Genomic DNA, 227,853 nt, shown 5'->3' on the forward strand with positions numbered 1-227,853 from the left:
GATATGCGGGTCACCGATGGAAAACAGGCCGCCTTTGACCTGCACCGGATAATACATCCGCGAATTTGCACCGATCCGCCAATTGTCGATGTTCCCCCCATGCAGACCCGGTGGAATGGTGCTGACCGGTGCGTCCACTGCAGGTGCGACACCGGCTGTACCAAGGTGTGGGCGGGCTGGAACGGTGATCCCGTCAAGCGCTGGCTGGCGGTCACAGTGAGGGCAATGGGTAATGCGGCCGGGGATGAGATATTTTTCTTCTACATCATAGGCATAGAGCGCCTTGGCCGTGTTGGAGTTGGGGTTGAGTTCATAAATTGTAACCCGCTCCGTCTCTTCAAATTCCTTGTAGAGATGGCCCCAATTGGCCTGCAGATTGGACCCGTAATTGAAGCGCGGAGTCATCTGGAAATAACGGACTTCCAGCATATCTCCGGGCTCTGCATCTTCAATATAGATCGGCCCGGTCATGATGTGGACGCCGGGGGACCGGGTGCTGGGATCAATCTCGGTAAAGATGCGCTGGATATTCTCATCAAACATCAATTCAGGATCATCACCAGCGTGATGAGTTACCGCTTCAGCCTGGATGAGATCGCCGCTTTTGACGGTGAGGGCGGGCTTGATTTCTGGCGAAAAGAAGCCCCAATGCACGGTTTCCGGGGTGGCTCTGAGCCTGTGAAGCGCCGATGGCTGAACTTCATTCCGCTGGCTACCGTGGTTACAAATCAACGCCATATGCGTCCCCCTGAAGTGAAGTTTGAAAGAGTTTCTGCGCGCATGTCAGTCTGCGCCGATGAGAATGCTCGTCATGCTGAGCGAACTGTGCTGGATGAAATTGGGCCCTAATTCGGCCTTTTCGCCTTCTTCACGGGCACCCAGAACATACAGAAGGGGCCAGAAGTGGTCCGGTGTGGGGGCAGAGCGCTGCGCATCTGCGCCAAGAGCTGCGAAGTTGATAACTGTCTCCGGCTCATCATTCATGACAGCATCCAGCATCGTAGAATTGAACCGTTCAGCCCAATCATAGGGCGGGGAATTCGGATCGCTCCAATCCATCGCCGGAAGATTGTGCACGATATTGCCCGTGCCCATGATAAGCACGCCTTCATCGCGCAAGGGGCGAAGCGCTTTGCCGATTTCCCATCGCTCCGCGGTTGAAATATCGACATCCATGCTGAGCTGGGCCACGGGAATATCCGCATCGGGATAGGCGTGCACCAGCACCGACCATGTGCCGTGATCGAGGCCCCATTTCTGATCGCCAAAAACGGGTTTTGGGGCGAGCAATTCGGTGACCCGCGCGACCAGTTCGGGTGCCCCTCTGGCGGGGTATTGCACATCGAACAAAGCTTGAGGGAAGGCACCGAAATCATGGATCGTGCGTGGCTGATCCATCGCGGTGACACCGGTCCCATGCGTCAGCCAATGGGCTGAGATGCACAAAATGGCTTTGGGTTTGCCGATCCTGTCGGCGATAGTCTTCCAGGTTGCCGTCGTATCGCTCTGTTCAAGAGCAATCATCGGGCTGCCATGGCCGAAAAAGACGATCGGCATCCGGCTCATAAAATGATCTCCAGTCGCAGCAAGCGGATTGAGAACCGATATGGTTATTGATTGGCTTGCTCATTTACCCCATGAGAATGACGGGAGGCGGAGCAACAATCTTGTATCTGTGCGCACAAGATGTTGTTCCGCCGCAGTCTCAGCGATTATTCGCGGGTGTAGTTTTCAGGAATTTCCGGATTTTCACCGCCTTTGACCCACAGGATGATTTCATTGCCCCATGGATCGCGGAAGGCGTGGTTCAAGCCGTTGAATTCTTTCCAGTAATGGTTGCGCCACAAGACTTGCGCCCCGTGTTTTTCCGCACGTTCAAGAATGGCTTCGGGCGTGTCATTGTCATCCACCAGCACCCAGATGCGCGGCTTACGACCGTCCGCTGCGACTATGCGCGGTTCCACACCGGCAGGATCAGGATGCGGGCGCATATTGGCCGCATTGGCAATGCCAAGGTGGAGGTTGCCAATCTGGCTGTCTGAACCGTCCTTGTTCTGAAAGAAACCACCCGGCACCATACGGTGAAATTCACCGGCCGGGCGGGGGTCATCCTCCCAACCCAGAACCTCGGCGTAGAACTTTCCGGCGGCGACCGGGTCTTCGGCTGGAAAATCGACAAAAATGAGAGAATTGGCCATCAATATGTGCTCCGCTTTAGGCATGTGAACTGTGCCTAGAGCTAGCAGTGCGAAAGCCGTGTTCCCTGTCTGAACACGCACGAAAGTTTGATTGTGCACTTTCATGCAAAAGCCGGCCTCTTTGGGAGACCGGCTTTTGCGTTATGCCTATGACGTGCTGCCCGATCAGGCGTGTAATTTGGTGATCGGAGCAGAAGGGCCACGGCGGCGATCACGTTCGGCCCAATAACGATCAACCAGCCAGCGGTTGAATTGACGCTGGGCGTCTTCCTGCCAGCTATAACGGCCACGCGGGGCAAATTTTGATCCCAGACCCTGCTGCACAAGAAGATCGACATGCAGATCCTGCGCCACGATTTCCGCTGTGGCATCATCGTTGATTTTGATCTTCTGTTCGTAAAGCGGATCATCTTTGGCACTGGGATGAAACAGGCTGCCGAAAGTGAGGCCATGTTTGGAAGGCCCGCGGGCATCCATAATGAGATAAATCACCACATCGTTGAGCATGACGAGTGACAGGCTGGGAGGAAGATTCACGAACAGAACCCGGTTCTGCTCTTCTTCATTCAGTTTTGGAAAGACCGGGAACAGCGCCTTTTGTGTCGGGTTGAAACTGGCGTTTGGATGGGTTGAGCCGTTCAAACGATAGTAGCCGGCGGTTTCCGGTGGCACTTCGGGGAAGCTGGCCAGCGAACTAGGGATGAAATCATGCAAGCCCTGATGGAGGCGGTTGGCGTGATAGCCATCATTGTTATTTTCGAACTGAACTTTCCAGTTCCACTCATATTCAAAAGATAGCGCGTCAGGCCCACGCAATGTTGCCATTTCAAAATTGCCGACGACCTCCTCAAGCGGCTTGAGCTGTTCCACCAGCGGTTTGGCTTCCGGGTCAAAATTGACGAAGATGAAGCCGTGCCATGTTTCCAGTTTCAGCTTGGGCAGATTGTGCTTTTTCTTGTCGAAATTGCAGGTTTTGCTCATCGCTGGCGCGCCAACCAGCTTGCCGTCTATATCGTAGGACCAATGGTGGTAGGGGCAGGTGAAGCCGCGTGTATTGCCTTTGCCTTCAGCCACCAGCATCGCCCGATGCTGACAGACGGCGGACATGGCATTGAGCTGGCCATCACGCCCACGGGCGATAATGATCGGCTCATTGGCGTGGGTGGTGGTGAAGAAGTCACCATTTTCAGGCAACCATTCCTCGCGCCCGACGCAAAGCCATTCCCGATAGAAAAGGGCTTCTTTCTCGAACTCGTAAAATTCCGCACTGGTGTAGATTTCTGGCGGCAGGGACTCTGCTTCTTCGGTTGGCGTGATCGAGCTTGCAAAGCTGTCGAAGAATTTATCGTTCAAAAGGGTCATAGTGCCATCCCTTCGGCAGATTGAATGATCAAAAGGGGGCGCTTACCGGCGCCAATATCCGCTTTTGTTGCAGCAAGCCTACGATGATCCTCCCTTGGCGGCTTTGCCTGATGCGATCATTTTCTTGTTGGAACTCGCATTTATGAATGCAAAATATTACTCGATCCGGGTAAGAAACCACTTTGTCAAACAGGTGGCAAAAAAGCGTCATCAGCTATTGCGCCGATTTCCTTGATGTCGCGCCAGAACTGCAATGGAATTTCTTCGGCCGCCGCTTTTTTATTGGATGCAATTCTGTCTGCACGGGTGGTACCGAAGAGAATGCATTGTATCTGCGGATGGGCTTGCGTGAATTGCAGCGACGCGGCGGCAAGGGACACGTGATGGCGTTCGCAAATCGCGCTGATCGTCTTGACGCGCTGGCTTATTTCAGGAGAGGCCAGGCGATAGTCATAGGTGGCAGCCGGATCGGCTCCATCGGCCAAAATCCCTGAATTGAACACGCCCGCAGCGATAATCGGCGTTTCAGCCGCTTTGGCGACCGGGAAAAATTCGTCCAGTGCCGATTGATCGAGCATGGTGTAGCGCGATGCGAGCATAGCCACATCGAAATGATACCGACGGAGCATTCTTGCCCCAAAAGTGGGATCGTTCACCGATATGCCGCTATAGGTGATAATTCCTTCACGCTTCAATTTGTCGAGCGCACGAGTGCCACTTTCCAGGAATGCGCGGTAGTGCGTTTCCAGATTAGCCCCGTGATTGGCAGGATCAAGGTCGTGGATGAACAGCACGTCGAGCGATGTCGTGCCGATGCGGAGCAGTGATTGCTCAACGCTGCGCATGATCCCGTCGTAGCTGTAATCGAATTGCGAGCGGAAAGGCAGTGGGGCGGCAAAGAAGGCTGGGGCAGAGGCTTCTTCACCCGGAACGAGATAACGCCCGGCTTTGCTGGCAATGATCAGGCGGGCTTTGTCTTCTCTTTCGCGCAGGAATGTGCCTAGGCGTAGTTCAGCAAGTCCGGCTCCATAGCCAGGGGCGGTATCGAAGAAGGTAATTCCGGCATCAGCCGCGGCGTGCAGGGCGGCATTGGCATCTGCTTCGGAAACTGCGCGTTTCAGATTGCCGATTTCGGCTGTGCCAAACCCTATCCGGCCAAAGGGAAGGGTGGCCCAGCCGTATTTTTGCTCTGGCTCGCCTGCCAATTCAATCTGTTCCATCGCCCGCTCATAGCGAAACGGGCGATCAAGTGCTTGATCGTAGGCGCACCAAACTTGAGCCCACGCGCTCTATGGCGCTTACCTTCGCGCTTAGCGAGCAGGGAGGCGGCCAAGGATCATGTCGGCTGCCTTTTCGGCGATCATGATGGCAGGGGCATTGGTATTGCCGCGAATGACATCGGGCATCACTGACGCGTCGACCACGCGCAAGCCCTCAACCCCATAGACTTTCAATTCTGCATCGACCACGGCGCGGGGATTGTCACTGGTGCCCATGGCGCAAGTGCTGGTGGGGTGGCCGCCGCTCATCACCGTCTGCCGCAGCCAGCCATCGATCGCTTCATCGGAGATGACATCCGGCCCCGGTGCCAGCTCCATGGCCACATAGGGTTTGACCGCATCGGTGGCGAAGAATTTGCGCATGGTTCCAATCGTTTCGCGCAGGATCAGACGGTCCCGTTCTTCGGCTAGAAAGTTCAGAGTGATTTTGGGAAGCGTTTTGGGGTGGCGCGATCCAAGGCGGACATGACCCCGGCTTTCAGGGTTCAAGAGAATCGCGCCCGCCGTCATCTGATGGCCGACGCCTTTATGTAAAACCGGGAGCCATGGGTGCGCCTGATAGGATGTGTGGCTGACCTGAAGCTGGAGATCGGGGCGGGTGGTTTCGAAGCTGGAGCGTAAGAAACCCTGCACGGTCAACGGGCTTTGCGCCGGGAAACCTTTGCCGGAAAACTGCCATTTCGTCACGGCCAGAGCCAGGCGATCAAGCCGCAGCTGACTTTCAAATGTATTGTCCTGCGATGCTTTCCAGAAGGTGAGTGAAATCGCATGGTCCTGAAGGTTCTCACCCACTCCGGGCAGATCTTTCACCGGCACAATGCCATGTTCTTTCAAATGCTCAGCCGGACCAATGCCGGATAGCATCAGGAGTTGGGGAGAATTGAAAGCTCCGCCTGACAGCACGACTTCACGGGCTACGCGCAATTGCTGGACTTCACCATTGCGTTCAAACTCCACGCCTACTGCACGGCCATCTTCGATCAATATCCGGCTGACGAGCGCCTTGGTGATGACCTGGAGATTAGGGCGGCGGCGTGCAGGATCAAGATAGGCACGCGACGTGCTGTGGCGGCGGCCTTTGCTGATCGTGCAATCGGGAATGCCGAAACCTTCTGGTTCGGCAACGTTGAAATCTTCTGTTTCGCTATAGCCCAGTTCTTCGGCTGCCTTGATGAAGGCAGGGTAAAGCTCCGGGTGGGTTCGCATTGGGGTGACTTCAAGCGGGCCTGCGCCACCATGTTCCGGCCCTGCGCCACGCCAATTGCTTTCCGCCCGTTTGAAATAGGGGAGCACATCATCATAGGACCAGCCGTTTAACCCACGCTCGGCCCAGGAATCATAATCGGCTGCTGCGCCTCTGATATACATGGTGCCATTGATCGAACTGCATCCGCCCAGAACCCGTCCGCGTGGCAAAGGCTGCACCCGATTATCCATATGTGGCTCAGGTTCGGTCATCGTGCCCCAGCCAAAACGGGGCTCCATCGATGCTTTCATCCACGCCATTGGCATGGAAATCAGCGGGTGCTTATCAGAACCGCCGGCTTCAAGAAGGATGACTTTGACACTGGGATCTTCGCTCAGGCGGTTGGCCAGAACACAGCCGGAACTACCCGCTCCAACGATCAAAAAATCGCAATCGGTCATAACATCCTCTCCCTTTATCGCGCTCGCTTAAAATATTCAGGCGGACAGGGGAAGTCCGCCTGTAATATTCATGCAAGTCTATGCGTCGTTGGTTCTAATTGTCTGCGTTTGGCGCTCCGCCACCCAGAGCGATGAACAAGGTTGCTGCATTTTGATAGAGCGCCCTGCGTGTTGTAAGCAGGCTCTGCCTTGCGCTGAACAGGCTTCGCTCGGCATCCAGCACTTCAAGGTAATCGTCCACGCCTTCACGGTAGCGAAGCGTGGAAATATGCGCGATGTTTTCCTGCGCCTTGACGTTATCTTCCAGCGCCAGAACCTGACGGGCTAGCCAGCGCCGCCCTGCGAGGGCGTCCGACACTTCGCGAAATGCGGTCTGCACGGTCTTGTCATAGGTGGCGACTGCTTCAGTCTCCTGAGCCTTAGCAACGTCGAGATTGGCTTCACGTCCGCCCCAATCGAAGATTGGGAGGTTGATCGATGGCCCTGCGCTCCAGGTGAAAGCACCGCCTTTGAAGAGGCCGTCCAGCTCGCTTGAGGCAAAGCCCGCAGAACCGGTCAGCGAAATATTGGGGAAGAAGGCGGCACGGGCTGCACCGATATTGGCACGTGCTGCGCGCAGGGTTTCTTCGGCAGCAATGATGTCTGGTCGTACGAGCATCAGGTCAGATGGCAGGCCCGCATCAAGATAGATTGTCGGTGCCTGGTCAGACAATTGCCCGCCCGGAGGCAGATTTTCCGGAAACTTGCCGCCTACTAGAACCTGCAATTGATTCTGAAGCTGGGCGGAGGCGAGTTCTTCCGCCGCGACCTGTTGCTGGGCCGTGGTAAGCAAGCCTTCGGCCTGACGATATTCAAGCGCTGAAGTCACCCCGGCATCAAGCCGCTTCTTGGCTATGGAAAGCCCTTCGCTACGGCTTTTAGCCGTGGCTTGCGCCAGTTCAAGCTGTTCCTGGCTTTCGATCAATTGGTAATAGGTCGAGGCCACATCACCGATGAGTGACAGGTAGAAGGAGCGTTGGGCTGCTACGGTTGAGAGATATTGAGCCCTTGCAGCTTCGCTCAGATTGGCGAGGCGGCCCCAGAAATCGAGTTCAAATGCCGTAACGCCAACGCCCACATTGTAACGATTATAGGTGATGGCATCTGGCCCGCCGCTTGTGCCATTACCCTGCCCGACGGCAATCGTGTCCAGCGGGGTGCGTGTTCGCGTACCACTTCCCGTGGCTTCTATGCTGGGGAAACGATTGCTGTCCTGAATGCGAAATTGAGCGCGGGCCTGTTCAATTTTCGCTGTTGCAACCATCAAGTCCCGGTTATTTTCCAAAGCGGTGCGGATCAAAACCCGCAGCCGCTCATCACGGAAATAATCCTGCCAATCAATTTCGCTGGCGACGGCCGTTCCTTCCGGCCGGTCACTCGCACTGTAGCTTGCAGGAACGGAGAGCGCAGGGCGTTCATGCTCTGGCGCCATGTTGATGCAAGCAGACGTCAGCAACAGGCTGGAGACTGCTATCAGCCTTTTGCAATGGCTCATGACTGACGCTCCTGACTTTCTGTGTCGTTGAGATAATCCTCATGGAATTCCGCAGACACCGGCTTCTTGCGGCTGATGTGCTTGCGGACCAGCAGGTACAGCAGCGGAATGAAGAAGATGCCCAGTGCCGTGGCTGCGATCATCCCGCCCATAACACCTGTGCCCACCGCAATGCGGCTAGCCGCACCTGCGCCGGTTGATGTTACCAGAGGGATCATCCCGAGAATGAAGGCGAGCGATGTCATGATGATCGGGCGTAAACGAAGGCGTGCAGCTTCGATGGCGGCATTGAGCGGGGTTTTGCCTTCATCTTCCGCCTCAATCGCAAACTCAACGATCAAAATGGCGTTTTTCGCGGCAAGTCCAATGATCGTAATCAGACCGACGTTGAAATAGATGTCTGCCGAAAGCCCCCTGAACATCGATAGCAGCACGGCGCCAAGAATACCCATCGGCACAATCAGCAGGACCGACAAAGGAACCGCCCAGCTTTCATACAGGGCCGCCAGAAGCAGGAATACCACCAGGAAAGAAAGTCCCAGCAATGCACCCACCTGACCGCCAGCTTGCCGTTCTTCATAGCTGATGCCGGTCCATTCAAAGCTGACGCCTGCTGGCAGCTTTTTGGCGATGGATTCCATTTCGTCGAGCGCGGCACCGGAAGAGTAACCATCCGCTGCTTCACCCGAAATGGTCATCGCGGGATAGCCATTGTAGCGGGCAAGGGCGGTGGGCGCAGCGCTCCAATTGATCTGCGTAAAGGCACTAAGGGGAACAAGTTCTCCCTTAGAGTTCGGAATGCGTAGATTGCCAAGGTCTTCAGCCGTAGCGCGGTATTTCGCATCAGCCTGCACCATAACGCGCAACACGCGGCCCTTGTAATCGAAATCATTGACGTAAGCTGAGCCGAAATTGACGGACAGGGCATTGTTTACATCATTCATCGATAGGCCAAGCGCACGGGCCTGAAGCCGATCAATGTCGAGCTTGAGCCGGGGTGCAGGAGCCTGATCTTCCGGACGGACATTGGCCAGAACTTTGCTCTGCATAGCCATCCCAAGAACCATATTACGGGCTTCGGTCAGTTTTTCACGGCCAACGCCAGCGCGGTCTTCCAGCTTCATGGAAAAGCCGGTGGCATTGCCCAGAGCCGAAATGGGAGGTGGCTGGAAAGCATAGGCAACCGCATCGTCCATTTGCGCAAAGCGCGCACTGGCTTCACCCATGATCGTCAAAGACGAATGTTCTTTGCCAGGCCGCTCATCCCAAGGAATGAACGGTGCGAATATCATCGCATTGTTTTCGCCCTGACCAAAGAAGTTGAAACCATGAATAACAATCAGATTGGCAACTTCTTCCTTTGATTGCCAAAATTCTTCGACATTCGAAAGCGCTTCGGTTGTCCGCTCATCCGTTGAGCCAGGAGGCGTTTGCACCACTGCCAGAAGATAGCCCTGATCTTCGTCAGGAAGGAAACCACCGGGCAGGCGCAGGAACAAGAAGATTGTCACTGCAACAAGCACTACGAATACAGCGAGCCCACGCATTGGCCGCGAAAGAATCTTTTCATTCGCCCGGCTATATTTGCGGGTCATCTTGCCAAACCAGCGATTAAAGCCGGCAAAGAAACGCGCCATGAAGTTACGGAATTTGGCAGGCCAGGTCTTCAGGCCTGAACCTTCTATTTCTTCCTGTGGAGGAACATAGTCATCCAGACTTTCAGGATCGTGTTCCCCTTGCTTGATAGGCTTCAGGAAGTGGGCGCAAAGCGCCGGGGTCAGGATCAAAGCCATCAGTGCGGAGAAAAAGATCGATATGCTCAAAGTCGCGGAAAACTGGCGATAGATTCCTCCGGTTGAACCGGGAAAGAAAACCATCGGAATGAAAACGGCAACAAGCACAAGCGTAATGCCAATAACGGCACTGGTGATCTGATCCATTGCCTTGCGGGTGGCCGGGATCGGATCAAGACCTTCTTCGCGCATGATCCGTTCGACGTTTTCGATGACCACGATGGCGTCATCAACCAGAATACCGATAGCTAGAACCATGCCGAAAAGGCTAAGGACGTTGATGGAAAAACCAAACAGCCACAGGCCAAGGCAGGCACCGGAAAGAGCGACCGGAACCACCAGTGTCGGGATGAGTGTCGCGCGCCAGTTTTGCAGGAACAGGAACATCACGAGGAAGACGAGAGCGATGGCCTCGATCAGTGTCTTAATCACTTCCTCAACGGAGACCTTGATGAAAGGCGTCGTATCGAATGGTATGCTCCATTCCACATCATCGGGAAGGCTGGCAGCTACTTCCTTCATCCGGGCTCTTACACCTTCGGCTGTGTCCAATGCATTGGCATTTGTTGCAAGCTGAACAGCCATACCCGCAACGGGTTTACCGTTCAGTTCCAACGATGTTGCATAGGTTTCGGCGCCCAATTCTACTCTTGCAACATCGCCGAGTCGGATACTTGCACCATCTGTGTCGGACCTTAGAATAATCTCCTTAAATTCTTCAGGGGTGGAGAAGCGTCCCTGTGTCCTGATCGTCGCTGTGATCTGCTGGCCATCCGGGGAGGGGAGGGCGCCAATGGAACCACCTGCAGATGCGGCATTCTGAGACTGAATTTCAGCCAAAACCTGAGAGGCAGAAATATTGTAATTTGCCAGCTTGTTCGGGTCGAGCCAGATCCGCATGGCATAACCGGAACTGAACAGTTCGACGTCTCCAACGCCGTTCACACGGCGCAATTCATCTACCACGCGGCTGCTGGCGATATTGCCAAGATCGGTGGCGGTCGTAGCGCCACTTTTGGAGGTCAGGGCAACGATGACAAGAAAGTTTGCATTGGTCTGGCGAACCGAGATGCCCTGCTGTCGCACGGACTCGGGAAGGCGGGCTTCAATCGTCGACAGGCGATTTTGAATCTCCGTCTGAGCAATGTCGATGTCGGTGCCGGTTTTGAATGTGACAGTGATTTCGGCTGTGCCGTTTGAGCGGTTGTCTGACGACATGTAGAGGAAACCCTCCACGCCGTTGAGTTCCTTCTCAATCACCTGCGTAACGTTATTTTCCAGCGTCTCGGCATCGGCACCGGGATAGGTCACGTTGATCGTTACTGAAGGTGGGGCGACATCAGGATATTGTTCGATAGGCAGGCTGCGGATCGCGATGATGCCAGCCAGCACGACAAACAGTGCTACAACCCATGCGAAAACGGGGCGGTCGATGAAAAAGCGAGCCATGGTTTACAGCTTCTTGCTAGCAGAATTGGTCTGATCGGAGCCGGGGCTGGTCTTTTTGGCAGCTTCTGCCTTTTTGCGTGGCTGCACCGGCATACCAGGCTGTAGCTTCTGAATATTATCGAGGATCACCTGATCGCCGGGTTTTAGGCCGCTTTCGATAATCCAGGATTTCCCAGTCATCGAGCCAAGCTTAACCGGACGGACCTCTACCGCGCTATCCTTGTTGACCACGAAGACTGTCGCGCTGGTTGCACCGACGACAACGGCTTTCTGGGGGATCATGATGCCGCCGACCCGCTGACCTGCCGTAATCCTGGCGCGAACAAATTCTCCAGGAAGAAGCAAGTGCTCTGGATTGGGAAATGTCGCACGCAGAGACACAGTGCCTGTGTTTTCGTCTACGCTGTTATCGAGAAAATCGATCACCCCCTTGATGGGATAATCACTGCCATCGGAGAACTTCAGCGATACCTCGATTTTATCTTCATCATTCAGCAGAACCTTGCCTTCAGAAATCGCGCGGCGCAGTTCCAGAATATTGTCTGCAGCCTGAGAGAAGGTCACGTAAATCGGATTGAGCTGTTCGATCCGCGTCATCAGCGTCGCCTCGCCCTGACTGACCAGAGCACCTTCCGTGACATTTGCTCTGCCTGCACGGCCGGCAATAGGCGCGGTAACGGTCGTATAGCCTAGCTGAAGCGAGGCTGATTGAAGCTCAGCCTTGATTTGCGCTACATTGGCATTCGCTTCGCCTGCGGCTGCAACTGCTGCATCATATTCTTGCTGGCTGATCGCATTTTCACTGACCAGTGGCTTGTAGCGATTGACAACAGCCTGCGCATTTTTGGCTGTCGCGCGCGCTCTTGCCAGGCTGGCTTGTGCCTGTGCATAGGATGCACGAAGTTCAGCGGGGTCAATTCGGAACAGGGCCTGCCCGGCGCGAACATCGCTGCCTTCTTCATACAGCCTGCGTTGAACGATCCCGGTTACGCGAGCGCGCACTTCGGCCACACGAACAGGTTCGGTCCGCCCGGGAAGCTCCACAATATTGGGAATATCGGCCTGCGTAACCGTCATGGTTTCGACAGGCAATGCTGCAGGAGCTTCCGATTCGGAATCTCCGCTGCATCCAGCTAAAGCGCAGAGAACTGCGGCGAAGAAGGGGGTGAGCTTCACGAGACGTTTCCATATTTGTGCAGTTGCTAAATAGTGTAATAGGGGTTACACAAGGCTTATACAAGAGGGGGCAAGATGTCTGATACAAAACCTCAGCGACTTGATGACCGCCGGCAGGCGTTCCTTGTTGCGGCAAGACAGCTATTTATTCGTAAAGGTTATGAAACGACGTCGCTTGCTGACGTTGTTGATGCTGCCGGTGGCTCGCTGGCCACACTCTATAAATTGTTCGGCAACAAGATCGGTCTATTGCGAGCAATTGTAGTAGAAGAGGGTGCTATGGGTGCGCAACTGGTTCGTGAAGCTGCAAAGGGAGAGAATAGCCCAGTCGCAGTGTTGCGCAATTTAGGGAAAGTGGGTGCCGAATATTACACGAATAGAGAATCGGTGCTTTTTCTACGCCTTATGATTAGCGTGAGCATCGTCCACCCTGAGTGTGGACGTGAGTTTTTTGATAATTCCATTGCGAGTGCTCAACAGGAAATAGAAAAACTATTTCAAAAATGGGCTGATGAAGGCTTCATTCTGCCATACAAACCCAAGGCTCTCGCCAACATATTCTTCGCACTTATCGCCTTTGATGTGCAATTGCAGGCAATTTGTGCTGGAGGAGCAGAACCGTTGAGCGAGGAGGATTTCAGCCAGCGGGTTGAGCTTTTTCTGCAAGGAACAGGATTGGTTTGAGCCAATTCAAACCAATCAGCATGTGTCGGAACTGGTAAATTTCTGAAGCATTTTCAATCGACTCTTTGATGAGCGATGGTCCCAGCTCCTGAACATTCCAATCCAGTCTTGTTTGTCGAAACGGCGCCAATAGTCGAGAGCAATCGTGGGGTTATACCCTGCGCATAAGGCTAAGTGCGCACCGAGCTTGTCGGCTGCATCTTCTTTGTCCTTACCGCGGATATTGTTCCGGGATAATTCATCTCTGAGCACAATATGGGCAAGTTCATGCCCAGCTATCAGTGCCACTTCATCATCATTTCGGGTGAATTGCATAAAGCCGGTGCTTAACGCGATGCCGTCAGCGTCGCTATAGGCGTCTATGCCATTCTTTATCTTCAAATATATTCGCGCAGCACAAGTCGATATAGGGGAAACGCTGATCGTATGGTGCTGGCCGTTACGAATGATCCCGAATTGTGACGGAACACCCACGGGTAATTTCTCGGTGAGCGAAACGAATCGGTCAGCAATCAGACTTCCATTTTCCAGATCAGGGAAAATCTGATCGAGCGGCACACCATTTATTGATTGTATTTCGTCACTTACATGAAAGTCAGCAAGCTGTGCTGGGCTGCCATCAGCAATTGCAATAATTTGGGGAAGGTAACCCAGTCCAGTGGATGCCTGGACGAATGAGCGGTCGCTTTCAGCATAAGCACCCAGATGATCGATTGCCCAGCCAAAGCCAGCGGAATGGGCCGGACAACTGGGATTTGCGGCCTGCCTCAATCGCCATTCCACGGTGTTTATACGGAGCAATTGCTCCCGCAGTGCTTCGGGCCAGTTGGTAGCAGCATGTGCCATTTGGAAGGGCATAAATAGTGCCAATATCCCAAAAAGTTGCACCCAATTTATTCGCATGAAGCCACCTTAAACATTTCTTTTCCTTGGCTTGCGCCTTTCGCTGCACTGCGATATATACCTTACTAAGTGGAGTGTCCCGGGAACGGAACACTCTTTTTCGAAGGAGCCAACATATGATTAAAAATGTTCTTGTTGGAGCCGCCGCTCTTGGTCTCGTAGCTGCTCCTGTAGCTGCGCAGGCTGGTACTCGTGCTTCTGCATCCGTTCCGGTTGCAAACGCGACGGCTCAATCTGCGTTCACCTCTTTTGGTGCACGCTCTACGTCTTCTGTTAAGAAAGACGAAAAAGTTGTAGGCGCATTGCCTCTTCTGCTCATCGTTGGTGGCGTAGCAGCTGTTGCTGCAACCGTCGCTATCGTTGATGACAACAGCAATGACGCTGGTGATATCTCGTCCGGTACTTAATTGAGTATCAGACCGATAAGTAAGGAAGCCGGCCATTTCGATGGCCGGCTTTTTTCATGCCAGTAATAATTTTCCGGTTTTTTAATCAGGCTGGCCGATGCTAATTTTTGAATCCTTACCCAGCCATTGAGCGAGGGCTTTCAGATCTTTGCGGACAGGGTCCCCTGCAAGGCTTGCATGGCTTTCATCAAACCACAGCGTCAGGCAATCACCGTCAAGGCGTAAGGTGCTGGCGAGCATAGACGTTCTGGTGCCACCCCCCATTCGCCGGCACAGCCTGACTGCCAAACCCCATGCTATTGCAGAGGAAATCGACTGATCGCTGGCTATACCGGTGATTTCAGATGGAAGTTCTGTTTGCCCGCAGGATGCGAGCAGAGCGGCGCCCAGCAATGCGCGATCTTCAACGGTCAGGCCGATCCACCGCTTGTGAAGCGCCCAGTCAATTGCGTTACGTTGGCGAAGATTGGGTTCGATACGGGCCAGCGCCAAGGCCAGCATAGTGCTGGACAGTCTGAGCCGTTCTGTATTGCGACCAGGGTTGCGAGCAATATCAGTACTCCACCCGGCGAGCATGGTCGCGCGTGTGATCGTTCCGCCGCGCGATGCTGCAAAATGCGTGACGCCGGAGAGAAGTGGGTCCTGTGATTTGGCCTCAGGTGCCAGTTGATCGTAGAGCAAGCCTTCGCGTAGTCCCCATGCCGAGAAAATGAGCGCATCGGGCTTTATTTCCGCCAGCATGATCCTCAACATTGCAGCCGCATCAGGTAAGGCAGCGGCACGGGAGGATGATATGCCATCGAACTGTGACAGTTCCTTAGGGTCTGTCTGGGCCACTTTCTTGGCGACCTTCTCTATGTCATCAACGTTCAGCACAAACCCATGCGGATCAGTGATGGATGAGCCGAGCTGCCGCAAAGTATAGCTCGCCAGCGCTCGCCATGTTCCGCCCACCATATAGAGCGGGCCAGGATGCGCCGTTGCCCATCCAGCCCCTTCAAATGCGCGTTCTACTGATGCTTTGAAGTTATCACTTCCCTGCTTGCGAAGGCCGGGAAGGCGCAAGGTGCCAAGGGGAAGGCTACAGCCGTCATGTGTCTGGTTGCCTTCGATGGCAATCAGTTCAAGACTACCGCCACCCAAATCAGCCACTACACCCTGCGCGCCGGGGAAAGAGGCAATGACGCCGGAGGCTGAACTGCGGGCTTCTTCTTCGCCGGAGAGCAAGCGTGGCTTGAGGCCGATTGCGCGAACCTTGTCGAGAAACTCTGCGCCATTTTCAGCGTCTCGCGCGGCGGCGGTTGCAACGGCCTGAACATTTTTGATGCCCAGATCTTCCAGCAAAACTGCATAACGGCGCAGTGCTGCAAGCGCGCTATCGGCAGCCTTATCGGGGATGCGTCCGGTTTCTGCCAGATCGCGCCCCAGTCGGGCGGACACTTTCTCATTCATCCAGACGAGCGGCGAACGCAGCGGTCCTCCATACACCACCATGCGCACAGTGTTGGACCCTATGTCAATGACCGCACGATCGGGCAGTTCTTCACGAACCTGATGAGAGCGGCTGAAGGAATTTCGTGTCATATAGCGCCTTTGCGCAACCTCAATTTGGGAACCGCGCTCACCGACAGAGCCGCACCACGACCTGAAAGTGACGGGTTGTTCATGAAATATTCGTGGCAGTTGAAACCTTCGCCATCGGTCTGACTATGCAATCTTGCGTAGCTACCATCCTCGGAAAGCTCCCAACTTTGTTCGGTGTCGAGCAAATTGGCGAGGAGAACTTGTTCGAGCACCTGATCATGAACAGTTGCGTTACGGATTGGGACGAGGGTTTCAACCCTTCGATTAAGATTCCGTGACATCGCATCAGCCGAAGAGATGTAAACACGCGCCCGACTGCTAGGGAGAGCATAGCCATTGGCAAAGGCCCAGATGCGGCTGTGCTCCAGAAAGCGTCCGATGATCGACTTGACGGTGATATTTTCAGATAATCCGGGCACACCGGGCCGCAGGCAGCAAATGCCGCGAATGACCAAGGTTATGTCGACCCCGGCGGCGCTGGCGGCATAAAAGCGGTCAATAATTCCCTGTTCTGTCAATGAATTGAATTTCGCCCAGATCGCCGCAGGCCTGCCTGCCTGTGCATTTTCAATCTCATGATCGATCAGCTCATAGAGCTTTTCACGCAGATCAATCGGTGAAATGGAGAGAGCTTCTGTCTTATGCGGTTCAACATAGCCGGTAACGAAGTTGAAAAGCTTGGCAGCATCACGGCCGATTTTAGGGTCGGCTGTAAAGAAGGAAAGGTCAGTGTAAATCTTGGCGGTAACGGGGTGATAATTCCCGGTCCCGAAATGGCAGTAGGTTCTGTAGCCATTCTTTTCCTGTCGAACGACCATGGAAACCTTTGCATGGGTTTTCCAGTCCACGAAACCATAAATGACCTGCACACCTGCACGTTCAAGCTGGGATGCCCAGTGCAGATTTTGTTCTTCATCGAAGCGCGCCTTCAATTCCACAACAGCGGTGACAGACTTGCCCGCTTCCGCTGCTGCGATCAGTGCCGCAATCACCGGAGATTGATTACCTGCGCGATAAAGTGCCTGTTTGATGGACACAACCGCCGGATCTTCGGCCGCTTGCCGAATGAAATCCACCACCGCTTCGAAACTTTCGTAAGGGTGCTGGATGATGATATCCTTCTCCCGGATCGCGGCGAAGCAATCCCCATCATGCTCCATAATCCGTTCAGGATAGCGTGGGCTATAGGGCTCAAACTTCAGATCGGGCCGGTCTTCATCGACGACTGCGGAGAGGCGCGATACGCCCAGCATGCCTTCGACCTTGGTGATGAAAGCGTCATCTACACCCAATTTATCATGCAGCAGTTTTTCAGCTTCGGGATCGAAATTATAGTCGATTTCCAGCATGATCACACTACCGCGCCGCCGCCGCTGAATGGCGCTGCGGAAATAGCGGACGAGATCTTCGGCCTCTTCTTCCACTTCGATATCGCTGTCTCGCAACACGCGGAACACGCCGTCACCTTCAACCCGAAATCCGGGGAAGAGCAAGTCGGCAAAGCGGCAGATAATGCTTTCAATAGGAATATAGGTCGCATCATCACCGGGTATCCGCACAAAGCGCGGCAAGGCGTTGGGGATGAGGACCATCTCCACCAACTGACTTTCATCTTCAAGTCGGGCGATGTTGAAGAGAATGCCCATTCCCATATTGGCGACGAAGGGAAAGGGGTGGGCTGGATCAAGGGCTTGCGGCGTTAGAACCGGTACAATGTGATCGAGGAAATAGCGTCGCAGCCAGTGCAGATTTTCTGCATTGATCCGCTTTTCATCAGCGATATGCACCCCCTGATTAGCGAGGAGGTTGCGGAGATCTGCCAGAGTTTGCTGCTGAGTGTTCTCCAATTCTCGTACTTTGGTACGGATCGCGGTGAGTTGCTGCGAAGGCGTGCGCCCGTCAATCGAAGTCTTCTCAATTCCCCGGCGTGCCTGGCCTGCCAAACCTGCCACGCGGATCATCATGAATTCATCGAGATTGCTGCCGGAAATGGACAGAAAGCGCAGACGCTCCAGCAGCGGGTAATTAGGATTGGCCGCTTCAGCCAGAACCCGCTCATTGAAAGACAGCCAGCTTAGCTCACGATTGAAATATTTGTCCTGCGGGGCGAACGTTTCGGAAGGCGTTGGTTCAGCTGAAGGTGAGGTCATTGCATCCATCGAGTTGGTCGAGTTGGCTTGTCTCTGACTAGGGGTTACTACAGTTTATTGACGCCCACTATAGAGCGACAGGCATTTTCATGCCTTTTTGCATCGGATAGAGGGCTTGCCGTCAAAGAAGGTCTGAGGTTTTCGCTATGGCGCTGATACCTCTTTTCCCTTCGCTACGGCCCAATTGCACGATCACATCGATGACGGAGCAGGCGTAGGCCACCGTATCTTCTCGGGTCAGCCCGATTCCGGTCTGCATCACCATCAGCGCCAATTGTTCGAGCGCGCCGCCCACACTGTTAGCGTGAATGGTTGAGAAACTGCCCGGATGGCCTGTATTAATGGCGCGTAAAAAGCTCACGCTTTCTGTGCCACGCAATTCGCCCAGCACAATCCTGTCCGGGCGCAAACGCAAGGCCGCCTGCAAAAGCTCGTTTGCCGTGACCTTGGCTTCACCCAATTCGCCTTTGACAGCCACCAGACCCACGCCATTGGCACCGGGCAGGCGCAATTCGGGCGTATCTTCCACCAGAACGACCCGTTCCTGCACTGGAATCTCTCCCAGCATTGCATTGAGAAAGGTCGTTTTACCAGTGGAAGTGCCGCCGGAAATGAGGATGGTCTTGCGCGCTGCAATGGCGGCCCGAAGAAAGGCAATCGGTTCGCTTACAGCATCAGGCATGGCCGGTTCTATCGGTGGAGAGAGAGGGCCGGTGTCATAGGCATCAAGCGGCAAATCCAGCCTGCGATGACGGCGGATGGCGATAGCCCAATGCTTGCGCGTTGCAGGTGGTCCACAAAACTGAATACGGGCACCATCCGGTAAAGTGGCGCCCAGCAAGGGATGTTCACGATTGATGCCTTGATGGCTGACGCGAGCGACCTGTTCAGCGAGGCGCTGGATCAGGCGATCATCAATTGTGGAGGTTTCAATCCGTTGCATACCCGGATGGGCGGCATCTTCCACCCAGATTTCGCCGGGCTTGTTGACGAGGATTTCCGTTACCGTATCGCGGTCGAGCCATTGGCGGAATGGCGCGAGATAGGCGTCGAGATAGACGCTTTGCCCAGTGATGGCTGGTTGCTCGGCAACGGAAGGAATCTCTCCCTCTACCGTCATAGGGGCCATATCATCTGGTCTCATCATGGCGAGACTGTGCAGTTCGGCGCTCATGAAAAGCTTACAGGCGGGGTGCGCGGGAGAAGTCGAGATCGCGCGCGGTAAAGACGCGGATCGGCTCTCCTTGCCGGACACGGACGGTCGGGCTGATCTGGCTATCCTGCGAAACAGCCGCAGCAGCGGCGCTTTGCCCACCGCCGCCCAGTACAACTGAGGCGCTACCGGTGGCGATATTGGAGAGGCCACCGATGACTGAAAGCAGCATGGCCGAACCAAAACGCTTGAAGAAATGGCTATCAACCTTGCCCGGAAGGCCCGCGGTGCCGTCAAAATCGGTGGCAGGTGAAGCAAGTTGGACCGACACGCCATCTGGCCGGATCAATCGGGTCCAGATGACATAGGCGCGCTTTTGCCCGTTTTGCAGGCCGGACTGATATTGCCCGATCAGGCGTGAACTGCGTGGCACGAGCAGGCGGCTTCCATCATAGCTGCGTACATCCTGGCTCACCACCGCGCGGACATAGCCGGGCACATCGGTATTGATGGCGGTTTCCAGAATTGCCGGAATTAAGGTGCCTTGTGTTACAGTGGTAGCTGGATCGATATCTGCCCGAGCCTGCGCAGGCCCGCCACCGACACCGCCAATCCGGCTGGCAAAATCAATGGCCGAATTTCCGCTGGCCTGACCCGGTGCAGTCGTTCCTGCAAGCGGGGCGGGAAGATTGCTAGCGTCAAACACGACGGTGGGTGAATTATGCGGATTAGCCGCCTGATTGGGTGCAGTTTGAGGTGGTTGGGCAAGAACAGGAGAGGGGGCTGGGTCAGCGCGTTGCACCAATGCGGGCGCTTGTGCCTGTGGCTCCACCACCGCTGGCGCGGGGGCAGGGGTAGCAACATTAGCGGTCTGCCCCGCAGTGGGCGATGGTGCCGCTGCCTGTTGGTCCGCTTCCATGCGCGAGGCATTAAGGCCCCAAATAGTGGCGGCGCCAAGCAGGGCGACGATGCCAATCCCGGCTGCCAGCCCCATCGCATCCGAACCGCGTTTCCTGGCGGCTACCTGCGGATAGGCTGTTCGGCTGGCGAGGTCTATAATGTCAGCAGAGGCACCTTCACGTGGGTCTTTGTCTGCCTGAGCGGCGTTGTTACCCTTGACGGGCATTCGCATAGCAAGGCGCATTATTTCACCTCCTCAGCATGAGCGAAGGAGCGCTTGGTATCGCGGCTGCTTTCGCGGACAGGGCCGTTGTTGGTCAGTGTGGCGGTATTGGGGCCAGAGCGGAGAATAATTTCGCGTGGAACCCCGTCCACCACGATGACATCATTGCGCACGGCAAAATTTACCGGGCCTTCGGTACCCTGCTGATTTTTCACCAGAATAGCTGGTATCGGGCGGCCGGCTGGCCAGGTCAGAAACGTGGCGTCACCATCATCATAGGCTTCGACTGGCAGCAGTTTCGCATCGCCTGCACCAGTCCATTTGCGGTTCAGCTCTGCTGGATCAACCACCGCATAGGGATCAGTTGCAGCGGCTATTTCCACCGCATTCGGGGCAGGGGCGGGCATATCCTTCTGCGGTGCCGTCTTTACCTTTTCCGGGTAAGAAAACGCCAGCACATAAAGGGGTGTTGCTTTGCCGGAAGCGTCCAGATCGAAATAATAATTATGCTGATCAGTGACCACGGTCATGTTGGTCTTGGCATTGGCTTCAAGCGGTTTGATGAACAATAAGTTCGCGCGTTTATTTGGTGTCACCTGCCAGGCGTTGGAATCGCCAATGGCAACGTTTTCAATATGCTCATCATCGCCAAATTCGATGGTTGCCTGCACATTCACCCGGCCTTGAATGCGTACGACCTCATCTGATTTGTAGAGGTGGTTCACCAGACGCGGATCGGCATGGGCAGGATTGGTGAGGGTCAGGGCACATAAGGCTGCCCCTGTCCAGAGACCTCGGTTCATTTCAGTTTCTCCGAAAAACGGGCTGGCGCGGCGCGAAAACGGCTGCCGACGCCTTTGGCACGCGATGTTCTGGCCCCATGCGCGGCGGGAGCTGCTATCGCGCTTGATGCTAACCCATTTGCAATAATGCGGGTTGTGCGATGGCTGCTGCTACCGGACGTTCCACTATCGTTGGCGGCCAGTGTCGCCATCGTTGCCGGAACGCGGATCTGGCGGTTTGTTGTGGGAACTGGCTGTGGGGCCGCCACCGTCGTAGCGACATTGCTGCGTGCCGCAGTGGCATTGGCACTTTCTTTGCCTTCACCGGCAAGACCAAACACACTCCAGCCGCCGACCATGGTTCCAGCCACTTTCATGACCAGCACCATCAAGGCCATATGGACAGCGCCGATCACAAAGAAGGCCATCGCAGCACGTGGATCAATTTGCCCCGGCGTGGCGGAGAGGGCAGACAGAACCGGAACAGACAGTTCCAGCATCAGTGAACCGGAAAGAACAGCGAAAAGCGGGGTCATGGCCAGCAGAACAACGCCTTTCACCCAGCCAGTGAATAATCCGCGTGTGGCAGGGAAAAGTGCCAGAACCACAAATACCGGACCAATCGCGAGCAACACGGCCAAAGCAATTTTGGCGGTGACCAGCACGCCCACCGTGCCGAGCAACAGCAATGTTCCGCCCAGCCATAGGAGACCCTGCGGAGAAAAGGTGGAGGTTGCACCCTGGGCTGCATTGGCTTGTCCGCCAGTCGCTTCTATCAAGGCAGTGAAAACGACATCAATCTTGGCAGCAAATATATCGGTGGCGGAGCCTTTGGTGCCCATCAACACGCCAGCAATTTCATTGGGCGCGCCCGTTGCCAAATTCCACACCACTCCTTGATAGGCGACCCAGCTTGTGGCGAAGGTCAGCACCAGACCGATGGTCATCATGCGGGGAGTCAGGCTGGAAATGCCGAGGCGGCTGCGTCCGGTCAGCAGAGAAAGGGCGAAAAATGCGATGTAGAGCGTCAGCAGAATGGTCAGTGCTGGCATCAGCGCGCCATGGGTGCCGAACAACCGCCCGAAGGCAGAGCTGGTCATTTCATTGGCGACGCAATCGACCGCATGGAGCGAGGCGGCCACCCCGCTGCCGACACTATCCATCGCCATCTGGCAAGTGGCGTCGGTCATTCTGCCGCCTCCCAAACGCTGTAGCCATCTTCACCCTCTTCATCACCGGGCCAAGGGTGGCCGGTGAGAATGGGGAACCAGCGAGCTGGATTATCACCCACAGTGGCCCGGATGGCATCAAGGCGGCGAACCGCGCTTTCCCGGCCGGAAAGGATAGTCAGAACCTCCGGCGATCCGGACAGGTCGAGCCGGGCGACCACACTGGCATCAGGCTGGCGCACCAGGAAGCAACGGCTATGGGCGGGCAGGGACCGGATCAGTTCCAGCTCATGCTCGGTCAGGCCGAAACCATCGCAATAGTCTTCCGGCCGCGCCCGCGAATTGGGCATGAAGATCATCGTGGCGGTTTGTTCAACCAAGGCAGTGGCAATGCGGCTTTCCAGAGCATCGCGCGCGCTCTGGGTTGCGAAACCGACCAGCGCATTGCGTTTACGCAGAGTTTTGAGCCAATCCCGAATGCGGGCGGCGAAAACTTCATCGTCGAGCGCCTTCCATCCCTCATCGATCAGGATCATCGTGGGCTGACCGTCCAGACGCTCATCGATCCGGTGGAACAGATACATCATCACCGGTGTTCGCAAGCGCGGATTTTCCAGCAGTGCTGTCATGTCAAAGCCAAGCACGCGCTCAGACAGATCGAGTTGATCCTGGGCATTATCGAACAGCCAGCCATTTTCGCCATCTTCGATCCATGCGCACAGACGGTCGGCCAGGTCACCGGGTTGTGGGCGGCGTGTGCCGGAAAGCAGTTCCTTGAAATGGCGCAGGCGGCGCAAGCATGGATCGTTGGCATAGGCGGCATCCACTGCATGGCTCAGCATTGCCAGTTCTTCCGGGCCTTCCGCTTTCAGCATGACGCCAAGCCAGTCGCGCAAAAACGCGCGGTTTGCAGGCGTGTCGGGCAGCGAAAGAGGGTTGAAACCTGAAGGTTCGCCCGAATGGATGCGCTCATAGCGGCCGTTAATTCCGCGGATGAACAATTCCGCTCCGCGATCCTTGTCAAACAGGATAGTGCGTGGGCTGAATTTCTGTGCTTGCGCGGCCAGGAAATTCATCACCACCGTTTTGCCAGAACCAGACGGGCCGATCACGGTGAAATTACCCAGATCGCCATTGTGGAAATTGAAGAAGAACGGCGTTGAACTGGTTGTCTGCAATAAGGTGACTGCATTCCCCCAGTGATTGCCTTCCGCTTGACCCAGCGCGAAGCCGTGAAGCGAGGAAAAGCTTGCCATATTAGCGCTGGAAATCATCGCGCGGCGAACAAGATAGGTCTCATTTCCGGGGAATTGCCCCCAAAAAGCAGGCTCCAGATTGGTGTCTTCACGCACCGAAATCGCCCCGGCATCAGCAAGTGTAGCAGCGCAGGCGGCGCTGGCATCATCAAGCCGGGCAAGATCGCGTTCACGCACCAGAACGGTGAGATGGTGATCGCCAAATGTGACCGATCCATTGCCCAGTTCATCACGCGCTGCCAGCATATCGGCGCGTTCTGCCTGTGCTTCTTCATCGGCTGAACGCAGGCGGCGCAGGGACAAGTCAATCTTCTCTCGTGCGGTTTGGCGTTCCTGGGGGGCAAAGCTCTCTGTCACAATCATTTCGAACGGCAGTCGCAACAGCGGGTCAATCAGGCCGGGCGATGTCGCTTCAGGATAGTCTTTGAGGCTGAGGATAGTGGCAAAGTCCGTGCCGTTCGCGCCGCGTAATTCCATTGCATCAAGACCGAAGCTTGCCCGACGATAAGGTAGCATCTGGCCAATGTCCGTTTCCTCTGTGGGGCGACGGACAGGGCGCATTTCTCCATTATAAAGCGCACTCAGCAGTTCCAGCAGCTCATTGTTCATCTGTCCGCTGGGGCCGGCATAATCGCTCAGCATTCTGGCGCCGTAATCGCCAAGTGATGCGGCAAAAGACTGGGCTGCTGCCCGCAATGAGCGCAGATCCTTGGGGTCAGCTTCCAACTGTTCCTGCCCGCGACGCTGCCACATTTTGCCAAGCTTCTCAGCCAGACCCGCCTTGCCACGCGCAGGGCGGCGGATCAGCGTGACGAACTGATCATTGATGAACAAAGATCCGCCAGCGAGTTTTTCGCGCCAGCTTTGATCGATATGGGCCGATAGAGTGTCATCAAATTGCGCATCCAGTTCCACTTCCACGCGGCGACGGATGACGTGATGATAGAGCACGAACCGCGCATCGAGGTTTGAACGCAGCATGATCTCACGCGTTGCCGCATGGGCATTCAGTGCTTCAGTGTCTTCGGTTTCAAACAACAGGCCCGGCACTTGCAAGGCGGTCATCAAAGAGCCATCGCGTAGCAGGATAGTCTGGTCATCAATCAGACGTGCATAGGGCAAGCGATCACCTGCCTGCGCTTCCTTCGCGCTCCAGGCGGCGGCTCCGAGCCATTTTTTTGACATTGTCGACCCCCTCATTTTACCGCGCTCAGGCGGCGTAGCTGTTGCAGCCCCAGCGCTTCCAATTTTTCACGCGTGAGCATTTGCTGACCTTGGTGATCCACAGGTCGAAAATGCGTGGTTCCCGAAGGCAGGCGAGATAGCCGACCCCGTGAATGCCAAGCGCTGCTGGCAGAGCCAGAAAGCTTCCGGTTATCAGGAATAATTCAGTGGTGACCGCAGCGTTGATGATAAAGAAATTATACGTCACGCCAGCGAACATTTGTGGCCGTGTCAAAGCACGGTGAACCCTGTGGCGGACAAGTTGAGACATCGCCGCCGTTCCTCAGCCGACCGCCGCAGCGGACTGGATGCCCGATACGATGGAAGCCGCGCCAAACAGCACGAAGCAACCGATGATGACAGTTGCGCCAAAGCGCCAGTTCATCCGGCCGGTCAGCATCATGAAGCCGACTGCTGCCACGGCCATGACAGCCACTGCAGTAGCCACATTACCGAGCATAGTGCCCTGAATCCAGCCAAGTGCTGCCACAATGGGCCCTGAACCTTGTGGATCTCCAGCGCTCTGCGCAAAGGCTGCGGACGGTAAAAGAAGGGCCGCCAATGCCATCAGGCCACGAAGGGGGCGGTTAAGTGCACGCATCAATTACTACTCCGGGAATGGTCAGCGAGGCGGCCAATGACCGACGCGACATAGTGTTTTGTTTCACGAATTTCCGGGATGCCACCTGCATCAAGCACGCGTTTTGGCCCCGCATTATAAGCGGCAAGCGCCTTTTCGATATCACCGTCAAAACGGTCAATCTGTTCGCGAAGATAGCGTGCGCCACCTTCGAGATTGGCAAACGGATCGCCTGGGTCAACGCCCAGTTCACGGGCGGTTCCGGGCATAAGCTGGGTGAGGCCACGCGCTCCGGCTGAAGATTTCGCATTGCTGCGCCAGCGGCTTTCCTGCCAGACGAGCGCTTCAATCAAAGCCGGGCTGAGGTCAAATCTGGCCGAAAGTTCTGCCACTTTGGCCGAGTACGTTGCAGGAATACCGGCGGAATGGCGCTGCAAATCTGCCACCGCACTGGCGGGAACTTCTATATCAACATTGTCTGGAACCGCTGCGCTATCAGGCGCATTCAGTGTCACATTGGGTCCGGAAATCCATGAGGGGCCATCATCGCCTATCTCAAGCACGTCAGCATAGGCAGGCTGGGCTATCACGCCAGCCATTCCCATCGCTGCCAGACTTTTCCAAAAAGATAGAATCACGTTGCCCTCCGAATACCCCTTTGGGTTAAGCGAATGACAAGATCGTGACAGATTTGCGGTAAGCCGGAGCGGTGCTCTTAAAGCAACACCCGCCAAGCCTGTAGCCAAGCGGGTGCCAGGATTTCAGCATGTTTTGAGGGAGCTGAAATGGATTTTTGATGCGATCACCGCATCGCAAGTGTGGTTTTGCTGTTCAGGTTGGCAAGGGCAAGTCGTGCGGCTTGCCGGGAATCCATCCAGCTACCATCTGCCAGTTCGAGACGGTATTGCGTGCCACTGGCCAAAGCTGCACGAAAGAACTTCGCGGCCTTCTTATAGTCACCACTCTGCGCATATGCTGTGCCCAGGTTGATGAGCCGCGCGGGGTCGTTTGCATATTCTGAGCGTCGCAGTTCTTCGATGGCCTCAGCCGAATCCCCTGCAGCCAATTGCTCAAACGCAACATTCATCTGTTCTGGCGGCATTTGCTGATCGGCAATGGCGGCGGTTGGCCCGATGGCGGTGGTCAGCAGTGAAGCAAATACAATTCCAATCATCACAATTCTCCCGGATTTTTCCTATGGTGTGAGATTGCGTCTGTAATCTGCAGACTGCAATAAAAATGTAATATTGTAATAGAACTGTAACATTTGGATTTTGAAGATCCTCATCCATCTTCGGGGGTGATCCGAAGAATGGCTTGGAATGTCACATCTGTCATTTCGATGACTTATGTAAACATTTCAAAATACGAACATTTTTGCAAAGAAACTGTCACGTCCACGGCCTAGCTGGCGAGTCGCGATTGCATTTCGCGATACTTGATTCTCAAGGTTGGGGGACCACCAGTGACACTTTTGACCCGTTCGCTCGTAATTGGCTGCAGCATGCTCGCATTATCTGCTTGTGGCCCCGAAGAAATTTCCTCGCCCGGTACGGGCGGCGATGTCATCATCAATCCGTCGCCAACACCAACGCCTGGCCCGACGCCTACACCGACACCCACGCCTACTGGCAGTGTCACGGCTGCGAGCGAGTGCCCGACGATCAGCGATCCTGCCGGTCTGACTGACAGCGGCGTTATCAACGTTCCGCAAGGAACAGTACGCGTTTGCACTCTGCCTGCCCGCATTAATGCATCTTCAACACTGCCATATACATCGGGCGTTGCTTATCGCATGAATGGCCGCGTGGATGTGGGTACGGATGGTGGTTTTGCTGCCAGTGCAAGCGACACCAATGTTACGCTCACTATTGAGCCTGGTGTTGTTGTTTATGCAGGGACAGGCGTTTCTTATCTGGTCGTCAATCGCGGCAATAAGATCAACGCGGAAGGTACAGCAACCAACCCGATCATCTTCACATCCGAACAGAATATCCTTGGGAATACGTCTGATACGGACCAGGGGCAGTGGGGCGGCGTTGTGTTGCTCGGCCGTGGTAAAATCACAGATTGCGATACGGGGACGGCTGCATCAGAAAGCAACACCAGTGCAACCAATTCCTGTCAGCGGGATACGGAAGGCGCTTCTGATCCGGCCCTGTTCGGCGGTAACAACGATAGCGATAGCAGTGGCACCATGAAATATGTGCAGATCCGCTATTCCGGCTATGTGCTGTCTTCCGATAACGAACTCCAGTCCCTTACCCTTGGCGGTGTCGGCAGTGGAACGGTTATGGAAAACATCATGAGCTTCAACAGCTCTGATGACGCGATTGAAGCCTTTGGCGGCGATATTCGTGCAAAGAACCTGGTGTTGATCGGTGCAGATGACGATAACCTTGACACCGACACCGGCGTTCGCGGCTTCATTCAATATGTCCTCGCAGTTCAGCGCAATGGCGCTGGCGATGCCATGATTGAAGCCGATTCCAACAATTCCAATATCGCTGATCTTCCACGTCAGGATATCGTTGTTTCAAACGCAACTTTCGTTCAGCGCGACAGTGGCTCCGACCTTGCTGCAATGTTGATCCGGGGTGCTGCTGACTACACCTTGCTGAACTCTGTGGTCTATGCTCCGACCTATGCTTGCCTTCGTATCAGTCTGCCGGAAACACTTCGTGCGGCTGACGCCACCATTGATGAAAATGGTCCGCCTCAGTTCCGTTCCGTTGTGATGACATGCCAGACACCGTTCATTGTGAACAGCAATGGCAGCGACGGCAATACGGCTGCGGATGTTGAAGCGGCCTTCGGTTCAGGCAGCAACAATAATGATGCCAATTTCACTTCAAGCCTTCTGTTGACGACCTTCGCCAACGGCTCGAATGAAAATGCCGTCGCTGTGACGAACCCGACATCTTACTCCAGCTTCTTCACCAACCCTGCGCATATTGGTGCGGTCTTCACGGGGTATGACAGTTGGTACAAGGGATGGACCTGTGACAGCACTGCCGCTGACCTAGGCGCTGGCAAGAGCTGCGCCAGCTCACCTGTCACCTGAGTATTGCAAGCAAAATTTGCATGATGGGGGATGGCCGAAATCCGGTCATCCCCCTCACTTGGTTACGATTTCCCGGGGGAAAAGAGATGTTCAAGCCACTTTGGCTTTACCGCACGCTGCTGGTCACGACAGCTGTCACCGTGCCCGGTCTTGTTCATGCACAAGATACTAACACTACTGCCATGCCGCCTCAGCCTACCGAAGAAGTAGAGCAGCAGGCAGAAGAAGCTTCTGCGCCAGACATTTCTGCACCTGGTGAAATCATCGTGACCGGCCGCGTGAACCGCGATCCGGTTCGCTCTTCGGATCAGGTGGTTTCTGTTCTTTCTACCGAGGACATCGCGCGCACGGGTGAAGGGGATATTGCTGGCGCACTTGGCCGGGTGACGGGCCTTTCCGTTGTTGGCAATGGGTTGGTGTATGTGCGCGGTCTGGGTGATCGATATTCACTCGCCTTGCTCAATGGTCTGCCGCTGCCAAGCCCCGAGCCGCTGCGCCGTGTTGTGCCGCTCGACATCTTCCCGACAAATATCATTGCTTCTTCTGTTGTTCAGAAGAGCTATTCTCCCAATTATCCCGCTGAATTTGGCGGTGGTGTTATCAATCTCACCACGATTGCTGTGCCGGAAGAGAGCTTCCTTACAGTGGGTGTAGGCGGTTCGGCTAATACTGAAACAACGTTCCACACAGGCTATAGCTATTACGGTTCAGGCAGTGACTGGACGGGTTTCGATAATGGAACACGGAATATTCCTCCGCAGCTCAATGCCTTTCTCGCCAGCGGTAAGAAAATCAGTGATAGCTCGATCGATAAGGCTGCCATCATTGGCGAATTTGCTGATCCTAACCTTGTTCTGACTCAGAAAATGAACCATGTGCCAGCCAATTGGTCCGGCTCTCTTACAGGCGGAACGGCCTTTGATGTGGGTGATGCACGTGTCGGTGTGATCGCTACGGCATCTTACAGCAATGACTGGCGCACGCGCGATATCACACAGCAATCAGCCGCTCTGGCCGATCTTTCGATTTTGAAAGATGATTTCCGCACTGTCAGCACTGATAATAATATTACGGTCAACGGAATGCTCGGCATTGGCGTTGAATTGGGCCGCCACAAGTTCCGTTTCACCAACCTCTATATCCGCGACACGCTGAAAAACACGCGCCTGTCCGAAGGGCGTAATATTGGTTCAGGTTATGACCGCTTTAATCAGGATACCGCCTGGATCGAGCGGCAATTGATCGATTCGCAATTTGTGGGTGAATTGCGCTTCGGCAGTTTTGGCATCGATTTGCGTGGCGGTTATGCCAACAGCCAGCGCGAATCTCCTTTCGAAACCAATTTCCAATATGTTCGCACGAATTTGGAAAATGATCCTTACGGGGATATCTTTGTTAACCGTCTGAACAATGGGCAGGAAGGTTCTGCATCCGTTGCCTTTTCAGACCTTAATGAAGATCTGTGGTACGGCGGCATAGATGTGAGTGGCCTTGTGTGGCCACGTCTCACTCTGACCGCAGGGTATTCTTACACGGATACTTATCGCAAATCCTCCCGGCGGCAGTTCCAGATCGTCGCGCCAAGTAATTTTGACATTGGCGTGGGGGCGTTCCGGCCTGATTATCTGATCCAGCATTCAGTTGCTGAATATTACAATTATTCCTTGGTCGAAACGACCGAAAGTGACCCGGCCTTTGCTGCTTCCTTGCGTATCCATGGAGCTTACGTGAAGGCCACTTGGGAACCTGTTGATGCGGTGAGCCTCGATTTTGGTGCGCGTTTTGAAACGGCTGACCAGAATGTTCGCCCTATGCAGATGTTCCTCACACCCAGCAGCTCAACGGCTGGCACGAGCCTGTCACATGATTATTATCTGCCCGCTGCAACCATCACCTGGGATGTCGCTGACAAGCTGCAACTTCGTCTTAATGCCTCCAAGACCATCGCCCGGCCTCAGTTCCGTGAGTTGATCTTCCAACTGTATTACGACCCAGAGGCAAACCGTGAATATCGTGGCAATCCATTCCTGAAGGACAGCAAGCTGACGAATGCGGAAGTCCGGCTTGAATATTACATGTCGGGTCAGGACAAGATCTCCCTTGCCGGTTTCTGGAAGAAGATCGATAATCCGATCGAAACCTTCATCCGGTTTGGCGATAACGGCTCACGCGGATATTTCGCAAATGCGCCTGAAGCCAAGCTTTATGGTGCCGAATTTGAAGCGCGTAAATCGTTTGATCTTTATGATCTGGGCGGAAAATTCTTCTCTGATCGCAGTCTGTTTACGCAGGTAAACTACACCTATAGCCATTCAGCACTGGTTGTCGGCGAGGGCGATACGGTGGATGTCTATCCTACGGTCGGGATTCCGGCGCTGGCTCAATTCAGAGATGGTGCGCCACTGACCGGGCAATCAGATCACGTGGCCAATCTTCAAATCGGCCTAGAATCGCAGGACGGGCTTTCACAGCAGACATTGCTGGTGAATTATGCCAGCAACCGGGTAACGGGACGAGGTGACAATCTTCTGCCGGATATTATCGAATCCCCCGGTATCAAACTCGACTTTGTCTGGCGTCAGGGTATTAAGCTCGGCGGAATTGATACAGAGTGGAAGTTTGAAGCCCGAAATATTCTCAATCAAAACTATGAAGAATATCAGAAAAATGCTGATAGGCGGATTGATGTGAACAGCTACGATCTTGGGACGACGTTCAAAATGTCTGTCTCAGCCAACTTCTAAAGAGCCACCCACTCGGCCCGGTCGCAACTCCATGCGGCCGGGCCTTTTTCTTCTGAGTGCAAAAGGCGCATTAAAAAACCCCGCAATTTGCGGGGCTTTATATTGCTTGGGCTAAGTGGTGATTATCCAGCGTCGAGGACATAGCCTTTCGCATGGACAGTGCGCAGCAATTGCCCGGCACCGACTGATTTTAGGCCGCTGCGCAAGCGTTTGATCCACACATCCACGGTTCGCAAATCAATCGGCTCGCCCTTTTTACCAAGGCCTTCAATCAAGGTTTCACGAGAAAGAACCTGATTGGGATTCTCCAACATATAACGCAGCAGGCGAAATTCATTCGGGCGTAGTGAAATGGCGTGCTCCTGCCAGCGAGCCTGTTCGGCCCCCAGATCGATCACAAAATCTCCCACTGAAATCATATGATGCGGGCTGCGGACACTTCTTTGGGAGTGGAGGGCCATCACGCGGTCAAGCATCTTCGTCCGATCAACCGGACCGATGGTGTAATCATCCGCTCCGGCCTTTAAAGCACGACGGCGATCCTCGGCATCGTCCTGTTCCAGAACCATGGTGATATGGGCATCGCTGAGCCGCGCATCTGCCCTGAGACGGCGGCACATTTCAAGGCCTGAAAGCTCTGGCAGGACCCAGTCCACAAAAACCCAAACCGGCCCTTCGATCAGGCCGTTAGGCCCAGTGGAAGGGAGGTTCTCAAAAGTAAAGTTCACTCCATTGTGGCTAAAGTCAGCAAGTTGCAGACTGCCAGCATCAGTTGTGTAGATTTTCACGCATTCCATCGAAGCAGCCCCCGGTACTACCCGGTGGTCCTGCCGCGCTGATGTGACTGCTCTATGACTATATTACGCTGTGAGAGCAGCTTTTTGTCATTCTCTGCTCAAAGGAGCTTCGGGCAAGGAGAACTTTAGCTCCAGCGTCGCCCGAACCTCACGCATAGCGAAATAAGCGGCGGGACCAGAACGAGCGACAACACCACTTTGGACAGCGCTTGCCCGGCAATCAGATTGCCGATCGGGCGCACACCGTAAAAGGCGACCGTGATAAAGATCAGCGTATCAACCACCTGGCTCAACATGGATGCAATCGCACCGGGCAGGGCGATGACGCGATTTTCGCCCTTGGTAAGCTTGTCGAAGACGTAGACATTGATCGTCATGGACACGCCATAGGCGATGATACCTGCGACCATGAGGCGCCAGCTTTGCCCCAACACGATGGGGAAAGCTTCTTTAGCCGGTTCGTACATTCCGGCGTCAGTTGGCAGTTGGAGGACGATCCAGGTGAGGATGATGGCTGTCCCGAGTGGAACAAAGCCAAAGCGCACCAACCGGTTAGCTGTCTCTCGACCATAAAGCACCGCTACCGAACTCGATAAAGTCACGAGCAGCAGGAAGGGGAAGATTCCAGCCTCCACCGCCAAAGGTCCCAAGGCCACCTGCTTGGAGCCCAGAACGCCTGCAATGCAGGTCATCCCGCCATAGAGCAGGGAATAGAGGAACAGGGGAAGAGGGATTGCCGGTGGAGTGGTCGAGGTTTGCATGGACGCTCTGCTATTGCCTGAAACAGAAAAAGGGAAGAACCCGTTAAAAAAGCGGCCTTATCCTTTGACCTTGGCGCGCGACTGCGCAATGTGGTCCTTTACCGAGATATTCAACGGATTTTCATGCCGCCTCTGCTCATAAATGTCTTCGGCATTGCCGTCATACTTTTGATCGCCTTTGCTCTGTCCACTGGTCATCGTCGGATCAATCTTCGCGTAACAGGCTCTGCTTTCCTCCTGCAAATCGGCATGGCTGCGCTGGTTTTACGCGCCCCGTGGGGGCGTGAGGCCATTCAGACAATGGCCCACGGCGTGGCGGAATTGCTGTCTTATGCAGATCAGGGAACGCAATTCCTGTTCGGTGCGAATGATGGCAATCCGCTGTCCAACAGCTTCGCGCTGGGTGCTTTGCCGGTGATTGTTTTCTTCGCTGCACTGGTGTCGATTCTTTACCATCTGGGCATCATGCAGCGTGTCGTGCGGTGGCTGGGCGGTGCTATTGGATGGCTGACGGGCATTTCTCCTGTCGAGTCGCTTGGTGCGGCGGCCAATGTTTTTGTCGGCCAGTCTGAAAGCCCCCTGGTGGTGCGCCCTTATCTTGCCGGTCTTGCGCCATCACGTTTGTTCACTTTGATGACGGTGGGCATGTCAGGTGTCGCCGGCACCATTCTGGCCGCTTATGCTGGATTGCTGGGGGAAGCCTATCTGCCTTATCTGCTGGCGGCTGCTTTTATGTCGGCGCCGGGGGGTATCCTGATGGCGAAGATCATCATGCCCGACGATGGCCCGGCCTCTGCTGCCGCAGAGGGGGAAGTCTATTCCCTGCCGGAAAGCCGGATCAGCGGAGAAGGGCCAGCAGCTTTGCATGAGACCGGGCATTCTCATCGCGAAGTGGAATTGGCTGAGACATTTGAAGAAGGGCACAAACCTGCCAACATCATCGAAGCGGCCTCACAAGGTGCGCAGACGGGTGTCAAGCTGGCCGTAGCCGTTGGTGCGATGGTGCTGGCATTTGTTGCTCTGGTGGCTTTGGCTAATGGTCTACTTGGCTGGGTAGGGAGCTGGTTTGGTTATCCCGATCTGTCTTTCCAGCTCATCGTGGGGACAGTGTTTGCCCCTGTTATGTATCTTCTGGGTATCCCTTGGCAGGAAGCGCAGATTGCCGGTGGAATGTTTGGGACGAAGATCGTTCTCAACGAATTTGTGGCCTTTATTCAACTGGGCAATATGGGACCGGAAGTGCTTAGTGACCGGAGCCGTGCGATCATCACTTTCGCGCTCTGCGGATTTGCCAATTTCAGTTCGATCGCCATTCAGATGGCCGTGACGGGTGGGCTTGCTCCCAACCAGCGGCCTGTTATCGCCAAGCTGGGCCTTCGGGCCCTCGCTGCCGGCTCGCTCGCCAATTTGATGAGCGCTGCACTGGCAGGAATTTTCCTTCAATTATAAGATAGTATCATGTCCGACATTGCATCTGTTTCACTGGAACGCTCACTTGAGGATATGGCTGATGAACTCGGCCAGTCTTTTGGCGAGTATGGTTTTGCCATCGTTCGCAATCACGGTATTTCCGCCGAATTGATTGATCGTGCGTGGAAAAAGTGTGAGCAATTCTTCGCTCTTCCTGAAGATGTGAAACGCAGTTACTTCCTCGCCGGGAAGGGCGGTGCGCGTGGTTATACTCCGTTTGGAACAGAGCGCGCCAAGGATGCCAAGATTAACGATCTCAAGGAATTTTGGCATGTTGGCCGCACATTGCCGGCCGGTGATCCGCTTGAAGAATTCATGCCGCCTAATGTCTGGCCCGCTGAAATTGATGGTTTTCAGGAAACTTTTGAAGAGCTTTACCAGGCTTTTGAAAATACCGGGAAGCGTATTCTCTCTGCAATCGCTCTTCATCTGGGTTTGGAGGAAGATTTCTTCGACCCCACTATCGAGAATGGCAATTCAGTGATGCGCCTGCTGCATTACCCACCCGTAGCCGAAGGCAATGAAGGGGCCATTCGCGCTGCGGCGCATGAAGATATCAACACCATCACATTGCTGCTGGGGGCGGAGGAATCTGGCCTCGAACTGCTTTCGCGTGAAGGCAAATGGATCGCGGTAAAGCCTTCGGAAGGCGCTCTGGCAGTGAATATCGGCGATATGCTGCAGCGCCTTACTAATGGCAAAATGCGCTCTACTACGCATCGCGTGGTGAACCCCGTCGGTGATGCGGCGAAACGTTCACGCTATTCCATGCCGTTCTTTTTGCACTTCCGGCCCGATTATATGATCGAGCCGCTGGAAAGCTGTTTCGATCCGGAGAACCCTGAAAAGCGTGAAGAACCCATCAGTTCGCATGATTATCTTATGCAACGGCTGCGGGAAATCAATCTGGTCTGATCGCGCAATTATCGCATGAAAAAGGGCGGGGCCGTCGTGGCACCCGCCCTTTTTTGTGGCGTAAATGGACGTGCTCAGAGCTTGGCTTCTTCGAGCTTCACCATGCGCCAGAGAAATTCCGTTGCAGGTGCCGTTAGCCCGGCTTTCCGTGCTGCGCGGACAATCGCACCATCGATCGCGTCCACTTCTGTGCGCCTGCCAGCCTTGATGTCCTGCAACATTGAGGGTTCATGGTCAGCATGATCTTTGGCGGACATTTCAGTCAGCTCCAGAATGGGTTCAGGCTGGATCGGCACGCCATTGGCATTGGCGGCGGCAACGCCTTCAAGCACCACATCGCGGATAATGGCTTGGCTTTCCTCATGCGCACCGAGAAAGCCCGGCGTGCGGCGGGTGAGGGTGCATAGCGGGTTCATTGCCGCATTAAAGATCGCCTTGGACCAGATCGCCGCAGCAATATCAGGATCGAGTGTTGCTGGAAGGCCGCCGGTATTCAGCGCATCAACCACCTGGGTGGCAAAACTGTCATCCGTGGTGAAGGCTGGATAAAGTTTCGAGCTGCCTTCCCCATGGGAGCGGATACGGCCCGGGCCAATGAGGTCAGAGGGCAACATGCTGACGCCGACCAGCACCCGTTCACGCTCCACATGGCGGGCCACGCTCTCATCATTGCCAAGGCCATTCTGCAGGCTCAGAATGTAGGTCTCCGGCCCGATATGATGGGCGATGCCTTCCAGCGCACGGTCTGTCTGGAATGTCTTGGTGAACAGCACCACAAGATCGGCTGTGCCATCTGCTGCAGCCGGTTGAACAGCCTTGATTGGCAAATGTTCAACTCCGGCGCGGGTATCGACTTCAAGCCCGTTGGTGTTGATGGCGTCGATCTGTTCCTGGTTGACGTCGACCAAGAGCACATTCCAGCCTGCACGATGAAAAGCAGCGCCATAGAGGCAGCCCATGGCGCCCGCGCCCAAAATAGTTACATTTGTCATCAGTTCATTCTGCCAGCAAATCTGCACCAAGCAAGAGCAGTAGTTTCACATCAATCGCGATTCCCGCTTTGCGTTGCTCTGCAATGAAGCTGCGAATATTGGCGAGGGGGACCCGGTGGACGGTAATGTTTTCGCCATCGATACCGCCACCTTCGCTCACCTTGGTGAGGCCCGTGGCTTTGAGCAGAGTAAAGCTCTCGCTGACCATGCCGGGAGAAGAGAAGAATTCGCCGCAATTTTCCCAATGGTCTGCATGATAACCGGTTTCTTCCTCCAGCTCCCGCGTGGCGGCAGTATCAGCACTTTCACCATCATTATCGCTACCATCGCCGACCAGACCTGCCGGCAATTCCAGGCAGCGGCTTGATAGCGGGATGCGATATTGCTCCACCAAAATGACATGGTCATGGTCGATTGGCAGAATGACAGCCGCACGGATGCCCTTGGCACGGCTGACATATTCCCAGCGCCCACGGGTTTTGGCCGTAATCCAGTCACCTTGCCAGGCGATCTCTTCCGGCGCGTCATGGTCAGGAGGCATCATAATTCGATCAGCCTGTCAGGAATTTCATTCTGGTCATCATCTGCACGCGGGAAATGGAGCGCCAGCACATCACCCACCCGGTCAATCGCGGCGACCATCCCTTCGGCAATCCGGCCTTCCTTCAATTCGGCCAGCATGGCGTGCATCGCTTCGCCCCAGACTTCGGCATCGACTTTTGAAGCGATGGCTTCGTCGGCGAGAATTTCTGCGCGATGTTCAGCCATGGAGAGATAGATGAGAATGCCTGTCCGGCCTTGCGTGCGGCTTTCCGCGCCCACTTTGAAAAGGTCAATCGCGCGGTCCTGCACACGCGCATCTTTCACGCGGCCAGGCACCAGAGCAAAGCGCAGCGGTGTCCAGAGCTGGGCCAGCCACACGAGCAAAAAAGCTACAATGCCCGTGGCCGCTGCGATGGCGAAGACTTCGTAAGGAACCCAATCTGCGTTCCATTCGCCATGCAACGCGCCGTACCAATGAAGGACCGGTTCTGCGATGAAGACCAGAAGAGTGAGCAGGGCAAAGCTGACAATCGCGGCCCAAACCAGCGCAATATCGCTATATCCGTCAGACTGCCGCGCCGTGATGGTGACAATTTCGCCGGAGCTTTTCAGTTCAGCTGCCGCCACGGCCGCTGTGACATGGGCATGCTGCTTTTCATTGAGGAAAGCCATTACCAGCTCCCCCCGGCGCCGCCGCCGTTGAAACCGCCGCCGCCGCCGCCGAAGCCGCCAAAGCCGCCGCCACCGCCGAATCCTCCGCCATCGGAGAAACCGCCGAAGCCACCGCGACCGCTGGAGTGGCGGGCGATTTCACTCGCGCCCCAGATCATCATCGGCAAAGCTGCGCCTGATCCGCTGCCGCGATAGCGGCGTCCTCTGCCGCCCCGTCCAAATACGCCAACAAAGAAAACGATCATCACGATCCAGAAGATCGCGCTGGCAATGGTGCCACCGCTGACTTCCTCGCTCTTCTTGCGGGCAGCCGCTTCTGCTTCTGCAATCGCTTTGGCCTGTGCCGGGTCCATATTTAGCACCTGGATGATCTGGCTGGTGCCGGCCATGATGCCGCCCGCCATATCGCCTGCCTTGAAGCGTGGGATGACATCATTGCGGATGATCCGCCCCGCCATCACATCGGTCAACGTGGTCTGCACACCGCGCGCGGTGGTGATCCACAATTGCCGTTCTTTTGGTGCTACAAGGAAGAGAACACCTTCTTCGGTGTCCTTGCCGCCTATTCCCCAGTTTTCAGCCAATTGCCGTGTGTAAGTTTCGATCGGTTCGCCATCGAGAGATGTCACCGTTGCAACGATAACAGCACGGCCCGTCGACTTATTATAGGCGCGTAGTTCCTGATCGAGTTGCTGTTTCTGAGCAGGTGAAAGCACATTGGCAGCATCAAGCAAAGGGCCTTCCGGGCGAGCCGGAAAATTTTGCGCAAAGGCGGTGGAAGCCATCATAATGGCGGCGAGCGCTGCCACCATGACAATAACAGCTCTCACCAAAACGGGGGAATAGAGGCGTTTTGTTAGCATTATGAATATATCAGTTTTTTGGAGCAGCAGGTGCAGCCGGTGGCGTATCCGAACCGAAATCGAAATTCACGGTTGGAGCCGTCTGCGCTGAAGGTTCCGCCGTGAACGGTTCCATTGGCTTCGCGCCATGGATCAGTTTAGCACCGATGATCGAGGGGAATGTCCGGATTTCCGTATTATAGGCCTGCACCGCATCATTATATTTGGTGCGTGCATTGTCGATACGGTTTTCCGTGCCTTCAAGCTGCGTCATCAGATCCGCAAAGCGGGCCTGGCTTTTGAGTTCAGGATAATTCTCAACAACGGTGCGGAGCTGGCCAAGGGCCTGCGTCAGCTGGTTCTGCGCATCCTGAAACTTCTGGAATTCAGCAGGGTTGGACAGATCATCCGTGGTGACATTGATGGAAGTTGCCCGCGCGCGCGCATTGGTCACATTGGTCAGGATTTGAGTTTCAGACTGCGCGGAGGCCTTTACCGTGGCCACCAGATTGGGGACAAGATCAGCCCGGCGCTGGTAAGCGCTTTGAACATCAGCCCAGCGTGCTTTGGCAGCTTCCTGAGCAGTGGGGACCGAATTGATCCCACACGCAGCCAGGCTAAGTGCTGCGATGGTGAGTGTCGCGTAGCGCACAATGCGCGTGAGCGGCGAACTGGCCATGATAATCAAAACCTCCTGTCAGGCGGCAGATGCCGCAAAGTGTATTATGGAAATAGCACGCCTGAGATTGCTTTCAAGCGCTTGGCGATGGACTGCTTTCATGGCATCGATTTGCCAGGCAATCATGAGGGAATAACAGTGGGCCTTTTCAACGAGTTCAAGAAATTTATTGCGCGGGGCAATGTTCTCGATTTGGCAGTCGGCGTGATGATCGGTGCCGCTTTCGGCAAGATCGTGACATCGCTTACGCAAAGTGTGCTGATGCCAATCATTGGCTGGATGTTCGGGGAAATTGACTTTTCGAACTGGTTTTTGCTGCTGGGGGATATCCCGGCGAGTTATACGGGCGACCCGCATAATTATGCGGAATTGAAAGCTGCTGGCGTCACCATGATTGGCTATGGCGATTTTCTGACGCAATCGCTCGATTTCTTGATTGTCGCTTTTGTGCTGTTCATGCTGGTTCGCGTTGTGAACCGTGTTCTGGACGAAATGCAGGAAAAACAGAAGGAAACAGATGATAGCTCGAAGTCGTCTGAAATTCCGACCGATCCTCAGCTCGATGTTTTGAAGGAAATCCTGCACGAATTGAAGGATCGCGATGCAAAAGCACCGTGATTTTCAATCCATCCCTTCACAAGGCCTTTGTAATCTCTATATAGGGATTGCCGGTTTCGACCGGCTATGGCGATAAATTGTGATGTGTAATAGACGCAGCGGACCCGGGGGCAGTACCCGGCGGCTCCACCACAAACTCCGCTTCGGCGGATGTTCTGACGGGGCCGAACCAGGATCGACGTGTGTTCAAAGACATTATTTTCGCCCGGGCTGAGTAACCCGTTTAAGGCTCACAACACACAAGTGCCAACGATAACGAAGCACTCGCAATCGCTGCGTAATTTTAAGGGCTAACGCCCCGAATTTACAAAGCTAAGCGCGGTTGGACCCACCGGGCAACAGAAGGGATTCCAGGGGCCTGGGGTGAGCCTTGCAACAGAATCACCCCACTTGCCTTACGCTTCTATCAATTATCTTCAGCTCAGCTCCATCAGGTCGAGAGCTTTGAGCAATTCTTCGCGTGCCTGCCTGATGCTGGCTGCAAGCGCCGGATCGCCGATCTCTTTCGGGCCGATCTGTTCAGGCCAGTATTTTGTGATGATGCCTTCGATCATATCGGCTTTGGCGGGGGTGAGGAGGAAGCGCGGATCAATCGTGTCAGGATCTGCCACCACACGCAGCCGCAGGCATGCCGGGCCACCGCCATTGGACATGCTCTGGCGCACATCGACAGGGATGACCTGCCGGATCGGGCCATTGCCCGCCAGCATCGTTTCCAGCCAGTTACGGACACTCACAGTTTCCCACGCTTCGGTCGGGATCACCAATGCCATTTCGCCTTCAGGAAGTGTCAAAAGCTGCGCGTTGAAGAGGTAGGAACTGATCGCATCGGCAAGGCTGACTGCGCTTGCCGGGACTTCAACGATCTCCGCAGCCGGCAGCTTTTCGCGGATTTTGGCATAGGCTGACTGTGGGTCTGCAAAGGCCAGTTCATGGGTGAACAGCACCTGTTCATTGGCGACGGCTACCACATCATTGTGGAATGCGCCTGCGGCAATGGCATCGGGGTTCTGCTCAATAAACAACACGCGTTCGGGGTCGAGATTATGACTGCGGGCGACGATGCGGCTCGCCTGTTCGTGCTGGCGGGCCGGGAAGGGGCCACCGCTGCGGCCATAGACGAAGATTTCGACGCCCGATGTGCCATGTGATGCAGCCATGCGCATATGATTGGCTGCGCCTTCATCGCCAAACGATGGCGGAACAGGACCATGCACAGCAAAGCTCGCACGATTGGCGAAAGCGAGCTTTAACTGGCGCAGCGTATCGGGCCATTCATGCGCCCGGTGCGGCATGGTTACGAGGTTAGCGACAGTGAGATGACACAAGCCATCGGCTGTGTCCGGTGCAGGAGAGACTGTGGCTGCATTAGCTGTCCACATGGAGGAGGCAGACCATGCGCCCGCGATCAATGCGCGGTCAGTTTGCGCATCGGCAGCAATGGCAGATAGGTAGGTCATATTGGGGCGGGGAAGGGGCAAGAAAAACCCTTGTACCAAACCGCGCTCCATATTTCCGCACATTTTGGCAAGACCTTGCAAGGCTGCATCGCGTGGGAAGGCTGTTTCGCCAGCGTGCGAGGTGGCGGCCAGATTGCCAAGGCTGAGCCCGGCATAATTATGGGACGGACCGATCAGCCCGTCAAAATTCACTTCAACCAAGCTCATCGCGCAATGCTCCAGACAGGATCGCCTTCTTTGACTTTCAGCAGTTCAGCCGATTGGGAGTCGATGGAAATGCCGTTGTCCGTTATATTTCGCGCGCCATAGCAGCAGCGGAAACCAGCCAGTTGTCCGGTGGCCAGAAGGGCTTTTTCACCGCGTTCACAGCTCATATCCGTAACGGGAAGGGTTTTGGCATCGCGCACGCTGCGGACATTGTCGACCCGGGCAGTCATCGTGGGGCCGCCGTCAAAAATATCGACATAGCCTTCATAGCTGAAACCTTCATTTTCAAGCATCCGCATAGCGGCGCGGCCATTGGGGTGGGGCAAACCAATCACCTTGCGGGCACTTTCATTCAGCATGGCAGTATAGACAGGATGTTTGGGCATAAGGTCAGCGATGAACTGGTTGCCATGGATCGCGTTGAAATAATCGGCTTCCTGAAAGCTCATGCCAAAGAAACGGCCGCCAACCGCATCCCAGAATGGCGAACCACCGCGTTCATCAATAATGCCGCGTAATTCAGCGAGGATCTTTTCGCCAAAACGCTGGCGGTGGGCGGTGATAAAGAGATAACGGCTGCGGGCGAGCAGCAATCCCAAACCACCTGCACGCTCGCTAGGGTGGAGGAACAAGCCGCCAACTTCGCTGGAGCCTTCAAGGTCCGTTGTAAGGCTGAGCAACTCTGCCCGTACTGTGCGCTCCAGTTCCTTTGAATGCTGGGTGAGCATGGTCATGCGGTAGGAATAGAAAGGCCAGTTTTGCCCAACTTGCGTGAACAATTGCGATGTTCCCCGCACAGCGCCTGTCTCGGTATTTTCGAGCACCAGCACGAATAGCTCGTTTTCCAACTCACCACTTTTGCGTGCATAGGCTGCCGCTGAACGGTCAAGCTTGGCTTGCAGGGAATTGCGGTCTGGCGGAAGATTTGTGAAACCTCCGCCTGTTAGCTTGGCCATTTCATAAAGGGCCTGAAGATCGCCGGGTTTGGCAGCACGGATGATAAAGCTCATGCCAAGGCTCCTGTAGCAAGGCGGTGAAGGACGATGGCAGACAAAGCTGCTTTTTCAGCAAGGGATGGCACGATCAGGAACTCATCAGGTGAGTGGATCGATCCGCCGCGCACGCCCATCGTATCGACGACGGGCACTCCGCAAGCGGCGACATTGTTCCCATCACACACGCCGCCTGTATCGCGTAAACCAATTGTCTGGCCAAGTGCTTCACCCGTATCGCGGACAAGATTGAACAGGCGCGCAGCGCGTTCATCGACTGGCTTTGGCGGGCGGGAAATACCGCCGTGGCAGGTGATAGAAACCTCATGATCAGTAGAAACTTGTTCAATCAATGCACTGAGAAGGCTCGGGAAGCTATCCGACATTGCGCTTGTCTTCGGGCGAATGTTGAAGCGTAGCACAGCGTGATCGGGCACGACATTATTGGCACTGCCGCCTTCGATCTTCGCCGGGTTGATGGCGATATCATCGCCTTGCAATTGCTTGAGGCCGAGTGCCAGAGCCGCTGCGGCGACAATCGCATTGCGGCCATCCTGCGGGTTACGCCCGGCATGGGCAGACCGCCCGGTGACAATGAGGCTGAAGTTTCCACTGCCGCCACGCGCATGGGCCAGTGTCCCATCTGGAAGAGCGGAAGGCTCATAAGTGAGCGCAGCATATTTGCCCTGTGCCAGTTGCGTGATGAGTGCGGATGAGGACAGCGAACCTGTTTCTTCATCCGAATTGATCATCACATCATAGCCAAGCGATGCAGCGGCAGGGCTGGTTTCAAAAGCTTTGAGTGCGGCAATCATAACCGCAATCCCGCCTTTCATATCTGCGACGCCTGGGCCGTTCAGCGTTTCATCATCCAGCCAGCTCTGTTTCTGAAAAGGGTGATCTTGCGGAAAGACTGTGTCCATATGGCCGGTCAGCAGCACGCGTCGTGGGGCATCGGGCCGAACGCTGAGAACGAGATGATGGCCATGTTGCTTTTCAAACTCATGGCCTTCGGCATCAATTGCGGTGACGGAGGCTGGAGCAACCATCCGAAGCTCTCCCGGCAATTCTCCGAAAGCTGCGGCGAGTTCTTCTGCCTGCCGGGCCAGACCTTCAAGATTGGTCGTGCCGCTGTTGATGGCGCTCCAGCGCTGAACCTGCGCGAGCATGGCGGGAGGATCGATAGGCTCGGTCAGAGCCTGTTCCTGTGAGGTCAAATGTTTCATCTGTAACGGGTCTAGCCCGCCAAGTGCGATGCTCCAAGCCCCGTGTGTGGATCAGGGAGACAGATGTCGTGCTATCATCACGAATTCATCGATCGAGAGCGTCTCTGCGCGCCGTTGCGGGTCGATGCCCAGTGCTTCCAGCCCGTCCACTGCTCCGGGCAGGGATTTGAGGCTCTGACGCAACATCTTGCGGCGCTGCCCAAAAGCGGCTTCGGTGACCCGTTCCAGCATTCGGGCAGAAACACCCTCCGGCATATCGGCAGGTGTCACATGGACGATGGCGCTCATAACCTTGGGCGGCGGTGTGAAAGCGCTGCGATGCACTTTCATCGCCAGCCTGGCCTGTGCGCGCCATTGGGACAGAACTGCAAGCCGGCCATAGGCGCTGCTGCCCGGCTCAGCGACGATGCGTTGGGCTACTTCCTGCTGGAACATCAGCGTAAGCGAGCGCCATTGCGGTGGCCACTCCTGGCCGGAAAGCCAACCAATGAACAGGGCTGTGCCGATATTGTAAGGCAGGTTAGCGACGACATCATAAGGCGTGTCGAACAGGCTAGCCGGATCAATCTCCATGGCATCCCCTTCAACGACCTTTAACTGGCCGGGGAAGGCATCTGACACTTCCGCAAGAGCTGGAAGGCATCGGGCGTCCCGTTCAATCGCGGTCACATTCGCACCAGCGCGCAATAATGCCCGGGTAAGGCCACCGGGTCCGGGGCCGATTTCCAGCACATTGCGGCCTTTGATGTCGCCGGGGATGGCTGCAATTCGATCAAGCAGATGCTCATCAAACAGGAAGTTCTGGCCAAGGGCCTTGGAAGCGCTCAGGCCATGTTTGGCGATGACTTCGCGTAACGGAGGAAGCGCACTCGTCACGTTGTAGCGGCCTGTGCGCGGCGGGCAGCGGCTTCACCTGCGAGCTTGATAGCGGCAATGGTTGCGCCTGCATGGGCCTGACCGCGTCCGGCGATGCCAAAGGCGGTGCCGTGATCGGGTGAGGTGCGGATAATGGGCAGGCCAAGCGTCATATTTACCCCTGCATCGAAATCGAGCGCCTTGACCGGAACCAGTGCCTGATCGTGATACATGGCGATGGCAACATCATAGCTATCGCGGGCGTGAGGGGCGAAAAGCGAATCCGCTGGATGTGGCCCGGTCACATCAATGCCTTCTGCGCGCAAGGTGGCGATGGCGGGCGAGATGATATGCTGTTCTTCAAGGCCCATCCGCCCGTTCTCCCCTGCATGGGGGTTCAGTGCGGCCATGGCGATACGCGGGGTGGACAGGCCAAAATCCTGACGCATCGCGGCATGGACAATCCGGGTACGCCGGCAAATCAATTCCTGTGTAATCAGGCCCGGAACCTCAGATAGAGCGCAGTGAACAGTGAGCGGCACAGTGCGCAATTGCGGCCCGGCCAGCAGCATCACAGCGTCTTGTGCTGCAATCCCGCAGGCATTTGCGACAAATTCTGTCTGGCCCGGAAAAGCGAAGCCTACCTCAGCCAGCAAGGATTTGGCGATCGGTCCGGTCACTATAGCTGAGGCATCACCTGCAACAGCCAGGGCGGTGGCTTGTTCAAGCGAAAGCAATGCAATCTTGGCACTTTCAGGGTCTGGTGATCCGGGGCGATAGTCACCATCTGGTCCAGCGAGCACGGGAAGAGCGTGATGGAAACACTCCATGGCTTCAGCGGGCGTGGCAATGGCTTGGATCGGGACATCAATCTGGCGTGCTTCAGCAGCCTTTTCGAGCAGCTTCCGACCACCCGTTGCGAAAAAAGGGAAAAGCCCATGCACGTCGCGGGCTGCCCAGGCTGCGCAGATCAATTCGGGGCCGATACCAGCGGGGTCGCCAAGCGAAAGGGCCAGCGGTTTCATCCCGCCAGCCCCTTTGTTGTCAGCCGTGTCAAATGCCTTCATGGCTGGCTTTCATGCCTCAATTATATTCGATCACAGCGTCACGACGAAGATCGCGCAAGTAGCGCTGAGCACGGCGATTGACGCGTTCACTTTCCATCTGGGACATTAACTGATCACGGGTTGGGCCGCTATCGACTTGGGGATCATCGCGGCCGCAAAGCATCAACACGCGCACGCCTTCTTCGACCGAGCCGAATGGCGGCGTGGCTTCACCAACATTGAGTTGAAGCAAAGCCTGCTGCAGCGCTTCCGGAAGTGAGCGGATGCGGATTTGATCATTGGTGACGATGTCAGCGCCCATCTTGGCAGCCGCAGCGTCGGCTTCACCGCAACCTCGGATGGCTTTCACCTCTTTGGCAAAAGCATCGACCTTGGCCTTCGCCTGCGCCTGTGTAGAGGATTTCGGCAAGGTGATTGAAATCTGCTTGAGGCTCATCACCGCGTCGCGCGGATCTGCCATGCCCACCTGACGCTTGTCGATCAGATAGAGAATGGAGAAGCCGCCCGGAATTTCGATTGGGCCCACCAACTGGCCTGGGGTCAGATTTTTGGCCACCGCTTCCAGCTCTGGATTTTGTAACTGCTCAAGATGAATCCAGCCAAGATCGCCACCCACAGCCGCCGTTGAGGCTTCCGAATATTGGCGGGCATAACCTACGAAACTGCCACCTTTCTGCAATTGTTCAACAATCTGGCGAGCATTGTTGAAGACTTCCTGCTTATTGGCAGGGGTTGCGGAAAGATAGATTTCACCGAGGCGATATTCTTCCGACCCGCGCGAGGCTTGTAGACGGTTGTAGAGATCATCCACTTCTTCGGAAGAGACGTTGATGAACGGCTCGACATTGCGGCTCTGCAAACGGTCCCATGCCAATTCGCCTTCAATTTGGCGTTTCAGTGATGCGGGTGAAGAACCGATGGATTTGAGATAGGTCGTCATTTCCGCATCAGTGCGGTTAAAGCGCTGCGTTGCGAGGCGGTTATATGTCTGATCGACCTCATCAGAAGTCACAGCCATATCCTGCGCTTTGGCTTCCTGAATTTCCAGTGTTTCATCAATCAGATTGCGCAGAACCTGCAGGCGAAGGCGCTGTTCTTCTTCAGGAGAGATCTTCTGTTCATTGGCAGCGACGATGAGGGCAACACGTTGATCGACATCTGTACCAGTGATGACGGTGCCATTGACGATGGCAGTGGCGCGCCGAACATTGGGATTGCTTTTCCCGAGCATGGTGACGTTTTGGGGAATGTTAAAGGAATCCTCCGCAGAATCCACCGAATCCTGCGCCTGAGCGGGTACGATGCCAGCACAAAGTGCGGCGATCACAGCCACATGGCCGACTTTCCAGAGATTCTTGGACTTCTTGATCACTCGTTCATTCCCGTAAGCGGCACCAGCTAAAGCACCTGTTTTATCGGCAGCCTTATGCATTTCCTTGGCTTAACCGATACTGAGCGTTGTCGGATAGCGCGAAGAATCCATGCTGCCAACCATGGCGATTGCTATCCACGTATATACTATCAGTCGATTGATCGGTTAACGCGCACCCAGATTGCGCAAGGAAAAGTAGATCTGGAAGGTGTTACCGTTTCTGGCATCGGCAACTCTGACATAGTCGCGGCGCCAGGTCACGCCCAGTTCAAGACAATCATCCGAATAGGCAAAACCCAATCGTGTGCGCAGTGGTTCAAAGCCGTCAGAGGCAAGGGTTGGGTCATCCCGGCGATCGGTCAGGTTGATAACTGCCGACCCGAAAACCGACCAGTAATTGGCAAAAGCGATGCGGCCGGCAGTGCGCAATTCTTCGCGATCCTGCAAGTCTTCAAAGCCTTGGATGTTTCGGTTGAGATGCAGATAACCGATTTCCGCGTAAGTCTTATCTGTGCCGACAGAGGCATCCAGCTCGCTGCGGCGGGGGGCCAGATTGTCTTTATCAAACCGAAAGCGATGGGTGATCTTGATCAGATCGCGCAGGCGTACTTCTGTCCGTCCGACAATGTCAGAAAAGCGCGCGGCAAGACCCGTTCCATTGGGGAACATATTCTCTTTGTCAGTCAGGCGATAGGACTGGCCGATTGTTGTCTTGACCTCCAGCCCGGGGCGCTGGAATTGCCAGTCAAACCCGTAGGTTATGCGGCTGCCGTCTTCGATCCGGTCGTAGCCGGGAAACCGGTTGAGCGCGAAAAGGTTGCTGTCTTCCAATTCAATCGCGCGGGCGTCTTCATTCGGAATAGCCAGATTTTTAACATGCGGAGATGCGACAAATTGCACGCGCGGGGTCAACACTTGGGAGCCACCGGCAAATTCACCGATCAGCGGCCATTTCACGTCCAGGGCGGCTAGTGCGAAGGCTCGGCTTTGCCACCCCGGAGTACCGCGATAACTTGCTGTTTCGGTAAGGGCGTTATGGTCTGAGTGATAGACATCACCCCGGGCGAGACCGGTCAGCGTTACTTCCTGCCCCATGCCGGTAACAGTGCGCATATCCCACTTGGCTTGAGTGAAAGCGCGTTGCGTATCCTGTCCTGCAGTTCGGGTGATGGCGAGGCTGTTGGCTTGAATTTCAATCTTTCCGCCGAGGATCGGATCGCGGAGCCGGCGACGATAATCGATCAGGGGCAGGGCAACGGGAACAAGACCCTGCTTCTGGTTCGTCAGCAGAACCTGTGTCGCCCAACCAGAAATGGAGAAATAGGAATCGTTACCGATACGTTCGAGATCAATGTTTGAACGCAGGCGGTCATCTCGACTGATGTCGTAACGGCGCAGGAATGTGCGGTCGCTCGCCAAACGAAAAGAGCCGGTCAAAGACCAGTTTTTATCAAGCTGAAGGCGGCCATTACCACCGATATAGCCACGCCAGTCACGCTTCGATATTTCGCTAGTCGAATCGAGGGGGATGCGAGACGAGCGCGTAAGGTAGCCGGTAATCTGGAAGGCGCCGGCGTCGGTCAGAATGCGATAGTCGGCCGAACCCATGGGCGGGGCTTCGCTATAGACATATCCCTTTAGTGTGAGGTCCTGATTATCGGCGAGACGCAGATAATAGCTGTCGCTCACTTCCACGCCATTAGAGGCGGTGACGCCAAAATCAGGCATAAGGAGGCCGGATACTGCGCGATTATCAGTGGCGACGGTCATGCCGGGCAGCGGCAAAAGCCTTGCGCCGAACAGTTCCAGATAAGCGCCCTTGAAGCGGATGCGCTTATCTTCCTCATCATAAATCACTCGTTTTGCAGTGATCCGCCAACTGGGCTTTTTGGGGCAGCCATTGGGTTTCTCGACCGCGCAGGCTGAATAGGCAGCGCTGGTGAGTGTGATATTGCCATCATCATCACGGACGCCTTCACGTGCAGCCAGGCGGCCACCTTCTCGTAGCGCCAGCAGCAAATTGCTCATCGCGCCGGCGCGCAATTCGTCAGTCAGTTCAAGCTTTTCAGTGAAGAGCTGATTGCCATTTTCATCCACGAACCGAATATTGCCTTCAGCGAATATTTTTCCGGTCTTCCGGTTCCATCTCACACTATCAGCGCGCACAGACTGTCCATCGGAGCGCATGATGACATTGCCGCTGGCCGTGATCGTGTCATCATCGCTGTTATATTGCAGTTCATTGGCTTCAAAACCAATGTTGCGCGTGCCATCGGCAGAGGTGGTTGGTGTGGTGCTTTCCTGCTCATTATCGCCGCTATCAAGCGGGGGAAGCGCATCTTGCGACAATTCGTTCGGGCGCTTTTCCAAAGAGGCGGGGGGCAGGTTAGTGTCACCCCCTGTTTCATCCTGCGCGAAGGCGGCAGCAGGGTAGGCGCCAACAGCAAGAGCAAGCGCTGCTCCGCCGTAGCGAAGGCTGCGAATAAGGTACTGACTGGTAGGCAGCAACTGCCGCGATAGAGGGTGCATGGCTTGCCTATCGCACTGCCCGCTCCTAACTGCAACGGGAGCGATCGTGATTGCACGGCATTTTAGCCGAGCTGCGATACTTTGATCATTCGGAGACAGCATGAACATTACCTTCCAGAGCAACGCCAATACGTCCAATAACCGTCTTTATGTGCGAATCGCCCATGAAGGGGCGTTGCCATCGGGTCTTGAGCGAAGCCTTGTTGAAGGGGCAAAAGCAGCACGTTTTGAAGGCAAGGCTGGTCAGCTGTTTGACAGTTTCGTTGAACGCGATGGCGAAGTGATCCGCGCCGCTGTCGTTGGTGCAGGCAAGGCTGGTGGCGATGATTATGCCGCTAATTGTGAAAAGGCCGGGGCAGCTGTTTCAGCAAAATTCCTTACATCCGGTGAAAAAGCAGTCACCATTGATCTGGCTGACAGTGGCTTTTCCGCAGCGCAGGCCGTCGCCTTCCTGATGGGCTTGCGTCTTCGTGCATGGCGCTATGATATTTACCGCACCACGATGAAGGATGCGCAGAAGGTTTCGCTGGCAGATGCGGTTGTCCTCAACGCACCAGATGGCACCGAAGCTCTCTGGGCCACCGAATCTGCCATTGCAAAGGGTGTCGAATTTACCCGCGAACTCGTGACCGAGCCTGCCAACATCATCTATCCTGAGAGCTTTGTTGAACGTTGCCGTGAACGTTTCGCAGGCAGTGGTGTGGAAATCACTGTGCTCGACGAAAACGACATGCGCGAACTTGGCATGGGTGCTTTCCTGGGCGTTGCGCAAGGGTCTGCCCGTCCACCCCGCCTGATCGCTTTGCGTTGGGCCGGCGGTGCGGCTGATGAAGCGCCAAGCGTCTTTGTCGGCAAGGGTGTTACCTTTGATAGCGGCGGCATCTCGATCAAGCCAGGTGCTGGCATGGAAGACATGAAGTGGGACATGGGCGGTGCTGCTGCCGTGGCCGGTGCCATGCTCGCCATCGTCGGGCGCAAGGCCAAGGCCAATGTTATCGGGATTTGTGGCCTGACCGAAAATATGCCTGACGGCAATGCACAGCGTCCGGGTGACGTGGTGACTTCCATGTCAGGCCAGACCATCGAAGTTATCAATACCGATGCTGAAGGCCGCCTTGTTCTGTGTGATGCACTCACCTGGGCACAGAAGGAATTCAAGCCAGCCCGCATCATCGATCTTGCCACGCTGACGGGCGCGATGATTATTGCTCTTGGCCATGAACAGGCAGGCCTCTTTTCCAACAGTGACGAATTGGCGGGCCAGCTTGATGCAGCGGGCAAGTCCAGTGGCGACAAATTGTGGCGCCTTCCTCTGGGTGCAGCTTATGACAAGCTGATCGACAGCCCGATTGCCGATATGAAAAACGTTGGTTCACGCGCAGCCGGTTCGATTACAGCGGGCCAGTTCCTCCAGCGCTTCATCGAGAATGATACGCCCTGGGCACATCTCGATATTGCAGGGATGGCATGGTCGGCTACGGCTGGTGCGACATGGGACAAGGGCGCAACCGGCTTTGGCGTGCGCGTGCTTGACCAATTTGTTCGGGACGTTGCTGAAGCCTGATGCAAGTCGATTTCTGGCAGCTTAGCGAAGACCCGGTTGAACGGGTCATTCCCCTGATCGCCCGCCGTACAAGAGAGGCGGGCGAAAAGCTGCTGGTTGTCTCAACCGTGGGCGAGCAACTCGAAAAGATTGATCGATCCTTGTGGGAAATGCTCCCCGATGCGTTTCTCGCCCACGGCTATGCTGACCAACCCCATGCAGAGCGTCAGCCCCTATTGCTGGGGCAGGAATGCCAGGCGCAGAACGGGGCACGCTTCATCGCTTTCGCTGACGGCGAGTGGCGCGATGAAGCGCTGCAATATCAGCGCACGTTTCTATTGTTTGGTGATGACCGCATTGGCCATGCGAGGGAATGCTGGAAAGCTCTGGGCAAAGTCGATGGCCTGAAACGTAAGTTCTGGCGACAGGAAGACGGGAAGTGGCGGGAAGGCCCATAACTGCTGCCTTAAGCTATATTGCGTCAGGAGTTGAGATCGGCCAGCGGCGTTTCCAGTTCCAGTTCGAACCCTTCCGGGTGGTAAGATTTGATCACTTCACAGCGATTGCCAATGCCGCGCGCAATCAATCGGGAGCCGAACCCTTTGCGTGATGGCTCTGACACTCTGGGGCCACCGGTTTCTTTCCAGTTCAGGTGGAACATATCATTGGATATGGACCAGTTGATGCAGATTTTACCGCCCATTTCCGATAATGCACCATATTTGAGCGCATTGGTCGCCAGTTCATGAAGCATGAGCGATAGAGACATGGTGGTGCGTGATCCGATCTCCACTGCCGGGCCGTTCAATTCTATTTGTCCGGCATGATCGTGGGGGCGCAGCGAATCCTCTATGACCTGCTTGAGGGAAACTGCACTCCAGCTCTGCCGCAGCAGCACATCATGGGCATGAGCGAGCGATTGCAATCTTTGACGGAATGAATTGACGGATTCCTGCTCAGTCACATCCCGCAATGTCTGTGATGCAATCGCCTGAACCATGGCAAGCGTGTTTTTCAGGCGGTGGGCCAGCTCTTCATTCACGACTGCCAGATCAGCACTGGCGCGGACAACCGGCGTGGTTTCGATAACCGTATCGAGCATTCCGCCGATTGAGCCATCTGCCAGACGCAGAGGGCTGTAACAGAAAGTGAAGTAAGCCATCTCAGGCCGCTCACCACGCAGAATGGAAAGAGGGTAGTTTTCCAGAAAGGTGGATTCACCTGCTCTGGCTTTTTCAATCATGGGCCGGATATCATTCCAGACTTCAGACCAGATATCAGCGAAAGACCGTCCCAGTGCTTCGGGCTTGTCGCCCAATATGGGCAGGAAAGCGTCATTATAAATGGTCGTAAAGGCATCCCCCCAAACTACCGCTTTCGGAAAGCCGGAATCGAGCACCTGCTCAACAATGACTTTCAGTTCAGGGCACCATTGTTCGCGAGGGCCGAGAGGAGAAGAAGCCCAGTCGTAAAGCGCGACTTTTTCACGCATCGTCACAAATCGCTTTGCATCGATGGCGTGTTCTGCCTCAGCATCGGACAGGTTTGCTGTTTTATCCTGGAAGAAACCTTCTTTCACTCAGTCTTGCGTCCCGATTCTGGCACGAGCTGGTAAAAGCTCACGGCAGGCGAAGTGCTACCTGCTCAGCGGTGATACCACAGTAACTATATGTTAGGTAAGTCACTTTCAGCACTTTGTGCTAGCTGCCTATCTATCGAGACTGAAAGATAGCCTATCTTGTTTCTAAGTGAACCACTTGCCGTATCGCACTTCGCCCGCTAGTTGCGCGCAGAATTTCCACTAAACCAAACTACTCGCAAGGAACGTCCCATGGCGGTTACCCGTACATTTTCGATCATCAAGCCCGATGCTACCCGTCGCAACCTGACCGGTGCAGTCACCAAGAAGCTGGAAGATGCTGGCCTTCGCGTCGTCGCTTCCAAGCGCATCCAGATGACCAAAGAACAGGCTGAAGGCTTCTACGCCGTTCACAGTGAACGCCCATTCTTCAATGATCTGGTTTCCTTCATGATCTCCGGCCCGGTGGTCGTTCAGGTTCTCGAAGGCGAAAATGCTGTGAAGGCCAACCGCGACGTGATGGGCGCAACCAACCCAGCCGATGCTGCTGAAGGCACGATCCGTAAGGAATTTGCTGAAAGCATCGAAGCCAATTCCGTGCACGGTTCGGACAGCGAAGAAAACGCCAAGATCGAAATCGACTATTTCTTCAAGGCTGATGAAATCGTCGGCTAATCGGATTTCCGATTACGATATGAAAAAGGCCGCCTTTCGGGGCGGCCTTTTTTATGGCTGAAGCTCTGGAGCTCAGCGGGTGACGAAGTCCCGCAGCATCTGTGGGTAGAGCTGATATTCAGCCAGCAGAACCCGTGCAGCCAGACTGTCTGGTGTATCGTCGCGCAGAATTTTGACTGGGATCTGGCCAAGAATCGGGCCTTCATCCAGTTCTGGCGTCACTTCATGCACGGTGCAGCCACCGTGGCTGTCGCCTGCTTCAAGCGCGCGCTGATGCGTATCAAGCCCGCGAAACTTTGGCAGAAGCGAGGGATGCGTATTAAGCATCTGACCTTGCCATTTTGCAACAAAGCTGGGCGACAGGATGCGCATATAGCCGCACAGGGCGACATAATCTGCATTAGCGCCGCGCAGGGCAGCATCCATGACGTTTTCATGCTCTTCGCGTTTCATGCCCTTATGGCTATGGGCAAAAGTGGCAATGCCTTCCGCTTCAGCAATGGCCAGGCCCCGCGCCTCGGGCTTGTTGCTTGCTACCAGCACGATTTCATAGGGGCAGCCTGGCAGGCGTGATGCATAGAGCAGGGCGGACATTGTCGTCCCGTTGCCCGACAACATCACGGCGACGCGCGCCTTGTTTGTCTCAGGCATCGTGGCGCGCTTCCCAGTCTTCAGAAGAAGTCCATGAACCAGCAGGCCCGCGAACCGTGCAGCCGCGCGAACCTTCTTCGATTTTACCAATCGTGAAGACCTGCTCGCCCGCTTCTGTCAAAGCAGCGGTCACCGCATCGACATTTTCAGGCAGGACGGCGAGGACCATGCCGATCCCGCAATTGAAGGTCCGGGCCATTTCGCCCGGTTCAATGGAGCCTTGTTCCTGCAGGAATTGCATCAGGCCGGGTTGCTGCCAGCTTCCGGCATCCACCACTGCATGAGCGCCTTCTGGCAGCACACGGGGAATATTTTCGAGCAAGCCGCCACCGGTAATATGGGCAAGGGTATCGATTTCTCCGGCACGAATGATGGGGAGCAGATTGCGGACATAAATCCGGGTCGGCTCCATCAGCGTTTCGATCAGCTTGCGGCTGGTATCGAAGGGAGCTGGTTCATCGAGGTTCCAGCCCATATCATCAGCAAGACGGCGTACGAGCGAGAAGCCGTTGGAATGAACCCCTGAACTGGCAAGGCCAAGCAGCACATGGCCCGGAGCGAGTTTTTCGCCCGTTAGCTGTTCGCCGCGTTCAACTGCGCCTACGCAGAAGCCTGCAAGGTCATAATCGCCGGGGGCATACATACCGGGCATTTCAGCGGTTTCACCACCGATCAATGCGCAATGGGCAATCTTGCAGCCTTCCGCGATGCCGGCCACCACAGTTTCGGCCACGCCATTGTCGAGCTTGCCGGTGGCGAAATAGTCGAGAAAGAACAGCGGCTCTGCGCCCTGAACAATCAGATCGTTGACGCACATGGCAACCAGATCAATGCCAACCCCACTGTGAAGGTTGTTATCAATGGCGAGCTTGAGCTTGGTGCCCACGCCATCGTTCCCGGCAACCAGCAGCGGGTCTTTATATCCGGCGGCCTTGGGGTCGAAGAAACCACCGAAGCCTCCGATCTCGCCATCGGCACCGGGGCGCCTTGTCGCCTTTACCAGTGGGCCAATAGCCTTCACCAGCGCGTTGCCAGCATCAATGGAAACGCCGGCCTGTGCATAGGTGTAGGGCGCTGTTTTGTTCGTCGGGTGCGAGTTATCTGAAGCCATAGATTACGCCCTTTAGTCTTTCCCGCTTGGATTTCCACTCGCCTTTCGGCAAAAGGCGATCGGTTTTCCCCGATGATGACATTTAAACTTTCCTTCCCCCGCTCGCTTTCCCGCCCCCATATGCTGGGCGCCGGAATTGGTGCAATCGGCCTGGCAGCCTTGGCTGGAACGGCGCTTTACGCGCAGGTTTCCGGGGATCGCGGCATCGCGCCGGTGGCCAGCACAACGGATATTGTCGCCAATAATATCCATGTGGATGTCCATGCGAAAAGCGCTGAGGAAGCGCGTCAGGACGGCTGGCGAGAAGCGCAGAGATTGGCGTGGGAAAAGCTTGGCGGACCAAAACTTCCGGATTCGCGAATCGAATCGATGGTCTCTGCTGTGGTGATTGAGCATGAACAGCTCGGCCCCCGTCGTTATATTGCGACACTGGATATCATTTTTGATCGTTCGCGTGCCGGGGCCTTGCTGGGTGGGGAGGGTAAGCGTGCCCGTTCCGCACCGATGCTGACACTTCCGGTGCTGATCGATGGTGGCACTGCTACCATGTTCGAAACCCGCAACCCGTGGCAGCGTGTCTGGGCCAATTTTCAATCGGGTGCCAGTTCGATCGATTACGTCCGTCCTTCGGGGGCCGGTGGTGAATCACTGCTGCTGACCTATGGCCAAGTGAGCCGCCGCAGCCGCCTGTGGTGGAACAATATTCTTGCTGAATTCGGCGCAGCCGATGTGGTGACGCCGATTGCGCGTCTCCGGCATGAATGGCCCGGTGGTCCGATTATCGGCACTTTTACCGCCCGCCACGGACCAGATAATCAGGTGCTGGGTGAATTTACCTTACGCGCGGCCAATGATTCGGAATTGGACGCGATGCTGGAAGATGCCGTTCGCCGATTCGATGAGATTTTCCAGCGCGGGCTGGCCGATGGCAAATTGCGTCCTGATCCAACGCTGGAGAGCGAGCGGGTGCAGATTTCGCCCGAAATCATGCGTCTGATCGAAGCATCCCGTCAGGCTGAAGCGGCAGAGCAGGCAGCCCGTACGGCGCAGGCTGAAGCCGAAAATCCCGCAAACATCCAGGCCTCCACTGCGCCTGCTCAGACTGAACAGGTGGCGGTGGCGAATGTCACAGTTCAATTTGCGACCCCCAATGCGGCAGCGGTCGATACGGCGCTGACTTCGGTTCGCAGTTCGCCCGGTGTACGTGGCGCTTCCACCAGCAGTATTGCTATTGGCGGCACTTCGGTGATGCGGGTTAGCTATGCTGGCAATATCTCTGCTCTGGCAGCGGCTTTACGGGCTCGTGGGTGGAATGTGACCGAAAGCAACAACGCACTCAGTATTTCTCGCTAGTCCAGTGAGCACATTTCAATTCGCCTTACCATTTCGCCCCGGTAGTGGGGAGGGACCGGCCCGGATCGTGATTGGTGATGCCAATGCGTCTGTGGCCGAAGCCATGCATAAGACAGAGGATTGGCCGTTTCACACAGCTATTCTCACCGGGCCACGCCGTTCAGGAAAGTCGCTATTCGCTCGCTGGTTTGTCGAAAGCGGGCGCGGCGAGGCGATTGATGATGCGCCCTTGATGGATGAGGACGCTCTGTTCCATCGTTGGAACAGAGCGCAGGAAATGAAGCGCCCGCTGTTGCTGGTTGCCGGACCCGCACCGTGGACTATCGGGCTTCCCGATCTCAAGTCGCGTCTTGGAGCTGCCATGCAGCTTGAAATCCTCCCCCCGGATGACAACATGGCCGCAGAACTGCTGTTGTCTCTCGCCCGGGAGCGGAGTTTGCCTCTGGGGCCAGATGCAGCAGCCTATCTCGTGCCGCGTGCTTTGCGTGGCTATGAAGAACTGGCTGGGCTGGTGGCGGCAATTGATCGCATCAGTCTGGAACGGAAGACGCCTCCCAAGCTCGCCATCTGGCGGGCCGCTGTGGAGGAACAGAAGAGCAAAATGGGCTGAACTTGCCTTGGTGCCGGTTTGGTGAGACAATATTGCGCTACGACGCGGGACAAGTGCGACATGATAAAAGGGCTCATATCCTACATCGATTCGATCAGAGCGCGTGACCCTGCGCCCCGTTCGCGCATGGAGATTTTGCTTTATCCTGGCGTCTGGGCACTGTTTTTCCATCGCATCGCGCATTGGCTCTTCAATGGCCGGATGTATTTTTTCGCCCGTTTTGTGAACCATTTTTCCCGTTGGCTGACGGCAATCGATATTCACCCAGGGGCAACCATCGGCAAGAATTTCTTTGTCGATCATGGTTTTACAGTGATCGGTGAGACATCCCATATTGGCGATAATGTCACCATCTATCAATGTGTGACGCTGGGCGGTTCCAACCCTACCAACGGCAAGGGGGGTAAACGCCACCCGACTTTGGAAGACAATGTGATTGTCGGTTCAGGTGCGCAGGTTATCGGACCGATCACTGTTGGTGAACGCGCTCGTGTGGGCGCTAATGCGGTGGTGACCGATGATGTGCCCGAAGGGGCCACTATGATCGGCCTTAAGGCCCGTTCGACGCTGGTGCCGGCTGAGACTTGGCTGCGCGAATTCATCCCATACGGTACACCTTGTGATGAGCCGTGCGAGCCGACGGGCAATATTGAACGAATGGAAAAACTCGAAGCTGAGCTTGCCGATCTGCGTGCTGAACTGGCTGCAATACGCAATGAGCATTCCGAAATGGCTCAAAAGTGCGGCACTGATAATTGATGAAGCCTCACGAGATCACAGGAAATATCGTCGCTTTTCCGGGGCAGAAGCCACAACAGGTAGGCTTTGACCGGATGGAGCTGCAGAAGATCCTCGATCTCTATGGCCGCATGGTCGCCGCCGGGGAATGGCGTGATTATGCAATGGACTTCACCAAGGATTGCGCCAGCTTTGCAGCATTCCGCCGCACCGCTGATGTCCCCCAAATGCGGCTGGAAAAGCGCCCATCCTTGCGCAACAGGCAAGGCATGTGGGCCTTGTTTGGTGAACATGGCCAAATTCTGAAACGTGGCCATGAACTGGCTGGCGTGCTGGCCCCGATTGAACGCCGTCTGGTGAAATCGATCGACGCTTAGGCCTTCGCCAATATTCCTTACATTGCGATCAATCGGTGAAGAGTTTTCGCTTCTTCAATTGTCGCATCATGCATGCGCCTCAGCCTTTACCGTGTGATGCAGCCTGATCTCGCCAAATCATCTCAAGAGAAAAGTCAACAATGACACATTTTGTCACATAAGAGTCATGAGGGAGACCTAGGGCCGCCTTCGAAGTGACATAAAGTCTTCGATATGTCGCATTTGTGAAGGGTCGGATGAATGAAGCGGTATTTGGCAAGTGCAGCGGTAGCCATCGCAATGCCAGTGTGTTTGGCAGCCCCCGCTATGGCGCAAGATGCGAGCGCAGATCAGGATGAATTACGTTCGGAACTGGCGCAGATGCGTTCCCAGATGGCGGCCATGGCTGAGCGCATCGATAGTCTGCAAACGCGACTTGAGGCCGCTGATGCCAAGGCGGAACAAGCCAATACCAGCGCAGAGCAAGCGAATGCCGCAGTCGCAAGTGCTGCAACATCATCTCCGGTTGTTGGGCATCTTCAAAATAAGGATGGTGTGACCTTCACCCCTTTTGGCCGGTTGCAGATCGATGCTGGTGTGGTCAATGGACCAGACAGTATTGATGATCCCGGCCTTGGATTTGCTAAGGAAATCCGCCGTGCGCGGGTTGGTTTCAAAGGCGATATTCCCGGTGGCTTTGGCTATCAAATGGAACTGGAATTCGCGAGCGGTGATCTTGAGGTCATGGATGCCTATCTTCGCTACAGTGCAGGCGACACGACTTATAAGATCGGGCAGCATAACAACTTCCAATCGCTCGAAGAACTCACCAGTTCACGCTTCACATCCTTTATGGAGCGCGCAGCCTTTACCGATGCGTTCGATTTCGAACGCAAAGTGGGTATCTCCGTTTCGCGGGAGAAAGGCGATTTGCTGATGGAAGGCGGTTTCTTCAGCGACAATCTTGATAATTTGCAACTGGATGAGAACAATAGCTGGAGCGTTGATGCCCGCACTGCCTACGCACCGAAGGTTGGCAATGCACAATTGCACATCGGTGGCTCTGTTCATTACCGTGAATTCAACGATGCATCAGACACCACACGCTATCGCCAGCGCCCTGAACTCCACATCACCGATACGCGCTTCATGGATACGGGCAAATTTCTCGCGGATAGCGAATTGGGTTATGGGCTTGAAAGTGCTGCGATCCTAGGCCGCTTTCATTTTGAGGGGGAGGCCTATTGGCAGCATGTTGACCGCCCCGGCGCGCTGGCAAATCCGACATTTTTTGGCGGCTCAGCGGAAATGGGGCTGTTTCTCACAAAGGGTGACAAGCGCGGTTATAAGGGTTTCAAATTTGATCGCGTGAAGCCAGCGCATCCCTTGGGAGAAGGGGGCTTTGGTGCGGTGCAGGCCAATCTGCGTTATGACTATCTCGATCTGAATGAGGGCACGATCCAGGGCGGCATCCAGAATGCTTATGCGGCATCGCTGATCTGGACGCCAACTGAATATACCCGCCTCATGCTCGAATATAGTCACATGGAATATGATGACATGCCGATTCTGGCTGGCACCAAATCCGATTATGGTGTCGATTCGATTGGTATGCGTGCTCAGGTCGATTTCTGAGCAGTCTTGGGCTGGGGGTTATAAAGCCTCCAGCGCCGGGATCAGTTCATCATAATGATCGATGACGCGGGTTGCGCCAATTTCGTTACGCGGTGCGTCATTATAGCCAAAGCTCACGATGATAGAGGGAACGCCCGCTGCGGTTGCCGCACGGCTGTCATAGGTCGAATCGCCAATCATCGCAAAACGTCCGGGCTTATCGCAGCGCTTGATCGTCTCGAATATCATGTCAGGCGCTGGTTTGGCTCTGTCTGCACCCAAAGTATCGCCACCGATAATGCTGGCAAAGCGGTCCGTCATGCCGAGCTTGTCGAGCAATTTGCGAGCAGAGCTTTCTGCTTTATTGGTGACAACAGCCAAGGTGCAACTACGCTCTGCCAGCATGTCCAGAGCTGTCAGGCAGCCCTCGAAAGGGATCGTATTATCGGCAATATGATCCTGATAATAATCCATAAAGTTCTGGTTTAGATGTTCGATCTCCTCATCACTGGCGGGATCGCCCGCCAGTGCCGTGGCACGCATGAACATCATCCTGGCACCGCCACCGATCAGCTCTCTGGTAGCGTCGATTGAGACGGGGTCTCGGCCCGCCAGTTTCAGCGCATGATTGATCGCGGGGAAGATATCGCGATTGCTGTCTACAAGAGTTCCATCAAGGTCGAAGCCGATTACGGCAAAGGGAAAATCAGTCATGGTGCATTTCGTTGCCGGAGCCATATGGAAACCGCAATGAAATGATGGCATGGCTTGCTTTATGACAACATCAGCGCGACCGATTGCCGCCATTATCCTTGCTGCAGGTAAGGGCACCCGAATGAAAAGCCAGCGCCATAAGGTGCTGCATCCCATCGCCGGAAGGCCGATGGTGGAGCATTTGATTGAGGCGGTCGGTGAGCTTCAGCCTGAACGTATGGTGGTCATCGTGGGCGATGGGCGCGATCAGCTCGAAACGCAGCTTGATGGCCGCGCGGAGCTAGCGCTTCAGGAGCCACAACTGGGCACGGGCCATGCGGTGCAGCAGGCGCAGAGCGCGCTTGCCGGTTTCACCGGGGATGTTCTGATTCTCTACGGCGATGTGCCTTTTGTGCGCCCGGAAACGATGCGCGCGATGATTGAGCGGCTGCACGGAGAGAATGAGCCCGACGTTGTTGTATTGGGTTTTGAGCCGAAGGACGGGCTGCAATATGGCCGGGTGATTGCCGAGAATGGCAAAATCGCCAAAATGGTTGAATTCAAAGATGCTAGCGATGCAGAAAAGGCCTGCACTCTGTGCAATTCAGGCCTGATGGCAGTACGCGGTGAAGCCTTGTTTGACCTTCTTTCCAAGGTCGATAATGCCAATTCGCAAGGGGAGTATTATCTCGTCGATATCGTCAATGTGGCGAATGATGAGGGTCGCTATTGCGCCGTTATTTCCACTGACAATCCGGACGAAGTGGCAGGCATCAATTCCCGCGCTGAACTGGCTGCCGCAGAAGCGCGCTGGCAGCACACACGGCGCCTTCAGGCGATGGCCGATGGTGTCACGCTGACCGCACCGGAAACCGTGTTCTTCTCATGGGATACGAAACTGGGCCGCGATGTGCTGGTGGAGCCAAATGTCATCTTTGGCCCCGGCGTTGTAGTGGAAGATAATGTGACTATTCATGCCTTCTCACATCTGGAGGGGGCTCATCTGGCGGAAGGTGTTGAAATCGGCCCCTATGCCCGTTTGCGGCCCGGATCGGTGCTGGAAGAAGGCGCGAAAGTCGGCAATTTTGTTGAGATGAAGAAAACCACGCTCGGCAAGGGGGCGAAGGCCAATCACCTCACTTATCTTGGTGATGCCACCGTTGGCGCGCAGGCCAATATCGGTGCCGGCACCATCACATGTAATTATGACGGCTATTTCAAACATAAGACACGCATCGGCGCACGCGCCTTTATCGGCTCCAACAGCGCGCTGATCGCGCCGGTGAATATCGGTGCGGACGCGATTGTTGCAGCAGGAAGTGCTGTCAGCCGCGATGTGGGCGAGGGTGAACTCCGCCTTGTTCGGGCCGATCAATTGGTGAAGCCGGGTTGGGCTGATCGTTTCCATGATGCGATGAAAAAGAAGAAAGCGGGCGGCAAGTGATGCGTATAGCGACCGGAATGATGCTGACGACCTGCCTGTTGGCCGGTTGTTCCAAATCAGAAGACAGTGGGCAGAGCAAAGCGCCCGCTGGTGCTGAGAGCGCCGCCCCTACAACTACGCCCTCAGCGGAGGCCGAGGCATCTCCAGTGGCTGCCAGCACGCCAGATGAAAGTAAGGCATGGGGCGGTAAATGCGCGCAAGGTGAAGAGGCTTTGTTCACCTGTTCGCTTAAAAATGGCCGGGCAGTGGCTGTCTGCAAAACGGGTGAGGGTGCTGGCCAAGGCCTTGTTCAATATCGCTACGGCAAACCGGATGCTGAGCCTGAACTGAGCTGGCCTCAGAAGAGTGATGATGGGAAGCTGACCTTTGCCTCGGTGCCTTATTCAGGCGGTGGTGAAGCCCAGTTGAGCTTTGCCCGTGGGGCAGCGCGCTACATCGTCTACAGCCGTGTCGTGCGGACCAATTTTAAAGCGGGTGAACCTAACGATCCGGCAATAACTGACGGTGTCATGGTGGTCGAGAATGGCAAGGTGAAGGCTAATTACTCTTGTGACGGGCAGGTATCTAAGCCGGTTGATGTCAACCTTACCACAAAATATCTCGGCAATGATAATGAGGCATTTTTCTATCATGATTAACGCGCGGGCAGAATTCGCCCTTGCGTATTAATTGGCCTTTTATCGTCTTCGGTTTTAATTGAGAAAGTAAGTCCATGTGCGGAATTATCGGTATTGTCGGGACGCAGCCGGTCGCTGACCGGCTTGTGGATGGCCTGCGCCGGATGGAATATCGCGGCTATGACAGTGCTGGTATCTGCACTCTGCATGATGGGCAGTTGGTTCGCCGCCGCGCGCAAGGCAAGCTTGCCAATCTGGTGACAGAAGTTGCGGCCAACCCTGCGTCCGGCACCTCAGGCATTGCCCATACGCGTTGGGCAACCCATGGCGCGCCGACACAGAACAATGCCCACCCTCATGCCACAGGCGAAGTGGCGCTGGTGCATAATGGCATTATCGAAAACTTCCGCAGTCTACGGCAGGAATTGGAAGCGCGTGGGCGGGTCTTTGAAAGTGAGACCGACACAGAAGTCGTCGCGCATCTGGTCTCTGAACAAGTAGAGGCAGGGAAATCGCCGCAGGATGCGGTGAAAGCTGTGCTGCCACAATTGCGCGGCGCTTTTGCCCTGGCGATTGCCTTTCGTCAGCATCCAGATTTGCTGATCGGTGCAAGGCTCGGCTCTCCTCTGGTGGTTGGCTATGGTGAAGGGGAGACGTTCCTCGGCTCCGATGCGCTGGCGCTTGCCCCTCTCACGCAGAAAATTTCCTATCTTGAAGAAGGTGACTGGGTCGTCATCACGCGCGATGGCGCGACGATTTATGACGCAGACAATCAGTTGGTGGAGCGGGAGATCACGATTTCCGGCGCTTCTGCGGTGGCGATTGAGAAGGGCAATTATCGCCACTTCATGCAGAAAGAGATTTTCGAACAACCAACTGTAGTGGCGCAGACGCTGAGTTCCTATGTTCGCCCGCTTGAACAGAAAGTGGCTCTGCCGCAGATCGATTTCGATATTTCGGCGATCAATCGCGTGACGATCGTGGCTTGCGGCACGAGCTATTATGCTGGGATGGTGGCGAAATACTGGTTCGAACAATTCGCCCGCGTGCCGGTAGACATCGATTTTGCCAGTGAGTTTCGTTACCGCGAACCCGTGCTGGAAAAGGGTGGCCTTGCGCTGTTCATTTCGCAGAGTGGGGAAACCGCCGATACGCTGGCAGCGCTGCGCCACTGCAAGGCAGAAGGGCAAACCATTGCGGTGGTCGTTAATGTGCCGACCAGTTCCATGGCACGTGAAGCAGACCTTCTTTTGCCGACCCATGCAGGACCTGAAATCGGTGTGGCATCCACCAAGGCGTTTACCTGCCAGCTCGCCGTTCTAGCCGCTCTTGCTGCGCATTTTGCCGCGCGTAAGGGGCGGATCGATGCGGCGGAAGAAGCTGAGATCGTTCGCTATCTGCTCGAAGCACCTGCCTGCCTTAATGGAGCTTTGCAACATGACGATGAAATCGCGGCGATGGCCCATCTGATCGCGCCAGCGCGTGATGTGCTCTATCTCGGTCGAGGTCCAGATTTTCCACTGGCCCTGGAAGGTGCGCTGAAGCTGAAGGAAATCAGCTATATTCACGCAGAAGGCTATGCCGCTGGCGAAATGAAGCACGGGCCAATCGCGCTGATCGACGAAGCTGTGCCGGTGATTGTGCTTGCCCCATCAGGCCCATTGTTTGAAAAGACCGTTTCCAACATGCAGGAAGTGCGGGCACGTGGTGGGCAGATCGTTCTGATCTCAGACGCGCAAGGACTGGAAGAGGCAGGCGAGGGCTGCATGGCCACGATTGAGATGCCCAAGGTGCACCCGCTTATCGCGCCATTGGTCTATGCTGTACCGGTGCAATTGCTCGCCTATCACACAGCCTGCGTCAAAGGCACCGATGTTGATCAGCCACGCAATTTGGCCAAAAGCGTTACGGTTGAATAACTATCGAATAGGGGGCCTTTAGTGAGGCCCCCTTTCTGACAACGTTCAGCCCAGCGCTGCGGCACGGATATCCTCGGCCAGTTCATCGACCACGTCCGGGTTTGTGTCCCATGCGAACATGAAACGCGCACCGCCGCCAATGAAGGTATAAAAGCGCCACCCTCTGTCCCGCAAATTGTCGAGAATGCTGTCCGGGGCTTTCAGAAAGACCGCGTTGGATTGCACTGGGAACAGCAGTTCCACACCGGGCAGGTTTTCAACCTTTTGTGCGAGTTGCAGTGCGCAGCCATTGGCATGTTGCGCATTGCGCAGCCAAGCGCCGCTTTCCAGCATCCCGATCCATGGCGCGGCGAGGAAGCGCATTTTTGAGGCCAATTGCCCGGCCTGTTTGCAGCGATAGTCAAACCCTTCAGCCATAGCGGAGTCGAAGAACAATATTGCTTCGCCCACGGCCATGCCGTTTTTGGTGCCACCAAAGCACAGGACATCTACGCCCGCTTTCCATGTAATGTCGGCAGGTGAGCACCCCAGAGTGGCACAGGCATGGGCGAAACGTGCGCCGTCCATGTGGAGCTTCAAATTGAGCTCGTGACACGCCGCGGAAAGGGCTTTGATATCCTCTATCGAATAAACCTGCCCGGTTTCGGTAGGCTGGGTGATGGTGACAACACGGGCCTGCGGAAAGTGAATGTCTGAACGACTTGTGGCAAGGGCGCGCACCATGTCCGGGGTTAGCTTACCATCGTCTGATGGGGCTACCAGCAGCTTCGCGCCGTTGGAAAAGAACTCCGGTGCGCCACATTCATCGGTTTCAACATGGGCAGAGGAAGAGCAAATAACACTCTGGTAGGATTGGCAAAGTGATGCCAGAGCCATGGAGTTGGCTGCGGTTCCGTTGAAGGCAAAGAAGACTTCGCAATTGCTGTCAAACAGGCTGCGGAAGCGGTCTGCTGCGCGTTGTGTCCAGATGTCTTCGCCATAGGCAACAGCCGAGCCACGGTTGGCTTCGTCCATTGCAGCCCATGCTTCAGGGCAAATGCCGGCATAATTGTCACTGGCGAATTGTTGGCTGTGTTGTGTCACGTCCATACCTCGGTAATTCCTGTTATATCACAAGAACTCTGGTCGACGCGTGGCGTTTCATCCCGTTTGTTGCCGGTCTGGCCACATCCCTCCAATATGGAGGCACCACCTTGCCCGGGAGCAGGTTGGTGTCAGGCGTCGGCCCGACTCTTGATGCTGAAAAGCGCGCTAGGCGTCTGCGGCCGGCAAGTCAATCGAATGGTATATATGCGAAATAGCTATGCCAAGGCGGCGACCCTAGGCTGGTTCATTTGCCCGTTTGGTAATAGCAAGCAAAGGTGCATGGCCGAGGCTGCGCAGGGCCAGAGCAAGGCCCGCGCAAGCAGGAAGGGCGTGGTGACACATCCCGTCTGCTTTGCCGAGCCGTTCCATGCAGCCCATTTTTTGTGGCATGTCATCGGTGAAAGGCATCGCAGACATAAGGTCTTCTCCTGATATATTACAAGCTAATGAGAATGAATATCATTTACAGGCTGACTTGAATTGAACCGGGAGTCAAGCGCCCCTCTGGATAACTTCTGCTATTGATCTTTAATTGCAACTAAGCCAAAAGTCGCACATTCTTGAAACTCAACAAAATGTGCAGATGAAGCCCCAGTCCGACACAATCGCGATGAGCGGTGAATTGAATCAACCAGCGTCCAGGGCTTCGTCAAAGCGTCGGAAGCCGGGTAAGTCTGCGTTTTGGAAAAAGCAGTTTCATACCTGGCACTGGATGAGCAGCGCGATTGCGCTGGTGGGCATGGTGCTGTTTGCTTTCACCGGCATCACGCTGAACCATGCGGCCTCCATTGAAGGATCGCCGATCATCACAACGCATGAGGATGTTCTGCCGGCCAGTGTTTTGCGGACATTGGAAGCTGTCCCTGCTGATGCAAATAGTGATGTTGCCCCCCCCAAAGCGGTAAGCGATTGGCTGGTGAAAGAACTCCATATCAACATCAATGCCCGTGCGCCTGAATGGAGCGATACGGAGCTTTATATCCCTCTCCCCAAAGCGGGTGGTGATGGCTGGGTTTCGATCAATCGAACCAGCGGCGAAGTGGTTTATGAAAACACGGATCGCGGATGGATTGCCTATCTCAATGATCTTCACAAAGGACGTGATACTGGCGCTGCATGGTCTTGGTTCATCGATATTTTTGCCGCTGCCTGCATTGTCTTTTGCCTTACCGGATTGCTGTTGCTGCAAATCCATTCGAAGCGCCGCCGGTCAACATGGCCGATCGTGGGGGCGGGGGTTTTGATCCCGCTCTTCCTTCTCATCTTTATGATGCATTGAGCCTGAAAGTTAGTTTTATGCGCATATCTGTCGTCTTTGCCGCCAGCGGCTTGATCGCAACGCCTGCCATGGCCAATGACATGGTCGTTAATCTCGAAATTCCGCGTCAGAATGTGGCGGAATATCACAAGCCCTATGTGGCAATGTGGATCGAGGATAGCAGTGGCAAAACCGTTGCCAATCTTGATGTCTGGTATGACGGGGATATGCGCAAGGATGAGGGCAAGAAGTGGCTGCCCGACCTGCGGACATGGTGGCGGCGTTCGGGCCGTTCGTTGAAGATGCCGGTGAGCGGCGTAACAGGGCCAACGCAGGGGCCGGGCAAATATGATTTGAAATTTGCTGAGGGCTCCAGGCCGCTCGGCAAACTGCCAACCGGTTCTTACAAATTGCAAGTGGAGGCCGCACGTGAAGTGGGCGGGCGCGAACTCGTTTCCGTGCCGTTCCAATGGCCACCCAAGGGCACGAAGGTCGCATCTGCCAGTGGCTCCAAAGAGCTTGGTACAGTGCGACTGACCACCAAGCCTTGAAATGACACGTTAAAACGGAGGGATCACTAAAATGTTTGCCAAACCCAAACTGCTCGCCATTGGCGCGGTACTCGGCCTTGCCGGCCTTATGCCCTCGCAGGCACAGGCGCACCGGGCATGGATGCTGCCTTCGATGACGGTTCTGGCTGGTGACAGCGAAACGGTGAGCGTCGATGCGGCGATTTCCAACGAATTGTTTGTGTTTGAACACCACGCGATGGGCCTTGATCATCTGGCCATCACCGGCCCGGATGGTGAACCTGTTGCACCATCGATCATCGGGACTGGCAAATATCGCAGCGTGTTCGATGTTCCGCTCACCAAACAGGGCACCTATCGGATTGCCAGCGCAAATAGCGGGATGATGGGCTTTTATGAGCTGAATGGAGAGCGCAAACGTTGGCGCGGAAGTGCAGATCAAGTCAGCCAGATCCCAAAGGGCGCACAAAATCTCAAGCTTACTCGCAGCAATAGCCGTACTGAAACTTTTGTGACGCTTGGCGCGCCCAATGACACGGCTCTCGCCCCCACCGGCGAAGGTTTGGAAATGGTCCCGGTGACTCATCCCAACGATCTGGTGGCGACAGAGCCGGCGCAGATGCGCTTTATGCTCAATGGCAAGCCCGCGGCTGACCTCAAGATTGAATTCGTTGAAGGCGGCACACGCTATCGCAATGAAGCGGGTGTGCAGAATTTAACCACCGATAAGGACGGTCTTGTCACGCTGGAGGCACCTGAAGCGGGCATGTATTTCCTCGAAGCCAGTGCTCGCGGTGAAGGGGCTGGTGCATCTGAACCGGGCTGGCGGGCCAGCTATTCAGCAGTACTGGAATTTCTGCCACTTTAATGGCGGAACCGATGCCCGAGAATGGCGGCGAAGTGGGTGAATTGCTCATTCCACCGCATAATGATGCCGATACGCTTCGCCCTCTTTTCGGAGGGCGGAGTGTGTCGCTCGGCGGTGAAACCATGGGTACGGAATGGCGGCTGAGTGCGGTTGCTCCTCCCACTATATCAGATCAGGATATCGCTGCGGCATTAGGCGCTGTGTTTGCCAGCGTCATCGCGCAGATGAGCCAGTGGGAGCCCGATTCCGAATTGAGCCGCTATAATCGCGGCGCTCCGGGAAGTACGCATGTGATATCGCCGCAATTTCATATTGTGCTCGATTGTGCGCTCCAGATTGCGCGGGTGAGTGGCTGGTCGTTCGATCCAACGCTTGGTGCGGTGAGCGAGCTATGGGGCTTTGGAACCGGGCCTGATCCTGAGCTTATGCCGGATGGAGCTTTGGCTGATGCAATGGAACGGCGCGATAGATATGCGCTGACCATGCCTGCTTTCGGTGAGCCATTGATCCAGCCCGGCGGGATTAGGCTGGATTTTTCCGGCATTGCCAAGGGATTCGCGGTCGATATGGGTATCGCGGCCCTGCAGCGTCTCGGCATCCACCATGCCTTGCTGGAAGTGGGCGGTGAACTCCGCGCAATCGGCGTTCAGTCGGACGGAATGCCGTGGTGGGTAGATTGCGATGTTCCGCCAGATAGCGAAGCACCTGTGGCAAGAATTGCCTTGAGTGGCTGGGCAGTGGCGACATCGGGAAATTATTACAGACGCCGCACCGCGGAAGGCCATTCATGGTCGCACAGCTTTGACCCTGTGAGCGGGTGGCCGCTGGGGGATGATGTCTTATCGGTGACGGTGCTGCATCACGGTTGCATGCAGGCTGATGCCTTGGCCACAGCCATTTTGGTGAAAGGCCCGACTGAAGGCATCACCTTTGCCGACATGTTCGGCATTCCGGCAAGGATCGTTGCGGATGATCAAATCCATACCAGTGCAGCCTGGCTAAAGTGGCGCGAATGATAAGGAATGTAGCGCGATGATGTTGAAGATTAAACAGGTGCTTGATGCAGAGGGTATCGCCAAAGTGAGGCGTATCATTGATGCGGGCCCCTGGGTGGATGGCAATGAGACATCCGGACATCAATCGCGCCTGACCAAACGCAATGAACAATTGCGGCAGGGCTGCGATGAAGCGGCTGAGGCGGGCCGTTTGGTGCTCGATGCATTGGGCAGGGCACCTGAATTTGTCGCTGCTGCGTTGCCGCTCAAAGTCTTCCCGCCGCTCTTCAATCGCTATTCGGGCGGGGATGAATTCGGCTTTCACGTCGATAACAGTATTCGCCGCCTAGCGGGCACCGATTTCCGTATTCGCAGCGATCTGTCCTGCACCCTCTTTCTTGAACAGCCGGAGGACTATGAGGGTGGGGAGCTGATCGTTGAGGACCTGTTTGGCGAACATCGCGTCAAGCTCGCTGCCGGCGACATGGTGCTTTACCCCAGTTCCAGCCTGCATCGGGTGACTCCGGTGACGAAGGGCGCGCGCACGTCATGCTTCTTCTGGCTGCAAAGCATGGTGCGTGATGATGGTGATCGGGAGAAGCTTTATCGCCTTGACCGAAGCATTCGGACCTTGAGCGAAGAGCGCGGAGCGACTGAAGGCGTGGTGATGGAATTGACCAATCTCTACCACAATTTGATGCGGCGGTGGGCCGACGCTTAGGCTCAATCGCAAATCATTCGCATTAGTGTTGACATGATGCGAATGAATATTAATAGCCTCTGCATATCGCAATGCTAACAAGCAGGGGGAAATATGAGTTCCAGTCGTTCGAAGTCCATCCACCGTGGCGCTGCCAGTTTTGTCGCACTGGGATGTGTTGGCTTTATCGCTACCGCACCGGCGATAGCACAGGATCAGGAGCCGACCCGGTTACAGGGCGTCACAGTCACGGATTCGGTGGTCGAAGATGGCTACAAGGTCGAGGAACTCTCTTCCCCTAAAACAACCGCTGCACTGTTGGATACACCGCGCACGGTGAATGTGATCACCGAGGAAGTCCTTCAGGACAGCGCATCCTTCTCCCTCGCAGATGCCCTGCGCAATGTTCCGGGCATTACGCTGGGTGCAGGTGAGGGCGGCACGGCCAGTGCAGACATTCCGCTGATCCGCGGCGTGGATGCTACGGGTGATGTCTTCGTGGATGGTGTGCGCGATGTCGGTTCGCAGAGCCGTGAAGTGTTTGCGCTGGAATCGGTTGAAGTCTCGAAGGGACCTAGCACAGCGTTTGGTGGGCGTGGCGCGGCAGGCGGGGTGATTAACCTTGTGTCAAAGGCTGCCCGTGAAGGTGACTTTGGCTCTGTTTCCGTCACAGGCGGGACGTCCGACCTCATCCGGCTGGTTGGTGATGTGAACCAGCAGGTGAATGAAGACGTGGCTGTGCGCATGGTGGCGATGTATCACGATGCCAACGTAGCGGGTCGTGACAATGTGTATGATGATCGCTGGGGTATCAATCCATCGGTGACCTGGGGGCTCAATGGTCCGGTCAAGCTGACACTGGATTATTATCATCTCCAAGGTGATCAGATGCCGGATTACGGTATTCCGCTGACTTCACGTGATCAACTGCCCGGCGGCGTGCGTAAGCCTGCTGATGTTGATTATGACAATTTCTACGGCCTGAAATCGCGCGATTTTCAGAAAACCAATGTGGATGCCTTCACGGCCAGATTTGAAGCCAATGTGACCGATGCGATCACCTTGTCCAACACCACCCGCTATAGCGATACGCGCAACAGATATATTGTCACCAACCCTGATGACAGCAAGGGCAATGTCGCTAATGGCACGGTGTGGCGCGGGGTTAAAAGCCGTGGATCGCATCAATATGGCATTGTCAGCAACACCAATCTGAGCGCGATTTTCGATACTGGCTCCATCACGCATAGTCTGGCCACGGGCTTTGAATATAATAATTCGGAATCCCATAATGCCAATTATTCGGTCGATACCGGCAACAGCAATTGCGCTGTAGAAGGCTTTGCTAATTACAATTGCACGGACCTCAACAATCCGAATGCCAATGATCCGTGGAATGGCACGATCACGCGCAGCACAACGCCGAGCACAGCCAAGGCGACCGAATATAGCCTCTATGCTTTCGACACGATTACGGTTGTTCCGCAATTTTTGCTGAATGGCGGTATTCGTTGGACGAGCTTCAAGGCGAGCGGTGAAGGCAGCCGTCGTGGAACGCCTTATAATGTTTCCAACAGCAGCGATTTCTGGTCATGGCAGGGCGGAGCGATCTTCAAGCCAACTGAAGCCACGAGCATCTATTTCTCTTATGCAAACTCCAAGACGCCTCCTGGCAACAGCGTGGGCGAAGGTTCAGATGACATCGGCTCCACCAACGCATTGTATGAACCACAGGGTACCGAAAATTGGGAAGTTGGCGCGAAGGCCGAACTGTTCGAGCGTGCATTGCTGCTTTCGGCCGCTGCATTCCGGGTCAATCGCGATAATATCCAGGTGAATGATCCAACAGGCCAAGTCACCGAAGTCATCAATTCGGCGCGCACTGACGGCTTTGAAGTCAGCGCAACAGGTTCTCTCGGCCCTGTCCGAATGATGGTGGGTTACACCTATCTCGATAGCAAATTGCGCGATGATCCTGCGAATGCCGGCAACTATCTACCGCAAGCAGCCAAGCATAATTTTGCCGGTACGATCGATTGGCAGGTAACGCCTGCATTTAGCATCGGCGGCGGCGGCTCGGGCGTGTCGAAGCGCTATGCGGACTCGGCCAATCTGGTCAGCGCGGATGGATATGTTCGCTTCGATGCCCATGCAGAATATGAGATCAATGAGAACTTCGGCATTCGCGTCAATGTGAACAATGTCACTGACGAGCGCTATGTTCAAAAGCTCCGCAATCCGCATTTTGCAGTGCCCGCAGCAGGCCGTCAGGCGCTCGTAACCCTCACGGCGCGTTACTAAGACGGATAGGACAGGTCTCGTGAAACAGTTTCCCGCGAATGATTTTGACTTGCAAGATCATTCGCGGGAGGCGAAAGTGACCTTCATGGATATGGGGGCCATCGCGAGACCTGCCAATTGGGGCGAGTCGGGTGCTGTTGCACTCACTGAAGGCTGTTCGCCTGTCCCAAAACTGGCAGTTGTTGAAGGTGATGCGCGCTATCAACGCTCCACCTATGGTGAAAACCGCAATCGTTTTTCTTGGCCAGTTCTGGCCGGCATCATCGCCTTCCATCTCATCATCATCGCAGTGGCTTTGACGATGCGATACCAAGCTGCTCAGCGTGAGCAGGTCGATCAGGTTACGACATTTTCCATCAGCGAACCCCCTCCGGCACCTCCCCAGAATGACCCCCAGCCGGTGATGGAATCGCAACCTGTAGCGACACCACTCGTCATGCCGGAACCGCGTATAAAGCTTGATAATAGCAAGCCGGTTCCGGCCATTCCGGACGCGCCGATTGCCAATGCAGAGCTACCGGTGATGCAAGTGGCGGTGAACGCACCGGCGGCGCCCGCAGCATCACCGCCAGCGCCTGCCCCAATTGTGCCGCCTGATTTTTCGGCCGGGCAGCTCAACAATCCTGGGCCGTCCTACCCCTATCTTTCGCGCAAAGCGAAGGAGCAGGGCGTGGTGCTCCTTCGTGTGTTGGTGAGTGCTGATGGCCGTGCGGAAACGCTGAAGGTTGAGAAGACTTCGGGCTTTGACCGGCTCGACAAAGCGGCCTTGGCCACGGTGAAGAAATGGCGCTTTGTCCCGGCCTCTCAGGCAGGCAAGCCCAGGCAGGCGTGGGTGCTGGTGCCCATCACTTTCTCGCTCGACCGATAAACGCGCAAACATCGCGTACAAAAAGGCGGACCAAGTAAATGGCCCGCCTTTTTGTTTGGCGTTATCATTTCGAAAAAAGGATCAGGCTGCAACGAGGCCCTTGATTGCATTTTCGAACAAGGCCCGTCCATCCGTGCCATTGTGGATAGTTTCCACGGCGCGTTCAGGATGTGGCATCATGCCCAGAACATTGCCTTGTTCGTTGAGAACGCCAGCAATATCCCGACGCGAGCCATTGCATTTTTCCGCATAGCGAAAAGCAACCTGTCCTTCGCCTTCAAGCCGGTCCAGCACGTCATCAGAGGCGAAATAATTGCCATCATGATGCGCCACCGGAATGCGGATCGTCTGACCTTTGCGATAGCCACCGGTGAAGATCGAACTGTCATTTTCAACTATCAGCGCAACTTCGCGGCAGATGAAAGTCTGGCCAGCATTGCGCATCAGCGCGCCGGGCAGAAGCTGTGCTTCGGTCAGCACCTGAAAGCCGTTGCACACGCCAAGGACGGGAACGCCGCGCCCGGCCGCTTCCACCACAGCCTGCATGATAGGGCTGCGGGCAGCCATCGCGCCGGAGCGCAGATAATCGCCATAAGAGAAGCCACCGGGCAGGGCGATGAAATCCAAGCCATCAGGCAGAGCGGCATCGCCATGCCACACGCGGATCGGCGCGGTGCCGGAGACATTCTCCAGCGCCACCGCCATATCCCGATCGCAATTGGAACCGGGAAATGTGATGACAGCCGAACGGAAAGCCATCAGGCGTTCTCCAGCTTTTCGATCCGGTAGTTTTCAATCACCATATTGGCGAGCAGCTTTTGGCACATCTCGTCAAGCTGGCCGTCGCTCATACCGTCTGCGACATCGAGTTCGATCAGCCGGCCGGCGCGAACATCATTCACCCCGGTAAAGCCGAGACCTTCCAGCGAATGATGAATGGCGCGGCCCTGCGGGTCGAGCACGCCGGGCTTGAGGCTGATATGGATCTGGACTTTCATCGGCACATCTTTCGATTTTTAAAGCGGTATTGCCAGAAGCAATTGCTGAGCTGTGCCTATGCCTGCACAGGGCTTGTGCTGCAAGAGGGCGCGGCGGCAATTTGTTGGCTGGATGCTATGGCTGGGCGGGTTCGAGCGAGCGGGGCAGAACTTTGATTTCCAGCCGCTTGTCAGGTGCAAGATAACGCTTGGCAACCTCTTGAAGATCTTTGGCGGTGATGGACTGAAGCTCTGCCTTACCTTTTTTGAACCTTTCGATGTGGTCGGGTTCGCTATGCGCGCGATCTACAAGGCTGAGCCATCCGCCGTTGGTTTTCAGCGCATTGTCATAGCTTTCCAGCAAGGGAGCCCTTGCGCGTAGCAGAGTATCGGCATCGATTGGTTTGTCGATCAGCGAATTTATCGTGGCAAGCATGGCGCTGCGTGCCGCATCAACATCTTTCACATCGAGCGAGGCAGCGATGGTGAATGTACCATATCCATCATAGATGTCGGATTGGCTGGCATTCACGCCAGGGGAATAGGTCTGGCCTAATTCTTCGCGCAGGCTGGCGGTAAGTTCCAGCCGCATCACCCGTTCGAGCAGGCGCAGGCGGGCGGCCTCGGCAAAATCCTTATTATCGCGCGTGGGCCAGGTCATCCGCAGCAAGGCCTGATCGCTCGCGCCATCGTGATAGATCGTCCGGGGCGTGAGATCAGTCGTAAATGTGCGCTGGCGGTTGTCTGTATAGGGGCGCTCCTCGGCTTCACGTCCAGGAAGGGCACCCAGCGTTTTGGAGACGAGGTCAATCACACGGTCGGGGTCGAAATCCCCGACAACACCCAGTTCCAGCGAACCATGGGCCAGACGGTCACCAATGTCGTTGCGCAATTTGTCAAAGGTCAGTGCCAGATAGGCATCCTCGCTTTGCAGAGTAAACCGCGGATCATTGTCTGAAATGATCCCGCCCAGCGCATTGGCCAGCGCATTGTTGGGTGTAGCGGTGAGGCGGGCGAAGAAATTGCGGATATTCCGGCGGTAATGGGCTTGTCCGGTACGGCCATAGCCCGGATCGGTAATGCCTGCAGCGAACAATCGGAGTTGCAAGTCAAGATCGCGCGGCGTGGTGGTGGAAGCCATGGTGAAGGTGTCGCTGTCGGCAGAAAGCGAGAAGCCGACACTCTTGCCCGCCAGAATGGACTGCAATTCATCATAGCTATGTTTGCCAAGGCCGCCCAGCGGCAACACGGACGCCATGGCCGTTGCCAGCGGATTCTCCTTGGTGTTGAGCATTTTGCCGCCATCGATATTCAGCTCAACCATCACCCGGTCTTTCTGAATATCTGTTGGCTTGAGGTTCAGCACCAGCCCATTGCTAAAGCGCAAGCTGCGTATACCGAGCAGCGGTTCGGTCTGGTCAGAGACCACCGTGCCGGGCGTGCCGAAGTTTTGATAACCGAAGTCTGAAACCTTTACCTGTGCTTCGCGCTTCAGCTTTTCAGCCATTCCGGTGTCCCACGCTTCGCGGAGCGCACGTTCTCCGCCTTTGGGTGCGGTTTTACCTTCGAAGCGCAATAGCGGATCGTCGAGCGGGACCAGCTCTTCTTTCAGCGCGGCCATGACCTTGTCAGGCGTTATATCAGGCAGAAGCGTATTGAAGCGCTCCATCGCGCTTTCAGGTGTTGTTGGAACCTTGTCATCACCGATGAGAGCAATGGCCGCCGCTACATAGGAAGCGTTTGACCGGGTGGAGGCACCGCCAACGGCATTTTCCAGTGATGTGCGCAGGCCAGCGACCTGTTCATCTACTTCGCTTTGTGTAAAGCCATCGGCCAGTGCACGGCGATATTCGCCCATGGCAGCATCCAATGCGCCGCGCCATTTGCCATTGTCTGCATCGACCACAAGATTGGTTGTACGGCCTGCCTTGAAAACATCGCTGGTGCCAAGGCCAGCCCCCCGGAAGGGTGGTTTGTCTGACCGGGCGAGGCGGACAAATCGCCGGTTGATAATGCCATAGCCGATCTGACGCAGCACATTTTTCTGACGGTTGGCGATGGTGTCCTTCTCATCCAGCCAGGGGCCATTGCGCGATGCGGTCACCCGTTCTGGAAGGCTGGGATCGAGATAGATTTCGGTCTTGCCCTGATAATCCGGATCAATTGGGCCGACTGCCTTTTTGGCGGGTGCATCGGGGCCTTCCCAACTGGCGAAATGCTGCTGGATGGCCTGTTCCACTGCCGCCGGATCAAATTCACCCACCACGATCAACGTGGTGTTCTTGGGCGTATATAGCCGGTGCCACAGCGCCTTGAGCGATGCGCCCGTGGCGGCGTCGAGAGTTTCGTCGGTGCCAATCGGCATCCGTTCAGGGAAGCGGGCGTTGGGGTAGAGGAAATGGAAGCGGTCAATCGCATTGCGCAGGCTATAGGTGTTGCGCACACGTTTTTCGGACAAGACCACCCCGCGCTCCCGATTGACCGAATCCTCGTTAAAGGTCAGCTCGCTCGCGGTTTCACGCATCAGCATCAGAGCGGTGTCGAGAAGCTTGGGGTCATTGCGCGGCAGATCGAGCTTGTAGAGCGTATAGTCGAAACTGGTGGAGGCGTTGGTATCTGCGCCAAAGGCCAGACCTTCGCGTTCCAGTAGCCGCACCATTTCGCCTTCGGGCACATGGGTGGAGCCATTAAAGGCCATATGTTCGATGAAATGGGCGTAGCCACGTTCGGAATCATCTTCCGCCAGTGAACCCGAATTAACCCGCATCTGCACCATGCCTTGCCCGGCAGGTGTGGCATTGTGGCGAATGATGTAGCGCATACCATTGGGCAACACGCCGAAGCGGTAATCCGGGTCTACCGTAAGGTCGCTGTCTTCAAAGGCCCATTCCGGTGCCGAAGGCTTGGGGGCCACCACTGTCTCGCTTTGCGCAAGCGGTGTGCTGACAGGCGCGATGCGGCTTTGCGGGCTGCAGGCGGCAAGGGCGATGAGGGAGGAAACAAGCGCGGTGGTAAGGGCCGAAGACTTCATAGCTTAAGCGCTTAAGGGCCAAGTCGTGAACCGGCAATGTCTGGCATCCGGCAAGCCACAGGAATTCTTGAGCCCATAGCAAAACGGGCGCTGGAGAGCGCCCGTTTCGGTATCTTACTTCTTGGGAGGCGTGTTGCGCATCCGGCTGCGGTGGTTCGCCATGTCGAGCACTTCGCCCGGCCCACCATCGGCATTTTCGAGGAGACCCAAACGGCGAGCCACTTCCTGATAGGCTTCTTCTTCGCCGCCAAGATCACGACGGAAGCGATCCTTGTCGAGCTTTTCGCCGGTCTTCATGTCCCACAGACGGCAGCCATCGGGGCTGATTTCGTCAGCAAGGATGATGCGACTGAAATCGCCATCCCAGATGCGGCCAAATTCAAGCTTGAAATCCACCAGACGAATATCAATCGCGGCGAACATGCCGGACATGAAATCGTTGATACGGATTGCCATGGAAGAAATGTCCTGCATTTCTTCAGGGGAAGCCCAGCCGAAGCAAGCGATGTGTTCTTCAGCGATCAGCGGATCGCCCAGAGCATCATCCTTGTAGTAATATTCGATCAGCGTGTGCGGCAGGGGATCGCCTTCTTCCAGGCCGAGGCGCTTGCAGATGGAGCCTGCCGCCACATTGCGCAGCACCACTTCAATCGGCACGATTTCACACTGGCGAACCAATTGTTCGCGCATGTTGAGGCGGCGGATGAAGTGGGTCGGGATGCCGATATGCGAAAGACGTGTGAAAACATGCTCCGAAATACGGTTGTTGATCACGCCCTTGCCATTGATGGTGCCTTTTTTCTGCGCATTAAACGCAGTTGCATCATCTTTGAAATATTGGATCAAAGTACCGGGTTCAGGGCCTTCATAGAGAATTTTGGCCTTGCCTTCGTAGATCTGGCGGCGACGGGACATGGGCAATGCATCCTTCAGGAGCGCAAAAGACGTCGCCCCGGCAGTGCGGGCCTTCCGCAATGAAGAATCATACGAAAGGAACCAGAAAGCCGAGGCGTTTAGCTGAGCCTATATGCTCAAAAGTGACATAAGGCAATTCTAGCCCGATGCCGCGTGATTTTGCCATCATAACTCCTCGGAAAATAAAGTATTCCCGGTTTCTTACTGACATTTTTGCAAGCCATTCGCAATTGACCTCAGGCGCGATCTGGTCAAATGCGTCGCCTGAAAACAAAACAGATAGGGTTCGAATGATGTTCCATGGACGCAATTGGCGAGGGGCCTCGCCTATGGTTCTCACGCTTGCTGGCGGCTTGGTCAGCACTGCCATGCCCATGATAGCGCAAGCGGCTGACGCTAATGGCCAAGGGTCAGCAAGCACAGAAATTCTTGTGACGGGAACGCTGATCCGTCAAGCCTCCGAAGATGCTGCGGCGCCGGTTGATGTTATCACTGCTGAGGATCTGGCGGAGCAGGGATCGCCCACCATGGTCGACCTGATCCGCCAATTGCCCAATTCCAATGGCACGCTGGCGGAATCCGCACAGTTCGATTCCCGCAGCCAGTTCAATGAAGGCACGGCCTCCATAAACTTGCGCAGCCTTGGCCCGCAGCGGACGCTGGTGCTGTTGAACGGCAAGCGCATGGTGTCGAGCGCATCGGGCAATGTGCCGGTGGTGGACATCAATATGATCCCCGCCGCATCGCTGGCACGGATCGATATTTTGAAAGATGGCGCGGCGGCAACGTATGGTTCCGATGCGATTGCCGGGGTGGTGAACTTCGTCACCCGCACCGATCAGGAAGGGTTTCTGGTTGGCGGAGACTATCGCTATATTGATGGCTCCGATGGTGACGGCAGTGTATCGGCCAGTTGGGGCGGAGCGCTGGGTGGTGCCCGGCTGTTCCTATCGGCGGGCTATCAGCACCGCTCCGAACTCAAAACTACTGACCGCGCTTTTGCGCGTAAGTCATATGATGAAAACCCGCAGGGTGGGTGGTCTGGCGGGGGCAATCCCGGTAATTTTGACTTTAACGGTTATGAAGGCGGTCTTTCCTTCACGTCCGATGAAGGATGCGAGGCGCTGGGCGGTTTCCGTTCACGCCCCGGATCGAATACTGATCTGTGCAACAATGATTACCTGTCTTATTCCAACCTCATCGAGCCGGAAGACCGCTATCAGTTCTTTGGCGATCTGGACGTGCCATTGGGTGACAGGGTTAATCTCAGGCTGACGGGCCTCTATGGCCATACGGATACGGTGCTGACTACCACGCCAAGCTATCTGCCGACGATCTCACCATCTGAGAATGCGGCCTATGGCGGCACCGGGCTGTTTGTCATCCCATCCTATTCACCTGCGCTGATTGACTATTGCAATCGCTATGGGGCGCAAGCGGGCTGTTCACTTGGGAATGATGGTAAGCCCGATCAGGCAGCGCTGGCTTATCCTGTGCGCTTTCGGCCTTTGCTGACATCAGGCAATCCACTTTATGACAATGACCGGGGCGCGGCTGTGCTGGACCGGCATTCTGATTTTTATCATGTGTCCGGTACGCTTGATGCGAAACTGTCAGACAGTCTCAACCTCAGCACCAGTGTCACTTTCAGCCAGTATGATCGCTATTTTCAGGGCGGTGATACATTTGTCGATTTGTTACAAAATGCGCTGGCAGGCTTTGGTGGATCGAGTTGCGCCTATGCCACGCCTCAATCGCGCGCTAGTCTGAGTGATAGCCAGCTTGCTGCATTGGCTGGCACCAATGGCTGCCTGTTCCTCAATCCCTTTTCCAGCGGGGTGGAACGGAACACCATCACCGGCATCGCCAATCCCAATTATGCTGGCACGAGCAACCCGCTGGGATTGGACCTCACCCCCGGTGCTGGCCTGATAAACGGCCCGGATGTGGCTAATAGTTTCTTCACCGTGATCGAACGCGGGGCCAATACGCGGCAGTGGGTCGGCGATATGGTGCTGTCCGGCGCAACGGGGCTGACGCTGCCCGGCGGCGATGTGCAATTCGCACTTGGCGGGCAATATCGTAACAACCGCTATGCCCGGTCCTATGGCGCGACGAATAATCTTGATGTTTACCCATGCCCTGGCTCGGTGCTGGTCGCCAATGCCACGTGCGACACGGAAGTGGGTCCGATTGGCTTTCTGGGGTCCAACCGCAATGTGTCTGTTTTCAGCGATGTCTGGGCAGTGTTCGGTGAATTACGGCTTCCATTGACCGAGCAAATTCAAGCGCAGATTTCCGCCCGTTATGAAGATTATGGCAGCCGAACCGGCTCCACTTTCGATCCGCAAATCCGTCTGAAAGCACAGGTGAACGATTGGCTGGCTTTGCGGGGCGGGGTTGGCTCCACCTTTCGTGGGCCACCATCGGAAACCACCGGTGCGGATCTCGTGGTGATGAACTTCATTGGTGGTTCTTTCCGTCCGGTTGACCAGCGCGCCAACCCCGCGTTGAAGCCGGAAAGAGCAACCACTTACAATGCCGGGCTGATCGTGGAGCAGGGGACATTCAGCGCCAGCCTTGATTATTGGCGCTATGATTTCAAAGGCGCGATTGAAGGCGAACCAGTGAACGGGATTGTTTCTGCGCTCTTCGGAGCGAGCGGCAATGCCAATTGCGGCAATCCTGAGTATGCCGGGCTGGAAGGACGCTTCACCTTTTCCGGGGATGTCTGCTCAGCTTCCAATGTTCAGCGCTTCACCACCTATAATATCAACTCTGCCGATGTGAGTACCTCAGGCCTTGATTTTCAGGTCAAGGCGCAAGCGGCGCTTGGTGGCGTGATAGTGCAGGGCGGGGCGTCAGGCACCTATGTGATCGAATATAAGGTTGGCGATGTGGTGGTGGAAGGCATCACCGTGCAGCCAGCCTTCGATGCTGTGGGCAGCCTCAACTATCAAACCACCGCTTATCCTCTACCACAGTGGAAGGGGCAGGCCTTTGTGCAAGGTCTATGGGGTCAGCAATCGCTGCGTTTCCAGCTTAATTACATCGATGGTTATACCGATCAGCGAGGGGATGCAGTGTTCGGCCCTAACAATGGTGCTTTGGCGGGCAGTGCCGTGACAGCTGGTAAGCATGTCGGCAGTTTTACAACAGTTGATATGACCTACCGCGTCACTCTGCCGAGCCGTACCAGCCTGTCACTCACTCTGAGCAACATCTTTGACGTGGCGCCACCCTTTGCCCGGCTTGATCAGAATTATGACCCGCTAACAGCCAATGCGCTGGGGTTCACGGCCAAGCTTGGCGTGTCGCAGGCATTTTAGCATCAAGCCTTCGTGCTTATTTGAGCAGGGCTTGCAGACTGGCAAGCTCTGCTCCTTCTGGCTCGGCAGCGGCGCGGTCCGTGAAGAATTGGGCTAACCCCTGCCAGATCATCGCGGCGGCGGGATCATCTTTTGCCAGGAAACTGCTGATTTCGGCCATTTCGCCATCCCAGCGATAGGCTTTAGGGTACATCTGTGGAATTGTGCGGCGAGAATTTTCCAGCAAATGCCGCTGTGAAATTTCGAACTCGGCGCGCAAATTCTCACCAGCACCATGGCGCTCTGCCGCCAGCAGCAAAGCGGTAGTCAGGCCGATAATCCCCTTGTTGATCCCGCCATAACACATCTTGAGCGCGCTGACCGAACCAATCGGCCCGCTGAGAATACGAACATCGATGCCATAGTTCGCCAGTATCTTGAACGCGCTGGCTTGAGGGCCTGAAACATAGAGCCTTGGGCCGTCATGATGTTCAGCCGGGGGCGCGCCGATAATTCCACCATCCGTGGCGATACCACCGAGTGCTTCCACGCGTTGAGCGAGGGAGTGCATCGTTTCAGGTGAAATCGCATTGGCATCGCAAAAGAGTGGAGACTTGTCTTGCGCGAATAAGGGGGCAAGGCTTTCCACAACACGGCCAGCTTCCACAGGTGGTACAATCGACAAAACCAGATCGGCGAGTGCCATTTCAGCAATAGGCACATGCTCCATGCCGCTTTGCGTAGCACGCTTCTGACTAGCATCACTTCGGCCATCGAGATTGGTCAGCACCCGGCAGCCATTTTCCTTCAACCGACGGCCCATTCCAGCGCCCATGGCTCCTGCACCGATGATGGCAATTGTTGGCATAATTTCCTCTTATCTCAGACATCGAGCTCATGCGGTTTTCTGGACACTTTGGCTTCCTTTGAACGCCTCTTAGGTGCCTTTAGGTTCCGCTCAGTATCTTTTCGAGTGTCGAAAAATCTTGCCTGGCAATGGCGATATTTTGAAACTTATCGACTTGTTAATCCTTAATATTTTATCATCTGTTAATGTTAAGGCCCTCCGTGCAAACCCTTAGAAATATTTTTTGGCCCGTTATCATCGGGCTGGCTTATTACGCTTTGGCTTTCGCCTCTTTTCACCTTTCAAGAGGGGAAACGGGGATTGCAACGGTGTGGCCGGCAAGCGGTCTATTTGTCGCAGCTTTGCTTCTCGCAAACCGTCAACGCCAGTTCTGGATTATCGTTGCGGTGATGGTATCCAGCACGGTCGGTAATATAGCGGATAGAATTCCGCCGATGGTTGCCTTGGGCTTCAGTTGTTCCAATGTAGCAGAAGCTATTTTGGTCACATGGCTCGTTTCACATGGCGGAAAAGCGCAGTTTTCTCTTGATGATGCAGATGCAGTTAAGCGTTTTGCCGTCGCGGCAGTGCTCGGTGCATTATGGAGCGCATGCCTTGCCATGGCCATTCTAGGCTATTGGAACAGCCGCTTTTTTATCTCCTGGTTCACCACCGTTGCTTTGGGAATTTTGATTGTCACTCCTGTCATCATGCTGTTCGCCAGCGCCGTAACATCCAAGCACAGGCCACTTTCCTTAACAGATATTTCCCGGTCTGTGGCTTATTTCGCACTGGTCGGCGCTGTAACGGGCGGTGTGTTCTTGCAGAGCCGCTTTCCACTCCTGTTTTTACCGCCCGCCCTTGTATTGATGGTGGTCTATCGTCTCGGAACGCTTGGTGCCGCAGTCAGTGTTACGCTGATTACTGCCATTGGATCTGTCGCAACAACTACGGGGTTTGGACCAATCCATCTGATTGATGCCAGCTATGATACTCAGGTTTTATTCCTCCAGTTCTATATTTTGATAATTTTGGCTTCAACAGTTCCTCTCGCTGTCGTCCTTGCTGAAAGCAAACGGATGTTTTCTCGCATTAAGAGAGGCATTCGGTTGATAGAGATGGCGGAACGCACGGCTCATGTCGGGCACTGGCATCTCAACCTTGTGACTGGCGAATTGTTCTGGTCAGATGAGGTTTACAAAATTCATGGGAGAGATCAGAGCTATAAGCCTGAACTCGATACCGCGATTGACAATTACCACCCGGATGATCGCGCATGGATCATCCAATTGGTGGAGAATGCGGTCAATGAGGGGCAGCCGTTTGACACAGATGCCCGAATTGTTCGTTCCGATGGTGAAATCCGTCATGTTAATACAAGAGGTGAAGTGGAAACTGACACTGTAGGGGGCATTATCGGCCTCTACGGGGTCTTTCAGGACGTCACACGCCGTGTAGAAATATTGCGGGAATTAGATCAGGAACGTCAGAGAGCGCAGGATGAGGCCGAGCGAGCAAAGCTCTTGGCAGAAACTGATCAACTGACGGGTATTGGTAATCGGCGCAAATCCATGGCTGTTATCCAGGCAGCAATTGATGAAGCGCGCGCTCATAACCAGTCGCTGTCTGTGGCCATTTTGGATGTTGATCACTTCAAGCGCATCAATGATCGGCTGGGTCACGCGACCGGTGATGAAGTGCTGAAGCAGATTACCAATCAATGCAGCATGAGTGTGCGTGAAAAGGATTTTGTCGGACGCTTGGGTGGCGAAGAATTTGTTATAGTCTTGCCGGGGGCATCACCCGAAAAATCTCTCGCCATCTGCGAGCGTGTCAGACAAGCGATAGAGAAGTTCAAATGGGCTCCTTTGCCGATTGCTAATGTGACCGTCAGTATCGGCTTAGCATCATACTCAGTGCAAAATGGAAGTCTCGAAGAGCTGCTTAATGAAGCTGATAAAGCGCTTTATATTGCCAAGGATTCGGGCCGTAATCAGCTCATTAGCTTAGTGGCGTAAAGTTGTATTTTTGGCCGGCCTCCACCGAAGGCTGGAGCCATGCTGGAAGACCTCGCTGCATTATGTCGGCGAGATTAGCGTGTTCGCAGATATTACGGCCTGATGTTTCAGGTGGGGATTATACCTCCGAAATGCTTGATCGAACTGCAAATCCAAGACCTCTTGAACTGAATGCCAGCGTACGTAACGCCGGAATCGATGTCATTCGCGTGGCCATGACAATGCTGGTTATCCTGCATCACACGGCCATCAGCTATGGCGGTTCGGGCGGATGGTTTTGGCGGCAGGAGCCGAACGCCTCGAATTTCCTGTTGGTGATGTTCAATGCGATCAACCAATCTTATTTCATGAGCGTTTTCTTCCTGCTGGCCGGTTATTACACACCGCTTTCCTATGAACGAAAGGGGCCTGTGCGGTTCATTTCAGACAGGCTTTTACGGCTCGGCCTCCCGCTCTTGGCGTTCTTCTTCGTGCTTTATCCGCTGACAATTGCGATTGCGCGTATTGGCGAGGGAACACCATTCGGGCAGCAATGGTGGGCTCTGATCATGGCTGGCGATTTTGGACCTGGGCCATTGTGGTTTGCCTTGGCATTGTTGATCTTTGCTGCATGTTACGTGCTGGTGAAGCTCGCTAAGCATCAAGATCAACCGGCATATTCACTGGAAGGACTACCCTTATGGGCTACTATAGCTCTTACCGGTGTTGCCATCGGCCTGACGAGTTTTGTGGTGAGGTTATGGATACCAGTGGGAGAGGAAGTGCTGTGGCTCCAACTGGCTTATTTCCCATGTTATATCTTTTTCTTCACGGTCGGCTGTGTTGCAGCGAAATCCAAATTGCTTGAGAGAATTACCTTTCGTGACGCGCTTCCATGGATAGCAGCCTCGATCATCGTTATTTTGACTTTGCCGCTGATGGTATCGCTGCGAGGGCTTCAGGGATTTGATGGAGGGTGGACAATCAATGCTCTGTTTTATGCTCTATGGGACCCGTTCGTCGCTTTTGGGGTAATTCTGGGCCTGTTTGCTGCTGCAAGGAAGTGGTGGGCTAAACCCATATCCGTGACAGTGGCGCTTGGGCGCTATGCTTTTGGGGCATTCATCCTGCATCCGCCTGTGGTCGTTGCATTCAGCATATTGACGGCTAATTGGCCTGTGGCGCCCTTGGCGAAGTTTGCTATCGTCGGTTGTGCAGCCTGCATCGGATCTTTTGCTGCGTCAGGTGCCATCAGGATAGTGCCGGGCGTGAAGCGGGTCATATAGTTCGAACTTGCGCTTCGCTGCAGGAAAAGGACTAGCTCACCCCATCCAATCTGATTCGGTTTGCGCGAGGAGATTGAAGAGGCACCGTCTGCAATGATTGGCGGACGAGCAAGCACCGCGCCTCCAACTTTGCCTTACATCTCGGCTATTCACGCCTAAAGGCGTACATATAATACTTATATCTGGAAGATGGTGCCCGGAGGTGGATTCGAACCACCGACACTACGATTTTCAGTCGTATGCTCTACCAACTGAGCTATCCGGGCTCCGCATTTTTAGGCGGTCGGTGACCGACCGTCTCGCGGTGTGAGCGGGCCTATGGCGTGCTGAGACGATCTTGGCAAGGGGGAATTATGTCTCATTTGAAATATCATTGTCAGTGGCTGGTCTACCGGGCACGGAATATCCCTCATTGAACCATTGTGCGAGGTCGCGATCGCGGCATCTGGCGGAGCAGAATGGGCTGAATTCCTCGCTACGAGGCTTTTTGCAGATCGGGCAGGGGCGTAGTGTTTTCGTGGTCATAATGGCACTGACTGTGCGAATCCCGCCTCAATCGCAAGCTCAGGAGATCCTTTAAGGCGAATTTCTCTGCCAGTACGTCTTGCAAGATCAGAATGAAAAGTGGGCGAGATTCGTTCTAGTACTGATGGGTGTGCTGTCAGCAGAATAGCCCCAGCACTTTCCAGATTTTCAGCCTGCCGTAGAAGGTGCCTTGCAACCAGATCGAGGCGCTGACCATGAGCGCGATGAAAAAGTGATGGACGAGCAAAGCGGCTGACGATGTGAACAAAGCCGAACCCGCTCATTGCGGTGCGTTCATGTGGCCAGTTGGACAGTGCCAGCTCTAATGCTTGATCGACAGCTTTACGGTCGGCTTTGGTTTCCAATGTCGGGAAATCAATGCCTATGGAGCCTCCGACCTCAAACAAGCGAAAAGCCTGCGCCACTGGGGCAATAGCGGCCAAGGCGAGTTCAATCCCTCGCATATTCCCGTCGATATCAATCAATGTCATTGCAGGCGTAGGAGAAAACTGAAGAGAACCGCCGGAAAAGCTAATCTCAGCCTCCAGAGCGTCAGCTATAAGGTCATCCCACCCATCGACTGGGAAGCGATAAACTTCCTCAGCCTGGTACCCCTCAGCGCGAAGATCTGAGGTAAGATCAGCAGCTCTAACAGCTTTAGTGCTGGGGTGTGCATGAGCCAGCTTTGTCCGTTTCGCCTCGCGGATGGCACCGCGGGTGACTTCAACTCTCAGCAATCGTCCTTCAGAAGCATCTTGAGGTAAGTGATCAACCAGAGCCTCTTCGCCACTTGGAAACAGCACCGTTCCACGCGATGACCCTGATTTGCGAGAAATGAGCTTTGCGTCATCCACCTGCCCTGCGGACAATTCGTCGAGCCATTGAAGTCGTGCAGCCGTGATACGGCCTTTTTTGACTTCCAATGCGCGCTGTTCGCCGATCCCATTCTCGACAAACCAGACCATGGCAGATCAGGCGAGCGAAAAACCCGCGGACTTCAGAAGTGCGCGGGTTTCAAACAGAGGTAATCCGACCACTCCGGAGTGGCTGCCCTGTATCCAATCAATCAAGCCTTCGGCACTGCCTTGGATCGCATACCCACCGGCTTTGCCATGCCATTCACCCGATTCGATATAGCAGCGAATTTCTTCGTCGCTCAGCCGTTTGAAACGAACGTGAGTTTCGCTCATTTTCTCGCGGATAGAGCCATCAGGTGCTTGCAAAGCGACGGATGAATAGACGCGGTGGCGCCGGCCTGAGAGCAATTCGAGGCATTTGCGTGCTGTGGTTTCGCTCTCTGCTTTCGGCAGAATACGACGCCCGGCAGCGACGACGGTGTCACCGGTTAATACAAAGGCTTGTTCATCACTGATAGCCTGCGCTTTTTCTATGGCCATCCGGCGTGCGTAGACGCGCGGAATTTCATTTGCTTGCGGTGTTTCGTCAATATCGGCAGGTACGACGCGCGCTGGCTCTACACCGAGACGGGCTAAAAGTTCACGCCGTCGCGGGCTAGCCGAACCTAAAACGAGAACCGGGAGCAAGGGCATCTGCGCTAAGTTCACCATTTCATTTGTGTTTGCGGTGATTGGTTAAATCCTCAGGAGGATGGTCCGGGTCCACCACGACCAGGCATAAAGCGGTAAGTGATGCGACCTTTTGTCAGATCGTAGGGCGTGAGTTCGACAAGAACCTCGTCTCCCACCAGCACGCGAATGCGATTTTTACGCATTTTGCCAGCTGTGTGGCCGAGAATTTCATGGCCGTTTTCAAGCTCGACCCGGAACATCGCATTGGGAAGCAATTCCACCACCCGGCCGCGCATTTCGAGAAGTTCTTCTTTTGCCATGTATTTCAGTTTCCAGAATGATTTGTCTGCATGGTGGCGCGCCATAGTCCTAAGCGAAGCAAAAGGGAAGCCTTGGAAGCATTTCATAGAATCGAAAGGACGGTTCATCGAAGGTTCGTGCTCTTGCCACTAGCCGTAATTAAGTGCCGAGCGACATTTTGTTACAACCTGTGACTTGCTGTTTGGGCGGCTGACGAGGCATTGCCTAAACGGGAAGGGTAGTGTTAGATTTTTAGGGGTATCGCGTTGCGACCATCTAATTGTTCCAGTTCGATCGCACTTGCAGTTGCCTTTCTGGTTTCTGCACCCGCTTATGCACAAGATGTCAGCCAGCCAGAAGGTGCTGTTGACGATGCTGATGAAATTATCGTTGTGGCGGAAAAGTTGCGTGGTCAGGTTGATGCGCCTCAGCCTCCCATTCTCGTTCTGAACGAGCAGGACATCGCGGCCTATGGTGCAGGCTCGCTGGCGGAACTCATTGAGGTTCTTGCCCCTCAGACCGGGAGTGGTCGGGGCAGGGGTGGTTCGCCCGCTTTTCTCGTCAATGGGATGCGTATTTCCAGCTTCCGCGAGATGCGCAGTTACCCGCCTGAAGCCATCAAGACGATCGAGATTCTACCTGAAGAGGTGGCGCAAAAATACGGTTTTTCTGCAGATCAGCGAGTGATCAATATTATCCTCAAGGATAATTTTACCAGCAAGCAGGTCGAAGTCGGATATGGGCAACCGGGTAAAGGTGGGTATTCCAAGGAGGACGCGGAGCTAACCTATTTGCACCTTCAAGGGGTAAATCGCTTCAACGTAACGGGCAACCTCACAGGTACCAGCATGTTGACCGAGGCTGAGCGCAACATCTTGCAGACCGATAGCTCGCTTTCACCTGTCGCAAATGATCCCAATCCAGCAGCTTACCGGAGTTTGGTTAGTAAAGCGACGGAGGGAGAAGTCACTGCCAACTGGTCACGCAAGCTAGCGGAAAACGGTGCGTCACTCAGTTTGAACGGCACTTACGAGCTTTCCGATACGACGAGCTTGCAAGGGCTTAACTCTGTACGGCTGCAAGATCCTGCAGGGAATTCCGTGCTCCGTACGTTTGGTGCAGCTGATCCCTTGGAGAACACTAGCCGGACATCCACCTACTCTCTTGGCAGCACGTTCAATGCGCCTTTGGGGAACTGGGATATTTCGGCAACGCTTGATTCGAGCTTTGCCAATTCTCGTACTTTTACCGATCGAGATGCGGATACCGACGGCTTGATATCGGCTGCCAAAGCCGGAACTTTTGACATCTTTGGTGAGATTCCGGATTTAGGCGATGCGGGGCGAGACACTGCCCGGACGAAAACCTACGCAGCCAGCACTCTGGTGACCGCTATGGGCAGTCCGCTCACCTTGCCAGCGGGCGATGTCTCGGTGACATTGGATGGAGGTTTTGACTGGAAGCGTATCGAAAGCGCTGACACGCGTAATGTCGATCGGGACATTCAACTCACTCGCGGTGATATTTCTGCAGGCGCAAATGTCGGAATTCCCATCGCTAGCCGCCGCGAAGGCGTGCTTGATGCGATTGGCGATCTTTATTTCAATTTGTCAGGCGGTGTTGATCGGCTTTCAGACTTTGGAACTTTGGCCAATTGGAGCGCCGGTTTTACTTGGGGGGTTACACCCAAACTGACGTTCACCGCTACGCACATTGCGGAGGATACAGCCCCTACATTGGCTCAGCTGGGAAATCCTGAAATCGTTACCAGCAATGTTCAGGTCTACGATCTCTTGAACGACGAAACTGTGCTTGCGCGGGTAACTTCAGGCGGAAACCCTGACCTCTCCAAGCAGAGCGCACGCGATTGGAAGTTTGGCCTTCAGTGGGAACTGCCCTTCTTGGAAAGGTCCAACATCAATATCGAATATTTCCGCAATCGCACCAATGATGTAGTGGCGTCTTTCCCCACACTGACGCCAGCGATTGAAGCAGCTTTCCCTGACCGAGTGACGCGCGACGCTGATGGTATGCTAATCGCGATTGATCAGCGGCCGATTACCTTTGACCAGCAGAAAGAAGAGCGCATCGATATCGGCATCAATTTGTCTGGATCTTTCGGGAAGGCAGAAACCCCTGCTGATGGACGTTTCCAGGGGCGTCCGGGGCGCGGGGCGCGGGGAGATAGGCAGGCTGGAAAGCCAGCAGATTCTACTGGTGCTGAAGGCAGTCAGCAGAAAACCCCTGATGAGTCGCAAAACGCTGATGGAGCTGAAAAAACCAAACAATCTTCTGGTGGTCGTCGGTCTCGTTTTGGTCCTCCCGGCGGTGGGAAGGGGCGTTGGTTCGTAAATCTTACCAATTCAATTGAGTTGAGAAATCGCGTTTGGATTGCTGAGAGTGGGCCGGTGTTGGACCTTCTTGAAGGTGATGCCCTTAGCAGTAGCGGCAATCCACGATACAGTGCCAAGCTGCGTGGGGGGATGTTTTACCGTGGCTTTGGACTACGAGCAGACGGGACTTACACCGGAAAATCGCATGTTGATGGCACGAGCTCTAACGTTTTCTTCGATGATTTGATTACTTTTGATGTCAGGCTTTTCGTCGATCTTGGTCAGCAGGAAAGTCTGACGAAGAAGCTTCCTTTGCTCAAAAACTCTCGCATTTCGTTCAAGGTCGATAATGTGTTCGATGCACGTCAGCGTGTGACTAATAATGAGGGAGAGATCCCATTGCGCTATCAACCTTACCTTATCGACCCAACCGGACGTTTCATTAGTTTGGAATTGCGCAAACTGTTCTGATTACATCCTAAAGCGCTCTCTTTCGGGGTGACGACATGGCCGGGAGGGCCTATCTCCCGGCCATGTCCGAAAAACCTGCCGAACCACGTAACAGAGACAGCGCTGAACGTTTCCATGAAGAACGTGCCACAGATACCGTGCGCTCTGCTCAACCCGATATAGAGCTGGGTGTGCAGGCCATTCGTGACACTGTTAAGGTGCTCAAGCCCAAGCCTGGTGTGTATCGAATGCTCGATGCACGCGATGACGTATTATACGTTGGTAAAGCGCGAGCGCTTAAGAACCGCGTCGCCAATTATACTCAAATCGCCAATCTCACCAATCGCCTGCAGCGGATGGTTTCGCAAACCCGGCGGATGGAGATTATCACCACCAACAGTGAAGCAGAGGCGTTGCTGCTTGAAGCGCAGCTTATCAAGCGCTTTCGTCCACCATATAATGTGTTGCTGCGTGACGATAAGAGCTTTCCATTTATCCTGTTGCGCTCAGACCATGAGTTCCCACGGATAATGAAACATCGCGGGGCACGCAAAGCGAAGGGTAATTACTACGGCCCCTTTGCTAGTGCCGGCAGTGTCAACACCACAATCAATGCGCTGCAAAAGCTGTTTTTGCTGCGCAGTTGCACCGATAGCTTCTTTTCCCGGCGTGATCGGCCATGCCTCTTGTATCAAATAAAGCGATGCAGCGCGCCTTGTGTCGAACGGATCGACAGTGCTGGCTATGATGAGTTGGTACAGCAGGCGAAGGATTTCCTTGGTGGAAAAAGCCTCAACGTGCAGCGCAAGATCGAAGAGCAGATGCAGGAGGCGGCTGAGGCACTGGACTTCGAACGCGCTGCGATGCTGCGTGACCGGTTGCGAGCGGCAACCTTCATTCAAGGCAGTCAGGCGGTTAATGCTGAGGGTGTCGGTAATGCGGATGTATTTGCGCTGGCCAGTAAGGGAGGGCAGGTTGCAGTGCAGGGCTTCTTTATCCGTGGCGGACAGAATTGGGGCCACCGAGCATTCTTTCCTCGTCACACGCAGGACGTCAGTGAAGAAGAGGTATTGGCAGGAGTACTCGCGCAATTTTACGAGGAAGTCCCACCGCCACGAACCATTCTACTGGATCGTGAATTGCCTGATGCCCGGATATTGGAAGAAGCGTTAGGGGCTGGTGAAGGGCATCGTGTGGAATTATCCGTCCCGCAGCGTGGAGATCGCCGCAGGTTGATGGAGCAGGCCCAGCGCAATGCAGTGGAAGCGTTGGACAGGCGATTGGCGGAAAGCGGCACTCAGGCACGGATCATGCGTGAACTGACCGAATTTCTCGAGCTTTCAGAAAGCCCTGAGCGCATCGAGATTTACGATAACAGCCATATTCAAGGGACAAATTCAGTCGGCGGAATGGTCGTTGCTGGGCAGCAAGGTTTCCTGAAAAACCAATATCGCAAGTTCAACATCAAAAGCGCTCAAACCAATGATGATTTCGGCATGATGCGCGAAGTGATGCATCGGCGCTTCTCCCGCGCCATGAAAGACGATCCTGACCGGGATCGGACCGATCATGGCGTGTCGATCTGGCCGGATCTGGTACTTATTGATGGTGGAAAAGGTCAGATGAGCAGCGTTAAAGATGCGTTGGAAGAGTTGGGTATAGAAGATGTTCCGTTGATTGGCGTCTCCAAAGGGCCGGATCGCAATGCGGGGCGCGAAGTTTTTCATTTCCCGGATGGCCGTGAAAAGACCTTGCCGTTGAATTCTCCGGTGTTGTTCTATTTACAACGCCTTCGCGATGAAGCGCATCGTTATGCCATTGGGGCGCATCGCGCCAAGCGTAGCCGGGCGATAAGCGCATCTCCACTGGATGAAATTCCCGGCATCGGTCCTTCACGTAAACGCGCATTGCTGCTGCATTTTGGCACAGCAGGTAAAGTGCGTGCAGCCAGCCTTGATGATTTGAAGCGAACACCTGGCATTAGTGTCGCTGTGGCTCAACAGATTTACGACTTTTATCACACTGGTGGCTAGGGCGATGACGTGATTAGCCGCGTATGTTGCAGGCTGGTGTACGGGAAGGGCGGATCATACCTTCCTGCGCTACGCTGGCTACCAGCCGGCCGTCCTGAGAAAAAATCTGCCCTCGGTTGAAACCTCGTGACAGGCCGCTCCAAGGGCTTTCTGTTACATATAGAAGCCAGTCATCCGCTCTGAAATTGTCATGAAACCAGATTGCGTGATCAAGGCTGGCAGCTTTCACTTCGCCCTTGTGGTAGCTCAAGCCATGGGGCTGAAGGCTGGTTGAGAGCAGGTTGAAGTCACTCGCATAGGCCAGCACGCCGCGGTGGATTGATTGCGTGTCTGGAAGCTCAGCAACGGTGCGGAACCATACGTGTGACACAGGTGGACGTTTCTGCGGATCGAGCCAATCTCTTGGCTCTACCGATCTAAAATCAATTGGGCGAGGGCGCAGGAGTATTTCTCGCATCGGCCCAGTAACTTTTTGAGCCAGTTCAGTTCGAATTACAGCATCAGACCGCAATTCTTCAGGTGTCGGCACATTCGGCATCTGGGGCAACTGATGCTCAACGCCTTCCTGCGGGCATTGGAAGGAAATGGTCAAATTGAGAATGGGCTGGCCCTGCTGGCTTGCCACAACTCTGCGATTTGAAAAGCTTCGACCGTCAAAATCGCGCTTTACGCGAAATTCTACATCGTGGTCAGCGCTTCCACCACGCAAGAAATAGGCGTGAAGTGAATGTGTATGGCGGTCATCAGGAACCGTTCGACGCGCCGCACCCAATGCCTGAGCAATTACCTGACCGCCAAATAGTCGGCCTGTTCCACCTTTACGGTGGCGGCCAATATATCGGTCCCCCCCCCGCGGCTCCAGATCGAGCAGCAAAACCAGCTCCGCGACGAGCTGTTCGGGTATCGGGCTGGCATTTGGCGTTTGGTTCATTGCCATGTCATTGAAACCCTGCCGTCACTTCGTCAATGGACTGGATGCATTTAGCTAAATCTAGTGTGCAGAGAGCCACACTCAATATTGCGCTGCAGCAATACTGAGTGTGGCCTCAAAGTGCTTCAGTCTTCAATTGCACTATTATGAACTATAAGGCGGCAATTGCAGATAAACTTTTGAGCCCACTAAAATGGCTGCAAGGCTCTTTTACATGGCCAAAGCTGATAACAGCAGCAGTGCGACAATGTTGGTGATCTTGATCATCGGGTTAACGGCTGGACCTGCGGTATCCTTGTAAGGATCCCCGACGGTGTCACCGGTCACGGCTGCTTTATGAGCTTCAGACCCTTTGCCGCCGTGATGGCCATCTTCGATATATTTTTTGGCATTATCCCACGCGCCACCGCCAGACGTCATGGAAAGGGCCACGAACAGACCGCTGATAATGACCCCCAACAATAGGGCCCCAAGTGCAGCAAAGCCGTTTTGTTGACCAGCGACGAAGGTAATCGCAAAGTAGACTATGACTGGGGCAAAGACAGGAAGCAGCGATGGGACGACCATCTCTTTGATCGCAGCCTTGGTCACCATATCCACGGTGCGAGCATAATTGGGTTTGGAAGTGCCGAGCATAATACCGCTATCATTCGCAAACTGTTCGCGGACATCTTTCACGACATCACCGGCAGCCCGGCCCACTGCGGTCATTCCCATTGATCCAAAGAGATATGGCAGCAAGGCTCCGATGAGTAGCCCTACGATGACATATGGGTTTTCCAGGCTAAAATTGACGTCGACGCCTGGAAAGAACTCCGTGAGGTCAGTGGTATAAGCGGCAAAGAGCACCAATGCCGCCAGGCCAGCAGAAGCAATTGCGTAGCCTTTGGTGACAGCCTTTGTGGTATTGCCGACAGCATCCAGCGCGTCAGTTCTTGCTCGGACAGTATCATCCAGCCCGGCCATCTCTGCAATGCCGCCGGCGTTATCTGTCACCGGGCCATAAGCATCAAGCGCAACAACCATGCCAGCAAGCGCGAGCATCGCAGTCGCAGCATATGCAATGCCGATGAGCCCGGCCAGTTGATAGGAACCTATGATCCCAGCGATAATCACCAGCGTTGGCAGTGCCGTTGCCTCCATACTGATAGCCAAGCCTTGGATGACATTGGTGCCATGCCCTGTTTCTGAAGCTTTAGCGATGGAGCGAACCGGGCGATATTGTGTGCCGGTGTAATACTCCGTGATCCAGATAATCAGGCCGGTGATAACCAGCCCAATCAGAGTGCATAAGAACAGGTCCCATCCTGTAAAGCTGATGGACTGGCCGATGGAAGCACTCATGTCGCCAAGCGCATACTGAAATACCACGAGTATTGCGGGGATCGACAAAATAGCTGTGACTAAAAAGCCTTTATACATGGCGCCCATGATAGATTGGCTTGAGCCAAGGCGGACAAAGAATGTGCCGATAATGGAGGTAATAATGCACACGCCGCCAATCAACAGTGGTAGACTCATCATGGGAACAAGCGCATCACCAAGACCCGTCATTAGTAATGCTGTCAGCACCATGGTTGCGCCAACTGTCACCAAATAGGTCTCGAACAGATCAGCGGCCATACCAGCGCAATCACCGACGTTATCGCCCACATTGTCCGCAATGACAGCAGGGTTCCGTGGGTCATCCTCAGGAATACCTGCTTCAACCTTGCCGACCAGATCAGCCCCAACATCTGCAGCTTTGGTGAATATTCCACCGCCCAGACGAGCAAAGATCGAAATCAACGATGCCCCGAATGCGAGGGCGACCAAGGCTTCAACGACAGCTCGGCTATTGGCAGCCAGCGCCATGGGAACGGTCAGCACGTAAAAAGAGCCGGCAATTGCAATAAGCGCGAGTCCTGCCACCAACATTCCGGTAACGGCCCCGGATTGGAAGGCGAGCGTGAGTCCCTCTTGCAGCCCGCTGCGCGCAGCTGCGGCTGTGCGTACATTGGCGCGAACAGAAATGTTCATTCCGATGAAGCCTGCCGCACCCGAAAGCACTGCACCTATTACAAAACCGATTGCTGAAATCCATCCAAGGAAAATGGCTAGAACCATTGCCGTGACAACGCCAACAATCGCAATCGTCAAATATTGACGCAGCAAATAGGCTTGGGCACCTTCCTGAATTGCTGAGGCTATGCGTTGCATCTCCTCATTGCCAGGATCGGAACTCAGAACTTTGCGGCTAATGAATATACCGTAGATGATGGCCGGAAGACCCAGTAAAACGGCTATAATAGAAAGATTCACGTAAACCCCTCCCCCTGCTGATCACTGCCTTTTGGCACGTTGATTAAAAGAGCACTGACTGCGCTTCGCAAATTAGTAGCTCATAATTGTAACGTTAGGTCTGCAATTTTTAGTACGCAAGGAAAAGACGATAAGTCTGAGGAAGGCACATCAATCGATACCAGTTGCTCAATTTTGTTTACCCGCTTGTCTACTCAATGGAAAAGATGGTATATAAATGGTTAACAAATTAGTAGGGGGCGTTTTAAATGGCGGACGGTCCGTTTAATCATTCTGATGACCAGCCTATGGTAAAGGACAAAGATTCCGCGTTTTTTAACGTAGAGACTGATGCTGATCATGCACTGCCGCTCCATTCTGGCGATAGTCTGGACCGTCATACCCGTCGAAACCTCCGTAAAGAAGAAATAGAAATTGCACGGCAATTCCATAGCGGCCGCATGTGGCCCTATGTCGTTGCAGCATGGGGATGCTTTGCAGTTTGGTTGTCGTTTTTTCCTCTCGCAATTATGGGCTGGTTAAACCTGCCGCTTGCTTTTGTTTTGTCCTGCATTTTCGCGACCGGCGGGTATGTGACCAGCCATGAAGCCATGCATTCCAATATTGCCCGTGAGGGGACGAAATATCGCTGGGTCAATGAATGGGTGGGGAAGGTTTCGACAATTCCGATTGTCTTTCCATTCTCAATGGCCCGTCTGATGCATCTGGAGCACCATTACCATTGCAATGATCCGGTCAAAGATCCGGATTATACGGATGAAGCGTCCAACATGTTCGCTGCATGGTACAAGACCTGGTATAACCGCCAGCCCGGTGTTGATGGGTCGATCCATCACTACAAACGTATCCTCGCCGGTATGGGAACGCCTGCTGCGGAAAAAGCCCTTAAAGATACGATGAAACTCCAGTTGATATTCATGACTGTTTTGTTTGCAATGGCGTGGAGCGGATATGCGATCGAAGCAGCCCTGATCTGGTGGTTACCCCGCCATATCGGCCTTTCTTACATCCGGTTTTACCTCAGTTGGGCTCCGCATCACCCCCGTGAAGGAAAAACCAATCGGTACGAAACAACGCGGATTTTCAAGAGTCGCCTCGGCCATGTGATGTCAATGTGCATGGAAACGCATCTCATCCATCACCTCTATCCGGGAATTCCTAATCACCGGACAAAGGAGGCGTATTTCGCGCTGAAACCTATACTCGAAAAGCGCGGTGTTGATACTTCAGCGCTCTAGGCAGAGGAAAGAGAGTAACAACTCATGGAAGCAGCAGTTAAGAAACTGTTCCACTGGATGCCGTTCCTGTTTGGTATTGGCTTTATTGCGCCGTTGATTGCGCAAACTATGGTGGCTTTGCATGTGGAACCACCTTTCGGCCTCAGCCCAATCCTTTTTGGTCTGTTAATTGGCATCCCGTGGGGCTTCCAGACTGTTATTCGGGGGCGCTGGCTTTAGGCGACGTTCACTTGTGAATATAGCCTAAGTCCTTAGAATCTATCAGCCATTTGCCATCCAGAAGGAGCGGGGATGTTCCCCGTTCCTTCACTTTGCCAATGCAATAAGCAGGCATGGGGAGCTTCGTAGCGCTGGGTGCAGTGAACAGAAGCTCATAGTCATCCCCCCAACGGATGGCGTCTCTATGGCGTGTTTTGGGGGCACTGATCGGAATGGCAGAACTATCGATCGCCAAGCTCATTGCGCTTGCTTCTGCAAGACGCCAGCTATCTAGCAGTAGTCCGTCTGAAATATCCATCATTGCGCTGACCAATGGCGCTAGAGCTTGGCCTTCCGCTAAGCGAGGAACTGGTCGACGGTAAGCGAGACTATCTGCATCTTTACCGTCTCGTAGCGCTTCAAAACCTATCATTGCAGCACCCACTGGCCCGGTGACATAAATACTATCACCAGGTGATGCTTTGCTGCGCGAAGGAACGGGGGAATATGTTGCCTCTCCTATGGCGGTTAGGCCAAAAGTGCGGGGCGCTCCACCAGAAACGGTATCGCCCCCTAAAAGTGGCACGTCATAGGTGGTTAAAATCTCCCGTAACCCATCGAGAAACCTTGTATCGGCGTCCCCAAGCATATGGCCCAGTAAAACACCAACAGGTTTGGCGCCTTTCGCTGCAAGGTCGCTGAGATTGGTAGCCACAAGTTTCCAAGCGATGTCTGCTGGGTCTTGATCCTTAAGAAAATGGATCCCTTCGACCATTACATCATAGGTCAAAACCAGCGTTGCACCGCCAATTTCAAGCACAGCAGCATCATCTTGCAAGCCCCGTGCGGCAGGGTGGTTAGCTAAGCTGCGAAGACCAGCAATGAATTCGGCTTCCCCTTTCATCTCTTTGCCATTTGGCTAGAGGAGATAATACCCACGCTCCGCATTACAGGATCAGCCATGAAACGCATTTCTTCCATTCTCTCGGGCATGAGCATTGCAATATCTCTTGCCGCAGCAAGCCCTGCCTATGCCTGGGGACCTATAGGCCATCGGGTAAGCGCGGAAATAGCCGAGCGCAACCTGGACGGACGAACGCGGGCTGAAGTCACGATGATTTTGCATGGTGAAACTTTGGCAGAACTCGCCACTGTGCCTGATGAAATGCGCTCTGATCCAGATAAATTCTGGCAGGAAACATCTCCACCCTATCACTATGTCACCTTGCCCAAAGGGGTCGATGCAAGCCAGTTGCATCACCCTCCACAGGGTGATGCGATTACTGCATTAGATCATTATACAAAAGTGTTGCGTGATCCGGCAGCCAGCATTGATGATAAGAAATTGGCGCTGGCTTTTGTGGTTCATATCGTGGCTGATCTCCATATGCCTTTGCATGTAGGGAATGGGACAGACCGTGGTGGCAATGATTTCAAGGTGAATTGGTTCGGTCAGCCGGAAACTTTGCATTGGGTGTGGGATGAAGGGCTCATCCTGCATCAGCAGCTTAGTTTTAGCGAATATAGCGACCGTTTGGAGCGGGAGACGACCCCGGAGCAGCAGGTGAAGTGGTGGGTCCCGACACCAACAGTTTGGGTGGAGGAAAGCGCGCAATTGCGGGATTCTATCTATCCTGCGACTGGTCCTGACCAAGGTGCTGGGACGATTGAATCCCCGGTAAATTTGTCCTGGGATTACGCCTACAAAGAAACCCCTCGGATGGAGCACCGTTTGGCTCAATCAGGCGTTCGGACGGCCGCTTATTTGCAATGGGTTTTTGCAGATAAGTAACTATTTTCAGTTACTTAGAATCATGAAGCTCGCTGAATTTCTAAAAAGCCCTAAGGTAGATTTGGCGGCTGTGTTTCTGCTGATGGCACTTGGCGTGTTTTTGTTGCTGCGAGTGTGGCTTCAGGATCATCCGCAGCATAATCCTTGGGTACCTCTGGATCTGCGCGATCCTCCAGGCTGGACGACACGGCAAAAGCTGGCTGATTTACGCGTTAATTCAGATGCTTGCAGAACGATTCTTGAGCGCAGTGGCATTGGTTTTGTCAGCTACGAACCGGTAGGGGAGGGGGCGTGCAGGCGGGATGACCGGCTGAGTTTGACGCGCGCGCCGCTTTCCCCCTCTTTACCGCAAACAAGTTGTGCGGTTGCAGCCGGTTTTGCCATGTGGTTTGCGCAGTCAGTGGAGCCTGCAGCACGCAAAATACTGGGGTCTGGTATTGCCCGAATTGAGCATCTGGGAAGTTATAATTGCCGCCGGATCAATAGTGGTAAGAGCGGTTCGTGGAGCGAACATGCTACTGGCAATGCCATTGATATTACAGGATTTACACTTGAGGATGGCCGCCGGATCAGTGTGCTGAAAGATTGGCAGAGCGGTGATGAAAAGGGGCTGTTTCTGCGCGCAGTTCGTGATGGTGCCTGCGGTGTTTTCGGAACTGTCCTATCACCTGACTATAATGTCGCACACGCCGATCATTTCCACCTCGACCAGCAGAAAAGAACCTGGGGTGTTTGTCGATAGAGGGGCGGATAAGAGGGGCAGAGAGCGACCTAAGGCGCTCTAAAGGTACAGAGCGTTCATTTCACAGCGATCAGAACGATACCTCAAACCGTCTATCCAGTCCTGACCATTCCGGGACGGCCACTCAACGTCCCGGAATGGTCAAGTTGCATGACTGTTCAGACCGCTTCCATCGCATAGCCAGCCGAGCGGACCGTGCGGATCGGATCACCTGCGTTGCCCACCGCAATGGCTTTGCGCAGGCGGCGAATGTGAACATCCACCGTGCGTTCTTCAATTTCACTGCCGGTGCCCCAGACGGCATCGAGCAATTGCCCGCGCGAGAAAACGCGGCGGGGATGTTCCATGAAGAATTTCAGCAAGCGATATTCTGTTGGGCCGACCTGCAATTGCTGGCCACGGCGTTCAACGCGGTGGGCTACCGGATCGAGCTTTATATCGCCCACTTCGATGCATTCGCCGGCAAGGGCGGGGCGCACGCGGCGGAGCACAGCGGCGACGCGGGCCAGCAATTCGCGGGGAGAGAAGGGCTTGGTGATATAATCATCGGCCCCGGTTTCCAATCCGCGCACGCGGTCATCTTCGGCTTCACGCGCGGTGAGCATGATGATCGGGACGTGAGCGGTGGCTTTATCCCGGCGCAAGCGGCGGCACACTTCGATGCCGCTAGTGCCTTCAACCATCCAATCCAGAATGACCAGATCGGGTGTTTCTTCGGCAGCCAGCACAAGGGCTTCATCGCCATCGGCGGTAACACGAACAGAATAGCCTTCGCTGTCGAATCGATATTCGAGCAGTTCGGCCAGAGCCTGATCGTCTTCTACAAGCAGCAGTTTGGGTGCGGACACATCATTTCCCTTTCGTGATATGTCCCCAACCATTCAAATGTTACCAGAATGCGACAAAACTGTCGTGCATGGCAGATCAACGCAATTCATCGGGCGGATACTCCCCTGTAGCGGCATAATGAACCATCTCGGCAACATTGGTGGCATGGTCGCCAATGCGTTCAATATTGCGGGCCACGAACAGCAATTGTGCAGCGCTGGAGATGGTGGCCGGATTTTCCACCATATAGCTTACCAGATTACGGAAGATGCTGTCATAGAAAGTATCAACGCGTTCGTCGCGCTGGATCACTTCACGCGCCAGAACCGGATCGCGCGCGGCATAGGCCGTGAGCACATCATGGACCATTTCTGCGGCCACTTCACCCATGACGGGGAGCAGTGTCAGCGGATCGAAGCGCTTGCGATCTTCCACATCGCCTACCCGGCGAGCAATGTTCTTGGCGTAATCGCCAATCCGTTCGACTACGCCAGCGATTTTGAGCGCTGCGATAATTTCACGCAGATCGTCGGCCAGTGGCGCACGCAGGGCCAGCACGCGAACCGCGAGCTTATCCACTTCGCTTTCCAGCGTGTCGAGTTTCTTGTCCCGCTCAACCACCTGCTGCGCGAGTTCAACATCACCATTCACCAATGCCTGTAGCGATTCCTGAATCGCCACTTCTGCCAGGCCGCCCATTTCGGCGATCAGCCCGCGCAGGCGGGTGATGTCTTCGTCAAACGCCTTGACCGTATGTTCTGTCATCAGCCGTACCTGCCTGTAATATAATCCTTTGTACGCTCTTCGCGCGGATTGGTGAAAATATCTGAAGTTTCACCATATTCCACCATCTTCCCGAGGTGGAAGAAAGCGGTCCTTTGCGAAACGCGCGCAGCTTGCTGCATTGAATGCGTTACGATCACGATAGCATAACGGCCACGCAATTCGTCGATCAATTCTTCGATTTTGGCGGTAGCAATCGGATCGAGCGCCGAACAGGGTTCATCCATCAGGATAACTTCAGGCTCAACCGCGATGGCGCGCGCAATGCACAGGCGCTGCTGCTGCCCACCGGAAAGTGCAGTGCCCGAATCGCTCAGGCGATCCTTCACTTCTTCCCACAAACCCGCACGGCGCAGGCTTTTTTCGACGATCTGATCGAGATGATCCTTGCCATCAGCCAGCCCGTGAATTTTGGGACCATAGGCGATGTTTTCATAAATCGTCTTCGGGAATGGGTTGGGGCGCTGGAACACCATGCCCACACGGGCGCGCAATTGCACCACATCCATTCCGGAGCGATAAATATCATCACCGTCGAGTTCGATCGTGCCTTCGACACGGGCGGAGGCAATCGTATCATTCATGCGGTTCAACGTCCGCAGGAAGGTTGATTTGCCGCAGCCCGACGGGCCGATAAAGGCGGTGACATGATCGGTTTCAATATCAATCGATACGCTGTCGATTGCCTGTTTCGGACCATAAAAGACCGAAACGTCACGAGCGCGCATCTTGGCGGGGGAGTTTGCGGAAGTTTGGGTCACCACTTTTTCTCGAAACGGTTGCGCAGGTAGATGGCTATGCCATTCATACACAGCAGGAAAATAAGAAGCACGATAATCGCAGCGGAAGTCCGCTCTACGAAGCCGCGGTCGATTTCGTCTGACCAGAGGAAGATCTGGACGGGAAGCACGGTGGCCGGCGATGTAAACCCTTCAGGAGGCGTTGCCACAAAGGCCCGCATTCCGATCATCAGCAGTGGGGCAGTTTCACCCAATGCGCGCGCCATGCCGATGATGGTGCCGGTCAAAATACCGGGCAGGGCCAGCGGCAGAACATGATGGAACACGACCTGCACCGGCGATGCGCCAATTGCGAGAGCACCGTCCCGAATGGATGGCGGCACGGCCTTGATGGCGTTGCGGCCAGAAATCACGATCACCGGCATGGTCATCAGCGCCAGCGTCATGCCGCCAATAATCGGGGCCGAGCGCAAATTGGGGAACAGGCCGAGGAACAAGGCCAGCCCCAACAGGCCGAAGATGATGGACGGCACAGCCGCCAGATTGTTGATCGATACTTCGATCAGATCCGTCCAGCGGTTCTTGGGTGCGTATTCTTCAAGGTAAAGTGCTGCCAGCACGCCAATCGGGAAGGCCAGAGCCAGAGTGATGAGCATGGTCAGCATGGAACCCTTAAGCGCGCCCCAAATGCCAACGAGCTGAGGGTCGGTCGCGTCTGAACGGGTCAGGAAACCGAGATCAAGCCGACTGGCGATCTTGCCTTCGCTTTGCAACCTTTTAGCAAGCGGCTGCAAATCCGCTTTGCCATCGCCGCGATAGGCGTTGGCGAGATCCTTATTGGTGGGCAGGTTGAAGGTCACTTCACGATCCAGCGAAGCCGGATTGCTGATGATATCATTCGCTACCAAACGCCAGGAATCGCTGCTGATCTGCGCTGCGCCATCTTTGCCCAGTGCCTTTTCAGCATAGAAATCCACCACATCGGGCAGGCCCTGACCTTGCAGTGACTGAAGGCTTTCTGATTCGTTGCGCTGCGATCGGTCAATTGTCAGGCCTGCTTCGCGGAAGTCGATTGGCACAGTCACTTCAACACGTGTCAGGCCGCCAATGCCGTTCACCGTCATGGTCACGAGCAGAAATGCCAGTACCACGACCGAAAACAGAATGGCGCCAAGCCCGGCGAGCCGGAACCGCTTTTCGGCAGCGTAGCGCTTTTTCAGCCGCTTTTCGAATGCGGGTGTGCGGGTGGGGAGGGTGATGGTGTCACTCATAAGCTTCGCGGAACCGTTTGACGACGCGCAGGGCGATGAAATTAAGGGCGAGGGTCACCAGAAACAGCACAAAGCCAAGGGCAAAGGCGCTGAGCGTTGCGGGATGGTCAAAACTGCCTTCACCGGTCAGCATGGCGACGATCTGGAAGGTCACGGTGGTCATCGCTTCAAGCGGGTTGGCTGAAAGATTGGCGGCGGCACCAGCGGCCATCACCACAATCATGGTCTCGCCAATTGCACGGCTGATGGCGAGCATCACGCCCGCCACAATGCCGGGAAGGGCTGCTGGCACGAGAACTTTGCGGATCGTTTCGGACTGGGTGGCACCCATAGCGAGCGAACCGTCGCGCATGGCCTGCGGCACGGCTGCAATGGAATCGTCGGCCATGGAGGAGACGAACGGAATAATCATCACGCCCATCACCAGACCAGCGGCCAGCGCACTTTCGCTTGATGCGTTGGATATGCCAACCGAAATGGCAAGGTCGCGCACGATAGGGGCGACGGTCAGCGCAGCGAAATAGCCGTAAACCACGGTAGGCACACCGGCGAGGATTTCCAGCATGGGCTTCAGCCATTTGCGCCAGCGCGGATTGGCGTATTGGGTAAGGTAAATCGCGCTCATCAGGCCGAGCGGGATCGCGACGATCATGGCGATGATCGCGCCGATATAGATCGTGCCCCAGAATAGCGGAATAGCGCCGTAACGCGATGGGTCAGGGTTGGCCGGATTGCCCATCGGGTCTGGTCCCCAATGGGTGCCGAAAAGGAAGTCAATCGGGCTGACCATCCCGAAGAAACGGATGGTTTCGAACACCAGGCTGATAAAAATGCCCAGCGTCGTCAGAACCGCCACCAGGGATGCAAGGAGCAGAATGCCCATCACAATCCGCTCAACCTTGGTGCGGGCTCTAAAATCAGGTTTGAGACGCAAAAACGCCCATGTGCCGCCGGCAAAGCCGATCAGCAGCGTAGCGATGACACCGACAATATTATAGCGCAGCAAGGCCTGCTCGAACGGTTCAATCAGCGCACGAGAATCCGGGTTGAAAACACCTTGTGCAGACCCAACCGCTACGGCGCGCGCTTCGGCCAGCATCGTCTGGCGTTGCATTCCAAAATCGGGAAGATTGGCCGCAGCGGGGGTTCCCAATACATATTGCGTGACAAGCTGCGGCTCGATGACTGCCCACAGGCAGACGAACAACAGCACAGGCACCAGCACCCAAAGCGCAACATACCACCCGTGATAGGATGGTAGCGCGGCAAGCCGCGTGTTCGGAGCGGCGCGCTTGTAGCCCCAAGCGCGTGCCCGAGCGGCCAGCCATCCGGCAAGACCAAGCAAAAGGGCCAGGAGAAGCAGAATGGCTGGCGACATCAAATTACTCTTATATTACTTAGGATAAGCTGCCGACTTGAGGTCGGCGATAGTCAGCTTCGGAAACTCTGTGGTGGCCGCTTTGCTCTTGGCCATCACGTCAGCCGGGCTGGCAACCAGACCGATCTTGGCAAGCGGGCCGCCCTTGGACCATTCAGTAGCCCATGACGCGACGAATTCGCGAAGGCCCGGAATAGCATCAAGATGTGCGTCCTTCACATAGATGTAAAGTGGACGAGCACCAGGATAAGCGAAGCTGGAGATGTTGGCGTAGGTTGGTTCAACGCCATTCATGTGAAGACCCTGAATTTTATCAGCATTTTCTTCAAGGTAGGAGAAGCCAAATACGCCGATGGCGTTGGGGTTACCTTCGATCTTCTGGACGATGAGGTTATCCTGCTCACCCTGATCGACGTAAGAACCATCGGAACGTACTTCGGTGCAGGTCTGTGTGAACTTGTCCTTATCGCTTTCCTTCAGCGCTTCCATCTTGGGGTCGGCTTCACAACCAACTTCCAGAACCAGTTCCTTCAGCGCATCGCGCGTGCCGGAAGTGGAGGGCGGGCCGTAAACAAGGATCGGCAGATCAGGCAATGAAGGGTCTACGTCTGACCATTTCTTGGCGGTCTGCTTTTCACCGTAAGGGTTGGCGGCAAGAGCCTTGTAAAGAATCGCTGGCGTCAGGTTCATCGTGATGCCGCCCTTGGCAGAAGCAAAGGCGATACCGTCAAGCCCGACCTGGATTTCGGTGATGTCCTTCACACCATTTGCCTGGCAGGTTTCAAACTCAGCAGGCTTCATCCGGCGCGATGCGTCGGCAATATCAGGCGTATTGGCGCCGACACCTGCGCAGAACAGCTGCATACCAGCGCCAGTACCGGTCGATTCAATGATCGGCGAAGAGAAATCAGGATGCGCGCGCGTAAAGCTTTCCGAAACGGATTTCGCGAAAGGATAGACAGTGGAAGAGCCGACCGCGCGAATGGAATTGCGCGTGCCGCCGCCACCGCCGCCACATGCGGCCAGAGCAAGGCTACCGGCGATAAGCGGCAGAGCGAGGAGAGCTTTATATTTCATGGGGAGAATCCTGTCTGTTGGACTGAGCTGTTACGAGGTTATGACAGGCCGTTGTTCAATATATATGACACGTTCATGACAAGGCCTCACTTTCATCCGATATCCTCGGGATTCTTACTGTTACTGTCGTTCCTTCACCGCGCTTGCTGGTAATGTCGAGGCGGCCGCGGTGCCGTTCCACGATATGCTTGACGATTGCAAGCCCCAGTCCGGTTCCACCTGCCATTCTGCTCCGGCCCGGATCAGTACGATAGAAGCGTCTGGTGAGGTGTGGCAGATGTTCCGGCGCAATGCCTTCGCCGCGGTCCTGCACCTTCAAAACTGCCATATTGCTGGAGTCGAGGAAGAGATCGACTGTCACATTTTCGTCCTGCGCGCCATATTTCAGCGCATTATCTACCAGGTTGCGGACCAATTGCTCAAGCTGCTGGCGATCACCCCGAATGAGTAAAGGTGTTTCCGAAGGAGTGTAAATGACGCGCTCGAGCCTGTTAGGGCCAGCCCCGTCGCGCGCTGCCTGCTGGGCTAATGGACCGAGGTAGAGCCTTTCGCTGGGCGCTTCATGTTTTTCTGCTTCCACCCGGCTTAAGGACATCAAATCGTTCACAAGTGTTTGCAAGCGGCGCGCTTCGCGCAGCACGGTATTATGAAATTTAGCGACCATTTTAGGGTCGGCGCTCTCACCCTCGTCGCTGAGTGTTTCGATATAACCGATGATGGAAGCGAGCGGGGTGCGCAATTCATGGCTGGCGTTGGCGACGAAGTCGGTATGCGCGCGGCTGATATCCGCTTCGGCAGTGCGGTTGATGAGTTCCACCAGCCAATAGCGTCCACCAACGGGCTGGCGCGTCATCTGCCATACGCTGCGCGGTCCGGTGAGCCCCTGAATGGTGACGGTGCCGCCGGTTTTGCGGGCCATCAGATCTACCGCGGCAGGGTGGCGGAAGGCAACGCGGGCATCCTGTCCGATAATGTGCCGACCGAGAACTTCCCGTGCCTCGGCATTGGCGATGATGATCCGGCTGACATCCATCAGTAGCAGCGGCATTCCTGAATGTTCGATCAGGTCGCGCATTCCGGTGCGCGTCAATTGCATACTATCAGATGGGGGCGGGGCCGAAACCGGGGGCGGGGCCATCAGCCAGAATGAACAGATCCAGACGAAGACGACGATAACCGAAAGAAGGAATCCGCCACCTGCTGTGACCATTCCAATTCCGGTGGCAAGGGCCAGCGCAACGGCAGGCCAGGGAATCGAGTGACGATCGGTCATTACAATTTGCGCCTTAGCCAGCAGGGAGAACTCGCGCCACCCCGGATGTTAATCATGGATATGGGTAATTATAAAGACAGCTTCCTCAGCCCTGTTTGCCACAGGGTTGAGAAACAGAGTTTACGTGATCGCAACCAATCGGTTTATTTTGAGAGGATTAGCGGATGAAGGCGACACCAACTCTGAAGCGAGTGGTGCGCTTATTATAGTCCAGCATGTTTTCACCATAGCCGACAAATGACTGTCCGTAGAGATAGACTTCTGGCCCACCAGCCCACAAATTGGGTAGTGGGTAAGAAAGGTCAGCGGCGAGCGCGCCCTTACCAGTGCTGAAATTGAAGCGGGTATTTGTGGTCAGACGCAGACCATTTTCCTTGCCGACCTGCATCTCAAGGCTGGCGTGGCCACGATAATCATCAATATCTTCATTGCCGGTTTTGTCGCCGAGATAAAAGGCCAGGCGAGGGATCACCGTTAACGTGGTCTGATTGCCAAGTGGCACCGATGCCATGGGCGCGATGTAGAAACTGTTGAGCGAACGTGAATTGTCGCCATCTTGTCCGTTGGACTCGTGGCGAAGGCCACCCATAGCACTGACCGATACGCCGTTGGCCAGTGTCGAGGAAGGCGCGATGTAAAGCAATTCAGGTTGGAAATCGATATTGCGGAATGGGTAGGAATCCGCGCGAATGTCCCAGAACATACGCTGGGTATAGGCAATATGCAGCCCGTCTCTCCATGAGGATGAGAAGTCGGGGCGTTTGTTGTGCGATCCAAACAATTGATATTTAAAGCTGATCTGGATGCGGGCTTCGGTGTTGGTGCCCGGTCCATAAACGGCATAGATCGGCTCGTAAGCAGTCAAATTGTTGATGAAAACATTGTTAGCTTCACGGTCAATCGGTGGCGGTGCGGGCAGGGTGGCATCTGCTGCGGCGAGGGAGACATCGCTATCGGGGGCAATGGCCGGGCTAATATCCTGTGTGCTTTGCTGCGTGCTGGCATCTGCCAAGGCGGTCTGTGCAAGCTCTGTCAAAGCAATCTTCTGCGTGCTCCAGGCAGGAACAGAGATCAATTTGCCGGCAAGTTCGGTTTCTCCGGCGATACCATAGCGGGCTGCAGCAAAACTTCCCGGTGCCACCACCATATTGGCGGGGGTTGCGGGGTCACGTTTCAGCCAGATGCTACGCTCATTCCCTTCGTCATCAACATGGGCTTCGACCCGATCGGGCAAGGCAACGACCTGCTCTCCTTTTGCGGAGTTGAGGAAGCGTAGTTCAACCAGAACAACACCGTCCTCCCGGTTCTGTGTTGCTCGGCTTACAATCGTTTCCACTGGGGTCTGAGCCTTGGCGCAGACCGGCAGAGACAAGCCTAGCAGAGCCGCCGATAGGAGAAGATATGTTTTCATGCGACCGCTTGGTGCCCATTATTATCGGAATTAGATCGCGGATTATCTTCTTTGACGCAATAGATGCAAGTGGGGGCAGATAAGTGTGACATTTTCTGCGGAACGGAGTTGCCCTATGGGCACAACCTCTCCTGAAGAAGAGGGTTAAGATACGTCTTCAGGTGTTGCAGTTTTTGGGGGCAGCGGCGAGCGGAAGAAATGAAGCTCAACCGAAGCAATGAAAGTCGCGCACGATCAGGTCGAGCGTCTTGCTCTGATATTCGGCTTTGGATTGTGCAGTGTTGTCCAGATCATGGCGTTCCAAAATCCGCCGGTGCGGTGATGATACAAGAGCATCGAGCAGGAAGGAGGCAAGGAAATCCAATTCCTCGTCTTTCACACCGTCAAATTCCGGCATGGCTTTCAGGAGGTTGATGAACGGACCTCGTCCCACTTTCACCAGGTCTCCGGGAGCAATGCGCTTTTCATATCCTTTATCTTGCGCTTCCAGCCATTTAATCAGCGATTGCAATCCGATGACGCGCGGCTCAAGCGACATATCCAGCATTTCACCTGCCAGAGACAGCAATTGCTCACGGTTCGAACCGTTCGGTATATGGGTTTTGAAATCGTCCAGCTGGTGCTCAAGTCCATGCTCGATGGCTGCCATGAGCAGCCCTATTTTGGACTCGAAGCGCGCATAGAGCGTGCGTTTGGAAACACTGGCAGCAGCAGCGATGGCGTTCATGCTGGTCTGTTCAGCGCCATGGGTGATGAATTGTTCGAGCGCGGCATCAAGAATATGCGTATTCAGGCGTGCTGCCACTTCTTGCGTGGGCCGTCCGCCCTTGGGACTGCGTGGCGGTATGCGTGCATTCCCGGATAATCTATCCATTGCATTCCTCTCCAGAGCAATCCGATCCAGCCATCTGTTGGATTCGGAAATATAGCGTGGGGGAGGTACGCCGCAGATTTAATTTGCTCCTGTCCCGAATGGCGACCGATCGGCCGCTAAGGGCTTGTAAAGCAAATTGCAAAAACGCACTTCACCATTCAAAATCTCTGGGGAGGGTAGCTTTAAGCAATTCTGCTTGCCAATGAGTGTTTAACACCATTGACACAAAGTAAAGCCATGGTGACCCCTACGGGAATCGAACCCGTGTTTCAGCCGTGAAAGGGCCGCGTCCTGGACCGCTAGACGAAGGGGCCAACAAAGGCATTTTTACATTCCGCCGTGGTGACCCCTACGGGAATCGAACCCGTGTTTCAGCCGTGAAAGGGCCGCGTCCTGGACCGCTAGACGAAGGGGCCGTCTCGGTGGAGCGCCGCACTTAGGGGGGTCTTTTCGGACCGTCAAGCCCTCTGTTTAATTCAATGCATTTTAGTTGGCCCAAGCCGCATCTTCGAGATGCAGTTCGGCCTGCGGGCGACTTCCCCAGTCATCAATCTTTACCCGGCCAGAGAGCCAGAGTTCGCGCCCCTGTGCGCCGTGCAGCAACGCCTGACCCATATCACTTTCCGCTGCGCGAAAAGCGATGGCCTTGAAGGATGCACCATCCTTACCGCGTGCGATAACCCGCAGATGGTTGTTTCCGACGATATCGGCTTTCACCAGATAGACCGGCCCAACCGCCACACGCGGTCCTGGCCAGCCCACGCCAAAAGGCCCGGCGCTATCGAGTGTTTCCACCAGATCCGGGCGCAATCCGCCGGGGGCAACTGCTAGATCCAACAGCATTGTCTGGCCTTCCATGGCACGCGAAACCGGGCCGGAGAGCTTTTCATCCAGCCACTCAGCCAGCGCGTCCACCTTATCCGAATCGACCGTAAGGCCGGCAGCCATGGCGTGGCCGCCACCCGCTACCAGCAAGTCCATTTCGCGAGCAGCAATGATAGCTGCGCCAAGATCCACGCCAGCAATCGAACGGCCCGATCCTTTGCCTTGTCCGGTCTCTTCATCGAGCGCGATGACGAGTGTGGGCTTGCCGGTCTTTTCTTTGATCCGGCCAGCGACAATTCCGATCACACCTGGGTGCCAGCCACGCCCCGACACGACTATGACAGAGCGATTGTGCTGTGCGTCTATCTGGCTTTCAGCTGCTTCCTGAACGGCTGCCTCTACAGCGCGACGTTCTTCATTAAGATCAGAGAGTTGTTCGGCAATCCTCCGGGCTTCTTCAGGATCTTCGGTGGTCAAAAGTCGCACGCCTAAAGTCGATTCTCCGACCCGCCCTCCGGCATTAATGCGCGGGCCAAGAGCAAAGCCGCAATCGCTGCAAGTGGGGGCCCGGCTTAGGCGGCTTGCGTCAATCAGCGCAGCCATCCCAACATTCGCGCGGCGCGCCATGACTTTGAGCCCTTGCGCCACAAAAGCACGGTTCAAACCACGAATCGCTGCCACATCAGCCACCGTGCCAAGTGCCACGAGATCCAGCAGCGAAAAAAGGTCAGGCTCGGCGCGATCTTTAAAATAGCCAAGCTGGCGCAATTTCCGGGTGATCGCTACTGCAAGAAGGAAAGCAACACCCACCGCTGCAAGGTGACCATGCGCTGCGGCATCGTCTGATTCGTCGAGCCGGTTGGGATTGACCAGCGCCAGCGTGCGAGGAAGTTCGGGCGCACATTTGTGGTGATCGACCACAATCACATCAACGCCTGCATCACTGGCTTGGGCCAGCGCATCATAAGCCATCGCACCGCAATCGACAGTCACAATCAGGCTGGAGCCTTCGCGCCCTAATCGCAACAATGCTTCACCACTCGGCCCATAGCCTTCCAGTAAGCGGTCAGGAATATAATGCCCGGCATTATGCCCCAGCATTCTAAACAGGCGGATGAGCAGAGCGGAGCTGGTAGCGCCATCTACATCATAATCGCCGTAAATCGTTACATTTTCACGTGCGATAATGGATTGGGAAATGCGTTCAGCAGCCTTTTCCATATCATTGAAAATCGCAGGGTCTGGCAGGAAGCTACGCAAATTTGGCTTGCGGTGCAGTTCGATATTATCCCGTGTTACTCCACGAGCGAGCAGCAATTGTGTGACAATATCGTCTTCCAGCCCGATGGCGCCGCCATTCAATTCCATATTGCCGCCGCGCCAGTGCCACGCTTTCCCTGAGAGAGAGCGCTCCACCCCGAATACTGCTGTCTTAGTTACCATGCGCGGCATCTAAACCAGTTGGCCGGGGCGGGGAAGGGCGGGGCTGGCGACAACATGTTTACTTTCGGGTTAACGATTGGCTCCGTTTTTGTTGCTAGAGAGATTAAATATTGTTTTATCCAGCACTATAGCCGTTTCGGTGGGCACTTCACGGGCGCAATTCTAAAGAAACCGAGAGTGTTGTGGGGCATGATTTTGAGATGGCAATTAGACAGGACAATATGCTTGCACTTTATTGCTCGGTTTTTTTCACTCCGGGCAAGAGGCCTAGCTTTGATGCCATTTGGCGCATGTGCGAAGACAGTGGAAATACTATTGAATTAAGGTCGGCAACAGTTGGTCGGACGTCTCTTTCTTATGCCGGATTTCAATTCGAACTGAATGGGCTTAGCCCAGGGCGGCCTGCCTTTGTACCGCGTGAAACCCGCAATGCTCGGATAGGTGTTGAGTTTCGCTCGGGCGAATTCGAATCGGTCGAACTGTCACTATGGGTAGCCAAAAATGTGGAATTTCGTCTGGCAAACCCTGTCCGGGCGCTGACCCATGTGGCTGCGGAGTTGAGCGAATTACCTGATGCTCGGGCTGTTCAATGGAATCGATCAAAAAATCTCTGTCAGACAGAGAGATTTCGTAACGCCATCCGTAAATGGCCGAAACGAGACGCGCTGCCCAGCGAGGGGCTCATCTCCATTTGTCGGATGCCTGATGGCGGGCTTCAGACGGACGGGTTGCACTTGTTTTCCGGACAGGAGGTCCGGCTTGAACCTGAAGTGGCGGAAGCGGTTACGGAAAGCCACCAGATCGCCTTAAGCATTGCGCAGAGATTTGCGCGTGAAGGCGCACTCGCTGCTCCAATGCGGATCAAAAACCCCTTTGGAGGACATTTGCGGATCGAACCGTCAGAGAACAAACGCTTTATTCGTGTCTGGGTGGATGTTGTGCCCCGCCCATTTGGAGTTACGAGCGAATATCGTAGGAATTCGGGGAGGCATAAGGGCACTCAAAAATGGAGCATTACCCAGTGGGTTCCGCCCTCATTGATCTGAAGCCCTGATGCAGTAATTTGGCTGAAACAGTGTCTGCGGTTCAGGCCGCAGACACTGCTATAAAACTCAGCTCTGCTTGCGCAGAGCACCATTTGCGGCGCTGAGGATCGCGCGAACACTGGCGGTAGCCACGTCGCTATCAATTCCCACGCCCCATACTGTTTCACCAGTCGGTAAATGGCATTCGAGATAGGCTGCAGCCTTGGCATCGGTGCCTTTGGTGAGAGCATGTTCGGTGTAGTCGGTCACTTCCAGTTCAACTCCGAAAGTATCCTTGATTGTAGCTAGGACGGAACCAACCAGCCCCTTGCCGCGCCCGCTCACGCGTTGGGCCTGGCCATCCACTTCGATGGTGCCTGTGAAAACTCGTGTGCCATCCGCGGCCCGGCCTTCATCATAATCGACCAGACGGAAGCGGCGCTTTTCAATCTTTACGAAATAGGCTTCGCGGAAGACCTGCCAGATATCCTCGGCATTCAACTCGCGGCTCATTTCGTCAGCAACGCGTTGCACATGGCGGGAGAAATCAGATTGCAGTTTCTTAGGCAGTTTGAGCCCTTGGTTCTGCTCCAAAACCCACGCAAAACCGCCTTTACCGCTTTGTGAATTGACGCGAATCACCGCCTCATAGTCGCGGCCCAGATCAGCCGGGTCGATGGGCAGGTAAGGCACCCGCCACAATTCATCATTGCGCTGTTCTTGTGCAGCAAAGCCCTTCTTGATGGCATCCTGGTGGCTGCCGGAAAATGCGGTGAAGACAAATTCACCGCCATAAGGGTGCCGCTGATGGACTGGAATCTGATTGCAAAATTCGACTGTCTCAATGACCTTGTCGATATCCGAGAAGTCCAGTTCCGGATCAATGCCTTGCGTGTAGAGATTGAGGCCGACTGTTACGAGGCAGCAATTGCCCGTGCGTTCGCCATTACCAAACAGGCACCCTTCCACCCGATCAGCGCCTGCCATCAGGCCTAATTCTGCGGCTGCAACGCCTGTTCCGCGATCATTATGCGTATGCAAAGAAATCACCGCGCTTTCGCGATTAGGCAGGTTGCGGCAGAAATATTCGATCTGATCGGCGTAAATATTAGGCGTTGCGGCTTCTACCGTTGCGGGCAGGTTGAGAATGATCGGCTTTTCCGGCGTCGGCTGAAGGACGTTCATCACTGCTTCGCAAACCTCGATTGAGAAATCTAGTTCAGCCGTGGAGAAGGTTTCCGGTGAATATTCGAAGTTCCAATCCGTGCCAGGGCGCTTCGCGGCTTCGTCGCGCAGAATTTTTGCGCCATTCACAGCGATCTCACGCACTTCATCGCGGCTCATTCGGAAGACGATTTCGCGCCAGGCTGGCGAAACAGCATTATAAAGGTGGACAATGGCGGCGTGAACACCTTCGAGACTGTCGAAGCTTTTGGTAATAAGGTCATGGCGTGACTGGGTCAGCACCTGCACCATCACATCTTCAGGAATGCGATCCTGTTGGACCAAAGACTGGATAAAATCGAATTCTGTCGCGCCAGCGCTGGGGAAGCCGACTTCTATTTCTTTCAGTCCGACTTCAACCAGGAGGTCGAAAAAGCGGTTCTTCTTCACCGCATCCATGGGGTCGATAATCGACTGATTGCCATCGCGAAGATCCGTGGACAGCCAGCGCGGCGCCTTGGTGATCGTGCGGGAAGGCCACTGCCGATCAGGCAGATCGATTTGCGGGAAGGGTCGGTATTTCCGGCTCGGATTTTTGAGCATAGTCATAATGCAAACAGCCTTATCGCTTTACGTCCGCGCGGCAAGGGCGCGGTAGAGAATTTCAATGGAATTTCGTAAAGAGCCCTTAGGCGGGTGCCCGGCGAAAGCGCACGAGCGAAATGGCACGCCTAAGGGCGTGTAAGTCGAAGCAGCGATAGGAGTTCGCGTCGAGCCATGAGGACCATATGGCGAGGCGAGAGATATTTGTCCAGCCTCGCCATGCAGCAAAGAAGCGCTCGGATCAGACCGAACGCCTCTTTGTCGTTCCATATTACCTTACATTACTGCTTTTCGAAAGAAGCCGTAATGTCCAGAACCACCTGGTCGGATACCATTGGCACAAAAGCATCAATGCCAAATTCACTCCGCATGATCTGTGCACGGCCTTCAAAACCAATAGTTTCGGCTTTGTTCATTCCGTTGACGCCAGCACCGGTGAGCTGGGCGGCGATCAGGACAGGGCGGGTAACGCCATTCAGCGTAAGGTTGCCGGTAATATTGGCAGTGGTTGCGCCGGTTTTCTCAATGGAAGTTGAGACAAAATGCGCCGGGGCTGGGTTCGGGCCAAAGAAATCAGGCTTGCCGCCATCTTTTCCCGGGCTCAGCAAATGCTCATGCAAGCCCTCGCTTGCAACGGTGACAGAGGCAATCGGGATTGTGACATCAAGCTTCGTGGCTGCCATATTGGCCGGGTCCAATTTCAACGTGCCATCAATATCGCCAAAGATACCGAAATAATCGTTGAAATTGAAGTGATTGACGCGCCAACCAACCAGAGTGTGGTGAGGGTCGGTCTTGTAGGTTCCTGCCGCTACTGCGCTGGCATTGACGGCTGTTGTGTATGGCGGAGAATCCTGGGCCTGAAGAGCGCCAAAGGAAAGGGTTGCAATGCTCGCCGTGGCGACGAGAGCCATCGTGAATTTACGCAAATGTATCCTCCTGTTGAAACCGTTATCAGCGCTTTGCCCGAATTGGGCGGCACGCGATAGGGTACTCAGAAGGCAACGTATAACGATGGCGGAAGGTTTCTCCGCCATCGTTATTCTAACAGGCTTAGTTCTTATCCTTGTCCACCAGCTTATTCGCGGTGATCCATGGCATCATCGAACGCAGTTGCGCGCCGGTCTTTTCAATCGGATGTTCAGCCTGACGCTTGCGCGCAGCTTTCATTTCCGGGTTGCCGATCGCGTTATCGAGCATGAAGCGTTGAACGAAGCGGCCTGCCTGAATATCTTCCAGAACACGCTTCATTTCAGCCTTGGTTTCATCGGTGATGACGCGCGGGCCGGTGTGATAATCACCATATTCTGCGGTGTTCGAGATTGAATAACGCATGTTGGCAATGCCACCTTCATACAGAAGGTCGACGATCAGCTTGGTTTCATGCAGACACTCGAAATAGGCCATTTCAGGCGCATAACCGGCTTCCACCAGTGTTTCGAATCCGGCCATGATGAGGTGAGTGATCCCGCCGCACAGAACAGCCTGCTCACCAAAGAGGTCGGTTTCACATTCTTCCTTGAAGTTGGTTTCGATGATACCCGAACGGCCACCACCAACGCCACTGGCATAGGCCAGAGCAATGTCATGGGCATTACCCGAAGCATCCTGGTGAACCGCGATCAGGCATGGCACGCCGCCGCCCTTCACATATTCGCCGCGCACCGTGTGGCCGGGGCCTTTCGGGGCGATCATGATGACGTCGATATCGTCAGATGGTTCGATAAGGCCGAAATGGACGTTCAGACCATGCGCAAAAGCGAGCGCTGCGCCCGGCTTCATCTTGCCCTTGAGGTCGTTGTTGTAAATCGCTGCCTGATATTCGTCAGGTGCGAGGATCATGAGGATATCCGCCCAGCCAGCAGCTTCGGAATTGCTCATCACCTTGAAGCCAGCCGCTTCTGCCTTCTTGGCTGTGGCAGAGCCTTCGCGCAGGGCAATGGCCACATCCTTCACGCCGCTATCGCGCAGGTTCTGTGCATGTGCATGGCCCTGGCTACCATAGCCGATCACTGCGATCTTCTTGTCGGTGATCAGGTTCAGGTCGCAATCGGCGTCGTAATAGACTTTCACGTTTCTTTCCTTCCTCGTGCCCGCATGACTGGGGCTATTCATCGGATCATTGAAATTCAGCGGCAAGCTCTCCGGCGATTTCCCAGAAATAGCTTGGCCGTAAAGTGAGTATTGTAAGTTCAGGCGCCCTCAGGGCCGCGCATCATGCCGACTACGCCGGTGCGGCCTACTTCAACCAGCCCCAATTCGCGCATCAGCGCAACGAAGCGATCGATTTTTTCAGGCGTGCCCGTGATTTCGAAAATGAAGCTCGACGTGGTCGAATCTACCACCTTGGCTCGAAACACATCGGCAAGGCGTAGCGCCTCAACCCGGTTTTCACCTTGCCCGGCCACTTTCACCAAAGCCAATTCGCGTTCCACGAAGGGACCTTCATCGTTCAGGTCAATGACCTTGTGGACCGGAACCAGACGCTCAAGCTGAGCCGTGATCTGATCAATCACCGGCGGCGGGCCGTTGGTGACAATCGTGATCCGGCTGACGGCGTGATCTTCGGTGATATCGGCCACCGTCAGACTGTCGATATTATAGCCGCGTGCAGTGAACATGCCCGCGATCCGCGCGAGAATGCCCGCCTCATTGTCCACCAGAATGGTGAGGACATGGCGTTCATGCTGCCTGTGCTGAATTTTCATCATATCCCCCAACTCAAACCAGAGCTTTGGCTTCGTCAGCCATGGTTCCGGCAACCATGTCGCCATATAGCAGCATTTCTGTATGCGCGGCACCCGATGGGATCATCGGGAAGCAATTGGCATCCTGTGCCACGCGGCAATCCACGATCACTGGCCCATCATGTGCGATCATCGCTTCGATCCCGGCATCAAGTTCGGAGCAATCATGGATGCGAATGCCTTTCCAACCATAAGCTTCAGCCAATTTCACGAAATCGGGGAGGCTGTCAGAGTAGGAGTTCGAGTAACGGCTTTCGTATGTCAGCTCCTGCCATTGGCGGACCATGCCCATATATTCATTGTTCAGAATGAAGACTTTGACCGGAAGACGGAACTGGCTCGCAGTGCCCAATTCCTGAATGTTCATCTGGATCGAGGCTTCCCCGGCAATGTCGATCACCAGATCTTCCGGGTTTCCAAGCTGCGCACCGATAGCGGCAGGCAAACCATAGCCCATTGTGCCAAGGCCCCCTGACGTCAGCCAGCGGTTTGGCCCGAAGAAGCCGAAATATTGCGCCGCCCACATCTGGTGCTGGCCAACTTCGGTGGTGATGATCGGATTGCGTTTGTGAGTGAGTTGGAACAGCCGTTCAATCGCAAATTGTGGCATGATTTCAACATCACGCGACGGATAGCTGAGGCTTTCCCGGGCTTTCCAACCTGTGATGCGCGCGTGCCATTCGGTGAGGTCAGCGCCTTTACGCTCACCCCATGCAGCGATGAGCTGTTCCAGAACAGTCGCGCAATCACCAACAATGCCCAGATCAACCGGAACGATCTTATTGATCGAACTGCGGTCAATATCGATGTGTATCTTCTTGGAATTGGGCGCAAAAGCATCGAGCCTACCGGTTACACGGTCATCAAACCGCGCACCGACATTGATCATCACATCGGCCTGGTTCATCGCCATATTGGCTTCCAGCGTGCCGTGCATCCCCAGCATCCCCAGCCAATCCTTATGATCGGATGGAAAAGCGCCAAGGCCCATCAAAGTGGAGGTGACAGGTGCGCCGATCAGCTTCTGAAATTCGCGCAGCAATTGTGTTGCGCGCGGACCAGAATTGATGACGCCGCCGCCGGTATAGAACACAGGCGCTTTGGCATTCGCAATCAGTTCAATCGCCTGCGCGATATCATCTGCCGAAGCGACCATCTGCGGATAATAGCGTTTGGTTCTGGGAGTCGGAAGCTCATCCATGATTGCAGTGGCAACCTGAACATTCTTCGGAATATCGATAACAACGGGGCCGGGGCGTCCGCTGGTGGCGATTTCAAATGCTTCCTCAATCGTGGCCGCGAGATGTTCCGGGTCTTTAACGAGGTAATTATGCTTGGTGCAATGGCGCGTGAGGCCAACCGTGTCCGCCTCCTGAAAGGCATCGCTGCCGATCAGATTGGTGGCAACCTGCCCGGTGATGACGACCATGGGAATCGAATCCATGAAAGCGTCTGCAATGCCGGTGATGGCATTGGTTGCACCAGGGCCGGATGTGACAAGCACAACACCGGGTTTGCCAGTGGAACGGGCATAGCCTTCAGCCGCATGCGCTGCGCCGGCTTCGTGCCGCACGAGGATGTGACGTAGCTTCTCATTGTCGAACAATTCGTCATAGATCGGTAGCACGGCACCGCCGGGATATCCGAATACGAATTCAACACCTTGGCGAACCAGGCTCTCGACCAATATCGCAGCACCGCTGCGTTCTTCGCTCACGTTACATTCCTTCCACGACTTACGTCTTTTAAAAACTGCCGATCAAAACATTGCCGGTCCGAAAAAACCGGACCCGGCACGATGGCTCGTGCCGGGTCACTGCTCTCCAACTGTTAAGCGGGTGCTTGTCCCAATCTCAAAAATGTGACTAGGGAAACAAATATATCATGTCAACCACTTCTAGAGACGTATTATTCCAAAATATACATCAAGTGAAGAATAATATGATTCAACTCGCTTCCATTCTTGTGGTGGTTGCCGCCGAAACCAGGTATATTGCCGCTTGGCGTAGTTACGGGTCGCTTGAGCGCCTTTTTCAACCGCTTCTTCGCGACTCCATCTGCCTTCCAGCCAGCCGGCGATTTCCGACACGCCTATTGCGCGCATGACGGGCAGGTTGGGGTGAAGATTTCGGGCGAGAAGGGCTTCCACCTCTTCAACCGCCCCACATTCCAGCATGGCGGAAAAGCGGCGGTTGCAGCGATCATAAAGAATTTCACGTGGCGGCAGGAGGACCAGCGGATGCAAATGAACGGCATCGCCAATCCCGCCTTCCTTCTGTTCCTGCCAGTAAGAAAGGCTGTGTCCAGTAGAGCGCACAACTTCCAATGCACGGGCGATACGAGTCGTGTCAGCCGGGTTTAATTGCGCAGCGCGGGCTGGGTCTTCCGCTTGGAGGGCTGCATAGGTTTCTTCTACTGGTGTAGCACGAATATGCTCGCGAATATCTGGATCGATGGCAGGGATGGGAGCGATCCCGTCCAGCAGTGTGCGCATGTAAAGCCCGGTTCCACCAACAATGATTGGCAGAGTATTTCCTGCATGAGCTGTAGCTATTTCCTGTGTCGCTCGGGTGGACCAATCGGCGGCAGAGCAGGGATTGGCCCCGTCCCATTCACCGAACAACCTGTGTTCAATGCCACGCATTTCTTCGGGCGAAGGGCGGGCGCTCAGCACGTTGAGGTCTCGATAGACCTGTGCGCTATCTGCATTGATAACAATGCAGCGCTGTCCCTTTGCCTCCATCTCCAAAGCAAGCTGGACGGCGAGATCGCTCTTGCCGCTGGCGGTTGGCCCTGCAATGAGCGCCACCGATTGTTTGTGAGGAGAATGACCCATGCTCATCGCCCGGCTGATAGCAGATCAAACCACGCTTGAGGCAAGCCTCAATAAGGCAAGTGCCGCATTAGAGGCTGAAGGGATGCGGCTTGCTAATGCGCAAATGCTGGATTTCTGCGGTGATGTGCTTCAGCTCATGCTTCCTGAAGGCGACGCTGTGACCTTGCGCCGGATCATCGATGCGCATTTTTCACCGTGCGACATGCTGATTACGGACAATGAATTTCGCATTCCAAACCTGTTTGTGTCGGATATGGATTCGACCATGATCGGGCAGGAGTGCATCGATGAGCTGGCTGATTTTGCTGGTCTCAAGGATAAGATTTCCGACATTACCGAGCGTGCAATGCAAGGTGAGCTGGATTTCGAAGATGCCTTGCGTGAACGGGTTGGCCTGCTTGAAGGCCTTGATGAAGAGGCGATTGATCGCTGTTTGGCGGAACGGATCAAGCCGATGGGCGGGGCGCATACGCTGCTCGCCACTTTGAAATCGCGTGGCTGCCATACGGTGCTAGTGACCGGGGGCTTCCACCATTTCGCTGATCGTGTTGCGCAGCAGCTTGGGTTTGAACGGGTGGTTGGCAACCGCCTTGCCACTGCCGGTGGCAAACTTACCGGCAAACTCAATGGTGCTATCACGGACAGTTCCGTGAAGAAGAAGGTTCTTCTCGAAGAGCGTGATCGGCTTGGGGCGGGCACTGTGTCGCTTGCCACGGGTGATGGGGCGAATGACATTCCAATGCTGGAAGCGGCGGATTATGGGATTGCCTATCATGCCAAACCCAAGGCACGAGAAGCGGCGAATGGCTGGGTTGATCGCGGTAATCTGACTGCGATCCTCAAGCTGCTCGATATTCCGGAAAGTGATTGGGTGGCTGCTTAATCGCGCAGGTGAAAGCCAACCAGGATAACAAAAAGAGGCGGTTGAGAAGGTACTCAACCGCCTCTTTTGTTTGGGCTCATGCTGTCCGCCTAGGTGCGGATCAGCCTTCCATCCAATCCCGGAAGAAGCTTTCACTTGCATCGCGAAGCGTGGCCAATGCCACACTGCTGCGTGCTTCATCGGCGCTGATCTGGATGGCATCGCCGCCCGTCTGGCCGAGCAGCACAACGGTGAGGCCAGCGCCTTCTACCGCTTCAATCACCGGTAATGCATCATTTGTGCTGACGACATAGCGGCCCTGATCTTCCCCGAAGAAAAAACCTGCCGGTGATGTCTGGTCAGCCGGCATCCCGATCTGGGCACCGATTTTCCCGGCCAACGCCATTTCGGCAACCGCCACAGCAATGCCGCCATCAGCGCAATCATGCACCGCGCTCAACGCGCCATCAGCGATGAGCTTGCGGACCAATTCGCCAGCCTTGCGTTCAACCGAGAGGTCAACATGCGGGGCCGGGCCTTCTTCACGGCCATGGAGGTCACGCAGGAAGATTGACTGGCCAAGATGCGCGTTATTTTCCCCACCGATGACCAGAATGGCATCGCCTTCATTCTTGAAAGCGATCGTGGCCATCTTGGAATGGTCTTCCAGCAAGCCGACACCGCCAATGGCAGGAGTTGGCAGAATGGCACTGCCGCCACCGGTTGCTTTCGATTCGTTGTAAAGCGAGACGTTGCCCGAAACGATAGGGTAATCGAGTTCGATGCAGGCTTCGCTCATGCCTTCCAGGCAGCCGACGAACTGGCCCATGATTTCCGGGCGTTCCGGGTTGGCGAAATTGAGGCAATTGGTGACAGCTAGCGGACGTCCACCGACAGCGCTGATGTTACGATAGGTTTCGGCCACCGCCTGCTTGCCGCCTTCATAGGGATCAGCATAACAATAGCGCGGAGTGCAATCGGTGCTCATCGCAAGTGCCTTGCGGGTGCCGTGAACGCGGACAACCGCAGCATCGCCGCCCGATTTCTGCATCGTATCAGCGCCGACCTGGCTGTCATATTGCTCCCAGATCCACTTGCGCGAAGCGAGATCAGGGGTGCCCATGAGCTTTGTCAGATCGCTGGCAATATCTGTGCTTTCTGGCACATCCACCAATGCTTCGCGCTTGGGTGTTTTGACATGCGGTCGGTCATATTCCGGGGCATCATCTGCCAGTGGAGCCAGCGGAATATCGCAGACGGTTTCACCATTAAAGGTCAGTTCCATCCGGCCAGTATCGGTCACTTCACCGATGATCGCGAAATCCAGTTCCCATTTACGGAAAATGTCTTCAGCCATCTTTTCCTTGCCGGGCTTCAGCACCATGAGCATCCGCTCCTGGCTTTCCGACAGCATCATTTCATAGGGCGTCATGCCTTCTTCTCGGCAGGGCACCATATTCATATCGAGTCGGATGCCGACTTCGCCCTTGGAGGCCATTTCAACGCTGGAAGAGGTGAGCCCGGCTGCCCCCATATCCTGAATGGCGACAATCGCGTCAGTGGCCATCAGTTCAAGGCAAGCTTCGATCAGGAGCTTCTCAGTGAAGGGATCGCCAACCTGCACGGTAGGGCGCTTTTCATCGGACTTTTCATCAAAATCGGCGCTGGCCATCGTGGCACCGTGAATGCCATCACGGCCTGTTTTGGAGCCGACATAGACGATCGGGTTGCCCGTACCGGTAGCGGCAGAATAGAAAATCTTGTCTTGGTCAGCGACACCAACAGTCATCGCATTGACGAGGATATTGCCGTCATAGGCCTTGTGGAAATTGGTCTCGCCGCCAACCGTCGGCACACCAACGCAATTGCCATAGCCGCCAATGCCAGAGACAACGCCCTGAACCAGATGTTTCATCTTGGGGTGATCGGGGCGGCCAAAGCGCAGGGCGTTCAAATTAGCAACAGGGCGTGCGCCCATCGTGAACACATCACGCAAAATGCCGCCAACGCCAGTTGCTGCACCTTGATAAGGTTCAATGTAAGACGGATGGTTATGGCTCTCCATCTTGAAGATCGCTGCCTGGCCATCGCCAATATCGATTACGCCAGCGTTTTCGCCGGGGCCGCAGATGACCCATGGAGCCTTGGTGGGCAGTTTCTTCAGGTGGAAGCGTGAACTTTTATAGGAGCAATGCTCCGACCACATAACCGAAAAGATGCCCAGCTCGACCAGATTGGGTTCTCGGCCTAGCGCGTTGAGCACGCGGTCATATTCTTCCTGATTGAGCCCGTGGGCGGCGACGGTTTCGGGTGTGATCTCGGACATGGGAAGCGCCTTTAGCGAGGGTAACAGCCTAGCGCTAGTCATCAGCGACTGTGAATGGAATGGAAATCGCATCAGCCTATGCTTGACCGGCGCGGTTTGCGCGGCCAATGCTTGAAATATGGAGCAAACGGCCCCCGATATTTCGCAATTGAGTTTTGAAGACGCCTTGCGCGCACTGGAAGACGTCGTTCGGCGTCTGGAAGGTGGCGAAGTGCCGCTCGACGAATCAATCGATCTTTATGAACGCGGTGAAAAACTGCGCAAACATTGTCAGGCGCGGCTCGATGCTGCGCAGGCAAGGATTGAGAAGATCGTCGCCGGGCCAGATGGCAAGCCTTCGGGCACAGCCCCTTTTGACGGCGGTTAAAGCGATGGGATTGGCGTTGGCAGACGATTTACTCGCGCAAGGTTTACAGAGCGTCCAGCGCGAAGTGGACGATGCTTTCGATTCTCTCCTTCCTGTCCCAGATGACAGCCGCAGCACTCTGGTGGAAGCCATGCGCTATGCCGCGATCGGCGGTGGCAAGCGTGTACGGCCCTTGCTGCTGACAGCGGTGGCTGCAATGCACGGTGTATCACGCGAAGCCGCTATTCGCGCAGCCTGTGCAGTTGAAGCGATCCATGTCTATTCACTGATTCATGATGATCTGCCGTGTATGGACGATGATGATCTGCGCCATGGCAAACCGACTGTTCACAAGGTTTTCGACGAAGCAACGGCGGTTCTGGCTGGGGATTCGCTTCACGCTTTAGCGTTCGATATTCTTGCGGACCCTGAAACCAGTACGGACCCATTTGTTCGTGCTGAGCTGGTCCATAAGCTCGCAATTGCCAGCGGTCATAATGGCATGGCGGGCGGGCAGATGATGGATATTGCAGCGGAGAATGAAGAGTTCGACCTGCACACCGTCACAAAGCTTCAGCAACTTAAGACCGGCGCGCTACTTGGTGCTGCAGTGGAATTGGGCGCGGTGCTAGGCCGTGTTCCTGCAGAAGGCCGTTTGGCTTTGCGCAATTATGCGCGTGACATTGGTCTTGCGTTCCAGATTGCAGATGATCTTCTCGATCATGACGGTGACGAGGAAAAAGCCGGCAAGGCGCTGCGCAAAGATGCTGAGCAAGGTAAGCAGACATTCTTGTCACTGCTTGGGCCGAAGCGCGCCCGTGAACAGGCACAAGCGCTTGTCGATCAGGCGATTGGCCATCTTAGTTCTTATGGTGAGGAAGCCGATCTTTTGCGCGCCGTTGCCCGATTCGTTGTGGAGCGAGATCGGTGAACAATCCGCGCATCGGTATCTATCCGGGCACCTTTGATCCGATTACATTGGGCCATGCTGATATTATTCGGCGAGGGGCCAAGCTGGTGGACCAATTGATTATCGGCGTCACCACCAACCCTTCCAAGAACCCGATGTTTTCTCCGGAAGAACGGATTGAAATGGTGAAGGGCGAAGTCGCTCGCCTTGGCATCGACAATGTCGAGGTGAAGGGTTTCAATGCTCTGCTGATGAAATTTGCCGAGCATGAAAATGCTGCCGTGATCATCCGCGGCCTGCGGGCTGTGGCCGATTTCGAATATGAATACCAGATGGCGGGCATGAACCAGCAATTGAACGCTGGGATTGAAACCGTCTTTTTAATGGCTGATGTTAGCTTGCAGCCTATTGCCTCCAAATTGGTGAAAGAAATTGCACTTTTTGGAGGTGAAATTTCCCGTTTTGTCAGCCCTGCCATTCAACAGCTCGTTGTCGCTCGGGTGGAAGAGCGGGGCGCACTTGGGGATTATTGAGCAAAGACGTTCATTGAACCGTCAGCGACGCCTCGCTACAGGCTGCAATCAGAATAGTTCAAGGATAATGATCGCATCATGTTGAAACGTCTGCTGACAGCTTTTCTTGCTGTGCTGATGAGCCTCGTGCCTGCATTCGCGATGGCGCAGGATTCCGACACACCTCCGGAAAAGCCCAAAATGCGTGTTGCGGTCGATTTTGATTTGACCAAAGACCGGGACAATATTCTCTTTCTTGATCTTTCTACCGGCAAGCGCGTTGCCATTCGGCTGATGCCAGATTGGGCGCCTAATCACGTTGCACGGATCAAGGAACTGACGCGCGCTGGCTTTTATAATGGTGTAATCTTTCACCGCGTGATTGATGGCTTTATGGCGCAGACGGGTGACCCCACAGGCACTGGGCAGGGGGGCTCTGACCTTCCGGATCTCAAGGCTGAGTTCAACCCGATGCCGCATGTGCGTGGTACTGTCTCAATGGCGCGCGCTTCTTCGGAAGACAGTGCAAACAGCCAGTTCTTCATTGTATTTTACCCGCGCTTTGCACTGGACCGTCGCTATACTAATTTTGGCCGCGTGATTTCCGGTATGGATGCTGTGGACGAAATTCAGCGTGGCGAGCCGCCGGCGCACCCGACAAAGATTCTTCAGGCGTCGATCGCATCGGATAACAAGCCGCAGGTGTTTCCTGATGCGTCCAATAGCAAGGACAGCAATATCACTGCCGATATGCTGAACAATTCGGACAGCCAATAGGCTTCCAAACGAGATCAAACAGGACTAGGCGCTCCCGATGCGTGTAGACTTGTTTGATTTCGACCTTCCTGCAGAAAATATCGCTTTGCGGCCTGCGCGGCCACGCGATTCTGCTCGTTTGCTTCATGTCGATGGAAGCAAGCCGTTTGGTCATCGTCATGTTAGAGATTTGCCGCAGCTTCTGCGGGCGGGCGACGTGCTGGTTTTCAACGATACGCGTGTTATTCCAGCGCAGCTTGATGGTATGCGGGGAGAAGCGCGGATCGGCGCGACATTGCATAAGCGCATTGACCTGCGGCGTTGGCAGGCCTTTGTCAAAAACGCCAAACGGCTGCGGCCGGGCGATGTGATCCAGTTTGGTGCGAACTTTACCGCGATTGCGGAAGAACGCCATGACAATGGTAGCTGGACACTCTTCTTTGAAGGAGATGAACCGGTTGAAGTGCTGCTGGAGCGGGCAGGGCGGATGCCATTGCCCCCCTATATCGCTGGCAAGCGCGCAACTGATGAAGCCGATAAGCACGACTATCAGACTATTTTCGCTCAGGAAGATGGCGCAGTTGCAGCACCAACCGCAGCCCTTCATTTTACGCCTGAATTGCTCGACGCGCTTGATGCAGCCGGTGTGTCCCGTGAAACGCTGACCCTTCATGTTGGCGCAGGCACATTTCTGCCAATGAAAGTGGACGATACCACTGACCACACCATGCATGCAGAATGGGGCCAGATTGACGAAGATACGGCGGTACGTCTCAATGCGGTCAGGCAAAATGGTGGACGATTGATTGCCGTTGGTACCACGGTCCTGCGTCTTCTCGAAAGTGCGGTGGATGAAAATGGCATCATCCAGCCTTTCGCTGGTGATACCTCGATCTTCATTACACCGGGTTACACATTCCGCGCGATTGACGGTTTGATGACCAATTTCCACCTTCCACGTTCAACACTTTTCATGTTGGTCAGTGCGTTGATGGGGCTGGAGAAAATGCAGTCGGTTTATTCCGAAGCTATTGCGAATAAGTATCGCTTTTATAGCTATGGAGATTCTTCTCTTTTATTGCCGTGATGTTCCAAAATGGCAGCATAAGTCACTGTTAAAAAAGCGGTGCTAAGAAAAATACTTTGTTTACCAAACTTCGGTTAAGCTTGCTGAGGTTCGCAAACAGAGAAAATTCATGTCCCAGTTTTTAGAGCATAGCCATGATATACGGCTAGTCGCCTTCGCTGTGTTTATTGGTGTTGTTACCGGTTGTGGCACAACACTGATGTTGCGGTTCCTGTCAGGTGAAGGAAAAGCGCGGCGTAAGAACCGTTTGGTCATCTGCGCTATGCTCACCGGGTTCGGTATTTGGGCAACCCATTTCATAGCAATGCTAGGCTATGACCCGAGCGAAGCCACAAGCTACGCTCTCGTTCCGACTATTGCATCGCTTCTGCTGGTTCAGTGCGCCATCTGGACTGCATTCAAAGTAGTGTTTGATGCCACAAAGCGGTTCTGGCGTTATATTGGGGGGGCAGTAGCAGGAGTCGGTATCGCAGTTCTGCATTATGTGGGCATGTATGGCGCGAGCTATTTCCATGCCGCTGCATTTAACCCAGCACTCGTTGCTCTGTCAGTCAGTATGGGGGTTATTCTCTCTGCCTTCGCGATCCCGATGATGGCGACGAAGAAACTGGGTTTACGCTCCGTGGTGGGAGGCGTGAGCTTCATTATAGCAGTTCTGGTTGTTCATTTTGTTGGCATGGCGGCCATGAGCGTGAACCATGCTGAGATCGTACCTGTAACAGGGTTTGTCATCAGCAGTACGGAATTGGCTGGTATTGTAGGTGTGCTTGCTCTCATCGTGCTCTGCGCGGCCATTGTTGCCACCTTCATTGAACTTCAAAGCGAAATCCGCGCCTCGCGTGAGCGGAGCGAATTTGGCTTTTTGATCCAGAGCTTGCGGGATTCTGCCATTTATCTTCTGGATACTAAGGGCAATATCCTCACGTGGAATGAAGGTGCGAGCCGCCTTAAAGGGTTTAGTGCAAGTGAAGCGATAGGCTTGCATTTTTCGGCTTTTTTCTCGGAAGAAGACAGGAAGCGGCAGTGGCCACAGATCGCTTTGGATCGTGCAGTGAAAGAGGGCGCATTTCGGGCCGAAAGCAAGCGATATCGCAAGGATGGTAGCTGGTTTTGGGCAGATGTGAGCGTTGAGCCGGTTTACGATGTGAACGGCACTCTGAAAGGCTTTGCTAAAGTCACCCGGGATGTGACGCAGCGCAAAGCATTTGAAGGTCAGGTTTCAGTATTATCAGCCAATCTCGACGCGGCGCTTGAAAATATGCGGCAGGGGCTTTGTCTCTTCGACGCAAAGGGAAAGCTCGTTCTGAGTAACCGCAGGACTGCGGATATTTTGGACCTGGATGTCTCAGATCTGGTGCCAGGCTTGTCATTTCTCGAACTTTTAGACCTCGTCGTCGCTGGGTACACTGAGGAGGAAGGCCGCCACCGGAGAGCCAGAGCCTTGGAAGCACATGACCGTTTCATGGCGACGCAGGAGGGTGGTTCCTACACGGTAGAGCGAAAAGGTGGCTCGGTACTTGCCGTTTCTGAACGTCCACGGATTGACGGCGGTTGGGTAAGCACTTTTGAGGATATCAGTGAGAGCCGCCGTTCAGCGAAGCGAATACGGCATTTGGCTAACCATGATCCGCTGACTGGCCTGCCAAACCGGATCTATTTCCGGCAATTGCTCGATCAGAATGTCGAAGATATCCAAGCGCGTGGCGGCAAGGTTGCCTTGGCGATGATCGACTTGAACCGTTTCAAAGATGTGAATGACAAATATGGCCACGCGATCGGGGATGATCTGCTGCAAGTGGTTGCCCAGCGTCTCACAGGGGCAATGGGTGAAGATGCAGTTGCCACACGTCTGGGCGGCGATGAATTTGCTGTTTTTCAAAGAGTGTCCAGCCAGCAGGACGTGGATGTCTTTGCTGAAACGCTCGAAACTGCGTTGCTGAATATTGCTGTGCCCGATTATGTTGCCACATTTGTTTCAGGCTGTGTTGGCATTGCGACATTCCCCAAGGACGCGGAAAATGTCGAAAACTTGATGTCCAATGCCGACATCGCCCTTCAGCGTGCGAAGAGCAAACCGGCAAAACATTGCTGCCAGTACGAGCCTGATATGGATGAGGGGGTGCGCAAGAGTCGCGGCCTTCAGGCGGATATTCTGGAAGCTGTGAAAGAGGAACAGTTCCAGCTTGTCTACCAGGTGCAATGTGCTGTGGCAGATGGAAAGCCTGTAGGTTATGAAGCGCTGCTACGCTGGATGCACCCCGTTCACGGCCTTGTAACGCCGGATCGCTTTATCGATGCGGCAGAACAAAACGGCCTGATTATTCCACTGGGCGAGTGGGTCATGCGCCGTGCATGTAAAGATGCTGCAAGCTGGCCAAAACCTTATAAAGTCGCAGTAAATATCTCACCCGTCCAACTGGTGCAGATGGATTTGCCGAAGATCATTACGGAAGCTCTGCTGGAAGCAGGCTTGCCGGCATCGCGTCTTGAGATTGAAATTACAGAGACGGCTATCATCAGTGACAAGATGCGTGCGCTGACCAACCTGCGTCGGATCAAGTCCCTTGGTGTTTCTGTTTCAATGGATGATTTTGGCACCGGCTATTCGTCGCTAGATACTCTCAATTCATTCGAATTCGACAAGATTAAGATCGACCGTTCGTTCCTGATGGATTCTGCCACCAATCCTAATTCGCAGGTTATTATCCGTGCAGTAGTTGCTCTGGGCCAGAGCCTTGGATTGCCGGTTCTGGCCGAAGGTGTGGAAACTGAAGAGCAGTTACAACTGTTGCGTTCGATGAATTGTGATGAAGCACAAGGATATTATTTCGGTAAGCCGGGACCGTATCTGGTTGACGATGGCGGGGACAACGCTTTGGAATTCGTGTCCTGATCAATTACCCACCGCCCGAAAAGTAATCCCATAAAAGCTTGGCTGTAAGAGCAAGGCTGATGGTTATGAGGGCCGGGCGGATAAGTCGTGACCCAAAACGCATGGCAGTGTGCGAACCGATGAAATTGCCTGTCGCCGCTGCCAGGCCCATGCACAGGCCAAGTGCCCAAAAGGTCTTACCTGACAGGCCCCAGATAATCACTGTGGCGACGTTGCTGGTGAAGTTCAGAAGCTTGGACAGCGCTGTGGCGTGGGTCAGACCAAGGCCGCGAAGCCCGACAGCGCTTGCGATGAAAAATGAACCAGCGCCGGGGCCGAAAAATCCGTCATAAAAAGCAACTGCCCCTGCTGGTGCTGCGTAGGTTTTGGCGGACAAGCGGGGTTTGCCGTGATTATCATCCATACGCGGGGATAGGATGACATAGGCTGCAACGCCCACCAGCAGTAGCGGAATGATGAGCTTCAAAATGTCCGTATTGATCTGGCTGACGACCAGAACACCGGCAGAGGCACATATGAATACAGTACCAACCGCAGGAAGGTAGGTCCGCCAATCGACCATTCCTGCTTTGAGGAAAGTCCGGCAGGCCATGCCGGTGCCAAACATAGATTGCAGCTTATTGGTTGCCAGAGCATTTTGGGGAGGAATTCCGGCGGCCAGAAGCGTTGGCATCATGATCAACCCGCCGCCGCCGGCCACCGCATCAACAAAGCCCGTCACGACTGCAAGGCAGGTTAATGCGATAAAAAGCCAGGGTTCAATATCCATGGGTTATTTCCTCCGATTGCGCAATGGAACGGATCGGCCTATGCGCCCGGCCTGATGACACGCTTTTCTTTTGCCATTCACGCGCGTTCGGGCAAGGCCCGGACTGGTACAATTTCCATGAAACGTGGAGAAATTCGTACGCCAGCCTTCATGCCGGTAGGTACGGCTGCCACGGTCAAGGCTATGAAGCCTGAGAGTGTCCGGGCAACCGGTGCGGATATTATCCTTGGCAACACCTATCATTTGATGCTTCGACCCGGAGCAGAGCGGGTTGCACGGCTCGGCGGATTGCATAAATTCATGAATTGGGATCGTCCAATTCTGACCGATAGCGGTGGCTATCAGGTGATGAGCCTTTCCGATTTGCGCAAACTGACTGAAAAGGGTGTTGAGTTCCGCAGCCATCTTGATGGTTCGAAACATATGCTGACGCCGGAACGGTCGATGGAAATTCAGCGTCTGTTGGGTTCCGACATTGTGATGGCATTCGATGAATGCCCGCGTGCCGACCAACCGCGCGATGTGATTGCATCATCGATGGAAATGTCGATGCGCTGGGCCAAGCGTAGCCGTGATGCCTTTAACTCTGGCGAAGAACACGCCGCACAAGCTGCGCTGTTTGGCATTCAGCAAGGCGCATTGGATGAAGAATTGCGCAAACGCAGCGCTGATGCGCTCGCTGACATCGGTTTTGATGGCTATGCCATTGGCGGTCTGGCTGTGGGTGAAGGTCAGGAAGCGATGTTCGCAACACTGGATTTTGCACCCGGCCAGCTTCCTGATGACCGTCCCCGGTATTTGATGGGGGTCGGCAAGCCCGATGATCTTGTTGGAGCAGTAGAGCGCGGCGTGGACATGTTTGATTGCGTGCTGCCAAGTCGGTCAGGTCGCAATGGGCAGGCCTTCACATGGAATGGCCCGCTAAACCTGCGCAATGCAAAATTTGCTGAGGATACTGATCCGCTCGATGAACGCTGCACATGTCCGACTTGCAAGTCATACAGTCGTGCCTACTTGCATCATCTGGTCAAAGCTGGCGAAATTCTTGGTGCCATGTTGATGACAGAGCATAATATCAGCTTTTACCAGCAGTTGATGCAAGCGATGCGTGATGCCATTGCAGCGCAGAATTTCGACGCTTTCGCGAGAGAATTCCGCCAAACCTACCTCAAATTGTGACGCCAGAAACCGCTGTCAGGCAGCCCTTTCTATAAGGGACTGCGTGTCAGCTAAAGTTTCCAGTCTCGTCTCAGCATAGGCCACGAAGCGCCCCGTAAGCGGATCAAGAAATCCCGCGCCAATCGTGCTGGCGAAATGCTGTGCAAGCCGTAGATCTGGGTACCATTTGCCAACACGGTGAGGGGTTACAAAACGAAACTTTGTCATAGCTTAGGAGGAATTCGCCAAGCCCTTCTGCGTTCCTGATTATGCGATTAATCGAGTCGAAAACTATGTCAGCTTCGGGCCAGGCAACAAAAAAGGGCGGCCTTTGAGGGCCGCCCTTTTGTTTACCTTGGAAGAACCTATTAGCGCGAATAGAATTCGACGACCAGGTTGGGTTCCATCGTTACCGGATAAGGCACTTCGTCAAGCGTCGGTACGCGGGTCAGTGTGACCTTGTCGGTGCCGTCGGGAGCGACGTAGTCAGGAATTTCACGTTCTGGCAGGCTCTGCGCTTCGATAACCAGAGCCATTTCCTTGGCCTTGTCACCCAGGCTAATAATGTCGCCAACCTTGCAACGACGCGAAGCAACGTTGCACTTCACACCGTTTACGCGAATGTGGCCGTGGCTCACGATCTGACGTGCCGAGAAGATGGTCGGTGCGAACTTGGCGCGATAGACAATCATGTCCAGACGCTGTTCAAGCAGGCCGATCAGGTTCTGGCTGGTATCGCCCTTCATCTTGGCGGCTTCGCCATAGGTGCGGCGGAACTGCTTTTCCGTTACATCGCCATAATAGCCCTTCAGCTTCTGCTTCGCACGCAGCTGAAGACCATAATCGCTCATCTTGCCTTTACGGCGCTGACCATGCTGGCCGGGGCCATAGGAACGACGGTTGATCGGGCTATTTGGGCGACCCCAAATGTTTTCGCCCATACGACGGTCAAGTTTATACTTAGCGCTTTTACGCTTCGACATAAGTCATCTCCAATTTGCTATCACCACCCCATTGGCAGTGCTTCAACCCGGTATCGCACCAGCAAACCTTGCGTCTGCTGCGGCCGCCGCTTCACCGGGGTACGGGGCCAATCGGACGTTTGATCATGCCGTTAGAGCGTGAGAAACGTCCAAGTGAAGGCGCGCGGTTAGCAGGTTTTCCGCGCAGGTCAAGTTTTTGAGCTATTCTTTTGGCTGGGAGCCACGATTGCGTGACAGAGTTGTCAATACGCCGCGTAAGGTCCGCACTTCAAAATGATTCCAGCCCGGCTTGGTCAGGATACCGCGCAAATTACGTGTGGTGGCGTCCCGGCGACCTTCGGGTAAAAAGTAACCCTTGGGTTCGAGCAAGGTTTCAAAGTGATTGACCAGTCCCTCCAGCTCATCTTGTGGAGCAGGGGGGAGGGTATCTTCCTGCGTCGGCTGCACGAGATGCTGATGCTTGGACCATTCATAGGCGCACAGGATCACCGCTTGGGCAAGGTTGAGAGAAGAAAATTCTGGATTGATCGGTACGGTCAGGATCTTGCGGGCCAGTGCAACGTCGTCCGTTTCCAACCCAGAACGTTCCGGTCCGAACAGGATGGCGCTGCCGCCTTCCTGGGCCATGATTTCCCGCGATGCTTCTTCAGGCGTGACGACAGGTTTGGTGACGCCACGCTTTCTGACCGTTGTGGCATAGACATGCGCGCAATCAGCTACCGCTTCGGCAACCGTCTCATAGACTTGAGCTTTGGCTAGAACCTCATCAGCTCCAGCCGCTGCCGGGCCAGCAGAAGGGTTTGGCCAGCCATCGCGTGGGGACACAAGGCGCATCTCGGACAGGCCAAAATTGAGCATCGCCCGTGCAGCCTTGCCGATGTTCTCACCCAATTGCGGGCGTACGAGAACGAAAACCGGCTTTTTAATCATGTGCTGCGTCTCGCACGGTGCTGGCGAATTCTTCGAAATCGCGCGCTTCGCTGAAATCGCGATAGACACTGGCGAAACGGATATAGGCCACACTGTCGAGCTGGCGCAGGCCTTCCATCACCATTTCGCCGACTTTGCCTGACGGGATTTCGCTTTCCCCAAGGGTTTCGATCTGGCGTTGAATACCGGAAATAAGCTGGTCGAGCCGTTCCTGACCAATCCCGCGCTTGCGGCAGGCGAGGGAAACAGATTGTTCGATCTTCGCCCGGTTGAAGATTTCCCGCTTTCCATCATTCTTCACCACGGTCACTTCGCGCAATTGCACGCGTTCGAATGTGGTAAAGCGAGCGCCGCAGCCGGAACATTGCCGGCGGCGACGGATCGCGGAATTATCTTCTGTCGGGCGCGAATCTTTTACCTGACTGTCATCATGCGCGCAGAATGGGCACCGCATAGATTAACGGCCCGGATAAACCGGAAAGGCTTCGCACAATTCGCCAACGCGGCGACGGACGCTTTCTTCAACCTGCGCATCACCTTCATCACCATTGCGAGCAAGACCATCAACTACTTCGGCGATGAGCTGGCCAACGATGCGGAATTCTTCCACACCAAAACCACGCGTGGTCGCCGCCGGCGTCCCAAGACGAATCCCAGAGGTCAATGTTGGTGGCAAGAGGTCAAACGGCACAGAGTTCTTGTTGCAAGTGAGGTAAGCCCGGTCGAGGCCGTGCTCTGCCGCTTTCCCGTTCACGCCGCGCGATGACAGATCTGCCAGCATCAAATGGTTATCAGTTCCGCCGGAAACGACACCGACACCATGGTCCTGAAGGCTGGCAGCCAATGCCTTGGCGTTTTCAGCTACGCTCTTGGCATATATCTGGAAATCTGGACGCAGAGCTTCGCCAAAAGCGATCGCCTTTGCCGCGATAACATGCATCAGTGGGCCACCCTGAAGGCCGGGGAACACCGCAGTGTTGAACTTCTTGGCGAGCTTGGGGTCATTGGTGAGAATGACGCCTGAACGCGGACCGCGCAGGCTCTTATGCGTAGTGGTGGTTGCAACATGCGCATGGGGGAAGGGGGAGGGGTGCTGACCACCTGCCACCAGACCTGCGAAATGCGACATATCGACCAACAGATAGGCGCCAACTTCATCAGCGATTTCACGGAATTTCTTGAAATCCCACAGGCGCGGATAGGCGGTGGCACCGGCGATGATGACCTTGGGCTTGTGCTCTTTTGCCAAACGCTCAACCTGTTCCATGTCGAGCAGTTGATCGTCCTTACGCACACCATAACTGATGGCGTTGAACCATTTGCCCGACATATTGACAGGGGAGCCGTGTGTGAGATGGCCACCAGCGGCCAGATCAAGGCCCAGAAACGTGTCGCCCGGACGCATCAGCGCGAAGAACACAGCCTGGTTCATCTGGCTGCCCGAATTGGGCTGCACATTGGCAAATTCGCAGCCAAACAATTGCTTAGCGCGCTCAATTGCCAATGTTTCGACCACGTCAGCAAATTCGCAGCCGCCGTAATAGCGCTTGCCGGGATAGCCTTCTGCATATTTGTTGGCGAAAACCGACCCTGTGGCTTCCAGCACGGCTTTGCTGACGATATTTTCGCTGGCGATCAATTCGATGCGGTTGCGCTGGCGAGCGAGTTCATTGCTGATCGCTTCAGCAATTTCCGGATCAGCCTGCGCGACATCGTCGTTCCAGAACCGGGTCAGGTCAGGGCCGCTATTCGGTGTGGAGGCGAAAGTGTTATCCTGTGCGGTGATCGTGCTCATTATCCGGCATCCTGAGGAAATTGAGAAAGCTTTTCGACACGCGGGCCATGTCGTCCGCCTGCGAATTCGGTGGTAAGAAAGGCGGTGACGCAAGCCTTGGCCATATCGATACCGGTCAACCTTGCGCCCATAGCGATCGCGTTGGCATTGTTGTGTTCGCGGCATAGGGCGGCCGACAGCGGTTCAGACACCAAGGCGCAGCGAAGGGCTGGATTGCGATTGACTGCAATCGAAATGCCGATACCTGAGCCGCAAAGGGCAATGCCACGTTCTGCGACACCTTCGGCGATCACTTCGGCCAGCTTGTAACCATAGTCAGGATAGTCGACCCGGTCTGCTGTTTCAGGCCCTAAATCAGCCACTTCATGGCCTTCGGACATAAGCCATTCGGCCAATTCGGTTTTGAGATCAAAAGCGGCGTGGTCAGAAGCGATTGCAATGCGCATAATGATATGACGTCTCGATTACGAGTGTGGATTGAGGTTCCCATAGAACCTCAATAGCCCACTGGCCACCCAAAAGGGCGGATATTTCACAAGGCGATGTCAATGCCTTACTCGTTGGTGAAGCGATTGATTAAACGCTCAACCGCAAGCACTTAAAATGCCTGCAGTCGATCCAATTACATCGAGTCCATAACCGTTTGCATGAAAATACCCTGCCACTTTTTGCTGCTTTGCATGATATCATACATGTACGGCGCTGTCGCAGCCTTGAATTGCGGGCTGTTCACCAAAGTGGTGTTTCGGGTGAAGAAGGCCTGACCGCTATCAGTTGAAACGAAAGCAAGGATATCTCGCAGCTCCTTATCGTTGAACTCTGCCGCATAGGCCTGAGCCCAACCTTCCATTAACTCAGGAATATGGCTGGCAATGATGCCTTTCATTTCCTCAATCATTTTACCTTGCTGCACTTCCAGCTTTGCCTGCAATTCCGGATTGTCGGCAAATGTATCGTCATTCATCGCTTCTTGAAGCTGAGCAACCATAGCATCGACAGAAGTGGAGAATATCTCCAGACGTTGGTCCTCAGGGAAGCCGCGAGACACGATCTCTCTGGCCAGTTTGAGCGACTGGCTGGATGGTGCTTCAACGGTTGGTTCAACAGCCTGGGCTGAGGTGGGAAAAGAAATGGCTGTGGCGGCAAGCGCCACAGTCAGAAAAATCTTGCTCATCAAAGCGTCTCTTACTGATCGAGGAAGGAGCGCATCTTGCGGCTCCGGCTCGGGTGCTTGAGCTTGCGCAACGCCTTGGCTTCGATCTGACGAATACGTTCACGCGTCACCGAGAATTGCTGGCCGACTTCTTCCAGCGTGTGATCAGTGTTCATGCCGATGCCGAAGCGCATACGCAGCACGCGTTCTTCACGCGGAGTAAGGCTGGCCAGAACCCGGGTGACTGTTTCCTTAAGGTTGGCCTGAATAGCCGCATCCACAGGAATGATCGCGTTCTTATCTTCGATGAAGTCACCGAGGTGGCTGTCTTCTTCATCGCCGATTGGCGTTTCGAGAGAGATCGGCTCCTTGGCGATCTTCATCACCTTGCGCACTTTTTCAAGCGGCATGGACAGGCGCTCAGCCATTTCTTCCGGCGTCGGTTCACGGCCCTGTTCGTGGAGGAACTGACGGCTCGTGCGGACCAGCTTGTTGATCGTTTCGATCATGTGGACCGGAATACGGATCGTGCGCGCCTGATCCGCGATAGAGCGGGTAATAGCCTGCCTGATCCACCAGGTTGCATAGGTGCTGAATTTGTAACCGCGGCGATATTCAAACTTATCGACTGCTTTCATTAGTCCGATATTACCTTCCTGAATGAGATCCAGGAATTGCAGACCGCGGTTGGTGTATTTCTTGGCAATGGAGATCACGAGACGAAGGTTGGCTTCCACCATTTCCTTCTTCGCAATGCGCGCTTCACGTTCCGCTTTTTGCACCGTATTCACAATGCGACGGAATTCTTCGAGGCTCATGCCGGTCTGGCTGGCAATGTCCGAAATTTCGAGGCGAATACGTTCAACCGCATCACCTTCATTGGTAGCAAAAGCAGCCCACTTCTTGTCCTTCTTGGCAACACTGGGCAGCCAGGCATCGTCCAGCTCATTTCCAATGTAGGATTTGAGGAAGTCGGTGCGCTTGACCTTGTGGCGTTCCGCAAGGCGCAACATCTGGCCGCCAAGAGCCGTCAGCCGGCGATTAAAGGCGTAAAGATTGTCGACCAGATATTCGATCTTGGTCGCATGGAACTGCATGCTTTCAACTTCTGCCGTAAGCTGCTCGCTCAATTCTTCATATTTGCGTTCTTTAGCTTTGGGGAATTCTTCCCCGCGAGCATGAACGTCAACCCGTTCGGACTGAAGCTTTTCGAACATTTTGAACAGTTCGGTGATGCGGGCAAAACGTTCCAGCGCTTCTGGCTTGAGGGCTGCCTCCATCTGAGCGAGGGAAAGGGTGTTATCCTCTTCCTCCTCGTCATCACGGCGGCGGCTGCCTTCTTCGCCATCTTCCTCTTCGGAATCGCTATCCGAATCGTCATCTTCCTTGAATGATGGGCCAGCGGTTTCTTCGCTGATTTCGCCATCATCATCGTCAGCATCTTCCGCCATCTTGTCAGCCGGCGGCTCTTTGGAAAGCATCGCATCAAGATCGAGGATCTCGCGCAATTGCATTTCTTCATTATTGAGTGCCTCGGACCATGTGATGATGGCATGGAAGGTGATCGGGCTTTGGCAGAGCCCCATAATCATCGTGTCGCGGCCAGCTTCGATGCGCTTGGCGATAGCGATTTCGCCCTCGCGGCTGAGCAATTCTACCGCACCCATTTCCCGCAAATACATGCGGACAGGGTCATCTGTGCGATCTGTCGAAGCCTTCTTCGGCTTTTCAGCAACGTTCTGCTGCGGGCCAGCGTCTGCGCTGTCTTCTTCTCCATCCGAAGATCCAGAGTCATCTACCCCGGATTCTTCTTCCTGAGCATCTTCGTCATTTTCGACGATATTGACGCCCATTTCAGAGATGGCAGACATCACGTCTTCAATCTGCTCGGAGGACATCTGGTCCTGCGGCAGGGCTTCATTCAGCTCATCATAAGTGATGTAGCCCCGGCGCTTTGCCTTGGCGATCAACTTCTTGATGGATGCTTCATTGAGATCAATCAGCGGAGCATCTTCATTTTGCTTTGTTTTGGCTTCAGACGCCATAAGTCTCGCTTCAGTCCATTCTGTGTTCGCCAGAGGCTTCCGAAGAAGCGCTCTGCGTTGATTCTGTCGGTGCCGGAGCGGCAGCACGTTTTCTAGCCATGTGCCCGAGTCGCGACTCGATTTCCAGTTTTCGTTTCCTGAGCCTTTGTTGTTCAGCCCAGGACCCTTCCGGATCGCTGTCAAAACGAGCGGTAGCTCTTGCAATAGCTGAATCCAGAGCCGGTCTTTCGACCAGCAAGGAAACAGCTTCGGCCAAATCGTCACGCACAGTCAGCGGATCGGAACCTTCCATCAGGAAGGAGAAGCGGGTTTTATCCGGCGGCGCAGCGACAGTCTTACCCAATGATATGGTATCAGGGCCTTGCTCTTCAAGTATTTCCGACAATTCGAAGAGATGATCGATCGATTTTGCCAGCGCGGGCTCCGCTGAAGCTAGTCGCGAGAGGGCTTCGGCGTGGCGTATGATCTCTTGCGGATGGCGTGTCAGGCCACTGAAAACCGCTTTGGTCAGATCGTCGCGAGCACCACCTTCGATGGCCCGCTTTAACCGCGTGGCATTTTCAGGTGAAAGCTCAGGGATTCGTTCTTTTCCCCAGGGTTGACGGCCATTTAAACGGGATTTCTGAGGTGGCCTCGAATTGTTGAACGCGCGTTTGGGAAAGGCAAAAGCGGAATATAAATCCATCAATTCGCGGCGATAGAGTGAACGTATATCGGGATGCTGGATCGTTTCGATATGTTCCATCAGCCGCGCTTTCAGGCCCGCTTTATCTTCTGGAGAATTAAGCGGGGAAGCTTCTTTTTCATGAAGCCAGAGCGCTTCGAGCAGGCTTTGCGGATTGGCCAGCAGAGATTCCATTGCTGCACGGCCATCGCGTTTGAGCAAATCATCCGGGTCCATCCCCGCTGGCATCCGCAAAATGGCAAAGGAATGGCCAGGCTTGAGCAGAGGAAGTGCCCGCGTAACAGCGCGAAAAGCTGCCCGCTGGCCAGCCGCGTCACCGTCAAAGCACAGGATCGGGCGATCCACTACGCGCCACAATAATTCAATCTGTCGTTCGGTCAGCGCAGTGCCCATCGGCGCGACAGCTTCTTCGATTCCATGAGCTGCAAGCGCAATCACATCCATATAGCCTTCCACCACCAGCATCCGGCCAGATTGGCGGGCAGGCGGGGCAGCACGATGGAGGTTGTAGAGTGTCCGGCCTTTGTCGAACAAAGGTGTATCCGGTGAATTCAGATATTTAGGGGCATCTTTTCGTGTAGAATCGAGTAAGCGTCCACCAAAAGCAATAATCTTGCCGCGCGTATCCTGAATGGGGAGCATCAGCCTTTCGCGGAACCGGTCATAAGGATCGCGGCCCTCCACAGCGATTCGCAAGCCACTTTCAATCAGCATCGACTCTTCGAATTTCTCGAGGGCTGATTTCAGCGCTGTCCGGCCGGGAGGGGCGTAGCCGAACCCAAACCGCTCCGCTGTATGCGGATCGAAGCCACGAGTGGCCAGATAGTCGCGCGCCGCTTTGCCTTCCGGGGCGAATAGATTGCGGCGGAACCATTCCTGTGCGGCCTGCATCACATCATGCAGGCTTGAGCGTTGTTCAGCACGTTCAGCGGCGCGTGGATCGGCGCGGGGGACTTCCATTCCTGCTTCTTCGGCCAGCTCCTTCACCGCATCGATGAAGGAGAGGCCGCGCTGATCGGTCATCCAGCGAATCACATCGCCATGTGCACCGCAGCCAAAGCAGTGATAAAAGGCTTTTTCGTCATTGACGGTAAAGCTGGGCGAATTTTCATTGTGAAAAGGGCAGCACGCTTTCCATTCCCGGCCCGCTCTTTGCAGCTTGGTGGTTCGCTGGATCACGCTCGAAAGCGTGATCCGCGCGCGAAGTTCATCAAGCCATTGAGGAGAAAGAGCCATCGTGGTCTAGCTCAGGAAAGTGCGGCTTTGACCATGGCACTGGCCTTGCTCATGTCCAGTGTCGCACCGTGGCGAGTTTTGAGTTCTGCCATGAGTTTGCCCATATCTTTCAAGCCTTCGGCACCGGTATCGGCCTTGGCTTGTTCAATTGCAGCCTTGGTTTCGGTTTCATCCATCTGCTGTGGCAAAAATTCTTCGATGACTATCAATTCGCTTTTTTCCTGATCCGCCAGTTCCTGACGGCCGCCGTCTTCATACATGGTGATCGATTCACGGCGTTGCTTGGCCATTTTCTGCAAAACGTCGATAATGAGGTCATCATCGGGCACTTCCTTGCCCGAAGTGCGCATTTCGATGTCGCGATCTTTCACTTTGGCGAGAATAAGGCGAACGGCATGCAAACGCTCCTTCTCTCCGGCCTTCATCGCTGCAATCTGGGCTTTCTTGAGGGTTTCGCGCAGCATCTGTCGTGTCTTTCCTGTGGATGAATTGGTCAAATTAAGTGCAATTCGGGCCTCTTAACCGATCCTTCTGTCGAGTGACAGCTTGACGAGCGGGCAGGGCAGGTTTAGCCGCCGCTTCTTAGCACACATCGCGATAACTTTATTTAAGAACGGAGCGCCCCATGGCCGACCCCGCATCTTCACACGCGCCACCCAAGGGTGCGAGTGGAGTCCTAGTCCTTGCAGATGGCACGGTAGTCTGGGGCCGGGGCTTTGGCTCTATCGGTCACGCGGTTGGAGAAGTTTGCTTCAACACCGCCATGACCGGTTATCAGGAAGTGATGACAGATCCGTCTTACGCGGCGCAGATTGTCACCTTCACCTTCCCGCATATTGGCAATGTCGGCGCTAATGACGAGGATATCGAATCCAACGTTGAAGGCGCGGTTGGTTGCATTGTGCGGGAAGATGTTACGCTCCAATCCAACTTCCGCTCTCAGGTCGAATTTGATGAATGGATGAAGCGGCAGGGCAAGATCGGCCTTTCCGGCGTCGACACCCGCGCGCTCACTCGCCGCATTCGTGAAAATGGCGCGCCCAATGCGGTGATCGCTCATGCTCCGGATGGCAAATTCGACATTCCTGCACTCATCAAGCAGGCGCAGGAGTGGCCGGGCCTTGAAGGCATGGATCTCGCGCAGACGATTACGCGGCATGAAAATCAGAAATGGGACGGTGGCGCCTGGAAACTCGGTGCGGGCTACGCCAAGGCTGAAGGTGATAGCCGCCCACATGTTGTGGCTATCGACTATGGCGCGAAAGACAATATCTTCCGCAATCTGGTCACCGCCGGCGCACGTGTAACAGTTGTTCCGGCTGAGACCAGCCTCGACGATATTCTCGACCTCAAGCCGGATGGCGTGTTCCTCTCCAACGGCCCTGGCGATCCGGCTGCAACCGGCGCTTATGCTGTGCCAATTATCAAGGCATTGCTGGAACAGGATATGCCGATTTTCGGGATCTGCCTCGGCCACCAGATGCTCGCCATTGCGGCAGGTGCCAGCACCACCAAGATGCATCAGGGGCACCGCGGCGCAAACCACCCGGTGAAGCGCCATGAAGATGGTCTTGTGGAAATCACCAGCATGAACCACGGTTTCGCGGTCGATGGCACGACGCTTCCCGAGAATGTCGAGGAAACACATGTTTCCCTGTTTGACGGCTCCAATTGCGGGATTGCGATCAAGGGCAAGAAGGCATTCGGCGTGCAATATCACCCCGAAGCCTCGCCGGGACCGCAGGACAGCTTCTATTTGTTTGAAAAGTTTGTGGGATCGCTCGTCTAATGCCCAAACGTACTGACATCTCCTCGATCCTCGTTATTGGCGCTGGTCCGATCATTATCGGGCAGGCTTGCGAGTTTGACTATTCCGGCACACAGGCGATCAAGGCGCTGAAGGAAGAGGGTTACCGGGTCATTCTGGTGAACTCCAACCCCGCCACGATCATGACCGATCCGGATATGGCCGATGCGACTTATGTTGAGCCGATCACACCGGATATCGTCGCCAAAATCATCGCCAAGGAACGGCCCGATGCGCTGCTTCCGACCATGGGCGGACAGACCGCGCTGAATTGCGCGCTGGCACTGTATAATGACGGCACGCTCGACAAATATAATGTCACCATGATTGGCGCGAATGCCGATGCGATCGACAAGGCTGAAAACCGCCATCGTTTCCGTGAAGCGATGGATTCCATCGGCCTTGAAAGCGCGCGCTCGGGTACTGCGCATACGCTGGATGAAGCGCTGGCAGTGCTGGAACGCACCGGCCTTCCGTCGATCATTCGCCCTAGCTTCACGCTGGGCGGCACCGGTGGCGGTATCGCCTATAACAAGGCGGAGTTCGAACGGATCGTGCGTGATGGGCTTGATGCCTCTCCCACGACTGAAGTTCTGATCGAGGAATCGCTCCTCGGTTGGAAGGAATTCGAGATGGAAGTCGTTCGCGATAAGAACGACAATTGCATCATCATCTGCGCGATTGAAAATGTCGATCCGATGGGTGTGCATACCGGCGATTCCATCACCGTCGCACCGGCCCTCACGCTGACCGACAAGGAATACCAGATCATGCGTTCGGCGAGTATCGCCGTCCTCAGGGAAATCGGTGTAGAAACAGGCGGTTCGAACGTACAGTTCGCAGTGAATCCAGCAGATGGCCGCCTGATCGTCATCGAAATGAACCCGCGTGTTTCGCGCTCTTCCGCACTGGCTTCCAAGGCTACCGGCTTCCCCATCGCTCGCGTTGCTGCGAAGCTGGCGGTTGGTTATACGCTGGATGAAATCACCAACGAAATCACCGGTGCAACGCCTGCAAGTTTTGAACCGACAATCGACTATGTCGTCACGAAAATTCCACGCTTTGCCTTTGAGAAATTCAAGGGTGCGAAAGTGGAATTGTCCACTGCGATGAAGTCGGTCGGTGAAGTCATGGCGATTGGCCGTAATTTCAAGGAAAGTATGCAGAAAGCCCTTCGCGGGCTGGAAACGGACCTTGATGGCTTCAATCGTGTGGTTGAGCTGGAAGGTGCAGAGCGTGATGTTATCCGGGCTCAACTCGCTTTAAGGCGACCAGACCGGATATTGAAGATCGCTCAAGCCTTCCGCGAAGGCTTTACCATGGAAGAGATTCACGAGATCACTTTCTATGATCCATGGTTCCTGCGTCATATTGAAGAAATCATTCGTGAAGAGCAGGTGATTTCCAAAAATGGTCTGCCTAATGATGCGCAAGCGCTTCGCCGTTTGAAAGCCATGGGCTTTTCCGACAAGCGCTTGGCCACTCTGGCTGTGCGGTCTGTTGGTGTTGCTGGCGGCCTGGCAGAAACGCAGGCTAAGAGCTCTGGTCTGTTGCATGACACGCTGCGCGCCATGGCTGGCGCTACCAGCGAAGATGAAGTGCGCAAATTGCGTCACAAGCTAGGCGTATTTCCCGTGTTCAAACGGATTGATAGCTGCGCTGCCGAATTCGACGCCATTACGCCCTACATGTATTCCACCTATGAAGCGCCAAGCTTTGGTGAGCCTGAGAATGAGGCTTTCCCGACTAACCGTAAGAAGGTGGTTATTCTCGGGGGCGGTCCAAATCGGATCGGGCAGGGTATCGAATTCGATTATTGCTGCTGCCATGCGTGTTTCGCCCTGCAGGATGCAGGGTTTGAAACCATCATGATCAATTGCAACCCGGAAACAGTTTCCACCGATTATGATACCTCGGACAGGCTTTATTTTGAACCGTTGACTGCTGAAGATGTGCTGGAAATCCTGCGCGTTGAACAGTCCAACGGCGAACTTCTGGGCGTGATCGTGCAATTCGGCGGGCAGACTCCTCTGAAACTGGCGGGCGCTCTGGAAAAGGCGGGCATCCCCATCCTCGGCACTTCGCCCGATGCGATTGACCTTGCTGAAGATCGTGAACGCTTCGCCCAACTGGTCAATAAGCTGAACCTCAAGCAGCCTGAAAATGGCATTGCGCGCAGCCGCGATGAAGCCATCGCGGTTGCTAATCGCATCGGTTATCCAGTGCTCTTGCGCCCAAGCTATGTGCTGGGTGGCCGGGCGATGGAAATCGTTGATAGCGAAGCGCAACTCGATAATTATATTGCCACCGCAGTGAAAGTCTCTGGCGACAGCCCGGTTCTGATCGACCAATATCTGCGCGATGCGATTGAATGCGATGTTGATGCTCTGTGCGATGGGCAGGATGTCGTCGTGGCAGGGGTTATGCAGCATATTGAAGAGGCCGGGGTTCACTCAGGCGATAGTGCTTGCACCATTCCTCCTTACAGTCTGCCTGATGATATTATCGCAGAAATGAAGCGTCAGGCGCATTTGCTGGCAAAGGGGCTGGGCGTGCGTGGACTGATGAATGTCCAGTTTGCAGTAAAAGAAGGCGAGGTTTACCTCATTGAAGTCAATCCGCGTGCAAGCCGGACTGTGCCTTTCGTGGCCAAGGCGACTGGCGACCCAATCGCGAAATATGCTTCGCTCGTGATGGCAGGCCAGATGTTGGCTGACCTGCCATCTATCACGCAAGATATGGACTATATGGCGGTGAAGGAAGCTGTCTTCCCGTTCAGCCGCTTCCCCGGTGCTGACCCTGTCCTGTCACCAGAAATGCGCTCTACCGGTGAAGTGATGGGGATCGATAGCGATTTCACCAGAGCTTTTGCCAAATCGCAGATTGGTGCAGGCATGATGCTTCCGGAAAGCGGAACGGTTTTCGTTTCGGTAAAGGATAGCGACAAGCCGCAAGTGCTCGAAGCGGTGAAGCTGTTGGTTGCCAAAGGCTTCTCCATCATCGCCACTGAAGGCACGCAGAAATATCTCGCGGATGCCGGAATTGCGGTAGAGCGGGTCAACAAGGTGGCTGAAGGCCGTCCGCATATTGTTGACCGGATCAGCGATGGTGAAATCGCGATGATCTTCAATACGACGGAAGGCTGGCAGAGCCTTAAAGACAGTCAGTCCATCCGAGCTTCGGCTTTGGAAAAGAAGGTCGCGTCTTACACGACAGCCGCTTCATCACTCGCCGCAGCGCAAGCAATTGACGAAGTTAAGGCGGGTGAGCTTGAAGTAAGGTCCCTGCAAGACTATTATAGCTGAAACACAGGCGTCGCCTGGCATAGTCGTCCCTTATCCGGTCTCATGAAGTCCGGATAAGGGATAGCTTTGCCGGGAGGCGCCATTTATGACAGGGACGTAATATGGAAAGAGTGCCCATGCTGGCAGAAGGCTATGAAAAGCTGACTGCTGACCTGAAAGCCCTTCGCGCAGAGCGTCCACTTATCGTGGATGCGATCGAGGAAGCACGCGCTCACGGTGACCTCTCCGAAAATGCGGAATATCATGCCGCAAAGGAACGCCAAGGTCAGGTCGAAGCACAAATTGGTGAGATTGAAGATCGTGTCAGCCGCGCTCATATTATTGATCCGGCAACGCTTTCAGGCGACAAGGTAATCTTCGGCGCAACGGTTACCTTGCTCGATGAAGATGACAAGCCGCTCAAATATCAGATCGTCGGCCAGACCGAGTCCGATGCGAAAAAGGGTCGGGTTTCCTATGAATCCCCGCTTGCTCGTGCCTTGATCGGCAAGCAGGTTGGCGATGAGGTGGAAGTGATCGTTCCATCAGGCGAACGCTTCTACCTGATTGATAAGATTGAATTTATATAAAGTGTTTTGCTACAATCCCGTTCGGGATTAGCAGAGATTTCTGACATAAAATGGCCCGCCCGTTTGAAAACGGAGCGGGCTATTTTGCATTATAGAAAGACACGATAGCGGCAAGCTATCGCGTGCCTTATACTATGCTGATGATTTCAGGCTTGTGGCCTGAATAATCTTATTTGCCCGGCAGTTCCGGTTCCAGCAAACGGTGCAGATGGACGATGACATATTTCATCTCAGCATCATCAACCGTGCGTTGAGCGTTGCCTCGCCATGCTTCTTCAGCCTGTTCATAATTCGGATAAACACCGACGATGTCGATGTTGTTAAGATCCTGAAACTCGCAGCTCTGGGGGTCCGTAACCCGGCCGCCCATAACGAGATGCAGAAGCTGTTTTGCCATTTATCAAAACCTTCTTGGAGAATGCCTGTGAAATGCCGTCCATAAGACATATGGCGCGCTCTGCAAGAGGGCGCGCCATATTGTATGGGCTAAAGGGATAAGTTCAGCGGAAGGATCGTAACCTGCGGGTGATTCGTTTGCGTGCATCACGCGACAGTTCCTTGGCGCCACCCAATGCGGCATCGCTGTAATAGCTCGCGTCACGGCGCAAGTGGCGCCGCGTGTCACCAATGCTGTCACTAAGGTCTTCAAGCAGGTCACCGCCGCCAATCGCAGCATCGTGTGCAGCGGCGCGGGCACGGTTGGAATATGCCAGAGCGAGATCGGCTGCCGTTACGGCAAGGCCAGCAGCTTTTGAACCCAGGCGTCTGGTGGGAGAGCGCGGGAAAATGGCTGAAATAGCAACTCCGAGAATGATTCCTCCCCCAATCAATGCGATCGGGTGGTCTTTGGCAAATTGAACAACCCGGTCTTTGCCTTCGATGGTCTTCTCGCCAACCCGGTCTGACAGGGTTACTTCCCGGCTCTGGTTACGGGCTTGAGCGGATTGGACTTTTTCGTGAATATCTTTGCGTTGGGAATCGCTCATGGGCTCTCTCCATTTGATGTCTGCGCTCGTGGCCTAGTTTTTTAACCCTCAAGCTGCAGCGCTGGTTCCGTGGCGGGTGTTTTTCCGAGAACTAGGAGGCTGAGGGTGTAATTCATCTTCAGCATCCCAGTATTCTTCGTCTTCTCCATTTGATCCACCATCTTCAGGATCTTTTGAAGATGATCGGCCAAACAGCCACCCAAGGATTTTGAACAGAGGTTTTCTCGCAAGCCAAAGGGTCAAAAGCCCAGCGATTCCACCAACTATGTAGATCGCACGAGGGTCGTCAGACTGTTCAATTTCCGCACTAATTTTTTGAGCGCGGTCCAAAGTGCTATCTTTGATCCTTGCACCGATGCTTTTTTGCTCAATATTCTGCATGAGCAGGGCAATATCGGTGTCTACATTGATCCTGGCTGCATCGCGCAAGGCTCGGTCCTGCAACATTTTCGTCGACAGGTCGGTCATTCGGGAAGATCCTCATCCTTTTTGAACGCTGCGCTGATTGCTTTTATCTTCGCCACAACATGGGTGACGCAATAATAGGCAAGAGCCAGCAAACCTCCCACAACCACCGCTGTAGCCCCCCAGGCTGTGATATAGGGAGTTAGGCACATGATCAGGCCAATTGTGAGGCCAATCGCCGCGAGGATGGCCAGAAAAATGGCTGCAACACCAAAGATTGCCGTTTTCTTGATGCAATCGACAACAAACGACAGGCGAGTCTTCTGGAAATTCAATTCTGCTTCAAGGAAAGTCAGCCCGTCGTCGATCAGTGCGGTAAGATCGTCACGTATAGGGTGTGTATCTGCCTCCGGGTCCGAACCGTCTAAGCGATCACCCGCCATATTTTCATACGGCGGGGGAGCTTGGTGTGACGATTTGTCGGTCCCGGCAGGGCCGTTTTTGTCATCTGTCGCTAATGTCACGTCAAATTACTTGGAGCTACGGAAAATACGCGCAAACAGGTAACCAACAGTTGCGGCAATGCCAACGGACAAAGCGGGGTTTGCGCGGACAAATTCACGCGAATCCGCACCCAGTTCTTCCAGGCTTTTTTCGTCAAGCTTGGTCGCTGTGTCTTCCAGCTTTTTGGAAGCCGTGCGGACATAATCACCATAGCCCGGCCCAAGCTTTTCATCGACAGGCGCCGCCTTCTCAGCAACAAATTTGCTCAGGGTAGCAAGCGCTTCACTGGCCTTGGCTTTGCCATCATGTGCCACGCTGGTTGCTTTGACCTTAGCTTCGTCAACCCAGTGGTCGCCTTTGTTCTTAGCGCGATCCTGATAGGCTTCAGCGCGCTGCTTGGCTTCTGCACCCAGTGCATGTGCGCCGGCTTTGGCTTCTTCAAGAGCTGCGTTGAAACGTGATTTTGCTTCCTCGGTGTTGCCCGTAGGTTCCGCATTCAAGGTTGCGGGTGTGTCAGCTTTCGTTCCTGTCATGGAATTGCCCCTTTTCTCATTCACCCTTGCAGGTATCGGTTACTTTCCGAACAGGCACTTCCTATCCGGCTCTTAATAAATCGAACGCCGCTTGCGCAGCATGGTTCCGCCGCATAGGAGACCGGAAAACCGTCAGAGGAGCAAGACAACTTATGACTGCAATCATCGATATTCATGGCCGCCAGATACTAGACAGCCGGGGCAACCCGACAGTTGAAGTTGACATCTTGTTGGAAGATGGCAGTTTTGGCCGCGCAGCAGTCCCCTCGGGCGCCTCAACCGGTAAGCATGAAGCGGTTGAATTGCGTGATGGTGATGAAGATTATTATCTGGGCAAGGGTGTCACAAACGCTGTGGAAGCAGTGAACACCGACATTACTGAAGCCCTGCTTGGCCTTGATGCTGAAGATCAGCGCGATATCGATCTCGCCATGATCGAACTGGACGGCACGGAAAACAAAGCGCGTCTGGGTGCCAATGCTATTCTTGGTGTCAGTCTTGCGATTGCGCGCGCTGCTGCTGCATCACGTGGTATGCCGCTTTATGCCTATATCGGTGGTGTTTCAGCTCATGTTCTGCCCGTTCCTATGATGAATATCATCAATGGCGGTGAACATGCTGATAATCCAATCGATTTTCAGGAATTCATGATCATGCCAGTCGGTGCGGATTCCATTTCGGAAGCCGTGCGTTGGGGGTCGGAGATCTTTCACACGCTGAAAAAAGGCCTCGCGCAGAAGGGTCTTTCGACCTCTGTTGGTGATGAAGGTGGCTTTGCTCCTAACCTTGCCAGCACGCGCGATGCGCTCGACTTCATCATGCAGTCAGTTGAAAAGGCAGGCTTCAAGCCGGGCCAGGACGTCATGCTGGCACTCGATTGTGCTTCAACTGAATTCTACAAGAACGGCAAATATGAGGTAACCGGTGAAAATCTCTCGCTCAACGGCGAAGAAATGGCCGATTACCTTGCAAAGTTGTGCGATGCCTATCCGATCATCTCGGTCGAAGATGGCATGGCGGAAGATGATTTCGAAGGCTGGAAGGCTCTCACCTCAAAGATCGGCGACAAGGTGCAATTGGTTGGGGACGATCTCTTTGTAACCAACCCTAAGCGTATCCAGATGGGTATCGATCAGGGCATGGCCAATTCACTGCTGGTGAAGGTCAATCAGATTGGCACGCTGACGGAAACGTTGCAGGCCGTGGATATGGCGCATCGCGCTGGCTTCACTTCAGTTATGTCGCATCGTTCGGGTGAAACCGAGGATTCAACGATCGCTGATCTCGCTGTGGCAACCAATTGCGGTCAGATCAAAACTGGCTCGCTCGCGCGGTCGGATCGGTTGGCGAAATACAACCAGCTCATCCGTATCGAAGAAGAGCTTGGCCTTTCGGCAATCTATGCGGGTGAAAGCTGCTTCGGGCGGCTGTCACGCTAATAAAAAGGGGGAGGGCGCTGCCATTTTAGGCGCGCCCTCTTTCCACATCTTCTGAGGCTTGGCTTTCAAGCTCTTCCATTCGTTCAATTTTCTTGCGATTTTTCGGGCTGAGCAAATATTGCCATACGCCCCACGAATTGATGGTAAGCAAGATGGCATTTTGTACCGTCAGCGGCGTCGAGCCGTTCATGACACCTGTCGCGATCCATGCGGTCGACACCAGAACGAATAATACAAAGGCCCACCCGGTCCATTTTCGGCCCCAATCAGCGGCGATCATTGCTGCCGATATAATTGCACCGATAGAGCCGAACCACTCGAGTGGGCCGTTCATCATGATGACTGACCAGCTTCACTCAAGCGTGTAATCTGATTTTCCGTCAGATTTAAACGTGTGGCCTCAAGCAGATCATCGAGCTGTTCAGGGGTTCGTGCGCTAGCGATAGGGGCCGCAATTGCCGGCTGAGCAAGTAGCCAAGCCAAAGCTACAGCGGCATGAGAAGCTTCGATTTCTTCGACAATCTCATCCAGAACTGGCAAAATTTTCTGCCCCTTATCGAACAGATTTTCGATCATGGAGCCGCGTTGACTGTCTTTTAGATCCGATTTCTGGCGATATTTTCCGGTCAAAAAGCCAGATGCCAACCCGAAATAAGGGAACATTGCTATTTCATTATTGCGGCAAACTGTCTTTAATTGCTTAGAAAAAGCATTACGCTCAACAAGGTTATATTCATTCTGAAGCACAGTGAAGGGCTTCATACTTTTTCGCTGAGCAATGTTGATGTTGATGGTCAGGCGGTCATAGTCGAAATTAGAAGCGCCAATTTCTTTGATCTTGCCTGTATCAAGCAGCGTGTTGAAGCCCTCGACGATCTCTTCCATCGGGGTCGAGGTGTCATCTCTATGGGCGTAATAGAGATCGACATAATCGGTTTTGAGACGCTCCAGAGATTTTTCAAGTTCCTCGGCGATTTTGGCAGGGGCGAGGCCACCCGCGTCGCCGCCTGCGTTGGTTTTGGTCGCAATCCGCATATCCTTGCGGATATTGCGACTGTCGAGCCATTTGCCGATGACGGTTTCGCTTTCCCCGCCTTGATTGCCATCAACCCAGGCCGAATAGACCTGGGCTGTGTCAATCATCCGTCCACCATGCTCGTAAAACTTATCGAACACGGCAAAGCTGGTCTCTTCATCCGCAGTCCAGCCAAAGACGTTGCCGCCCAAGACGAGTGGGATGCCAGAAATTGAAGGGTGATCGGCTATCTGAACTTCTCCTGTAATTCGAGCAGTTTAAGCGCCGCATTTGCAGCATCTGCACCCTTGTTAGCTTGGGCAGGATCAGCGCGGACAATAGCCTGTTCCTCATTTTCCGTAGTGAGGATGCCATTACCGATTGCGATCCCGTCCATGGTGAGGGCCATGACGCCACGAGCGCTTTCTCCAGCAACGATTTCGAAATGATAGGTTTCCCCACGGATCACGGCACCAATTGCGACGAAGCCGTCGTAACGCCCTGTTTCCACTGCCATGGCAATGGCCGCAGGAATTTCCAGGGCACCCGGAACCGTCAGAATTTCAACGTCATGCCCTGCATCTTCGAGCACCTTGCGCGCACCAGCGATCAGCATATCGTTGAGGTGATCGTAAAAACGTGCTTCAACTATCAGAAATTGAGACATAAATTCTCCTGCATATTTGTTTTTTTTGCGCCGCTAGGTTTGAAGTTCAGACGGGTTTCATATCCGGTATTGGCGCAAAGGTTATGATTGCCATGCGCGTTATCACAGCGATGGATGATGACAATGGGCGCACGATATTTTGCTTTTCGGTAAGGTTGCGGGATTGGGGCTTGAAAGATAACCGGCCGACCAGCATGAAGGGCCTGTGTCAGAACTTAAACCAGATAGCGCCGTTCTTGAGGCGTTTCGCGACGGTATGCGTCATGTCGCATCCACCGTATATGCAGTTACCACCAGTTATGGTGGGAAACCTTTTGGCATTCTGGCGACCGCGGTCAGCTCGCTGAGCTTCGACCCTCCGTCGCTGCTGGTTTGCATCAATCAATCTGCATCGTTGCATGAGCCGCTGGCCCAAGCAGAAGTGTTTTGCGTCAATGTGATGGGCTTGGCGAACCGCGATGTGGCAGATAATTTCATGTCTTCCAAGTCGCCTGAAGACCGCTTTTCAGTTGGGGAGTGGGAAGATAGTCATGGCGTTCCAGTGCTTGCAAATGCCCAGTCGAGCTTTGTTTGCCGGGTTGCACATCGCCATGAATTTGGCACGCACACGATTTTCATTGGTGAATTGATTGACGGTCATCACCGGGAGGATGCTGTTCCTCTGACGTATTATAACCGGCATTATATCGACATTAGCCGAGCGCCTGATCGTTAAATCTCATTGTTTTGAGTCAATAAACGGCCGCTCTGTGAAGCGGCCGTTTTACGTGTTTTGTGATATTCAGCCACGGCCGAGGAACGGGATCTTGTTCTGAACCACCAGACCTTCATAGAAATTGAGGTGATCGGGCAGGTCGCACATGTGGATGATCACATCGGCAATATCTTTGGGATCAGCGGTCAGTTCATCATCCAGCTTCACAGCGCCTGGGGCGATTTCGGTTGCCACAATGCCGGGATGGAAAATCGAGACTGCGATATTGTCTTCCCGTCCATCAATAGCGAGTGCACGGGTGAGGCCATCGAGACCCCATTTGCTGGCCGCATAGGCCGGGCTGTTCTGACGGGGTACGCGAGCAGATATTGAGCCGACATTGATAATCCGGCCATGCCCTGTTCCTTTCATCACCCGGATTGCGGCGCGGGCGCAGAGAAAGGCAGAGGTGAGGTTTGTGTCGATAACTTTGCGCCAGAGATCGAGTTCCAGTTTGTCCGCCGCCGTGCTGTCAGCGATACCGGCATTATTGATCAACACATCAACCGAACCGAATTTTGCCATCGCCTGGTCGAACAAATTCTGCACTGCTGCTTCGTCTGTCACATCAGTGGCGACGGCCAAGGCTTGGCCGCCCATATCTTCGATGCGCTTGACCAGAGCTTCAAGCCGTTCAGCGCGGCGCGCTGCCAGAACAACTTTGGCGCCCTTTTCAACGAAAGAAATAGCGCAGCTTTCACCAATGCCTGAACTGGCACCTGTCACAACGGCAACACGGCCCTGCAATATACTCACCTGACATCCTCCATATTGATTTGTTTGAGCACCGCTTAGCATTCCAGCAGCACCTCGCAACAATTATTCCGGATTTTGTCAATTTGATAGTCTGGGCAGTACGGCTTTTCATCGGATGCTGTCATCATAACTGCTCCATGATAGAGGGGTAAGGCTAACATGAAGCAGAACTTTCTTGTCATGCGCTGTCTATTTCCCATCTGTGTGCATTACGCCGCAGTGCAGTACACATGATGGAACATGGAATGACGCAACCCACCCTCAGTTTGAAGAATGCGCGGATGGCGCTTCTTGCCTTGGCTACAGGCGGGTTTGCCATCGGAACGAGCGAATTCGCCTCAATGAGCTTACTTCCCCAAATGGCGAAGGGGCTTGGAGTTGATGAACCAACAGCAGGTCATGTCATCAGCGCTTATGCGCTCGGGGTGGTTGTAGGGGCGCCTCTCATTGCGGTTTTGGGCGCAAGATTTTCAAGGCGTTTGCTTCTCATCGCATTGATGGGCTTCTTCGCACTTGCGCATTGCCTGACCGCCTTTGCGCCTGACCTGAATTGGCTTCTAGGTGTCCGCTTTTTGAGCGGCCTTCCGCATGGCGCTTATTTTGGTGTCGGCTCTCTGGTGGCTGCGTCACTCGTGCCGCGCTCTCAGCGCACACAGGCTGTGGCACGGATGATGCTGGGTCTGACCAGTGCGACGATTGCGGGCGTGCCGTTCGCCAATGTTATCGGGCAGTCTTTCGGGTGGCGGTGGTGTTTCACCATTGTGGCTGTGCTGGCCTTTATTACCGCCATGATGATCCTGCGTTTTGTGCCACGTGACACAGAAGATCCGGATGCCAGCCCTTTGCGGGAGTTGGGCGCATTAGCCAAACCACAAGTGTGGCTAACGTTGTTGATTGGAGCGATTGGCTTTGGCGGTATGTTCTCCGTTTACACCTATCTGGCTTCCACGCTCACCGAAGTGACCGGGGCCAGCAGCTCAATGATCCCTGTGGCTCTGGCGCTGATGGGGGTGGGCATGACCATTGGCACGCTTGTATGTTCATGGGCTGCCGACAGGGCCTTGATGCCTGCTGCTGGCGTAACGCTGGTCTATGCCGCTATCGTGATGTCGCTCTACACCATAGCATCGCATCACTTGTCATCGATGTTGATGATTATCGTGTTGATCGGTGGGGTAGGGGGGCTGTCCTCCATCCTCCAGACACGCTTGATGGATGTGGCAGGTGACGCGCAGACCCTTGCTGCAGCGCTCAACCACTCTGCCTTCAATGCCGCGAATGCCTTGGGGCCATGGTTGGGTGGAATGGCGATCACTGCCGGCTATGGTTGGGAATCGACGGGCTGGGTTGGTATGGGGCTTGCCATCGGTGGATTGCTGATATGGTTTGCTTCCCTGATGCTGGGTCGAAGTGAAGCGCGGCGCAAAAAGCTTCCTGCCTGAGCACCTTCTTGATTCAGCTAAGGAAAAGCCCCGGTCGGATTATTTCCGCCGGGGCTTTTCCTTGCCGAATATTGCCGGATGGGGCGATCAATCGACGAAAGCGCGTTCGATCACAAACTGGCCAGGAGAGGAATTTGACCCCTCGATAAAGCCTAGCTTTTCAAAATAGGCTTCAAAATCACGGATCATCGCCATGCTGCCGCACAGCATGATGCGATCGGTTTCAGGATCGAAATACTTCCGGTTGAACATCGTGTCCTGGAAAATCGTGCCATCATCGATCAACTGATGGATGCGCCCTCTGGTGTGGAATTCTTCGCGGGTCACAGTTGGCACATAGGCAAACTGTTCCTTGGCTTCGTCTTCCACCAGCGGATCACCTTCGAGGCGGCTTTCGAGTGTTTCACGGAAAGCCAGATCGCTGACGCGGCGCACTGAATGCACCAGCACGATCTTGTCAAACATATCATAGATGTCCGGATCGCGAATGATGCTGAGGAATGGCGCAAGGCCAGTACCGGTGGAGAGGAGAAACAGGCGCTTGCCGGGCAGCATGGCGTCAGTCACCAGTGTGCCTGTAGGCTTGCGGCCGAGATAGACCTGATCGCCGGGCTGGATTTTCTGAAGCTTGGAAGTAAGCGGGCCGTCTGGCACCTTGATGGACAGAAATTCGAGTTCTTCAGCATAAGACGGGCTGGCAACCGAGTAGGCGCGCAGGATTGGCTTGCCGTTTTCACCTGGCAAGCCAATCATCACAAATTCACCAGAACGGAACCGGAAGGAATCCGGGCGCGTGATGGTAAAGCTGAAAAGATGTTCATTCCAGTGTTTGACTGAAAGTACCTTCTCAACCGTAAGCGCCTTGGTTTCAGTCAGCGGTTCCTTAATGCTCGTATCGTTGCTCGTCACAGTGTCTCATTGCCTCCATGCTTGAGGAGAATGGTTTGCGGGCCGCTTTGTGGAACCGAAGCTCTCAGCGTCACCGCATATGTTCAAATGCCGCCCGTCACGGGAAGCGAAGATAGAAGCGCTTTTTAGCCAATCCTTTGTGATTGCGCGTCAATTTTATCCTGAGCAACACATCAGTCAGGCTCAACAAGAGCTACATCCATAAAATAAGGCCAGTGCTCAGCTAGTCTTTGCGATCGCTCACGTCCAGCCAGTAAGCTGCGGACTTATCTTGTGCGGCTGACAGTTTATCTTGCCTTCATCGTAATCCTCATGCGCTTGCGGAGCGGAAATGGCGAGGAGTGCACATTTAAGCTAATGATAATAATTTGCAACTTTCAGTCTGCCGCAGTCCCTTCACCACATTTGAGGATCTGAAATTATTTTCGATTAACCATATTGTATGTCAAAGATAGGGCTAGCGAGATGATGTGGGGCTGAAACAGTTTGTTTTTTACAGCTTCGTGTTAAGAACTTTTACTTACAGTCTGATATAGGCTCGGTTTAGCAAGATTAACCCTTAATTTCCGGTTTGATGTGTAACCTTATGCGGCATGAAATGCGAAATTGGAAATTCCTTCACGCGCTGGCTCTACGTATATTAACTTTGCTTTTGCTTAGTTCGCTCTGGCCAATTGCCGCTTACGCACAAAGTGGATGGACCGGGTGGCAGACACCTTCTTTCATCTTGTTCGACAAGCAATCAGGTCTTCCGCATTCTACTACTACTGCCCTTGCACAAGACACAGCCGGTTTCATCTGGATTGGCACACGGGGTGGTTTGGCGCGATTTGATGGCCAACGATTTCAGGTGTTCAAGCAAACCAATGATAAAAAGGGTAGCCTGACAGATAACTATATCCGTACACTTATGGCTCTGCCTGATGGCAAGCTGTTGGTTGGAACAAATGTAGGTGGGTTGCTGCGATTTGATCCTGCGACCAATAATTTTACCCGGTTGGGCACGAAGTCTACCGGCTTTGGTGAACGCATCTATGGTTTATCAACGGATGGGAAAGGCGGGGCGTGGATCGCAACCGAGCGAGGGGTTCATCACCTCCTGCCCAATTCCAACACCATTACCAACGTATGGCCTGCCGAAGGTGTCGTGGGGCGTGCATTCTCTGTATTGCAGGATGAAACGGGTGCATTGTGGATCGGATCGGGCGATGGGCTCTATGTCCGTCGGCCGGGAGCCAGTAGAATCGAGCGGCTGACATTTGCAGGAGAGATTGGTGCAGCGCTTGATCAGGATATCTGGGCTCTTATGCGCGATAGCAAAGGCAGGCTCTGGGTTGGCTCGGGCACTGATGGTGTAGTTATTATAGAGGGAGACAAAGCCAGCCAGATCGCTGCCCTCAAAGGCAGTTCTGCCTATATCAAACATAGCACTGTGAGGGCGATCTCTGAACTTCCAGATGGAAAGATCTGGATTGCTACGGATGGAAGTGGGGTCATTACTCTTGACCCATCGCTCCAGAATCCCGTCGCCTTGCGGAACAACCCCGAGCGCGCCAATTCCATTGCCAGCGACACAATCAGAGCGGTGTTGAAAGACGATCAGGGTGGCGTGTGGGCCGCTACGGAATTGGGGGCCAACAGAACCTTCTCTCGTACCCCAAAGATATTCACCATTTCAGCAGGTATGCCAAATCCGCGGCGATCGTTGATCAGCAATGAAGTGCGTGGTTTGTTGGTGACCCACGATAATCATATCTGGACTGGTTTCAGTAATGGCCTGATCGATGTGATTGATCGGAAGGCCGGAACGGTCCACCATTTACGGGTTACGGGTCGCCATCAAGGCCAGGACGTTAAAGCCCTTGTCGAAGCGCCGGATGGGAAAATACTGGTTGGGGCTAGGGGGCTGGTCGAATTTGATCCGAACACTTTCCGGCAAACATCGATCAATTTGCCCGAGCTCGAAGGTAAGCCTATTATTGCACTTCGGTTTGTTGGCAACAGTTTGCTAGTTGGCACCTATTCCGGGCTATTTGTCTGGGATCGTCAGAAAAATAAAATCACACACTACATTCACAAGGATCATGATCATTACAGCCTTGTGAATAATGAAGTGATGAACATCAATGTTATTGGTGATCAGGTCTGGTTGTCTACTTCGGGAGGGATTAGTAGGTTCAACATAAAGACAGGAAGGTTCACAAATTTCTTTAATGTCAGTGGCGACCCTTTCAGCCTCCCGCAGAATTACTCTAGTTCGATTTTGACTGCTGCTGGCAAAATGTGGGTTGGTACCTATGGTGGCGTTGCGGTGGCTTCGTTGAATAATCCGAAGCCGCGTTTCACTGCAATTACCGAAGACGATGGCCTAAGCGGCAACGATGTCTCGGCACTTCTGCTCGACAACAATGGAAAGGTTTGGGTTGCAAGCTCGAACGCCTTGTCGGTTATCGACGCCAGAACGAAATCTGTCAGAACTGCGAGTAAAACGGATGGCGTGCCTGTCACGACATTCAATCGCTTTACTGCAGCACGTCTTCCTGATGGCAGCTTGATGTTCGGTGGATCGGCGGGCTTGACTGTGGTCCAGTCTGTGATTGCAAATGAGAAACAGGTCAGCGCAGCTCAACTCACTCCCACTACGTTGGAAGTAAATGAGCGTCTCGTACCGTTGGGCGCGACAATTTCTGACCAATTGCCAGCATTATCTGCCAGTACGCGGAGTGTGCGAATTGGATTCTCGCTACTGGATTACTCTGCACCTCGCGAAATACGCTACAGTTACAAGCTCGAAGGTTTTGACAAAAATTGGATTAGCGTTCCTGCCGGAATGGCGGCAACGGCTGCTTATACCAATTTAGCCAGTGGCCCTTACACGCTTCGGCTTAGAGCACAGGTGCCTGGGCTCAGTGGTGTCACGCTGGAGCGTAAGATCAATTTTGAAATCGCGGCGCAGTGGCATGAACATTGGATCGTGAGGGGGGCCATCGTGGCATTGGTCATGCTGGCTGTGTTCGGGCTGGTCCAGCTTCGCGTAAGGCTGCTTCGGCGGCAGGCAAACATTTTAGAAAAGCAAGTTCAAGAACGCACGCGAGCTTTGTCCGATGCGAATACGCGCCTTGATCAATTGGCGCGGACCGATCCGCTGACCGGATTGCTGAACCGTCGGCACCTAACTGAGTTGCTCAGCATAGAGCATGACCGTGCAACGCGGCTGGGTTCGGAATTTGCCGTCATATTGATCGATTTGGATCACTTCAAATCGGTCAATGATAAATATGGGCATCACACCGGGGATACCGTTTTGGAGGCTACTGCGCGCATTATGCAAACTGAGGTGCGCTCGATTGACAGCGTGGCCCGTTATGGCGGCGAGGAGTTCCTGATCCTCATGCCGGGTGCATCAGTTGAGCAGGCGGCTGCAATAGCAGAGAGGGTTCGGACAAAAATTGCTGAGATGCCGTTCTTTGCCGATGAAATAATGTTCAATATCAGCGTCAGTTGCGGTGTTGCTGCTTGGGAACGTGCGGAATCGACGGTTTCACTCATGCGCCGGGCAGATAGAGCGCTCTATGCGGCAAAGTCGGCGGGCAGGAATTCGGTTCGTCAGTCCTTGTCAAAAAGCCTTGCGCATAACGAATTCTAAGGGGGTAGGGTATGGCATTCCCAGCCTAAAGAAGTCGCTCTTGCCGTGCCTGTCAGGTGCAATGATTGATGATCAAGCGGCAATGCCAAGCGGAGCACCGTGAGCTGCACTGCGGCGCGATCCACCGATGAGGCGCTGAAGATCGAACAAGGCGCGAAGCAGTCCAAAGGCACGCGGTCCGGCTATGTAGCGAGGCTCCCAGACCGGAGAGTACTTCTCTTTATAATCGCGTAACCCTTCGAAGCCGTAAAAAGCATCACCATGGCGGTAGAGAAGTGATCCAAACCGTGCCCATGTTGGTGACAATCTGCGGCCTTCGATGCCTGAGAGTGGTGCCAGCCCGAGAGTGAACCAACGAAACCCATTGGCTTTGCCCCACTGCATGATGTGCACCATCAGGAAGTCCATGCAGCCATAGGGTTGCTGTTCGCCATGCCGCATAAGGTCGACTGACAGTTCACTCTTGTCTTCCGTTTTCCAGATGTTGGCAAATGCGACGATCTGCCCTTCAACGCGAACTACTGCGCAATCAAATTGAGACATATAATCAGGATCGAAGCGGCCAACACTAAAGCACTTTTCCGGGCCCTTCTTGCTTGATAACCATGTATCCGAGATTTCATGCAGATCGCTCATGATTGCCGGGACCAACTCTCTGTCAATTAACTCGAAAGTCGCGCCCTCACGCTCCGCTCGCTTGACTGAGTAACGCAAGGCCCTTGCGGCGGGACCTTCGAGCGTGAACTCGGGCAGGTTGATCCGTGCCTCTTCGCCATATTTTATCAGTTGGAGCCCCATATCGATGGCGACAGGGATAGTCTGTGCGGTGATCTGGTAGAAAAGTACCCGGCCTTGCGCGAGGTCTGCCATGTCGCGCAGGCGCCACATCAGTTCAGGGGTTGCAGCAGGATTGCCAACCGGGTCGCCCATAGCGATCCAGCTCTGCTCTTGTACCTGATACATCAGAAATGCATCGCCAGCGTCGCTGACGAGGAAACGCTTGTCTCCGGTTAAAGCGAGATAGGCCTCGGTCCGTTCGGTATGGGCGAAAGCGGCTTTAGGTGGTTCAGTGATGCCACCTGCCGCCACAGGGGTTTTGCTTGCCGGCTGGAACAGGCGCCACAAAGCCGCGATGACGAGAAATAACCCGACGGCGAAACTGGTCCGCAAGAACCGTGGTGCATTACTGTGCCAGGCAAATTGCCACCATAATTCATCGCTATAGACGACATCACGGTACGCAAAAAAGCCAAGCCAGACCGATATGCCAAAAGCAAGGGTGACAGCAAGAATCCACTCTGTTGTCAGGGGTCTGCGGACAAGGAGGCTGTGGCGGTAGAAAGCGCCTCGCGACAAGTGCAGCATGATTGCCAAACTGGTGAGAATTGCAGCCTCTTCGTAATCTAGGCCCTTGGTAAGCGAGAAGATAGCTCCAGCCATCATCAATCCGCGTGCAACGAGACAGGCCGCTTCTTGCCGGCGGTAAAGGCCTGGGGCGATCAGGATCAACGCAGTGCCGACGAGGCTTGCCGCGATCTGTGAGGTTTCAGCAAAGGGCAGCGGAATAATGTGTCTCAGTGCGGCGAGCCGATGAGGCAGTGCGGGCAATGAACCGGATAGCAATAGTACAAGGCCCCCGCCGAAAGTAAGTGCGGCCATGGTTTGCGGGATGATACCAAACGACACAGCACGCAAACCTCTGCCAGCGGCGGATGCCAAGGGTGTCCAACGTTTGCGTTCACTGAAGGCTAGCAGTGCAACAGCGAGGAGCAGCGGAAGCAGATAATAGACTGCGCGAAACACGAGGAGGGCTGCAAAAAGTTCCGGCCGACCGACTTCAGGCAGCATCGCAAGCATCACGGATTCGAATATGCCGAGGCCGCCGGGAACATGCGAAACCAGCGAAATGATGATGGCGAGAATGTAAGCAAGGAAGAGGGGCAGGAATAATGAGGGCGCAATATCGGAGAGAAGAACGAACAAAGCCGCACTGGTGACAGCAAGATCTGCCGCAGATACCAAGACTTGCGCGATTGCAATGCGTGCAGGTGGCAGAGGCAGACGCCAACTCCAGATGCGCAAGGTCCGGCCCTGTCTTCCACACCACACAATGATGGCGATAACACTGAGGACGACAGCAATGCCGATGTATTGCGCAAGTGAACCGGAAATAGGGAGGTTTGTTTGCGCCCCGCCTGTCCAGGCCAGCGCCGCGCCGCCAAGGACCGTGACCCCTAACCAGAAGCTAAGACCTGCAAGCAGGATAACACGGGCAATTTCCCCTGCGGACAAGCCAGCTTGATTATACACTCGGAAACGTGCTGAACCACCTGTGAGAAGCGCTAGTCCAAGGTTGTGGCTAAGCGTATAGCTGGTGAAGGAAGCAAGTGCTGCGCTACGATATGGCAGTGGCCTGCCGATCACGTGAAGCGCCAACACATCGTAGAAGGTCAGTAAGATATAGCTAGCTGCTGTCAACGCAATTGCGATGCCGATGCGGGCGGGGCCGATATCGGCGATAGCAGCGCGGACATGGACCCAACTCAATTCCGCGAGCAGATGATTGAGAGCGCCAATAGCGAGCGCTGCAACAAGCAGGGCCACTCCGATCTCTATCTTCTTGCGGTGCGACGCGATGAACGCATAAATTCCGGCTACTGATATGCCCCACATCACTTTACACCCTTGCTTGCGCTTAATGCTGCGCAGTTGGCTGATTATCTTCTGCGCTATCTTCCAGTGGTGCTGCCGCAAAATCTGCATTGATGATCGGGAAGATCGTTTCGAATACCCTCTCATCATTATGTCTCAGGTAATGCCCACCTGGAAGTTCTTTGCGGATTACGCCCGGGTTTGTGAGTTTCGGGCACAGGCTTTCGGTTTCCTCGACACCGCGAATACATGCCAGCTTGACCCAGTCCAAACGCTGCGCAGCCGGAAGTGAATTGATGCCTTTGTCACCCCAATTCAGTAATTCAAACGGCGTTGCCCGCAACAGCATCGTGCGCGACGGTACGATTAATATTGCCCCGGCGACTTTTTCGCGACTTTCGGGAGAGAGACCGCCAAGTGCCGTAGGCAGAGCGTCGGCACCAAAAGACTGCCCGATCATGACAAATCTGGTTGCGTGATATTTGCTTTCCGCGACCGACATGGCCTTCTGTAACAGTGCACTGATTTCAGGCGGGGAACGGCGCCTGCTGAAGAATGTTAGCGAGTTGATCAGCACTACCGGCATACCGGCCTTGCGCAATCGCGCCGTGACAGCGGGGGCCATACCGGTCCGCGAACCGCCATCTCCTGAGAGAAGGATTACCGCGACATTGGGCTGCTTCGCATGCGTTTCAGGAGCGTCGATTACTTTGCCTATTGGATAGCCGAGATATAGACATCCGAGGATAAGAAATACGACGACAGCAATCACGGCAAACAGTTTCTTACGCATTGTCATCGAGGCTCCGTGCCAACGGATGAAGGACTAACGGTTTTAGCCGTTGCTGATTCCATTACGCCAGCTTGGTGTGGAATACGAGCGGGCTTATGCTGCCCGAATTGCTTATAGTGAACACGGCTGATCGCGAAGAACAAAGTGGGGCTATCTGCTTCTTCTCATTTACGGTTTCGCGATCCAATGCCTTACGAATTCTGCGCGCTTATCGGGTGCTGCAAGAGGTAAGTGGACGAGGGTATATCCCAGTTCCTGGTAGACGCATTCCATGTGTCATGAGTCGCTACCAGCGCGGTTTGATCCTGGACTTCTCCCGTCCTGGCAAGCCCACCGACAATGCGTTCATCGAAGCGTTCAACAGCAAGCTGCGCAGCGAGTGCCTGAACGCGCACTGGCTATTGTCGCTGCAAGATGCTTGCGAAAAGCTGGAGGCCTAGCGTAGACACTACAACGAAGAGCGACCGCACAGCGCGATCGCGAATATCCCCCAATCATACTGGCAAACTCAGCCGGTGAGACCAGCCCACCGGATCTGGGACAGGCGGAAAACTCCAGACCCGCGTGGTCCGAGGTTGGGTAGCAGTGCATGGTAGGCCCAGACTCTAATCAAGCGTGGAGGAAAGCAGAGAGTCACGTCACACCCAGCCAACACCATGATGGCACCGTGAGCCTCCCCACGGCACCATCAATCTCGTCAAAAAGCGAAGTGCAGACAACAGGTTACCCCACAGGGGGAGACATGCCTTATATCTTGCGGCTAAATAAAGCGCCACATCACCCGGAATAACAAGCATATCAATGCTGTAATCATTAATGAAATCGCAAAAGCAATGATTATAAAATTTTGAAAATTGATGAAAATTATCAAAGATGACGAACATAGAATGAAAAAAATATTCCGATCTGTCTGTTGCATCTTATAGGTAATTTACTCAGAAATTCATGATTGGCTATAATATTCTCACTGTCACGATCTGGAGGGGTGTAGCTCATCTGAATTTGTGTATATTTTAATATGAGGCATGACAGGATGATCATCCCGAGCACAATAAATAAATGAGTTATGGGCATATGCTACCTCCACTTACAAGGAAGGACTGACCGCTCGTCCATGCCGCGTCCTGAGCTTCCCGCTTCTGGATATATCCTTTTACAAAGCGCCCTGTTGAATCGCGCCCCCAGTCGCCTGCTGCGCCGCCTACCAGCCTTGAGACTTTAAAGCCAATTGCAGTACCTGTGGCATCACCGATCAACGCTCTTCCATCCTTTTGTGGGGGCATAAAGTGCGGCTTGGCCAAGAGAGCTTCCTTGGAAAGAAGAAAGCCAGCGTCGATTAATACAGGATTGCCCGTGAAGAGGCCTACGACTTCAGCGGCGTCTCCTATATATCCTGTTACGGTTAGGCTGCTATCGACCCATTGCGCCCAATCATCCTCTTCGGCGCACCTCGACCTTCTTCTGATCACTTTGCGGCAAGTGAGGAACCCGACTGGTCTGAGCCCGAAGTTTCTGCCAGTTATCAATAGAGCATTGGGCCGTTTTGATGGCCTTCGCTGGGCGTGATGGCAACAACCGTATTGGGGGCATGCCCCCAATACGGTTCTCCGAGTGCGAAACGCGCGTCGACATGTTCGGGAGCCAGGCGGACGATAGCTGCAAATTGATCGAGCGCCTGTTTCGATCGCCCCAGTTCGCCCAGAGTAGTGCCCAGATTGTAGCGGGCGGAAAGATAGTCGGGCCTGCGTTCGATCGCTGCCTGAAAGGTTCGAACCGCCGCCTCTCGCTTGCCTAGGTTTCTGAGGGCAATGCCGAGATTATTGTATGTTGCCGTATCTTCCGGTGCGAGCGCAACGACCAAACGAAATTGCGCCGCAGCCCTATCCCAATCGCCTTTCTGCAATAGGGACAGACCGAGAAGCCGGGCCGTTTCCGCCGACAATCCATGCTCGGTATTCTGGTCGAAAGGTTCGCGCTTGGGATTAGCTGTCATCACGCCTGCAGCTTCGCAATCCAGTGATGCACGAAAGCTGCGCGCTCATCGGGCGACGCAAGGGGAAGCGGCACGAGATGATAGCCCAATCCCCGATAGACACGGGCCATCACGTCATGGGTCGCCACCGCCTCGTCCCAGTCCTGCTTGCGCTCGGCATCCTTGGCGTAGATCTCGGCCCAGGGTGGCGCGATAAACACATGTTGATTGTACCGATTGCCCTCCGCCGCGCGCGAGAGGTCGCCGGGTATGTCCAGCCCGCACAATATGCGGTAGCCGATGATGTCGGGAATGCCTCGGTCGAAGAACAAGACGCCCTCTTTCGTCCGTGCCTCCTCATAGGAGCTGAGGTCATGCGTAAGCATCCGCTCGGCAAAGGCGTCGCGGTCATCCCATGGTAGAGCGGTTCCGCCGGCGGCCACCTCGTCGCGGATCACCGCTCGTCCGGCCTCGGGCATATGCGGCAAGCCTTTTTCGGCCAGCGCCGTAAGGAGCGTGCTTTTGCCTGATCCCGGTCCGCCGGTTACGACGAAGAAGCGATCCATCCTGTCCCTCAACTTTCCCGCGCCTGCGCGAACGTGAGAACCAGCGTGTCCCGCCATGCCGGGGCGCCCGGAATCGCGGACTCGATCGGCGTTGCGCCGTGGCGGACCTCACGGTCATCCAGCAGCAGGGCTTCGCCGGGACGGGTTAGCCGGTGCTGAAGGATGCAAGCGCCGGAAGCATCCTCTATGCGGCTTTCACCGCCGGCGTAATCGCTGCCGCCGACGAGCAGGATCAACACCCAGTCGCGCCCGTCATGATGCATGCCCTCCGGCGTGGGGAGGCCGGGCTGTCCGGGCAGCGCTTCGATGCGAAATTGATGCGCCTCGACCGTCCAGGAGTTCGGCCGCTGCGCGCTCGCATCCGCGATCAGGGAGGCGGTGCCCAGCACCAGCGCCTGAAACAGCGACGCTCCGGTTTGCTCTTCGGCCATCGGTGCGAACCAGCGCTCGATGCCGCCATTCAAGGGATTGTGATCGCGCTCCTGGTAATGCGCGCGATGCGGCAGGCGACTGCATTTCCCGCCTGCCACTTCAAGGGCGGCATAGCGTCTGCGGCGATAGGTGCCACCGTCGGCCATCCATGTGTCGCGCGGCAGATCATCCCAACTCCGCGCAAATGCTATCCATTCCGGGCTGCCGGGATCAACCAGCTTGCCCGGTGGCAGGAGCAGGGCGGGCGGCGTGGCGATGCACTCGGCGGAGGCGGTGGCAAGCTGCCCGGTCATGTCTCGCCGTCCCAGTAGCCGACCGCATCGGCATAGCGCCCGACATGGTCCACCGACCGGTTCGCCTTGTCGCCGCCGGGCGCGGCGCCTGCCATGACCGCGAACTTGCCGCTGTCGGGATAGTCGATCACATCGGGCTCGTTCATCGTACTGATGGCGAGATAGCGCAGGTCCGTATCGCCGGTGTTTATGATCTGGTGCGCACTTGCCGCGCCGCTGGCCGGACACAAAGCGACATCGCCCGCCCTTAGCGCATGATCGCCATCGGCATAGCGCAGGCGGCCGCTGCCGGAGAGGATGACGAACAGTTCCTCATTCGCGTGATGGCCGTGGAACGGCCACGCCCGTTTGCCCGGCGGCACCACGACCAGCCTTCCGCCCAGCATGCGCGCGCCCAGCGGCGAAGCGAAGGACGCCATACGCGCTTCATAGAGATCGCCGTGCGCTTGTGTTTGCAGGTCGAGGGTATCGAGATGAAGAACGGGGGGTGTGATAACGGCCATGATTGAACCAATACAATGTTTGATTTGATCGACTCATGATTTGATACAATGATGAGGCCCAAGGAGCAACCAGATGAGCACGAAGACCCCGGCCAATTTCTATTTCGATCCCGTCTCACCCTTCGCCTTTCTGATGTGGAAGCGCCTGCGTGAAGACGATCTCGGACTGGAGATACGCCCGATCCCGGTGCTTCTGGGGGCGCTGCTCAATCACTGGGGCCTGATCGGCCCGGCGGAAGTGCCGCCCAAACGGGCACAGACCTATCGCATGTGCCAATGGCTTGCTGACAGGAACGGTATCGCGCTGCACTTTCCCGATACGCATCCATTTCGTTCGGTCGAGGCCCTGCGGCTGCTGATTGCGCTCGATGCGCGCACGGATGCTGTCGATGCTGTGTTCGAGGCGGTTTTTGCGAAAGGCCGGGATCTGACCGATGGCGCCGAACTGGAGAGGCTCGGCGGCGAACTCGGCCTCTCCAACGTACACGACAGGATCGCAAGCGCGGATGTGAAGGAGGCCCTGCGAGCCAACACCGAGGCGGCGATCGCGCGCGGCGTATTTGGCGTGCCTACTCTCGCGATCGGGGAGGACCTGTTCTGGGGCTTCGATACGCTGGACATGGTGCGCGATTATCTGGCCGATCCCAAAATGTTCCAGACGGCTGAGATGCAACGCCTCGGCACTCTCGATTATGGCGTGCCCCGGAGGGCAGAATCGTGACCGGGGTCAATGACCCGCTTCTGCTCGAACGCGTTCGCGAGAGCTTCTCGCGTCAGAGCTTCATGGGGCTGATCGGGGCCGAGGTGATCCACGCCAGCCATGGCAAAGTGGTTCTCGATCTGCCGTTCCGGGCTGATCTTTGCCAGCAGAACGGCTTCCTTCATGGCGGCGTGATCGGTGCGATTGCCGACGTGGCGGGCGGCTATGCGGCCTATTCGGTCTTCGGGGATGGTGACGATGTCCTGACGGTTGAATACAAGCTCAATCTTATCCGTCCGGCGACGGGAGAACGCCTGCGCGCCACGGGCGAGGTGCTGCGCGCCGGCCGTGCGCTGACGGTCTGCGATCTCAAGGTCCATGCAATGCGCGAGGGAGAGGAGGTGCTGTGCGCTTCCGGTCAGCAGACGCTCATGCGCATGGAAACGGCACGGCCATGACATTTCCAGCGCTCGTGCTTCCCGGCATCGGTGGTTCTGGGCCGGACCATTGGCAAAGCCATTGGGAGCGGACCGATCCCGACATGAGCCGCTTCGCACCGTCCGATTGGGACCGACCGGAACTCGCCGACTGGTGCGAGGCGCTGGATCGGGCCGTTGCGGCGCTGGACCGCCCGCCCATTCTGGTCGCGCATAGCCTGGCCTGCCTGCTGGTGGCGCATTGGGCGGCTTCGCGCGCAACTCCGGTAGCTGGCGCGATGCTGGTCGCCGTGCCCGACCCGTTCGAACCGGCGTTTCCGGATGAAGCGCGCTCTTTCGCGCAAGTGCCGGAACAGCCTCTGCGGTTTCCCAGCCTGATCGTCGCCAGCGCGAACGATCCTTACGGGACGCTCGATTACAGCAAACGGCGCGCCGGGCAGTGGGGCTCGCGGCTGATCGTGTTGGGTCCGCTCGGCCATATCAACGCGGGCAGCAATCTGGGCGATTGGCCGGAGGGCCGGGTTATCCTCACTTCATTTCGCGCTGAAATCGAAGGGAATGGAGCATGACCATCTTGACGGCGCTTGCCGGGTTCACGCTGGCCGCCGGGCTTCTCGTCGTCACACCCGGGCTCGACATGGCACTGGTTCTGCGCACGCTCGCCGTCGAGGGGCCGCGTCAGGCTCTCGCGGCGGCGGCAGGCGTGGTTGTGGGCGTTCTTGCCTGGGGGCTGATTGTGGCGCTGGGGCTTGGCGCGCTGCTCGCGCTGTCAGGCACGCTCTACACGATCCTGCAATATGCAGGCGCCGCCTATTTGCTCTGGCTGGGGCTGGGCATGGTTCGGGCGGCTCTCAAGTCGGGTGAGGGCTCCGATGCAGCAGGTCCGGCATTGGCGCCTGCTCCATCACGATCGGGCAACTGGTTCAGGAAGGGCCTGCTTACCAATCTGCTCAATCCCAAGATGGGCGTCTTCTATGTGAGCTTCCTGCCGCAGTTCATCCCGGCGGGAGCATCGGTAATGGGCTTCAGTCTGTTGCTGGCATCGCTTCATGCCGTGCTCGGCATGGCCTGGTTCGCGCTCCTGATCCTTGGCAGCCGTCCGCTGCGGCGCTGGTTCGCGAGAGAAGCCGTAACGCGCTGGCTCGATGGCCTGACCGGCGGCGTTCTCATCGCGCTGGGCCTGCGCATCGCCTTCCATCCGGCGCAGCGATAGCGTCGTTTCCATATTGAGAGAGACATGCAGATAGCCGTTCTGACTTTCGACGCGTTCAACGAACTGGATTCGTTCATCGCGTCGACGATCCTCAATCGCCTCACGCCGCTTGGATGGGACGCTTATATCACGTCACCCGACGACGAAGTGACGTCGATGAACGGTGTCACGATCCGCCGTCAGCGTCCTCTCGAATTCGCGGAAGAAGCAGACGCAGTCCTGATCGGCAGCGGCATCCGCACGCGCGACGTGGCTCGCGATGACGCGCTGCTGGCACGGCTTCGGCTCGATCCTGAGCGCCAGTTGATCGGTGCACAGTGTTCGGGCACGCTGCTGCTGGCGAAGCTTGGCCTGGTTGACGATCTGCCTGCGTGCACGGACCTCACGACCAAACCATGGGTCATGGAGGCGGGCGTGAACATCATCGATGCACCGTTCATCGCACATGGCAATGTGGCCACGGCGGGCGGTTGCCTCGCCTCGCATTATCTCGCGGCCTGGATGATCGCGCGCGGTGGTTCGGTGGAACAGGCGCGCGAAGCGATCCACTATGTCGCGCCGGTGGGCGAAAAGGAGATTTACGTCGAACGGGCGATGGCTGTCATCGCGCCGCATCTGACAGACAGCATGGCAGAGATCGGCTAAGGCTATCCGGTTCGCACACGAGACGGATGATGCCGGTCAGTTCAACCACACTGCACTCGTGGCTCGCCGCGCGGTCCGTCGCTCGCGGGTTGCCTACCCCTGTGTCCGATCACGGTGGGTACAGGGTGAACACCAATTCCGACACGGAGATTTGCCGGTGGGTATTCGCACGCCCGTCCATGGAAATGGTCGAACTGGCGCGAACGATCGATCGGCCCGGCTATTTCATCAAGCTGTGTGGCTCCTCTGATGAATTGCGCAGTGTGATGCCTTCGGGCTGGCGTCTCGACCTGGAACGATATTTCATGACCGGGCGGCAAGCATCGACTTCGCAACCACTTCCCAAAGGCTACACCATCGAAATCGAGCAGAGCGGCATGATCCGTCGCGTCGCAATCCGATGCGAAACCGGCGATCTGGCGGCGAGCGGACATGCCGCCGAAATCCCTAGTGCCTTTATTTATGACCGCATAGAGACGGCCCTCGCGCATCGACGTAAAGGGCTTGGCCGTATTGTAATGGCCTCGCTTGCGCGGACGAAATACAGCGATGTCCCCGAGTTGCTCGTCGCGACGAATGAGGGGCGCCTCCTCTATGAGGCGCTAGGGTGGCATGTGCTGTCGCCATACGCGACGGCGTCGATTCCATGCATGTGACAAGCTGGCGAGAGTTTGCCGGTTGCCGTTGAAGGCCGGATCGATTAACGGACTGCGCGATGACAGGCACCAGCAATCCTCTTTGCATGAACTATTGGCGCTCCTTTTAAGGAGCGGCATGTCGTCATCATTTGTGACCATCGCCGTCGTGTCCGGCATGCGTATGGTCAATCGACAATCATTGCACTGGTCACGGCGGCTTTTCTGAATAGGAAAACCCGTGACGTTTATGAACAAGGTGCATTGGACGCTGGATCCCGGTCGATGTGCGTTGTTGCTCCATGATCTTCAGCCACACTATCTTGAGAGACTTTCCGACCGTGAAAGTGTGATCGCGAATGCCGGGCAGATCGCTCGCCAGTGTGTCCGCCAAGGTGTGCCGGTGTTCGCCTCGCAGGTGCCATGGACGCGGGAGATCCGTGAACGTGGTCTGATGATGGATATGTGGGGGCGCGGGCCCGGCTCTTCATCACCTGCTCTCGATCCGGAGCTGGGACTGGCAGAGCATGAAGTGCGGTTGCTGGCAAAAAGAAGCTACAGCGCCTTTTGCGGGAATGACTTTGAGGTATCCCTCCGTCGGCTTGGCAAAGACTCGATCATTATCGCTGGAGTCTATACCTCTATTGGGTGTTATCTTTCCGCCGCTGATGCCTTCATGCGCGACATTCGCGTGTTCCTCGTATCGGATGCTTCTGCCGATTTCGAACTGACTGATCATCTCGCCGGACTGGCAGCTGCCGCAAAGACATGCGCGCGAGTCGTCACCACGGCGCAGACATTGGAGTGTCTGCGCGGAACGGCTCGCCCGGCATTCTCGCATCGCATCGATGTCTGCTGAATACCGTTTGGGCCACGTCGGGTGAGGGGTGGGCAGGCTCCGAACCCCATGGTGACATTGGTGAGAACGCCACCCCCTTGGCTGCCCGTCCGTGCGACATTCCGGACGGGCAGCCTGCCCGGGGGATTACACTGCGTCCCGAACGACGTCCCGCCAATAGGCGTGAAGCTCGCTCACCGACGAGGATGTGAGGTACGGCATCGCTTCACGAAGGTGCTCATCGGCCCAGTCCCACCACTTCAGTTCGAGCAGTCTGGCGACGTCGGCCGCTTCAAAGCGCATCCGAATGGCCTTCGCCGGATTGCCGCCGACGATGGTGTAGGGGGCAACGTCGTTAGTCACCAGCGCGCGGGTGCCGATCACTGCGCCGTCGCCGATCGTCACGCCGGGCATGATGATGGCTTCCGAGCCAATCCACACGTCGTTGCCAATCACGGTATCGCCTGCGGGAAGGTATCCGTTGGCGGCGTCTTCGAAGGTTGGCACTTCGGGCATCCAGTAGAAGGGGAAGGTGCTGATCCAGTCGTTCCGGTGGCCCTGATTGCCCGCCATGATGAAGGCCGCGCCCGATCCGATCGAGCAGAAGCTGCCGATGATCAGTCTGTCCGCGCCCTCGTCCGGCACGAGGAAGCGAGCGCAATCGTCGAAGCTGTGACCGTGATAGTAGCCCGAATAGTAGCTGTAGCGCCCGACGATAATGTTGGGGTTGGTAACTTGACGATCGAGAGTGATGCCCTTGAACGGGCTTTCGAAGAAATTGCTCATGAAAATGTACCATTGAATGCTAGCCGCTGTGGGCCGTGTCGTTCTTCATGCGCCTGGTGCACATAGAATTACCAGCGGCAGGCCGATAATGGGACCGCCGCACAAACTCCTCACGCAGACCCGCGCGGGAGACGATTCAGATGGTACAGTCTGCCGACTTCATAATGCCATTATGCGTTGACTTATAATTGAAAAGCAAGCCCGCGCTCCATGCGCATACAAGTATGGCGATCGGTGAAGGCGAGTTGAGCTGGATCACTCGCTTCCGGCCTGCTCGATCACCAGGATGCGTGCTTCGCCAAGGGGGTGGGCGACATGTTCATCGCCCGGCTCGGCGAGAAAAATGTCCCCTGATTCAAGATGCAGAACCTGTTCGCCGCCAGCGGTCCGGACGTGCATGTCGACACGCCCGTCGAGGACAGCGAAGACTTCCGGGCCATCGTTGATGTGCCAGCGGTAGGGCTGGTCGGTCCAGTGCAGCCGCACGGTCGCGTCGTCGATCCGCTCGATCGACAGCGCGTCCCAGGCTGATCTGCCGGTGAAGTCGCGGGCGCGGATTACCTGCATTTCTATCCTCATTCTGTCATGTTTTCTTCCGCTCAAGACGGGATGCGATTACTCTTGGCGATATTTGTCGAGCATGGGTGGTCGATGGAGGCACTCCGAGAACTTGAACGGGCGAACGGTCAGCGGCCTTATTCTCGCCGCGTCAGGATGGCGCGGATTCATGAGGACGATATCCGCTTCCGGCAAAACGGCGGAGCTGACGGCCGCTAGCAGGGATCGTCCGCTATCAAGCCAGGTGTCCACGAAGGCGATCTTGACCCCGTCTGTAAGGTCGTTCGGCACGCGTTCGGGTAGATCGTCGATTTCGGTCCATCCAAGCAAATGGTCAGCGTCCATCAGTTCCCGATCCTCCAGCGCATAACGAAGCGCGACAAGAACGGCGAGGCCAGCTTCGCTCGCAAAATTGACGACGGGGCGTCCGGGCGAGGAATAGCGGCCGCCGAATTTCATCGGGCCTGAACCATCGAGCGCCAGATAGGACTCGCGCGTCAGTCGCCACAGCTTCATTGTGTTCCTTTCACGATCATACCGGCGGGCCCTTGGCATATTGGGGTTTGCCATCGTCGAGCCGCAGCCATTCCTGCTTGCTGGAGGTCCAGATATGTTCTTGTGGCGCGTAACGGTCAGGCGTGTCGATGCTCCCCATGCTCAGTCCGACCGTGCCGGCGCTTTGCCTTTCCGAGAACAGGCTCGTCCCGCAATTCTGGCAAAAGCCTCGTCGCACATCCCCGTCAGACCCGCACCAGCCTACTGGGCCGGACATGGCTACACTCTCCAACGGCACCATGACCCGAGCATAAAATGCCGCGCCAGTCGCCTTCTGGCAGCGATGGCAATGGCAGGCGCGAATATTGAGGATTTCGCCGGTGCTGGTGTAGCGGCAGGCGCCGCACAGACATCCACCTTCGATGGGATCAGGCATCATGCGGCATCTCCTGCGCACTATAGAAACTCTCGCCTTCGACCTGTCGGTCGTCCACGAAGCGCATCGTTTCGAGCGCCCGCCTGGCCTTGCCGTTGCGGCGGGCCACATAGTGGACGCCGAGCACCTGGCGTTCGATATCGCAGACGGCAGCGATCAGGGTAAAGTGCAGTTCAGACGAAGCCTCCAGCGCCCTTGACCAATAGGCGCGCAAACTGGCCTTGCCTTCGATGATGGGAGATCCCGTCAGTTCCGCGGCCAATGGGCTGATGAAGCGCGCGCCTTCGGCAAAGTGCGCCAGAATGGCGTCGAGATCGCGCGCGTTCCAGTTGGCGATCCAGTTCCCCGCGAACATCTCCATTTCTTCCCGGTTCATCGCGTTGTCCTTCAGATCAGAAACAGCAGGGCGGTGAGCGCGGTCAGAACCGCCATCACGCGCACGAACACGATCATGCCCTTACGGCTTTCGAGCAGTTCGCGGGCCCCCGCGCCCATCGCCGCCCAGGTTGCGATGGAAGGCAGGCCGACCAGCACAAATGCCGCGACGATAACGCCGAGCTGCAGGGCGAGCGGCCGGCCGGGCACGGTAAAGCTGGCGATGGCGGGCATGGTGATCGCCCAGGCCTTGGGATTGACGAATTGGAAGGCAGCCGCCTGAAAGAAAGTCAGCGGATGCGAGCCCTCGCGGCGCTCGACGCCTTCCGATTGCCACAGCTTTACCGCCAGCCATCCGAGATAGACAGCACCGAAGATCCGCACCGCCCAGCGCAGCACCGGCCATGCCTCGAACAGCGCACCCAGACCCAGCCCGCTGAGCACCAGCATGAGCGCGCAACCGAAATTGATTCCGAAGATGTGCGGGATGGTCCGGCGGAATCCGAACACCAGCCCCGACGAGGCGAGCATGATGTTGTTGGGGCCGGGCGTGGCGGTGCAGACGAAACTGTACAGCGCAAGCGGGGCAAGCAGACTCGTATCCATGATGTTCTCCTGCGAAGCTGGATGATCATCATTGAACTATGAGTCAAATGTGATATTGAACCGGTTCAATATAGATCGGGAATGGCAATGAAGGACTGGCAGCCGGATATCTCAAAGGGCAGCGCGCCGGTGTACGAGCGTCTCGTGACCGCGCTGGAGGGCGATGTGCGCGATGGCCGCCTAGTGCCCGGCGACCGTTTGCCACCGCAGCGCGATCTGGCGCACCGCCTGTCCCTGAGTGTCGGCACGGTCAGCCGGGCCTATGTCGAGGCGGAGCGGCGGGGGTTCATTTCCAGCCATGTAGGCCGGGGTTCTTTCGTCGCCGACCGGGCGAGGCCGCATGCCGCGCCACATGACACCGGCCCGCTCGACATGGCGCATAATGTGCCGCCGCTCGATCCTGCCGAGCGCTGGATCGGGGAGGGGCTGTCCCGCGTGCGCCAGCGCGCCGATCTCGCGACGGCAGTGAACTACGCGCCGCCCGAAGGCCTGGCTTCGATCCGCGAGGCCGGGGCATCCTGGCTCAAGCGCCGTCACGGCGTGAAGCGCGCGAAGGCGGATCAGGTTATCCAGTGCAACGGCGGGCAGCATGGACTTGCGCTCGCTTTCGCGGCGCTGGCACGGCCGGGCGATACGATCCTGTGCGAAGCCGCGACTTATCCCGGCATCCGGACCCTGGCCGACCATGCGGGCTATCGCCTGCAGGGCGTTGCCATGGATGGGCGCGGCATCGATCCCGAAGCGCTAGCGCGCTGTGCCCGCGAGACTGGGGCCAAGGTGCTGGTCATAATCCCGACCTTGCAGAACCCGACTACGATCAGCCTCGATGCCGCGCGCCGCGCTGACATCATCGAGGTCGCCCGAGCCCATGATCTGATGATCGTCGAGGACGATGCCTATCGCGTCTTCGCCGATGCCGGGGTGGCGGACTGCTTTGCCGATCTCGCGCCGGAACGGACGTTGATGGTCGCGGGCGTTTCCAAGGCGGTCGCGCCCGGTTTGCGGCTCGGCTTCCTGTTGCCGCCCGACAATGAGGATATTCGCGATCGACTGCTGCTGGGCATCCGGGCCTTTGGCTACAGCCCACCCTCGCTGGGCGGTCTGGTCTTCAGCCAGTGGGAACAGGACGGAACGGCCGACAGGATCGCCGATGATGTAATCACCGAAAGCGAGGCGAGGACACAGTTGGCGTCGTCGATCCTCGGCAAGGCGATGGCAGTGCCGGGTGCAGGGCGCAGCCTGCACATCTGGATGCCGATGCCCATGCTCGATGCCGAACGGCTGAGTGCCCGCGCCTTGCGCGCCTCCATCGCGCTAACGCCGCCTGACGGGCCGATTGTCGATGCCGTGGCGCCCTCTGGGGTTCGCCTGTGCCTTGGTGGCCTGCGCTCGCGTGATGCTCTTGAACAGGCGCTTCGCGATATCGCTGCCATGCTGACGACTGCCGGGGGCAGCGCCGCACGCGGTCTGGTCTGACATGCGGGGCCAGCCATGCATATGAATCGGTCTCCGGCGAGTAGTACGGATCTCTGGTCTTACGCCACGCTCTGCATCGTGATCCTGTTCTGGTCGGGCAATTTCATTGTCGGGCGCGCAGTGAACGGTTTCATTCCGCCATTCACCCTGGCGCTGGTCAGGTGGACTGGTGCGCTTGCGATCCTTCTGCCTTTTGCCTGCCCGTGTCGCCCCGACCATCGACCGGCGCTTGGCCGAATTGAACGGCTACCGGGACACACTGGCGAACCGGGTCAGCGTCGCGCTCGACCATGCGGCGCGCAAGACGCCCGAAGGGCTGGCGCTGGCGGCTGAGGTCCGCGCGCACGTGAAGGCAGTGAAGAAGCCCGACGAACGGATGAAGTTCGTGGCACAGGCCATGTTCGCCGACGTGTTCCTGGTGTCCCGGGATGGCCGCCCGATCACGACCGACAGCGACCTTGTTATCCACGAGGCCGATGAAGATGCAGATTGCATTCGACTTCGTCCGCGACGGTGACCGCCTCAGCGGCAGGGCCAAGCCCGGCTATTTTCCAAGCATTGCGGTATCGGGATTCCGGACCGAGGAAAGGAAGCTGCGGTGACCAGCGAAATCAGGATGAGCCAATACCCGCTCCTCGCCATGACGCCCGCGATGACGGGAAAGCCGCCGCTGCACGTGGCAATGCTGACCTATCCGGGCCTCACACTGCTCGATCTCGTCGGGCCGCTCACCGTGCTGCACGGTCCGATGCAGACGCATCTGCTATGGAAGAATACCGAGCCCGTCATGTCGGACATCGGTGTTGCCATCACCCCGACCATGAGCTTTGCCGACGCGCCCGATGCCTTCGACATCCTGTTCGTGCCGGGCGGCCCCGGGCAGGTCAATCTGTTTGGCGATCAGGCCGTGCTCGATTTCCTCGCCCAACACGGCGCACGTGCTCGATGGGTGACGGCGGTGTGCACCGGATCGATGATCTTGGGGGCGGCCGGGCTGCTCGACGGTTATCGCGCGACGACGCACTGGGGCGGATTGGGCGTGCTGGAGATGTTCGGCGCAGAGCCCGTTGCCGAACGCGTCGTCATCGATCGCAACCGGATCACCGGAGGCGGCGTTACCGCGGGCATAGATTTCGGCCTAGTGCTGCTAGATACGATTTATGGCAAGCATGTAGCCAAGACCACCCAGCTTCTTATGGAATACGATCCCGCGCCGCCGTTCGATGCGGGCACCCCGGAGGGGGCAGGTGAACAGGCGGTCGGTGCCGCGTTCGAGGTACTTGCGCCGGTGGCGACAGAGACGCTTCGAGTGCTGGCGGAGCGGACCGGAGTGGGCTGATGCCGATCGCGACCGGCTACGGCCGTGGGCTATGCGCGTGGTCGAAGCGACGCCGTGCATCGCGGAAATCGTCTGTCCGGTCCATCACCCAGCGCCACAGCGGCACCATCCCGACCAGCATCTCCTCTCCCAATGCAGTGAGGCGATATTCGACGCGGGGCGGCACCTCCTTGTAATCCTTGCGCGCAATAAGCCCGTCGCGCTCGAGCTGGCGCAAGGTGCGGGTGAGCATGCGCTGGGTAACGCCGTCCAGTGCGCGGCCCAGTTCCGCGTGCCGCAGCGGACCGCGCGCCACGCCCAGGGCATGCACGATCCCGAGCGACCAGCGATTGCCCGCATGGGCAAGAATCTCGCGCTTGAGGTTGTCCTCTTCGTCGCTCAGCGCTGCGCAGGCCGCTCGCGACTGTTCGATCGCTTCCTCAAGTGGTGCCAATTGTTGCTGTATCATCGGTGTGCCTTCTTAAAGTTCTGACACGGCTCAATATCTGCGTCTCCAGATTGGAGACTGGAATGACAAGTATCGATACCCAAGCCGACAAAATCCTCGTTCTGGGGGCAGGGGAGCTTGGCCTCGCCGTGCTCAGGGAGTTGGTCGCCTTGCGGCAAGAGGGATTTGCGCCGGAGATATCCGTGTTGCTCCGCCCGGCCGATCAGGTCGCGGGCAGCGAGGACGAACTGCGCGCCGAGCTGGGCGCGATGGGCGTCGCGATTGTCGAGGCCGATCTCGCCACGAGCAGCGCGGCAGATCTTGCCGTGATCTTTGCCGACTATGCGCAGATCATCGGCTGTACCGGTTTCGTCGGCGGCCCCGGCACGCAGCGAAAGATCACCGCCGCAGCGATTGAAGCGAGTGTTCGGCACTACATTCCCTGGCAGTTCGGCGTCGATTACGACGTTGTCGGACTGGGCAGCGGGCAGGAAGTGTTCGACGAACAATACGAGGTGCGCGAGATGCTGCGCGCGCAGAGTGCAATCCGCTGGACCATCATCTCGACCGGAATGTTCACCAGCTTTGTGTTTCTGCCTGCGTTCGAACTGGTCGATCTCAAGCGCGCGCGTGTGCATGCGCTGGGCGACTGGAGCTACCGCCTGACAGTCACGCCGCCGGAAGACATTGGAAAAATGACGGCGCTGGTCGCTTCGCAATGGCGATCCTATCAGGACCAGATCGTCTATATCGCGGGCGACACCTTCACCTATTCGCAGCTCGCCGATACGCTCGGCCGGGTGACAGGCCGCGCGTTCGAGAGGACGCTTTGGGATACCGCGCAACTCCGTGCCGAGGTCGAGGCCCATCCCGGCGACACCATGCGCAAGTATCGCCTGGCCTTTGCGCGACCCGACGGAGTGGCTTGGCCGATGGAAGAGACGCTCAACGCCAAGTTGGGGATCGCCACGACCAGCGTGGAACAGTGGCTGCGAAGGTGGCTTTCTGTCTGAGGTCATCCGCCGGATCGCAAGTTCGCTCATGTCCGCGTTCCTATGCGGCGCGAGGGAAGACGAAGGACTGGTGCAGCGACGTGCCGGCGGTAACCCCATCAGCCGCCGCCCATGTCGCGTTATGTGGCGCGCGCGCGATATCGCCAGCGGCATAGACACCCGGCACGCTGGTCATGCGGCTGTCGTCCGTTACGATAATTGGGCCGAGTGGGCCTTCACTCACCGCGCAACCGAGTTTCTCCGCAATCGGGCTCGAAAGCCGCGTGGGCGGGGCGAGATACAGGGCATCAAGAGCAATCTCCTGCCCATCCGCCAGCGCGATCGCGGAGAGGCTTGGTTCCTCGCCCAGCAGTGCGGAGACCGGCTCGGGCTGGATCGTTACCTTGCGCTGGTGCAGCTGGCCCAGCAGTTCGGCATCGGGCATTTCGCCGCCATCGAGGAAGTAGGTCGTGGGCCCCCATTCTGCGATCAGTTGCGCCTGATGCGCCGACATCGGGCCCGTCCGCAGGACACCGAGCCGACGGCCGGAGAACTCGTAGCCATGGCAATAGGGGCAATGCAGGGCCGTGCTGCCCCAGCGTTGTGCAAGGCCGGGAATGTCGGGCAACTGGTCGACAATCCCGAATGCCAGGACGAGCCGCGCGGCCTCCAGTTCAGTCCCATCGGCCAGCATCACGGCAAATCCGGGCCCGGTCGCGGATGCATCAATCGCTTCACCGGCCAGCATGGAAACGGTGGGATAGGCGGAAACCTGCGCCTTTGCCGTCGCGATCATCGCGCCCGGCGCGGCCCCGTCCTGTGCAAAGAACCCGTGAGACTCCTCTGCAAAGCGATTGCGCGGCAGCCCGCTGTCGACGACGCAGACCGTCCTGCCGCCGCGGGCGATGTGGATAGCCGCGGAGAGACCGGCAAAGCTGCCGCCGATTACGATTGCGTCAAAAATAGGCATCATGTTCGTCCGTCTCTCTTGTGGAAGTCTGGCTCGAAAGCCGTTCGTGGAAATCTGCGCTGAGCGCGGCCAGTGTCACTTCCGCGAACCGTTCTAAAAGCAAGGCTTCGGCCGCTGCGAAGGCGTCGTTCATCACGGCGTTGACGGCCTGCTCCACCAGACAGCCGGGTGCTTCGGTGCGGTTGCTCATCGCGAGAAGGGTGGGGCCGCCGAGAGCCTCGTAGACATCGCGCAGCGTGATCTCGGCCAAGGGCCGGGCAATGGTCCAGCCGCCGCCATGGCCCTTTTCCGATCGGACGAAACCGGCGTCCCGCAATCCAGCAAGGATGCGCCGGATCACCACCGGATTGGTCTGCATGGCCTTTGCCATGGCGTCCGAAGTGACCGGCCCATCGGCCTCGGCGGCGTGGACCCGCCACGATCAGCCCGGCATAATGGGCGACATCGGCCATCAGCCAGGCCCCCACGTCATCGGCAATGGCGCGGATCGCGGCAAAGTCGATCTGCCGGGGATAGGCCGAGCCGCCCGCGATGATCAGGCGCGGTCTCGTTTCGCGGGCGACGCGGGCGAGGTCTTCGAGGTCGATCCGCTCATCCTCGCGTCGCACCTTGTAGCTGACGGCATTGAACCAGCGGGTCGTGTCCCACGGGGTGGTGTAGGAAGGTTTCCCTGAGAGGGTGGCCACCGTCGATCTTCTGGTAGGGTTCGGATTGTGAACTCGAACCTGGAGAAGCAGACGATGACCGACGACAGAATGGCCCTTGTTGAGCTGATTGAGCAAGGGGCTGACAGCGATTTGGTGCGTGAGATGTTGCTGGTGAAACGCAACTGGCTCGATGCCTATGACTTCGCCACCGACCGAGCGGCGACCAGAACAACCAGCAGCGCAAGCTCGACTTTGTCGGGAGCCAGGCGTCGGCCGGCATCACCAATGCCCATGCGCTGCAGACCCCTGCATCGCCTTATCAGTTGATGGCGGGCAGTGTGATCGCCGCCAGCCTGCTGACGGGGCTCAATTCCGACCTTCCGGGCATGGTGGTGGCGCAAGTGACCGAACCGGTCTTCGATACCGTGACCGGGTGTATCCTGCTCATCCCGCAAGGCTCGCGTCTGATCGGCAGCTATGACAGCGTCGTGGCTTTCGGTCAGCGGCGCGCCTTGCTGGTCTGGCAGCGGATTATCCTGCCCGATGGCAGTTCGGTCCAGATAGACAATCTGCCAGCCACCGACAGCGCGGGTTATGCGGGGCTTGCCGACAAGGTCGACTTCCATAGCTGGCAATTGCTCAAGGGCGTCGCGCTTTCGACGCTGCTGGGCGTCGGCACTGAACTCACGCTCGGCAATGACGAGAGCGATCTTGTCCGCGCGATCCGGCAATCGACCCAGCAATCCGCCAATCAGGCGGGGCAGCAGATCGTCTCGAAGAACCTCAATATCCAGCCCACCATCACCGTCCGTCCCGGATGGCCGCTGCGCGTGATCGTCCACAAGGACATCGTGCTGCGGCCCTGGGCGGGCGCTCGCTAGACAAGGAGAGCCGCGATGCTCAAGCTCGCCAAACTGCCAGACCGGACACCGGTCAAACTGGCCGTCACGATTACGCCCGATCTCGCCCATGCGCTCGGCGACTATGCGACGATCTACAACCGGACCTATGGCGACAAAGCCGAAGTGGCGGATCTCGTTCCCGCCATGCTCGACAGCTTTCTGGCCAGCGATCGTGCCTTTGCCAAGGCGCGCAGGGACATGGAGGCCGGGACATGACGCGCAAGCGAACGATCGGCCGCTTCCGGCGCTCGAAGCAGGGCGGATGGGAAGGGGAGATCAACACCCTCTCCATCCAGCGTGCGATCCGGCTTGTGCCCAACGACAATAGGGTCAGCGACAAGGCCCCGGCGTTCCGGGTCATGCTGGGCTGGCAGCATATCGGGGACGCCTGGGAGCTGATGTCGCGCACCGAGCCTCCCCGTGAATATTGGCGGGTGCGGATCGACGATCCCTTTTGTCCGCTCAGCGCCATGCTGTTCTGCGACGCCGAAGGCATGACCGCGCAACTGGTGCTGCAGGTCTGACCATGGGCGAGGGAGCCGAGCGCGTTCTGACCATCCGGGAAGCGGCGGCGCTGCTCAAGGTGCACCCCAACACCATCCGCAATCTGCTGGCCGAGGGGCGCATTCCGGCGGCCCGGGTCGGGCGCCAGTGGCGCTTTCTGGAAGGCGAACTTGTCGCGTGGATTCGCTCGGGCTACTCTGCGCCTGCACGAATGCAGTCAGGTGCCCAACGAAAGGAGGCATTATGGCACTCTGGAAACGTGCAGGAAAATACTACGTCAAGCTCACAGCACCTGACGGAACGCTCATTAGACGCTCTACTGGAACGACCGACAGGCTGAAGGCGCTCGAATTTCACGACAAGCTGAAGGCCGAGCTGTGGGACCTTGCCAGGCTGAAGCAGAAGCCGAAACGGACCTGGGACGAGGCGGCTTTGCGGTGGCTGAAGGAGAAGGCACACAAGAAGTCCTACCGGGACGATGTGAGCCGGATCCGGTGGTTCACCAGGCATCTGCGTGGCAAGACATTGGATCAGGTGAGCAGGGACATGATCGACCGGCTCATATCGCGTCATTTCGCCCGCAAGAGCGATCGCACCAAGGATCTCTATGTCGCGCTCATCCGCGCGATCTTCCGGAAGGCGATGCGGGAATGGGAATGGATCGCGCATGTGCCGGCGTTCAAGACCTATGCGCGCAGTGGCCGGGTCAGGGTGCGGTTTCTCACCCATGATCAGGCCGCCGAGCTCATGGGGCGGCTTCCTGAACACCAGCGCGAGGTGGTGCTGTTCGCTTTGTCGACCGGCCTGCGTCAGGGCAACATACTCCATCTGCGATGGGATCAGGTCGATATGACCCGGCGCATCGTCACGATCGGATATGGCGAGACCAAGAACGGGGAAGCGCTCGGCGTGCCCCTGAACGAGGCGGCTCTTGGCGTGTTACGGCGGCAGAAGGGCAAGCATCCGGTTCATGTGTTCACATTTCGGGGCAAGCGCCTTGCCAATGCGAATACGCGGACCTGGCGCGGCGCATTGAAGGCCTGCGGGATCGAGGATTTCCGCTGGCACGATCTGCGGCACACCTGGGCGACCTGGCTCCGGCAGAATGACGTGCCCACCTGGGTGCTTCAGGAGCTGGGGGGATGGAAATCGGAGTCGATGGTGCGGCGTTATGCGCACATGTCGGTGAAGCATCTCCAGCCCTATGCCGACCAGCTGATTTTGCCGGGCACAGACCCGCTGATTAATCCGGTCACAGACACGAAAAAGTCTAACTGCCCGGAAAAGCTGGAAAGCCCAGGTCACAAAAATGGTCACAGTGAGAGCCGTCCGCGGCTCAAGCTTGTTGCCGGCCTCGACGTAAACTCTTGATTATTAGGCGAGAAAAATGGTGGACGCACTAGGGCTCGAACCTAGGACCCGCTGATTAAGAGTCAGCTGCTCTACCAACTGAGCTATGCGTCCACTCGGCAAATTGCCGCTCCGGCTCTGTGCCGGTGAAGCGCGGATATACAGATAGTTTTCGGGATGAAAAGACCTAATTTGTCAATTTCGTAATTTTTATCGAAAACCACTCGATTGCGTTGATTGGCTCCACCGATCCACCATCATGATCGTGCCGACACAGATCATATTCGTCATCATGGACGAGCCGCCATGGCTCATGAAGGGAAGGGGAATGCCCACCACGGGAGCAAGGCCCATCACCATCATCAAATTGATCGCGACATAGAAGAATATCGTTGCCGTCATTCCGCCCGCCAAGAGGGAGGAGAAGCGATCAGGCGCACGTCTTGAGACATTCATTCCCCATCTCAGCACCAGCCCAAAAATGAGCAGTACAGCCAAGCCACCCAGCAAGCCCCATTCTTCGGCCATCGTGGCAAACACAAAGTCTGTGTGGGGTTCTGGCAGATAGTTCAGGTGGCTTTGTGTACCGTTGCCAAAACCCTTGCCAAATAGGCCCCCTGAACCAATTGCAATCTTTGACTGAGTGATATGGTATCCCGCACCCAACGGATCGCTCTCAGGATCGAGGAAAGTGGTGACACGGCGCTGCTGATACTCTTCCAGCCCAAAGAAGAAGGCTAGCGGCACGGCGATTAATCCGGCGACGCCACCACCAATAAACCACTTCATCGGTAAGCCCGCCATGAACATCACTACAATGCCGCCAAAGGCAATCGCGAGAGATGTTCCCAGGTCAGGTTGAGCCATAACCAGAGCCATGGGGACTGCGAGCAGCACGCCCGCTGGGATAAGCGCACGCCAACTTCCTGTCATGCCAGGTGGAAGTGAGTGGTAGAATTGCGCCAACACCAGAACAATGGCTGGCTTCATCAGTTCAGAAGGCTGCAAAACAAGCGGGCCGATATTGAGCCAGCGCTGGCTACCGCCTCCAATTGCGCCAACGGCCTCCACCCCGAAGAGCAGAAGGACCACTGCGCCATAGATTGGGAAAGCAGCCATCTTCACGATATGCTGGGGCATATATGATGCCACGAGCGCAAGGATCAGAAAGATGAAATAGCGGATCAATTGCGACGAAGCAAAAGGCTGAAACGAGCCACCCGCCGCAGAATATAGCACTGCTGCACCGAAAAATGTCAACAAAGTCAGTGGAATGATAACACGCCATGGCTGCGCTGCCATTGGTTCCGGGAGGAAACTTGGTTTCATTCAGTGTTTCTCCCAGGCGGAGCATCAACTGGTTCTGGTGCGGGCGAGACAGCGCCTGTAGCCATTTCCTGTGGCTGCTGTGCGGCTGCACGCGCTTCGGCATCTACCTGTCGAGCAATATCAGCTGGGTCACTGGGGGCAGGGGGCACGTCAACACCAGCTTCAGCTGCGTATGAGGCGTAGCGGGCGGCCAGCCGTTGCTGCGCAGTACCACCCCACTGCTTCTCATAGGCGTGAAGCGCATCAAGCGCCTTTTCAGGGTCAAAAAGGAAAGTCATGACATCACGCGCGATTGGGTAAGCAGAACCTGAACCGCCACCATGTTCGATCACGACAGCACCTGCGTAACGAGGGTTGTTGAACGGGGCAAAAAAGATGAAAAGACCATGGTCGCGGTATTTCCATGGGCCACCTTTGCCGCTGGAAATGTTAAGGCTGACGACCTGAGCTGTCCCGGTTTTCCCAGCCATTTTGATATTTTCAATAGGTAAACGTGCACGGCCAGCCGTGCCTGGGCCATTAATGACGTCGCTCATCGCCTGCTGGATCACCTGAACGTGATCTCCATGGAAATTCATGCTGTCAAACTTCGGCTGCTTAGTTTTCAAAAGTAACCGGGGCATGACCTTGTTGCCAGTAGCCAGGCGGGTGGCCATCACTGCAAGCTGCAAAGGGTTGAACAGCATATAACCCTGGCCAATCGTAGCATTCACCGTGTCGTAGGCTTGCCATTCACGACCATATTTCTTCAATTTCCAGGCAGGGTCAGGCACTGTTCCGTAAAACTGGCTGGCGACTGGAAGAGGGAAGGTTTCGCCCAACCCACAACGATGGGCCATATCTGCTATGATATCCATGCCCAACTGCTGGGCAAAATGGTAGAAATAAACATCACAGCTCTGATAAATTCCTTTGGACATATCCACGCGCCCATGGCCGCGCCGGTTCCAGCAGTGGAACACGCGATTGCCGACCCTCAGTCCGCCATTGCAAATGGTGCTGGCCTTGGGATCAAGCCCCGCTTCAAGGAAAGACATTGCCACCATCGGTTTGACGGTTGAGCCGGGCGGATACAGCCCTTTCAGAACCTTGTTGCGAAGGGGAACACGCTCATCCTCGGCAAGCATTTTATACTCGACGCGCCCGATACCATCGGAAAAGCTGTTGGGATCGAAGCTTGGCATAGATGCCATGCACATGAGATCGCCCGTTACACAATCCATCACCACAACAGAGCCGGATTCAAGTCCGATACGCCTGGCTGCATAATCCTGCAGCGGCCCGTCTATCGTCAGCTTGATTGACTGCCCTTGTGTATCTTCCCGTGTTTCGAGATCACGAACGATGCGACCACTGGCGGTGACTTCCACGCGGCGTGCGCCGGGCTTGCCACGTAAAACCTGTTCAAACTGCTTTTCCAATCCATCTTTTCCGAGCTTGAAGCCGGGGGTGACGAGAAGTTGGCTTGGTTCTTTTTCGTATTCTTCGGCTGAGGCAGGGCCAACAAAGCCAATCAGGTGTCCAACAGATGGGCCGGTTGGATAGTATCGCGAAAACCCCCGCTGAGGAACAACACCTGGCAGGTCAGGCAACCGCACACTAATGGCAGCAAAGGCATCATAATCGAGCCCACTGGCAACCTCAATCGGTTGAAAGCCATGAACGTCTTCAAGTTTGGCTTTGAGGTCCTTTACCTGAATTGCACTGAGGTCCAGCAGCTTGCCGAGCGTATCAATCGTTGCCACCGGGTCATCAAGCCGATCTGGAATGATATCGACACGGAAATCGGCCTGATTGGAAGCCAGTGGAGCGCCGTTACGATCAAGAATCCAGCCACGCCTTGGAGGGATAAGGCTCAGATTGACCCGGTTGCTCTCCGACTCCATCTTATATTTTTCATTTTCCGCAACGCCAATATAACCCATTCGTGCAGCGAGAAGCAGGCCTACACCTCCCTGCAACCCGCCGACGATGAAGCTGCGACGTTCGAACGTGTCTTTCAAATTACCGGCGGTAAATTTCTGCTTCATCAGGTGCCTATCGGACTTTGCGAATACGCATCAGACGGAAGCGATCAAGCAAAGCGACTATGCGGGCGATAATTGGGAAAAGCACAATGGAAAGCAATAGCTGAGGTAGTATGAGCCTAAGCTGTATGGATGTGAGTTGAGCGCCTGAAAACAGAAAGCAGGCATACAAATACACGCTCAAAGCCAAGGAAGCCGTGAACCAATCGAGTAAAAAATTGCGCCAAGGGAAACGTATTTCGATTGCTTCGATACTCAACAATGTGACTGAGAAGAGAAAAATTCCGCTTCCAAAGGGCTGGCCGGAGAAGAGGTCATCGAATGCACCAAGCGGCAAGCCAGCCCAAAGCGGCAACAGGCCTGGACGCACAAGGCGCCAGGTTAACAGGAACAAATACCCAAGCGGAGGCAGGATCGGTGCGAGCGCAATGAAAGGTACCATTGGCACAAGACTGGCAAGAATGATCGTGAGCCATGGGATGCCATAGACGAGAATTGGCAGGTGGTCCCGGTTGATCTGGCTACCGTAAGCATCCCGATGTGCGCGGCTATTAGATGAAGAGATCATTCCTCCGGCTCACTGGATGAGGCCTTTTCCGCTTCAGGTGTTTTTGATTTGGCCTCGATATTGCCTTGCCACGAAGGTTCAACCGCCACAAAATCTGTTGCCGCAGGGTTGGCAAGAAGATTGGCAATCGCGCCATCCTTGGTCACTTCAGTCGTAACTGCTACAGCAACGCCTGGTGGAAATAGCCCGCCAGCTCCGGAAGTTACGAAAACATCACCTGGTTTTAGCGGATTGATCCCGAGGTTGATCAACCTTATCCGTAAAGAACCATCTGCGCGCCCTTCAGCAAAAGCCACGATGTTATCCGTCGAACGGCGCACCGGTACCATGCTTTCAGTATCTGTTAGCAGCATGACACGCGAACTGCTCCGGCCTGTCTCAAGCACTCGGCCTATCAGACCTTTGGGCGCGACAACTGGCATTCCGGCTGTGACCCCATGATCCCGCCCACGCGAAATATAGGCAAAACGACGAGCACTGGACGATGTCGACCCAATCAGCCTTGCAATAGCGACTGGCTGCGGATCACGATCTTTCAGACCAAGCACGGCTTTCAACCGGATATTTTCCTGCTTTACAGCGTCCGCTTCTGCCAGCTTGACCCGAGCGATTTCCATCTCGCGTTTGAGCTGTGCGTTCTTGCTTCCGGCGCGGTAATAGCCAGAGATTGCCTGGAAAAAGGAACTTCCTTCTTCCCGCACCGTGGCCCCCGCTTCTGAAGCAGGGGAAACTGCATCGCTGGCGGTGGTTCGTAATCCGGAAAACAGGCTGGGGTGCCACATTGATACAGCTAGCAACACAGCCCCGATCAGCACGCCGATCGACGCCACAAGATAACCGGTGAAGGCCGTAAAGCGTGCCTTCTTGTTCATACCGGATCTAAACGCCGAACGGCGGATTGTCGGCGGCGCCATAACCGCCCCCTTCTTCTCGAGTAATGAGAGTTACGCGGTCATCAGAACGCCACGATACATCGGATCTTCCATCGCCCGGCCAGTACCAAGGGCAACGCAAGAAAGCGGGTCTTCAGCAATGCTGACAGGGAGCCCGGTTTCTTCACGCAGGCAATCATCAAGACCACGAATCAACGCACCACCACCGGTGAGCACAATGCCTTGATCGACAATGTCAGCGGCCAGTTCGGGAGCGGTGTTTTCAAGCGCAATGCGCACGCCTTCAATGATCGCACCAATGGGTTCGGACAGTGCGTCAGCAACATGTGCCTGATTGATCGAAATTTCCTTGGGAACACCGTTCACCAGATCGCGACCTTTGATATTAATGGTTTCACCAACGCCGTCTTCCGGAGCCATGGCAATACCATATTGCTTCTTGATCCGTTCCGCTGTGGATTCACCAATCAAAAGGTTATGGTGCCGGCGTACATAGGAGACGATGGCTTCATCCATCTTGTCACCACCGGTGCGGACGCTCGTGGTGTAGGCAAGGCCGCGCAGTGAAAGAACGGCCACTTCCGTGGTGCCACCGCCGATATCGACCACCATGGAACCGACAGGTTCGGTGACAGGCATATCAGCACCAATGGCCGCAGCCATCGGTTCGAGAATCAGGAAAACTTCAGAAGCACCAGCATTGGAAGCGGCATCGCGTATCGCGCGGCGCTCAACCGAAGTGGAACCTGATGGGACGCAAATAACGATTTCAGGATAGCGAAACAGGCTCTTCTTACCATGAACTTTGCGGATGAAGTGCTTGATCATTTCTTCCGCAATTTCAATGTCGGCAATCACACCATCACGTAACGGGCGGATGGCTTCGATGCTGTCAGGAGTTTTGCCCATCATCAGCTTCGCATCATCGCCGACAGCCTTGACGCGCTTGATCCCATTGAGGGTTTCTATCGCCACCACAGACGGTTCATTGAGGACTATTCCGCGATCCTGGACGTATACCAACGTGTTGGCCGTACCAAGGTCGATTGCCATGTTCTGCGAGCCGAACTTGAAGAACTTGGAAAAGAAAGAACTCATTGATTAATCCGTCTGATCCCGGCGAAGAGGCGCAATAATTACGCAGGACAACCGGTTTGGCCTGTGGGAAGAGGCTCCTTAACGCAACATTGTACGAAACGCCAAAAATTTATGACCAAAACGGTGGAGTTTTACACTGCCTAACTCGAATTCACGACAGTTCACCGCTAAGGTGGTGCCATGGCTATAATCAGAAGGCTCCCTGAAAACCTCGTTAACCGAATAGCGGCCGGCGAAGTTGTTGAAAGACCAGCATCCGCTTTGAAAGAGCTGGTTGAAAATGCGGTGGATTCGGGAGCGGCGCGCATTGCCATTTCGATCATCGAAGGCGGGCTTGCGCAGGTTGAAGTCACTGACGATGGCTGCGGAATGAGCGCAGAGCAGATGTCCCTTGCGCTGGAGCGTCATGCGACCTCTAAATTACCCGAAAGCCTGGTGGGTGAAGAAGGCGCGATTGAGCGTGTGTGCACGCTGGGCTTTCGCGGTGAAGCCCTCCCATCCATTGCCAGCGTCGCCAAACTGACATTGGAAAGCCGTGTCAGGGGCGCGGAAACTGGCTGGAAACGGGTGGTTGATCATGGGATGTTGGTCGAAGAAGGTCCTGCGGCTTTACCGCCCGGCACCCGGGTCAGAGTGGAAAATCTCTTTGGCAAAGTACCTGCCCGACGAAAGTTTCTGCGCACTGCGCGCAGTGAATATGCAGCCTGCCTGGATGTGGTTCGGCGACTCGCGATGGCGCGCCCGGATATCGCTTTCACTTTTGAACATGGCGGGCGGCGTATTCTCAATTTGCAGGCAGGTGAGCCGGTTGAAAATCGCGTGGCGCAAATTGTAGCGCGCGAACTGGCTGACAATGGTGTGCTGATTGATTTCCAGCGCGATGCCATAAGGTTGACCGGGGTTGCTGGGCTGCCAACCTATAACCGTGGGGTGGCCGATCATCAGTATCTCTTCGTCAATGGCCGGCCAGTGAAGGATCGTTTGCTGACGGGGGCAGTGCGCGGGGCCTATGCTGATATGCTGGCGCGTGATCGCCATGCTGTGCTTGCGCTTTTTCTTACCCTTCCGGTCGAAGATGTGGACGTGAATGTCCATCCGGCGAAAACCGAAGTCCGATTTCGTGACGCACCGGGTGTGCGCGGATTTTTGGTTTCCGGGCTCCGGCAGGCGTTGGCCACGGGAGATAAACGGAGTGCGCAGGAGCCCTCTGCTGATGCCATGGAGCGTTGGCAAAGCGAACCTGTTCGAGACGAGCCTTCACCTGCTTTGCGATCAATGTTTCAGGGTCGCGACTGGTCTGGCAGTGCGCATTCCGTAAAAGAAGGCCGTTCAGCATTTGCGGGTCTTTCGTCCCCCACTGCTGCGTTGCCTTCCATGATGGATGATTATACGCCGCAAGATCTTGCCGTCCCACAAGGACGGGCGGAGACGGCCGAAGAACTACCTGAAAATTCAGAGGAATATCCTCTTGGCATTGCTCGAGGCCAAGTAGCTAACACCTATATCGTTGCAGAGGCTGCGGATGGGTTGGTTATCGTGGATCAGCATGCAGCCCATGAACGGCTTGTGCTTGAACGGCTGAAGGCTGCAGGGACCAATGCGAAACTCTCTGCCAGCCAGGCGTTATTGATGCCGGAAGTGGTGGAGCTGGAAGAGCCTGATTGCGACCGTCTGGAAGAGCATGCGGGCAAATTTGCAGAGCTTGGCCTTACTCTTGAGCGCTTTGGTCCCAATGCAATGCTGGTGCGTTCTTTGCCCGCATCATTACCCAAAGCTGACCCGCAAAAGCTGTTGCAGGATATCGCTGATGATCTTGCTCAGCATGGCGAAGCGCTTTTACTGGGTGAGAAGATTGATTATGTATTGGCCACAATGGCTTGTCACGGTTCGGTGAGGGCAGGGCGGGTGCTCAATGTGGCTGAGATGAATGCATTGTTGCGTGAAATGGAAAGAACACCGCGTTCAGGGCAGTGCAATCATGGACGACCCACCTGGGTGAAACTTTCCATGGCAGACGTTGAAAAGCTTTTCGGGAGGCATTGATGCGAGTTTTGTTGCTGGGCGCTCTGGTTTTCCTTGCAGCGTGTGGGCAAACGCTCACGCCTGAAGAAAAGGCTGCCAGCGATGCGAGGGACATTGCAATGGTTAAAAAAGCGCAGGAGCAAGCCAAGCCACCTTTGCAGGCTATTGTTCCTGATCCGATCAGTTGGGCTGATATGGAAGAGAACGACATCGCCGGTGCAAGTTGCAAATATGCGCCGGGTACGAGCCTTGGCACCCGGGTGATTGCGATGCCTGAAGTCGCTTATGTGAAGTTGAATGGAAAACTGGTCCGACTAGCCAGGGACATTGGCGCGCAGAAATTACCGTTGGATACCTGGTCTCAATATGACGGAAAAAGTTATTCGCTGAAACTCAGCATATCTGGCGATGGACGCAGCGCAGAGGACGGCACAACCAGCTATGACGGTAGTGTCATATTAAAAGACCCCTATAATCGTATAGTTTACGACGGTTCGGGTCTTGCCCAATGCGGTAGTTAAATGACTATGGAGTGCAGCGGTGCTTTCGTTAACAAAAGCACCACTGCACTTGTTAGTTGCGGAAGGAAGGCTTCAAGCCTTGCGAACCCAGATCGGGAATAATTCGATAGCGAGCCATGAACATGCTGAAGATGCCGAACAGCAAGAAGCCAACCGCCACTAAAGTGTAAAGCGATCCATTATCGGCAAGAGACGATATCGCCTCCCCCAATGTCTTCACCTGTGCGCTGCTTGATGCCCAGGCTGATTGCACGAGCGACCAGCCAATGATGACGAAAACAACCGCTCTTGCGAGGAAACCTGCACGACCCAGCCATTCTACAAAGTCTGGCGCTCGGTTGGAAATGCGTTGCATAAAGCTGGCAGTGATGCCTTTTTTTGCCTGAGCCAACCCGGCTAGGAAAAAGGCGATGCCTAACAAGCCAACTAGAAAGCCACCGAAACTCACTGACAATACGGTGCCGGCGGCCTGTTCTGCCGTATCGCTACCGCCGGATGAGCCGCTACCACTTGCAAATTGAAACGCCGTGTAGGCCAGTACGAAATGAGCAAATGCGCTGCCTGCGTGCCCTGCGCGATGCGCAATCCCCGTTTTATCGCTCCCATAATTCTCAATGTCGAACAATGGTGAGCAGAGGCGATAAAGGCCATATCCGAGCAGACCCAATGCGGCTGCATATAGAAGGACTGTTCCACCAGGAACTTTTTGCAAATAAGAAAACGAGCCTGATGGCCCGTCACTATGTCCTTTACTGGACAGTGCAAGATAACCGATCAGGGCATACACCACGCCACGCGCGGCAAAGCCTAATCTGACCAACCACCTAAATTTTTCTGACTTATCAACCATAATCGACCCTCTGTTGCCTGTTGCTGCAACGTGGTGGTCAATGATTGGTGCCCAGTTAGATGGTGAGTCTTCTAGTGCAGGCGCTTTATATAGAGCTGATTATCGGATTTGCGCTCCAGCTTGAAATTATCGCTCGCTTTAATGAGGTCCGATAGTCGCTTATACCCATGATTGCGAACATCAAAGCTGGAGCGGTTGCCCGCAATCTGGCCAACTTCCTGCAATTTGGCAAATCCATCATCGTCCCTGCTTGCAGCCCGCCATGCGTCACCAAGCAATTCGATCAAATCCTGATCGATAGGGTTTTGGGAACGGCCTTCGCCATTGTCTTCGCTTGTTGTAGTGATGAGCTTGTCGACATCAATATAACGGGTGCATGAGGTCTTGAAGGCTTCTGGAGCCTGCGCACTGCCGAAACCATAAACAACCAATCCATCTTGCCGAAGCCGTGTGACAAGCGGTGTAAAGTCACTGTCAGAGCTCATAATGCCAAAACCATCGACCTTGCCAGCATAGAGCAGGTCCATGGCATCGATGGTCATTGCCATATCTGTGGCGTTTTTGCCTTTGGTCAGGTCGAATTGCTGCTGGGGTTGAAGGCCAAAACGATTGGTGATCGTGCTCCATTTATGCAGCGCAGGTTTGGCCCAATTGCCATAGGCTCTGCGGATATTGACTTGTCCCAGTTCGGCAAGAACTGTGAGCACAGGATCAATCCCATGGTAACTGGCATTGTCTGCGTCGATAAGCAGGGCGATGTTGTTGAGGAGGGGGTCAGCCATTATCGATTGAGTGTCGCAAGACTAAACCCCGCTGGCAAGATGCCAAATTCCCCATTTAAATTATTGAACGGGAGAAAATTCTCCGGTTTCTTCATCCAGCAGATGTAAAAGCCCGTCCGAGATGGCAAAATAGGCGCCGCGCAGCTTGAGCCTGCCGCTGGCCTCCTTTGATTGCACACATGGGAAGGTTCTCAGATGGTCCAGGCTAACCTTGACGCCTGCCATTTCCATGGCCTTTTCTGCTTCTCGCCCTGTCGTGCCCAGCTTTTCGGCAATCGGCGCGCGCGCATCATCCAGCATGGAAATCCAATTGGCGACAAAGCCGCCTTGTCCAGGTTCAGCGCCATGCAGTTCTTGTGTCAGTGCAGCCTTACAGCCACCGCACATACCATGCCCCATGACCACAACTTCACTCACTCGCAAAACCTGCACAGCAAATTCCAGCGCAGCAGAGACACCATGGTGCCCGGGGTTGGTTTCAAAAGGGGGGACCATCGCGGCGACATTGCGCACCACGAAAATCTCTCCGGGGCTGACATCAAAGATTTCTGATGGATCGACTCGGCTGTCTGAACAGGCGATCACCATCACGCGTGGTTCCTGACCTTTTTTCAAAGAGGCCCAGCGTTCGCGTTCGGTTCGCCAGCCTTTCTCGCGAAAACGTTGATAGCCTGAGATGAGTTCTTGGAGTTCGGGAGAAATTTTATGCGACATGGGTCTGCTGATGCACCGTACCATTGCCAGTGGCAAGAGGGATGACTAAGTGACCCCCATGAACGATATGTCTGCAGCGCCTCGCCCTGAACGTCAGCGCAAGCCCGATTGGATCCGTGTAAAAGCCCCTGTGAGCAAGGGCTACCATGAAACGCGCCAGTTGATGCGTGATCTCAGTCTCAACACTGTGTGTGAAGAGGCTGCTTGCCCGAACATTGGCGAGTGCTGGACGAAGAAACACGCCACGGTAATGATCCTTGGCGATGTTTGCACGCGCGCATGTGCTTTCTGTAATGTCAAAACTGGGATGCCCCGTAAGGTCGATCCGCTTGAGCCTGAGCATACGGCTCTTGCTGCTGCAAAGATGGGCCTGGAGCATATCGTGATCACTTCGGTCGATCGTGATGATTTGCCAGATGGCGGAGCAGGGCAGTTTGTCAAAGTTATTAAGGCTTTGCGCCGTGAAACGCCCAACACGACCATTGAAATACTGACGCCAGATTTCCGCGGTAAAATGCGTGCTTCTATCGAAGCGATTTGTGAAGCCGGGCCGGATGTGTTCAATCACAATCTGGAAACTGTCCCGCGGCTTTATCCAACGATCCGCCCGGGTGCACGCTATTACTCATCCTTGCGCTTGCTTGAGGAAGTAAAGGCGCATGATCCGATGATCTTTACAAAATCGGGCATGATGCTCGGTCTTGGCGAGCAGCGCCTGGAAGTCCATCAGGTGATGGATGACATGCGTTCAGCACAGATAGACTTCATTACATTGGGCCAATATCTTCAGCCCACACCGAAGCACGCGAAGGTTGAAGATTTTGTAAAGCCTCAGGTGTTTGATGCATATGGCTCGATCGCTCGGGCAAAGGGTTTTCTGCAGGTCGCATCCAGCCCGCTCACACGTTCGAGCTATCATGCTGGTGAAGATTTTGCCCAGATGCGTGATGCCCGCGCAGCAAAGCTTGCCAAAGCGCAAAATAAGCCGGGTAAGAAAGACATCTGATGCCCGGTATTCAGGAAACACGCCGCCTTCCGTACAGTGCGGCGCAGATGTTTGATCTGGTGGCCGATGTCGATAATTATCCGGAGTTTCTTCCCTGGGTAGTGGCGACCCGTATCCGTTCGGACGATGGCAGGGAAATGGTGGCCGACATGCTGGTGGGCTTCAAGGCTTTACGCGAGAAGTTTACATCCCGTGTTCATAAGGAGCGCCCACATCAATTGCGCGTCCAATATGTCGATGGTCCTTTGCGTGACCTCGATAATCTTTGGGTCTTTCGTGATATTGAAGGTGGTTGCGAAATCGACTTTAAAGTCGACTTCGCTTTTAAGAGCCGAATGTTTGAAGCGTTGGCCGGCCAGTATTTTGACCGTGCCTTTCGCAAAATGGTCAACGCATTTGAAACGCGCGCTGACGAACTTTATGGCAACAGCAATTCCAATGCGCATAGCGTAGCCTGACGGCGAACGTCGGAGCGGCTCTCTGCGTCGAAATTACGCAGTTCCGCTTCGGGTTCATCCACACCACGGATAGCACGGGCAAAGACCACGGTTCCAACCGGCTTTTGCTCTGTGCCACCATTTGGCCCAGCTACACCACTGATCGCTACCGCGACATCGGCTTCGCTATTTTCCAGCGCACCTTGTGCCATGGCGTAAACGCAGGCGATGGAAACAGCACCAAAGGTCTCAATGATATCGCTTTTGACATCGAGTTCTTGCTGCTTGGCTTCATTTGAATAGGTTACGAAACCACGGTCGAAAACTGCAGACGAGCCTGGAATTTCGGTGATTGCAGCGGCCACTAATCCGCCGGTGCAACTTTCAGCAAGACTGATCTTCCGGCCTGCAACCGCATTTTCTTCCACCACGCGGCGGGCCAGTGCGACGATTTCATCTGGGAGGAGGCTATCGGTCATTTCTTATCCAATGGGCAGATATTCAGTTTTTCTGGCGCTGCCAGAGTCATAACGAATGCAAAAATGCTTGCTGTTTCGTCCGGCTCCAACGGCGCTGCGATTTCAAGTCCATGCTCAATCATCACGCATTTTGAAGGTTTTATTTCTTCGCTAAGCTTTTGAAACAACATGCTATCAAGCAGTTCTTTTACAGTGGCAGGCGGCATTTGTTCCAGTATCTGCCCCATGCGCTGATCTGCATTACCGTTCCCTTGGCTAGCCAAGGCAATCAGTACTTTACGTGCGGTGGGCCAATTTGAATCCTTTTTTGCCTCATAGCGGGCGGCCAATTGAGAGGCCTGGGTTGCCATAAAGCCATCGGCCGGCAGTGTGTTGGCACATTTGCTCTGCGCGGCAGAAATGATGGTTGGCAAGGCATAGAGGGTCATCGCTTTGACCTCAGTTTCCTTAATGCAGCTCTGTGCGAAGGCTGCGGAGCTGTTCATTACCCCCAAAGCGGCAAGTGCACCGATCAGATATTTGCGTGTGGACATGAGGCTTGTCATTCTCCGTTACGGATTACCGTGGCGATGGCTTGTGATGCAATGCCTTCACGGCGTCCGGTAAAGCCGAGACGTTCAGTAGTAGTGGCTTTTACGCTGACTTGTTCGATATCAACGCTCAGCAGTTCAGCAAGTTTCCGGCGCATGGCATCACGATGCGGGCCAATTTTCGGCGCTTCACACATTAATGTAAGATCGACATTGCCGATACGATAGCCCGCCTTTGTAACCAGCGATACGGCATATTCAACAAAGCGTGAGGATCGCGCGCCCTTCCATTGTGGATCGCTGGGCGGAAAATGATCTCCAATATCGCCTGCGGCCACAGCGCCAAGCAGAGCATCGACCAGCGCATGAAGTCCGACATCTGCATCACTATGTCCGGAAAGACCGTGGTCATGGTCAATTTTCACCCCGCAAAGCCACAGCTCTTCACCGAGGGCAAGACGATGGACATCAAAGCCCATTCCGGTGCGAATGGCTGGCATCTGTTCCATAAAATCCTCAGCAAAAGTCAGTTTGTGGAGCTTCTCATCACCCATCACGAGAGCGACATCGCCGCCAGACGCGCGCAAAACCTGCGCATCATCTCCAGCTGTGCGGTCGCCATGCCACGCGCGATGAGCTGACAGAATAGCTTCAAAACGAAATGCCTGGGGGGTCTGTACCCTTCGTAGTTTTTCACGTTCGGTACTCCCAGTCATGAACCCATCACAGGCTACAACCAGACTGTCTACCACTGGCAGAACTGGAATGGCGCCTGCCTCTTTTTCGAGCACATCCATCAGGCGTATTATAACCGATTGTGGAAGATTGGGGCGCGCTGCATCGTGGATCAGGACATAGTCGGGTGAGTGCGCTTCAAGCGATTCGAGCGCTATATATACGGAATCCTGTCGCGATTCGCCGCCTGAAACCAGATGAACTGCTGGAATTCCATCAAGAGCCTGCCGCGCTTCATCTTCATAGCCAGCGGGAATAGCGACCACCAAAGGGGCCGCACCAGCATTTGCCAGCCGTTCCGCAGAATGGCGCAAAACGGGCTTTCCGCGCCAGAGCGCGAATTGCTTAGGGATGCTTTGTCCAGCGCGCAGGCCTTTGCCTGCAGCGACGATGATAGCTGCAAATGACGCTTTGTGTGCCATGGGGCGGGGCGCTAGCCGCTTGCGGGCTTGCCTGCAATCCACTATGCGGTTGCCTATTAATTAGGCACGTGATTGATATGACCGCAGTTCCCACCCCTCCGGCCTTGAAGCCCATCCGTATTGGTAACGTCGAAATCGACTGCCCAGTCGTCCTTGCGCCGATGACTGGTGTAACGGATATGCCGTTCCGCACGCTCGTCCGGCGCTACGGGTCAGGCCTCAATGTGACCGAAATGATCGCATCTCCGGCAGCCATTCGGGAAACCCGGCAGTCGTTACAAAAGGCTGCCTGGCATCCTGCTGAAAATCCAGTGTCGATGCAGCTTGTGGGGTGCACGCCGGACGAGATGGGCGAGGCGGCCAAACTGAATGAAGATCGCGGGGCGGCGATTATTGATATCAATATGGGCTGTCCGGTGCGCAAGGTTACCAATGGCTATGCCGGCTCTGCACTTATGCGCGAAGTGCCGCTGGCGACCCGGTTGATTGAGGCCACCGTAAAGGCCGTTAAAGTGCCGGTGACAGTCAAAATGCGCATGGGCTGGGATCATGATTCCCTTAATGCGGCAGAGCTTGCGCGCATCGCAGAAGATATCGGCGCGCAGATGATTACCGTCCATGGCCGCACGCGCAATCAGATGTACAAAGGTCAGGCTGACTGGAAGTTCATCCGCAGCGTAAAAGATGCTGTCTCTATTCCAGTGATCGCCAATGGCGATATTTGTAATGTTGAAGATGCAGCCCAAGCGCTTGAACAGAGTGGAGCAGATGGGATTATGATCGGGCGGGGTGCCTATGGCAAACCATGGCTGCTTGGCCAGGTTATGCATTGGTGGCGCACTGGCGAAACTATCCCGACACCCAATTTTGATGAGCAATATGGCGTCTTGATCGAACATTATCGCGCTATGCTTGACCATTATGGAACACAGGTGGGTGTGAAGATCGCGCGCAAACACCTCGGTTGGTACACCAAGGGTATGCATGGCTCAGCAGAATTCAGAAATCATGCCAATTTCATTGATGATCCTGAGCAGGTGCTGGGCGAAATTGCGCGGTTCTACGAACCGTTTTTGAATCGCTGCGCTGCGTGATTCCTAATCCGGGCAATCCGATTAATCCGCGGATTCTGCTGAACAGTCTCGGCATTGCGGTGCTTTTGCTGGAGCCCGACCTTACGATAGCGCAAAGCAATCCTGCGGCTGAACAACTCATTGGCTTGAGTGTTCGAAGGCTTGTCGGCCGTAAGCTTGGCGAGATTGTAACCTTTGAAGGTGAGCGGCTGACGAGCTTTCTGGCGCGTGGAGACGCGCAGCTTTCCGCCCATTCGGTCGCAACCCGTTTTCTTGAGGGGCCACCGGTTCGCCTCGACATTATGCTATCGCCCGTGATTGGATATCACGGCTGGCAATTGCTCACCCTGCAGGAAGTGGGCACTGGAGATATTCTGCGTGGTGCCGAAGAGCCTTCACTGCGGGCGCCCGCTATTCTGGCCCATGAAATCAAGAATCCGCTTTCAGCCATTCGTGGTGCGGCACAATTGATTGCCCGAAAGGTGAGCGATCAGGACAAGTCGCTGACTACGCTGATCACAAGCGAAGTGGACCGGATTGCCAAGCTGATTGATCGGATGCAACGGCTCGGTCGGGAACAAGCTGATCCGGTTGCCCCCTGTAATCTTCACGAGATTATTCGCCGTGCTGCAGATGTGACCAAGGCAGCAGGGATGCAGGGTGTCGATCTGATTGAGGAATTTGATCCATCTTTGCCACCTGTTTTAGCGAATGAAGATGGTTTGGTGCAGGTTTTGATCAACATCATCACCAATGCTCGAGATGCCTGCAAAAATACAGAGAATCCTCAAATCATATTGCGTACTCGATTTGTCAGTGGGTTGGTGCTGAATGCTATTCGCCTAGGCCGTCCAATCAGGTTGCCGATTGAAGTGCGTATCTCTGACAATGGGCCGGGTATCGACCCTGGTCTCACAGATCACATTTTCGAACCTTTCGTGAGCAGTAAAAAGAACGGGCAGGGGCTTGGCCTCGCACTAGTCAGTAAGCTGGTGCGGGACATGAATGGCCGAATAAGCCACGAGAGGGATGAGGCAGAAGGCTGGACGCATTTTCGCATCCATTTGCCATTGGCTAAATAGGGTAGGGGAAGCCATGAAACGCCGTGCTTTGCTGGTGGAAGACGACTTTTCAATCGCGACCGTAATTAAAACGGCACTGATTGCTGAAGGGTTGGATGTCGATCATTGTGACAATATTTCCGAACGAAATCATTTTCTTGAAGTAAATAGTTACGATGTAATGCTCACAGATGTTCTGCTGGCAGATGGAGATGGCATCGAAACTCTGAGCACTGTGTTGGAGCAATTTCCGGACCTTCCAGTTATTGTTTTATCTGCGCAGAACACGCTCGACACTGCGGTGCGCGCTACCAATACTGGCGCATTCGAATATTTCCCCAAGCCTTTCGATCTCGATGAATTGGTGCGGGCTGCCAAGCAGGCCGCCGAATCCATTAAAGCCAAAGGTGTCGAAGGTGAGCAGCAGGCTGAGGCACTGCCTCTGATTGGTCGCAGTCAGGCCATGCAGGACGTGTATCGTATGATTGCGCGGGTTCTGCGTAATGATCTGACCGTGCTTATTCTTGGGGAATCCGGTACGGGCAAAGAGTTGGTTGCCGAAGCAATTCATCAGCTTGGCCACCGTAAAAATGGTCCCTTTGTTGCGGTGAACACTGCTGCAATCCCCAAAGAACTGATCGAGAGTGAATTGTTCGGTCATGAGAAAGGGTCCTTCACTGGCGCAACCGCCCGAAGCATGGGTAAGTTTGAGCAGGCTGATGGTGGAACGCTGTTTCTGGATGAAATCGGCGACATGCCAGCAGAAGCGCAAACCCGCCTGCTGCGGGCCCTGCAATCCGGCCGGATACGTCGTGTGGGCGGAAATGAGGAGATAGCGATCAATGTTCGAATTGTGGCGGCAACCAACCGTGATCTGGAGCCATTGATTGCCGATGGCCGGTTTCGGGAAGATCTCTATTACCGGCTTAATGTTGTGCCTATTCAGCTACCTCCACTTCGGGAGCGCAGCGATGATATTGAACCTCTTGCAAACCACTTTTTGACAATCGCTGCACGCGAAGGTCTGTCGCAACATCGGTTGTCCAGTGCAGCAGTTACTCTATTGTCTCAAATGCCATGGCGCGGAAATGTGCGAGAGTTGCGCAACTTTATGTATCGCGCCGCTCTGCTTTCCCGTGAAGAAGAGATTGATGTGGCCACTATTCGGTCACTCACTGAAGAACGCAGAAGCGAGCCACGCTTTTCGGAAGGGGCCGATTTTCACACCGCACTGCAGAACTGGCTGATGGTGTCAAACCCGGTGGCAGGCACTTTGTACCACTCGGCTTTGGCTGCCTTTGAAAAGCCATTGTTTGAACATGCGTTATCCGAAACAGAAGGTAACCAATTGCGAGCTGCGCAGTTATTGGGTATTAACCGTAATACCCTTAGAAAGCGGTTGGGTGATCTGGAAATTAACCCGGAACGCTTTAACGCAAAGGCGTAACCAAAAGTTATCCGTCTATTTTTCAATGCATTTCACCGCGGTTAAGGGAAGACAGCGCATTATACCCTTGCAAATTTACAACAGGATTGTTGTAAGTCAGCAACGATGCCCGGGAAGAACACAATAGATAGCGTCAAGAAGAGCAGGTCGACTCCGCGTTGGTGGCGCCGTACGTTGGTGACAGCCCGGCATGTGAACATTTTCGCCTGGCTGGAAATCGTCGCGGCATTGCTGTTGATGGTGATGCTGGTCATCACCTTTATCGCATTTTCCGCTCAGCCAAAGTCGGGGGAGTTGCTGCCATCGGGGCAGGCTGCAGCGCTTTTAGTCGGAACGCTCATACCAGCACTATCGCTGATCGTTCTGTTTGGCAGGCGGCGCGCTATCAAACGTGCTGGGGGGACCAGCGGCCGGCTGCATGTCAAATTGGTGTTCTTCTTTTCCCTTGTCGCAGCGGTTCCAACATTGATGGTGGCCGTTTTTGCCAGCTTTTTGTTCCAATCCGGCGTGGAGTTCTGGTTTTCTGACAATTCACGCGGAATTTTGGAGAATGCGAACAAGCTTGCCGAAGGATATTATGAGGAAAACCAGAAGGACCTTGGCGATGAAACCATCGCGATGGCAGGCGATCTTCGATATTATCTCCAGCAAAATTCACTCGCCAGTCCGGAATTTGCCGAAGGATATTCCTATCAGGTTGTGAGCCGTAAGCTGAACCGAAGCTCGATCCTCCAGCAGACTGACAATGGCGAGTTGAGAGTCGTAGCAATTGTTGATCCGGATCAGAACCCGGAGCCGCAAAGGGTGAAGCCTGAGTATATCAAGCGTTTGAAGGCTGGGGAATCCGTTGTCGTGATTGCAAGCCGCAAATTGCTTGAGGCCATCACTCCGATCGACGTGGATAGCGGTATCTACCTCTATAATGCACGTGATACTGGCACCATGGCACTGAGCCAGTGGAACCAGGCGCAAAGCGTGCTGCAATCCTATGACACGCTGACGGGGCGAGTGCGCTCATTGCAGGTGCGGTTCAATCTGGCGCTGTTCGGTATGTCACTGGCACTGGTGTGGCTCTCAGTCTGGTTTGCTTTACGCTTTGCAGACCGCCAGGTGAAACCGCTCACCGAACTCGTATCGGCCGCAAGGCGGGTCGGTGAGGGGAACTACGCTCTCAGGGTGGACGGGCGCACTGGGCCAGATGAAATTGGTCTGCTTAATCGCGCTTTCAACCGCATGACTGCGCAGATTGAGCAACAGACGACTGCGTTGATGAATGCCAACCATCAACTCGATGATCGGCGAGCCTTTACCGAGGCGGTGCTCGAATCCATTACCGCCGGAATTATTTCGCTTGATCGCAATATGCAGGTTCAGCTTATGAACAGCTCTGCGCAGGCATTGTTGCTCGATGGAGGGATTGACCAAGGAGCGCCTGTCGGCACGATGCTGAGTGACTTTGCCCCGCAATTTGCAAATTTGATCGAGAATGGCCATTCCACTGGAATTGTCCAGTATAACCATCATGGTGAATTACTGACGCTGGCAGCCAAAATTTCGCCTGCACCCAATGGCTGTGTGATTACATTTGAAGATATTACCCGGCAATTGCTGGATCAGCGACAAGCGGCATGGTCCGATGTTGCCCGGCGCATTGCGCATGAAATCAAGAACCCGCTAACCCCGATCCAGCTCGCAACGGAGCGTCTCAAACGCCGGTATCGCAAGCAAATTCATGAAGATGGCGAACTATTTGATGAATTGACTCGAACAATCGTTCGCCAGGTAGGTGATTTGCGCAAGATGGTTGATGAATTTTCATCATTCGCGCGCATTCCCAAGCCCATTTTCCGGCCGGAAGACCCGGTTGATCTCGTCCGCCAAGCTGTCTTCCTCCAGGAAGTTGCGCGTCAGGACATTGATTTCTCCTTTGAAAGTATCGGGGAAATTCCAAATGTCGATTGCGACCGTCATCAATTTGGTCAGGCCATGACCAATGTTCTGAAGAACGCGACAGAAGCGATTGAAGCACAGGTTGAAAAGTCAGGTCCAGATTACCGCGGCCGGATATCGGTCCAGATGATTACGAAGGGCAAGCGCGTTGAAGTGGCGATCAGTGACAATGGCATTGGCCTTCCGCAAGGTGCAGAACGTATTGTCGAACCTTACGTTACAACCCGAGAGAAGGGCACTGGCCTAGGCCTCGCGATCGTTAAGAAGATTATTGAAGAACATGGTGGCGAGATGATTTTCTCTCCCGCTGAAGGTGGTGGCACCCGCGTCACTTTGCAGTTTGCGCTAGATCCAGTTGCCGCAGTTCGCGGTTCGGAAGCCGCCGAATGACCGATTGTAAGGAGTATCTATAATGGCGCTCGATATCCTCGTAGTGGATGACGAGCAGGACATCCGCGAATTGGTTGCGGGCGTTCTGTCCGATGAAGGCTATGAATGTCGCACAGCAGGTACCAGCACGCGCGCGCTTGAGCTAATCGATGAAAAGAGACCTAGTCTCGTTCTGCTTGACGTGTGGTTGCATGGTAGCCCGATGGATGGCTTGGAAGTTCTTGACGAAATCAAGCAGCGTGAACCGGAACTGCCGGTTATCATTTTCTCCGGCCATGGCAATATTGATACAGCCGTTTCAGCCGTGAGCCGTGGTGCAGTCGATTTTCTGGAAAAACCTTTTGAAGCGGAGCGCTTGTTGCTTCTCGTCGAAAAGGCAACAGAGACAGAGAGCCTTCGGCGTGAAAATGCGCAGCTGCGCGAAGGTCTTATCAACAGCCAGGAATTTACCGGCAATTCGACGGTTATCAACCAGGTTCGAGCGACGCTTAAGCGGGTCGCCGGGACCGGAAGCCGGGTTCTGATCAGCGGCCCTGCAGGCTCGGGCAAAGAGGTTGCAGCAAGGTTGCTCCATGCTTGGAGCCCGCGTGCCGACAAGGCTTTTGTGACTGTCAGCTCGGCAAGAATCACGCCTGAACGTTTCGAGCAGGAATTGTTCGGTGAGGAGCAGGATGGCAAATTGGTCCTTCCGGGCTTACTGGAAAAGGCTGACGGCGGCACACTTTATCTTGATGAAGTGGCCGATATGCCTGCCAGCACACAGGCCCGGATCTTGAGAGTTCTGACCGATCAGAGCTTTGTCCGGGCAGGGGGTAATCGCCAGATCGGCGTTGATGTGCGTGTCGTGTCCTCTACTGCGCGTGATCTTGAAAAGGAAATTTCCGAAAAGCGGTTCCGTGAAGATTTGTTCTATCGCCTGAATGTCGTGCCGGTGAGCATTCCATCACTGGCGGAAAGGCGAGACGATATTCCGGCTTTGGCCGACCATTTCTTCACTCGTCTGGCACGTGAGCAAACACTTGAAGCGCCGGAAATTGCACCGGAAGCGATGGCCGCTTTGCAAGCCTATGATTGGCCAGGCAATGTCCGCCAATTGCGCAACGTGGTGGAACGGACCATCATCTTGGCACCGCGTGATCGTCTCAGTAGAATTGAGCCTGATATGCTGCCTGAAGAAGTGATGGGTGGAGCAGCGGACAGTAGTGCGGCCATCCCCTCGCTCATGGGCATTCCCCTGCGAGAGGCTCGCGAAAGCTTCGAGCGAGAGTACCTTCGCATCCAAATTCGACGTTTTTCAGGAAATATATCGAAAACCGCGGGTTTCATTGGTATGGAGCGATCAGCCCTGCACCGGAAGCTGAAATTGCTTGGCATGGGTGAACGCAACAAGGATGATGAATAAAGATTGGCAAAGCAGTTGGCAAAGCAGTTACTGCAAAAACTATTTGTGCTAATAGGCGAAAGACGATTAATCAGACTTTTCCGAAAACCGGCTTCAGCGAATTGTCACAAGCTGAGTCCAGTATGTAGCGAGACAAATTTCGCTACCAAAAACAAAAGGATATAAAATCAGTGAACAAAGGTACCCTGTCCGCTCGCCCTAAACTGAAGGCTGCTGCTCCCCCCAAGCCAGCACCATCTGCCGGGCCTTCCGGGCGGTCGCAGAACCTTCAGGACGTGTTCCTGAACTTCCTGCGCAAGGAAAAGATTCCTGTGACAATGTTTCTTGTCAAAGGCGTGAAGCTGCAGGGAATCATCACCTGGTTTGATAATTTCTCCATTCTTTTGCGGCGTGATGGCCAGACGCAGCTTGTTTACAAGCACGCTATCTCGACAATTATGCCCGGTCAGCCAGTGGATGCTGAGCAATTCGTGGTCGCTGATGGTCAGAAAAAGCAGCGCTTGCTGCAAGATATTTTCCTCGCACGTGTGCGTGAGGCGGAAGTTCAGGTGACGATGTTCCTTGTGAACGGTGTCATGCTGCAGGGTCGCATCGCTTCTTATGATCTTTTCTGCATGTTGCTCGAACGCGATGGCTTTGTGCAACTTGCTTACAAGCACGCTGTTTCAACGATCCAGCCTGCAACCCATGTCGACCTTACTGGCGATATGGATGATGAAGGTGAAGACGTCTGATTTTCGAAGATGAAGACATTGAAGGTGAGGTAACGCGCGGTGCGCGTGCCCTCGTCATTTGCCCCGATATTCGTGGGCAACGGCGCAGCGAAGACCCGGAGAACCGGCTTGAAGAGGCAAGGGGGCTTGCACTTGCCATCGGCATTGTCGTGGCTGATGCATTTGTGTTGCCTATCCGCAATGTGCGCCCCGGCACGCTGTTTGGGGAAGGGCAGATTGACCGCATCGCAACAAGCTGCACTCTGGAAGAAGCTGAACTGGTTATCATTGATGCCAGTATTTCCGCGATTCAGCAGCGTAATCTTGAAGAGCGGCTAAAGCGCAAAGTTATCGATCGGACAGGTCTCATCCTTGAAATTTTCGGGGAACGGGCCGCAACGGCTGAAGGCCGCTTGCAGGTTGAACTTGCGCATCTCGATTATCAGGCAAGCCGATTGGTTCGCAGCTGGACCCATCTGGAACGTCAAAGAGGTGGCTTTGGGTTCCTCGGTGGTCCGGGCGAAACCCAGATTGAAGCCGACCGGCGGATGATCCGGAGCCGAATGGGCAGACTGCGTCGTGATCTGGAGCAGGTTCGTAAAACCCGTGAGTTGCATCGCAAGCGTCGGGGAAGAGCACCTTGGCCCGTCATCGCTCTGGTTGGTTATACCAATGCCGGGAAGTCGACACTGTTTAACCGGCTGACTGGATCTGATGTGATGGCTGAAGATCTGCTTTTCGCCACGCTCGATCCAACGATGCGAGCGATCAGATTGCCGGGTGTCGAAAAATCGATCCTGTCTGATACAGTGGGTTTTATATCAGACCTGCCGACACAATTGGTGGCTGCATTCCGGGCAACCCTGGAAGAAGTGACCGCAGCAGATGTCATCTTGCATGTGCGTGATATGGCCAATCCTGCCAACGCAACCCAGAAACAACAAGTGATAGGGGTTCTGACCGATCTTGGCGTGATCGATGGCGAAGATGGCCAATCTGATATGCCTATTATCGAGGTGTGGAACAAGTTTGACCTCATCGACGCAGACCGTCGTGCAGAATTGCTCGGTCTTGCCGAGCACTCAGACGATGTCGTCGCGATTTCTGCGGAAAGTGGCTTTGGTGTTGATGATCTGCTTGATAAACTTGGTGAAATGCTCACCGAAGGTGCAAGGGTGCATCACTTGACGCTCCCAGCGTCTGATGGGCAGCGCATCGCCTGGCTGCATGCTCATGGCGAAGTTATCGGTGATGAAGATGCTGGGGAAGGGGAGGTAGGCCCCTTGCGCCGTATCGATGTAAGGCTCACCGAAAAGGAGCTGGGCAGGTTCGAAGCCCTCGAAACATAATTGTGCTTTAGGCGGACTGTGATTTCTCAGATCTCTTCACAGCCTGCCAAAGCTGTTCTTGATCATCCAGTGAAAGCGATGGAAAATCCCCGTCTGCCATGCTTTCCATGGCGCGATACCGTCGCTCAAATTTTGCATTGGCAGCACGCAAAGCGTCTTCCGCAGAAATGCCATAAGCGCGAACGAGATTAACAGCTGCAAAAAGGAAATCCCCAGCTTCTTCGAGCTGATGGGATTGGCTCTCAGCCTCTTCCAGTTCCGCGATTTCTTCTTTGACTTTTGCTGCGGGCCCCGAGGTATCTGGCCAGTCAAATCCATGCCTGGCTGCACGCTTCTGCAGCTTTTCCGCCCGAAGCAGCGCTGGGAGTGCCCGGGCAACGCCATCCATCGCACTATGTTCGCCTTTTGCTTCTCGTTCACTGGCCTTGATATCTTCCCAGCGAACCTTCTGATCAGCGGCTTCTTCAATTGCGAAAATATGGGGATGACGGCTTTCCATTTTATCAGAAATAGCCGCAGCAACATCGTTGAAGGTAAAGTGACCAGCTTCTTCGGCAATGCGGGAATGAAAAACCACCTGAAGCAGCAGATCTCCTAATTCGCCGCGCAGATCGTCCATATCCTGACGCTCAATCGCATCGACGACTTCATAGGCTTCTTCGATCGTATAGGGAGCGATAGTGGTGAAGCTTTGTGCAACATCCCATTCACAGCCAGTTTCGGGATCTCGGAGGCGTTCCATAATGGCGAGCAAACGAGAAAGCTGAGCGGACATGAGAGACTCCCAATACCTACAAACATAGATTGATAATATATATTATGTTAAATAAACTAGGTCGCAAAGGGTGTGTAGAACGCTAACCATCAGTCAATTGCGTTGAAAAAAGCCGCCACAACGAAGAAAATTGCAATCCAGATCAACACCCATGTCACGCCTTTGCGCGCATTTATTTGATGGGAACGCAAAGCGCTCAAAGCCAGGATCAACGATCCGATAATCCAGATAATCGAGATCCAGTTTCCAGCCATCAGGCGATCATTTCCATTCCATCATAGCCGACATGAACATTCTCCGGAACTTCCTTGCACAGTATGGCATAATCCATGCTCTTATCCAGATGCGTCAAAATCGTTCTTCCGGCACGAACTTTCTCAGTCAGTTCCAGAGCCATTCCCAGATGCGCATGTGTTGGATGTGGTTGTCGGCGCAGACAGTCACACACAAGAATATCCACCCGGTAGAACATGTCTAACATGCCATCGGTAATTTCGCTAAAGTCTGTTGCATAACCGATTGTTTTACCGTCGGCCTCGAAAAGGAAAGCCGTGCTTTGCGCTGGCCCATGCGGCATCTGTGTGGATTCAACGGAAAAACCAGCGATAATTCTTAATCGCTCCAGCGTATCAAGCTGGACGATTGTCGAATAGCCGTGCTGACCTGCAAAAACATAACCAAAGCGCTGGCGCAAGCGGCGTACAGTTTCATCGGCTGCATAACCTGGCATTGGCCCGGAGCGGCTATAGCGCATTGCCCTCAGATCATCGATCCCGTGGCAATGGTCGGCATGATCATGCGTCCAGAATATTCCGTCTAGCCGATCGATGTCATGGCGCAGTAATTGATTACGCAAGTCCGGTGACGTATCCACTAGCAATCGCGCGCCGTCATCATTTTCGACGATAATAGAGACACGACTGCGCCGGTTCTTGGGTTCCAAAGGGTCACATTCACCCCAATCATTACCGATCCGAGGAACCCCGGTAGAGGTGCCCGAACCAAGAAGCAGCACCTTCATGCAAAAGCTTTCTTGAATAATTTCGAGAAGTTATTCGACGTTTTTTCACCCAATTCTTCGATTGAAACTCCACGAAGTGCTGCCACAAATTCTGCCGTATCGCGTACAAATGCCGGTTCGCATGGGCGACCACGATGAGGGATAGGCGCCAAGAACGGGCTATCTGTTTCGACAAGTAAACGATCATCGGGAATTTGCAGAGCAAACGCCTGTAAATCCTTGGCATTTTTGAATGTTACAATTCCTGAAAGGGAAATAGTCAGTCCCAAATCCAACATCTTTTGCCCAAATGCGGCAGAAGCTGTGAAGCAATGGATCAGGGCCGGAAAGGTGCCCTTCCCCAATTCCTCCGCCAGAATGGTGAACGTGTCTTCCTCAGCATCACGGGTGTGGATCACCAAAGGGAGCTGCGTCTCACGGCACACCTCAATATGCATTCTGAACAAGGATTGCTGCATTTGGCGATCCGACTTATCATAATAATAGTCGAGGCCTGTTTCACCAATGGCGATGACTTTGCGATGCTGCGTCGCTTCCGATAGCGCGGCCGCGCCGAGATCAGCGTGATGGTCTGCTTCATGTGGGTGAATGCCGACGCTAGCCCACACGTCCTTTTCACGCTCCGCCGTCGCCGTTACCTGAGCCCATTCACTTTGGCGGGTAGAAATATTAAGAAAACCATCAACTCCAACCGCCCGCGCACGGTTCAGTGCGGCCGCTTGATCTTCTACCAGCCCTTTATATTCAAGATGGCAATGGCTGTCGATCAGCATCAAGCCTGCTCCGTCTTCGGCATTTCAAGGCGAGGAAAGGCTGGTGTCGGGCTATCGACACGAATTTCACCGAGCGCTGGGTCTGTGTTCAATGCAGCATAATTGCGATCATCACCCGCAACACACAAAGCGTCGAGGATCTTGTCTGAAGCCTCTGGAACAACTGGAGAAACGGCAATGGTAAGGTCACGAATACAGCCACAAAGCGTTGCAAGAACCCGTTTCATCCGCTCAGGATCAGTTTTGCGCAATGCCCATGGTGCCTGTTCATCGACATAGGCGTTACACGCAAAAACAGCCTGCATCCATGCTTCCAAACCCAATGAAAAACTGAGTTTTTCGAACGCCGCGGGCAGTTCTTCGCGACAGGCTTTATTAACTTGGTCCCGTAAGAGCTGGTCTGCTTCCAGAACAGGCGCGGAAGCTGTGAATGAACCGTCGCAATTCTTGGCGATAAAACTTAAGACACGCTGCACAAGGTTGCCGTAACTATTGGCCAGTTCGGCGTTGGAACGCGTCACGATCGCTTCCGCTGAATAGCTGCCATCCTGGCCAAAAGCGAATTCACGCAACAGAAAATAGCGCAGCACATCGACGCCAAATTGATCAACCAGATCATGAGGGTCAGTAACATTGCCAAGCGATTTAGATTCCTTTTGGCCGCGATTGAGCAGAAATCCGTGTCCGAAAACCTGCTTTGGGACAGGAATATCTGCACTCATCAGGAAGGCAGGCCAATAAACTGTATGAAAGCGGATAATATCCTTGCCAATTAGATGGATATCTGCCGGCCAGAACTTTGCCATATCATCCGTTTTATCGGGATAGCCAAGACCGGTGAGATAATTCGTCAGCGCGTCCACCCAGACATACATGACATGATCGTTCTGCCCCGGAACCTTAACACCCCAATCAAAGCTCGTGCGTGATACGGAAAGGTCGCGCAAACCACCTTCGACAAAGCGCATCACTTCATTGCGGCGGCTTTCTGGCCGGATAAAATCGGGATTGTCATTATAAAGCGCTAGCAATTTGTCCTGATATTTGGACAGACGGAAGAACCAGCTTTCTTCAACCGTCCATTCCACAGGGGTTCCCTGCGGAGAAAGCTTGCTGCCCCCTTCCCCGTCGACCAGTTCGCTTTGGTCATAATAGGCTTCATCGCGGATCGAATACCAGCCTTCATAACGATCAAGGTAAAGATCGCCATTCGCTTCCATGGCTTGCCAGATCGCCTGGCTTGCACGGTGATGAACATCTTCAGTGGTCCGAATATATCGGTCATAAGAGATGTTAAGTTTATCAAACAGATTTTTGAAATGTGAAGACATTTCATCTGCCAAGGCGCGCGGCGTAAGGTCGAGATCGCGCGCCTTTTGCGCCATCTTCAAGCCATGCTCATCCGTTCCGGTCTGGAAGCGCACTTCACGGCCCTGCAGCCTTTGAAAGCGTGCCATAACGTCGGCAGCAATAGTCTCATAAGCATGGCCGATATGTGGCTTGCCGTTGGGATAATGAATAGCGGTGGTGATATAGAATGGCTCAGACATGGGCAGAGTCCCTAGTGCCAGCAACAGATGCGAGCAAGGTTCCGATTTCCATTATCAGCAATCCTGCATCAAAATTAAAGGTTGGAGCCTGATTGGCCAGTTGGTTCAGATCAGCATAGGCATCAGCAAGCATGGGAATGGTTTGTTGCGGAGCCGTTTCCACCTGATGTCCGATTACAGCGCGAGCAAGATCAATCGCGGCCATCTGGCGTTTACGGTCTGGCCGTGCGCCCATGGCATCGGCCAGCTTTCCGCGCAAAGCGAAATCTCTATCTCCCTTGGAGACGATCTCGGTCATCAAATGGTGCAATTTGCCAAGCTCAAGTTCCACAAAATCAAGTGCGGCACCCGGTGACCCTGCACTGGCGGCAATCGCCGCAGCACGCGCAGCAGTGTCAGCTTCAGGCGCTTCACGGCAAAGAATAGTATCAATGTCTGTTGGCGAAAGTATAGGAAAACGCACGATCCGGCAGCGAGAGCGAATGGTTGGCAGAAGTCTTCCAGGACGGTGTGATACGAGTAGAAAGTAGCTTCCTGCCGGGGGCTCTTCCAGACTTTTCAGCAGCGCATTGGATGCGCTCTTTTCCATATCATCCGCAGGATCGACGATAATCGCACGCTTTGCACCAAGGGTCGGCCGTGTGTTCAACCGCTGCTGCATCCGTCGGACCTGATCGACGGTGATATTGCGCTTGGTTTGGTAGGGTTTGCCTTCTGCTCGCTTCTTTTCCTCATCAGCATTAGAGGGTTCATGCGTCAGGATCAGAATATCTGGATGATCAGCCTGAGGCTGCTGGGCGCCCTCTTCCCTGACGAGTTCGCGGGCTGCAGCCAACGCAAAGCTCATTTTTCCAATACCGCGCCTTCCGGTCAACAGCCACGCATGATGCATGCGCGGGCTGGATATGGCTGCGTTCCATTCGCGCCAGGCTCTTTCATGGCCAACATGTTCGCTCATGGCGTTGGCACCATTGAGCCGATTGCATCAAGAATACGCCGGTGGATTTCATCCGGGCTACCCATTCCGTCAATTCTCTTGAAGCGGCCGGGCTCTGCGTCAGCTAGCGCAGAGAATGCGGCGTTGACCCGAGCGTGATATTCAACTGCCCGTCCTCCGATCCTATCGCTCTTGCCTTTATCCCTTGCTGCCAATCTCTTGGCGCTTTCTTCTGAAGACACTTCTATCAGAAGCGTCACATCGGGAAGCAATCCAGCGCATCCGATGCGATGAAGATCGAGAATGGCTGCGTCTGATAACCCTGCCCCACCACCTTGGTAAGCGCGCGTGGAATCGATGAAACGGTCGCAAATAACCCATTCGCCAGCCGACAAAGCTGGATGGATAAGGCGTGCGACATGATCTGCCCTGGCCGCCGCAAAAAGTAGCATTTCAGCTTCACTGCCCCACCCTTCCCCTTCCGGATCGAGTAAAAGCGAACGAATAGCCTCTGCACCTTTGGTGCCGCCGGGCTCACGCGTGAGAAGAACCTTATGGCCTGCCGCTTCAATCCTCTCAGCCAGCAGCCGGGCTTGGGTGGACTTGCCCACCCCTTCCCCGCCCTCAAGCGAAATGAATTTGCCGAAACTCACGAGAAAATGCCCCGCATCCCGTTCATCAAGCGTTGGAAGATATTTGCCTTTGCCACAGCATTTTCAGCCACAAGAGGTACATCATGCGGCGCCTGGCCGGCGATCTCAATACGCAGCCTCGCCACTTCCTGTCCTTTGGCGATCGGAGCCTGAATGGGCCCTCGATAGTGAATGGTCAGCTTCGGAGAAATGCTGCCGCCGATTGGTACGGTGGCCAGGATATCGTCCCTTGCGCCCAGCGCGACCGTATCTTCGGCACCATCTTGTACTCTGGCAAATCCGATTTCAGAGCGTGCTGGTGCAATCAGGCGGTTCTGAAAATCATCGAAACCCCAATTCATCAATTTGATAGCCGCCCTGTCGCGTTCAGAAGATGTTGGCGCACCAGCAAGGACCATTATCAAACGGCGGCCTGATCGCACCGCTGAACCAACAAAATTATAGCCAGCCTGCCGTGTATAGCCAGTCTTGATACCATCAGCCCCTTTCACGACTCCGGTGATGGGATCATGGTTATTCTGGGCTATGCCGTTATACACCATGCCATGATTGCCAATGAAGCGGCGGTAAAGATCTGGGTGACGTTTCACCAAAGCGGTCGCCAAAATCGCGAGGTCGCGTGCACTGGTAAAAGTTCTGCCTTCGTCCGGATAACCGTTGGGTGATCCGAAGTGACTATCCTTCATTCCCAAAAATGCAGCATTTTCGTTCATCATCTCAGTCCACCGATCCAGCGAACCCGCGCAATGAACAGCCAGAGCAACGCTCGCGTCATTGCCTGATACGGTTGTGATCCCCATCAGTAATTGGGCAACAGTCACCTTGTCATGTGCTTTTAAGAACATGGATGAGCCTTCACCCGACCATTCGTCTGCAATTTTCGGGCTGATTTCAATGACCGTGTCGAGGCTCAACTTACCATGAGCGATGAGTTCGAATGCTGTGTAGGCCGTCATAATCTTGGTGGTGGACGCTGGCATGAAGCGTCTTTCCGGATCGCGTGCAAACAGCGTTTGTCCAGAAGAAAGATCAATCAACAGGCCCACGGGAATGGCCTGTTCAACTGGAGCCGGTGTCAGTGCGACTGAAGGGGAGGCTGGCAGCGCGGTCAAAATAACCGCGCCGAAAAATGCCAGAAGTTGCGTTGGACGGATCAAGGCTGCTCCCACCGCCGGGCGATAGGAGCACCGGCGTTACTTGCTACGTGTAAAGATTCGAGCGTCGCTATAACCCGCTGCCTTCACCTTGGCGAGTGAGGCTTGCGCTTCCGCTCGCGATACGAACGGCCCGGTCTGCATTAAAAAATACTTTCCTGATGGCGTTACATGCGCGCCAAGCTTTCTGGCTGCATTTTTAGCACGCTCCATCGTGGAAAAGGTTGCTGCCTGAACCATGTAGCGCCCTGCCTTCGCAGCGGCAGAGGGCTTCGGTTGCGGCGAAGTTTGCGGCGTGGGTTGCACCACGGGAACCGAAGTCTGCCTGGCTGGGAAAGCATCCGCAAATCCATCACCGGACGATGTTTTAGCAGGATTTACCGTTGGCAGTGGTGGTGGCGGTGGTGGTGGAGATTGAGGCTGAGTAGGTGCCTTGGGAGCCGGTACAGCTTGCGCAACGCCAGCAGGCCGCGGAGATGGAGAAGTCTGCCTGATCGGCTTTTCACCCGAAGTGACTTCCTCTTCTGTCTGATCCTCCTGAGCCAGCAGAGATGCCGAGCCTTCCGCCGGCAAGCGCTGTTTCAGAACATCAAGAAGCGATTGCGGAGTATCCATTCTCGGGCTTGCTTGCTGTCCGCTGCGCAACAAAGATCGTTCTTCTTCAGGAGGGTTAACCCGGCGAACCCGGACAGGAACACCCGGCTTTGCCCCTAATTGATCAAGCGCCCCGGGCGAAAGTGCAATTAAAGCGTTACTATCCATTGGCCCGCGACGTTCAATTCGCACCAAAATCGTCCTGCCCGTATCCAACGATGTCACTTCCACATAGCTAGGGACCGGCATAGTATGGTGCGCAGCTGTAATCGAGGCGCCGCCCGCACTGTCCAATTGAGCATAACCTACACGGTCATAATTCAGCGAATCTGATGGACGGTAGGTGACACCATTGACCTGATAAGGTGGACCGATCAGCATGGGATAATCTGCCGCAGGTCCGTTTGCCGACGGAGCTGGCGCAATGTTACGCGGGGCAGCATTATAGTTGCACCCACTCAGCGCGATGCCCGCCATAGCAAGCGTTACATAGCCAGATTTCAGGTTACTGAGCAATATCATCTGCTAACAATCCCACACTCATTGCGTAGTAATTTGAGCAATTATACTCAAGGATAACCCTATAATTCTGGGTTAAGAGGTAACTAGGTGAAGACGGCCCATCAGGCTCGAACAGGCTGGCCATTACATTATCAGCCAAAGGTTGTTGAGGCATGACGCCGAGCGCTTTCCACTCTGCAACAGTTTTCCATCGGCTATGGCGGCTGTGCACTCTGCTACAAACAGGGGAATCCATTTTCGACGAAATCGCCAAACGATCAACGCTGTTTGGTGTATAAGCGCGCACGGCCCATGGCTGACCACGACGCCAGCCTGCATCCCGGAAATAATTGGCAATCGAATAGAGCGTGTCTGCATCACTGTTCCAGATATCCTTACGGCCATCACCATCGCCATCAACAGCGAGCCGCAGGTAAATGCTCGGCAGAAACTGGGAATTGCCAAAAGCACCGGCCCAACTGCCAACCAGGGTGGAACGTGGAATTCCCGAGTCAGCGATCTTCATCAGATCAAGAAATTCACGCTCAAACAATGCCCGGCGGCGGCCATGCCATGCCAATGTTGCCAGTGCTTGAGACAGATCGAAATTGCCCTTCACCGCGCCATAGGCCGTTTCATGCCCCCAAATAGCGAGCAGGATTTCAGACGGAACACCATATTCCTGCTCAACCTTCTGAGCGAGCGGCCTTATTTGGGCAAATTTTCGTTTCCCACCAGCGATGCGGGCTGCCGTATTATGCTTTGAAACATAACCAGCCATGGAAGGAAAACCGCTGCTGGAAGAGGAGGAAACATTATCTGTATCCAGAGCAAGCACGCGCTGATTGATCGATAAGCCATCCGTCATCCGGCGGATAGTAGCGTCGCTGACACCTTCAGCCCGCGCCTTTGTTTTCAGGATCTGCACATAGGAATCAAACGGCATATCTGCCGTTTCCTGAGCGCAAGATACGGTCGACAGGCCAAGAACGGCACCGAAAGTGATAAGGGTTCGGGAAATCTTCGTGGAAATTCGCATAGCCCTACCTTGCACGCCAGAGGGCTGCTGTGAATTCCCATCTTATCCGATTGCGATCAAAAGGTGTGATAAAGCGACCATTTTGGACCAAAATGCACTGTATTTTGCGAACAGTGCATTTTTAGAATAGTTTTTCGTGACAAATGTTCATGAAGGCGTTAGCGGGCTTTTCCAGCGCGGACAGGTGGCAGAGCGGTTGAATGCACCGGTCTTGAAAACCGGCGTGGGTGCAAGCCCACCGTGGGTTCGAATCCCACCCTGTCCGCCATTCACCGCCGATTGCCGTCGAAAACAGCCTATGTGCCGCCGATTACCCTCGGTTGGCCCCATGCGATGAGACATTCTTCACATGTGCAGCAAGGCTCCCATGGCCCAGTATATCCCAAGGTGCGCACTCGCAGAGCATCTGATCGACTTGGCCTCTTAATGCTGCCGGGTCACCTTTCGCACCCCGCTCGATCATTTCTAACGCTGCAATGCCCATTGCGATTATCAAATGAAGTAAATCTTCCGGCTTTCGGTGGTCTGTTGTTCTATTTCTGATCACACCCCCAGCGGCAAGTTCGCGCAGCACGAGCGCGTTCTTCCAGAGTGTTTCAAGACGACCGGGCCCGTCTTTGCCCCATAGCCCGCTCGAAAGGAGGCGCGTCGCGAGACCGTATGGTGGACGGCCCTCGAACATTGGACCAAAACCGCCAACGAGCCCGAACGCCGCCCAAGACAGATCAGCCCCATCAGGGCCGTCGATAAAGGCTTCAGGCGAGGCGGGAAGCAGCTTGCCCAGTCGCGGGGCAGCATCAGACGCGTCCGGTGCAAGTTTTTGGGCTGCTTCTCGTAGCAGAGCGTCCCGACCCTTGCCCGGGTTGAAACCGTGCCAGCCACCGTTTGCAGCCAGAGCTTGTGCCGTGCGCCAGTCTCCATCGTTGGGGCTGCCGTGCCCGTCGCGTTCTGCCCGGTCTGCCCGTTCGACCAATCCTGCACACCAATGCCAAGCGACTAGGGCTCCATCGCCTCTGCTTCGAATGGAGGATGCAAGGTCGGTGGGTGTTGCCTGACCTGACACGCCGTCTTTCAGACGTAGTAACCGGGATTCCGCATGCCATAACAGCAAAGGGAGTGCGAGGCCGCATGGAGCCTCAGACCGGTTTCCGGTCCAGCCCAATTCGTCCCATGCAGGCGGTGCGGCGTATACCGCTTTCACCCAATGTTCATAGTGATCTAAGCCAAGATCAACGTGTTCAAGGCACAGAAAGCCATCAAATTCAGATGGCAATGTGTCGAGTACCTTCATCGCATCGGCAGGAGCGACTTGAGATAGAGGGCCAATCAGCAGGTGAATTGGCTCAATCACCGGGAACCAGCCATGTGGAGCGCGTAGGTCGCGGATGTTACGACCAGAGGGATCAGCCCAAGATTTACGAGACTGGACCAGGGCGCTGCGCACCTCTTCAACGGCTCGCGCCCCATTCTTGGCATCGTCATCGCCAATGAAGTATGGCCGATCTTTGAATGCCTTAGACAAGCCATCTAGGATATGCTCTCTAAATATGTCATCTTTAAGCGCTTTTGAAACCAGCTTTTGACCAATTGGGTTGTCGCAGAGTGAACCCAACTTCCGAACGGCAATAACCGGATCAAGATTTGCAACCTGGTCGAGTACTGCTTCGGCCAGCAAACCATCGACCGTCCGTAACGAGGGTTCGTTCGCCTCGCTACGAATCTGCGCAGCAACGTCCGGAAATTCGACCTCCAATACTGAGGCTGCCGTCTCGGTTTCTGATTGGCTCTCTCCGAGCTTGGCAAAAAGCTTGGCCGCTTCACGTCGTTTGGGTAGGGCGTAGTAGCGAGTCAGGAAGGTGTCCAATTCATCCAGCGCGCGCTTGCGATACTCGCTTGCTTCATCTGGCCAGTGAAGGCTCATCGGGATTGCTCCCACATTTTCTCGAACCAAGCTACGGCACCTCTGCGCGTCGCGCTCCAACCGAATGAACACGCGTTCTGTCCGCTAAAACCTCCGCCGACTGTGGCCCCCCAATGCCACAGAATTCCGTCCACAAGCGCGAACCGATCATGGGGCAGAGCCCCGAAGCCGCTGTCCCGCTTGGGCAGGGTCAATATTTCGATATGACCAGATCGCCGTGCGGAGCTATTCCATTTTGTGACCAGTTCTTCGAGGCTGGCCGCCTCTTGCTTCGCGGCTGTTATGATCCGCACTTGCTCAACATCGGCAAGAGTGACGATCTTGAAAAGCATGTCTGCGAGATCGAGCGTTTCGCCTAGATAGCCATCAACGATCCAGACCTCTTTTGCTGAACCAACAGCTTCCTGGAAGAGAGGCGAGATCGCGGGGTCATTTCCGTGGTCATCCCACGACAAGAACTCGCGGTCGGCCAGTCCCCGGTTGCGGTCGAAGAACATCAATTGTGGGTCTTCGTTCAACGTGGGCGAGGTAGCAGGCGGTCCATGGAAGTCCATCATGATGCCTCAATGATCGTTGCACTCGCCCATACATGCTCAAGGCGTTCGAGAACGGGTTGGGGGTTCCGCAGGCGGATCAGCATGGTTGCGTCTCCGCCAAGGCCATTAAGGCTTGCGCCAAGCGACCAAACAGATCCGTCGATTGTAACAAAACGATCATGGATGAGCACATTCATCCTACGCGCTTCCGCTCGCTTGCTAGCTTTAGACATGTCCCGAAGGCCCTCGCTGATATCGAAAAGTTCGCGATCAACCGTTGCTTTGCCAGCTGTCAACAGACGGACCCGCGCGCCCGTGCTTGCCATGCCATAGTCCAGTAAATCTCGTCCATCCGCATAAGGGTCTACCAGCATCACATCGGATTGCGCGCGGGAGATTAAGTCCCATAACTTGTCTCGCGCCACCGTTGGGTTGTCGAACCAGAACTCTGTTTCGCTATTACGTGCGATCCTGCGGCGCTCACGTCCTTTAGCCAAGCTGCCTGGTGGCGGAAACGGAGTGCCGGTCGTCAGCTTTTCGCTGCTCACCTCCCGCACGGAACGCGTGCTTTGCTGAGAGTTCTTTCCTCTCCCGTCTTTTGAGAACAAACGGGTCTCCCTGCCTTGCAGGTTGATGTTTAACGTGATGGCCCGCAGGTAGCCCGTCATCGGCTCTGACGCAATTACGCCTCGCACAGGATGAACCAGGCTCCATCCGATCTTTTCAACTGGCTGAGGGCGCGGGGCACGAACAACTCCATCCGCCGGAACGTCGAATGTTTCTTGCCATACCAGACTGCCATAGCGTTCTTCTTGGGCGGTGAGCCTCAGGCCGGCTCCCGGCTGTCCCCGCCACTCAAATTCAAAAACAACAGTTTCCTGGCCGGTTTCATTGCGATCAAGCCGGGATCGCACGGTACGAACGTCCGGGTCAGGAACGATAAGCGCTGCTGAACACATCAGCTCGGGGTAGAGATCGAAATCCACCCATGTCCGCAGCCGCAGCCATCGAAAGGCCTCCTTCTTCTTTTCTTCCGGCAAGTCATGAAGGGCGTCGACAGCCGTGTCGCCTGTCGTCAGACGACGGTGGACCCGAACGGCCTCGAGGTTTGCCCCGGCATAGGGATCGATGCGATCTTCATCCATGGGTCCCGGCAAAAGTGGCGGCGGTAATGGTACCGCAAGGGCCGACCAAAGATCGGCCCCCCACGTTGGTTCGTCGATCAAAGATACGTGTTCTAGCGGTTTCTTTGCGTGCGTTCCTTCCTGATCTGGAAGCACGTCCAAGTTACGGTACCAATTGAGTGCATCAGCAGCAGGCAAACCGACCCGCCGGAAAAACAAACGCCCCATTTTGGTGCTCAAACTGGGCGGGTAGCATTTCTCATCAAGTGGGGTTGCATCAGGGATGGCACGTCCGCTCGGCAACATTTCCACGCTTGCAAAGACGAGTCGCGGATTCTGTCCCTGCTCCTTTGGCTGCAGGCAAGCGAAACGAATGATCGCGTAGTCGAAAGGTAAGTTGGCGGTCATGTCGAATGGAATAGCCTATGCATAAATTGAGGTGTTTGTATTTGTCATGCATTCAAATTGCTATTGTATATTACTTCGTCGGAAGCATGTGACACGGATTCAACTTGGTCATGGTTAGGGCCGGCTTTCCATTGTTAAGCTCGACCATCAGGTGAGGGACTCTTACTCCAACGCCAGCTTTGGCTCGCCGTCGAATTCAGAGGGCTATAGCGTAGGTGTAGTTCTGTGTTTCGTCGGCTTCGGCCCGCTACAATCCGCTGATTGCCGCCGAAAATGGCCTATGTGCCGCCGATCACCGCACACCAGAAGGTGGCAGCGATTGCCGTTCGGTTTTGCAAGTACTCGCAGCGAATGCACTGATCCAGGCAGCGACGCAGCCTTGTTTTAAATCAATGATGCAATCTGTTAAGTTGTGTAATGGTTGGGCATGCCCGCAGCCACCAACAAGACTGACTTACTTGCCGTTTTCGATAAGGAATTGGCCAAGCTCCGCAAAACGCTTGATGGCGTCGACGAAGCAAAAGCCTCTTTGTCGGCCCCCGATGATGACGCCACGATCAAGGGTGTGATCGCACACCGCACCCACTGGATGGGCATGTTTCACGGTTGGTATGAAAACGGAGTTGCGGGCCGCGAGGTTCATGTGCCTGCCAAAGGCTACAAATGGAACCAGCTAAAAGAATACAACGCGCGTCTGTACGCAAAAGGCAACCAGACGCCGTGGTCAGTCCTGCTTGCCGATTTTGAAACCGCTTGTGACAAGTTGCGCCAGTTCATTGCAGCACAAGACGAGGATACGCTCTACGCCAGTGGCGCGCACGCTTGGACCGGAAAATGGACGCTTGGCCGGTACGCAGAGGCGTCTGGTCCATCGCATTTCCGTTCTGCGAACACCTACATCCGAAAGGTATTACGAAACGCCAAGTGAGGCTGACTTCACGGGACGCACGTCTGGCTTTCGACGTTGCCGAAACCAAGCAGTGCAGTTGCGTAAACTGAATCTCTCAGATGGTTTTTATGCAGCAAATGTGACATTCCTCCAAGCTGCAGCATCCGTTAGAATGGGCTCGCTCCAGTCATTCGCTGCAAACATGACGAACGTCCGCTTGCGGGGTTTCTATCGGATGCAAGACAATTTTCGCACCGGGATGTGACCGGCAACATTAATGAATTCAGAGGGCTATAGCGTAGGTGTAGTTCTCCGTTTCGTCGGCTTCGGTCCGCCACCTCCACCCTAGCATTGATCGATCTAAGCAGCAGGTATTCCGCGAGCAATAGGGTCAGGGCATTTCGGTTCATTAACCCCAAATGCCCTGACCCGGAATATTAGATATGAAGTGCCTTGCCGTAAGCGGCGAGCACGCTTTCATGCATCATTTCGGACAGAGTTGGATGCGGGAAAACAGTCTGCATCAGTTCCGCTTCCGTGGTTTCCAGGGTCTTGCCCACAACATAGCCCTGGATCAATTCGGTGACTTCGGCACCGATCATATGTGCGCCCAGAAGCTCGCCGGTCTTGGCATCGAACACGGTCTTCACGAAGCCTTCGGCCTCGCCCAGAGCAATGGCCTTGCCGTTGCCGATGAAGGGGAAGTTGCCGACCTTCACATCATAACCCGCTTCCCTGGCCTTCGCTTCGGTCATGCCGACACTGGCGATTTGCGGGTGGCAATAGGTGCAGCCGGGAATATTGTTCCGATCGAGGCCGTGCGGATGAACGTCTTTGTTGCCCAGTTCCTGCGCGATGGCTTCTGCCGCCGTCACACCTTCATGGCTGGCCTTATGGGCAAGCCATGGGCCGGGAACGCAGTCACCAATGGCCCAGAGGCCTTTGACGCCGGTGCGACCGTAATCGTCGATCTGGATGAAGCCACGATCGGTTTTAACCTTCAGCTTCTCAAGACCGATATTTTCGGTGTTCGGCTGAATACCGACGGCCACGATCACATGGCTATATTCTTCGGTTGAAACCTTGCCGTCCTTGTCCTTGATCTTCGCGGTCACGCCCTTGTCGGACACATCAAGGCTTTCAAGACCCGCCTTGGTGCGGATTTTCATACCCTGTTTGGTGAGCGATTTTTCAAGGAAAGTGGAAACGTCCTTATCTTCCACCGGCACAATGCGGTCCATCATTTCGACGACCGTCACATCCGCGCCCATATCGTTGTAGAAGCTGGCAAATTCGATGCCGATCGCGCCCGAACCAATCACCAGCAACTTGCTTGGCATTTCCTTCGGTGTCATCGCATGGCGATAGGTCCATACGCGCTTGCCATCTGCCGGAGCGAAGGGAAGGTCACGCGCCCGCGCGCCGGTGGCGACGATAATGTGCTTGGCGTTCAGGGTCTCAGTGCCCTTTTCGCCCTTCACTTCCAGCGTATTGGGGCCAGTGAGAGTGCCAGTGCCCATATGCACGGCAATCTTGTTCTTCTTCATCAGATGCGTGACGCCCTGATTGAGCTGCTTGGCCACCCCGCGAGAGCGCTTCACCACCGCTTCAAGGTCGGCTTCGATTTCCTTGGCTGCCAGGCCATAATCCTTGGCATGCTGCATATAATGGAAAATCTCGGCGGAACGCAGCAGCGCCTTGGTCGGGATACACCCCCAATTGAGGCAAATGCCGCCCAGAAGTTCACGCTCGACGATGGCGGTCTTGAGACCGAGCTGCGCAGCACGGATCGCTGCCACATAACCACCGGGGCCTGAACCAAGGACGATAACGTCGTATTTGTCTGCCATGTCTTTCCTGCCAGTCAGTACGGCGCCCGGCATTTCAGACCGGGCAAAAAAGAGAAAAACCCGTCAGCCCTTGATCGGGCGCGGGCGGCCATTTTCATCAATGGCAACGAAAGTAAATGTGGCCTGAGTGACTTTGACGGCGGTATCGCGGTGGCGTTCGCGCCGCCATGCTTCCACGTCAATCGTCATGGAACTGGTCCCGGTCTTGACCATATTGGTATAGACCGAGACTTCATCGCCCACTTTCACAGGCTGATGGAACTGCATTCCATCCATCGCCACAGTCACTGCACGGCCATGCGAATAGCGCGCTGCCGTGAGGCCGGCCGCGCTATCCATCATGCTCATCAGCCAGCCACCGAAAATATCGCCATAGGCGTTGGTATCGGCGGGCATAGCGCTGATGCGAATGGCCGGGTCGCGGCCGCTCATGACTTCATCCACCATTAGGCGATGAGGCCCAGTGGAGCTTCCACCAGCTCCTTGAAGACCTTCATCAACTGAGCGCCATCGGCACCATCAATGGCCCGGTGGTCAAAGCTGCCGGTTGCGCTCATCACCGTGGCGATCTGCAGCGCGTCATCAACGATATAGGGGCGCTTTTCACCTGCGCCGATAGCCATAATCATGGCCTGTGGCGGGTTGATCACGGCCTCAAACTGCTTGATGCCATACATGCCCATATTGCTGAGTGATGCGGTCCCGCCCTGATATTCTTCCGGCTTCAGCTTGCCGTCGCGCGCCCGGCCAGCAAGATCCTTCATCTCGGTGGAGATGGCGGAAATAGCCTTGGCACCAGCATCCTTGACGATCGGCGTGATGAGGCCACCATCAATCGACACAGCAACTGAAATATCGGCGCGGCTGAACTTCAGAAGTTGATCACCAGCAAACTGCACATTGCAGGATGGGACTGCCACAAGCGCCTTGGCCAGCGCCTTGATCAGAAGGTCATTGACGGAGAGCTTCACGCCCTGTGGTTCAAGTGCTGCATTGAGCTGCGAGCGCAGCTTCAGCATTTCGTCCAGGCGAATATCGACCGTGAGGTAGATATGCGGAACCTGCTGCTTCGATTCTGTCAGACGGCGCGCAATGGTCTTGCGCATGCCGGAGAGCTTCTCTTTCTCATGCGGAATGCCGAAGTCCTGTGCTTCAATCGCTGCGGCAGCCGGCGCTGCACTGGGTGCAGGTGTTGCGGCGGCTTTGCTGTCCGAAGCGGCAGGCGCAGATTTGGCATTCTCTACATCGGCTTTGACAATGCGGCCACGCGGCCCACTGCCCTTCAGCGATGTAAGGTCCACGCCCTTATCATCGGCAATCCGGCGTGCAAGCGGAGATGCGATGATTCGCTCACCCGAAGAGGGAGCGGGCGATGATGCGGCAGGTGTGGGGCTTGGCGCAGGCGTTGCAGTCTCTTCTTTCTTAGCCAGCTTTTCTTCAGCGGCCTTGGGGGCAGGCGTGGAACCGCCGTCACCCATAGGCTCGACATCGCCGATATCTTCGCCATCTTCAGCGAGAGTTGCGATGATTGTGCCGACTTTCACACCTTCAGAGCCTTCAGCGACCTGAATATGCGCGATGGTTCCTTCATCAACCGCTTCAAATTCCATAGTGGCTTTGTCGGTTTCGATTTCGGCCATAATGTCACCGGCGGCAACTTTATCGCCGACCTTCACCAACCATTTGGCGAGGGTGCCCTCTTCCATAGTTGGCGAAAGGGCGGGCATCTTGATGGCAATAGGCATGGCGGAGCGTCTGTTCCTTGCTTTGCGACTTTACGTTGCGAATTTTCAAATATGTCTCTGGCCAATTTGCGCCGCGCCCGCAAGGTCTTGCGCGAAGAGATGATTGCTTCGATAGACAGTTTCAGGAGAGAACCCATGCGAACATATCTGGTCATCATCGACGAAACGGAAGAAGCGCGGGTCGCGCTGCGCTATGCTGCCAGGCGTGCGGCGGATACAAATGGCGCTGTTCAAGTGTTATCTTTGGTTCCAAAACAAGGGTTTAACGCATTTGGCGGCGTTCAGGCCACGATCGAGCAAGAAGCCTATGATCGCGCTGAAGTGCTGGCGACCAGTGCCGCAGGCTCTTTAGCCGGAGAAATGCACAAAATGCCGCAAATCACCGTCCGCATGGGCGATGATAAAATTATTATCCGCGAATATCTGGCTGAACACCCTGAAGTTTCCGCACTCGTGCTCGGCGCTGGTCCGGATGGAAACCCCGGCCCGCTGGTTTCGCACTTCACCACCGGAGCGGGTAGCCTGCCCTGCCCGGTCTTTATCGTGCCCGGAAGTCTGGCTGTGGAAGATATTGACCGGCTTGCCTGAAATGACGTCTGCGATTTTTTCGGAGGATCAACGCACTGCTCTGCTCGCGGTGGAAGGCGTTGGACCCGCCGTTATTGCGCGGTTGGAAGAGTTGGGCATCTCCAGTTTTCATCAGCTTGCGACAAGAAACGCCGAAGATATCTGCGCAGAAACGTCCGCTCGCCTTGGTTCGACATGCTGGAAAAACAGCCCGCAAGCCCGCGCCGCGATCAATGCGGCAATCGAGAGAGCAAAAGCAGGCAATTAGTGCATTGTAGCGAACTGCCTGCCCTGCTCCTCAGTCATTTCTTTTTACGGCCCTGATGGCGAATATTACCAGGGCGGCCGCGCTTACCTTGCATATGTTTGCCCGCCTTATCTTTCATTTCGGTTGGCTTCTTGCGGCGCGGTGGAGGGCGATTGCCGCGAGGTTCAATCTTGCCGCCCTTCCCGTCAGGCAATTCAAACTTTAGCGCGCCAGTCAGTGGATTGGCTTCACCCAGTCGCAATTCGAGCACATCGCCCGGTGAATATGTGGTGCGGCTCTTTTCCCCGATGAGTTGTTGCGCAGCTTCATCATAATGGAAATAGTCGGAACCCAGAGTGGACACCGGCACCAGCCCATCACCGCCCAGGCCTACAATCGTGGCAAAGAAGCCGAAGGACTGAACCCCTGTGATCCGCGTTTCGAACACTTCACCTACGCGGCTTGCCAGCCAGGCGGCGACATAACGATCCACCGTGTCGCGCTCTGCCGCCATCGCCCGGCGTTCCGTGTCACTAATCGCACCGGTGATTTTCGACAGATCACCGCGATCTTTGTCTGACAGGCCGGAATGAGCCGGAATGCCATTTTGCGGGTCAGGCTGCTCTAACCCAAACGCATCGACCAGCGCACGGTGGACCAGAAGGTCGGCATAACGGCGAATAGGCGATGTGAAATGTGCATAGCTGCCCAGCGCCAACCCGAAGTGGCCTGCATTGGCCGGTCCGTAATAGGCTTGGGTCTGGCTGCGCAAAACCGCTTCCATAACCTGAGCCTTTTCAGAGCTATCCGAAACATCTTTCAGCATTCGGTTGAAGAGGCCTGGTGTGATGACCTGACCCAATGCAAGCTTGCGACCAAAACTTTCGAGATAATCGCGCAAAGCCACCAGTTTTTCACGCGATGGCGGTTCATGGATGCGGTAGACGACAGGTGACGCCTTGCTTTCCAGCGCCTTGGCTGCCGCGACATTGGCCGCGATCATGAAATCTTCGACCACCCGATGCGCATCTAGCCTCTCGCGCACAGCAACTTCGGCCACCCGGCCCTGGTCATCCAGCACCACACGGCGTTCTGGCAGATCGAGATCAAGCGGATCACGCTTGTCTCGCGCTGAAGCAAGGTCCTTCCACGCGGCCCAAAGATTTTTCAGCGTGTCATCCGCGCGTTCTTCATCAATCCGCGCCTGCGCCTCTTCATAAGCGATGACTTCCGAAATACGAACAATTGCACGGGTGAAACGCCAACTGTTAATCTGGCCATGCTTGCCGATCTGCATGTGGCAAACCATCGCCGCCCGATCTTCACCCTGGCGAAGCGAACACACATCCGCGCTCAGCACTTCAGGCAGCATCGGCACGACCCGATCCGGGAAATAAACCGAGTTACCCCGCTTGCGCGCTTCACGATCAATCGCGCTGCCGGGGCGGACATAAAAGCTCACATCTGCAATTGCGACGATGGCCTTGAAGCCACCCTCTCCATCCGGCTCAGCCCAGATCGCATCATCGTGATCACGCGCATCGGCGGGATCGATCGCGATGATCGGGATGTGGCGCAGATCTTCGCGCTTTTGGTCACTCAAGGTAACTTTAGACACCTTTTCTGCGTCGTTCAGTACCTCTTGTAGGAAGACGTTGGGAATACCGTATTTGTGGATCGCAATCAGGCTGAAAGCCTTGGGAGCCAGCGGATCTCCGAGCACTTCGACCACCCGAACACCCGCTCTGGGGGAGCGTCCGGCGGGTTCAGCTAGAACAAGATTGCCTTCTTCTGCACTGGCCAAATCGGCGATGGGTGATGACTGGCGAACACGCTTGTCAACCGGCGCAAGCCATGCTTTCCCGCGCCCATCCAGCTCTACAACACCCAGAACAGACTCGCTCGTATCCGCCAGTTTCTTCATCGGATAGGCAATCCAGCCCCGCCCTGCTTCTTCGGTTCGAGCCAGAACCCGATCGCCCTTTTTCAGCGCTCCACCCTTACTCTTCCGCTCAATCAAACGGATTCTGGGAGGAGGCGTCGCGCTTTCCGGGGACCAGCTTTCAGGAATGGCAAAGGCTTCGCCATCCTCGATTTCCATCACTTTGAGGACTGTAACCTTGGGCACACCGCCCATTCGATGATAAGCAGTTCGCTTGCCGTCAATCAGGCCTTCTTCGGCCATGTCCTTGAGGAGTTTTTTGAGATTGATCTTTTCCTGACCCTTCAAGCCAAACGCCTTAGCGATCTCTCGCTTTCCGGCGGGCTTATCAGTGGTCTGGATGAATTCGAGAATTTGCTCCCGGCTCGGAAGGCCAGGAGCATTTCTTATATCTTTTGTCGGTTTAATCGCCATCCGATCCATCTATACCATGGATCAGCAACGGTCACGCTCAATAGGCGCGGGCGACGTAAATCCTTTCAACCGCTGGTTTTCCCGTAAATATGCAGGTTCCCTCAACAGGTGCTGCGTTAATCGGAACATTGCGGACAGTGAGCTTAAGGGATTTCAGCTTATCAACCACCTGCTGTAGCTCTTCACCGGTCGGTTTTGACCATTGCACCTCAACCCAACCCGGATACCGTTTTTCACTACTGAAAAAGGCGGTCAGCCCTTCCAGCGTGTCGACATCACGCGCGATAGCATTTTCACGGCGGGCCAAAGCCTCATCGTAGAGCGAAGCCTGAATATCTTCAAGAAGCCCGGAAATCTCAGCCACACAATCAAGGCGTGAAGGCCCGGCAAATGCGGGCTTGGCATCATCGCCCCATAATTTATCCCGGCGCAGCAAGGTCACCTTGCCCTGTTCAAGATCACGACCACCCACTTCGATGATCACAGGAACGCCCTTGCGCACCCAGGTCCAGCGCTTGGGCGCAGGCTTCCCCGGTTTCAAATCGAGCTGCACTCGGACCGGCTCACGCAAAGCATCTTGCTTGGCAATTGCGTCGCGCAATTCCTCACAATAGTCGATCAAAGCCGCATCAGAATCATTGCCACGCAACATGGGCAGGATCACGACTTGCACTGGGGCAATGGCTGGCGGAACACGCAGGCCATCATCATCACCATGCGTCATGATAACGCCGCCGATCAGACGGGTGGAGACACCCCAACTCGTCGTGTGCGCAAGCTGCTGCTGGCCTTCCTTATCCTGAAAGCGAATGTTGGCCGCCTCAGCAAAGCTGGTGCCGAGATAATGGGAAGTGCCGGCCTGAAGGGCCTTGCCATCCTGCATCATCGCTTCAATCGACCATGTCTCTTCA

At 55.1% G+C, this 227,853-nt stretch carries 213 protein-coding genes, 5 tRNA genes, 1 other RNA gene, 4 pseudogenes and 1 riboswitch (2 of these 224 cut by a window edge); of the genes and pseudogenes, 84 read left to right on the forward strand and 139 right to left on the reverse strand.

Annotated features, from left to right (window positions below):
• The 9 genes from GRI39_RS02840 to GRI39_RS02880 form a co-directional block, all read right to left on the reverse strand.
• Positions 1–738: the 5' portion of an acetamidase/formamidase family protein gene (locus GRI39_RS02840; protein ID WP_160738164.1), read on the reverse strand. The gene continues 354 nt to the left of window position 1, outside the view; only the first 738 of its 1,092 coding nucleotides appear in the window; its start codon is at positions 736–738; its stop codon lies off the left edge, out of view.
• 45 nt (positions 739–783) lie between these two features.
• Entirely contained in the window at positions 784–1,566 is a 783-nt protein-coding gene (gene ygiD / locus GRI39_RS02845; protein WP_160738165.1) for a 4,5-DOPA-extradiol-dioxygenase, read from the reverse strand.
• Positions 1,567–1,712: 146 nt separating this feature from the next.
• The gene (locus GRI39_RS02850; RefSeq protein WP_160738166.1) at positions 1,713–2,198 is read right to left on the reverse strand and encodes a VOC family protein; all 486 of its coding nucleotides are present in this window, start codon (positions 2,196–2,198) and stop codon (positions 1,713–1,715) included.
• Positions 2,199–2,363: 165 nt separating this feature from the next.
• Entirely contained in the window at positions 2,364–3,560 is a 1,197-nt protein-coding gene (locus tag GRI39_RS02855) for an aromatic ring-hydroxylating oxygenase subunit alpha (RefSeq protein WP_160738167.1), read from the reverse strand.
• Positions 3,561–3,745: 185 nt separating this feature from the next.
• Positions 3,746–4,780 (reverse strand): aldo/keto reductase, encoded by a 1,035-nt coding sequence (locus tag GRI39_RS02860; protein ID WP_160738168.1) that lies wholly within the window; start codon positions 4,778–4,780, stop codon positions 3,746–3,748.
• A gap of 90 nt (positions 4,781–4,870) precedes the next feature.
• Entirely contained in the window at positions 4,871–6,487 is a 1,617-nt protein-coding gene (locus GRI39_RS02865) for a GMC family oxidoreductase (protein WP_160738169.1), read from the reverse strand.
• Positions 6,488–6,581: 94 nt separating this feature from the next.
• Positions 6,582–8,021 carry an efflux transporter outer membrane subunit gene (locus tag GRI39_RS02870; RefSeq protein WP_160738170.1) on the reverse strand — a complete coding sequence of 480 codons (1,440 nt, stop codon included), beginning with the start codon at positions 8,019–8,021 and terminating at the stop codon, positions 6,582–6,584.
• A complete protein-coding gene (locus tag GRI39_RS02875) occupies positions 8,018–11,263 on the reverse strand; it encodes an efflux RND transporter permease subunit (RefSeq protein ID WP_160738171.1) in 3,246 nt (1,081 codons plus the stop codon). The genes GRI39_RS02870 and GRI39_RS02875 overlap by 4 nt, the downstream gene beginning before the upstream one ends.
• A 3-nt stretch (positions 11,264–11,266) precedes the next feature.
• Positions 11,267–12,439, reverse strand: coding sequence for an efflux RND transporter periplasmic adaptor subunit (locus GRI39_RS02880; protein ID WP_343033277.1), 1,173 nt, complete (start codon positions 12,437–12,439; stop codon positions 11,267–11,269).
• 75 nt (positions 12,440–12,514) lie between these two features.
• Between GRI39_RS02880 and GRI39_RS02885 the strand changes: the two genes are divergently transcribed.
• Entirely contained in the window at positions 12,515–13,123 is a 609-nt protein-coding gene (locus GRI39_RS02885) for a TetR/AcrR family transcriptional regulator (RefSeq protein ID WP_160738172.1), read from the forward strand.
• 15 nt (positions 13,124–13,138) lie between these two features.
• Here GRI39_RS02885 and GRI39_RS02890 read toward each other — a convergent pair whose 3' ends face one another.
• Entirely contained in the window at positions 13,139–14,026 is an 888-nt protein-coding gene (locus GRI39_RS02890; protein ID WP_160738173.1) for a M48 family metalloprotease, read from the reverse strand.
• Between the two features lie 116 nt (positions 14,027–14,142).
• Between GRI39_RS02890 and GRI39_RS02895 the strand changes: the two genes are divergently transcribed.
• On the forward strand, positions 14,143–14,433 hold the full coding sequence (locus GRI39_RS02895; RefSeq protein WP_160738174.1) for a hypothetical protein: 291 nt from the start codon (positions 14,143–14,145) through the stop codon (positions 14,431–14,433).
• An 81-nt stretch (positions 14,434–14,514) separates the two neighbouring features.
• On the opposite strand, the gene GRI39_RS02900 is transcribed toward GRI39_RS02895, so the two are convergent.
• From GRI39_RS02900 to GRI39_RS02950, 11 genes are all read right to left on the reverse strand, one after another.
• Complete coding sequence (locus GRI39_RS02900) at positions 14,515–16,017, reverse strand: Ppx/GppA phosphatase family protein (RefSeq protein WP_160738175.1); 1,503 nt, start codon at positions 16,015–16,017, stop codon at positions 14,515–14,517.
• The gene (locus GRI39_RS02905; protein WP_246204837.1) at positions 16,014–18,167 is read right to left on the reverse strand and encodes an RNA degradosome polyphosphate kinase; all 2,154 of its coding nucleotides are present in this window, start codon (positions 18,165–18,167) and stop codon (positions 16,014–16,016) included. The genes GRI39_RS02900 and GRI39_RS02905 overlap by 4 nt, the downstream gene beginning before the upstream one ends.
• Before the next feature lie 121 nt (positions 18,168–18,288).
• Positions 18,289–19,341, reverse strand: a complete 1,053-nt coding sequence (virB11, locus tag GRI39_RS02910; RefSeq protein ID WP_425482320.1) for a P-type DNA transfer ATPase VirB11 — start codon at positions 19,339–19,341, stop codon at positions 18,289–18,291.
• A gap of 7 nt (positions 19,342–19,348) precedes the next feature.
• Positions 19,349–20,452: a TrbI/VirB10 family protein gene (locus GRI39_RS02915; RefSeq protein WP_160738591.1), complete on the reverse strand. Its 1,104-nt coding sequence runs from the start codon at positions 20,450–20,452 to the stop codon at positions 19,349–19,351.
• 11 nt (positions 20,453–20,463) lie between these two features.
• A complete protein-coding gene (locus tag GRI39_RS02920; protein WP_160738177.1) occupies positions 20,464–21,246 on the reverse strand; it encodes a TrbG/VirB9 family P-type conjugative transfer protein in 783 nt (260 codons plus the stop codon).
• Complete coding sequence (locus GRI39_RS02925) at positions 21,243–22,415, reverse strand: TrbL/VirB6 family protein (RefSeq protein ID WP_160738178.1); 1,173 nt, start codon at positions 22,413–22,415, stop codon at positions 21,243–21,245. Before GRI39_RS02925 ends, GRI39_RS02920 begins: the two co-directional genes overlap by 4 nt.
• Entirely contained in the window at positions 22,412–24,835 is a 2,424-nt protein-coding gene (locus GRI39_RS02930; protein WP_425482321.1) for a VirB4 family type IV secretion/conjugal transfer ATPase, read from the reverse strand. The genes GRI39_RS02925 and GRI39_RS02930 overlap by 4 nt, the downstream gene beginning before the upstream one ends.
• A gap of 25 nt (positions 24,836–24,860) precedes the next feature.
• On the reverse strand, positions 24,861–25,145 hold the full coding sequence (locus GRI39_RS02935; protein WP_160738180.1) for a VirB3 family type IV secretion system protein: 285 nt from the start codon (positions 25,143–25,145) through the stop codon (positions 24,861–24,863).
• Positions 25,146–25,157: 12 nt separating this feature from the next.
• On the reverse strand, positions 25,158–25,475 hold the full coding sequence (locus GRI39_RS02940; protein ID WP_211371448.1) for a TrbC/VirB2 family protein: 318 nt from the start codon (positions 25,473–25,475) through the stop codon (positions 25,158–25,160).
• Entirely contained in the window at positions 25,475–26,059 is a 585-nt protein-coding gene (locus tag GRI39_RS02945) for a lytic transglycosylase domain-containing protein (RefSeq protein WP_425482322.1), read from the reverse strand. The genes GRI39_RS02940 and GRI39_RS02945 overlap by 1 nt, the downstream gene beginning before the upstream one ends.
• A gap of 197 nt (positions 26,060–26,256) precedes the next feature.
• Positions 26,257–26,628, reverse strand: coding sequence for a tetratricopeptide repeat protein (locus GRI39_RS02950; protein ID WP_160738181.1), 372 nt, complete (start codon positions 26,626–26,628; stop codon positions 26,257–26,259).
• A 330-nt stretch (positions 26,629–26,958) separates the two neighbouring features.
• On the opposite strand from GRI39_RS02950, the gene GRI39_RS02955 reads away from it, so the two are divergent.
• Both GRI39_RS02955 and GRI39_RS02960 read left to right on the forward strand, forming a co-directional pair.
• Positions 26,959–28,518: a hypothetical protein gene (locus tag GRI39_RS02955; protein WP_160738182.1), complete on the forward strand. Its 1,560-nt coding sequence runs from the start codon at positions 26,959–26,961 to the stop codon at positions 28,516–28,518.
• A gap of 86 nt (positions 28,519–28,604) precedes the next feature.
• Positions 28,605–31,262, forward strand: a complete 2,658-nt coding sequence (locus GRI39_RS02960) for a TonB-dependent receptor domain-containing protein (RefSeq protein ID WP_160738183.1) — start codon at positions 28,605–28,607, stop codon at positions 31,260–31,262.
• A 122-nt stretch (positions 31,263–31,384) separates the two neighbouring features.
• On the opposite strand, the gene GRI39_RS02965 is transcribed toward GRI39_RS02960, so the two are convergent.
• Together GRI39_RS02965 and GRI39_RS02970 are read right to left on the reverse strand one after the other, a co-directional pair.
• Positions 31,385–32,059, reverse strand: a complete 675-nt coding sequence (locus GRI39_RS02965) for a response regulator transcription factor (protein WP_160738184.1) — start codon at positions 32,057–32,059, stop codon at positions 31,385–31,387.
• A 125-nt stretch (positions 32,060–32,184) separates the two neighbouring features.
• A complete protein-coding gene (locus GRI39_RS02970; protein WP_160738185.1) occupies positions 32,185–32,820 on the reverse strand; it encodes a queuosine precursor transporter in 636 nt (211 codons plus the stop codon).
• A gap of 123 nt (positions 32,821–32,943) precedes the next feature.
• On the opposite strand from GRI39_RS02970, the gene GRI39_RS02975 reads away from it, so the two are divergent.
• Together GRI39_RS02975 and GRI39_RS02980 are read left to right on the forward strand one after the other, a co-directional pair.
• Positions 32,944–34,269 carry a NupC/NupG family nucleoside CNT transporter gene (locus GRI39_RS02975; RefSeq protein ID WP_160738186.1) on the forward strand — a complete coding sequence of 442 codons (1,326 nt, stop codon included), beginning with the start codon at positions 32,944–32,946 and terminating at the stop codon, positions 34,267–34,269.
• Between the two features lie 9 nt (positions 34,270–34,278).
• Complete coding sequence (locus GRI39_RS02980) at positions 34,279–35,205, forward strand: isopenicillin N synthase family dioxygenase (RefSeq protein WP_160738187.1); 927 nt, start codon at positions 34,279–34,281, stop codon at positions 35,203–35,205.
• 74 nt (positions 35,206–35,279) lie between these two features.
• On the opposite strand, the gene GRI39_RS02985 is transcribed toward GRI39_RS02980, so the two are convergent.
• The 5 genes from GRI39_RS02985 to GRI39_RS03005 are packed head-to-tail and all read right to left on the reverse strand — an operon-like array spanning position 35,280 to position 38,933.
• Entirely contained in the window at positions 35,280–36,197 is a 918-nt protein-coding gene (locus GRI39_RS02985) for a ketopantoate reductase family protein (RefSeq protein WP_160738188.1), read from the reverse strand.
• A 4-nt stretch (positions 36,198–36,201) separates the two neighbouring features.
• Complete coding sequence (locus GRI39_RS02990; RefSeq protein WP_211371406.1) at positions 36,202–36,741, reverse strand: NUDIX hydrolase; 540 nt, start codon at positions 36,739–36,741, stop codon at positions 36,202–36,204.
• Positions 36,738–37,412, reverse strand: a complete 675-nt coding sequence (locus GRI39_RS02995; RefSeq protein ID WP_160738189.1) for a TPM domain-containing protein — start codon at positions 37,410–37,412, stop codon at positions 36,738–36,740. Before GRI39_RS02995 ends, GRI39_RS02990 begins: the two co-directional genes overlap by 4 nt.
• Positions 37,412–38,275, reverse strand: coding sequence for a TPM domain-containing protein (locus GRI39_RS03000; RefSeq protein WP_211371407.1), 864 nt, complete (start codon positions 38,273–38,275; stop codon positions 37,412–37,414). The genes GRI39_RS02995 and GRI39_RS03000 overlap by 1 nt, the downstream gene beginning before the upstream one ends.
• 10 nt (positions 38,276–38,285) lie before the next feature.
• Positions 38,286–38,933 carry a LemA family protein gene (locus GRI39_RS03005; RefSeq protein WP_160738190.1) on the reverse strand — a complete coding sequence of 216 codons (648 nt, stop codon included), beginning with the start codon at positions 38,931–38,933 and terminating at the stop codon, positions 38,286–38,288.
• Positions 38,934–39,071: 138 nt separating this feature from the next.
• Between GRI39_RS03005 and mscL the strand changes: the two genes are divergently transcribed.
• Together mscL and ssrA are read left to right on the forward strand one after the other, a co-directional pair.
• Complete coding sequence (gene mscL, locus GRI39_RS03010; RefSeq protein WP_343033278.1) at positions 39,072–39,551, forward strand: large conductance mechanosensitive channel protein MscL; 480 nt, start codon at positions 39,072–39,074, stop codon at positions 39,549–39,551.
• An 11-nt stretch (positions 39,552–39,562) separates the two neighbouring features.
• Positions 39,563–39,904, forward strand: a transfer-messenger RNA (tmRNA) gene (ssrA, locus tag GRI39_RS03015).
• 63 nt (positions 39,905–39,967) lie between these two features.
• On the opposite strand, the gene GRI39_RS03020 is transcribed toward ssrA, so the two are convergent.
• The 7 genes from GRI39_RS03020 to GRI39_RS03050 all read right to left on the reverse strand — a co-directional run bounded on the left by GRI39_RS03020 (position 39,968) and on the right by GRI39_RS03050 (position 49,259).
• The gene (locus GRI39_RS03020; RefSeq protein WP_160738192.1) at positions 39,968–41,218 is read right to left on the reverse strand and encodes an N-succinylarginine dihydrolase; all 1,251 of its coding nucleotides are present in this window, start codon (positions 41,216–41,218) and stop codon (positions 39,968–39,970) included.
• Positions 41,215–42,228, reverse strand: coding sequence for an arginine N-succinyltransferase (locus tag GRI39_RS03025; RefSeq protein WP_160738193.1), 1,014 nt, complete (start codon positions 42,226–42,228; stop codon positions 41,215–41,217). The genes GRI39_RS03020 and GRI39_RS03025 overlap by 4 nt, the downstream gene beginning before the upstream one ends.
• Positions 42,225–43,436: a hydrolase gene (locus tag GRI39_RS03030; RefSeq protein WP_160738194.1), complete on the reverse strand. Its 1,212-nt coding sequence runs from the start codon at positions 43,434–43,436 to the stop codon at positions 42,225–42,227. The genes GRI39_RS03025 and GRI39_RS03030 overlap by 4 nt, the downstream gene beginning before the upstream one ends.
• A gap of 51 nt (positions 43,437–43,487) precedes the next feature.
• Positions 43,488–44,312 (reverse strand): 16S rRNA (adenine(1518)-N(6)/adenine(1519)-N(6))-dimethyltransferase RsmA, encoded by an 825-nt coding sequence (gene rsmA, locus GRI39_RS03035; RefSeq protein ID WP_160738195.1) that lies wholly within the window; start codon positions 44,310–44,312, stop codon positions 43,488–43,490.
• Positions 44,309–45,358 carry a 4-hydroxythreonine-4-phosphate dehydrogenase PdxA gene (gene pdxA / locus GRI39_RS03040; protein WP_246204838.1) on the reverse strand — a complete coding sequence of 350 codons (1,050 nt, stop codon included), beginning with the start codon at positions 45,356–45,358 and terminating at the stop codon, positions 44,309–44,311. The genes rsmA and pdxA overlap by 4 nt, the downstream gene beginning before the upstream one ends.
• Before the next feature lie 16 nt (positions 45,359–45,374).
• Positions 45,375–46,790: a peptidylprolyl isomerase gene (locus GRI39_RS03045; protein WP_160738196.1), complete on the reverse strand. Its 1,416-nt coding sequence runs from the start codon at positions 46,788–46,790 to the stop codon at positions 45,375–45,377.
• Positions 46,791–46,895: 105 nt separating this feature from the next.
• The gene (locus tag GRI39_RS03050; protein ID WP_160738197.1) at positions 46,896–49,259 is read right to left on the reverse strand and encodes an LPS-assembly protein LptD; all 2,364 of its coding nucleotides are present in this window, start codon (positions 49,257–49,259) and stop codon (positions 46,896–46,898) included.
• A 100-nt stretch (positions 49,260–49,359) separates the two neighbouring features.
• Between GRI39_RS03050 and GRI39_RS03055 the strand changes: the two genes are divergently transcribed.
• Together GRI39_RS03055 and GRI39_RS03060 are read left to right on the forward strand one after the other, a co-directional pair.
• Complete coding sequence (locus GRI39_RS03055) at positions 49,360–50,823, forward strand: leucyl aminopeptidase (RefSeq protein ID WP_160738198.1); 1,464 nt, start codon at positions 49,360–49,362, stop codon at positions 50,821–50,823.
• The gene (locus GRI39_RS03060) at positions 50,823–51,260 is read left to right on the forward strand and encodes a DNA polymerase III subunit chi (RefSeq protein ID WP_160738199.1); all 438 of its coding nucleotides are present in this window, start codon (positions 50,823–50,825) and stop codon (positions 51,258–51,260) included. The genes GRI39_RS03055 and GRI39_RS03060 overlap by 1 nt, the downstream gene beginning before the upstream one ends.
• A gap of 23 nt (positions 51,261–51,283) precedes the next feature.
• Here GRI39_RS03060 and GRI39_RS14750 read toward each other — a convergent pair whose 3' ends face one another.
• A complete protein-coding gene (locus GRI39_RS14750; protein WP_160738200.1) occupies positions 51,284–52,381 on the reverse strand; it encodes an HWE histidine kinase domain-containing protein in 1,098 nt (365 codons plus the stop codon).
• A gap of 252 nt (positions 52,382–52,633) precedes the next feature.
• On the opposite strand from GRI39_RS14750, the gene ndk reads away from it, so the two are divergent.
• The gene (gene ndk, locus GRI39_RS03070; protein ID WP_160738201.1) at positions 52,634–53,056 is read left to right on the forward strand and encodes a nucleoside-diphosphate kinase; all 423 of its coding nucleotides are present in this window, start codon (positions 52,634–52,636) and stop codon (positions 53,054–53,056) included.
• Between the two features lie 75 nt (positions 53,057–53,131).
• Here ndk and purN read toward each other — a convergent pair.
• Positions 53,132–53,707: pseudogene (gene purN, locus GRI39_RS03075) on the reverse strand (phosphoribosylglycinamide formyltransferase); the annotation flags it as partial.
• Positions 53,700–54,818, reverse strand: a complete 1,119-nt coding sequence (gene purM / locus GRI39_RS03080) for a phosphoribosylformylglycinamidine cyclo-ligase (RefSeq protein ID WP_160738203.1) — start codon at positions 54,816–54,818, stop codon at positions 53,700–53,702. The pseudogene purN and the gene purM, both read right to left, overlap by 8 nt.
• Positions 54,819–54,890: 72 nt before the next feature.
• On the opposite strand from purM, the gene GRI39_RS03085 reads away from it, so the two are divergent.
• From GRI39_RS03085 to GRI39_RS03105, 5 genes are all read left to right on the forward strand, one after another.
• Positions 54,891–56,171 (forward strand): heavy-metal-associated domain-containing protein, encoded by a 1,281-nt coding sequence (locus GRI39_RS03085; protein WP_246204839.1) that lies wholly within the window; start codon positions 54,891–54,893, stop codon positions 56,169–56,171.
• A gap of 4 nt (positions 56,172–56,175) precedes the next feature.
• Complete coding sequence (locus GRI39_RS03090; protein WP_160738204.1) at positions 56,176–56,781, forward strand: P-loop NTPase family protein; 606 nt, start codon at positions 56,176–56,178, stop codon at positions 56,779–56,781.
• A gap of 60 nt (positions 56,782–56,841) precedes the next feature.
• The gene (gene epsC, locus GRI39_RS03095; protein ID WP_160738205.1) at positions 56,842–57,540 is read left to right on the forward strand and encodes a serine O-acetyltransferase EpsC; all 699 of its coding nucleotides are present in this window, start codon (positions 56,842–56,844) and stop codon (positions 57,538–57,540) included.
• Positions 57,540–57,896 (forward strand): DUF2794 domain-containing protein, encoded by a 357-nt coding sequence (locus tag GRI39_RS03100; protein WP_160738206.1) that lies wholly within the window; start codon positions 57,540–57,542, stop codon positions 57,894–57,896. Before epsC ends, GRI39_RS03100 begins: the two co-directional genes overlap by 1 nt.
• A 240-nt stretch (positions 57,897–58,136) precedes the next feature.
• Positions 58,137–59,510 (forward strand): porin, encoded by a 1,374-nt coding sequence (locus GRI39_RS03105; protein WP_246204840.1) that lies wholly within the window; start codon positions 58,137–58,139, stop codon positions 59,508–59,510.
• An 18-nt stretch (positions 59,511–59,528) separates the two neighbouring features.
• Here the strand turns inward: GRI39_RS03105 and GRI39_RS03110 are convergent, their stop codons facing one another.
• Positions 59,529–60,203, reverse strand: coding sequence for an HAD hydrolase-like protein (locus tag GRI39_RS03110; protein WP_160738207.1), 675 nt, complete (start codon positions 60,201–60,203; stop codon positions 59,529–59,531).
• 61 nt (positions 60,204–60,264) lie between these two features.
• Between GRI39_RS03110 and glmU the strand changes: the two genes are divergently transcribed.
• The 3 genes from glmU to glmS all read left to right on the forward strand — a co-directional run bounded on the left by glmU (position 60,265) and on the right by glmS (position 64,162).
• Complete coding sequence (gene glmU / locus GRI39_RS03115) at positions 60,265–61,626, forward strand: bifunctional UDP-N-acetylglucosamine diphosphorylase/glucosamine-1-phosphate N-acetyltransferase GlmU (RefSeq protein WP_160738208.1); 1,362 nt, start codon at positions 60,265–60,267, stop codon at positions 61,624–61,626.
• Entirely contained in the window at positions 61,626–62,264 is a 639-nt protein-coding gene (locus tag GRI39_RS03120) for a hypothetical protein (RefSeq protein WP_160738209.1), read from the forward strand. The genes glmU and GRI39_RS03120 overlap by 1 nt, the downstream gene beginning before the upstream one ends.
• A 74-nt stretch (positions 62,265–62,338) precedes the next feature.
• Positions 62,339–64,162, forward strand: a complete 1,824-nt coding sequence (glmS, locus tag GRI39_RS03125) for a glutamine--fructose-6-phosphate transaminase (isomerizing) (RefSeq protein ID WP_160738210.1) — start codon at positions 62,339–62,341, stop codon at positions 64,160–64,162.
• A 45-nt stretch (positions 64,163–64,207) separates the two neighbouring features.
• Here glmS and GRI39_RS03130 read toward each other — a convergent pair whose 3' ends face one another.
• Positions 64,208–65,251: a threonine aldolase family protein gene (locus GRI39_RS03130; protein ID WP_211371408.1), complete on the reverse strand. Its 1,044-nt coding sequence runs from the start codon at positions 65,249–65,251 to the stop codon at positions 64,208–64,210.
• 49 nt (positions 65,252–65,300) lie between these two features.
• A riboswitch (SAM-I-IV-variant riboswitch) is annotated at positions 65,301–65,407 on the reverse strand.
• A 75-nt stretch (positions 65,408–65,482) separates the two neighbouring features.
• The gene (locus tag GRI39_RS03135; protein ID WP_160738211.1) at positions 65,483–65,665 is read right to left on the reverse strand and encodes a hypothetical protein; all 183 of its coding nucleotides are present in this window, start codon (positions 65,663–65,665) and stop codon (positions 65,483–65,485) included.
• 205 nt (positions 65,666–65,870) lie between these two features.
• On the opposite strand from GRI39_RS03135, the gene GRI39_RS03140 reads away from it, so the two are divergent.
• The 7 genes from GRI39_RS03140 to GRI39_RS14755 all read left to right on the forward strand — a co-directional run bounded on the left by GRI39_RS03140 (position 65,871) and on the right by GRI39_RS14755 (position 72,768).
• Entirely contained in the window at positions 65,871–66,527 is a 657-nt protein-coding gene (locus GRI39_RS03140) for a PepSY-associated TM helix domain-containing protein (RefSeq protein ID WP_425482323.1), read from the forward strand.
• Positions 66,528–66,544: 17 nt separating this feature from the next.
• On the forward strand, positions 66,545–67,057 hold the full coding sequence (locus GRI39_RS03145; protein WP_160738212.1) for a DUF2271 domain-containing protein: 513 nt from the start codon (positions 66,545–66,547) through the stop codon (positions 67,055–67,057).
• Positions 67,058–67,088: 31 nt separating this feature from the next.
• The gene (locus GRI39_RS03150) at positions 67,089–67,904 is read left to right on the forward strand and encodes a DUF4198 domain-containing protein (RefSeq protein WP_160738213.1); all 816 of its coding nucleotides are present in this window, start codon (positions 67,089–67,091) and stop codon (positions 67,902–67,904) included.
• An 11-nt stretch (positions 67,905–67,915) separates the two neighbouring features.
• The gene (locus GRI39_RS03155) at positions 67,916–68,920 is read left to right on the forward strand and encodes an FAD:protein FMN transferase (protein ID WP_160738214.1); all 1,005 of its coding nucleotides are present in this window, start codon (positions 67,916–67,918) and stop codon (positions 68,918–68,920) included.
• Between the two features lie 16 nt (positions 68,921–68,936).
• The gene (locus GRI39_RS03160; protein ID WP_160738215.1) at positions 68,937–69,620 is read left to right on the forward strand and encodes a Fe2+-dependent dioxygenase; all 684 of its coding nucleotides are present in this window, start codon (positions 68,937–68,939) and stop codon (positions 69,618–69,620) included.
• A gap of 93 nt (positions 69,621–69,713) precedes the next feature.
• Positions 69,714–71,900: a TonB-dependent receptor gene (locus GRI39_RS03165; protein ID WP_160738216.1), complete on the forward strand. Its 2,187-nt coding sequence runs from the start codon at positions 69,714–69,716 to the stop codon at positions 71,898–71,900.
• A gap of 19 nt (positions 71,901–71,919) precedes the next feature.
• Positions 71,920–72,768 (forward strand): energy transducer TonB, encoded by an 849-nt coding sequence (locus tag GRI39_RS14755; protein ID WP_343033279.1) that lies wholly within the window; start codon positions 71,920–71,922, stop codon positions 72,766–72,768.
• A gap of 81 nt (positions 72,769–72,849) precedes the next feature.
• Here the strand turns inward: GRI39_RS14755 and purQ are convergent, their stop codons facing one another.
• The 4 genes from purQ to purC all read right to left on the reverse strand — a co-directional run bounded on the left by purQ (position 72,850) and on the right by purC (position 77,691).
• The gene (gene purQ, locus GRI39_RS03175; RefSeq protein ID WP_160738217.1) at positions 72,850–73,527 is read right to left on the reverse strand and encodes a phosphoribosylformylglycinamidine synthase subunit PurQ; all 678 of its coding nucleotides are present in this window, start codon (positions 73,525–73,527) and stop codon (positions 72,850–72,852) included.
• A complete protein-coding gene (gene purS / locus GRI39_RS03180) occupies positions 73,527–73,766 on the reverse strand; it encodes a phosphoribosylformylglycinamidine synthase subunit PurS (RefSeq protein ID WP_160738218.1) in 240 nt (79 codons plus the stop codon). Before purS ends, purQ begins: the two co-directional genes overlap by 1 nt.
• Before the next feature lie 115 nt (positions 73,767–73,881).
• A complete protein-coding gene (locus GRI39_RS03185; protein WP_160738219.1) occupies positions 73,882–76,776 on the reverse strand; it encodes a M16 family metallopeptidase in 2,895 nt (964 codons plus the stop codon).
• A 114-nt stretch (positions 76,777–76,890) separates the two neighbouring features.
• The gene (gene purC / locus GRI39_RS03190; RefSeq protein ID WP_160738220.1) at positions 76,891–77,691 is read right to left on the reverse strand and encodes a phosphoribosylaminoimidazolesuccinocarboxamide synthase; all 801 of its coding nucleotides are present in this window, start codon (positions 77,689–77,691) and stop codon (positions 76,891–76,893) included.
• A gap of 329 nt (positions 77,692–78,020) precedes the next feature.
• Between purC and GRI39_RS03195 the strand changes: the two genes are divergently transcribed.
• Positions 78,021–81,020, forward strand: a complete 3,000-nt coding sequence (locus GRI39_RS03195) for a TonB-dependent receptor plug domain-containing protein (RefSeq protein WP_160738221.1) — start codon at positions 78,021–78,023, stop codon at positions 81,018–81,020.
• Between the two features lie 16 nt (positions 81,021–81,036).
• On the opposite strand, the gene GRI39_RS03200 is transcribed toward GRI39_RS03195, so the two are convergent.
• Positions 81,037–81,867, reverse strand: coding sequence for a DUF1932 domain-containing protein (locus GRI39_RS03200; RefSeq protein WP_160738222.1), 831 nt, complete (start codon positions 81,865–81,867; stop codon positions 81,037–81,039).
• 200 nt (positions 81,868–82,067) lie between these two features.
• Between GRI39_RS03200 and GRI39_RS03205 the strand changes: the two genes are divergently transcribed.
• Together GRI39_RS03205 and GRI39_RS03210 are read left to right on the forward strand one after the other, a co-directional pair.
• The gene (locus GRI39_RS03205) at positions 82,068–83,864 is read left to right on the forward strand and encodes a diguanylate cyclase (protein WP_160738223.1); all 1,797 of its coding nucleotides are present in this window, start codon (positions 82,068–82,070) and stop codon (positions 83,862–83,864) included.
• A gap of 131 nt (positions 83,865–83,995) precedes the next feature.
• The gene (locus tag GRI39_RS03210; RefSeq protein ID WP_160738224.1) at positions 83,996–85,129 is read left to right on the forward strand and encodes an acyltransferase family protein; all 1,134 of its coding nucleotides are present in this window, start codon (positions 83,996–83,998) and stop codon (positions 85,127–85,129) included.
• 190 nt (positions 85,130–85,319) lie between these two features.
• Here the strand turns inward: GRI39_RS03210 and GRI39_RS03215 are convergent.
• The 5 genes from GRI39_RS03215 to infA form a co-directional block, all read right to left on the reverse strand.
• Positions 85,320–85,395 (reverse strand) — tRNA-Phe (locus GRI39_RS03215).
• Between the two features lie 85 nt (positions 85,396–85,480).
• Positions 85,481–85,654, reverse strand: a complete 174-nt coding sequence (locus GRI39_RS03220) for a DNA gyrase inhibitor YacG (protein ID WP_160738225.1) — start codon at positions 85,652–85,654, stop codon at positions 85,481–85,483.
• Positions 85,651–86,619: a ribonuclease E/G gene (locus GRI39_RS03225; RefSeq protein ID WP_160738226.1), complete on the reverse strand. Its 969-nt coding sequence runs from the start codon at positions 86,617–86,619 to the stop codon at positions 85,651–85,653. The genes GRI39_RS03220 and GRI39_RS03225 overlap by 4 nt, the downstream gene beginning before the upstream one ends.
• A gap of 6 nt (positions 86,620–86,625) precedes the next feature.
• Positions 86,626–87,222 (reverse strand): Maf family protein, encoded by a 597-nt coding sequence (locus tag GRI39_RS03230; RefSeq protein ID WP_160738227.1) that lies wholly within the window; start codon positions 87,220–87,222, stop codon positions 86,626–86,628.
• A gap of 32 nt (positions 87,223–87,254) precedes the next feature.
• Positions 87,255–87,503 carry a translation initiation factor IF-1 gene (gene infA / locus GRI39_RS03235; protein ID WP_120325352.1) on the reverse strand — a complete coding sequence of 83 codons (249 nt, stop codon included), beginning with the start codon at positions 87,501–87,503 and terminating at the stop codon, positions 87,255–87,257.
• Positions 87,504–87,749: 246 nt separating this feature from the next.
• On the opposite strand from infA, the gene GRI39_RS03240 reads away from it, so the two are divergent.
• Both GRI39_RS03240 and uvrC read left to right on the forward strand, forming a co-directional pair.
• Positions 87,750–90,287, forward strand: a complete 2,538-nt coding sequence (locus GRI39_RS03240; RefSeq protein WP_160738228.1) for a TonB-dependent receptor plug domain-containing protein — start codon at positions 87,750–87,752, stop codon at positions 90,285–90,287.
• A 62-nt stretch (positions 90,288–90,349) separates the two neighbouring features.
• On the forward strand, positions 90,350–92,299 hold the full coding sequence (uvrC, locus tag GRI39_RS03245) for an excinuclease ABC subunit UvrC (RefSeq protein ID WP_160738602.1): 1,950 nt from the start codon (positions 90,350–90,352) through the stop codon (positions 92,297–92,299).
• Between the two features lie 13 nt (positions 92,300–92,312).
• Here uvrC and GRI39_RS03250 read toward each other — a convergent pair whose 3' ends face one another.
• Positions 92,313–93,230, reverse strand: coding sequence for an acyl-CoA thioesterase (locus GRI39_RS03250; RefSeq protein WP_160738229.1), 918 nt, complete (start codon positions 93,228–93,230; stop codon positions 92,313–92,315).
• A 210-nt stretch (positions 93,231–93,440) separates the two neighbouring features.
• A complete protein-coding gene (locus tag GRI39_RS03255; RefSeq protein ID WP_160738230.1) occupies positions 93,441–95,531 on the reverse strand; it encodes a sodium-translocating pyrophosphatase in 2,091 nt (696 codons plus the stop codon).
• Between the two features lie 287 nt (positions 95,532–95,818).
• Here GRI39_RS03255 and GRI39_RS03260 point away from each other — a divergent pair, with 287 nt between their 5' ends.
• Positions 95,819–96,769, forward strand: coding sequence for a fatty acid desaturase (locus GRI39_RS03260; protein WP_160738231.1), 951 nt, complete (start codon positions 95,819–95,821; stop codon positions 96,767–96,769).
• A gap of 24 nt (positions 96,770–96,793) precedes the next feature.
• On the forward strand, positions 96,794–96,988 hold the full coding sequence (locus GRI39_RS03265) for a hypothetical protein (RefSeq protein WP_160738232.1): 195 nt from the start codon (positions 96,794–96,796) through the stop codon (positions 96,986–96,988).
• Between the two features lie 7 nt (positions 96,989–96,995).
• Here GRI39_RS03265 and thiL read toward each other — a convergent pair whose 3' ends face one another.
• Positions 96,996–97,871 (reverse strand): thiamine-phosphate kinase, encoded by an 876-nt coding sequence (thiL, locus tag GRI39_RS03270; RefSeq protein WP_160738233.1) that lies wholly within the window; start codon positions 97,869–97,871, stop codon positions 96,996–96,998.
• Between the two features lie 57 nt (positions 97,872–97,928).
• Here thiL and GRI39_RS03275 point away from each other — a divergent pair, with 57 nt between their 5' ends.
• On the forward strand, positions 97,929–98,759 hold the full coding sequence (locus GRI39_RS03275) for a S1/P1 nuclease (protein WP_160738234.1): 831 nt from the start codon (positions 97,929–97,931) through the stop codon (positions 98,757–98,759).
• A gap of 22 nt (positions 98,760–98,781) precedes the next feature.
• Positions 98,782–99,501, forward strand: coding sequence for an extensin-like domain-containing protein (locus GRI39_RS03280; RefSeq protein ID WP_160738235.1), 720 nt, complete (start codon positions 98,782–98,784; stop codon positions 99,499–99,501).
• Positions 99,502–99,659: 158 nt separating this feature from the next.
• Here GRI39_RS03280 and phoB read toward each other — a convergent pair whose 3' ends face one another.
• The 12 genes from phoB to recJ form a co-directional block, all read right to left on the reverse strand.
• Positions 99,660–100,349 (reverse strand): phosphate regulon transcriptional regulator PhoB, encoded by a 690-nt coding sequence (gene phoB, locus GRI39_RS03285; protein ID WP_160738236.1) that lies wholly within the window; start codon positions 100,347–100,349, stop codon positions 99,660–99,662.
• Positions 100,350–100,425: 76 nt separating this feature from the next.
• Positions 100,426–101,094 carry a phosphate signaling complex protein PhoU gene (phoU, locus tag GRI39_RS03290; RefSeq protein ID WP_211371410.1) on the reverse strand — a complete coding sequence of 223 codons (669 nt, stop codon included), beginning with the start codon at positions 101,092–101,094 and terminating at the stop codon, positions 100,426–100,428.
• The gene (gene pstB / locus GRI39_RS03295; protein ID WP_160738604.1) at positions 101,094–101,840 is read right to left on the reverse strand and encodes a phosphate ABC transporter ATP-binding protein PstB; all 747 of its coding nucleotides are present in this window, start codon (positions 101,838–101,840) and stop codon (positions 101,094–101,096) included. The genes phoU and pstB overlap by 1 nt, the downstream gene beginning before the upstream one ends.
• Positions 101,841–101,869: 29 nt before the next feature.
• Positions 101,870–103,123 carry a phosphate ABC transporter permease PstA gene (gene pstA, locus GRI39_RS03300; RefSeq protein WP_160738237.1) on the reverse strand — a complete coding sequence of 418 codons (1,254 nt, stop codon included), beginning with the start codon at positions 103,121–103,123 and terminating at the stop codon, positions 101,870–101,872.
• A complete protein-coding gene (pstC, locus tag GRI39_RS03305) occupies positions 103,116–104,501 on the reverse strand; it encodes a phosphate ABC transporter permease subunit PstC (RefSeq protein ID WP_211371411.1) in 1,386 nt (461 codons plus the stop codon). The genes pstA and pstC overlap by 8 nt, the downstream gene beginning before the upstream one ends.
• Before the next feature lie 15 nt (positions 104,502–104,516).
• Entirely contained in the window at positions 104,517–105,578 is a 1,062-nt protein-coding gene (locus GRI39_RS03310; protein ID WP_160738239.1) for a substrate-binding domain-containing protein, read from the reverse strand.
• Between the two features lie 73 nt (positions 105,579–105,651).
• Positions 105,652–106,851: an ATP-binding protein gene (locus GRI39_RS03315; protein WP_160738240.1), complete on the reverse strand. Its 1,200-nt coding sequence runs from the start codon at positions 106,849–106,851 to the stop codon at positions 105,652–105,654.
• Between the two features lie 157 nt (positions 106,852–107,008).
• Complete coding sequence (locus GRI39_RS03320) at positions 107,009–108,262, reverse strand: phospholipase A (RefSeq protein ID WP_160738241.1); 1,254 nt, start codon at positions 108,260–108,262, stop codon at positions 107,009–107,011.
• Between the two features lie 205 nt (positions 108,263–108,467).
• On the reverse strand, positions 108,468–109,136 hold the full coding sequence (locus GRI39_RS03325) for a TetR/AcrR family transcriptional regulator (protein ID WP_160738242.1): 669 nt from the start codon (positions 109,134–109,136) through the stop codon (positions 108,468–108,470).
• A gap of 238 nt (positions 109,137–109,374) precedes the next feature.
• Positions 109,375–109,450, reverse strand: a tRNA-Glu gene (locus GRI39_RS03330).
• A 26-nt stretch (positions 109,451–109,476) separates the two neighbouring features.
• Positions 109,477–109,552 (reverse strand) — tRNA-Glu (locus GRI39_RS03335).
• 70 nt (positions 109,553–109,622) lie between these two features.
• Positions 109,623–111,404, reverse strand: coding sequence for a single-stranded-DNA-specific exonuclease RecJ (gene recJ / locus GRI39_RS03340; protein ID WP_160738243.1), 1,782 nt, complete (start codon positions 111,402–111,404; stop codon positions 109,623–109,625).
• A 200-nt stretch (positions 111,405–111,604) separates the two neighbouring features.
• Between recJ and GRI39_RS03345 the strand changes: the two genes are divergently transcribed.
• Positions 111,605–112,450 carry a hypothetical protein gene (locus tag GRI39_RS03345; RefSeq protein WP_160738244.1) on the forward strand — a complete coding sequence of 282 codons (846 nt, stop codon included), beginning with the start codon at positions 111,605–111,607 and terminating at the stop codon, positions 112,448–112,450.
• A gap of 66 nt (positions 112,451–112,516) precedes the next feature.
• Here GRI39_RS03345 and leuA read toward each other — a convergent pair whose 3' ends face one another.
• The 6 genes from leuA to miaA form a co-directional block, all read right to left on the reverse strand.
• On the reverse strand, positions 112,517–114,202 hold the full coding sequence (leuA, locus tag GRI39_RS03350; RefSeq protein WP_160738245.1) for a 2-isopropylmalate synthase: 1,686 nt from the start codon (positions 114,200–114,202) through the stop codon (positions 112,517–112,519).
• Between the two features lie 275 nt (positions 114,203–114,477).
• Positions 114,478–115,125 carry a YceI family protein gene (locus GRI39_RS03355; RefSeq protein WP_246204844.1) on the reverse strand — a complete coding sequence of 216 codons (648 nt, stop codon included), beginning with the start codon at positions 115,123–115,125 and terminating at the stop codon, positions 114,478–114,480.
• Positions 115,126–115,249: 124 nt separating this feature from the next.
• Positions 115,250–116,269, reverse strand: coding sequence for a ketol-acid reductoisomerase (gene ilvC / locus GRI39_RS03360; protein ID WP_160738246.1), 1,020 nt, complete (start codon positions 116,267–116,269; stop codon positions 115,250–115,252).
• Between the two features lie 119 nt (positions 116,270–116,388).
• Positions 116,389–116,904: an acetolactate synthase small subunit gene (gene ilvN, locus GRI39_RS03365; RefSeq protein ID WP_160738247.1), complete on the reverse strand. Its 516-nt coding sequence runs from the start codon at positions 116,902–116,904 to the stop codon at positions 116,389–116,391.
• 13 nt (positions 116,905–116,917) lie between these two features.
• On the reverse strand, positions 116,918–118,660 hold the full coding sequence (gene ilvB / locus GRI39_RS03370) for a biosynthetic-type acetolactate synthase large subunit (protein WP_160738248.1): 1,743 nt from the start codon (positions 118,658–118,660) through the stop codon (positions 116,918–116,920).
• A gap of 180 nt (positions 118,661–118,840) precedes the next feature.
• A complete protein-coding gene (miaA, locus tag GRI39_RS03375) occupies positions 118,841–119,779 on the reverse strand; it encodes a tRNA (adenosine(37)-N6)-dimethylallyltransferase MiaA (RefSeq protein ID WP_246204845.1) in 939 nt (312 codons plus the stop codon).
• Between miaA and serB the strand changes: the two genes are divergently transcribed.
• Positions 119,778–120,662, forward strand: coding sequence for a phosphoserine phosphatase SerB (serB, locus tag GRI39_RS03380; protein WP_160738250.1), 885 nt, complete (start codon positions 119,778–119,780; stop codon positions 120,660–120,662). The two genes, miaA and serB, sit on opposite strands and share 2 nt — an antisense overlap.
• Before the next feature lie 100 nt (positions 120,663–120,762).
• Here serB and purL read toward each other — a convergent pair whose 3' ends face one another.
• Positions 120,763–122,967, reverse strand: coding sequence for a phosphoribosylformylglycinamidine synthase subunit PurL (gene purL, locus GRI39_RS03385; protein ID WP_160738251.1), 2,205 nt, complete (start codon positions 122,965–122,967; stop codon positions 120,763–120,765).
• A gap of 118 nt (positions 122,968–123,085) precedes the next feature.
• On the opposite strand from purL, the gene GRI39_RS03390 reads away from it, so the two are divergent.
• From GRI39_RS03390 to GRI39_RS03415, 6 genes are all read left to right on the forward strand, one after another.
• The gene (locus GRI39_RS03390) at positions 123,086–123,334 is read left to right on the forward strand and encodes an exodeoxyribonuclease VII small subunit (protein ID WP_160738252.1); all 249 of its coding nucleotides are present in this window, start codon (positions 123,086–123,088) and stop codon (positions 123,332–123,334) included.
• Between the two features lie 4 nt (positions 123,335–123,338).
• The gene (locus GRI39_RS03395) at positions 123,339–124,244 is read left to right on the forward strand and encodes a polyprenyl synthetase family protein (RefSeq protein ID WP_160738606.1); all 906 of its coding nucleotides are present in this window, start codon (positions 123,339–123,341) and stop codon (positions 124,242–124,244) included.
• On the forward strand, positions 124,241–124,756 hold the full coding sequence (gene coaD / locus GRI39_RS03400; RefSeq protein WP_160738253.1) for a pantetheine-phosphate adenylyltransferase: 516 nt from the start codon (positions 124,241–124,243) through the stop codon (positions 124,754–124,756). The genes GRI39_RS03395 and coaD overlap by 4 nt, the downstream gene beginning before the upstream one ends.
• A gap of 78 nt (positions 124,757–124,834) precedes the next feature.
• Complete coding sequence (locus GRI39_RS03405; RefSeq protein ID WP_160738254.1) at positions 124,835–125,512, forward strand: peptidylprolyl isomerase; 678 nt, start codon at positions 124,835–124,837, stop codon at positions 125,510–125,512.
• A 37-nt stretch (positions 125,513–125,549) separates the two neighbouring features.
• A complete protein-coding gene (gene queA / locus GRI39_RS03410) occupies positions 125,550–126,578 on the forward strand; it encodes a tRNA preQ1(34) S-adenosylmethionine ribosyltransferase-isomerase QueA (RefSeq protein ID WP_160738255.1) in 1,029 nt (342 codons plus the stop codon).
• A 109-nt stretch (positions 126,579–126,687) separates the two neighbouring features.
• On the forward strand, positions 126,688–129,471 hold the full coding sequence (locus GRI39_RS03415) for a bifunctional diguanylate cyclase/phosphodiesterase (RefSeq protein ID WP_160738256.1): 2,784 nt from the start codon (positions 126,688–126,690) through the stop codon (positions 129,469–129,471).
• A gap of 4 nt (positions 129,472–129,475) precedes the next feature.
• Here the strand turns inward: GRI39_RS03415 and GRI39_RS03420 are convergent, their stop codons facing one another.
• Positions 129,476–130,240: a TSUP family transporter gene (locus tag GRI39_RS03420; protein WP_160738257.1), complete on the reverse strand. Its 765-nt coding sequence runs from the start codon at positions 130,238–130,240 to the stop codon at positions 129,476–129,478.
• 54 nt (positions 130,241–130,294) lie between these two features.
• Here GRI39_RS03420 and tgt point away from each other — a divergent pair, with 54 nt between their 5' ends.
• Complete coding sequence (gene tgt / locus GRI39_RS03425) at positions 130,295–131,419, forward strand: tRNA guanosine(34) transglycosylase Tgt (RefSeq protein WP_211371413.1); 1,125 nt, start codon at positions 130,295–130,297, stop codon at positions 131,417–131,419.
• Positions 131,420–131,766: 347 nt separating this feature from the next.
• Here tgt and rpsD read toward each other — a convergent pair whose 3' ends face one another.
• The 9 genes from rpsD to GRI39_RS03470 all read right to left on the reverse strand — a co-directional run bounded on the left by rpsD (position 131,767) and on the right by GRI39_RS03470 (position 140,689).
• Positions 131,767–132,381, reverse strand: a complete 615-nt coding sequence (gene rpsD / locus GRI39_RS03430) for a 30S ribosomal protein S4 (protein ID WP_160738258.1) — start codon at positions 132,379–132,381, stop codon at positions 131,767–131,769.
• Between the two features lie 201 nt (positions 132,382–132,582).
• Positions 132,583–133,311, reverse strand: coding sequence for an RNA methyltransferase (locus GRI39_RS03435; protein ID WP_160738259.1), 729 nt, complete (start codon positions 133,309–133,311; stop codon positions 132,583–132,585).
• A complete protein-coding gene (gene nrdR, locus GRI39_RS03440) occupies positions 133,304–133,765 on the reverse strand; it encodes a transcriptional regulator NrdR (protein ID WP_160738260.1) in 462 nt (153 codons plus the stop codon). The genes GRI39_RS03435 and nrdR overlap by 8 nt, the downstream gene beginning before the upstream one ends.
• Before the next feature lie 3 nt (positions 133,766–133,768).
• The gene (glyA, locus tag GRI39_RS03445; RefSeq protein WP_160738261.1) at positions 133,769–135,106 is read right to left on the reverse strand and encodes a serine hydroxymethyltransferase; all 1,338 of its coding nucleotides are present in this window, start codon (positions 135,104–135,106) and stop codon (positions 133,769–133,771) included.
• Positions 135,106–135,552, reverse strand: coding sequence for a ribose 5-phosphate isomerase B (rpiB, locus tag GRI39_RS03450; RefSeq protein WP_160738262.1), 447 nt, complete (start codon positions 135,550–135,552; stop codon positions 135,106–135,108). The genes glyA (GRI39_RS03445) and rpiB overlap by 1 nt, the downstream gene beginning before the upstream one ends.
• Before the next feature lie 176 nt (positions 135,553–135,728).
• Positions 135,729–136,280 carry a DUF2059 domain-containing protein gene (locus GRI39_RS03455; RefSeq protein ID WP_160738263.1) on the reverse strand — a complete coding sequence of 184 codons (552 nt, stop codon included), beginning with the start codon at positions 136,278–136,280 and terminating at the stop codon, positions 135,729–135,731.
• Between the two features lie 11 nt (positions 136,281–136,291).
• The gene (gene rpoD / locus GRI39_RS03460; protein ID WP_160738264.1) at positions 136,292–138,304 is read right to left on the reverse strand and encodes an RNA polymerase sigma factor RpoD; all 2,013 of its coding nucleotides are present in this window, start codon (positions 138,302–138,304) and stop codon (positions 136,292–136,294) included.
• Between the two features lie 10 nt (positions 138,305–138,314).
• Entirely contained in the window at positions 138,315–140,225 is a 1,911-nt protein-coding gene (dnaG, locus tag GRI39_RS03465; RefSeq protein WP_160738265.1) for a DNA primase, read from the reverse strand.
• A gap of 11 nt (positions 140,226–140,236) precedes the next feature.
• A complete protein-coding gene (locus tag GRI39_RS03470) occupies positions 140,237–140,689 on the reverse strand; it encodes a GatB/YqeY domain-containing protein (RefSeq protein ID WP_160738266.1) in 453 nt (150 codons plus the stop codon).
• Between the two features lie 161 nt (positions 140,690–140,850).
• On the opposite strand from GRI39_RS03470, the gene carA reads away from it, so the two are divergent.
• From carA to greA, 3 genes are all read left to right on the forward strand, one after another.
• Entirely contained in the window at positions 140,851–142,014 is a 1,164-nt protein-coding gene (gene carA / locus GRI39_RS03475) for a glutamine-hydrolyzing carbamoyl-phosphate synthase small subunit (RefSeq protein ID WP_160738267.1), read from the forward strand.
• Entirely contained in the window at positions 142,014–145,337 is a 3,324-nt protein-coding gene (carB, locus tag GRI39_RS03480; protein WP_160738268.1) for a carbamoyl-phosphate synthase large subunit, read from the forward strand. Before carA ends, carB begins: the two co-directional genes overlap by 1 nt.
• A gap of 101 nt (positions 145,338–145,438) precedes the next feature.
• Positions 145,439–145,906 carry a transcription elongation factor GreA gene (gene greA, locus GRI39_RS03485; protein ID WP_160738269.1) on the forward strand — a complete coding sequence of 156 codons (468 nt, stop codon included), beginning with the start codon at positions 145,439–145,441 and terminating at the stop codon, positions 145,904–145,906.
• A gap of 169 nt (positions 145,907–146,075) precedes the next feature.
• On the opposite strand, the gene GRI39_RS03490 is transcribed toward greA, so the two are convergent.
• The 5 genes from GRI39_RS03490 to GRI39_RS03510 form a co-directional block, all read right to left on the reverse strand.
• Complete coding sequence (locus tag GRI39_RS03490) at positions 146,076–146,303, reverse strand: DUF4170 domain-containing protein (protein WP_160738270.1); 228 nt, start codon at positions 146,301–146,303, stop codon at positions 146,076–146,078.
• Positions 146,304–146,406: 103 nt separating this feature from the next.
• The gene (locus GRI39_RS03495) at positions 146,407–146,892 is read right to left on the reverse strand and encodes a hypothetical protein (protein ID WP_160738271.1); all 486 of its coding nucleotides are present in this window, start codon (positions 146,890–146,892) and stop codon (positions 146,407–146,409) included.
• A gap of 48 nt (positions 146,893–146,940) precedes the next feature.
• Complete coding sequence (locus GRI39_RS03500; protein WP_160738272.1) at positions 146,941–147,360, reverse strand: hypothetical protein; 420 nt, start codon at positions 147,358–147,360, stop codon at positions 146,941–146,943.
• Positions 147,357–147,821 (reverse strand): phage holin family protein, encoded by a 465-nt coding sequence (locus tag GRI39_RS03505; RefSeq protein ID WP_160738273.1) that lies wholly within the window; start codon positions 147,819–147,821, stop codon positions 147,357–147,359. The genes GRI39_RS03500 and GRI39_RS03505 overlap by 4 nt, the downstream gene beginning before the upstream one ends.
• Positions 147,822–147,827: 6 nt before the next feature.
• Positions 147,828–148,334, reverse strand: a complete 507-nt coding sequence (locus tag GRI39_RS03510) for a hypothetical protein (RefSeq protein ID WP_160738274.1) — start codon at positions 148,332–148,334, stop codon at positions 147,828–147,830.
• Positions 148,335–148,486: 152 nt separating this feature from the next.
• Between GRI39_RS03510 and eno the strand changes: the two genes are divergently transcribed.
• The gene (gene eno / locus GRI39_RS03515; protein WP_160738275.1) at positions 148,487–149,773 is read left to right on the forward strand and encodes a phosphopyruvate hydratase; all 1,287 of its coding nucleotides are present in this window, start codon (positions 148,487–148,489) and stop codon (positions 149,771–149,773) included.
• A gap of 25 nt (positions 149,774–149,798) precedes the next feature.
• Here the strand turns inward: eno and GRI39_RS03520 are convergent, their stop codons facing one another.
• The 3 genes from GRI39_RS03520 to ribH are packed head-to-tail and all read right to left on the reverse strand — an operon-like array spanning position 149,799 to position 151,455.
• The gene (locus GRI39_RS03520; protein WP_246204846.1) at positions 149,799–150,110 is read right to left on the reverse strand and encodes a hypothetical protein; all 312 of its coding nucleotides are present in this window, start codon (positions 150,108–150,110) and stop codon (positions 149,799–149,801) included.
• Complete coding sequence (locus GRI39_RS03525) at positions 150,107–151,000, reverse strand: aldo/keto reductase (protein WP_211371414.1); 894 nt, start codon at positions 150,998–151,000, stop codon at positions 150,107–150,109. Before GRI39_RS03525 ends, GRI39_RS03520 begins: the two co-directional genes overlap by 4 nt.
• Before the next feature lie 35 nt (positions 151,001–151,035).
• Positions 151,036–151,455, reverse strand: a complete 420-nt coding sequence (gene ribH / locus GRI39_RS03530; protein ID WP_160738276.1) for a 6,7-dimethyl-8-ribityllumazine synthase — start codon at positions 151,453–151,455, stop codon at positions 151,036–151,038.
• A 205-nt stretch (positions 151,456–151,660) separates the two neighbouring features.
• Here ribH and GRI39_RS03535 point away from each other — a divergent pair, with 205 nt between their 5' ends.
• Positions 151,661–152,170: a flavin reductase gene (locus GRI39_RS03535; RefSeq protein ID WP_160738277.1), complete on the forward strand. Its 510-nt coding sequence runs from the start codon at positions 151,661–151,663 to the stop codon at positions 152,168–152,170.
• A gap of 66 nt (positions 152,171–152,236) precedes the next feature.
• Here GRI39_RS03535 and GRI39_RS03540 read toward each other — a convergent pair whose 3' ends face one another.
• Entirely contained in the window at positions 152,237–152,965 is a 729-nt protein-coding gene (locus GRI39_RS03540) for an SDR family NAD(P)-dependent oxidoreductase (protein WP_160738278.1), read from the reverse strand.
• Between the two features lie 245 nt (positions 152,966–153,210).
• Between GRI39_RS03540 and GRI39_RS03545 the strand changes: the two genes are divergently transcribed.
• Positions 153,211–154,407: an MFS transporter gene (locus GRI39_RS03545; protein ID WP_211371415.1), complete on the forward strand. Its 1,197-nt coding sequence runs from the start codon at positions 153,211–153,213 to the stop codon at positions 154,405–154,407.
• Positions 154,408–154,494: 87 nt separating this feature from the next.
• Here the strand turns inward: GRI39_RS03545 and GRI39_RS03550 are convergent, their stop codons facing one another.
• Positions 154,495–155,316, reverse strand: coding sequence for an FAD-binding oxidoreductase (locus GRI39_RS03550; protein ID WP_160738279.1), 822 nt, complete (start codon positions 155,314–155,316; stop codon positions 154,495–154,497).
• A 727-nt stretch (positions 155,317–156,043) separates the two neighbouring features.
• On the opposite strand from GRI39_RS03550, the gene GRI39_RS03555 reads away from it, so the two are divergent.
• Complete coding sequence (locus GRI39_RS03555) at positions 156,044–158,962, forward strand: ligand-binding sensor domain-containing diguanylate cyclase (protein WP_160738280.1); 2,919 nt, start codon at positions 156,044–156,046, stop codon at positions 158,960–158,962.
• A gap of 72 nt (positions 158,963–159,034) precedes the next feature.
• Here GRI39_RS03555 and mprF read toward each other — a convergent pair whose 3' ends face one another.
• Positions 159,035–161,635: a bifunctional lysylphosphatidylglycerol flippase/synthetase MprF gene (gene mprF, locus GRI39_RS03560; protein WP_160738281.1), complete on the reverse strand. Its 2,601-nt coding sequence runs from the start codon at positions 161,633–161,635 to the stop codon at positions 159,035–159,037.
• 22 nt (positions 161,636–161,657) lie between these two features.
• A complete protein-coding gene (locus GRI39_RS03565; RefSeq protein ID WP_160738282.1) occupies positions 161,658–162,413 on the reverse strand; it encodes an AcvB/VirJ family lysyl-phosphatidylglycerol hydrolase in 756 nt (251 codons plus the stop codon).
• 281 nt (positions 162,414–162,694) lie between these two features.
• Here GRI39_RS03565 and GRI39_RS14520 point away from each other — a divergent pair.
• Positions 162,695–162,990 (forward strand): annotated as a pseudogene (locus tag GRI39_RS14520) (integrase core domain-containing protein); the annotation flags it as partial.
• 939 nt (positions 162,991–163,929) lie between these two features.
• Here GRI39_RS14520 and GRI39_RS03575 read toward each other — a convergent pair.
• From GRI39_RS03575 to GRI39_RS03590, 4 genes are read right to left on the reverse strand one after another with little or no spacing between them, the layout of a single operon-like run.
• Complete coding sequence (locus GRI39_RS03575; RefSeq protein WP_160738283.1) at positions 163,930–164,400, reverse strand: tetratricopeptide repeat protein; 471 nt, start codon at positions 164,398–164,400, stop codon at positions 163,930–163,932.
• Positions 164,400–164,945 (reverse strand): AAA family ATPase, encoded by a 546-nt coding sequence (locus GRI39_RS03580; protein WP_211371416.1) that lies wholly within the window; start codon positions 164,943–164,945, stop codon positions 164,400–164,402. Before GRI39_RS03580 ends, GRI39_RS03575 begins: the two co-directional genes overlap by 1 nt.
• An 8-nt stretch (positions 164,946–164,953) precedes the next feature.
• Positions 164,954–165,670: a 2OG-Fe dioxygenase family protein gene (locus tag GRI39_RS03585; protein WP_160738285.1), complete on the reverse strand. Its 717-nt coding sequence runs from the start codon at positions 165,668–165,670 to the stop codon at positions 164,954–164,956.
• Positions 165,667–166,173, reverse strand: coding sequence for a cupin domain-containing protein (locus tag GRI39_RS03590; protein ID WP_160738286.1), 507 nt, complete (start codon positions 166,171–166,173; stop codon positions 165,667–165,669). The genes GRI39_RS03585 and GRI39_RS03590 overlap by 4 nt, the downstream gene beginning before the upstream one ends.
• A 73-nt stretch (positions 166,174–166,246) precedes the next feature.
• Between GRI39_RS03590 and GRI39_RS03595 the strand changes: the two genes are divergently transcribed.
• From GRI39_RS03595 to GRI39_RS03625, 7 genes are all read left to right on the forward strand, one after another.
• Positions 166,247–166,894, forward strand: coding sequence for a 2-hydroxychromene-2-carboxylate isomerase (locus tag GRI39_RS03595; RefSeq protein ID WP_160738287.1), 648 nt, complete (start codon positions 166,247–166,249; stop codon positions 166,892–166,894).
• Positions 166,891–167,331 (forward strand): PaaI family thioesterase, encoded by a 441-nt coding sequence (locus GRI39_RS03600; RefSeq protein ID WP_211371417.1) that lies wholly within the window; start codon positions 166,891–166,893, stop codon positions 167,329–167,331. Before GRI39_RS03595 ends, GRI39_RS03600 begins: the two co-directional genes overlap by 4 nt.
• Positions 167,328–167,879 (forward strand): RBBP9/YdeN family alpha/beta hydrolase, encoded by a 552-nt coding sequence (locus GRI39_RS03605; protein ID WP_160738288.1) that lies wholly within the window; start codon positions 167,328–167,330, stop codon positions 167,877–167,879. Before GRI39_RS03600 ends, GRI39_RS03605 begins: the two co-directional genes overlap by 4 nt.
• A complete protein-coding gene (locus GRI39_RS03610) occupies positions 167,876–168,523 on the forward strand; it encodes a LysE family translocator (protein ID WP_160738289.1) in 648 nt (215 codons plus the stop codon). The genes GRI39_RS03605 and GRI39_RS03610 overlap by 4 nt, the downstream gene beginning before the upstream one ends.
• Positions 168,524–168,547: 24 nt before the next feature.
• On the forward strand, positions 168,548–169,168 hold the full coding sequence (locus GRI39_RS03615; RefSeq protein WP_160738290.1) for a DJ-1/PfpI family protein: 621 nt from the start codon (positions 168,548–168,550) through the stop codon (positions 169,166–169,168).
• A gap of 179 nt (positions 169,169–169,347) precedes the next feature.
• Entirely contained in the window at positions 169,348–169,824 is a 477-nt protein-coding gene (locus GRI39_RS03620; RefSeq protein WP_160738291.1) for a GNAT family N-acetyltransferase, read from the forward strand.
• Positions 169,825–170,053: 229 nt separating this feature from the next.
• The gene (locus GRI39_RS03625; protein ID WP_246204898.1) at positions 170,054–170,662 is read left to right on the forward strand and encodes an isochorismatase family protein; all 609 of its coding nucleotides are present in this window, start codon (positions 170,054–170,056) and stop codon (positions 170,660–170,662) included.
• A gap of 126 nt (positions 170,663–170,788) precedes the next feature.
• On the opposite strand, the gene catB is transcribed toward GRI39_RS03625, so the two are convergent.
• The 6 genes from catB to GRI39_RS03655 form a co-directional block, all read right to left on the reverse strand.
• On the reverse strand, positions 170,789–171,427 hold the full coding sequence (catB, locus tag GRI39_RS03630; protein ID WP_160738293.1) for a type B chloramphenicol O-acetyltransferase: 639 nt from the start codon (positions 171,425–171,427) through the stop codon (positions 170,789–170,791).
• A 255-nt stretch (positions 171,428–171,682) separates the two neighbouring features.
• Entirely contained in the window at positions 171,683–171,994 is a 312-nt protein-coding gene (locus GRI39_RS03635; RefSeq protein ID WP_160738294.1) for a cupin, read from the reverse strand.
• Positions 171,995–172,042: 48 nt separating this feature from the next.
• Positions 172,043–172,501, reverse strand: a complete 459-nt coding sequence (locus tag GRI39_RS03640; protein ID WP_160738295.1) for an RES family NAD+ phosphorylase — start codon at positions 172,499–172,501, stop codon at positions 172,043–172,045.
• Between the two features lie 16 nt (positions 172,502–172,517).
• Positions 172,518–172,919 carry a GFA family protein gene (locus GRI39_RS03645; RefSeq protein ID WP_246204847.1) on the reverse strand — a complete coding sequence of 134 codons (402 nt, stop codon included), beginning with the start codon at positions 172,917–172,919 and terminating at the stop codon, positions 172,518–172,520.
• Entirely contained in the window at positions 172,909–173,292 is a 384-nt protein-coding gene (locus tag GRI39_RS03650; protein ID WP_160738296.1) for a nuclear transport factor 2 family protein, read from the reverse strand. Before GRI39_RS03650 ends, GRI39_RS03645 begins: the two co-directional genes overlap by 11 nt.
• Positions 173,293–173,303: 11 nt before the next feature.
• The gene (locus GRI39_RS03655) at positions 173,304–173,897 is read right to left on the reverse strand and encodes a LysE family translocator (protein ID WP_160738297.1); all 594 of its coding nucleotides are present in this window, start codon (positions 173,895–173,897) and stop codon (positions 173,304–173,306) included.
• Between the two features lie 81 nt (positions 173,898–173,978).
• On the opposite strand from GRI39_RS03655, the gene GRI39_RS03660 reads away from it, so the two are divergent.
• The 3 genes from GRI39_RS03660 (at position 173,979) to GRI39_RS03670 (ending at position 176,712) form a co-directional block, all read left to right on the forward strand.
• The gene (locus GRI39_RS03660) at positions 173,979–175,373 is read left to right on the forward strand and encodes an aminotransferase-like domain-containing protein (RefSeq protein ID WP_211371418.1); all 1,395 of its coding nucleotides are present in this window, start codon (positions 173,979–173,981) and stop codon (positions 175,371–175,373) included.
• 229 nt (positions 175,374–175,602) lie between these two features.
• Positions 175,603–175,890, forward strand: coding sequence for a hypothetical protein (locus GRI39_RS14435; protein ID WP_211371419.1), 288 nt, complete (start codon positions 175,603–175,605; stop codon positions 175,888–175,890).
• Between the two features lie 81 nt (positions 175,891–175,971).
• Positions 175,972–176,712, forward strand: a complete 741-nt coding sequence (locus GRI39_RS03670; RefSeq protein WP_211371420.1) for a DJ-1/PfpI family protein — start codon at positions 175,972–175,974, stop codon at positions 176,710–176,712.
• A 16-nt stretch (positions 176,713–176,728) separates the two neighbouring features.
• On the opposite strand, the gene GRI39_RS03675 is transcribed toward GRI39_RS03670, so the two are convergent.
• Positions 176,729–177,160 (reverse strand): winged helix-turn-helix transcriptional regulator, encoded by a 432-nt coding sequence (locus GRI39_RS03675; protein WP_160738298.1) that lies wholly within the window; start codon positions 177,158–177,160, stop codon positions 176,729–176,731.
• A gap of 62 nt (positions 177,161–177,222) precedes the next feature.
• On the opposite strand from GRI39_RS03675, the gene GRI39_RS03680 reads away from it, so the two are divergent.
• Positions 177,223–178,152: an aromatic alcohol reductase gene (locus tag GRI39_RS03680; protein ID WP_160738299.1), complete on the forward strand. Its 930-nt coding sequence runs from the start codon at positions 177,223–177,225 to the stop codon at positions 178,150–178,152.
• 40 nt (positions 178,153–178,192) lie between these two features.
• Here GRI39_RS03680 and GRI39_RS03685 read toward each other — a convergent pair whose 3' ends face one another.
• From GRI39_RS03685 to glyA (GRI39_RS14525), 3 genes and pseudogenes are all read right to left on the reverse strand, one after another.
• Positions 178,193–179,104 (reverse strand): NAD(P)/FAD-dependent oxidoreductase, encoded by a 912-nt coding sequence (locus tag GRI39_RS03685; RefSeq protein ID WP_246204848.1) that lies wholly within the window; start codon positions 179,102–179,104, stop codon positions 178,193–178,195.
• Positions 179,088–179,471: an Rrf2 family transcriptional regulator gene (locus GRI39_RS03690; RefSeq protein WP_160738300.1), complete on the reverse strand. Its 384-nt coding sequence runs from the start codon at positions 179,469–179,471 to the stop codon at positions 179,088–179,090. The genes GRI39_RS03685 and GRI39_RS03690 overlap by 17 nt, the downstream gene beginning before the upstream one ends.
• A gap of 40 nt (positions 179,472–179,511) precedes the next feature.
• Positions 179,512–179,736 (reverse strand): annotated as a pseudogene (gene glyA / locus GRI39_RS14525) (serine hydroxymethyltransferase); the annotation flags it as partial.
• A 105-nt stretch (positions 179,737–179,841) separates the two neighbouring features.
• Between glyA (GRI39_RS14525) and GRI39_RS03700 the strand changes: the two are divergent.
• From GRI39_RS03700 to GRI39_RS03725, 6 genes and pseudogenes are all read left to right on the forward strand, one after another.
• Positions 179,842–180,075: a hypothetical protein gene (locus GRI39_RS03700; protein WP_160738301.1), complete on the forward strand. Its 234-nt coding sequence runs from the start codon at positions 179,842–179,844 to the stop codon at positions 180,073–180,075.
• Positions 179,961–180,629, forward strand: a pseudogene (locus tag GRI39_RS03705) (TraB/TrbI/VirB10 family type IV secretion system protein); the annotation flags it as partial. The gene GRI39_RS03700 and the pseudogene GRI39_RS03705, both read left to right, overlap by 115 nt.
• A 15-nt stretch (positions 180,630–180,644) precedes the next feature.
• Positions 180,645–180,866 (forward strand): DUF2274 domain-containing protein, encoded by a 222-nt coding sequence (locus tag GRI39_RS03710; protein ID WP_160738302.1) that lies wholly within the window; start codon positions 180,645–180,647, stop codon positions 180,864–180,866.
• On the forward strand, positions 180,863–181,174 hold the full coding sequence (locus GRI39_RS03715) for a DUF736 domain-containing protein (RefSeq protein ID WP_160738303.1): 312 nt from the start codon (positions 180,863–180,865) through the stop codon (positions 181,172–181,174). The genes GRI39_RS03710 and GRI39_RS03715 overlap by 4 nt, the downstream gene beginning before the upstream one ends.
• Positions 181,175–181,176: 2 nt before the next feature.
• A complete protein-coding gene (locus GRI39_RS14815; RefSeq protein WP_037470181.1) occupies positions 181,177–181,494 on the forward strand; it encodes a helix-turn-helix domain-containing protein in 318 nt (105 codons plus the stop codon).
• Entirely contained in the window at positions 181,398–182,525 is a 1,128-nt protein-coding gene (locus GRI39_RS03725) for a tyrosine-type recombinase/integrase (RefSeq protein ID WP_160738304.1), read from the forward strand. The genes GRI39_RS14815 and GRI39_RS03725 overlap by 97 nt, the downstream gene beginning before the upstream one ends.
• A gap of 17 nt (positions 182,526–182,542) precedes the next feature.
• Here GRI39_RS03725 and GRI39_RS03730 read toward each other — a convergent pair.
• From GRI39_RS03730 to GRI39_RS03755, 6 genes are all read right to left on the reverse strand, one after another.
• A tRNA-Lys gene (locus GRI39_RS03730) sits at positions 182,543–182,618 on the reverse strand.
• 96 nt (positions 182,619–182,714) lie between these two features.
• Complete coding sequence (gene rodA / locus GRI39_RS03735) at positions 182,715–183,833, reverse strand: rod shape-determining protein RodA (protein ID WP_160738305.1); 1,119 nt, start codon at positions 183,831–183,833, stop codon at positions 182,715–182,717.
• Positions 183,830–185,863, reverse strand: a complete 2,034-nt coding sequence (gene mrdA / locus GRI39_RS03740; protein ID WP_160738306.1) for a penicillin-binding protein 2 — start codon at positions 185,861–185,863, stop codon at positions 183,830–183,832. The genes rodA and mrdA overlap by 4 nt, the downstream gene beginning before the upstream one ends.
• A gap of 7 nt (positions 185,864–185,870) precedes the next feature.
• A complete protein-coding gene (gene mreD, locus GRI39_RS03745; RefSeq protein WP_160738307.1) occupies positions 185,871–186,428 on the reverse strand; it encodes a rod shape-determining protein MreD in 558 nt (185 codons plus the stop codon).
• Positions 186,425–187,342: a rod shape-determining protein MreC gene (gene mreC, locus GRI39_RS03750; RefSeq protein WP_160738308.1), complete on the reverse strand. Its 918-nt coding sequence runs from the start codon at positions 187,340–187,342 to the stop codon at positions 186,425–186,427. The genes mreD and mreC overlap by 4 nt, the downstream gene beginning before the upstream one ends.
• A gap of 30 nt (positions 187,343–187,372) precedes the next feature.
• Positions 187,373–188,419 carry a rod shape-determining protein gene (locus tag GRI39_RS03755; protein WP_160738309.1) on the reverse strand — a complete coding sequence of 349 codons (1,047 nt, stop codon included), beginning with the start codon at positions 188,417–188,419 and terminating at the stop codon, positions 187,373–187,375.
• 180 nt (positions 188,420–188,599) lie between these two features.
• On the opposite strand from GRI39_RS03755, the gene mutL reads away from it, so the two are divergent.
• Both mutL and GRI39_RS03765 read left to right on the forward strand, forming a co-directional pair.
• Positions 188,600–190,462: a DNA mismatch repair endonuclease MutL gene (gene mutL / locus GRI39_RS03760; protein WP_160738310.1), complete on the forward strand. Its 1,863-nt coding sequence runs from the start codon at positions 188,600–188,602 to the stop codon at positions 190,460–190,462.
• Positions 190,462–190,962 (forward strand): hypothetical protein, encoded by a 501-nt coding sequence (locus GRI39_RS03765; RefSeq protein ID WP_160738311.1) that lies wholly within the window; start codon positions 190,462–190,464, stop codon positions 190,960–190,962. Before mutL ends, GRI39_RS03765 begins: the two co-directional genes overlap by 1 nt.
• A 52-nt stretch (positions 190,963–191,014) precedes the next feature.
• On the opposite strand, the gene GRI39_RS03770 is transcribed toward GRI39_RS03765, so the two are convergent.
• The 3 genes from GRI39_RS03770 to GRI39_RS03780 all read right to left on the reverse strand — a co-directional run bounded on the left by GRI39_RS03770 (position 191,015) and on the right by GRI39_RS03780 (position 193,308).
• On the reverse strand, positions 191,015–191,812 hold the full coding sequence (locus GRI39_RS03770) for a DUF1206 domain-containing protein (RefSeq protein ID WP_160738312.1): 798 nt from the start codon (positions 191,810–191,812) through the stop codon (positions 191,015–191,017).
• 71 nt (positions 191,813–191,883) lie between these two features.
• On the reverse strand, positions 191,884–192,594 hold the full coding sequence (locus tag GRI39_RS03775) for an NYN domain-containing protein (protein ID WP_160738313.1): 711 nt from the start codon (positions 192,592–192,594) through the stop codon (positions 191,884–191,886).
• A 60-nt stretch (positions 192,595–192,654) separates the two neighbouring features.
• Entirely contained in the window at positions 192,655–193,308 is a 654-nt protein-coding gene (locus GRI39_RS03780) for a carbonic anhydrase (protein WP_160738314.1), read from the reverse strand.
• 58 nt (positions 193,309–193,366) lie between these two features.
• Here GRI39_RS03780 and lipA point away from each other — a divergent pair, with 58 nt between their 5' ends.
• Both lipA and GRI39_RS03790 read left to right on the forward strand, forming a co-directional pair.
• The gene (gene lipA, locus GRI39_RS03785) at positions 193,367–194,314 is read left to right on the forward strand and encodes a lipoyl synthase (protein WP_160738315.1); all 948 of its coding nucleotides are present in this window, start codon (positions 193,367–193,369) and stop codon (positions 194,312–194,314) included.
• Positions 194,314–194,772, forward strand: a complete 459-nt coding sequence (locus tag GRI39_RS03790; RefSeq protein ID WP_160738316.1) for a type II toxin-antitoxin system RatA family toxin — start codon at positions 194,314–194,316, stop codon at positions 194,770–194,772. Before lipA ends, GRI39_RS03790 begins: the two co-directional genes overlap by 1 nt.
• On the opposite strand, the gene GRI39_RS03795 is transcribed toward GRI39_RS03790, so the two are convergent.
• Genes GRI39_RS03795 through GRI39_RS03805 form a run of 3 tightly spaced genes read right to left on the reverse strand, consistent with a single transcriptional unit; the run spans position 194,733 to position 196,917 of the window.
• Complete coding sequence (locus tag GRI39_RS03795; RefSeq protein ID WP_160738317.1) at positions 194,733–195,230, reverse strand: CinA family protein; 498 nt, start codon at positions 195,228–195,230, stop codon at positions 194,733–194,735. The two genes, GRI39_RS03790 and GRI39_RS03795, sit on opposite strands and share 40 nt — an antisense overlap.
• Positions 195,227–195,763 (reverse strand): hypothetical protein, encoded by a 537-nt coding sequence (locus tag GRI39_RS03800; RefSeq protein WP_160738318.1) that lies wholly within the window; start codon positions 195,761–195,763, stop codon positions 195,227–195,229. Before GRI39_RS03800 ends, GRI39_RS03795 begins: the two co-directional genes overlap by 4 nt.
• A gap of 8 nt (positions 195,764–195,771) precedes the next feature.
• A complete protein-coding gene (locus tag GRI39_RS03805) occupies positions 195,772–196,917 on the reverse strand; it encodes a bifunctional 2-C-methyl-D-erythritol 4-phosphate cytidylyltransferase/2-C-methyl-D-erythritol 2,4-cyclodiphosphate synthase (RefSeq protein WP_160738319.1) in 1,146 nt (381 codons plus the stop codon).
• A gap of 77 nt (positions 196,918–196,994) precedes the next feature.
• On the opposite strand from GRI39_RS03805, the gene dusB reads away from it, so the two are divergent.
• From dusB to hflX, 7 genes are all read left to right on the forward strand, one after another.
• Complete coding sequence (gene dusB / locus GRI39_RS03810) at positions 196,995–198,011, forward strand: tRNA dihydrouridine synthase DusB (protein ID WP_160738320.1); 1,017 nt, start codon at positions 196,995–196,997, stop codon at positions 198,009–198,011.
• Positions 198,008–199,072, forward strand: a complete 1,065-nt coding sequence (locus GRI39_RS03815) for a two-component system sensor histidine kinase NtrB (protein ID WP_343033280.1) — start codon at positions 198,008–198,010, stop codon at positions 199,070–199,072. Before dusB ends, GRI39_RS03815 begins: the two co-directional genes overlap by 4 nt.
• 13 nt (positions 199,073–199,085) lie before the next feature.
• Positions 199,086–200,498 carry a sigma-54-dependent transcriptional regulator gene (locus GRI39_RS03820; protein ID WP_160738321.1) on the forward strand — a complete coding sequence of 471 codons (1,413 nt, stop codon included), beginning with the start codon at positions 199,086–199,088 and terminating at the stop codon, positions 200,496–200,498.
• Positions 200,499–200,603: 105 nt separating this feature from the next.
• A complete protein-coding gene (locus GRI39_RS03825) occupies positions 200,604–202,838 on the forward strand; it encodes a sensor histidine kinase (RefSeq protein ID WP_160738322.1) in 2,235 nt (744 codons plus the stop codon).
• A gap of 22 nt (positions 202,839–202,860) precedes the next feature.
• Positions 202,861–204,240 (forward strand): nitrogen assimilation response regulator NtrX, encoded by a 1,380-nt coding sequence (gene ntrX / locus GRI39_RS03830; protein ID WP_160738323.1) that lies wholly within the window; start codon positions 202,861–202,863, stop codon positions 204,238–204,240.
• A gap of 170 nt (positions 204,241–204,410) precedes the next feature.
• The gene (hfq, locus tag GRI39_RS03835; RefSeq protein ID WP_160738324.1) at positions 204,411–204,974 is read left to right on the forward strand and encodes an RNA chaperone Hfq; all 564 of its coding nucleotides are present in this window, start codon (positions 204,411–204,413) and stop codon (positions 204,972–204,974) included.
• Positions 204,974–206,302, forward strand: coding sequence for a GTPase HflX (gene hflX / locus GRI39_RS03840; protein ID WP_343033294.1), 1,329 nt, complete (start codon positions 204,974–204,976; stop codon positions 206,300–206,302). Before hfq ends, hflX begins: the two co-directional genes overlap by 1 nt.
• A 7-nt stretch (positions 206,303–206,309) precedes the next feature.
• On the opposite strand, the gene mazG is transcribed toward hflX, so the two are convergent.
• The 10 genes from mazG to GRI39_RS03890 all read right to left on the reverse strand — a co-directional run bounded on the left by mazG (position 206,310) and on the right by GRI39_RS03890 (position 215,299).
• Entirely contained in the window at positions 206,310–207,077 is a 768-nt protein-coding gene (mazG, locus tag GRI39_RS03845) for a nucleoside triphosphate pyrophosphohydrolase (RefSeq protein WP_160738325.1), read from the reverse strand.
• An 89-nt stretch (positions 207,078–207,166) separates the two neighbouring features.
• Positions 207,167–207,331 carry a hypothetical protein gene (locus GRI39_RS03850; RefSeq protein WP_160738326.1) on the reverse strand — a complete coding sequence of 55 codons (165 nt, stop codon included), beginning with the start codon at positions 207,329–207,331 and terminating at the stop codon, positions 207,167–207,169.
• On the reverse strand, positions 207,331–208,098 hold the full coding sequence (locus tag GRI39_RS03855; RefSeq protein WP_160738327.1) for an MBL fold metallo-hydrolase: 768 nt from the start codon (positions 208,096–208,098) through the stop codon (positions 207,331–207,333). Before GRI39_RS03855 ends, GRI39_RS03850 begins: the two co-directional genes overlap by 1 nt.
• Positions 208,095–208,871, reverse strand: a complete 777-nt coding sequence (locus tag GRI39_RS03860; RefSeq protein WP_160738328.1) for a TatD family hydrolase — start codon at positions 208,869–208,871, stop codon at positions 208,095–208,097. Before GRI39_RS03860 ends, GRI39_RS03855 begins: the two co-directional genes overlap by 4 nt.
• Positions 208,871–210,421: a methionine--tRNA ligase gene (metG, locus tag GRI39_RS03865; protein ID WP_160738329.1), complete on the reverse strand. Its 1,551-nt coding sequence runs from the start codon at positions 210,419–210,421 to the stop codon at positions 208,871–208,873. Before metG ends, GRI39_RS03860 begins: the two co-directional genes overlap by 1 nt.
• A complete protein-coding gene (locus GRI39_RS03870; RefSeq protein WP_160738330.1) occupies positions 210,414–211,379 on the reverse strand; it encodes a DNA polymerase III subunit delta' in 966 nt (321 codons plus the stop codon). Before GRI39_RS03870 ends, metG begins: the two co-directional genes overlap by 8 nt.
• Positions 211,376–212,011: a dTMP kinase gene (gene tmk, locus GRI39_RS03875; RefSeq protein ID WP_160738331.1), complete on the reverse strand. Its 636-nt coding sequence runs from the start codon at positions 212,009–212,011 to the stop codon at positions 211,376–211,378. Before tmk ends, GRI39_RS03870 begins: the two co-directional genes overlap by 4 nt.
• On the reverse strand, positions 212,008–213,168 hold the full coding sequence (locus GRI39_RS03880) for a D-alanyl-D-alanine carboxypeptidase family protein (RefSeq protein WP_246204849.1): 1,161 nt from the start codon (positions 213,166–213,168) through the stop codon (positions 212,008–212,010). The genes tmk and GRI39_RS03880 overlap by 4 nt, the downstream gene beginning before the upstream one ends.
• Positions 213,169–213,204: 36 nt before the next feature.
• Positions 213,205–214,281 (reverse strand): SPOR domain-containing protein, encoded by a 1,077-nt coding sequence (locus tag GRI39_RS03885; protein WP_246204851.1) that lies wholly within the window; start codon positions 214,279–214,281, stop codon positions 213,205–213,207.
• Positions 214,265–215,299: a lytic murein transglycosylase gene (locus GRI39_RS03890; protein ID WP_160738332.1), complete on the reverse strand. Its 1,035-nt coding sequence runs from the start codon at positions 215,297–215,299 to the stop codon at positions 214,265–214,267. Before GRI39_RS03890 ends, GRI39_RS03885 begins: the two co-directional genes overlap by 17 nt.
• 178 nt (positions 215,300–215,477) lie before the next feature.
• Between GRI39_RS03890 and GRI39_RS03895 the strand changes: the two genes are divergently transcribed.
• Positions 215,478–215,567, forward strand: a tRNA-Ser gene (locus tag GRI39_RS03895).
• 42 nt (positions 215,568–215,609) lie between these two features.
• Here GRI39_RS03895 and GRI39_RS03900 read toward each other — a convergent pair.
• The 3 genes from GRI39_RS03900 to GRI39_RS03910 are packed head-to-tail and all read right to left on the reverse strand — an operon-like array spanning position 215,610 to position 219,288.
• Positions 215,610–217,220 carry a hypothetical protein gene (locus tag GRI39_RS03900; protein ID WP_160738333.1) on the reverse strand — a complete coding sequence of 537 codons (1,611 nt, stop codon included), beginning with the start codon at positions 217,218–217,220 and terminating at the stop codon, positions 215,610–215,612.
• Entirely contained in the window at positions 217,217–217,777 is a 561-nt protein-coding gene (locus tag GRI39_RS03905) for a hypothetical protein (protein ID WP_160738334.1), read from the reverse strand. The genes GRI39_RS03900 and GRI39_RS03905 overlap by 4 nt, the downstream gene beginning before the upstream one ends.
• On the reverse strand, positions 217,774–219,288 hold the full coding sequence (locus GRI39_RS03910) for a VPA1262 family N-terminal domain-containing protein (protein ID WP_160738335.1): 1,515 nt from the start codon (positions 219,286–219,288) through the stop codon (positions 217,774–217,776). Before GRI39_RS03910 ends, GRI39_RS03905 begins: the two co-directional genes overlap by 4 nt.
• Before the next feature lie 427 nt (positions 219,289–219,715).
• Here GRI39_RS03910 and GRI39_RS03915 point away from each other — a divergent pair, with 427 nt between their 5' ends.
• Positions 219,716–220,216, forward strand: a complete 501-nt coding sequence (locus GRI39_RS03915) for a ClbS/DfsB family four-helix bundle protein (protein WP_160738336.1) — start codon at positions 219,716–219,718, stop codon at positions 220,214–220,216.
• Positions 220,217–220,614: 398 nt separating this feature from the next.
• On the opposite strand, the gene lpdA is transcribed toward GRI39_RS03915, so the two are convergent.
• The 3 genes from lpdA to GRI39_RS03930 all read right to left on the reverse strand — a co-directional run bounded on the left by lpdA (position 220,615) and on the right by GRI39_RS03930 (position 223,772).
• Positions 220,615–222,027 carry a dihydrolipoyl dehydrogenase gene (lpdA, locus tag GRI39_RS03920; RefSeq protein WP_160738337.1) on the reverse strand — a complete coding sequence of 471 codons (1,413 nt, stop codon included), beginning with the start codon at positions 222,025–222,027 and terminating at the stop codon, positions 220,615–220,617.
• Positions 222,028–222,090: 63 nt separating this feature from the next.
• Positions 222,091–222,459 (reverse strand): acyl-CoA thioesterase, encoded by a 369-nt coding sequence (locus tag GRI39_RS03925; protein ID WP_246204853.1) that lies wholly within the window; start codon positions 222,457–222,459, stop codon positions 222,091–222,093.
• A 14-nt stretch (positions 222,460–222,473) separates the two neighbouring features.
• Entirely contained in the window at positions 222,474–223,772 is a 1,299-nt protein-coding gene (locus GRI39_RS03930) for a pyruvate dehydrogenase complex dihydrolipoamide acetyltransferase (RefSeq protein ID WP_160738339.1), read from the reverse strand.
• 135 nt (positions 223,773–223,907) lie between these two features.
• Here GRI39_RS03930 and GRI39_RS03935 point away from each other — a divergent pair, with 135 nt between their 5' ends.
• Both GRI39_RS03935 and GRI39_RS03940 read left to right on the forward strand, forming a co-directional pair.
• Positions 223,908–224,360, forward strand: a complete 453-nt coding sequence (locus tag GRI39_RS03935; RefSeq protein WP_160738340.1) for a universal stress protein — start codon at positions 223,908–223,910, stop codon at positions 224,358–224,360.
• Between the two features lies 1 nt (position 224,361).
• Entirely contained in the window at positions 224,362–224,607 is a 246-nt protein-coding gene (locus GRI39_RS03940; RefSeq protein WP_160738341.1) for a helix-hairpin-helix domain-containing protein, read from the forward strand.
• Between the two features lie 34 nt (positions 224,608–224,641).
• On the opposite strand, the gene rnr is transcribed toward GRI39_RS03940, so the two are convergent.
• Positions 224,642–226,942 (reverse strand): ribonuclease R, encoded by a 2,301-nt coding sequence (rnr, locus tag GRI39_RS03945; protein WP_211371421.1) that lies wholly within the window; start codon positions 226,940–226,942, stop codon positions 224,642–224,644.
• Positions 226,943–226,979: 37 nt separating this feature from the next.
• Positions 226,980–227,853, reverse strand: partial view of a proline--tRNA ligase gene (gene proS, locus GRI39_RS03950; RefSeq protein ID WP_160738343.1) — the 3' portion only. 668 nt of this gene lie beyond the right edge of the window; 874 of the gene's 1,542 nt are visible here — the last part of the coding sequence; its start codon lies off the right edge, out of view; the stop codon is at positions 226,980–226,982.

The sequence above is a fragment of the Altericroceibacterium indicum genome, assembly GCF_009828105.1.
Classification (GTDB): domain Bacteria; phylum Pseudomonadota; class Alphaproteobacteria; order Sphingomonadales; family Sphingomonadaceae; genus Altericroceibacterium; species Altericroceibacterium indicum.

Excerpts from the sequence above, each read along its gene's own strand:
- virB11 (WP_425482320.1), bottom strand. The coding sequence starts at position 19,341 with ATGAGCGCCGAACTGCACAGTCTCGCCATGATGAGACCAGATGATATG.
- GRI39_RS03420 (WP_160738257.1), bottom strand. The coding sequence starts at position 130,240 with ATGGATATTGAACCCTGGCTTTTTATCGCATTAACCTGCCTTGCAGTC.
- GRI39_RS03765 (WP_160738311.1), top strand. The coding sequence starts at position 190,462 with ATGCGAGTTTTGTTGCTGGGCGCTCTGGTTTTCCTTGCAGCGTGTGGG.
- GRI39_RS03775 (WP_160738313.1), bottom strand. The coding sequence starts at position 192,594 with ATGGCTGACCCCCTCCTCAACAACATCGCCCTGCTTATCGACGCAGAC.
- GRI39_RS03055 (WP_160738198.1), top strand. The coding sequence starts at position 49,360 with ATGAACATTACCTTCCAGAGCAACGCCAATACGTCCAATAACCGTCTT.
- pdxA (WP_246204838.1), bottom strand. The coding sequence starts at position 45,358 with ATGAAGGCATTTGACACGGCTGACAACAAAGGGGCTGGCGGGATGAAA.
- GRI39_RS03860 (WP_160738328.1), bottom strand. The coding sequence starts at position 208,871 with ATGCTGATCGACAGCCATTGCCATCTTGAATATAAAGGGCTGGTAGAA.
- GRI39_RS03225 (WP_160738226.1), bottom strand. The coding sequence starts at position 86,619 with ATGGTCTGGTTTGTCGAGAATGGGATCGGCGAACAGCGCGCATTGGAA.
- GRI39_RS03050 (WP_160738197.1), bottom strand. The coding sequence starts at position 49,259 with ATGCACCCTCTATCGCGGCAGTTGCTGCCTACCAGTCAGTACCTTATT.
- GRI39_RS03805 (WP_160738319.1), bottom strand. The coding sequence starts at position 196,917 with ATGGCACACAAAGCGTCATTTGCAGCTATCATCGTCGCTGCAGGCAAA.
- GRI39_RS03500 (WP_160738272.1), bottom strand. The coding sequence starts at position 147,360 with ATGACCGACCTGTCGACGAAAATGTTGCAGGACCGAGCCTTGCGCGAT.
- GRI39_RS03580 (WP_211371416.1), bottom strand. The coding sequence starts at position 164,945 with ATGGATCGCTTCTTCGTCGTAACCGGCGGACCGGGATCAGGCAAAAGC.
- GRI39_RS03210 (WP_160738224.1), top strand. The coding sequence starts at position 83,996 with ATGCTTGATCGAACTGCAAATCCAAGACCTCTTGAACTGAATGCCAGC.
- GRI39_RS02885 (WP_160738172.1), top strand. The coding sequence starts at position 12,515 with ATGTCTGATACAAAACCTCAGCGACTTGATGACCGCCGGCAGGCGTTC.
- GRI39_RS03615 (WP_160738290.1), top strand. The coding sequence starts at position 168,548 with ATGCAGATAGCCGTTCTGACTTTCGACGCGTTCAACGAACTGGATTCG.
- GRI39_RS02870 (WP_160738170.1), bottom strand. The coding sequence starts at position 8,021 with ATGAGCCATTGCAAAAGGCTGATAGCAGTCTCCAGCCTGTTGCTGACG.
- GRI39_RS03850 (WP_160738326.1), bottom strand. The coding sequence starts at position 207,331 with ATGGCTGGAAACTGGATCTCGATTATCTGGATTATCGGATCGTTGATC.
- GRI39_RS03315 (WP_160738240.1), bottom strand. The coding sequence starts at position 106,851 with ATGACCGATCGTCACTCGATTCCCTGGCCTGCCGTTGCGCTGGCCCTT.
- dnaG (WP_160738265.1), bottom strand. The coding sequence starts at position 140,225 with ATGGCTCTTTCTCCTCAATGGCTTGATGAACTTCGCGCGCGGATCACG.
- GRI39_RS03105 (WP_246204840.1), top strand. The coding sequence starts at position 58,137 with ATGAAGCGGTATTTGGCAAGTGCAGCGGTAGCCATCGCAATGCCAGTG.
- GRI39_RS03230 (WP_160738227.1), bottom strand. The coding sequence starts at position 87,222 with ATGGTGAACTTAGCGCAGATGCCCTTGCTCCCGGTTCTCGTTTTAGGT.
- GRI39_RS03825 (WP_160738322.1), top strand. The coding sequence starts at position 200,604 with ATGCCCGGGAAGAACACAATAGATAGCGTCAAGAAGAGCAGGTCGACT.
- GRI39_RS02970 (WP_160738185.1), bottom strand. The coding sequence starts at position 32,820 with ATGCAAACCTCGACCACTCCACCGGCAATCCCTCTTCCCCTGTTCCTC.
- GRI39_RS03390 (WP_160738252.1), top strand. The coding sequence starts at position 123,086 with ATGGAGCAAACGGCCCCCGATATTTCGCAATTGAGTTTTGAAGACGCC.
- GRI39_RS03915 (WP_160738336.1), top strand. The coding sequence starts at position 219,716 with ATGCCCGCAGCCACCAACAAGACTGACTTACTTGCCGTTTTCGATAAG.
- GRI39_RS03325 (WP_160738242.1), bottom strand. The coding sequence starts at position 109,136 with ATGGATAGATTATCCGGGAATGCACGCATACCGCCACGCAGTCCCAAG.
- GRI39_RS02980 (WP_160738187.1), top strand. The coding sequence starts at position 34,279 with ATGTCCGACATTGCATCTGTTTCACTGGAACGCTCACTTGAGGATATG.
- GRI39_RS03030 (WP_160738194.1), bottom strand. The coding sequence starts at position 43,436 with ATGAAACATTTGACCTCACAGGAACAGGCTCTGACCGAGCCTATCGAT.
- GRI39_RS03220 (WP_160738225.1), bottom strand. The coding sequence starts at position 85,654 with ATGACCACGAAAACACTACGCCCCTGCCCGATCTGCAAAAAGCCTCGT.
- GRI39_RS03905 (WP_160738334.1), bottom strand. The coding sequence starts at position 217,777 with ATGATGGACTTCCATGGACCGCCTGCTACCTCGCCCACGTTGAACGAA.
- GRI39_RS03060 (WP_160738199.1), top strand. The coding sequence starts at position 50,823 with ATGCAAGTCGATTTCTGGCAGCTTAGCGAAGACCCGGTTGAACGGGTC.
- GRI39_RS03635 (WP_160738294.1), bottom strand. The coding sequence starts at position 171,994 with ATGCAGGTAATCCGCGCCCGCGACTTCACCGGCAGATCAGCCTGGGAC.
- GRI39_RS03645 (WP_246204847.1), bottom strand. The coding sequence starts at position 172,919 with ATGATGCCTGATCCCATCGAAGGTGGATGTCTGTGCGGCGCCTGCCGC.
- GRI39_RS03200 (WP_160738222.1), bottom strand. The coding sequence starts at position 81,867 with ATGCCAACAATTGCCATCATCGGTGCAGGAGCCATGGGCGCTGGAATG.
- mprF (WP_160738281.1), bottom strand. The coding sequence starts at position 161,635 with ATGTGGGGCATATCAGTAGCCGGAATTTATGCGTTCATCGCGTCGCAC.
- GRI39_RS03770 (WP_160738312.1), bottom strand. The coding sequence starts at position 191,812 with ATGGTTGATAAGTCAGAAAAATTTAGGTGGTTGGTCAGATTAGGCTTT.
- GRI39_RS03585 (WP_160738285.1), bottom strand. The coding sequence starts at position 165,670 with ATGACCGGGCAGCTTGCCACCGCCTCCGCCGAGTGCATCGCCACGCCG.
- GRI39_RS02890 (WP_160738173.1), bottom strand. The coding sequence starts at position 14,026 with ATGCGAATAAATTGGGTGCAACTTTTTGGGATATTGGCACTATTTATG.
- thiL (WP_160738233.1), bottom strand. The coding sequence starts at position 97,871 with ATGAAAGGGGAAGCCGAATTCATTGCTGGTCTTCGCAGCTTAGCTAAC.
- ygiD (WP_160738165.1), bottom strand. The coding sequence starts at position 1,566 with ATGAGCCGGATGCCGATCGTCTTTTTCGGCCATGGCAGCCCGATGATT.
- GRI39_RS03660 (WP_211371418.1), top strand. The coding sequence starts at position 173,979 with ATGGCAATGAAGGACTGGCAGCCGGATATCTCAAAGGGCAGCGCGCCG.
- GRI39_RS14815 (WP_037470181.1), top strand. The coding sequence starts at position 181,177 with ATGGGCGAGGGAGCCGAGCGCGTTCTGACCATCCGGGAAGCGGCGGCG.
- GRI39_RS03145 (WP_160738212.1), top strand. The coding sequence starts at position 66,545 with ATGCGCATATCTGTCGTCTTTGCCGCCAGCGGCTTGATCGCAACGCCT.
- rnr (WP_211371421.1), bottom strand. The coding sequence starts at position 226,942 with ATGGCGATTAAACCGACAAAAGATATAAGAAATGCTCCTGGCCTTCCG.
- GRI39_RS03130 (WP_211371408.1), bottom strand. The coding sequence starts at position 65,251 with ATGGACGTGACACAACACAGCCAACAATTCGCCAGTGACAATTATGCC.
- mrdA (WP_160738306.1), bottom strand. The coding sequence starts at position 185,863 with ATGAAGCAGAAATTTACCGCCGGTAATTTGAAAGACACGTTCGAACGT.
- queA (WP_160738255.1), top strand. The coding sequence starts at position 125,550 with ATGCGTGTAGACTTGTTTGATTTCGACCTTCCTGCAGAAAATATCGCT.
- metG (WP_160738329.1), bottom strand. The coding sequence starts at position 210,421 with ATGTCTGAGCCATTCTATATCACCACCGCTATTCATTATCCCAACGGC.
- rpiB (WP_160738262.1), bottom strand. The coding sequence starts at position 135,552 with ATGCGCATTGCAATCGCTTCTGACCACGCCGCTTTTGATCTCAAAACC.
- GRI39_RS02960 (WP_160738183.1), top strand. The coding sequence starts at position 28,605 with ATGTTCAAGCCACTTTGGCTTTACCGCACGCTGCTGGTCACGACAGCT.
- mreD (WP_160738307.1), bottom strand. The coding sequence starts at position 186,428 with ATGATCTCTTCATCTAATAGCCGCGCACATCGGGATGCTTACGGTAGC.
- GRI39_RS03470 (WP_160738266.1), bottom strand. The coding sequence starts at position 140,689 with ATGCTGCGCGAAACCCTCAAGAAAGCCCAGATTGCAGCGATGAAGGCC.
- GRI39_RS03565 (WP_160738282.1), bottom strand. The coding sequence starts at position 162,413 with ATGACAATGCGTAAGAAACTGTTTGCCGTGATTGCTGTCGTCGTATTT.
- epsC (WP_160738205.1), top strand. The coding sequence starts at position 56,842 with ATGATAAAAGGGCTCATATCCTACATCGATTCGATCAGAGCGCGTGAC.
- GRI39_RS03715 (WP_160738303.1), top strand. The coding sequence starts at position 180,863 with ATGACGCGCAAGCGAACGATCGGCCGCTTCCGGCGCTCGAAGCAGGGC.
- ntrX (WP_160738323.1), top strand. The coding sequence starts at position 202,861 with ATGGCGCTCGATATCCTCGTAGTGGATGACGAGCAGGACATCCGCGAA.
- GRI39_RS03620 (WP_160738291.1), top strand. The coding sequence starts at position 169,348 with ATGGAAATGGTCGAACTGGCGCGAACGATCGATCGGCCCGGCTATTTC.
- GRI39_RS02930 (WP_425482321.1), bottom strand. The coding sequence starts at position 24,835 with ATGTCAAAAAAATGGCTCGGAGCCGCCGCCTGGAGCGCGAAGGAAGCG.
- GRI39_RS03260 (WP_160738231.1), top strand. The coding sequence starts at position 95,819 with ATGGTAAAGGACAAAGATTCCGCGTTTTTTAACGTAGAGACTGATGCT.
- GRI39_RS03900 (WP_160738333.1), bottom strand. The coding sequence starts at position 217,220 with ATGAGCCTTCACTGGCCAGATGAAGCAAGCGAGTATCGCAAGCGCGCG.
- GRI39_RS03650 (WP_160738296.1), bottom strand. The coding sequence starts at position 173,292 with ATGAACCGGGAAGAAATGGAGATGTTCGCGGGGAACTGGATCGCCAAC.
- GRI39_RS03195 (WP_160738221.1), top strand. The coding sequence starts at position 78,021 with ATGGTTCTCACGCTTGCTGGCGGCTTGGTCAGCACTGCCATGCCCATG.
- carB (WP_160738268.1), top strand. The coding sequence starts at position 142,014 with ATGCCCAAACGTACTGACATCTCCTCGATCCTCGTTATTGGCGCTGGT.
- GRI39_RS02995 (WP_160738189.1), bottom strand. The coding sequence starts at position 37,412 with ATGGCTTTCCTCAATGAAAAGCAGCATGCCCATGTCACAGCGGCCGTG.
- GRI39_RS03165 (WP_160738216.1), top strand. The coding sequence starts at position 69,714 with ATGAGTTCCAGTCGTTCGAAGTCCATCCACCGTGGCGCTGCCAGTTTT.
- GRI39_RS03820 (WP_160738321.1), top strand. The coding sequence starts at position 199,086 with ATGAAACGCCGTGCTTTGCTGGTGGAAGACGACTTTTCAATCGCGACC.
- GRI39_RS03935 (WP_160738340.1), top strand. The coding sequence starts at position 223,908 with ATGCGAACATATCTGGTCATCATCGACGAAACGGAAGAAGCGCGGGTC.
- GRI39_RS03800 (WP_160738318.1), bottom strand. The coding sequence starts at position 195,763 with ATGTCCACACGCAAATATCTGATCGGTGCACTTGCCGCTTTGGGGGTA.
- GRI39_RS03045 (WP_160738196.1), bottom strand. The coding sequence starts at position 46,790 with ATGCATAAGGCTGCCGATAAAACAGGTGCTTTAGCTGGTGCCGCTTAC.
- GRI39_RS03595 (WP_160738287.1), top strand. The coding sequence starts at position 166,247 with ATGAGCACGAAGACCCCGGCCAATTTCTATTTCGATCCCGTCTCACCC.
- greA (WP_160738269.1), top strand. The coding sequence starts at position 145,439 with ATGGAAAGAGTGCCCATGCTGGCAGAAGGCTATGAAAAGCTGACTGCT.
- GRI39_RS03150 (WP_160738213.1), top strand. The coding sequence starts at position 67,089 with ATGTTTGCCAAACCCAAACTGCTCGCCATTGGCGCGGTACTCGGCCTT.
- GRI39_RS03395 (WP_160738606.1), top strand. The coding sequence starts at position 123,339 with ATGGGATTGGCGTTGGCAGACGATTTACTCGCGCAAGGTTTACAGAGC.
- GRI39_RS03520 (WP_246204846.1), bottom strand. The coding sequence starts at position 150,110 with ATGATGAACGGCCCACTCGAGTGGTTCGGCTCTATCGGTGCAATTATA.
- GRI39_RS03000 (WP_211371407.1), bottom strand. The coding sequence starts at position 38,275 with ATGCTAACAAAACGCCTCTATTCCCCCGTTTTGGTGAGAGCTGTTATT.
- purQ (WP_160738217.1), bottom strand. The coding sequence starts at position 73,527 with ATGGCTTTCCGTTCGGCTGTCATCACATTTCCCGGTTCCAATTGCGAT.
- GRI39_RS03685 (WP_246204848.1), bottom strand. The coding sequence starts at position 179,104 with ATGATGCCTATTTTTGACGCAATCGTAATCGGCGGCAGCTTTGCCGGT.
- GRI39_RS02945 (WP_425482322.1), bottom strand. The coding sequence starts at position 26,059 with ATGGGAATGGCTGGCGTGATAGCCCAGCCTGCCTATGCTGACGTGCTT.
- GRI39_RS03345 (WP_160738244.1), top strand. The coding sequence starts at position 111,605 with ATGGCAATTAGACAGGACAATATGCTTGCACTTTATTGCTCGGTTTTT.
- infA (WP_120325352.1), bottom strand. The coding sequence starts at position 87,503 with ATGGCAAAAGAAGAACTTCTCGAAATGCGCGGCCGGGTGGTGGAATTG.
- GRI39_RS03700 (WP_160738301.1), top strand. The coding sequence starts at position 179,842 with ATGACCGACGACAGAATGGCCCTTGTTGAGCTGATTGAGCAAGGGGCT.
- GRI39_RS03415 (WP_160738256.1), top strand. The coding sequence starts at position 126,688 with ATGTCCCAGTTTTTAGAGCATAGCCATGATATACGGCTAGTCGCCTTC.
- GRI39_RS03890 (WP_160738332.1), bottom strand. The coding sequence starts at position 215,299 with ATGCGAATTTCCACGAAGATTTCCCGAACCCTTATCACTTTCGGTGCC.
- catB (WP_160738293.1), bottom strand. The coding sequence starts at position 171,427 with ATGAGCAATTTCTTCGAAAGCCCGTTCAAGGGCATCACTCTCGATCGT.
- GRI39_RS02935 (WP_160738180.1), bottom strand. The coding sequence starts at position 25,145 with ATGTCTCAACTTGTCCGCCACAGGGTTCACCGTGCTTTGACACGGCCA.
- GRI39_RS03405 (WP_160738254.1), top strand. The coding sequence starts at position 124,835 with ATGTTGAAACGTCTGCTGACAGCTTTTCTTGCTGTGCTGATGAGCCTC.
- GRI39_RS03320 (WP_160738241.1), bottom strand. The coding sequence starts at position 108,262 with ATGAAAACATATCTTCTCCTATCGGCGGCTCTGCTAGGCTTGTCTCTG.
- rpsD (WP_160738258.1), bottom strand. The coding sequence starts at position 132,381 with ATGTCGAAGCGTAAAAGCGCTAAGTATAAACTTGACCGTCGTATGGGC.
- GRI39_RS03925 (WP_246204853.1), bottom strand. The coding sequence starts at position 222,459 with ATGAGCGGCCGCGACCCGGCCATTCGCATCAGCGCTATGCCCGCCGAT.
- carA (WP_160738267.1), top strand. The coding sequence starts at position 140,851 with ATGGCCGACCCCGCATCTTCACACGCGCCACCCAAGGGTGCGAGTGGA.
- eno (WP_160738275.1), top strand. The coding sequence starts at position 148,487 with ATGACTGCAATCATCGATATTCATGGCCGCCAGATACTAGACAGCCGG.
- ilvN (WP_160738247.1), bottom strand. The coding sequence starts at position 116,904 with ATGAAAATTCAGCACAGGCAGCATGAACGCCATGTCCTCACCATTCTG.
- recJ (WP_160738243.1), bottom strand. The coding sequence starts at position 111,404 with ATGGTAACTAAGACAGCAGTATTCGGGGTGGAGCGCTCTCTCTCAGGG.
- GRI39_RS03490 (WP_160738270.1), bottom strand. The coding sequence starts at position 146,303 with ATGGCAAAACAGCTTCTGCATCTCGTTATGGGCGGCCGGGTTACGGAC.
- GRI39_RS03495 (WP_160738271.1), bottom strand. The coding sequence starts at position 146,892 with ATGAGCGATTCCCAACGCAAAGATATTCACGAAAAAGTCCAATCCGCT.
- GRI39_RS03655 (WP_160738297.1), bottom strand. The coding sequence starts at position 173,897 with ATGGATACGAGTCTGCTTGCCCCGCTTGCGCTGTACAGTTTCGTCTGC.
- purM (WP_160738203.1), bottom strand. The coding sequence starts at position 54,818 with ATGGCTTCAGATAACTCGCACCCGACGAACAAAACAGCGCCCTACACC.
- tgt (WP_211371413.1), top strand. The coding sequence starts at position 130,295 with ATGACACGCTTTTCTTTTGCCATTCACGCGCGTTCGGGCAAGGCCCGG.
- GRI39_RS03675 (WP_160738298.1), bottom strand. The coding sequence starts at position 177,160 with ATGATACAGCAACAATTGGCACCACTTGAGGAAGCGATCGAACAGTCG.
- serB (WP_160738250.1), top strand. The coding sequence starts at position 119,778 with ATGCTCATCGCCCGGCTGATAGCAGATCAAACCACGCTTGAGGCAAGC.
- GRI39_RS03120 (WP_160738209.1), top strand. The coding sequence starts at position 61,626 with ATGCGTATAGCGACCGGAATGATGCTGACGACCTGCCTGTTGGCCGGT.
- GRI39_RS03885 (WP_246204851.1), bottom strand. The coding sequence starts at position 214,281 with ATGATATTGCTCAGTAACCTGAAATCTGGCTATGTAACGCTTGCTATG.
- lpdA (WP_160738337.1), bottom strand. The coding sequence starts at position 222,027 with ATGGCAGACAAATACGACGTTATCGTCCTTGGTTCAGGCCCCGGTGGT.
- pstB (WP_160738604.1), bottom strand. The coding sequence starts at position 101,840 with ATGCGCGCTCGTGACGTTTCGGTCTTTTATGGTCCGAAACAGGCAATC.
- pstA (WP_160738237.1), bottom strand. The coding sequence starts at position 103,123 with ATGAGTGACACCATCACCCTCCCCACCCGCACACCCGCATTCGAAAAG.
- lipA (WP_160738315.1), top strand. The coding sequence starts at position 193,367 with ATGAACGATATGTCTGCAGCGCCTCGCCCTGAACGTCAGCGCAAGCCC.
- mutL (WP_160738310.1), top strand. The coding sequence starts at position 188,600 with ATGGCTATAATCAGAAGGCTCCCTGAAAACCTCGTTAACCGAATAGCG.
- purS (WP_160738218.1), bottom strand. The coding sequence starts at position 73,766 with ATGAAAGTCCAGATCCATATCAGCCTCAAGCCCGGCGTGCTCGACCCG.
- GRI39_RS03910 (WP_160738335.1), bottom strand. The coding sequence starts at position 219,288 with ATGACCGCCAACTTACCTTTCGACTACGCGATCATTCGTTTCGCTTGC.
- miaA (WP_246204845.1), bottom strand. The coding sequence starts at position 119,779 with ATGGGTCATTCTCCTCACAAACAATCGGTGGCGCTCATTGCAGGGCCA.
- GRI39_RS03725 (WP_160738304.1), top strand. The coding sequence starts at position 181,398 with ATGGCACTCTGGAAACGTGCAGGAAAATACTACGTCAAGCTCACAGCA.
- GRI39_RS02940 (WP_211371448.1), bottom strand. The coding sequence starts at position 25,475 with ATGCGTGCACTTAACCGCCCCCTTCGTGGCCTGATGGCATTGGCGGCC.
- ribH (WP_160738276.1), bottom strand. The coding sequence starts at position 151,455 with ATGTCTCAATTTCTGATAGTTGAAGCACGTTTTTACGATCACCTCAAC.
- dusB (WP_160738320.1), top strand. The coding sequence starts at position 196,995 with ATGACCGCAGTTCCCACCCCTCCGGCCTTGAAGCCCATCCGTATTGGT.
- GRI39_RS03510 (WP_160738274.1), bottom strand. The coding sequence starts at position 148,334 with ATGACAGGAACGAAAGCTGACACACCCGCAACCTTGAATGCGGAACCT.
- GRI39_RS02925 (WP_160738178.1), bottom strand. The coding sequence starts at position 22,415 with ATGACCGACGCCACTTGCCAGATGGCGATGGATAGTGTCGGCAGCGGG.
- GRI39_RS03545 (WP_211371415.1), top strand. The coding sequence starts at position 153,211 with ATGACGCAACCCACCCTCAGTTTGAAGAATGCGCGGATGGCGCTTCTT.
- GRI39_RS03930 (WP_160738339.1), bottom strand. The coding sequence starts at position 223,772 with ATGCCTATTGCCATCAAGATGCCCGCCCTTTCGCCAACTATGGAAGAG.
- GRI39_RS03110 (WP_160738207.1), bottom strand. The coding sequence starts at position 60,203 with ATGACTGATTTTCCCTTTGCCGTAATCGGCTTCGACCTTGATGGAACT.
- GRI39_RS03795 (WP_160738317.1), bottom strand. The coding sequence starts at position 195,230 with ATGACCGATAGCCTCCTCCCAGATGAAATCGTCGCACTGGCCCGCCGC.
- GRI39_RS02895 (WP_160738174.1), top strand. The coding sequence starts at position 14,143 with ATGATTAAAAATGTTCTTGTTGGAGCCGCCGCTCTTGGTCTCGTAGCT.
- GRI39_RS03575 (WP_160738283.1), bottom strand. The coding sequence starts at position 164,400 with ATGACAGCTAATCCCAAGCGCGAACCTTTCGACCAGAATACCGAGCAT.
- GRI39_RS02855 (WP_160738167.1), bottom strand. The coding sequence starts at position 3,560 with ATGACCCTTTTGAACGATAAATTCTTCGACAGCTTTGCAAGCTCGATC.
- GRI39_RS02950 (WP_160738181.1), bottom strand. The coding sequence starts at position 26,628 with ATGATTGGAATTGTATTTGCTTCACTGCTGACCACCGCCATCGGGCCA.
- mreC (WP_160738308.1), bottom strand. The coding sequence starts at position 187,342 with ATGGCGCCGCCGACAATCCGCCGTTCGGCGTTTAGATCCGGTATGAAC.
- phoU (WP_211371410.1), bottom strand. The coding sequence starts at position 101,094 with ATGACAGAACATACGGTCAAGGCGTTTGACGAAGACATCACCCGCCTG.
- GRI39_RS03310 (WP_160738239.1), bottom strand. The coding sequence starts at position 105,578 with ATGAAATATAAAGCTCTCCTCGCTCTGCCGCTTATCGCCGGTAGCCTT.
- GRI39_RS02985 (WP_160738188.1), bottom strand. The coding sequence starts at position 36,197 with ATGACAAATGTAACTATTTTGGGCGCGGGCGCCATGGGCTGCCTCTAT.
- GRI39_RS02990 (WP_211371406.1), bottom strand. The coding sequence starts at position 36,741 with ATGATGCCTCCTGACCATGACGCGCCGGAAGAGATCGCCTGGCAAGGT.
- ndk (WP_160738201.1), top strand. The coding sequence starts at position 52,634 with ATGGCGGTTACCCGTACATTTTCGATCATCAAGCCCGATGCTACCCGT.
- GRI39_RS03590 (WP_160738286.1), bottom strand. The coding sequence starts at position 166,173 with ATGGCCGTTATCACACCCCCCGTTCTTCATCTCGATACCCTCGACCTG.
- GRI39_RS03605 (WP_160738288.1), top strand. The coding sequence starts at position 167,328 with ATGACATTTCCAGCGCTCGTGCTTCCCGGCATCGGTGGTTCTGGGCCG.
- GRI39_RS03690 (WP_160738300.1), bottom strand. The coding sequence starts at position 179,471 with ATGGCAAAGGCCATGCAGACCAATCCGGTGGTGATCCGGCGCATCCTT.
- GRI39_RS03855 (WP_160738327.1), bottom strand. The coding sequence starts at position 208,098 with ATGAAGGTGCTGCTTCTTGGTTCGGGCACCTCTACCGGGGTTCCTCGG.
- GRI39_RS03185 (WP_160738219.1), bottom strand. The coding sequence starts at position 76,776 with ATGAAGTCTTCGGCCCTTACCACCGCGCTTGTTTCCTCCCTCATCGCC.
- rpoD (WP_160738264.1), bottom strand. The coding sequence starts at position 138,304 with ATGGCGTCTGAAGCCAAAACAAAGCAAAATGAAGATGCTCCGCTGATT.
- nrdR (WP_160738260.1), bottom strand. The coding sequence starts at position 133,765 with ATGCGGTGCCCATTCTGCGCGCATGATGACAGTCAGGTAAAAGATTCG.
- GRI39_RS03250 (WP_160738229.1), bottom strand. The coding sequence starts at position 93,230 with ATGAACCAAACGCCAAATGCCAGCCCGATACCCGAACAGCTCGTCGCG.
- GRI39_RS03025 (WP_160738193.1), bottom strand. The coding sequence starts at position 42,228 with ATGAGCTTTATCATCCGTGCTGCCAAACCCGGCGATCTTCAGGCCCTT.
- GRI39_RS03680 (WP_160738299.1), top strand. The coding sequence starts at position 177,223 with ATGACAAGTATCGATACCCAAGCCGACAAAATCCTCGTTCTGGGGGCA.
- GRI39_RS03160 (WP_160738215.1), top strand. The coding sequence starts at position 68,937 with ATGATGTTGAAGATTAAACAGGTGCTTGATGCAGAGGGTATCGCCAAA.
- rodA (WP_160738305.1), bottom strand. The coding sequence starts at position 183,833 with ATGAAACCAAGTTTCCTCCCGGAACCAATGGCAGCGCAGCCATGGCGT.
- GRI39_RS02875 (WP_160738171.1), bottom strand. The coding sequence starts at position 11,263 with ATGGCTCGCTTTTTCATCGACCGCCCCGTTTTCGCATGGGTTGTAGCA.
- GRI39_RS02865 (WP_160738169.1), bottom strand. The coding sequence starts at position 6,487 with ATGACCGATTGCGATTTTTTGATCGTTGGAGCGGGTAGTTCCGGCTGT.
- GRI39_RS03435 (WP_160738259.1), bottom strand. The coding sequence starts at position 133,311 with ATGATTAAAAAGCCGGTTTTCGTTCTCGTACGCCCGCAATTGGGTGAG.
- GRI39_RS03275 (WP_160738234.1), top strand. The coding sequence starts at position 97,929 with ATGAAACGCATTTCTTCCATTCTCTCGGGCATGAGCATTGCAATATCT.
- GRI39_RS03870 (WP_160738330.1), bottom strand. The coding sequence starts at position 211,379 with ATGAGCGAACATGTTGGCCATGAAAGAGCCTGGCGCGAATGGAACGCA.
- glyA (WP_160738261.1), bottom strand. The coding sequence starts at position 135,106 with ATGAGCACGATCACCGCACAGGATAACACTTTCGCCTCCACACCGAAT.
- GRI39_RS03640 (WP_160738295.1), bottom strand. The coding sequence starts at position 172,501 with ATGAAGCTGTGGCGACTGACGCGCGAGTCCTATCTGGCGCTCGATGGT.
- GRI39_RS02850 (WP_160738166.1), bottom strand. The coding sequence starts at position 2,198 with ATGGCCAATTCTCTCATTTTTGTCGATTTTCCAGCCGAAGACCCGGTC.
- GRI39_RS02920 (WP_160738177.1), bottom strand. The coding sequence starts at position 21,246 with ATGAACCGAGGTCTCTGGACAGGGGCAGCCTTATGTGCCCTGACCCTC.
- GRI39_RS03020 (WP_160738192.1), bottom strand. The coding sequence starts at position 41,218 with ATGAGCTTGGTTGAAGTGAATTTTGACGGGCTGATCGGTCCGTCCCAT.
- GRI39_RS03625 (WP_246204898.1), top strand. The coding sequence starts at position 170,054 with ATGAACAAGGTGCATTGGACGCTGGATCCCGGTCGATGTGCGTTGTTG.
- GRI39_RS03710 (WP_160738302.1), top strand. The coding sequence starts at position 180,645 with ATGCTCAAGCTCGCCAAACTGCCAGACCGGACACCGGTCAAACTGGCC.
- GRI39_RS03790 (WP_160738316.1), top strand. The coding sequence starts at position 194,314 with ATGCCCGGTATTCAGGAAACACGCCGCCTTCCGTACAGTGCGGCGCAG.
- pstC (WP_211371411.1), bottom strand. The coding sequence starts at position 104,501 with ATGTCGCCAGCCATTCTGCTTCTCCTGGCCCTTTTGCTTGGTCTTGCC.
- purL (WP_160738251.1), bottom strand. The coding sequence starts at position 122,967 with ATGTCCGAGATCACACCCGAAACCGTCGCCGCCCACGGGCTCAATCAG.
- GRI39_RS03265 (WP_160738232.1), top strand. The coding sequence starts at position 96,794 with ATGGAAGCAGCAGTTAAGAAACTGTTCCACTGGATGCCGTTCCTGTTT.
- GRI39_RS02905 (WP_246204837.1), bottom strand. The coding sequence starts at position 18,167 with ATGACCTCACCTTCAGCTGAACCAACGCCTTCCGAAACGTTCGCCCCG.
- GRI39_RS03100 (WP_160738206.1), top strand. The coding sequence starts at position 57,540 with ATGAAGCCTCACGAGATCACAGGAAATATCGTCGCTTTTCCGGGGCAG.
- GRI39_RS02955 (WP_160738182.1), top strand. The coding sequence starts at position 26,959 with ATGCTCGCATTATCTGCTTGTGGCCCCGAAGAAATTTCCTCGCCCGGT.
- GRI39_RS02860 (WP_160738168.1), bottom strand. The coding sequence starts at position 4,780 with ATGGAACAGATTGAATTGGCAGGCGAGCCAGAGCAAAAATACGGCTGG.
- GRI39_RS03155 (WP_160738214.1), top strand. The coding sequence starts at position 67,916 with ATGCCCGAGAATGGCGGCGAAGTGGGTGAATTGCTCATTCCACCGCAT.
- GRI39_RS03280 (WP_160738235.1), top strand. The coding sequence starts at position 98,782 with ATGAAGCTCGCTGAATTTCTAAAAAGCCCTAAGGTAGATTTGGCGGCT.
- uvrC (WP_160738602.1), top strand. The coding sequence starts at position 90,350 with ATGTCCGAAAAACCTGCCGAACCACGTAACAGAGACAGCGCTGAACGT.
- glmS (WP_160738210.1), top strand. The coding sequence starts at position 62,339 with ATGTGCGGAATTATCGGTATTGTCGGGACGCAGCCGGTCGCTGACCGG.
- GRI39_RS03135 (WP_160738211.1), bottom strand. The coding sequence starts at position 65,665 with ATGTCTGCGATGCCTTTCACCGATGACATGCCACAAAAAATGGGCTGC.
- leuA (WP_160738245.1), bottom strand. The coding sequence starts at position 114,202 with ATGACTATGCTCAAAAATCCGAGCCGGAAATACCGACCCTTCCCGCAA.
- GRI39_RS02915 (WP_160738591.1), bottom strand. The coding sequence starts at position 20,452 with ATGCGAATGCCCGTCAAGGGTAACAACGCCGCTCAGGCAGACAAAGAC.
- GRI39_RS02900 (WP_160738175.1), bottom strand. The coding sequence starts at position 16,017 with ATGACACGAAATTCCTTCAGCCGCTCTCATCAGGTTCGTGAAGAACTG.
- GRI39_RS03610 (WP_160738289.1), top strand. The coding sequence starts at position 167,876 with ATGACCATCTTGACGGCGCTTGCCGGGTTCACGCTGGCCGCCGGGCTT.
- GRI39_RS02965 (WP_160738184.1), bottom strand. The coding sequence starts at position 32,059 with ATGGAATGCGTGAAAATCTACACAACTGATGCTGGCAGTCTGCAACTT.
- glmU (WP_160738208.1), top strand. The coding sequence starts at position 60,265 with ATGACAACATCAGCGCGACCGATTGCCGCCATTATCCTTGCTGCAGGT.
- GRI39_RS03940 (WP_160738341.1), top strand. The coding sequence starts at position 224,362 with ATGACGTCTGCGATTTTTTCGGAGGATCAACGCACTGCTCTGCTCGCG.
- GRI39_RS03085 (WP_246204839.1), top strand. The coding sequence starts at position 54,891 with ATGATGACATTTAAACTTTCCTTCCCCCGCTCGCTTTCCCGCCCCCAT.
- GRI39_RS03755 (WP_160738309.1), bottom strand. The coding sequence starts at position 188,419 with ATGAGTTCTTTCTTTTCCAAGTTCTTCAAGTTCGGCTCGCAGAACATG.
- mazG (WP_160738325.1), bottom strand. The coding sequence starts at position 207,077 with ATGTCCGCTCAGCTTTCTCGTTTGCTCGCCATTATGGAACGCCTCCGA.
- GRI39_RS03005 (WP_160738190.1), bottom strand. The coding sequence starts at position 38,933 with ATGGCCAGTTCGCCGCTCACGCGCATTGTGCGCTACGCGACACTCACC.
- GRI39_RS02975 (WP_160738186.1), top strand. The coding sequence starts at position 32,944 with ATGCCGCCTCTGCTCATAAATGTCTTCGGCATTGCCGTCATACTTTTG.
- GRI39_RS03455 (WP_160738263.1), bottom strand. The coding sequence starts at position 136,280 with ATGAGCAAGATTTTTCTGACTGTGGCGCTTGCCGCCACAGCCATTTCT.
- purC (WP_160738220.1), bottom strand. The coding sequence starts at position 77,691 with ATGTCCCGTCGCCGCCAGATCTACGAAGGCAAGGCCAAAATTCTCTAT.
- GRI39_RS03780 (WP_160738314.1), bottom strand. The coding sequence starts at position 193,308 with ATGTCGCATAAAATTTCTCCCGAACTCCAAGAACTCATCTCAGGCTAT.